Source organism: Bacillus sp. N3378-2at, from assembly GCF_033412715.1.
Taxonomy (GTDB): Bacteria; Bacillota; Bacilli; order Bacillales; family Bacillaceae; genus Bacillus; species Bacillus subtilis.
In genome coordinates, this window is the sequence record NZ_CP117986.1 from 3,213,871 (window position 1) to 3,444,556 (window position 230,686).

The 230,686-nt window shown below is 42.4% G+C and carries 222 protein-coding genes and 14 pseudogenes (2 of these 236 running past the window's edge); 169 read left to right on the top strand and 67 right to left on the bottom strand.

Annotated elements, in window-relative coordinates; genetic code table 11:
* From atpA to PUN35_RS17210, 4 genes are all read left to right on the top strand, one after another.
* On the top strand, positions 1 to 599 hold the end of the coding sequence (gene atpA, locus PUN35_RS17195) for a F0F1 ATP synthase subunit alpha (protein WP_014481186.1). It extends 910 nt beyond the left edge of the window; only the last 599 of its 1,509 coding nucleotides appear in the window; its start codon lies beyond the left edge, outside the window; the stop codon is at positions 597 to 599.
* Positions 600 to 675: 76 nt separating this feature from the next.
* A complete protein-coding gene (gene atpG / locus PUN35_RS17200; protein ID WP_014481185.1) occupies positions 676 to 1,539 on the top strand; it encodes an ATP synthase F1 subunit gamma in 864 nt (287 codons plus the stop codon).
* A 25-nt stretch (positions 1,540 to 1,564) separates the two neighbouring features.
* Positions 1,565 to 2,986 (top strand): F0F1 ATP synthase subunit beta, encoded by a 1,422-nt coding sequence (atpD, locus tag PUN35_RS17205; RefSeq protein ID WP_003227686.1) that lies wholly within the window; start codon positions 1,565 to 1,567, stop codon positions 2,984 to 2,986.
* A 23-nt stretch (positions 2,987 to 3,009) separates the two neighbouring features.
* Positions 3,010 to 3,408 (top strand): F0F1 ATP synthase subunit epsilon, encoded by a 399-nt coding sequence (locus PUN35_RS17210; RefSeq protein WP_014478254.1) that lies wholly within the window; start codon positions 3,010 to 3,012, stop codon positions 3,406 to 3,408.
* A 33-nt stretch (positions 3,409 to 3,441) separates the two neighbouring features.
* Here PUN35_RS17210 and PUN35_RS17215 read toward each other — a convergent pair whose 3' ends face one another.
* Positions 3,442 to 3,915 (bottom strand): hypothetical protein, encoded by a 474-nt coding sequence (locus PUN35_RS17215; protein ID WP_026113663.1) that lies wholly within the window; start codon positions 3,913 to 3,915, stop codon positions 3,442 to 3,444.
* A 169-nt stretch (positions 3,916 to 4,084) separates the two neighbouring features.
* On the opposite strand from PUN35_RS17215, the gene PUN35_RS17220 reads away from it, so the two are divergent.
* The 20 genes and pseudogenes from PUN35_RS17220 (at position 4,085) to PUN35_RS17315 (ending at position 19,050) form a co-directional block, all read left to right on the top strand.
* The gene (locus PUN35_RS17220) at positions 4,085 to 4,315 is read left to right on the top strand and encodes a DUF1146 family protein (RefSeq protein WP_003227691.1); all 231 of its coding nucleotides are present in this window, start codon (positions 4,085 to 4,087) and stop codon (positions 4,313 to 4,315) included.
* Between the two features lie 134 nt (positions 4,316 to 4,449).
* Positions 4,450 to 5,190 (top strand): YwmB family TATA-box binding protein, encoded by a 741-nt coding sequence (locus tag PUN35_RS17225; protein WP_017696012.1) that lies wholly within the window; start codon positions 4,450 to 4,452, stop codon positions 5,188 to 5,190.
* 33 nt (positions 5,191 to 5,223) lie between these two features.
* Positions 5,224 to 6,534, top strand: a complete 1,311-nt coding sequence (murA, locus tag PUN35_RS17230) for a UDP-N-acetylglucosamine 1-carboxyvinyltransferase (RefSeq protein ID WP_003227695.1) — start codon at positions 5,224 to 5,226, stop codon at positions 6,532 to 6,534.
* Positions 6,535 to 6,729: 195 nt separating this feature from the next.
* The gene (gene spoIID, locus PUN35_RS17235) at positions 6,730 to 7,761 is read left to right on the top strand and encodes a stage II sporulation protein D (protein WP_014481182.1); all 1,032 of its coding nucleotides are present in this window, start codon (positions 6,730 to 6,732) and stop codon (positions 7,759 to 7,761) included.
* Positions 7,762 to 8,146: 385 nt separating this feature from the next.
* Complete coding sequence (locus PUN35_RS17240; RefSeq protein WP_014481181.1) at positions 8,147 to 8,830, top strand: vWA domain-containing protein; 684 nt, start codon at positions 8,147 to 8,149, stop codon at positions 8,828 to 8,830.
* 130 nt (positions 8,831 to 8,960) lie between these two features.
* Entirely contained in the window at positions 8,961 to 9,101 is a 141-nt protein-coding gene (locus PUN35_RS17245; RefSeq protein ID WP_014481180.1) for a hypothetical protein, read from the top strand.
* A gap of 52 nt (positions 9,102 to 9,153) precedes the next feature.
* A complete protein-coding gene (locus PUN35_RS17250; protein ID WP_014481179.1) occupies positions 9,154 to 9,828 on the top strand; it encodes a vWA domain-containing protein in 675 nt (224 codons plus the stop codon).
* Positions 9,829 to 9,922: 94 nt separating this feature from the next.
* On the top strand, positions 9,923 to 10,084 hold the full coding sequence (locus PUN35_RS17255) for a hypothetical protein (protein WP_003227706.1): 162 nt from the start codon (positions 9,923 to 9,925) through the stop codon (positions 10,082 to 10,084).
* Positions 10,085 to 10,316: 232 nt separating this feature from the next.
* Positions 10,317 to 11,105 (top strand): formate dehydrogenase accessory sulfurtransferase FdhD, encoded by a 789-nt coding sequence (gene fdhD / locus PUN35_RS17260; RefSeq protein ID WP_014481178.1) that lies wholly within the window; start codon positions 10,317 to 10,319, stop codon positions 11,103 to 11,105.
* A gap of 15 nt (positions 11,106 to 11,120) precedes the next feature.
* Positions 11,121 to 12,146 (top strand): GTP 3',8-cyclase MoaA, encoded by a 1,026-nt coding sequence (gene moaA / locus PUN35_RS17265; protein ID WP_014481177.1) that lies wholly within the window; start codon positions 11,121 to 11,123, stop codon positions 12,144 to 12,146.
* Positions 12,147 to 12,337: 191 nt separating this feature from the next.
* Entirely contained in the window at positions 12,338 to 13,471 is a 1,134-nt protein-coding gene (gene rapB / locus PUN35_RS17270) for a response regulator aspartate phosphatase RapB (protein ID WP_014481175.1), read from the top strand.
* Positions 13,472 to 13,626: 155 nt separating this feature from the next.
* The gene (locus PUN35_RS17275) at positions 13,627 to 14,106 is read left to right on the top strand and encodes a hypothetical protein (RefSeq protein ID WP_026113664.1); all 480 of its coding nucleotides are present in this window, start codon (positions 13,627 to 13,629) and stop codon (positions 14,104 to 14,106) included.
* Positions 14,107 to 14,178: 72 nt separating this feature from the next.
* Positions 14,179 to 14,367 (top strand): stress response protein CsbD, encoded by a 189-nt coding sequence (csbD, locus tag PUN35_RS17280; RefSeq protein ID WP_014481173.1) that lies wholly within the window; start codon positions 14,179 to 14,181, stop codon positions 14,365 to 14,367.
* Between the two features lie 212 nt (positions 14,368 to 14,579).
* A pseudogene (locus PUN35_RS17285) lies at positions 14,580 to 14,792 on the top strand (urea ABC transporter substrate-binding protein); the annotation flags it as partial.
* A 266-nt stretch (positions 14,793 to 15,058) separates the two neighbouring features.
* Positions 15,059 to 15,217: a hypothetical protein gene (locus tag PUN35_RS17290; protein WP_158332665.1), complete on the top strand. Its 159-nt coding sequence runs from the start codon at positions 15,059 to 15,061 to the stop codon at positions 15,215 to 15,217.
* 193 nt (positions 15,218 to 15,410) lie between these two features.
* A complete protein-coding gene (gene ureA / locus PUN35_RS17295) occupies positions 15,411 to 15,728 on the top strand; it encodes an urease subunit gamma (protein WP_014478236.1) in 318 nt (105 codons plus the stop codon).
* Positions 15,725 to 16,099, top strand: coding sequence for an urease subunit beta (gene ureB / locus PUN35_RS17300; RefSeq protein WP_014481169.1), 375 nt, complete (start codon positions 15,725 to 15,727; stop codon positions 16,097 to 16,099). Before ureA ends, ureB begins: the two co-directional genes overlap by 4 nt.
* Positions 16,096 to 17,805 carry an urease subunit alpha gene (gene ureC, locus PUN35_RS17305; RefSeq protein ID WP_014481168.1) on the top strand — a complete coding sequence of 570 codons (1,710 nt, stop codon included), beginning with the start codon at positions 16,096 to 16,098 and terminating at the stop codon, positions 17,803 to 17,805. The genes ureB and ureC overlap by 4 nt, the downstream gene beginning before the upstream one ends.
* Before the next feature lie 134 nt (positions 17,806 to 17,939).
* Complete coding sequence (locus tag PUN35_RS17310; RefSeq protein ID WP_003227734.1) at positions 17,940 to 18,341, top strand: Rrf2 family transcriptional regulator; 402 nt, start codon at positions 17,940 to 17,942, stop codon at positions 18,339 to 18,341.
* A 67-nt stretch (positions 18,342 to 18,408) separates the two neighbouring features.
* Entirely contained in the window at positions 18,409 to 19,050 is a 642-nt protein-coding gene (locus tag PUN35_RS17315; protein ID WP_014481167.1) for an NAD(P)-dependent oxidoreductase, read from the top strand.
* 34 nt (positions 19,051 to 19,084) lie between these two features.
* On the opposite strand, the gene PUN35_RS17320 is transcribed toward PUN35_RS17315, so the two are convergent.
* Complete coding sequence (locus tag PUN35_RS17320) at positions 19,085 to 19,468, bottom strand: DUF5362 family protein (RefSeq protein ID WP_003227738.1); 384 nt, start codon at positions 19,466 to 19,468, stop codon at positions 19,085 to 19,087.
* Positions 19,469 to 19,612: 144 nt separating this feature from the next.
* On the opposite strand from PUN35_RS17320, the gene mta reads away from it, so the two are divergent.
* Positions 19,613 to 20,386 carry a transcriptional activator Mta gene (mta, locus tag PUN35_RS17325; RefSeq protein ID WP_014481166.1) on the top strand — a complete coding sequence of 258 codons (774 nt, stop codon included), beginning with the start codon at positions 19,613 to 19,615 and terminating at the stop codon, positions 20,384 to 20,386.
* 20 nt (positions 20,387 to 20,406) lie between these two features.
* Here mta and cls read toward each other — a convergent pair whose 3' ends face one another.
* On the bottom strand, positions 20,407 to 21,855 hold the full coding sequence (cls, locus tag PUN35_RS17330; protein ID WP_014481165.1) for a cardiolipin synthase: 1,449 nt from the start codon (positions 21,853 to 21,855) through the stop codon (positions 20,407 to 20,409).
* 241 nt (positions 21,856 to 22,096) lie between these two features.
* Here cls and PUN35_RS17335 point away from each other — a divergent pair, with 241 nt between their 5' ends.
* On the top strand, positions 22,097 to 22,534 hold the full coding sequence (locus tag PUN35_RS17335; RefSeq protein ID WP_014481164.1) for a DUF5392 family protein: 438 nt from the start codon (positions 22,097 to 22,099) through the stop codon (positions 22,532 to 22,534).
* An 81-nt stretch (positions 22,535 to 22,615) separates the two neighbouring features.
* Here PUN35_RS17335 and PUN35_RS17340 read toward each other — a convergent pair whose 3' ends face one another.
* The 3 genes from PUN35_RS17340 to PUN35_RS17350 form a co-directional block, all read right to left on the bottom strand.
* Positions 22,616 to 24,394, bottom strand: coding sequence for an N-acetylneuraminate synthase family protein (locus tag PUN35_RS17340; RefSeq protein ID WP_014481163.1), 1,779 nt, complete (start codon positions 24,392 to 24,394; stop codon positions 22,616 to 22,618).
* A gap of 206 nt (positions 24,395 to 24,600) precedes the next feature.
* The gene (locus tag PUN35_RS17345) at positions 24,601 to 25,119 is read right to left on the bottom strand and encodes a DUF5362 family protein (protein ID WP_014481162.1); all 519 of its coding nucleotides are present in this window, start codon (positions 25,117 to 25,119) and stop codon (positions 24,601 to 24,603) included.
* Positions 25,116 to 25,607 carry a GNAT family N-acetyltransferase gene (locus PUN35_RS17350; protein ID WP_072592614.1) on the bottom strand — a complete coding sequence of 164 codons (492 nt, stop codon included), beginning with the start codon at positions 25,605 to 25,607 and terminating at the stop codon, positions 25,116 to 25,118. Before PUN35_RS17350 ends, PUN35_RS17345 begins: the two co-directional genes overlap by 4 nt.
* 140 nt (positions 25,608 to 25,747) lie before the next feature.
* On the opposite strand from PUN35_RS17350, the gene spoIIQ reads away from it, so the two are divergent.
* Positions 25,748 to 26,620, top strand: coding sequence for a stage II sporulation protein SpoIIQ (spoIIQ, locus tag PUN35_RS17355; RefSeq protein WP_014481160.1), 873 nt, complete (start codon positions 25,748 to 25,750; stop codon positions 26,618 to 26,620).
* 110 nt (positions 26,621 to 26,730) lie between these two features.
* On the top strand, positions 26,731 to 27,153 hold the full coding sequence (locus PUN35_RS17360) for a VanZ family protein (RefSeq protein WP_014481159.1): 423 nt from the start codon (positions 26,731 to 26,733) through the stop codon (positions 27,151 to 27,153).
* A 40-nt stretch (positions 27,154 to 27,193) separates the two neighbouring features.
* Here PUN35_RS17360 and bcrC read toward each other — a convergent pair whose 3' ends face one another.
* The 3 genes from bcrC to amtB form a co-directional block, all read right to left on the bottom strand.
* The gene (gene bcrC / locus PUN35_RS17365) at positions 27,194 to 27,775 is read right to left on the bottom strand and encodes an undecaprenyl-diphosphate phosphatase BcrC (protein WP_014481158.1); all 582 of its coding nucleotides are present in this window, start codon (positions 27,773 to 27,775) and stop codon (positions 27,194 to 27,196) included.
* Positions 27,776 to 27,957: 182 nt separating this feature from the next.
* Complete coding sequence (locus PUN35_RS17370; protein WP_003221829.1) at positions 27,958 to 28,308, bottom strand: P-II family nitrogen regulator; 351 nt, start codon at positions 28,306 to 28,308, stop codon at positions 27,958 to 27,960.
* A gap of 11 nt (positions 28,309 to 28,319) precedes the next feature.
* Positions 28,320 to 29,534 carry an ammonium transporter AmtB gene (gene amtB, locus PUN35_RS17375; RefSeq protein ID WP_014481157.1) on the bottom strand — a complete coding sequence of 405 codons (1,215 nt, stop codon included), beginning with the start codon at positions 29,532 to 29,534 and terminating at the stop codon, positions 28,320 to 28,322.
* A gap of 281 nt (positions 29,535 to 29,815) precedes the next feature.
* On the opposite strand from amtB, the gene PUN35_RS17380 reads away from it, so the two are divergent.
* The 5 genes from PUN35_RS17380 (at position 29,816) to PUN35_RS17400 (ending at position 35,556) form a co-directional block, all read left to right on the top strand.
* Positions 29,816 to 30,280, top strand: coding sequence for a hypothetical protein (locus PUN35_RS17380; RefSeq protein WP_014481156.1), 465 nt, complete (start codon positions 29,816 to 29,818; stop codon positions 30,278 to 30,280).
* A 183-nt stretch (positions 30,281 to 30,463) separates the two neighbouring features.
* Positions 30,464 to 31,033, top strand: a complete 570-nt coding sequence (locus PUN35_RS17385) for a hydrolase (protein ID WP_014481155.1) — start codon at positions 30,464 to 30,466, stop codon at positions 31,031 to 31,033.
* Positions 31,033 to 32,391: an MFS transporter gene (locus PUN35_RS17390; protein ID WP_014481154.1), complete on the top strand. Its 1,359-nt coding sequence runs from the start codon at positions 31,033 to 31,035 to the stop codon at positions 32,389 to 32,391. Before PUN35_RS17385 ends, PUN35_RS17390 begins: the two co-directional genes overlap by 1 nt.
* A gap of 180 nt (positions 32,392 to 32,571) precedes the next feature.
* Entirely contained in the window at positions 32,572 to 34,044 is a 1,473-nt protein-coding gene (pucI, locus tag PUN35_RS17395) for an allantoin permease (RefSeq protein ID WP_014481153.1), read from the top strand.
* A 105-nt stretch (positions 34,045 to 34,149) separates the two neighbouring features.
* On the top strand, positions 34,150 to 35,556 hold the full coding sequence (locus PUN35_RS17400; protein WP_014481152.1) for a right-handed parallel beta-helix repeat-containing protein: 1,407 nt from the start codon (positions 34,150 to 34,152) through the stop codon (positions 35,554 to 35,556).
* 81 nt (positions 35,557 to 35,637) lie between these two features.
* Here PUN35_RS17400 and PUN35_RS17405 read toward each other — a convergent pair whose 3' ends face one another.
* Together PUN35_RS17405 and PUN35_RS17410 are read right to left on the bottom strand one after the other, a co-directional pair.
* Entirely contained in the window at positions 35,638 to 36,828 is a 1,191-nt protein-coding gene (locus tag PUN35_RS17405) for an MFS transporter (RefSeq protein ID WP_014481151.1), read from the bottom strand.
* 21 nt (positions 36,829 to 36,849) lie between these two features.
* Positions 36,850 to 37,263, bottom strand: coding sequence for a MarR family winged helix-turn-helix transcriptional regulator (locus tag PUN35_RS17410; protein WP_003227771.1), 414 nt, complete (start codon positions 37,261 to 37,263; stop codon positions 36,850 to 36,852).
* A gap of 224 nt (positions 37,264 to 37,487) precedes the next feature.
* Between PUN35_RS17410 and PUN35_RS17415 the strand changes: the two genes are divergently transcribed.
* From PUN35_RS17415 to flhP, 5 genes are all read left to right on the top strand, one after another.
* Complete coding sequence (locus PUN35_RS17415) at positions 37,488 to 37,598, top strand: protein usd (protein WP_010886628.1); 111 nt, start codon at positions 37,488 to 37,490, stop codon at positions 37,596 to 37,598.
* 14 nt (positions 37,599 to 37,612) lie between these two features.
* A complete protein-coding gene (gene spoIIID, locus PUN35_RS17420) occupies positions 37,613 to 37,894 on the top strand; it encodes a sporulation transcriptional regulator SpoIIID (RefSeq protein ID WP_003221804.1) in 282 nt (93 codons plus the stop codon).
* Between the two features lie 165 nt (positions 37,895 to 38,059).
* On the top strand, positions 38,060 to 39,061 hold the full coding sequence (gene mbl / locus PUN35_RS17425; RefSeq protein ID WP_003227776.1) for a cell shape-determining protein Mbl: 1,002 nt from the start codon (positions 38,060 to 38,062) through the stop codon (positions 39,059 to 39,061).
* A 162-nt stretch (positions 39,062 to 39,223) separates the two neighbouring features.
* A complete protein-coding gene (flhO, locus tag PUN35_RS17430) occupies positions 39,224 to 40,036 on the top strand; it encodes a flagellar hook-basal body complex protein FlhO (protein ID WP_014481150.1) in 813 nt (270 codons plus the stop codon).
* A 32-nt stretch (positions 40,037 to 40,068) separates the two neighbouring features.
* Positions 40,069 to 40,878: a flagellar hook-basal body complex protein FlhP gene (gene flhP / locus PUN35_RS17435; RefSeq protein WP_014478212.1), complete on the top strand. Its 810-nt coding sequence runs from the start codon at positions 40,069 to 40,071 to the stop codon at positions 40,876 to 40,878.
* Between the two features lie 22 nt (positions 40,879 to 40,900).
* On the opposite strand, the gene rapD is transcribed toward flhP, so the two are convergent.
* Positions 40,901 to 41,965, bottom strand: a complete 1,065-nt coding sequence (gene rapD / locus PUN35_RS17440; RefSeq protein ID WP_014481149.1) for an aspartate phosphatase RapD — start codon at positions 41,963 to 41,965, stop codon at positions 40,901 to 40,903.
* A gap of 191 nt (positions 41,966 to 42,156) precedes the next feature.
* On the opposite strand from rapD, the gene fabZ reads away from it, so the two are divergent.
* Positions 42,157 to 42,582, top strand: coding sequence for a 3-hydroxyacyl-ACP dehydratase FabZ (fabZ, locus tag PUN35_RS17445; RefSeq protein WP_003221796.1), 426 nt, complete (start codon positions 42,157 to 42,159; stop codon positions 42,580 to 42,582).
* Positions 42,583 to 42,654: 72 nt separating this feature from the next.
* On the top strand, positions 42,655 to 43,050 hold the full coding sequence (gene mscL / locus PUN35_RS17450) for a large conductance mechanosensitive channel protein MscL (protein ID WP_072592613.1): 396 nt from the start codon (positions 42,655 to 42,657) through the stop codon (positions 43,048 to 43,050).
* A gap of 47 nt (positions 43,051 to 43,097) precedes the next feature.
* Here mscL and PUN35_RS17455 read toward each other — a convergent pair whose 3' ends face one another.
* Positions 43,098 to 43,934, bottom strand: a complete 837-nt coding sequence (locus tag PUN35_RS17455) for a sensor histidine kinase (protein ID WP_014481147.1) — start codon at positions 43,932 to 43,934, stop codon at positions 43,098 to 43,100.
* 33 nt (positions 43,935 to 43,967) lie between these two features.
* Between PUN35_RS17455 and PUN35_RS22515 the strand changes: the two are divergent.
* Together PUN35_RS22515 and PUN35_RS17465 are read left to right on the top strand one after the other, a co-directional pair.
* A pseudogene (locus PUN35_RS22515) lies at positions 43,968 to 44,120 on the top strand (prealbumin-like fold domain-containing protein); the annotation flags it as partial.
* A 73-nt stretch (positions 44,121 to 44,193) separates the two neighbouring features.
* Positions 44,194 to 44,586 (top strand): annotated as a pseudogene (locus PUN35_RS17465) (class A sortase); the annotation flags it as partial.
* 139 nt (positions 44,587 to 44,725) lie between these two features.
* On the opposite strand, the gene PUN35_RS17470 reads toward PUN35_RS17465, so the two are convergent.
* A complete protein-coding gene (locus PUN35_RS17470; RefSeq protein ID WP_014481144.1) occupies positions 44,726 to 45,136 on the bottom strand; it encodes a YwpF-like family protein in 411 nt (136 codons plus the stop codon).
* 174 nt (positions 45,137 to 45,310) lie between these two features.
* On the opposite strand from PUN35_RS17470, the pseudogene ywpG reads away from it, so the two are divergent.
* From ywpG to ywpJ, 4 genes and pseudogenes are all read left to right on the top strand, one after another.
* Positions 45,311 to 45,693: pseudogene (gene ywpG / locus PUN35_RS17475) on the top strand (DynA interaction protein YwpG).
* Between the two features lie 76 nt (positions 45,694 to 45,769).
* Complete coding sequence (gene ssbB / locus PUN35_RS17480) at positions 45,770 to 46,111, top strand: single-stranded DNA-binding protein SsbB (RefSeq protein ID WP_014481141.1); 342 nt, start codon at positions 45,770 to 45,772, stop codon at positions 46,109 to 46,111.
* A gap of 223 nt (positions 46,112 to 46,334) precedes the next feature.
* On the top strand, positions 46,335 to 47,111 hold the full coding sequence (gene glcR / locus PUN35_RS17485; protein WP_003244075.1) for a transcriptional regulator GlcR: 777 nt from the start codon (positions 46,335 to 46,337) through the stop codon (positions 47,109 to 47,111).
* A gap of 5 nt (positions 47,112 to 47,116) precedes the next feature.
* A complete protein-coding gene (gene ywpJ / locus PUN35_RS17490) occupies positions 47,117 to 47,974 on the top strand; it encodes a phosphatase YwpJ (RefSeq protein ID WP_014481140.1) in 858 nt (285 codons plus the stop codon).
* Positions 47,975 to 48,099: 125 nt separating this feature from the next.
* Here the strand turns inward: ywpJ and PUN35_RS17495 are convergent, their stop codons facing one another.
* Positions 48,100 to 50,868: a DEAD/DEAH box helicase gene (locus PUN35_RS17495; RefSeq protein WP_014481139.1), complete on the bottom strand. Its 2,769-nt coding sequence runs from the start codon at positions 50,866 to 50,868 to the stop codon at positions 48,100 to 48,102.
* Positions 50,855 to 52,465, bottom strand: a complete 1,611-nt coding sequence (locus PUN35_RS17500; protein ID WP_014481138.1) for an SWIM zinc finger family protein — start codon at positions 52,463 to 52,465, stop codon at positions 50,855 to 50,857. The genes PUN35_RS17495 and PUN35_RS17500 overlap by 14 nt, the downstream gene beginning before the upstream one ends.
* Before the next feature lie 203 nt (positions 52,466 to 52,668).
* Between PUN35_RS17500 and PUN35_RS17505 the strand changes: the two genes are divergently transcribed.
* The 16 genes and pseudogenes from PUN35_RS17505 to PUN35_RS17580 form a co-directional block, all read left to right on the top strand.
* On the top strand, positions 52,669 to 52,812 hold the full coding sequence (locus PUN35_RS17505; RefSeq protein ID WP_003242876.1) for a YwzD family small protein: 144 nt from the start codon (positions 52,669 to 52,671) through the stop codon (positions 52,810 to 52,812).
* A gap of 233 nt (positions 52,813 to 53,045) precedes the next feature.
* Positions 53,046 to 53,792 carry a protein-tyrosine kinase activator TkmA gene (gene tkmA, locus PUN35_RS17510; RefSeq protein WP_003227811.1) on the top strand — a complete coding sequence of 249 codons (747 nt, stop codon included), beginning with the start codon at positions 53,046 to 53,048 and terminating at the stop codon, positions 53,790 to 53,792.
* Entirely contained in the window at positions 53,782 to 54,498 is a 717-nt protein-coding gene (ptkA, locus tag PUN35_RS17515; protein WP_015714839.1) for a tyrosine-protein kinase PtkA, read from the top strand. The genes tkmA and ptkA overlap by 11 nt, the downstream gene beginning before the upstream one ends.
* A gap of 48 nt (positions 54,499 to 54,546) precedes the next feature.
* On the top strand, positions 54,547 to 55,311 hold the full coding sequence (locus PUN35_RS17520; protein ID WP_014481136.1) for a tyrosine-protein phosphatase: 765 nt from the start codon (positions 54,547 to 54,549) through the stop codon (positions 55,309 to 55,311).
* A gap of 194 nt (positions 55,312 to 55,505) precedes the next feature.
* On the top strand, positions 55,506 to 56,828 hold the full coding sequence (gene uglF / locus PUN35_RS17525) for a UDP-glucose 6-dehydrogenase UglF (RefSeq protein ID WP_014481135.1): 1,323 nt from the start codon (positions 55,506 to 55,508) through the stop codon (positions 56,826 to 56,828).
* A gap of 211 nt (positions 56,829 to 57,039) precedes the next feature.
* Positions 57,040 to 57,824 (top strand): annotated as a pseudogene (locus tag PUN35_RS17530) (YwqG family protein).
* A gap of 49 nt (positions 57,825 to 57,873) precedes the next feature.
* A pseudogene (locus tag PUN35_RS17535) lies at positions 57,874 to 57,981 on the top strand (hypothetical protein); the annotation flags it as partial.
* A gap of 219 nt (positions 57,982 to 58,200) precedes the next feature.
* Positions 58,201 to 58,623, top strand: a complete 423-nt coding sequence (locus PUN35_RS17540; RefSeq protein ID WP_010332155.1) for a YwqH-like family protein — start codon at positions 58,201 to 58,203, stop codon at positions 58,621 to 58,623.
* Positions 58,624 to 58,632: 9 nt separating this feature from the next.
* A complete protein-coding gene (locus PUN35_RS17545; RefSeq protein WP_003227825.1) occupies positions 58,633 to 58,893 on the top strand; it encodes a YwqI/YxiC family protein in 261 nt (86 codons plus the stop codon).
* Positions 58,894 to 58,911: 18 nt separating this feature from the next.
* Positions 58,912 to 60,723, top strand: a complete 1,812-nt coding sequence (locus tag PUN35_RS17550; protein ID WP_031601067.1) for a ribonuclease YeeF family protein — start codon at positions 58,912 to 58,914, stop codon at positions 60,721 to 60,723.
* Positions 60,724 to 60,730: 7 nt separating this feature from the next.
* On the top strand, positions 60,731 to 61,249 hold the full coding sequence (locus PUN35_RS17555) for a hypothetical protein (RefSeq protein ID WP_033881787.1): 519 nt from the start codon (positions 60,731 to 60,733) through the stop codon (positions 61,247 to 61,249).
* A gap of 13 nt (positions 61,250 to 61,262) precedes the next feature.
* A complete protein-coding gene (locus PUN35_RS17560; protein ID WP_021480772.1) occupies positions 61,263 to 61,472 on the top strand; it encodes a hypothetical protein in 210 nt (69 codons plus the stop codon).
* Positions 61,473 to 61,603: 131 nt separating this feature from the next.
* A pseudogene (locus tag PUN35_RS17565) lies at positions 61,604 to 61,901 on the top strand (T7SS effector LXG polymorphic toxin); the annotation flags it as partial.
* A gap of 346 nt (positions 61,902 to 62,247) precedes the next feature.
* Positions 62,248 to 62,592 (top strand): nitroreductase family protein, encoded by a 345-nt coding sequence (locus tag PUN35_RS17570; protein ID WP_031601064.1) that lies wholly within the window; start codon positions 62,248 to 62,250, stop codon positions 62,590 to 62,592.
* Between the two features lie 12 nt (positions 62,593 to 62,604).
* Complete coding sequence (locus PUN35_RS17575) at positions 62,605 to 62,958, top strand: hypothetical protein (protein WP_014481129.1); 354 nt, start codon at positions 62,605 to 62,607, stop codon at positions 62,956 to 62,958.
* A gap of 120 nt (positions 62,959 to 63,078) precedes the next feature.
* Positions 63,079 to 63,780, top strand: a pseudogene (locus PUN35_RS17580) (endonuclease V); the annotation flags it as partial.
* 97 nt (positions 63,781 to 63,877) lie between these two features.
* On the opposite strand, the gene PUN35_RS17585 reads toward PUN35_RS17580, so the two are convergent.
* Positions 63,878 to 64,759, bottom strand: coding sequence for a LysR family transcriptional regulator (locus PUN35_RS17585; protein WP_014481127.1), 882 nt, complete (start codon positions 64,757 to 64,759; stop codon positions 63,878 to 63,880).
* Positions 64,760 to 64,881: 122 nt separating this feature from the next.
* Between PUN35_RS17585 and PUN35_RS17590 the strand changes: the two genes are divergently transcribed.
* Positions 64,882 to 65,427 carry a flavodoxin family protein gene (locus PUN35_RS17590; RefSeq protein ID WP_014481126.1) on the top strand — a complete coding sequence of 182 codons (546 nt, stop codon included), beginning with the start codon at positions 64,882 to 64,884 and terminating at the stop codon, positions 65,425 to 65,427.
* Complete coding sequence (locus PUN35_RS17595; RefSeq protein ID WP_014481125.1) at positions 65,424 to 65,645, top strand: hypothetical protein; 222 nt, start codon at positions 65,424 to 65,426, stop codon at positions 65,643 to 65,645. Before PUN35_RS17590 ends, PUN35_RS17595 begins: the two co-directional genes overlap by 4 nt.
* A gap of 27 nt (positions 65,646 to 65,672) precedes the next feature.
* On the opposite strand, the gene chrA is transcribed toward PUN35_RS17595, so the two are convergent.
* Genes chrA through chrS form a run of 3 tightly spaced genes read right to left on the bottom strand, consistent with a single transcriptional unit; the run spans position 65,673 to position 67,289 of the window.
* Entirely contained in the window at positions 65,673 to 66,209 is a 537-nt protein-coding gene (chrA, locus tag PUN35_RS17600; RefSeq protein WP_014481124.1) for a chromate resistance efflux protein ChrA, read from the bottom strand.
* Entirely contained in the window at positions 66,206 to 66,799 is a 594-nt protein-coding gene (chrB, locus tag PUN35_RS17605) for a chromate efflux transporter subunit ChrB (RefSeq protein ID WP_014481123.1), read from the bottom strand. Before chrB ends, chrA begins: the two co-directional genes overlap by 4 nt.
* Positions 66,800 to 66,812: 13 nt before the next feature.
* On the bottom strand, positions 66,813 to 67,289 hold the full coding sequence (gene chrS / locus PUN35_RS17610) for a chromate efflux transcriptional regulator ChrS (RefSeq protein WP_014478181.1): 477 nt from the start codon (positions 67,287 to 67,289) through the stop codon (positions 66,813 to 66,815).
* A gap of 213 nt (positions 67,290 to 67,502) precedes the next feature.
* On the opposite strand from chrS, the gene ggt reads away from it, so the two are divergent.
* The gene (ggt, locus tag PUN35_RS17615) at positions 67,503 to 69,080 is read left to right on the top strand and encodes a gamma-glutamyltransferase (RefSeq protein ID WP_014481122.1); all 1,578 of its coding nucleotides are present in this window, start codon (positions 67,503 to 67,505) and stop codon (positions 69,078 to 69,080) included.
* A 4-nt stretch (positions 69,081 to 69,084) separates the two neighbouring features.
* Here the strand turns inward: ggt and PUN35_RS17620 are convergent, their stop codons facing one another.
* The 3 genes from PUN35_RS17620 to cotG all read right to left on the bottom strand — a co-directional run bounded on the left by PUN35_RS17620 (position 69,085) and on the right by cotG (position 71,012).
* Positions 69,085 to 69,420 carry a DUF4181 domain-containing protein gene (locus tag PUN35_RS17620; RefSeq protein ID WP_014481121.1) on the bottom strand — a complete coding sequence of 112 codons (336 nt, stop codon included), beginning with the start codon at positions 69,418 to 69,420 and terminating at the stop codon, positions 69,085 to 69,087.
* Between the two features lie 177 nt (positions 69,421 to 69,597).
* Positions 69,598 to 70,215, bottom strand: a complete 618-nt coding sequence (locus PUN35_RS17625; RefSeq protein WP_014481120.1) for a flavin reductase family protein — start codon at positions 70,213 to 70,215, stop codon at positions 69,598 to 69,600.
* A 173-nt stretch (positions 70,216 to 70,388) separates the two neighbouring features.
* Positions 70,389 to 71,012, bottom strand: coding sequence for a CotG/ExsB N-terminal domain-containing protein (gene cotG / locus PUN35_RS17630; protein ID WP_072592564.1), 624 nt, complete (start codon positions 71,010 to 71,012; stop codon positions 70,389 to 70,391).
* Positions 71,013 to 71,153: 141 nt separating this feature from the next.
* Here cotG and cotH point away from each other — a divergent pair, with 141 nt between their 5' ends.
* The 3 genes from cotH to PUN35_RS17645 all read left to right on the top strand — a co-directional run bounded on the left by cotH (position 71,154) and on the right by PUN35_RS17645 (position 74,235).
* Positions 71,154 to 72,242: a spore coat protein CotH gene (cotH, locus tag PUN35_RS17635; RefSeq protein WP_014481118.1), complete on the top strand. Its 1,089-nt coding sequence runs from the start codon at positions 71,154 to 71,156 to the stop codon at positions 72,240 to 72,242.
* Between the two features lie 128 nt (positions 72,243 to 72,370).
* Positions 72,371 to 73,498, top strand: coding sequence for a hypothetical protein (locus PUN35_RS17640; RefSeq protein ID WP_033881785.1), 1,128 nt, complete (start codon positions 72,371 to 72,373; stop codon positions 73,496 to 73,498).
* A 59-nt stretch (positions 73,499 to 73,557) separates the two neighbouring features.
* Positions 73,558 to 74,235, top strand: a complete 678-nt coding sequence (locus tag PUN35_RS17645; protein ID WP_014481116.1) for a DUF2642 domain-containing protein — start codon at positions 73,558 to 73,560, stop codon at positions 74,233 to 74,235.
* A gap of 56 nt (positions 74,236 to 74,291) precedes the next feature.
* Here PUN35_RS17645 and PUN35_RS17650 read toward each other — a convergent pair whose 3' ends face one another.
* Positions 74,292 to 75,620 (bottom strand): arsenic transporter, encoded by a 1,329-nt coding sequence (locus PUN35_RS17650; RefSeq protein WP_014481115.1) that lies wholly within the window; start codon positions 75,618 to 75,620, stop codon positions 74,292 to 74,294.
* Between the two features lie 210 nt (positions 75,621 to 75,830).
* Positions 75,831 to 76,739: an acetoin biosynthesis transcriptional regulator AlsR gene (gene alsR / locus PUN35_RS17655; RefSeq protein ID WP_014481114.1), complete on the bottom strand. Its 909-nt coding sequence runs from the start codon at positions 76,737 to 76,739 to the stop codon at positions 75,831 to 75,833.
* Positions 76,740 to 76,896: 157 nt separating this feature from the next.
* Between alsR and alsS the strand changes: the two genes are divergently transcribed.
* The 3 genes from alsS to PUN35_RS17670 all read left to right on the top strand — a co-directional run bounded on the left by alsS (position 76,897) and on the right by PUN35_RS17670 (position 80,063).
* Positions 76,897 to 78,609: an acetolactate synthase AlsS gene (gene alsS / locus PUN35_RS17660; RefSeq protein WP_014478171.1), complete on the top strand. Its 1,713-nt coding sequence runs from the start codon at positions 76,897 to 76,899 to the stop codon at positions 78,607 to 78,609.
* Between the two features lie 61 nt (positions 78,610 to 78,670).
* Positions 78,671 to 79,438: an acetolactate decarboxylase gene (budA, locus tag PUN35_RS17665; protein ID WP_014481113.1), complete on the top strand. Its 768-nt coding sequence runs from the start codon at positions 78,671 to 78,673 to the stop codon at positions 79,436 to 79,438.
* Between the two features lie 97 nt (positions 79,439 to 79,535).
* Positions 79,536 to 80,063: an NAD(P)H-dependent oxidoreductase gene (locus PUN35_RS17670; RefSeq protein ID WP_014481111.1), complete on the top strand. Its 528-nt coding sequence runs from the start codon at positions 79,536 to 79,538 to the stop codon at positions 80,061 to 80,063.
* A 39-nt stretch (positions 80,064 to 80,102) separates the two neighbouring features.
* Here the strand turns inward: PUN35_RS17670 and PUN35_RS17675 are convergent, their stop codons facing one another.
* The 8 genes from PUN35_RS17675 to PUN35_RS17710 form a co-directional block, all read right to left on the bottom strand.
* The gene (locus tag PUN35_RS17675; protein WP_003227867.1) at positions 80,103 to 80,399 is read right to left on the bottom strand and encodes a DUF3892 domain-containing protein; all 297 of its coding nucleotides are present in this window, start codon (positions 80,397 to 80,399) and stop codon (positions 80,103 to 80,105) included.
* A 155-nt stretch (positions 80,400 to 80,554) separates the two neighbouring features.
* Positions 80,555 to 81,091, bottom strand: coding sequence for an SH3 domain-containing protein (locus tag PUN35_RS17680; protein WP_014481110.1), 537 nt, complete (start codon positions 81,089 to 81,091; stop codon positions 80,555 to 80,557).
* Positions 81,092 to 81,172: 81 nt separating this feature from the next.
* Entirely contained in the window at positions 81,173 to 82,090 is a 918-nt protein-coding gene (gene rbsB / locus PUN35_RS17685; RefSeq protein ID WP_014481109.1) for a ribose ABC transporter substrate-binding protein RbsB, read from the bottom strand.
* A 12-nt stretch (positions 82,091 to 82,102) separates the two neighbouring features.
* Positions 82,103 to 83,071, bottom strand: a complete 969-nt coding sequence (gene rbsC / locus PUN35_RS17690; protein WP_014481108.1) for a ribose ABC transporter permease RbsC — start codon at positions 83,069 to 83,071, stop codon at positions 82,103 to 82,105.
* Between the two features lies 1 nt (position 83,072).
* Entirely contained in the window at positions 83,073 to 84,554 is a 1,482-nt protein-coding gene (rbsA, locus tag PUN35_RS17695) for a ribose ABC transporter ATP-binding protein RbsA (protein WP_014481107.1), read from the bottom strand.
* A gap of 15 nt (positions 84,555 to 84,569) precedes the next feature.
* Positions 84,570 to 84,965, bottom strand: coding sequence for a D-ribose pyranase (gene rbsD / locus PUN35_RS17700; RefSeq protein WP_014481106.1), 396 nt, complete (start codon positions 84,963 to 84,965; stop codon positions 84,570 to 84,572).
* Positions 84,962 to 85,843, bottom strand: a complete 882-nt coding sequence (gene rbsK / locus PUN35_RS17705; RefSeq protein ID WP_033881776.1) for a ribokinase — start codon at positions 85,841 to 85,843, stop codon at positions 84,962 to 84,964. Before rbsK ends, rbsD begins: the two co-directional genes overlap by 4 nt.
* Entirely contained in the window at positions 85,836 to 86,825 is a 990-nt protein-coding gene (locus tag PUN35_RS17710) for a LacI family DNA-binding transcriptional regulator (protein ID WP_014481104.1), read from the bottom strand. The genes rbsK and PUN35_RS17710 overlap by 8 nt, the downstream gene beginning before the upstream one ends.
* 781 nt (positions 86,826 to 87,606) lie before the next feature.
* On the opposite strand from PUN35_RS17710, the gene pgsB reads away from it, so the two are divergent.
* The 5 genes from pgsB to pgdS all read left to right on the top strand — a co-directional run bounded on the left by pgsB (position 87,607) and on the right by pgdS (position 91,977).
* Complete coding sequence (gene pgsB / locus PUN35_RS17715) at positions 87,607 to 88,788, top strand: poly-gamma-glutamate synthase PgsB (RefSeq protein ID WP_003227883.1); 1,182 nt, start codon at positions 87,607 to 87,609, stop codon at positions 88,786 to 88,788.
* 14 nt (positions 88,789 to 88,802) lie between these two features.
* Entirely contained in the window at positions 88,803 to 89,252 is a 450-nt protein-coding gene (pgsC, locus tag PUN35_RS17720) for a poly-gamma-glutamate biosynthesis protein PgsC (protein WP_003227889.1), read from the top strand.
* An 18-nt stretch (positions 89,253 to 89,270) separates the two neighbouring features.
* Positions 89,271 to 90,413, top strand: coding sequence for a capsular polyglutamate synthetase PgsA (gene pgsA, locus PUN35_RS17725; protein WP_003243306.1), 1,143 nt, complete (start codon positions 89,271 to 89,273; stop codon positions 90,411 to 90,413).
* A 14-nt stretch (positions 90,414 to 90,427) separates the two neighbouring features.
* Positions 90,428 to 90,595, top strand: coding sequence for an extrachromosomal elements maintenance protein EdmS (edmS, locus tag PUN35_RS17730; protein WP_003227896.1), 168 nt, complete (start codon positions 90,428 to 90,430; stop codon positions 90,593 to 90,595).
* Positions 90,596 to 90,735: 140 nt separating this feature from the next.
* Complete coding sequence (gene pgdS, locus PUN35_RS17735; RefSeq protein WP_033881779.1) at positions 90,736 to 91,977, top strand: gamma-DL-glutamyl hydrolase; 1,242 nt, start codon at positions 90,736 to 90,738, stop codon at positions 91,975 to 91,977.
* 33 nt (positions 91,978 to 92,010) lie between these two features.
* Here pgdS and ywtE read toward each other — a convergent pair whose 3' ends face one another.
* The gene (ywtE, locus tag PUN35_RS17740) at positions 92,011 to 92,871 is read right to left on the bottom strand and encodes a 5-amino-6-(5-phospho-D-ribitylamino)uracil phosphatase YwtE (protein ID WP_014481101.1); all 861 of its coding nucleotides are present in this window, start codon (positions 92,869 to 92,871) and stop codon (positions 92,011 to 92,013) included.
* A gap of 147 nt (positions 92,872 to 93,018) precedes the next feature.
* Positions 93,019 to 94,005: an LCP family protein gene (locus PUN35_RS17745; RefSeq protein WP_014481100.1), complete on the bottom strand. Its 987-nt coding sequence runs from the start codon at positions 94,003 to 94,005 to the stop codon at positions 93,019 to 93,021.
* Between the two features lie 330 nt (positions 94,006 to 94,335).
* Between PUN35_RS17745 and PUN35_RS17750 the strand changes: the two are divergent.
* Positions 94,336 to 95,653 (top strand): annotated as a pseudogene (locus PUN35_RS17750) (sugar porter family MFS transporter).
* A gap of 36 nt (positions 95,654 to 95,689) precedes the next feature.
* On the opposite strand, the gene PUN35_RS17755 reads toward PUN35_RS17750, so the two are convergent.
* Genes PUN35_RS17755 through PUN35_RS17765 form a run of 3 tightly spaced genes read right to left on the bottom strand, consistent with a single transcriptional unit; the run spans position 95,690 to position 99,374 of the window.
* Positions 95,690 to 96,814, bottom strand: coding sequence for a spore germination protein GerBC (locus tag PUN35_RS17755; protein ID WP_014481097.1), 1,125 nt, complete (start codon positions 96,812 to 96,814; stop codon positions 95,690 to 95,692).
* Positions 96,811 to 97,917 (bottom strand): spore germination protein GerBB, encoded by a 1,107-nt coding sequence (locus PUN35_RS17760; protein WP_014481096.1) that lies wholly within the window; start codon positions 97,915 to 97,917, stop codon positions 96,811 to 96,813. The genes PUN35_RS17755 and PUN35_RS17760 overlap by 4 nt, the downstream gene beginning before the upstream one ends.
* 5 nt (positions 97,918 to 97,922) lie before the next feature.
* Complete coding sequence (locus PUN35_RS17765; protein WP_014481095.1) at positions 97,923 to 99,374, bottom strand: spore germination protein GerBA; 1,452 nt, start codon at positions 99,372 to 99,374, stop codon at positions 97,923 to 97,925.
* A 269-nt stretch (positions 99,375 to 99,643) separates the two neighbouring features.
* On the opposite strand from PUN35_RS17765, the gene manA reads away from it, so the two are divergent.
* Both manA and lytD read left to right on the top strand, forming a co-directional pair.
* Complete coding sequence (manA, locus tag PUN35_RS17770) at positions 99,644 to 100,594, top strand: mannose-6-phosphate isomerase, class I (RefSeq protein WP_014481094.1); 951 nt, start codon at positions 99,644 to 99,646, stop codon at positions 100,592 to 100,594.
* 129 nt (positions 100,595 to 100,723) lie between these two features.
* Complete coding sequence (gene lytD, locus PUN35_RS17775; protein WP_014481093.1) at positions 100,724 to 103,366, top strand: beta-N-acetylglucosaminidase LytD; 2,643 nt, start codon at positions 100,724 to 100,726, stop codon at positions 103,364 to 103,366.
* Between the two features lie 28 nt (positions 103,367 to 103,394).
* Here the strand turns inward: lytD and PUN35_RS17780 are convergent, their stop codons facing one another.
* Both PUN35_RS17780 and PUN35_RS17785 read right to left on the bottom strand, forming a co-directional pair.
* Complete coding sequence (locus PUN35_RS17780) at positions 103,395 to 104,558, bottom strand: CDP-glycerol glycerophosphotransferase family protein (protein ID WP_014481092.1); 1,164 nt, start codon at positions 104,556 to 104,558, stop codon at positions 103,395 to 103,397.
* Between the two features lie 19 nt (positions 104,559 to 104,577).
* Complete coding sequence (locus PUN35_RS17785) at positions 104,578 to 105,357, bottom strand: WecB/TagA/CpsF family glycosyltransferase (protein ID WP_033881775.1); 780 nt, start codon at positions 105,355 to 105,357, stop codon at positions 104,578 to 104,580.
* 365 nt (positions 105,358 to 105,722) lie between these two features.
* Between PUN35_RS17785 and tagD the strand changes: the two genes are divergently transcribed.
* The 3 genes from tagD (at position 105,723) to PUN35_RS17800 (ending at position 111,279) form a co-directional block, all read left to right on the top strand.
* Positions 105,723 to 106,112 carry a glycerol-3-phosphate cytidylyltransferase gene (gene tagD, locus PUN35_RS17790; protein ID WP_033881770.1) on the top strand — a complete coding sequence of 130 codons (390 nt, stop codon included), beginning with the start codon at positions 105,723 to 105,725 and terminating at the stop codon, positions 106,110 to 106,112.
* Positions 106,113 to 106,255: 143 nt separating this feature from the next.
* Positions 106,256 to 108,391: a CDP-glycerol glycerophosphotransferase family protein gene (locus PUN35_RS17795; protein WP_014481089.1), complete on the top strand. Its 2,136-nt coding sequence runs from the start codon at positions 106,256 to 106,258 to the stop codon at positions 108,389 to 108,391.
* 311 nt (positions 108,392 to 108,702) lie between these two features.
* Positions 108,703 to 111,279, top strand: coding sequence for a glycosyltransferase (locus PUN35_RS17800; RefSeq protein ID WP_014481088.1), 2,577 nt, complete (start codon positions 108,703 to 108,705; stop codon positions 111,277 to 111,279).
* Between the two features lie 218 nt (positions 111,280 to 111,497).
* Here PUN35_RS17800 and PUN35_RS17805 read toward each other — a convergent pair whose 3' ends face one another.
* On the bottom strand, positions 111,498 to 112,409 hold the full coding sequence (locus tag PUN35_RS17805; RefSeq protein ID WP_031601050.1) for a hypothetical protein: 912 nt from the start codon (positions 112,407 to 112,409) through the stop codon (positions 111,498 to 111,500).
* Between the two features lie 571 nt (positions 112,410 to 112,980).
* On the opposite strand from PUN35_RS17805, the gene PUN35_RS17810 reads away from it, so the two are divergent.
* The 3 genes and pseudogenes from PUN35_RS17810 (at position 112,981) to PUN35_RS17820 (ending at position 115,868) form a co-directional block, all read left to right on the top strand.
* Positions 112,981 to 113,808 carry an ABC transporter permease gene (locus PUN35_RS17810; protein ID WP_014481086.1) on the top strand — a complete coding sequence of 276 codons (828 nt, stop codon included), beginning with the start codon at positions 112,981 to 112,983 and terminating at the stop codon, positions 113,806 to 113,808.
* A gap of 20 nt (positions 113,809 to 113,828) precedes the next feature.
* A pseudogene (tagH, locus tag PUN35_RS17815) lies at positions 113,829 to 114,734 on the top strand (teichoic acids export ABC transporter ATP-binding subunit TagH); the annotation flags it as partial.
* A 106-nt stretch (positions 114,735 to 114,840) separates the two neighbouring features.
* Positions 114,841 to 115,868 (top strand): annotated as a pseudogene (locus tag PUN35_RS17820) (IS3 family transposase).
* A gap of 109 nt (positions 115,869 to 115,977) precedes the next feature.
* Here the strand turns inward: PUN35_RS17820 and galU are convergent.
* A complete protein-coding gene (galU, locus tag PUN35_RS17825; protein WP_014481080.1) occupies positions 115,978 to 116,856 on the bottom strand; it encodes a UTP--glucose-1-phosphate uridylyltransferase GalU in 879 nt (292 codons plus the stop codon).
* 329 nt (positions 116,857 to 117,185) lie between these two features.
* On the opposite strand from galU, the gene wecB reads away from it, so the two are divergent.
* On the top strand, positions 117,186 to 118,328 hold the full coding sequence (wecB, locus tag PUN35_RS17830) for a non-hydrolyzing UDP-N-acetylglucosamine 2-epimerase (protein WP_031601046.1): 1,143 nt from the start codon (positions 117,186 to 117,188) through the stop codon (positions 118,326 to 118,328).
* 128 nt (positions 118,329 to 118,456) lie between these two features.
* Here the strand turns inward: wecB and PUN35_RS17835 are convergent, their stop codons facing one another.
* The 3 genes and pseudogenes from PUN35_RS17835 to PUN35_RS17850 all read right to left on the bottom strand — a co-directional run bounded on the left by PUN35_RS17835 (position 118,457) and on the right by PUN35_RS17850 (position 122,430).
* Positions 118,457 to 119,809, bottom strand: a complete 1,353-nt coding sequence (locus PUN35_RS17835; protein ID WP_014478984.1) for an IS1182 family transposase — start codon at positions 119,807 to 119,809, stop codon at positions 118,457 to 118,459.
* Between the two features lie 226 nt (positions 119,810 to 120,035).
* Entirely contained in the window at positions 120,036 to 121,388 is a 1,353-nt protein-coding gene (locus PUN35_RS17845) for an IS1182 family transposase (RefSeq protein ID WP_014478984.1), read from the bottom strand.
* Between the two features lie 124 nt (positions 121,389 to 121,512).
* Positions 121,513 to 122,430, bottom strand: a pseudogene (locus PUN35_RS17850) (LCP family protein).
* Between the two features lie 198 nt (positions 122,431 to 122,628).
* Between PUN35_RS17850 and PUN35_RS17855 the strand changes: the two are divergent.
* From PUN35_RS17855 to PUN35_RS17865, 3 genes are all read left to right on the top strand, one after another.
* Entirely contained in the window at positions 122,629 to 122,949 is a 321-nt protein-coding gene (locus PUN35_RS17855) for a hypothetical protein (protein ID WP_033881224.1), read from the top strand.
* A 28-nt stretch (positions 122,950 to 122,977) separates the two neighbouring features.
* The gene (locus PUN35_RS17860; RefSeq protein ID WP_014481074.1) at positions 122,978 to 125,122 is read left to right on the top strand and encodes a SpoIID/LytB domain-containing protein; all 2,145 of its coding nucleotides are present in this window, start codon (positions 122,978 to 122,980) and stop codon (positions 125,120 to 125,122) included.
* Positions 125,123 to 125,206: 84 nt separating this feature from the next.
* Positions 125,207 to 126,694, top strand: coding sequence for an N-acetylmuramoyl-L-alanine amidase (locus tag PUN35_RS17865; protein ID WP_033881223.1), 1,488 nt, complete (start codon positions 125,207 to 125,209; stop codon positions 126,692 to 126,694).
* Between the two features lie 294 nt (positions 126,695 to 126,988).
* On the opposite strand, the gene PUN35_RS17870 is transcribed toward PUN35_RS17865, so the two are convergent.
* Entirely contained in the window at positions 126,989 to 128,113 is a 1,125-nt protein-coding gene (locus tag PUN35_RS17870) for an IS4-like element IS4Bsu1 family transposase (protein ID WP_031601042.1), read from the bottom strand.
* Positions 128,114 to 128,364: 251 nt separating this feature from the next.
* Between PUN35_RS17870 and PUN35_RS17875 the strand changes: the two genes are divergently transcribed.
* From PUN35_RS17875 to PUN35_RS17915, 9 genes are all read left to right on the top strand, one after another.
* Positions 128,365 to 129,000 (top strand): sugar transferase, encoded by a 636-nt coding sequence (locus PUN35_RS17875; RefSeq protein WP_014481072.1) that lies wholly within the window; start codon positions 128,365 to 128,367, stop codon positions 128,998 to 129,000.
* 23 nt (positions 129,001 to 129,023) lie between these two features.
* Entirely contained in the window at positions 129,024 to 130,463 is a 1,440-nt protein-coding gene (gene tuaB, locus PUN35_RS17880) for a teichuronic acid biosynthesis protein TuaB (RefSeq protein ID WP_014481071.1), read from the top strand.
* Positions 130,464 to 130,485: 22 nt separating this feature from the next.
* Complete coding sequence (gene tuaC, locus PUN35_RS17885; protein WP_014481070.1) at positions 130,486 to 131,661, top strand: teichuronic acid biosynthesis protein TuaC; 1,176 nt, start codon at positions 130,486 to 130,488, stop codon at positions 131,659 to 131,661.
* A gap of 187 nt (positions 131,662 to 131,848) precedes the next feature.
* Positions 131,849 to 133,189 (top strand): UDP-glucose 6-dehydrogenase TuaD, encoded by a 1,341-nt coding sequence (tuaD, locus tag PUN35_RS17890; RefSeq protein WP_269466493.1) that lies wholly within the window; start codon positions 131,849 to 131,851, stop codon positions 133,187 to 133,189.
* 875 nt (positions 133,190 to 134,064) lie between these two features.
* The gene (gene tuaE / locus PUN35_RS17895) at positions 134,065 to 135,519 is read left to right on the top strand and encodes a teichuronic acid biosynthesis protein TuaE (RefSeq protein WP_014481068.1); all 1,455 of its coding nucleotides are present in this window, start codon (positions 134,065 to 134,067) and stop codon (positions 135,517 to 135,519) included.
* A gap of 41 nt (positions 135,520 to 135,560) precedes the next feature.
* Positions 135,561 to 136,235, top strand: a complete 675-nt coding sequence (gene tuaF, locus PUN35_RS17900; protein ID WP_014481067.1) for a teichuronic acid biosynthesis protein TuaF — start codon at positions 135,561 to 135,563, stop codon at positions 136,233 to 136,235.
* 29 nt (positions 136,236 to 136,264) lie between these two features.
* Complete coding sequence (tuaG, locus tag PUN35_RS17905) at positions 136,265 to 137,023, top strand: teichuronic acid biosynthesis protein TuaG (protein WP_014481066.1); 759 nt, start codon at positions 136,265 to 136,267, stop codon at positions 137,021 to 137,023.
* Between the two features lie 28 nt (positions 137,024 to 137,051).
* Positions 137,052 to 138,245: a teichuronic acid biosynthesis protein TuaH gene (gene tuaH / locus PUN35_RS17910; RefSeq protein ID WP_014481065.1), complete on the top strand. Its 1,194-nt coding sequence runs from the start codon at positions 137,052 to 137,054 to the stop codon at positions 138,243 to 138,245.
* Between the two features lie 144 nt (positions 138,246 to 138,389).
* Entirely contained in the window at positions 138,390 to 139,466 is a 1,077-nt protein-coding gene (locus PUN35_RS17915; protein WP_014481064.1) for an MraY family glycosyltransferase, read from the top strand.
* A 72-nt stretch (positions 139,467 to 139,538) separates the two neighbouring features.
* On the opposite strand, the gene PUN35_RS17920 is transcribed toward PUN35_RS17915, so the two are convergent.
* The 9 genes from PUN35_RS17920 to PUN35_RS17960 all read right to left on the bottom strand — a co-directional run bounded on the left by PUN35_RS17920 (position 139,539) and on the right by PUN35_RS17960 (position 146,933).
* Positions 139,539 to 140,054, bottom strand: coding sequence for a hypothetical protein (locus PUN35_RS17920; RefSeq protein WP_014481063.1), 516 nt, complete (start codon positions 140,052 to 140,054; stop codon positions 139,539 to 139,541).
* A gap of 27 nt (positions 140,055 to 140,081) precedes the next feature.
* Positions 140,082 to 140,741, bottom strand: coding sequence for an ATP-binding cassette domain-containing protein (locus PUN35_RS17925; protein ID WP_014481062.1), 660 nt, complete (start codon positions 140,739 to 140,741; stop codon positions 140,082 to 140,084).
* An 844-nt stretch (positions 140,742 to 141,585) separates the two neighbouring features.
* The gene (locus PUN35_RS17930) at positions 141,586 to 142,377 is read right to left on the bottom strand and encodes a hypothetical protein (protein ID WP_014481060.1); all 792 of its coding nucleotides are present in this window, start codon (positions 142,375 to 142,377) and stop codon (positions 141,586 to 141,588) included.
* Positions 142,364 to 143,143 (bottom strand): hypothetical protein, encoded by a 780-nt coding sequence (locus tag PUN35_RS17935; RefSeq protein ID WP_014481059.1) that lies wholly within the window; start codon positions 143,141 to 143,143, stop codon positions 142,364 to 142,366. The genes PUN35_RS17930 and PUN35_RS17935 overlap by 14 nt, the downstream gene beginning before the upstream one ends.
* Before the next feature lie 75 nt (positions 143,144 to 143,218).
* Positions 143,219 to 143,671, bottom strand: coding sequence for a hypothetical protein (locus PUN35_RS17940; protein ID WP_014481058.1), 453 nt, complete (start codon positions 143,669 to 143,671; stop codon positions 143,219 to 143,221).
* Between the two features lie 50 nt (positions 143,672 to 143,721).
* On the bottom strand, positions 143,722 to 144,177 hold the full coding sequence (locus tag PUN35_RS17945) for a hypothetical protein (RefSeq protein ID WP_014481057.1): 456 nt from the start codon (positions 144,175 to 144,177) through the stop codon (positions 143,722 to 143,724).
* 48 nt (positions 144,178 to 144,225) lie between these two features.
* Positions 144,226 to 144,681 (bottom strand): hypothetical protein, encoded by a 456-nt coding sequence (locus PUN35_RS17950; protein WP_041516563.1) that lies wholly within the window; start codon positions 144,679 to 144,681, stop codon positions 144,226 to 144,228.
* Positions 144,682 to 145,287: 606 nt separating this feature from the next.
* The gene (locus PUN35_RS17955; protein ID WP_014481056.1) at positions 145,288 to 146,280 is read right to left on the bottom strand and encodes an LCP family protein; all 993 of its coding nucleotides are present in this window, start codon (positions 146,278 to 146,280) and stop codon (positions 145,288 to 145,290) included.
* Positions 146,280 to 146,933 carry a YigZ family protein gene (locus PUN35_RS17960; RefSeq protein ID WP_014481055.1) on the bottom strand — a complete coding sequence of 218 codons (654 nt, stop codon included), beginning with the start codon at positions 146,931 to 146,933 and terminating at the stop codon, positions 146,280 to 146,282. Before PUN35_RS17960 ends, PUN35_RS17955 begins: the two co-directional genes overlap by 1 nt.
* 216 nt (positions 146,934 to 147,149) lie before the next feature.
* Between PUN35_RS17960 and degS the strand changes: the two genes are divergently transcribed.
* The 30 genes from degS (at position 147,150) to minJ (ending at position 173,343) form a co-directional block, all read left to right on the top strand.
* Entirely contained in the window at positions 147,150 to 148,307 is a 1,158-nt protein-coding gene (degS, locus tag PUN35_RS17965; protein WP_003227983.1) for a two-component sensor histidine kinase DegS, read from the top strand.
* Positions 148,308 to 148,389: 82 nt separating this feature from the next.
* Complete coding sequence (gene degU / locus PUN35_RS17970) at positions 148,390 to 149,079, top strand: two-component system response regulator DegU (protein ID WP_014481054.1); 690 nt, start codon at positions 148,390 to 148,392, stop codon at positions 149,077 to 149,079.
* 97 nt (positions 149,080 to 149,176) lie between these two features.
* Positions 149,177 to 150,022: a DegV family protein gene (locus tag PUN35_RS17975; RefSeq protein ID WP_014481053.1), complete on the top strand. Its 846-nt coding sequence runs from the start codon at positions 149,177 to 149,179 to the stop codon at positions 150,020 to 150,022.
* 106 nt (positions 150,023 to 150,128) lie between these two features.
* A complete protein-coding gene (gene comFA / locus PUN35_RS17980; RefSeq protein WP_014481052.1) occupies positions 150,129 to 151,520 on the top strand; it encodes an ATP-dependent helicase ComFA in 1,392 nt (463 codons plus the stop codon).
* Positions 151,521 to 151,579: 59 nt separating this feature from the next.
* Positions 151,580 to 151,876: a late competence protein ComFB gene (gene comFB, locus PUN35_RS17985; RefSeq protein ID WP_003227989.1), complete on the top strand. Its 297-nt coding sequence runs from the start codon at positions 151,580 to 151,582 to the stop codon at positions 151,874 to 151,876.
* Complete coding sequence (comFC, locus tag PUN35_RS17990; protein ID WP_014481051.1) at positions 151,840 to 152,562, top strand: comF operon protein ComFC; 723 nt, start codon at positions 151,840 to 151,842, stop codon at positions 152,560 to 152,562. The genes comFB and comFC overlap by 37 nt, the downstream gene beginning before the upstream one ends.
* A 72-nt stretch (positions 152,563 to 152,634) precedes the next feature.
* On the top strand, positions 152,635 to 153,054 hold the full coding sequence (locus tag PUN35_RS17995; RefSeq protein ID WP_014481050.1) for a TIGR03826 family flagellar region protein: 420 nt from the start codon (positions 152,635 to 152,637) through the stop codon (positions 153,052 to 153,054).
* Between the two features lie 80 nt (positions 153,055 to 153,134).
* Positions 153,135 to 153,401: a flagellar biosynthesis anti-sigma factor FlgM gene (gene flgM, locus PUN35_RS18000; protein WP_014481049.1), complete on the top strand. Its 267-nt coding sequence runs from the start codon at positions 153,135 to 153,137 to the stop codon at positions 153,399 to 153,401.
* A 15-nt stretch (positions 153,402 to 153,416) separates the two neighbouring features.
* The gene (gene flgN, locus PUN35_RS18005; RefSeq protein WP_014481048.1) at positions 153,417 to 153,899 is read left to right on the top strand and encodes a flagellar protein FlgN; all 483 of its coding nucleotides are present in this window, start codon (positions 153,417 to 153,419) and stop codon (positions 153,897 to 153,899) included.
* Positions 153,900 to 153,917: 18 nt separating this feature from the next.
* Positions 153,918 to 155,441 carry a flagellar hook-associated protein FlgK gene (gene flgK, locus PUN35_RS18010; RefSeq protein WP_014481047.1) on the top strand — a complete coding sequence of 508 codons (1,524 nt, stop codon included), beginning with the start codon at positions 153,918 to 153,920 and terminating at the stop codon, positions 155,439 to 155,441.
* Between the two features lie 10 nt (positions 155,442 to 155,451).
* Positions 155,452 to 156,348 carry a flagellar hook-associated protein FlgL gene (gene flgL, locus PUN35_RS18015; RefSeq protein WP_014481046.1) on the top strand — a complete coding sequence of 299 codons (897 nt, stop codon included), beginning with the start codon at positions 155,452 to 155,454 and terminating at the stop codon, positions 156,346 to 156,348.
* Positions 156,349 to 156,394: 46 nt separating this feature from the next.
* Complete coding sequence (locus tag PUN35_RS18020; protein WP_014481045.1) at positions 156,395 to 156,970, top strand: DUF6470 family protein; 576 nt, start codon at positions 156,395 to 156,397, stop codon at positions 156,968 to 156,970.
* A 20-nt stretch (positions 156,971 to 156,990) separates the two neighbouring features.
* Positions 156,991 to 157,422, top strand: coding sequence for a flagellar assembly protein FliW (gene fliW / locus PUN35_RS18025; protein WP_003228007.1), 432 nt, complete (start codon positions 156,991 to 156,993; stop codon positions 157,420 to 157,422).
* A complete protein-coding gene (gene csrA, locus PUN35_RS18030) occupies positions 157,416 to 157,640 on the top strand; it encodes a carbon storage regulator CsrA (protein ID WP_014481044.1) in 225 nt (74 codons plus the stop codon). Before fliW ends, csrA begins: the two co-directional genes overlap by 7 nt.
* 144 nt (positions 157,641 to 157,784) lie before the next feature.
* Positions 157,785 to 158,702: a flagellin Hag gene (hag, locus tag PUN35_RS18035; RefSeq protein WP_014481043.1), complete on the top strand. Its 918-nt coding sequence runs from the start codon at positions 157,785 to 157,787 to the stop codon at positions 158,700 to 158,702.
* A 233-nt stretch (positions 158,703 to 158,935) separates the two neighbouring features.
* Entirely contained in the window at positions 158,936 to 159,265 is a 330-nt protein-coding gene (gene flaG, locus PUN35_RS18040; RefSeq protein ID WP_015714794.1) for a flagellar protein FlaG, read from the top strand.
* A 17-nt stretch (positions 159,266 to 159,282) separates the two neighbouring features.
* On the top strand, positions 159,283 to 160,779 hold the full coding sequence (locus PUN35_RS18045) for a flagellar hook-associated protein 2 (protein WP_014481042.1): 1,497 nt from the start codon (positions 159,283 to 159,285) through the stop codon (positions 160,777 to 160,779).
* A 21-nt stretch (positions 160,780 to 160,800) separates the two neighbouring features.
* On the top strand, positions 160,801 to 161,202 hold the full coding sequence (gene fliS, locus PUN35_RS18050) for a flagellar export chaperone FliS (protein ID WP_014481041.1): 402 nt from the start codon (positions 160,801 to 160,803) through the stop codon (positions 161,200 to 161,202).
* A complete protein-coding gene (gene fliT / locus PUN35_RS18055; RefSeq protein ID WP_014481040.1) occupies positions 161,199 to 161,540 on the top strand; it encodes a flagella biosynthesis regulatory protein FliT in 342 nt (113 codons plus the stop codon). Before fliS ends, fliT begins: the two co-directional genes overlap by 4 nt.
* A 9-nt stretch (positions 161,541 to 161,549) precedes the next feature.
* Positions 161,550 to 161,927 carry a DUF8042 domain-containing protein gene (locus PUN35_RS18060; protein ID WP_003244377.1) on the top strand — a complete coding sequence of 126 codons (378 nt, stop codon included), beginning with the start codon at positions 161,550 to 161,552 and terminating at the stop codon, positions 161,925 to 161,927.
* 190 nt (positions 161,928 to 162,117) lie between these two features.
* Complete coding sequence (gene hpf, locus PUN35_RS18065; protein ID WP_003228031.1) at positions 162,118 to 162,687, top strand: ribosome hibernation promotion factor; 570 nt, start codon at positions 162,118 to 162,120, stop codon at positions 162,685 to 162,687.
* 167 nt (positions 162,688 to 162,854) lie between these two features.
* Positions 162,855 to 165,380: a preprotein translocase subunit SecA gene (gene secA, locus PUN35_RS18070; RefSeq protein ID WP_014481039.1), complete on the top strand. Its 2,526-nt coding sequence runs from the start codon at positions 162,855 to 162,857 to the stop codon at positions 165,378 to 165,380.
* Positions 165,381 to 165,449: 69 nt separating this feature from the next.
* Positions 165,450 to 166,551 (top strand): peptide chain release factor 2 gene (prfB, locus tag PUN35_RS18075; RefSeq protein ID WP_097080574.1). Its coding sequence is split into 2 segments (ribosomal slippage): positions 165,450 to 165,521 and positions 165,523 to 166,551, totalling 1,101 coding nucleotides; the frame shifts between segments, so codons are not numbered across the junction.
* A gap of 165 nt (positions 166,552 to 166,716) precedes the next feature.
* Complete coding sequence (locus PUN35_RS18080) at positions 166,717 to 167,562, top strand: YitT family protein (RefSeq protein ID WP_041333322.1); 846 nt, start codon at positions 166,717 to 166,719, stop codon at positions 167,560 to 167,562.
* A 48-nt stretch (positions 167,563 to 167,610) separates the two neighbouring features.
* Positions 167,611 to 167,949: a cytochrome c551 gene (cccB, locus tag PUN35_RS18085; RefSeq protein WP_014481036.1), complete on the top strand. Its 339-nt coding sequence runs from the start codon at positions 167,611 to 167,613 to the stop codon at positions 167,947 to 167,949.
* A gap of 233 nt (positions 167,950 to 168,182) precedes the next feature.
* A complete protein-coding gene (ftsE, locus tag PUN35_RS18090; protein WP_014481035.1) occupies positions 168,183 to 168,869 on the top strand; it encodes a cell division ATP-binding protein FtsE in 687 nt (228 codons plus the stop codon).
* The gene (ftsX, locus tag PUN35_RS18095) at positions 168,862 to 169,752 is read left to right on the top strand and encodes a permease-like cell division protein FtsX (RefSeq protein ID WP_009968247.1); all 891 of its coding nucleotides are present in this window, start codon (positions 168,862 to 168,864) and stop codon (positions 169,750 to 169,752) included. The genes ftsE and ftsX overlap by 8 nt, the downstream gene beginning before the upstream one ends.
* A gap of 139 nt (positions 169,753 to 169,891) precedes the next feature.
* Entirely contained in the window at positions 169,892 to 171,334 is a 1,443-nt protein-coding gene (gene ctpB / locus PUN35_RS18100; RefSeq protein ID WP_014481034.1) for a carboxy-terminal processing protease CtpB, read from the top strand.
* Between the two features lie 383 nt (positions 171,335 to 171,717).
* Positions 171,718 to 172,071, top strand: a complete 354-nt coding sequence (gene swrA, locus PUN35_RS18105) for a swarming motility protein SwrAA (protein WP_015251121.1) — start codon at positions 171,718 to 171,720, stop codon at positions 172,069 to 172,071.
* Between the two features lie 78 nt (positions 172,072 to 172,149).
* Entirely contained in the window at positions 172,150 to 173,343 is a 1,194-nt protein-coding gene (gene minJ / locus PUN35_RS18110) for a cell division topological determinant MinJ (protein ID WP_003228042.1), read from the top strand.
* A gap of 47 nt (positions 173,344 to 173,390) precedes the next feature.
* Here minJ and PUN35_RS18115 read toward each other — a convergent pair whose 3' ends face one another.
* From PUN35_RS18115 to PUN35_RS18125, 3 genes are all read right to left on the bottom strand, one after another.
* Positions 173,391 to 174,725 (bottom strand): MFS transporter, encoded by a 1,335-nt coding sequence (locus tag PUN35_RS18115; protein WP_014481033.1) that lies wholly within the window; start codon positions 174,723 to 174,725, stop codon positions 173,391 to 173,393.
* Positions 174,726 to 174,755: 30 nt separating this feature from the next.
* Positions 174,756 to 175,325 carry a TetR/AcrR family transcriptional regulator gene (locus tag PUN35_RS18120; protein WP_003244088.1) on the bottom strand — a complete coding sequence of 190 codons (570 nt, stop codon included), beginning with the start codon at positions 175,323 to 175,325 and terminating at the stop codon, positions 174,756 to 174,758.
* Between the two features lie 75 nt (positions 175,326 to 175,400).
* Positions 175,401 to 177,896: a PEP/pyruvate-binding domain-containing protein gene (locus PUN35_RS18125; RefSeq protein ID WP_014481032.1), complete on the bottom strand. Its 2,496-nt coding sequence runs from the start codon at positions 177,894 to 177,896 to the stop codon at positions 175,401 to 175,403.
* A 445-nt stretch (positions 177,897 to 178,341) separates the two neighbouring features.
* Between PUN35_RS18125 and PUN35_RS18130 the strand changes: the two genes are divergently transcribed.
* The 4 genes from PUN35_RS18130 to hag (PUN35_RS18145) all read left to right on the top strand — a co-directional run bounded on the left by PUN35_RS18130 (position 178,342) and on the right by hag (PUN35_RS18145) (position 184,784).
* The gene (locus PUN35_RS18130; RefSeq protein ID WP_003228053.1) at positions 178,342 to 178,572 is read left to right on the top strand and encodes a CsbA family protein; all 231 of its coding nucleotides are present in this window, start codon (positions 178,342 to 178,344) and stop codon (positions 178,570 to 178,572) included.
* Between the two features lie 185 nt (positions 178,573 to 178,757).
* A complete protein-coding gene (gene uvrB, locus PUN35_RS18135; protein ID WP_003228054.1) occupies positions 178,758 to 180,743 on the top strand; it encodes an excinuclease ABC subunit UvrB in 1,986 nt (661 codons plus the stop codon).
* A gap of 7 nt (positions 180,744 to 180,750) precedes the next feature.
* Positions 180,751 to 183,624, top strand: a complete 2,874-nt coding sequence (gene uvrA, locus PUN35_RS18140) for an excinuclease ABC subunit UvrA (RefSeq protein ID WP_014481031.1) — start codon at positions 180,751 to 180,753, stop codon at positions 183,622 to 183,624.
* Between the two features lie 338 nt (positions 183,625 to 183,962).
* Positions 183,963 to 184,784, top strand: coding sequence for a flagellin Hag (hag, locus tag PUN35_RS18145; RefSeq protein WP_029318328.1), 822 nt, complete (start codon positions 183,963 to 183,965; stop codon positions 184,782 to 184,784).
* Positions 184,785 to 184,977: 193 nt separating this feature from the next.
* On the opposite strand, the gene PUN35_RS18150 is transcribed toward hag (PUN35_RS18145), so the two are convergent.
* Positions 184,978 to 185,208, bottom strand: a complete 231-nt coding sequence (locus PUN35_RS18150; RefSeq protein ID WP_003235419.1) for a hypothetical protein — start codon at positions 185,206 to 185,208, stop codon at positions 184,978 to 184,980.
* 217 nt (positions 185,209 to 185,425) lie between these two features.
* Between PUN35_RS18150 and yvlA the strand changes: the two genes are divergently transcribed.
* The 6 genes from yvlA (at position 185,426) to PUN35_RS18180 (ending at position 193,086) form a co-directional block, all read left to right on the top strand.
* Positions 185,426 to 185,752, top strand: coding sequence for a protein YvlA (gene yvlA, locus PUN35_RS18155; protein ID WP_003244375.1), 327 nt, complete (start codon positions 185,426 to 185,428; stop codon positions 185,750 to 185,752).
* A 24-nt stretch (positions 185,753 to 185,776) separates the two neighbouring features.
* Positions 185,777 to 186,874: a DUF4097 family beta strand repeat-containing protein gene (locus PUN35_RS18160; protein WP_014481027.1), complete on the top strand. Its 1,098-nt coding sequence runs from the start codon at positions 185,777 to 185,779 to the stop codon at positions 186,872 to 186,874.
* Positions 186,875 to 186,878: 4 nt separating this feature from the next.
* Positions 186,879 to 187,076: a PspC domain-containing protein gene (locus PUN35_RS18165; RefSeq protein WP_003228065.1), complete on the top strand. Its 198-nt coding sequence runs from the start codon at positions 186,879 to 186,881 to the stop codon at positions 187,074 to 187,076.
* Position 187,077: 1 nt separating this feature from the next.
* The gene (locus PUN35_RS18170) at positions 187,078 to 187,437 is read left to right on the top strand and encodes a phage holin family protein (protein ID WP_003228066.1); all 360 of its coding nucleotides are present in this window, start codon (positions 187,078 to 187,080) and stop codon (positions 187,435 to 187,437) included.
* Between the two features lie 126 nt (positions 187,438 to 187,563).
* On the top strand, positions 187,564 to 188,916 hold the full coding sequence (locus PUN35_RS18175; protein ID WP_014478984.1) for an IS1182 family transposase: 1,353 nt from the start codon (positions 187,564 to 187,566) through the stop codon (positions 188,914 to 188,916).
* Positions 188,917 to 189,216: 300 nt separating this feature from the next.
* Positions 189,217 to 193,086 carry a lamin tail domain-containing metallophosphoesterase family protein gene (locus PUN35_RS18180; protein ID WP_014481025.1) on the top strand — a complete coding sequence of 1,290 codons (3,870 nt, stop codon included), beginning with the start codon at positions 189,217 to 189,219 and terminating at the stop codon, positions 193,084 to 193,086.
* A gap of 21 nt (positions 193,087 to 193,107) precedes the next feature.
* Here PUN35_RS18180 and nagR read toward each other — a convergent pair whose 3' ends face one another.
* Genes nagR through nagA form a run of 3 tightly spaced genes read right to left on the bottom strand, consistent with a single transcriptional unit; the run spans position 193,108 to position 195,772 of the window.
* Positions 193,108 to 193,839 carry an N-acetylglucosamine utilization transcriptional regulator NagR gene (gene nagR / locus PUN35_RS18185; protein WP_003228089.1) on the bottom strand — a complete coding sequence of 244 codons (732 nt, stop codon included), beginning with the start codon at positions 193,837 to 193,839 and terminating at the stop codon, positions 193,108 to 193,110.
* A 17-nt stretch (positions 193,840 to 193,856) separates the two neighbouring features.
* Positions 193,857 to 194,585 carry a glucosamine-6-phosphate deaminase gene (gene nagB, locus PUN35_RS18190; RefSeq protein WP_014481024.1) on the bottom strand — a complete coding sequence of 243 codons (729 nt, stop codon included), beginning with the start codon at positions 194,583 to 194,585 and terminating at the stop codon, positions 193,857 to 193,859.
* Positions 194,582 to 195,772 (bottom strand): N-acetylglucosamine-6-phosphate deacetylase, encoded by a 1,191-nt coding sequence (gene nagA / locus PUN35_RS18195; protein WP_014481023.1) that lies wholly within the window; start codon positions 195,770 to 195,772, stop codon positions 194,582 to 194,584. Before nagA ends, nagB begins: the two co-directional genes overlap by 4 nt.
* Positions 195,773 to 195,953: 181 nt before the next feature.
* On the opposite strand from nagA, the gene hprK reads away from it, so the two are divergent.
* The 5 genes and pseudogenes from hprK to hprF all read left to right on the top strand — a co-directional run bounded on the left by hprK (position 195,954) and on the right by hprF (position 199,827).
* Positions 195,954 to 196,886 carry an HPr(Ser) kinase/phosphatase gene (hprK, locus tag PUN35_RS18200; protein ID WP_003228097.1) on the top strand — a complete coding sequence of 311 codons (933 nt, stop codon included), beginning with the start codon at positions 195,954 to 195,956 and terminating at the stop codon, positions 196,884 to 196,886.
* Between the two features lie 13 nt (positions 196,887 to 196,899).
* The gene (gene lgt, locus PUN35_RS18205; RefSeq protein ID WP_003242661.1) at positions 196,900 to 197,709 is read left to right on the top strand and encodes a prolipoprotein diacylglyceryl transferase; all 810 of its coding nucleotides are present in this window, start codon (positions 196,900 to 196,902) and stop codon (positions 197,707 to 197,709) included.
* Between the two features lie 23 nt (positions 197,710 to 197,732).
* Entirely contained in the window at positions 197,733 to 198,671 is a 939-nt protein-coding gene (locus tag PUN35_RS18210; RefSeq protein WP_014481022.1) for a nucleoside recognition domain-containing protein, read from the top strand.
* Positions 198,668 to 199,318: a pyrophosphatase PpaX gene (gene ppaX / locus PUN35_RS18215; RefSeq protein ID WP_014481021.1), complete on the top strand. Its 651-nt coding sequence runs from the start codon at positions 198,668 to 198,670 to the stop codon at positions 199,316 to 199,318. Before PUN35_RS18210 ends, ppaX begins: the two co-directional genes overlap by 4 nt.
* Before the next feature lie 3 nt (positions 199,319 to 199,321).
* A pseudogene (gene hprF, locus PUN35_RS18220) lies at positions 199,322 to 199,827 on the top strand (heptaprenylglyceryl phosphate O-acetyltransferase).
* A 42-nt stretch (positions 199,828 to 199,869) separates the two neighbouring features.
* Here the strand turns inward: hprF and PUN35_RS18225 are convergent.
* The 3 genes from PUN35_RS18225 to PUN35_RS18235 all read right to left on the bottom strand — a co-directional run bounded on the left by PUN35_RS18225 (position 199,870) and on the right by PUN35_RS18235 (position 202,794).
* A protein-coding gene (locus PUN35_RS18225) for an IS3 family transposase (RefSeq protein WP_087614160.1) occupies positions 199,870 to 201,020 on the bottom strand; the annotation gives its coding sequence in 2 pieces (ribosomal slippage) (positions 199,870 to 200,747 and positions 200,747 to 201,020; 1,152 coding nt in all).
* A gap of 116 nt (positions 201,021 to 201,136) precedes the next feature.
* Positions 201,137 to 201,802, bottom strand: coding sequence for a pectate/pectin lyase PelC (pelC, locus tag PUN35_RS18230; RefSeq protein ID WP_003242578.1), 666 nt, complete (start codon positions 201,800 to 201,802; stop codon positions 201,137 to 201,139).
* 239 nt (positions 201,803 to 202,041) lie between these two features.
* Positions 202,042 to 202,794: a C39 family peptidase gene (locus tag PUN35_RS18235; RefSeq protein WP_014481017.1), complete on the bottom strand. Its 753-nt coding sequence runs from the start codon at positions 202,792 to 202,794 to the stop codon at positions 202,042 to 202,044.
* A gap of 250 nt (positions 202,795 to 203,044) precedes the next feature.
* On the opposite strand from PUN35_RS18235, the gene PUN35_RS18240 reads away from it, so the two are divergent.
* From PUN35_RS18240 to PUN35_RS18340, 21 genes are all read left to right on the top strand, one after another.
* The gene (locus PUN35_RS18240) at positions 203,045 to 204,220 is read left to right on the top strand and encodes an ATP phosphoribosyltransferase regulatory subunit (RefSeq protein ID WP_014481016.1); all 1,176 of its coding nucleotides are present in this window, start codon (positions 203,045 to 203,047) and stop codon (positions 204,218 to 204,220) included.
* Positions 204,213 to 204,854, top strand: coding sequence for an ATP phosphoribosyltransferase (gene hisG, locus PUN35_RS18245; protein ID WP_015251138.1), 642 nt, complete (start codon positions 204,213 to 204,215; stop codon positions 204,852 to 204,854). Before PUN35_RS18240 ends, hisG begins: the two co-directional genes overlap by 8 nt.
* The gene (gene hisD, locus PUN35_RS18250; RefSeq protein WP_014481015.1) at positions 204,851 to 206,134 is read left to right on the top strand and encodes a histidinol dehydrogenase; all 1,284 of its coding nucleotides are present in this window, start codon (positions 204,851 to 204,853) and stop codon (positions 206,132 to 206,134) included. The genes hisG and hisD overlap by 4 nt, the downstream gene beginning before the upstream one ends.
* A complete protein-coding gene (hisB, locus tag PUN35_RS18255; RefSeq protein ID WP_014481014.1) occupies positions 206,131 to 206,715 on the top strand; it encodes an imidazoleglycerol-phosphate dehydratase HisB in 585 nt (194 codons plus the stop codon). Before hisD ends, hisB begins: the two co-directional genes overlap by 4 nt.
* A complete protein-coding gene (hisH, locus tag PUN35_RS18260) occupies positions 206,716 to 207,354 on the top strand; it encodes an imidazole glycerol phosphate synthase subunit HisH (RefSeq protein ID WP_014481013.1) in 639 nt (212 codons plus the stop codon).
* Complete coding sequence (hisA, locus tag PUN35_RS18265; protein WP_014481012.1) at positions 207,351 to 208,088, top strand: 1-(5-phosphoribosyl)-5-[(5-phosphoribosylamino)methylideneamino]imidazole-4-carboxamide isomerase; 738 nt, start codon at positions 207,351 to 207,353, stop codon at positions 208,086 to 208,088. The genes hisH and hisA overlap by 4 nt, the downstream gene beginning before the upstream one ends.
* Positions 208,085 to 208,843 carry an imidazole glycerol phosphate synthase subunit HisF gene (gene hisF, locus PUN35_RS18270; protein ID WP_014481011.1) on the top strand — a complete coding sequence of 253 codons (759 nt, stop codon included), beginning with the start codon at positions 208,085 to 208,087 and terminating at the stop codon, positions 208,841 to 208,843. The genes hisA and hisF overlap by 4 nt, the downstream gene beginning before the upstream one ends.
* Positions 208,840 to 209,469, top strand: coding sequence for a bifunctional phosphoribosyl-AMP cyclohydrolase/phosphoribosyl-ATP diphosphatase HisIE (gene hisIE, locus PUN35_RS18275; protein ID WP_014481010.1), 630 nt, complete (start codon positions 208,840 to 208,842; stop codon positions 209,467 to 209,469). Before hisF ends, hisIE begins: the two co-directional genes overlap by 4 nt.
* Before the next feature lie 245 nt (positions 209,470 to 209,714).
* Complete coding sequence (locus PUN35_RS18280) at positions 209,715 to 210,437, top strand: hypothetical protein (RefSeq protein WP_014481009.1); 723 nt, start codon at positions 209,715 to 209,717, stop codon at positions 210,435 to 210,437.
* Between the two features lie 5 nt (positions 210,438 to 210,442).
* A complete protein-coding gene (locus PUN35_RS18285) occupies positions 210,443 to 212,350 on the top strand; it encodes a DUF6792 domain-containing protein (protein ID WP_014481008.1) in 1,908 nt (635 codons plus the stop codon).
* A gap of 14 nt (positions 212,351 to 212,364) precedes the next feature.
* Positions 212,365 to 212,718, top strand: a complete 354-nt coding sequence (locus PUN35_RS18290) for a hypothetical protein (protein WP_014481007.1) — start codon at positions 212,365 to 212,367, stop codon at positions 212,716 to 212,718.
* Between the two features lie 166 nt (positions 212,719 to 212,884).
* On the top strand, positions 212,885 to 214,654 hold the full coding sequence (gene bmrA, locus PUN35_RS18295) for a multidrug resistance ABC transporter ATP-binding protein/permease BmrA (RefSeq protein ID WP_014481006.1): 1,770 nt from the start codon (positions 212,885 to 212,887) through the stop codon (positions 214,652 to 214,654).
* Positions 214,655 to 214,779: 125 nt separating this feature from the next.
* Positions 214,780 to 216,234 (top strand): tetratricopeptide repeat protein, encoded by a 1,455-nt coding sequence (locus PUN35_RS18300; protein ID WP_014481005.1) that lies wholly within the window; start codon positions 214,780 to 214,782, stop codon positions 216,232 to 216,234.
* A 380-nt stretch (positions 216,235 to 216,614) separates the two neighbouring features.
* Positions 216,615 to 218,024, top strand: coding sequence for a peptidoglycan DL-endopeptidase CwlO (cwlO, locus tag PUN35_RS18305; RefSeq protein ID WP_014481004.1), 1,410 nt, complete (start codon positions 216,615 to 216,617; stop codon positions 218,022 to 218,024).
* A gap of 205 nt (positions 218,025 to 218,229) precedes the next feature.
* Complete coding sequence (gene trxB / locus PUN35_RS18310) at positions 218,230 to 219,159, top strand: thioredoxin-disulfide reductase (protein WP_014481003.1); 930 nt, start codon at positions 218,230 to 218,232, stop codon at positions 219,157 to 219,159.
* Positions 219,160 to 219,498: 339 nt separating this feature from the next.
* The gene (locus PUN35_RS18315) at positions 219,499 to 219,975 is read left to right on the top strand and encodes an 8-oxo-dGTP diphosphatase (protein ID WP_014481002.1); all 477 of its coding nucleotides are present in this window, start codon (positions 219,499 to 219,501) and stop codon (positions 219,973 to 219,975) included.
* A gap of 24 nt (positions 219,976 to 219,999) precedes the next feature.
* On the top strand, positions 220,000 to 220,887 hold the full coding sequence (gene rapZ / locus PUN35_RS18320; protein ID WP_003243903.1) for an RNase adapter RapZ: 888 nt from the start codon (positions 220,000 to 220,002) through the stop codon (positions 220,885 to 220,887).
* Between the two features lies 1 nt (position 220,888).
* Positions 220,889 to 221,842: a gluconeogenesis morphogenetic factor gene (mgfK, locus tag PUN35_RS18325; protein ID WP_003244450.1), complete on the top strand. Its 954-nt coding sequence runs from the start codon at positions 220,889 to 220,891 to the stop codon at positions 221,840 to 221,842.
* Positions 221,843 to 221,864: 22 nt separating this feature from the next.
* Positions 221,865 to 222,815: a DNA-binding protein WhiA gene (gene whiA, locus PUN35_RS18330; RefSeq protein ID WP_003228147.1), complete on the top strand. Its 951-nt coding sequence runs from the start codon at positions 221,865 to 221,867 to the stop codon at positions 222,813 to 222,815.
* 23 nt (positions 222,816 to 222,838) lie between these two features.
* Positions 222,839 to 223,096 (top strand): HPr family phosphocarrier protein, encoded by a 258-nt coding sequence (locus PUN35_RS18335; protein ID WP_003219835.1) that lies wholly within the window; start codon positions 222,839 to 222,841, stop codon positions 223,094 to 223,096.
* A complete protein-coding gene (locus PUN35_RS18340) occupies positions 223,097 to 223,861 on the top strand; it encodes an arylamine N-acetyltransferase family protein (protein ID WP_015251150.1) in 765 nt (254 codons plus the stop codon).
* Between the two features lie 35 nt (positions 223,862 to 223,896).
* On the opposite strand, the pseudogene PUN35_RS18345 reads toward PUN35_RS18340, so the two are convergent.
* A pseudogene (locus tag PUN35_RS18345) lies at positions 223,897 to 224,105 on the bottom strand (hypothetical protein).
* Between the two features lie 146 nt (positions 224,106 to 224,251).
* On the opposite strand from PUN35_RS18345, the gene psdR reads away from it, so the two are divergent.
* The 4 genes from psdR to psdB all read left to right on the top strand — a co-directional run bounded on the left by psdR (position 224,252) and on the right by psdB (position 228,806).
* Complete coding sequence (gene psdR, locus PUN35_RS18350) at positions 224,252 to 224,965, top strand: two-component system response regulator PsdR (protein WP_014481000.1); 714 nt, start codon at positions 224,252 to 224,254, stop codon at positions 224,963 to 224,965.
* Positions 224,959 to 226,029 carry a two-component sensor histidine kinase PsdS gene (gene psdS, locus PUN35_RS18355; protein WP_014480999.1) on the top strand — a complete coding sequence of 357 codons (1,071 nt, stop codon included), beginning with the start codon at positions 224,959 to 224,961 and terminating at the stop codon, positions 226,027 to 226,029. The genes psdR and psdS overlap by 7 nt, the downstream gene beginning before the upstream one ends.
* An 82-nt stretch (positions 226,030 to 226,111) precedes the next feature.
* On the top strand, positions 226,112 to 226,891 hold the full coding sequence (gene psdA, locus PUN35_RS18360; protein ID WP_014480998.1) for a lantibiotic ABC transporter ATP-binding protein PsdA: 780 nt from the start codon (positions 226,112 to 226,114) through the stop codon (positions 226,889 to 226,891).
* Complete coding sequence (gene psdB / locus PUN35_RS18365) at positions 226,866 to 228,806, top strand: lantibiotic ABC transporter permease PsdB (protein WP_014480997.1); 1,941 nt, start codon at positions 226,866 to 226,868, stop codon at positions 228,804 to 228,806. The genes psdA and psdB overlap by 26 nt, the downstream gene beginning before the upstream one ends.
* A 36-nt stretch (positions 228,807 to 228,842) precedes the next feature.
* Here the strand turns inward: psdB and PUN35_RS18370 are convergent, their stop codons facing one another.
* Positions 228,843 to 229,820 carry a 2-hydroxyacid dehydrogenase gene (locus tag PUN35_RS18370; RefSeq protein WP_072592561.1) on the bottom strand — a complete coding sequence of 326 codons (978 nt, stop codon included), beginning with the start codon at positions 229,818 to 229,820 and terminating at the stop codon, positions 228,843 to 228,845.
* A 382-nt stretch (positions 229,821 to 230,202) separates the two neighbouring features.
* Between PUN35_RS18370 and PUN35_RS18375 the strand changes: the two genes are divergently transcribed.
* Positions 230,203 to 230,686: the 5' portion of a beta-class carbonic anhydrase gene (locus tag PUN35_RS18375; protein WP_031601027.1), read on the top strand. The gene runs 110 nt beyond the window's last position; 484 of the gene's 594 nt are visible here — the first part of the coding sequence; it begins with the start codon at positions 230,203 to 230,205; its stop codon lies beyond the right edge, outside the window.

Here is a 230,686-nt window from a genome sequence, read left to right on the forward strand (position 1 = left end):
TTAGCGACGCGAAAGGCGCAGGATCAATTACAGCTCTGCCGTTCGTAGAAACACAAGCCGGAGATATCTCTGCTTATATTCCGACGAACGTCATTTCCATCACCGACGGACAGATCTTCCTGCAATCTGATTTGTTCTTCTCAGGCGTACGTCCAGCGATCAACGCCGGATTGTCTGTATCCCGTGTCGGCGGCTCAGCGCAAATCAAAGCGATGAAAAAAGTATCAGGTACTTTGCGTCTTGACCTTGCGTCATACCGTGAGCTGGAAGCATTCGCTCAATTCGGTTCTGACCTCGACCAAGCGACTCAGGCAAAACTGAACCGCGGTGCGCGTACAGTTGAAGTGCTGAAGCAGGATCTGAACAAGCCGCTTCCGGTTGAAAAGCAAGTAGCCATTCTTTATGCGCTGACAAAAGGATATCTCGATGATATTCCTGTGGCGGATATCAGACGTTTTGAAGAAGAGTACTACATGTACCTTGACCAAAACCATAAAGACCTGCTTGACGGAATTGCGAAAACAGGAAACCTTCCTGCTGATGAAGACTTCAATGCTGCAATCGAAGGCTTCAAACGCACATTTGCACCAAGCAACTAACTCGAATGCTGATGAGAGAAAAAGGTTCTCTTTTTCTCTCTTTTTACGCAGATGAAGAGAAAAGGTGGTGAAATCTTTGGCCTCATTACGCGATATTAAGTCAAGGATCACGTCAACGAAAAAAACAAGTCAGATTACAAAAGCCATGCAGATGGTATCTGCGGCTAAGCTGAATCGTGCTGAAAACAATGCAAAATCATTTGTGCCATATATGGATAAAATCCAAGAGGTTGTGTCAAACGTCGGAAGAGTTTCCGGCAACGTAAAGCATCCGATGCTTCTCAGCAGAGAAGTGAAAAAAACGGCATACCTTGTCATTACGTCTGACCGCGGTCTTGCCGGCGCTTTTAACAGTTCGGTTTTACGGAATGCTTATCAGGCCATGCAAGAACGTCATCAGTCTAAGGATGAGTATGCGGTGATTGCCATCGGAAGAGTGGGCCGTGATTTCTTTAAGAAACGGGAGATTCCGATCATTTCCGAGTTAACAGGACTTGGGGATGAAGTGACGTTTACAGAAATTAAAGATCTTGCCCGTCAAACGATCCAAATGTTTATAGACGGTGCGTTTGATGAATTGCACCTTGTTTATAACCATTTTGTCAGCGCCATTACTCAAGAAGTAACGGAGAAAAAACTTCTGCCGTTATCTGATTTGGGCAGCGGCGGCGGAAAAAGAACGGCGTCTTATGAATTTGAACCATCTGAAGAGGAGGTTCTGGAGGTTTTGCTTCCTCAATATGCAGAAAGCTTAATCTTCGGTGCGCTTCTTGACAGTAAAGCAAGTGAGCACGCTGCAAGAATGACGGCGATGAAAAATGCGACAGACAACGCGAAGGAACTTATCGATTCACTTTCGCTTTCTTACAACCGCGCTCGCCAAGCAGCCATCACACAAGAAATTACGGAAATTGTCGGCGGAGCAGCCGCTTTAGAATAGAAAGATTTTGTCAGGAGGGATAGCGATGAAGAAAGGACGCGTTAGCCAGGTATTAGGACCGGTCGTCGACGTGCGTTTTGAAGACGGTCACTTGCCTGAAATTTATAATGCGATTAAAATTTCACAGCCAGCTGCAAGTGAAAACGAAGTAGGTATTGATTTAACGCTTGAGGTCGCTCTTCATTTAGGTGATGATACAGTCCGTACAATCGCAATGGCATCTACGGATGGTGTTCAGCGCGGTATGGAAGCTGTAGATACAGGAGCGCCAATCTCAGTACCGGTTGGTGATGTAACACTTGGACGTGTATTTAACGTTCTCGGAGAAAATATTGATTTGAATGAGCCGGTTCCTGCGGATGCGAAAAAGGATCCGATTCACAGACAGGCGCCTTCATTCGATCAGCTTTCAACAGAAGTTGAAATTCTTGAAACAGGTATTAAAGTTGTTGATTTGCTTGCTCCTTACATTAAGGGCGGTAAAATCGGATTGTTCGGTGGTGCCGGTGTAGGTAAAACCGTATTAATCCAGGAATTAATCAACAACATCGCGCAAGAGCACGGCGGTATCTCTGTATTCGCCGGCGTAGGAGAGCGTACTCGTGAAGGGAACGACCTTTTCTACGAAATGAGTGACTCTGGCGTAATCAACAAAACAGCCATGGTATTCGGACAAATGAACGAGCCGCCGGGCGCACGTATGCGTGTTGCTTTGACAGGCCTTACAATGGCTGAGCACTTCCGTGATGTACAAGGACAGGACGTACTGTTCTTCATCGATAACATTTTCCGTTTCACACAAGCGGGTTCAGAGGTTTCAGCCCTTCTTGGCCGTATGCCTTCAGCGGTTGGTTATCAGCCGACGCTTGCAACTGAGATGGGTCAGCTCCAAGAGCGTATCACGTCTACGAACGTTGGATCAGTTACATCTATCCAGGCGATCTACGTGCCTGCCGATGACTACACTGACCCGGCGCCGGCGACAACGTTCGCTCACTTGGATGCGACAACAAACCTTGAGCGTAAATTAACTGAAATGGGTATTTACCCTGCGGTTGATCCGTTGGCATCTACATCACGCGCCCTTGCTCCTGAAATTGTCGGAGAAGAGCATTATGCGGTTGCGCGTGAAGTACAGTCAACGCTTCAGCGTTACAAAGAGCTTCAAGATATCATTGCGATTCTCGGTATGGATGAACTAGGCGAGGAAGACAAACTTGTCGTTCACCGCGCACGCCGTATCCAGTTCTTCCTTTCTCAGAACTTCCACGTGGCTGAACAGTTCACTGGACAAAAAGGTTCTTACGTGCCTGTAAAAGAGACGGTACAAGGCTTCAAAGAAATCTTAGCCGGTAAATACGACCATCTTCCAGAAGATGCGTTCCGTCTTGTAGGCCGTATCGAAGAAGTTGTTGAGAAAGCAAAAGAAATGGGTGTAGAAGTTTAATCTGGTCCTAGGAGGGTAAAAGCATGAAGACCGTTAAAGTCAATATCGTTACTCCCGACGGCCCAGTATACGATGCGGATATCGAAATGGTGAGTGTGAGAGCCGAAAGCGGCGATCTCGGTATTTTGCCAGGCCATATTCCAACCGTGGCTCCTCTTAAAATCGGCGCTGTCCGTCTGAAAAAAGACGGGCAGACTGAAATGGTTGCCGTCAGCGGCGGATTTGTCGAAGTCCGTCCTGATCAGGTCACCATCCTTGCCCAGGCTGCCGAGACAGCGGAAGGCATCGATAAAGAGCGCGCTGAAGCTGCACGCCAGCGGGCGCAGGAGCGTTTGAATTCTCAATCAGATGATACTGACATTCGTCGGGCTGAGCTTGCGTTACAGCGGGCTTTGAACAGATTGGATGTAGCAGGGAAATAAGAAAAAATCCTTCTCTTTATGAGAAGGATTTTTTTATGAACGAACAAGAGAATCAAACAGCGACAGCAGCGGGCGATCCTCTTCTTGGCGCAGGTATAAACCATCACAGGCATTCATTGTATGCCACGATTTGCGATGTCTTCTAAAGCCAAGTGTATAAGCGCCGTCTTTATAGGGATAAGGTTTTACAACCCATTCAGCATCTTCATGGCGGGCAATCACGCAATCTATAAGATAAACACTGATCATTTTCTCGAATTCTTCAATAGGAAGATTCCAATCAGCAAGCAAAAGCTCTTGTATACTTTGAAAATAAAGGTTTTCAAGCTCTTCAAGGCTTTCTCTCGTATAGGTAAGAGAAATGTTAAAAAACTGACACAATTCATTCAGTTCTTCAATCTGTGACTGTCTATAATCATAATAGAATGCAATTGCTTCCCATTCCTGATCAAAAATTGGCAGGTCCTCACCATATTGCTTTTCAGGCTGAAAAAAAGAATGATTCACATTTGCCAGCTCCTTTCCAATAAAGTATACCATGTAAAAGAATCGCACTTTAAGCGGGGATTAGCCCTAGATTTGGCTGATTATTCCGTTCTGTATAAAATGTATCATCTTTATCTGTGCTTCTTATATAATAAGAAAGGGTATGAACGCAGAGAAAGGAGTGTAATAGATGAGTGTATTGGGACAGCAGGCTGCAATCGGCATTGTCGTTCACCTGATTTTTATAGCAGTGACTTGGTGGGCGTTGCAAGCCGTCAATATAGATCCGTTAATCAAAAAAGGCAAAGTCGTGCAGGCTAGACTCCTGATGATTTTGCTGACAATTGCCATTGGAACGGCCGTTGCTAATTTCTTTTTAGATTATCTCAATTATTCACAGCAGCTTCCCTATCTATTTTAATAGGTTTTGAACATTATTATCATTAAATGGTTGGGAGAAGCGGGTTGAAGCGAATAGCTCGAGTTTTGACGAAGATTTTTACGTATGGCGCCTCTTGCCTCCGGTAAAACTGGGGATAAGGGGGAGAGATGAACATGAAGAAAAAACAAGTAAGCCACGCTATTATCATTTCCGTCATGTTAAGCTTCGTCATTGCTGTTTTCCATACCATCCATGCGAGTGAATTAACGCCGTTAGCACAAATGGCAGAGGGGATGGAACGCCAAGATGTGTCAATAGATAAGTGGACATTGCATGCAAAACAAAACATGTCACTGACCGAAAAAGAATTTTATCAAAAAGTGCAACGTTTAAAATCAGAGTATCGTCAATATGATTGGGTGATTGCACGGGAAGATAAAATGATAAAGGCAATTGGCACATATACTGACAAAAAAAATCGTACTTCTTTTAGACTGCAGCTTGTCACAACCCTCAAAAAACACAATCCAACTTCGTATTTATTATATGAGCAAATGAGTCTAGAGACACCGGATAGCTGGAATGATACATATGAACAGTTTGAACGGGAGACACTTGGGATATTCCAAGAAAAAGTAGTTATTTTTACTTGTCTAAATGGTCACTTAGATGATAATATGAATATTGTTTTGCAAAAAAAAGCAAATCAGTTATTAAATGAATTTCAAGCAAGATCAGTAGAACATGTAGTTGAGCCAAATTTCGTTTCTATTTCTGCGTTTACAGATGAGTGGGAAGAGTACATTATGACCTCGAAACATAAAATGAATTTGCAAATTGCACTTAGAAGTGCAGAAATGGGCGGAAAACATACCGTTACGGTTGGCACACCAATCGTTACGACTGAATATTAATATAGAGAATTTAGGGACGCGGAGGGGAATACCTTGGAAAAAATCATCGTCCGCGGCGGTCAGAAGTTAAACGGCACAGTCAAAGTTGAAGGCGCTAAAAATGCCGTTTTACCTGTTATCGCTGCATCTTTATTAGCAAGTGAAGAAAAAAGCGTAATTTGTGATGTACCTACGCTCTCCGATGTATATACAATTAACGAAGTGTTGCGTCATTTAGGAGCAGATGTGCATTTTGAAAATAATGAAGTGACTGTAAATGCTTCATACGCTTTGCAAACTGAAGCACCTTTTGAATATGTTCGTAAAATGCGTGCGTCTGTGCTTGTCATGGGGCCGCTTCTTGCGCGTACAGGTCATGCAAGAGTTGCACTTCCGGGCGGATGCGCAATTGGTTCCAGACCGATTGATCAGCATTTAAAAGGTTTTGAAGCAATGGGCGCAGAAATCAAAGTCGGTAATGGCTTCATTGAAGCTGAAGTAAAAGGCCGACTGCAAGGCGCAAAAATTTATCTGGACTTCCCAAGTGTAGGAGCTACAGAGAACCTGATTATGGCAGCCGCTCTAGCTGAAGGAACAACTACGCTGGAAAACGTGGCAAAAGAACCCGAAATCGTTGATTTAGCAAACTATATCAACGGCATGGGCGGAAAAATCCGCGGAGCTGGCACCGGCACCATCAAAATTGAAGGAGTCGAAAAGCTTCACGGCGTAAAACACCATATTATTCCTGACCGCATTGAAGCGGGCACATTTATGGTTGCTGCTGCAATCACTGAAGGAAACGTATTAGTAAAAGGAGCCGTTCCTGAACACCTCACCTCTTTAATTGCAAAAATGGAAGAGATGGGTGTAACAATTAAGGATGAAGGTGAAGGTCTGCGTGTCATCGGCCCGAAAGAACTTAAACCGATTGACATCAAAACAATGCCTCACCCGGGCTTCCCGACTGATATGCAGTCACAAATGATGGCGCTTCTGCTTCGTGCAAGCGGCACAAGCATGATTACAGAAACCGTTTTTGAAAACCGTTTTATGCATGCGGAAGAATTCCGCCGTATGAATGGTGATATCAAGATTGAAGGACGTTCTGTCATCATTAACGGTCCTGTACAGCTTCAGGGAGCTGAAGTTGCAGCGACTGATTTGCGTGCAGGTGCAGCGCTGATTCTTGCGGGGTTAGTGGCTGAAGGTCACACACGTGTTACTGAATTGAAGCACTTAGACCGCGGTTACGTTGATTTCCATCAGAAGCTTGCCGCTCTGGGCGCAGACATCGAACGTGTAAATGATGAGTCTGCTTCTGAGCAAGAGAATAAAGAAGTCGTTTCTGACTTAAATGCATAAACTTACTTGAAAATCAGTATGTCACTCTGGCATACTGGTTTTTTATTTTTTGTGTATTATCATCATTATGCGCAAAATAGCAAAAAAGAATACGTAAATGACAAATAAAGTTTCTGTCCAAAACGAGAGTCATATTAGCTTGTCCCTGCCCATAGACTAGACTAGAGTCGAATCCCGAGCAGGAGGCAGCTGAATATGAAACAATTCGCAATCACACTATCCGTACTATGTGCATTGATTCTCTTGGTTCCCACACTCTTGGTTATACCATTCCAGCATAATAAGGAAGCGGGGGCCAGCGTAGAATCAGAAAAGACAGCAGTCAGCACGAAACCAGCATCGAAAGGAGCAGAAACATTGAAAGCATCACCTGTTTCTATTCCCGTCTATCGAACCGCAAATCAATCCGTAGAAAACATTCCGCTTGAAGAGTATGTGATTGGAGTCGTCGCCTCCGAAATGCCGGCAACCTTTAAACCTGAAGCACTGAAAGCCCAGGCGCTTGCCGCCAGAACATTTATTGTCAGACTGATGGTGTCAAATTCAGCGGTAGAAGCTCCTAAAGGCTCACTGGTGGATGATACACAGATGTTCCAGGTGTATAAAAGCAAAGCGGAGCTGAAAAAACAGTGGGGCACAAGCTATGAGACAAAACTGAAGAAAATCACAGATGCGGTAACCAGTACGCAAGGCAAAATCTTAACGTACAACAACCAGCCGATTGAAGCATCCTTTTTCTCCACAAGCAACGGCTACACAGAGAATGCAGAAGCTTATTGGACAAGTGCTATCCCATATTTAAAAAGCGTCAAAAGCCCATGGGATAAAAAGTCTCCGAAATATAAGGCAACGAAAACCTTTACAGCGGCAGAATTTCAGCAAAAGCTTGGCGTCAAGCTGGATGGATCTAGCGCAGTAGGGAAGATTACCGGCGAGACACCGGGCCACCAGGTCGCAACTGCCGTCATTAACGGCAAGACGCTGAAAGGAAGAGACATACGTGAAAAGCTGGGTCTCAACTCCGCCGATTTTGAATGGAAGCGAAATGGAGACACAATTACAGTCACGACGAGAGGATTTGGCCACGGTGTGGGGATGAGCCAATACGGAGCGAATTTTATGGCCAAAGAAGGCAAAACGGTTGATGACATTGTAAAGTACTATTACCAAGGCACACAAATTTCTGAGGCAGATGCGTTTTTGAATAAATATATGGCGAAAAAGTAGAAAAAGGCGCTCTTTGGGCGTCTTTTTCTGTTCTTGAATGTCATTTATCTAAGAGCAGCTGAAACGGTTTAGAGGAGCTTCTGACCGTCTTTAAGGATCAGTCCTTTTTTCCTGATTTCAGGCTTTGAGATTGTGGTAAAGTCATCCACATTTGTCGACAGACTTCGACAGACTCATATAACGAAAGCCGAAAGGCGGACAATCTTCTCTTTTCATAGGGGCGTTAGGTGGAAATCACTAATAAAAACATAGGTTTCTATGCAAAAGTAAACAACAGCAATGGGGAAGCCCGCCCTATTTATTTCTCGGTTTTTGTTGATTACGATAGATTATGTTCAGCGTTGAACATCTGCACGCAGAAACAAATTGGTAAAGGGGTACGAACATGAAGAAAAGACTTTCACTGATCATGATGACAGGATTGCTTTTTGGATTAACTTCACCTGCTTTTGCAGCTGAAAAGACAGAAACGGAGGCTAAAGCGCCGGCGAACGTGGCGGTCTTGCTTGATGCCAGCGGAAGTATGGCGAAAAGAATAGATGGTGTATCTAAATTTAATTCAGCCAAAAAAGAAATTTCAAAGTTTGCGAGCTCATTGCCAGAAGGAACTCAGGTGAAAATGAGCGTGTTTGGCTCTGAAGGAAACAATAAAAATTCCGGAAAAGTTCAGTCATGTGAAGCCATTCGCAACGTATACGGCTTCCAAAGCTTTAACGAGCAAAGTTTCCTCAATTCTCTCAATACAATTGGGCCGACTGGCTGGACGCCAATTGCCAAAGCGCTGAACGAGGCGAAATCTTCTTTTGACCAGCTTGATGCAAAAGGGGAAAAAGTGGTGTATCTGTTGACAGACGGTGAGGAAACGTGCGGAGGAAACCCGATTAAAACAGCAAAGGAACTGCAAAAAGAGAATATCACTGTTAATGTGATCGGCTTTGATTATAAAGAGGGATACAAAGGCCAGCTGAACGCAATTGCGAAAGTAGGCGGCGGTGAATACTTCCCGGTTTATACCCAAAAAGATGTTGAGAAAATTTTCACTCAGCAATCACTAATGTTATCTAAATAAGAAAAAAGAGGCTGGTGATGGTCAGCCTCTTTTTGTATGTAACAAAAACTTCAAAACTAATTAGCTGTCTGCCTGTAGCATAGTAGCAGATTTCCGTTTTTCTGTCATAATCAAGGCGAAAAAAGAATGAATGATCACACAATCTGTTTATGCTTTCTGGGCGGAAATGGCTAAAAATGAACGGCATTTCAAGCGATTTTGGACAGATCGTGAAAGCAGCATAAAAGGCAGCATGTCCTATATCTTTTTGCATTTTCGTATTCTAGCATAAAGAAGAATCCAACATATAGTTGGAAAATACGAAAAATAAAGGAAGTAATCATATGAAAAAATTGCTGGCTGCCGGTATCATTGGATTGTTGACTGTTTCCATTGCCTCCCCGTCTTTTGCCGCTGAGAAACAGGCTGATTCAAATGTAGCTGTTTTGTTTGACGGAAGCGGAAGCATGGTTCAAAAAACAGGAGGAGAGCGCAAAATAGACATTGCCAAAAAATCAGTAAAATCTTTTGCCGAACTCCTTCCGAAGGATACAAATCTTATGCTTCGCGTTTTCGGGCATGCAGGGAATAATAAACTGTCCGGTAAAGCCCTTTCATGCAGCACAACGGAAACCATTTACGGCCTTCATCCATATGAAGGGTCTCTGTTTGACAATTCATTGAGTGAGCTCAAGCCGACTGGATGGACACCGATTGCCAAAGCACTTGCAGACACAAGAAAAGAATTTGAAGCATTTGACGCAGACGGGAAAAACGTGGTGTATTTAATCACTGACGGTGAAGAAACGTGCGGCGGAGACCCTGCGGCAGAAATCGAAAAGCTCCGTGCATCAAATGTGGATACGATTGTAAACATCATTGGCTTCAACTTTGATGTCAAGGGTAATGAAGAGATGAAACAAGCAGCTGTCGCTGGCTGTGGAGAATATATTTCAGCGAACAGTGCGGATGAGTTCGAACAGGCTTGGGAAAAAGAAGCACAAAAATTTACTGAGTAAGGAACCTAAAGATCAGGCGTTCCCCAAGGCGCCTTTTTTTATTGGTTTAAAAACAATTTGGGCGGGAATGATACCCTAAAAAGGGGTTGAACATATGAAATTATTCGGAATGATTTTTCTTATAGCCACCGTTGCATTCATATTGCTTGGTGTTCTTCTAAAACTGGCAGCCTTCTTTTTTGTCAGCATTCTCACCTTGATCGCAGCTATTGTGCTGTTTACGGTTCTAAAAAAGAATCAGCATAATCAAACATAGAGTCCTTTATATAGAGGGCTCTCAGCGTGTCGACAAACCCCGCGTTCGTTGTCAATGCACATTGGTAAAAGGAACGGCGGCTAAATGCTTAGGCGCCCTGCCTAAACACCGCCGTCATCACATCCTGTGAAAGCCCTTTATATAGAGGGCTCTTTTTGTGTCTCAGAATTCGACAAAATCCGAGGAGTGTGAAAAAATATAAAGGAAGGAACATTGCGGAGGGGAAGAGACATTGAACGATAAAGTAACTGCGGTCAGGGATGTATGGCGCTATGAACAAGGGGAAATAAGCAAAGTAGAAGACCGGATGGTGACGGAATTCCCTTTGACAGTGATACTGAATGGCAGTGAATTTGTGACGCTCGTTTGTACGCCTGAGCATATCGAAGAGCTTGTCATCGGATTTCTCGCATCAGAGGGTGTTATACGATTTCAAAAAGAAATTAAAAGGTTTACAATAGATGAAAGTCTCGGTTTTGTATATGTCGACCTCGTTCACCCTGAGACATTGGATCAAAAGGATTATACGAAACGGGTGATCGGCTCATGCTGCGGAAAGGGCCGTCATTTTTATTTTCAGCAGGATGTCAAAACAGCCAAGACGGCTGTCAGCCAAATCAAGATATCGCCTGAGGCATGTCTGGCGCTTATGAAAGACATGCAGCAAGGGAGCGGGACGTTTCAGGATACGGGAGGCGTCCATAATGCGGCGCTTTGCGACACAGAGAAGCTTCTGTTGATGCGCACCGATATCGGTCGGCACAACGCACTTGATAAACTATACGGACACTGCCTTCTAAACGGGATGTCCGTACGCGACAAACTGATTGTGTTCAGCGGCAGAATCTCATCAGAGGTCCTGTTAAAAGCGGCCAAAATCGGCGTGTCGATTGTCATTTCCAAATCGGCCCCGACGGAGCTTGCGATTCAAATGGCTGAAGAATTGAATATCACAGCGATTGGATTTGTCAGAAACGGATCATTTAATGTATATACACACCCTGAGAGAATCAGGGGATAGGAAGGGGCTGTAGCTATGATTACAGAGTCGCGTCAGATGTTGGATAAAAGAAACAGACCGCTGAGAGACCTTCGCATTTCTGTTACAGACCGCTGCAACTTCCGATGCACGTACTGTATGCCCGCCGAATTATTCGGCCCGGATTATCCTTTTTTAAAGAAAGAGGAGCTGCTTTCATTTGAGGAGCTGGAACGGCTTGCGACATTGTTTGTCACAAGATTTGGCGTTGAAAAAATCCGCCTGACCGGCGGAGAGCCCCTCATGAGAAAGGATATGCCGGAGTTAATCAAAAAACTGGCCCGCATACCGGGTATTCGTGACATCGCGATGACGACAAACGGATCACTGCTGCCTGTTTATGCAAAGAGGCTCAAGGAGGCTGGGCTGAAAAGGGTTACGATAAGCCTTGATTCTTTAGAAGACGAGCGTTTTAAGAAGATAAACGGGCGCGGTGTTTCTGTCAGCAAGGTGCTGGAAGGCATTGAAGCGGCGAAGCAAGCAGGGCTCGGTGTTAAAATCAATATGGTCGTTCAAAAGGGCGTCAATGAAAAAGATATACTGCCTATGGCCCGTTATTTTAAAGAAAAAGGGCATATCCTGAGATTCATTGAATTTATGGACGTAGGCAACACCAACCAATGGGAAAAGAAAGACGTCATGACAAAGGCGGAAATCATAGATTTGATCAATGAACACATGCCGGTTGAGCCGATAGCGCCTAATTATATAGGCGAAGTGGCTTCCAGATTCCGCTACTTGGACGGCTCCGGAGAAATCGGCGTCATATCATCTGTATCTGATGCGTTCTGCGGATCTTGCAACAGAGCCCGTCTTTCTGCGAGAGGAGAGCTGTTTACCTGCTTATTCGCTTCAAGCGGATTTGACCTCAGAGCTCCGGTTCGCCAGGAATTAAGTGATGACGAACTATCAGAAATGATCGGGATAGTATGGAAAAATCGGATCGATCAGTATTCAGTCGATCGTACGCTATCAAAAGCATCTGGCAAAAAGAAAGTGGAAATGTCTTATATTGGCGGTTAATTTGAAGTCAAAAGCTTATCGGCACTGTCCGATAAGCTTTTTTATTAGAATCCGAGTGCAAAAAATACGTATAAAAACCGAAATATATAAGAATAGGCATAAAGAAGGAATCATTGTAAGAAAATTTAATTCCAAAGCCATACATTATGATAAAATATAACCAATTAGAAAATAGAAAGGGTTGGAGGGGCATGGCCGCGTACGAGATCCCGTCATCTCAAGTAGGAGTGAAAATCAATAAGTGGTATAAGCACATTTTAGCATTTCAAGTGGCTGATGCCGTAAAGCTGAAGGAAGAAATTGATCTAGATATCGAACAGATGGAAGAGGATCAGCTGCTTCTCCTGTATTATCAGCTGATCAGCTACCGGCACCAAATTATGCTGGATTATGTAAAGCCTGACCTGCACGAGGAATCTCAGCTTCAATATCGTGAATTGATCAAAACGCTGGAAAGCAATCAGGACAGCATCTCCGGATTATCTGAGTATTATTTTCACTTGTTTAGAGGAATGTACGAATTTGAACAGAACAATTACATCTCGGCTATATCCTTTTATCGGAAAGCTGAGAAGATGCTTGCGTTTGTAGAAGATGAAATTGAAAGAGCGGAATTTCATTTTAAAGTGGCGGAAGTCTTTTATATTATGAAGCAGACGCACTTTTCCATGAACCACGCTGTACAGGCGCTGGAGACGTATAAGGCTCACGATTTTTATAGAGTCAGAAGAATTCAATGCCATTTCGTCATATCAGGAAACTACATAGACTACAGAAATTATGAAAAAGCGCTTGAACATTTAGATGACGCGTATCGCCTTGCTTTATTGGAAGGACAGCCCCGTTTGATCGGATCAGCCCTTTATAATATCGGGAATTGCTATGATGACAAGGGGGAGCTGGATCAGGCCGCCGAATACTTTGAAAAAGCGCTTACTGTCTTCGAGGATTATCAGCTGGAACAGCTTCCAAAAGCGCTCTTCAGCCTGACTCGCGTTCTTTTCAAAAAACAAGATAGCGAAGCCGCGATGCGGTACTATGAAAAAGGGATTGCCATTGCCCAAAAACGAAACGACTTCTTCAGTCTGGCAAAATATAAATTTCTGCAGGCATTATATGTGGAATCTGTCAATTTGGATATGATTCAAGAAGTATTTGATTATATGGAAGAAAAGGGCCTGTATGTATATATTGAAGAATTTGCTTTAGATGCTGCCTCTTATTTCAGTCATCACGAACAATATAAAGAAGCGGTGTATTTTTATGAAAAAGCGGTCAGCATGAGAGAGATGATTCAAAGGAACGATTGTTTATATGAAGTATGAGACAAAACCATCTGCTGGCAGATGGTTTTTTTATATGCAAAAAAAGGGGAGCATCGGAACGTTTATTTCCGGGGAGAACAGGAAAAATCGCTACAGCACTGTTTTTTGAACAAAAGCCGTTTTGGGATGCAGATCTGCACGTGAGGGGGAATTCAATGTTTGGTTTTAATGATATGGTGAAGTTTCTGTGGTCTTTCCTCATTGTTCTGCCGCTTGTACAGATTATACATGTTTCAGGGCACAGCTTTATGGCTTTTATTTTTGGCGGAAAAGGATCGTTGGATATAGGCATGGGAAAAACGCTGCTTAAAATTGGACCCATACGGTTCAGAACGATTTATTTTATCGATTCTTTTTGCCGGTATGGGGAGTTGAAAATTGACAATCGATTCTCACATGCACTCGTGTATGCAGGGGGCTGCTTGTTTAACCTCATCACGATTTTTGCAATCAATCTGCTGATTATACACAGTGTATTAAAGCCGAATGTGTTTTTTTATCAGTTTGTCTATTTTTCTACGTATTATGTGTTTTTTGCCCTGCTGCCGGTCCGATATTCGGAGAAAAAGTCATCAGACGGGCTGGCGATATACAAGGTGCTCCGTTACGGAGAGCGCTACGAAATCGATAAATAACATTAGAATGTTTAATGCCTCTCAGATCGGGAAGGTAACAAGTACACACATAATTGAGAGGGGAGAATTAACATGGGTAACGATAGTGTAAAAGACAAAATGAAGGGCGGCTTCAATAAAGCCAAAGGAGAAGTGAAGGATAAAGCCGGAGATATGGCTGACAGAACGGACATGCAGGCTGAAGGCAAAAAAGATAAGGCAAAAGGCGAAATCCAAAAGGATATCGGGAAAGCCAAGGATAAATTTTCAGATAAAGATTAATCGTACGGAAGAGGCAGGAAACGAAATGTTTCTTGTCTTTTTTTGTTCGCTTTTTCTGATGTGAATAAATATAACAAAAAAAGAAGCTGATTTGGTCAAGGTAACTAAATTTTTTAAATATTCTTTGAATTAATAGGCCTCTTCTATATAATAATGACATAAGTTGTAAACTTTTATAACATCATTTGGAGAAATCAAACAAAGGGGTTTTGATGACGGAATGTACTGCACCGAAGAAAGTGTCGGAAGCCAGCGGGAGTGCGAAAAAACAGTTAATATCGACACAAGCGGGATTCAGTGAAGGCCGGGATTCTTCACTCGTTAAGCCGAACGGTGGCGATCAGCGAAATGTCCGTCTATGATGCGGAGTTAATGGCAATAATCGGGTTCTCGGTATCGTGGAGGACGGCGTCTCAGACTGGCCTCCATGCCATGCTTCCGGTTGCGGAGCAAAACAACGGGCTGCCATCAGAAATGTAACGTCTGGTTATGATCAATCGATGGTTTAGCACAGCCTCAACATGGAGGTTCACCCGGGGCAGATTGTCGCTGTATTAGGCCGAAATGGAGTCGGCCAATCCACTTCATAGGCCTGCTTCCGGCTAAACAGGGGGGCTATTTGTTTTAATCAAACGTTTGTTCAAAACGAAAAGGCGGTCAACAGCAGCAGCTTGCAATCGCCAGAGCGCTGATGGTAAATCTGAAAAATATTTTACTTAATAAACAATTGGAAGGAATCCAGATTTTAATTGTCGAACTAGTCAGACAAGTTATTATAGAAATTTCCAGAAAAAAAGACATTTGTTATCTTAGTCAAACGCAGTCTGGAAAACGCGTTAATCTGTGCTGACTATCTTTCCGTGATCGATAGGGGAACGGTTGTTGACCATGGCAAGGCTGATGAAGAAACGGCATGCCGCTTTGAAAGGCACCCTACCGTATGACCCCATTCTCGAAGAAAGGGAGGTGATGTCCCGCCTGACTGTTCCGCAAATTCGTAGTAACCGCATCCGCTTTATATGACAAAAGAAGGAGGATTACAGATGAAACTGACACCGGTTGAACAAGAAAAATTGCTCATTTTTGCAGCGGGGGAATTAGCCAAACAGCGAAAGGCGCGGGGCGTTCTGTTGAACTATCCTGAGGCTGCTGCTTATATCACCTGCTTTATTATGGAAGGCGCACGTGATGGGAAGGGAGTAGCAGAGCTGATGGAAGCCGGGCGCCATGTATTAACGGAAAAAGATGTGATGGAAGGTGTGCCTGAGATGCTTGAAAGCATTCAGGTGGAAGCCACATTTCCGGATGGAGTAAAGCTTGTTACGGTACATCAGCCAATTTCTGCGGAGGTGAAGTCATGAAGCCGGGAGTATTTCAAATTGCTGAGGGAACCATTACGATTAATGAAGGCCGTGAGATACGGGAGGTAACGGTAAAAAACACCGGATCACGCTCCATTCAAGTCGGCTCGCATTTTCATTTTGCGGAGGCCAACGGGGCTTTATTATTTGACCGTGAGCTGGCGATCGGCATGCGTCTTGATGTTCCATCAGGCACGTCGGTCCGTTTTGAGCCGGGAGAGCAGAAAACGGTCTCACTAGTGGAAATCAGAGGACGCAAGACAATTAGAGGGCTGAACGGAATGGCCGACACGTTTATCGATGAACGCGGCAAAGAAAAAACGTTGGCCAACTTAAAACAAGCCGGCTGGATGGAGGGTGTAATCCGATGAAAATGTCACGGGAGGAATATGCGGAACTGTTTGGCCCGACAACGGGCGATAAAATCAGATTGGGCGACACGGATTTATGGATCGAAGTCGAAAAGGATTTCACAGTATACGGTGAAGAAATGATCTTTGGCGGCGGAAAAACAATCCGCGACGGCATGGGCCAAAACGGCAGAATCACAGGGAAGGACGGCGCTTTGGATTTAGTTATCACCAACGTCGTGCTATTGGATTACACAGGCATTGTCAAAGCGGATGTCGGTGTGAAAGACGGCCGGATTGTCGGTGTCGGAAAAAGCGGAAATCCTGATATCATGGATGGAGTCGATCCGCACATGGTCATCGGAGCGGGGACAGAGGTGATTTCCGGTGAAGGCAAAATTTTAACAGCCGGGGGAGTGGACACGCACATTCATTTTATTTGTCCTCAGCAGATGGAAGTTGCGCTTTCTTCGGGTGTGACAACCCTTTTGGGAGGCGGAACAGGACCCGCAACAGGCAGCAAAGCGACAACATGTACATCCGGCGCGTGGTATATGGCAAGGATGCTGGAAGCGGCCGAGGAGTTTCCGATCAATGTCGGCTTCTTAGGAAAAGGGAATGCATCCGATAAAGCGCCGCTGATCGAGCAGGTGGAAGCAGGCGCCATCGGCCTTAAGCTTCATGAAGACTGGGGCACGACGCCAAGCGCCATTAAAACGTGTATGGAAGTCGTGGACGAGGCTGATATTCAAGTTGCCATCCATACCGATACGCTTAACGAAGCGGGCTTTTTGGAAAACACGCTCGACGCGATCGGGGACCGGGTCATTCATACTTATCACATTGAAGGTGCAGGCGGCGGCCATGCCCCGGATATTATGAAGCTCGCTTCTTACGCGAACATTCTGCCGTCATCTACAACGCCAACCATTCCTTATACCGTTAATACGATGGATGAGCATCTTGACATGATGATGGTCTGCCACCATTTAGATGCGAAAGTGCCTGAAGATGTGGCGTTCAGCCATTCCAGAATCAGGGCTGCGACGATTGCCGCGGAGGATATTCTCCATGATATCGGTGCGATCAGCATGACATCATCGGATTCCCAAGCGATGGGGCGGGTCGGTGAAGTGATCATCCGAACATGGCAGGTAGCCGATAAAATGAAAAAACAGCGCGGCGCTCTTGCCGGCGAAAACGGAAATGACAATGTGCGCGCAAAACGGTACATTGCCAAATACACGATTAATCCGGCAATTACGCACGGGCTCAGCCATGAAGTCGGCTCGGTGGAAAAAGGGAAGCTTGCTGATCTCGTTCTGTGGGACCCGGTATTTTTCGGCGTAAAACCGGAACTGGTCTTAAAGGGCGGCATGATTGCACGTGCGCAAATGGGAGATCCGAACGCGTCCATCCCGACTCCTGAACCGGTTTTCATGCGCCAAATGTATGCGTCTTACGGAAAAGCCAACCGCTCAACCTCGATTACATTTATGTCTCAGGCAAGCATAGAGCGTGGTGTGGCGGAAAGCTTAGGGCTGGAAAAAAGGATTTCTCCAGTCAAAAATATCAGAAAGCTGAGCAAGCTGGATATGAAGCTGAATTCGGCTTTGCCGAAGATTGAGATTGATCCAAAAACCTATCAGGTCTTTGCTGACGGGGAGGAATTGTCTTGCCAGCCTGTCGATTATGTCCCCCTTGGACAAAGATATTTCTTATTCTGATAAGACGCGGCCGGAGTGCATCCGGCCGTTCTATTGACTAAAAACGGTGCACAAAACCCGTGTATTTAGTGTATATTAGATGTTGACAAACGAATCAAATGTAACTATTATAGTTACAACGGTGGTGAAAAAACATGATTAACAGCCGTCTTGCTGTTGCCATTCATATTTTATCCCTCATCTCGATGGATGAAAAAACATCTTCAGAAATCATTGCAGACAGTGTCAACACGAATCCGGTAGTTGTGCGAAGAATGATCAGCCTGCTGAAAAAAGCTGATATTCTCACATCACGCGCCGGGGTGCCGGGTGCAAGCCTCAAAAAAGATCCTGCTGATATTTCTCTTTTAGAAGTGTACCGGGCTGTCCAAAAGCAAGAAGAACTCTTTGCGGTTCATGAAAACCCGAATCCGAAATGTCCGGTAGGGAAAAAAATTCAGAACGCTCTGGATGAAACGTTTGAAAGTGTGCAAAGAGCGATGGAAAATGAACTGGCAAGCAAGTCATTAAAAGATGTTATGAATCATCTCTTTTAATCAAAAGGGATGACTTCTCACCGCTAACATGTAACTAAAATTGTTACAAATAAGGAGGAAATGAAAAATGAAAATTGGTATTATAGGCGCAAGCGGGAAAGCGGGAAACGAGATTTTGAAAGAAGCGAAAACAAGAGACCATGAAGTGACAGCCATCGTCAGAAACGCTTCAAAAGTGCAGGAGCAGGACGTAGCGGTTTTGGAGAAAGATGTGTTTGAACTGACTGTGGAAGACATCAAGCCTTTCGACGCGGTCGTAAACGCTTTTGGAGCAGCACCCGGCCAAGAACATCTTCATGTTGAAGCAGGAAGAGCACTCATCAGCATTTTAAAGGACGCGAAGCACACAAGATTGCTTGTTGTTGGCGGAGCGGGAAGCCTGTTTGTTGATGAAGCCAAAACAACCCGTTTAATGGATACGCCGGAATTTCCGAAAGAATATTTGCCAACTGCATCAAATCAAGGCGAGAACCTGAAAGATTTGCAGCAGACAGACTCCATTTCCTGGACGTTCCTCAGTCCTGCGGCATTTTTTGATCCAGCAGGAAAACGGACTGGCTCTTACCAAAAAGGAAAAGACAATGTCATCGTAAATGCAAAAGGCGGCAGCTATATCAGCTATGCAGATTATGCCATTGCCGTGTTGGACGAGCTTGAACATCCCGAACACAAAAATGAACGCTTCACAGTGGTAAGCGAAGCGGAATAATAAAAAACCCGGAGCCAGCTCCGGGTTTTTCTCATTAATAAGTGCTGTACGTATCGCTGAAAAGGCCATCAGCAATCCCAAGCATTAAAAAGATGAAGAAGGCGATAATCGCAAGAATGGATACAGCAATGCTTACGATCAAATAAATCCCTTGCATCTTTACGAATTTCGCGTAATTCTCCAGCATTAAGTCTTCAGACTGTCCGCTATTGTGTTCAGCCATTTGGCCTGCTTCCCTAGCTGACCTCATCAAAAAGATACCGGAAATAATTTGCAGTACGCCTGGCACGGCACCGATTAGAAAAAAGAACGCGCCTGAAAGCGCGGTAATTGCGCCCATAATAATAAATAAAATGCCTGTAGCTTTTCCCCATTTCGAAATGCTGATGAGGGTTTTGTTCATTGTTTCAGGATTCATGTATACTGGCTCCCCTTTACAAAAAAATACTCACTTTTCTTTTATACACTATTTGTGAGAAGTTTTGTATATAGAAAATAACATTTTGGGGATTGACCCTAACGTTGCGTGATTGTTTACGATAAAAAAGAGGAGGTGTTATGTATGAAATATCAAGTTAAACAAGTGGCGGAGATATCAGGTGTTAGCATTCGGACGCTTCATCACTATGACAATATTGAGCTTCTGAATCCTTCAGCGCTTACTGATGCTGGGTATCGTTTGTACAGTGACGCAGACCTGGAAAGACTGCAGCAGATTTTATTTTTCAAGGAATTCGGGTTTCGTTTGGATGAAATTAAAGAGATGCTGGATCATCCGAATTTTGACCGGAAAGCGGCACTTCAGTCGCAAAAGGAGATATTGATGAAGAAAAAACAAAGAATGGATGAGATGATTCGAACAATTGACAGGACGCTTTTGTCCATTGATGGAGGGGAAACGATGAATAAGAGGGATTTATTTGCCGGATTAAGCAAGAAAGACATTGAAGAGCACCAGCAGACATATGCTGATGAAGTCAGAAAGATGTATGGAAAGGAAATCGCAGAAGAAACAGAGAAAAGGACATCTGCATACTCGGCAGATGATTGGAGCACGATCATGGCTGAATTTGATTCGATTTACAGACGAATTGCGGCGCGAATGAAGCATGGGCCCGATGATGCAGAGGTTCAGGCCGCAGTGGGGGCATTTCGCGATCATATTTGCCACTATCATTACGATTGCACCCTCGACATTTTCAGAGGACTCGGGGAAGTGTATATCACTGACGAGCGATTTACCGATTCAATCAATCAATATGGAGAAGGTCTTGCCGCTTTTTTGCGGGAGGCAATCATCATTTACTGTGACCATCAGGAAAACCCCCGGCCGTAAAGGCCGGGGGTTTGCGCATCTTATAAGATCGGCGACAACAGCCGCGAGACGGATTCTTTTATTCGAATCCACAACGGGCGCTGCAAATACTCCTCATAGGTGAATTTTCTGGATACTAGCAAATCTTCTTTAAAAGTTGAAACCAGTTTTTTAGCAATAGTGATATCGTAAATAAATGCATTAACCTCAAAATTCAGCCTGAAGCTTCGGACATCAATGTTCGCTGTGCCGACTGAAGCGATTTCGTCATCCACCACGATGGTTTTCGCGTGAATAAAGCCGTTATCGTAAATATAGACAGTGGCTCCGGCTTTCAGCAGATCGCCGATATACGAAAGTGTTGCCCAGTATACAAAGGCGTGATCAGGCTTGTTCGGAATCATAATGTTAACGTCAATGCCCGAAAGGCAAGCGATCCTTAAAGCATCCAGCAGGCTTGCATCTGGGATAAAATAAGGTGTTTGTATCAAAATGGAACGCTTGGCGTTCGAAATCATTTTGATGTAGCCATTTTTAATTTGTTCCCATTCCGAATCAGGGCCGCTTGTGACAATCTGCATCCCGACGTTGCCTTTTGGGCCGTAATCAGGAAAGTGATTTGGAATATATGTCAGCGTATGGTGATGAGAAGCTTGGTTCCAGTCAAGGATGAATCGTGTTTGGATGGCATGCACGGCCGTTCCTTGCAGCCGGATATGCGTATCCCGCCAATAACCGAATTTCGGATTAAGCCCTAGATACTCATCTCCGACGTTAAAGCCTCCGACATAACCGGTCATTCCGTCTATGATCACAAGCTTTCGATGGTTCCGGTAATTCAGCCGCAGGTTAATCGGCCTGAGCTTTGAAGGGAAAAAGACCTCCACATGCCCGCCAGCCTCGCGAAGCTCTTTAAAAAACTTTTTTCTCAGCGTTCTGGACCCGAGTTCATCATAAAGCACTCTGACCTGAACACCTTCTTTCGCCTTTTGGATGAGAGCGTCCCGCAATTTTTTGCCTAATTCATCGCCTTTATAAATATAATACTGTAAATGGATATGATCCTTAGCCTTTGAAATGTCACTCAGCAGCCGCTGAAATTTATCCCGTCCATCTGTAATGACGTCAACTGAATTATCCTCTGTAAACACAGCATGGTTATTCATAATCAGCATATAAATTAAATCTTTGTTATCAAAGGTTGCCCGGTTATTGAACTGAAATTGCTTGGTTTCTAAATCTTCAAGCTGATGCTTCAGCAGCCTTTCAATTCCAATCTTTTTCCGGTCTTCCCATTGAAACAAATGCTTGTGTCTGAGATTATGGCCGAATAATAAGTATAAAATAAAGCCTAAAACGGGAATAAAGAAAAGAACAAGCAGCCACGCCCAAGATGCACTGGCATCGCGCCGTTCTTTGAAGATGACAATGATGGCCAAAAGAATATTTAAAATGAAAAAAAGTGATAAAAGGATGGAAGAAATACTCACTTTGTAACCCCGCTCATTCATATTTATCAAGAAGATTGCCATTAGTATTCCATGAATAACAGTGATCTGATTCCCATTACAAATTATAACACTCACATTTTAAAAGAATAAAGAGCGGCGATCCAGATTCTTCGTGAAAAATACGGGCAGATTTCTTTAAAACCAGCTTGCACCTGCGTTAAAATAAACACATATGTAACGTTCGTGAAGCTTGAAACATCAAATAAAGGGGGAGGATTACATGAACTTTTACAGAGTCGAACAAATGCCGGGGTTCATCAAAACAGAAATGCAAAAAATTCAAAAGGCCGTACAGCCTTTCATGAAAAAAACCGTCATTTACCGTTTTCTTGCTATTCCGCTTGCTGCATTCTCTCTCTTTAATTTAGCTGCTTTTTTATTTCATGCTTCAGCTGACAGGGAGTCCCTGATCAGCGCAGGCATATTCGCCCTTTTGGCGGCGCTCGGGCTCGCATTTTTTAAAGAGGCAGGCTATCAGCATAAACAAATCCAAAAAACGGTTCACATCTATATGCTGAACAGGATCAAAAAGAGCGAAATCCTTTCAGAAGAGCGGAAAAGCTCCTACGCACGACAAATAAAGGAAGAGCCTTTTGCGATGCGGAGTTTTGTTGAATTTTTGACTGAGGAAGACAGACGCAAAAAAATGTATGAATAAAAGCTGCACCCGGATTGTTGGGATTTACAATCGGGTGTTTTTTTGTATGACTTGGGATATGGACACGAGTTGTTATTTATTTTAAGGTAACAGCGTTGCTTTGTTGATTTCCTCTACTAGTGATGCCTGATCGATCCATTTGGTCGACACATCTTGATTGATCTTTGAAATGTGCCGGTTTTCTGTTAAATAGTCTCTTATCCCGCTGAAATAGAGCGGTTCGTTTTTGACATCCAAGTTTTGATATATTTGTTCAAACAATTCTAAGTCTTTAGGTTCATCTAGGGTTAAACGCCAAGATGGATAATGGAGTTCTTTCGGCAGGCTGACTTGATTGATGGTGAATAGGGAAGGATTGTTTACAAAATAAAAAGAAAGATATTCTGTATGGGTTAACGGTTTTGGCTGCTGCACAAGCCGCTGGAGAGCTTCAACAGTAATAATATTCCCGGAAATTCCTGCTGAACTTGAAAGTTCCTGAGTATAATCTGCTCCTTTTTGCAAGTGCTGTTCAATTAAATATTGAAGCACTTCAGGTGAAACCGCTGGGCAATCGCCGGTCACCCGGATAATGATATCGGCTTTTGTTAACCCCGCGGCTTCAAGCATTCTTTCTGCCACATTTTCGGGGGAACCCCTTACGATTCTGACCTTTCCATTTAGAGTGAAAGCTTCAAGCGGATCGTCATCAGGAAGATTTGACGTTGCCAACACAACTTCGTCAACAGAAGGGACAGCCAGACAATTGATTAAACAGCGCTCGACAGATGGAATTCCATAAATCGGGAGCAACGCTTTTTTTGGCAAACGGGTCGATTTTAGCCGGCATATTACCGCAATCGTAATTCTTGGTTTTTTAATATCGTTGGGTGTAACAGGCTGGTTTAACGATAAATCAGCAGTTGCGACTTGAGGAAAAGCGTCTTCGGCTTGTAAAGGCATCAGTGCATTTTCATTTCCGCATCTTTTGTAACTTGTTTTTTCCAGCGTTATAATTTCTCCTTTTTTTATATTCCGATTGGCAGTCACACGTAATGAGGAATCGTGCAAATACTTTCTTTCAGATTCATTTACTTCAGTTGACCCCGCTGCAATTTGGGCCTGCTTAAGCTTTTCCGTCATTAGTTTGAATTCGTTTGGCTCTAGTGAAGAATAATAATCAAACCCTTTAGCTGCCCGGTTTAGGGTTATATGTTTTTCAATAACAGAGGCCCCACAGAAAAACGCATAGACAGGAAGGTCGGCTGCAAGCGGATGCTCTGCGTCAATGTGATCCGCAAATCCAATTTGAACCTTGTATCTATCCTTTAGATGTTGAACCCGTTTTAGGTTAATATCCTCTAATGTTGTGGGATATCCTTGGAATCCGTGCATGAGTATGAGCTGATTGTCCATATGTTTTTTTACAAGCGGCATCAACTGATCAATCTCTTCTTCATACCATCCCCCAACTCCGATGAGCACAGGCTTCTCAGTCATACCTATCGTTTTCATGATCTCCGTGGATTGAAGGATGGTTGTTGGAAGCTTAATGCCGTCAATGTCTCGCTGAAGGTGCGAAAAAAGCTCTGCTCCCCATGAATCGAAAATATCCACCCATATTTCTAGTCCAAGGCTTTTTCCATATGCGACACAATTTTTCCATACGTCTTCATTCAAAAACAGCTCGATATACGACTCATAAGCAAAAAAACAAGGTGTTGCAATACAGTCATATTTGAACCACTGAAATTTCACACCATCTGCTCCGCTTTCAGCTGCAGCCTTGATGAGTGCTCTGAGGTTCTCCTCTTTTCCTTGATGGGCGTTTGCGATTTCAGCTATCACTTTTACTTTTTCCGAAGGGCTGTTATTTTCCAAATGTCCCACTCCTTTATGTTTATTGAGACAAACCTGCTGATGCCGCTTTCGAGTTGAAAGACCGAGTCATTTTAATAGATTGTATGCTTGCTTCAAGACTTGGTGTTTACGTCAGCCTGCTTTGACTGATAATTTTATGGAAAATAGACAAATAAAATAGGCATGGTTCCGTTTATATGGAACTCATGCCCTGTCCTGTCTCATCATTATTCAAACACCGGATCATCCTCATAATAATAAGAATCCGGATCATCATACGAAGGAGTGTTCTCAAAAGCAGCAATGCCGATTACCACCAGCACGAAAATGGCTACAATGATCCCGATCAGGACAGTAACGATACTGGATGCTGCATAAAACAGCTGCATTTTTATAAATGTCCCGTAATTTTCAAGCATGCTTTCGCCAGCGCTGCCGGCTAGATTTCCGTCGGCTTCCGCGGCTGCTTTTGCTGAGCGCATCAAAAATACGCCTGATATAATGAGCAGTACGCCCGGGATGGCGCCAATCACTGTCATCAAAGCAGACAGAGTGACAAGCGATCCCATAATGATTAACAAGATGCCAGAAATTTTGCCCCACTTGGCAATGTCGGATAGCGACTTGACAGCAGAGGCGCTCAGCTGGCGGGTCTCCTGTTCAACAGGTGCAGTCTCCTCTTCAACGAGGCTATTTTCTTCATTATGATTTTCAATTTCGTTTTCATCTTTATCCAGACTAATCATGAAAGCTCTCTCCCTAAAATTTTTAAATCGTATCTTTTCCCGTCCATTTCGGCGATGCCGGGGAATAGTCCCCATTCTGCAAACCCGTGCTTTTCAAACAGCTTCAGGCTTGGTTTATTATGCCCGAAAATGAAGGCCATAAGTGAGCGGATGCCAAGATCCGGCGCAATGCGGAGCGCTTCCTGAAGCAAATATGATCCAACGCCTTTGCCGCGGCATGCTTCGTCAATGTATATGCTGACCTCCGCTGTTTTATTATAGGCTGGCCTTCCATAAAATGTTTCAAAGCTGATCCAGGCAGCGACGTTTCCGTTTTCGTCCTCGGCCACATAGAGCGGACGTGCCTCTGTATGTCCTAAAAACCATTCCATCCGGTCTTCAGGAGTTACCGGTTCGGTATCGGCTGTTACCATTCGAGAAGCAATCGTTGAATTATAAATCGCCACAACAGCCTCCAAGTCTCTATGTTCAGCAAGGCGCAATGTCATGTTCATATGTTTTTGGCACTCCTCTCAAAAAAATACATATTTTCGTTCAGTCTGTGCAAACTACATCTAAAAAAGTTTTTTTGGATAGGTTGTATATATTTTCAGAAAAGTGTTCAGAATGTTGCTGAGGTGATGAAACAATGAGAGAGGAAGAAAAGAAAACTTCTCAAGTCAAAAAACTTCAGCAGTTTTTTCGTAAACGCTGGGTGTTCCCTGCAATTTACTTAGTCAGTGCGGCCGTCATTTTAACAGCTGTCCTTTGGTATCAATCAGTATCAAATGATGAGGTAAAGGATCAGTTGGCTGATAACGGCGGAAACTCCGCATATGACAACAACGACGATGCAGTTGAAGTAGGAAAGTCAATGGAAAATGTCGCAATGCCAGTTGTTGATTCTGAAAACGTTTCTGTTGTGAAAAAGTTCTATGAAACCGATGCCGCAAAAGAAGAGAAAGAAGCAGCACTCGTTACCTATAATAACACGTACAGCCTAAGCAAAGGAATTGACTTAGCTGAGAAAGACGGAAAAGATTTCGATGTCTCTGCTTCTCTGAGCGGTACGGTTGTTAAAGCTGAAAAAGATCCAGTGCTGGGATATGTTGTGGAAGTAGAACATGCCGACGGTTTATCGACTGTGTATCAATCTCTTTCCGAAGTAAGCGTTGAGCAAGGTGACAAAGTAAAACAAAATCAAGTGATCGGAAAATCTGGCAAGAACCTTTACAGTGAAGACAGCGGAAACCACGTACACTTTGAAATCCGTAAAGATGGGGTCGCAATGAATCCGTTAAACTTTATGGACAAACCAGTTTCTTCTATTGAAAAAGCAGCAGCTGCTGAAGAAAAAGCTGCCACCCAAGAAACAGAAGAATCAATTCAGCAATCTTCCGAGAAAAAGGACGGATCAACTGAAAAAGGAACAGAAGAAAAATCCGGTGAGAAAAAGGATGATTCAACTGACAAATCTGGTTCCAAAGAAAGCAGCACAACAGAAGACACTGAACAGTCTTAATGAAGAAAACGTCTATCCTTGTGATGGGCGTTTTTTTCTGTTACTTTTTGCTTTGTTTTACCGTCTATGTAGTTACATGTAGGCACGTACGTTATAAAGGAGGTTATGTCATGAACCGCCTATTGCTCGCAGGCTGGATCTTTTTTATCCTGCTTTCTGTCTGTACGGAAAGCTTCAGCGGCATGGTCGTATCGCAAACGGTGGCTTTTCATTTTCAGCCGCACCCTGAACTGTCTCAATTTTTAGTTATGGATTTTACTGAGCTTACTGTACCTGAAGCGTTTATTCAAAAAATCGGACACGCGTTTTCCTTCTTTGTGCTGACATATTTGCTGTGGAAACAGCGGGGCAGCATAAGATCAGCTTCAGCCGGTTCGTTTGCGTTTGCTTTTTTTACAGAAGTTCTTCAGCTCTTCTTCAGCAGGAACGGTTGTATTCGGGATGTGCTCATCGATGCTGTTGGTATTGGATTGTTTTATGTTTTATATGTGTTGGCGAAGCGAAGAAAACAAGAGATGTATGAGAAATATTAAAGCCGGCTGTCTTGGTTAAAGACGCCGGCTTTTGTCTTTCTTAGAAATTTTGATCGGTTGGTTTTTTCGTCAGTTTATTGATAATGGCTTCATAGATCCTCACGACCAAATCGACGAACGGGCGAAGCAGATCTGAAAATCTAAAGAAAAGGAACCCGATAATGATGGCGATAACGAGGCTGCCCAATACATCTACCGGATAGTGATGTCCCACCCAAATTCTCGAAAAGCCTGTCAAAAGCCCAAAAATGACAAGCGGCCAGCCGATTTTGCGGTTTCTGAAAAGCATCGCAATAGAAATCGCTAATGCGCCTGTCGTGTGGTCACTTGGAAATGAAGCATCCGCAGCATGCGGAATCAGTGTATGCACTGTATGCGCAACGAACGGGCGCGGTTCGAAATAAACAAGCGTAATCAAATAGTTGATCACAAGGCCTGCAATTCCTGTGATGCCTGCGTATAGCACATGTTTTCTGCTTTGTGTGTTCCCAAACAGCCAGATTGCCAATAGGATAAGGGCATAGGCGATAATGGCATATTCCGTTATGAAGACCATAATGGAATCGAGAACTGAATTGTGATGAGATAGTCCATGGATTGCTTTAAAAATTTCGTAGTTCAAATAATCACCTTTTACATTTTTATATTTAGTAGACTAATCTTACTCATGAAAAGTTTCAAATAAAAATAGAGATTGTCTGAAATAACGGCGCTTGAAGAGAATTCGAAGAGGAATCGCGGTTTCTGGAGGGGGATTCTGTGCACAAAAAAAGAGATCCGGAGTGTCCGAATCTCGTACCGATATTAAAGTGCTTCAGGTCCTTCTTCGCCTGTGCGGATGTTGATCGTATTGCTGATTTCATAGACAAATATTTTACCGTCACCCGGTGATCCCGTTTTCAGCACCCTTTTAGCGGTCTCAGTCACTTGATCAACAGGAACCTTGCTGACCACAATTTCTATTTTTAAACGCTCGTATACATTGCTTTCTATTTTTACCCCTCGATAGAGCTCCGTATGTGCTTTTTGAAGGCCGCAGCCGTGTACATTGGAGAAAGTCAGAGAGGTCACTCCGATTTTTCCGAGTTCCTGCTTCAGCTTTTCAAAATTTGCCGGACGCGTTACAATTTCTACCTTGAACATTTGGCCGCTCATAGCGTCACTCCTCACATAGAATCTTGATATGCTTTTTCCCCGTGCATCGTTAAGTCAAGCCCAAGTGACTCTTCTTCTTCGGTTGCGCGAAGGGGAAGGAAGAGGCTTACAAATTTAATAATAACGAAAGTGACAATAAATACAAAAACATAAGTGGCGGCGATGGCGACGATTTGTTTCCAGATTAAGCTTGCATCACCGTAAAATAACCCATCTGCGCCCGCTGAGTTAACAGAGGTTGTTGCGAATAATCCTGTTGCGATTCCGCCCCATGTGCCGCCGATCCCGTGCAGGCCAAAGGCGTCAAGCGCGTCGTCGTATCCGAATTTCTTTTTAAGCGAGAATACTCCCCAGAAACAAACAGCTCCGCCGATGATGCCGATAATAATGGAAGCGAACGGTGTGACAAATCCGGCAGCCGGCGTAATGGCGACAAGCCCGGCGATTGCGCCAGATACCGCTCCGAGCATTGTCGGTTTTTTGTTAATGATCCATTCTACTACGATCCAGCCGGCGATCCCGGCTGCAGCCGCGGTGTTTGTGTTGATGAACGCGTACATGGCTACACCATCTAAAGTCAAAGCGCTGCCGACGTTAAAGCCGAACCAGCCGAACCAAATCAAAGCTCCTCCTAAGAAGGTGTAAATGAGGTTATGCGGAGAAGACGCTGTGCCGTCTTTCCGTTTGCCTAGCACAATGGCAAGAACAAGTCCTGCCACACCGGAGGAAATATGAACAACATTGCCGCCGGCGAAATCGAGCGCTCCAAGCTGGCCGATCCAGCCGCCGCCCCATACCCAGTGCGCTACGGGTGTGTAAACCAAAGAGGCCCATAAAACCGAGAATAAAAGAAAAGCGCCGAATCGCATCCGCTCTGCGAAAGCCCCGGAAATAATCGCTGTAGTCAGAACGGCGAACGTCATTTGGAACATCATAAATAACGAGTGGGGGATGGTATCGCTGTAATCTCCCGGATCAAATCCGACCCCTTTGAGGCCGGCCCACTCCAGCCCGCCGATGATTGAATTGCCTGGTGCGAAGGCAAGTGTATATCCGAACAGCACCCAAACGATGGAAACGATGGCAATGGAAGAGAAACTGTGCATGGCAGTACTCAGCACATTTTTGCTCTTTACCATTCCTCCATAAAATAACGCTAATCCCGGGGTCATCAGCCACACGAGTAAAGCGCAAAAGAACATAAAAACTGTATCGCCCATTTGCATGTCTCATTCCTCCGTATCTTTCAGAATAAAAAGCAATTATTATATTTCTTCATTATAGAGAAAAAAGAACGATAAAACATTTTCATGTAAGATTTCCTGACATGTTTTTTAAGAAATGTTATCGAGGGACGGAAAGAAAGGAGAACGGCATTTTTTACAATATAAGACTTTATATCTATAAAAGAAGCTATTCATATGGGCGGAAAAGGGAATTGACATTAATTAGAATACTCTATACTGTATTAAGTGTACTACATCAAATAATACACTGAGGGGGATGTATGATGAATAAAGGCGGCAGGCTGAGGAGAGCATTACGCAAGTCGATTCCTGCGACGTTCCGATTGTTTTTAGCCTTTAATTTTTTCGTGTACGGTCTGGCGAAAGTGGTAATTGGCCAGTTTGGCGAGGTGACGCCTGAAATCGAGGCGGCTGCCGGGAAGGGGTTTACGATCGCGTGGACATTTTTCGGTTATTCTCATGTCTATGAACTGTTTATAGGTTTTGGTGAAATCCTGGCAGCTGTTTTATTACTGATTCCGCGAACGGCTGCATTAGGGGCGGTTATTTTTATGCCCATTATTGTGAACATCGTCTTGATTAACTATTGTTTTGATATTGGCGTGCAGGATCTTAGCACGATATTAATGGTTATGTGTCTCATCCTGCTTTGGATGGACCGCCGCAAATTCATAGGCATTTTCAGGCAGGAACCGATAGACAGCAGGCAGGTGATGAAGCGATGACGCCCCTTATGATTACAGTGCTTGCCGGTTTGTTCGTATGCACAACCTGTTACTACTACATAAAAGAAAAATCATGAGACAACGCTCCTTCTGAGAATTTCACAAGCATCATAAAAGAACTTAGGCAGTGTGAAGAGTAAAATATGCAATGTGAGAAACACTAACAGTATCAGGAGGAGACGTATGATGAATACACTCAACATTGATTTTCAAAAAACAGCATTGGTTATCATTGATTTACAAAAGGGAATTGTGCCGATTGATCAAAGCGGCCAGGTTGTCCCGAACGCGAAAAAGCTCGTAGATAAATTTCGGAAACATAACGGGTTCATCAGCTTTGTAAATGTAGCCTTTCATGATGGAGCGGACGCACTGAAGCCGCAAACGGATGAGCCTGCGCAGGGAGGTTCAGGGGAAATGCCGGCGGACTGGGCTGAATTTGTTCCGGAAATGGGTGTGCAGGATGGCGATTATACTGTGACAAAACGGCAATGGGGTGCTTTTTTTGGCACAGATTTAGACTTGCAGCTGAGACGGCGCGGCATTGATACGATTGTATTGTGCGGCATCGCAACGAATATCGGGGTGGAAAGCACAGCACGGGAGGCATTTCAGCTTGGCTATCAGCAGATTTTTATTACAGATGCCATGTCCACATTTAGCGATGAAGAGCATGAAGCCACACTGCGCTTTATTTTCCCGAGAATCGGTAAATCGCGAACGACGGAAGAGTTTCTGGAACAAGTGAAATGATGTTGTCGAAAAAAAGCCGGGCTGTTTTTTTAACAGCGGTGGCTTCGGGAACAATGCTGAATCCGCTGAACTCGTCTATGATCTCTCTTGCGCTCCATAGCATCCAGCATGAGTTTCACCTCTCGTTTACAACGGTTTCCTGGCTGATTTCCTCGTTTTACTTGGCGAGTGCCGTAGCGCAGCCGGTTACGGGAAAGCTCGGTGATTTGATTGGGCGGAAACGCTTGTTTTTATTCGGGCTTATTCTTGTTGCGGTTTCTGCCATCGGGGCGCCGTTTGCGCCGACGTTTATGACATTATTGGTCATGCGGCTGTTTCAATCGGTGGGGAGCAGCGCGATTTATCCGTCAGGTGTCGGCTTGATTCGGAATCATATTCATGAGCGCCAAGCTTCAGCCTTGGCTGTACTCTCTATTTTTGCGTCCGCCATGACGGCGCTGGGGCCGACAGTCGGCGGTTTTTTGATTGTATGGGGAGGCTGGCCGGCGATCTTTATCGTTAATTTGCCGTTTATTATCCTCAGCTTCTTATTGGGCCTGTATATGTTCCCGAAAGATCAGAAAAAAGGGGCAGGAATCAAAACCATTATTCAGCAGCTCGACATTCTTGGAATTGTTTTATTTGCCGGGGGAATCATTTTCCTTCTATCCTTTTTGCTGTCGTTCAGCACGTCGCCGCATGCGGTTGAAGGTGTGCTTGGCTTGCTTCTGCTCTGTGCGTTTGTCTGGCGCGAGCTGAAAACGGATAAGCCGTTTATTGATGTCCGTCTGTTTAAAACACAGCGAAACCTGTCAGCCGTGTATGTTCAGTTTATTTTATTGAATGTTTTCTTCTATTGTTTATTTTTTGGTCTGCCAAGTTACTTTCAGGATGAAATGCATCTTTCTGTTCAAACGAGCGGCCTGTTTATGCTGTTTATGTCTGGAATGAGCATCGTTGTGTCACCTTTAACTGGAAAATGGATCGACCGATCTGGTGTCGTCAAACCGATCTTTGCGGGAGCGCTTTTGATGACGGCTGGAGCCGTGCTCTTAACCATCTTTTTTATCAATGTCGAGACCATTGGGAAAGGCCTCATTCTATCGCTCTTGGGTATAGGCTACGGACTGGGAAATGTCGCGCTTCAGGCAGCGATGCTGAAAACGAGTCCTTCCAACATGGTAGGAACGACTTCAGGCCTGTTTCAAACCTGCCGTTACCTAGGATCGATTTTGTCTTCGGTGATCCTTGGCATTCTTTTTGGTAAAGAAATCACGGCAGCCCATTTTGATATGATGGGAATCATTATGATCATAGCGGGCGGAGCAAGCCTGTTAATGGCTGTGAGATTTGCTGCATTAATGAAAACTGCATCTTAAGAAAGAGATGGGCTCTGAGGTCTGTCTCTTTTTCTTGTTTAAGCTGTTCAAATACAGACGGGAAAATTGTATATCATAGCCAGTGTTATTGTCTGACCTTTCAGTTATATTAAGTGACATCTAATGTCAAAAAACATAACATGTGATGACATATAGACAATATGGAAAGGGGAGCCGGCTATGAAATTAAAAGAGAGTCAGCAGCAATCCAACAGGCTGAGCAATGAAGATCTGGTGCCTTTGGGACAGGAAAAACGGACGTGGAAAGCAATGAACTTTGCCTCCATTTGGATGGGATGTATACATAACATACCGACCTACGCGACCGTGGGAGGATTAATTGCGATCGGCCTTTCGCCTTGGCAGGTGCTGGCGATCATTATTACGGCATCACTTATCCTATTTGGCGCTCTTGCTTTAAACGGCCATGCGGGGACAAAATACGGGCTGCCGTTTCCCGTGATCATTCGGGCTTCTTACGGGATATACGGCGCGAATATCCCCGCGCTTCTAAGGGCGTTTACAGCTATCATGTGGCTTGGCATCCAGACCTTTGCGGGCAGCACGGCACTGAACATTTTGCTTTTGAATATGTGGCCAGGCTGGGGAGAAATTGGCGGCGAGTGGAACATTCTCGGCATTCACTTGTCCGGTTTGCTTTCCTTTGTATTCTTTTGGGCCATTCATTTACTCGTATTGCATCACGGCATGGAGTCGATTAAACGTTTTGAGGTGTGGGCAGGGCCTTTAGTGTATCTGGTATTTGGCGGCATGGTATGGTGGGCCGTTGATATTGCCGGAGGATTGGGCCCGATATACTCTCAACCAGGAAAGTTTCATACGTTTTCAGAAACATTCTGGCCGTTTGCTGCCGGAGTTACTGGCATCATCGGCATCTGGGCGACATTGATCTTAAATATACCTGATTTTACACGGTTTGCTGAAACACAAAAAGAGCAAATCAAAGGACAATTTTACGGCTTGCCGGGAACGTTTGCGCTTTTCGCATTCGCAAGTATTACGGTGACCTCCGGCTCGCAGGTCGCGTTCGGAGAGCCGATTTGGGATGTTGTCGATATTTTGGCGCGGTTTGATAACCCTTATGTCATCGTCTTGTCCGTGATCACACTCTGCATCGCCACGATCTCTGTAAATGTCGCGGCGAACATCGTATCGCCCGCTTATGATATAGCGAATGCCCTGCCGAAATATATCAATTTCAAACGTGGCAGCTTTATCACAGCGTTGCTCGCTTTATTTACGGTTCCATGGAAGCTGATGGAGAGCGCGACAAGCGTGTATGCGTTTCTTGGCTTAATAGGCGGCATGCTTGGACCGGTGGCAGGCGTGATGATGGCCGACTATTTTATCATTCGCAAACGTGAGCTCTCGGTAGATGACCTGTATTCCGAAACAGGACGGTATGTGTATTGGAAGGGCTACAATTACCGTGCGTTTGCAGCCACAATGTTAGGAGCGCTGATTTCGCTGATTGGCATGTATGTTCCTGCATTGAAAAGCTTATACGATATTTCTTGGTTTGTAGGTGTGCTAATCTCCTTTCTTTTCTACATTGTTCTGATGCGTGTTCACCCGCCTGCATCATTGGCAATTGAAACGGTTGAACATGCGCAGGTCAGCCAGGCTGAATAAGATCTATTTAGACGGTATATTTTCATATTTTTGAAATGGTTTTCCATAAATTAAACATTTATAATTGTTTTAGAAATCTATTCTAAAACGAAATGGGAATCGAAAATGAGAAAATGGTATTTTATTCTTTTGGCGGGTGTTTTAACGTCTGTCATCCTCGCTTTCGTTTATGATAAGACAAAAGCGAATGAGGAAGGATCTGGGGATTATCTGTATGTTTCGCTAAATGGCAGTGATCAAAATGAAGGAACAAAAGAAAAACCGTTTCGTACATTGGCACACGCATCTGAGAAGGCTGCTGCCGGCACAACTGTCATGATTCGGGAGGGCACGTATCATGAGACCCTTGATGTAAAGCACAGCGGTACGGACGGAAAGCCTATCACATTCCGAAACTATGAAAATGAAAACGTCGTGATTAGCGGTGAATCCATTACGAACGCTGAATATGAAACACCGCTTATTCGTATTCACGATAAACATGACATTGCCATCAGCGGTTTAACAATTCAAGATCTTTCTGTTTCATCTGAGGAAGCAACTGCTATAGGGATTTATGTATCAGGGTCCAGCAGTCATATTGCCATTAAGGATAATCACATCCGGGGTATTAAGACAACTGCGGATGAAGGAAATGCTCACGGAATCGCAGTTTATGGGACTGGCAGCATGAAAGACATCCAAATCGAGGACAATACAGTTGAGAAACTGACGCTTGGAGCGAGTGAAGCAGTTGTGCTGAACGGTAATATCGACGGCTTCACAGTTGCAGGCAATGTGGTCCGCAACAATAACAACATCGGGATTGATCTAATTGGTTATGAGGGAACCGCGGATAAAAACGATTACGTGCGAAACGGAATCGTAGAAAACAATACAGTTTATCAAAACTCGACTTACGGCAATCCTGCTTATGGAGATGAATACTCAGCGGGCGGGATTTATGTCGATGGAGGACACAAGATCGAAATTAAGAACAACACAGTTTACGATAACGATATTGGGATTGAAGCAACGTCTGAACACAAAGGAAAGTATGCAAATGCCATTCAGATCACTGACAACAAAGTGTACAACAATGCGTACACCGGTATTTCAATCGGAGGATATGACAAAAAGCGGGGCGGCACCAGCAATTCTCTGATTGCCCGCAATATTATGTACCGGAATGACACAAAGGGACTGTACGGCGGACAGCTGCTGCTGCAGTACGATACGAAAAACAACACAATTGAAAAGAATATATTGACGGCCGGTGATTCCAGATTATTTATCGGAAACGATTTTACAGAAAATGAAGGAAATACGGTCAATCATAACGTGTACCACAAGGAAGCGGATCAAGACGGCATTTGGATGTGGAAAAAGAAAGAATATGATTCATTTTCGTCGTATCTAAAAGCAACAAAAAACGATCAGCAATCCATATATGCCGATCCGATGTTTCGTGATGAAGCGTCCTATGATTTTTCGTTAGATCCTGATTCACCTGCGCGGCCTGTCATTGAATAATTGCTATAAGCGGCGTTCTCTTAGAGAGCGCCGTTTTTTATATGCAAAAAAGACTGCCGGGATTTCCCGGCAGCCTGAAATTTATTCTGCAATAGACACTTTTCCTTCAGCCTCTGCAGTTTTTTTCTGGCTCCACGTATAGAGAAGCAGAGCAATTAAAACGAACAGCCCCGCTGTTAAATAAATGGCAGAGAAGCCGGCAGATGCTACAAACAATCCGAATACATACGATCCTACAGCAATTCCGCTGTCAAAGAAGGTAAAGAACGTTGCCGTTGCAAAACCGGAGCGGTGAGCCGGAGATTTCTGAATCGCCAATGTTTGCATGCAAGGAACGATTGATCCGTAGCCAAGACCGATAACCGCCCCTGAAAGCAGAAGCATTAAGCCGCTATGTGTGAAGGACAGCATGCAGAGTCCGACAGAGAAAATCAGGATTGATGGATAAATGACAATGCCCGGTCCGACTTTGTCGAACAATTTCCCTGTGAACGGGCGTGCAATCATCATTGTCACCGCAAAACAAACAAAGAAATATCCGCTGATATCCGAAAGGTCAACTGATTTGGCGAATACAGACAGATATGATGTGACTGTTGAATAACAGAAAGAAATAAACAAACCGACCGTCGCAATTTTGAGTGCGCCCTTTTCAAACATATCCGAGAACGCAAAACGGAATACAGTCGTGCCGCTGTCCTTACTTTGCGGCACTTTTATCAAGAACGAAACAAGTAAGCCCGCAACCATAAACAGCGCAAAGGCTGTAAAGAATACAGGAAAGCTTACCACTCTCATCAAATTCAGGCCAAGGAAAGGCCCAATCGCCATAGCGAGGTTCATAGACATGGCAAAGTATCCAAGCCCTTCACCGCGCCGTTTGGCTGGAATAATATCAGCGGCAATTGCACCTGTAACAGTCGTTAAAATGCTGAACCAAATCCCTTGGAAGAACCGCAATCCGAGCAGCAGGGAAAAGTTATGAATCGGCATATACAGAAAAGATGATAGGGCGAAGAGCGCCATTGATACAATCGCCATTCTTTTCTTCCCGAAACGCTCAACGATGGCTCCGGAGAAAGGCCGTGTAATGATCGCAGACAGAAGGAACAGGCTGATTAAAAGCCCGCCTTGTGATTCTGTACCGCCAAGCTCTTGCAGCGTGTAGATCGGCAATACAGTTAAAAATGTATAAAAGAACACAAACACAAATAAATTGACAAGCAGGACCATAATAAAATCCTTGGTCCATATCGCATCCGCTTTTTTCAAATGTATGTCACTTCCTTATTTTCATTGTTGTAAAAACATGCGGAATAAATGAGAAAAAGCTTCTTTATCTTCATCCCGGAAATCAGCAAGCAGCTCTTCCTCGAATTTCAGCATTTTCACATTGATTTCTTCGTATTTTTTCTCGGCTTCTTTTGTGAGGACAACAAGTTTTTCCCGTTTGTCTTCACCTTGCCGTCTCTGAACCCAGCCGTTCTCCTCCAGGCGTTTGATCGTCCGAGTCACAGTCGGCGCTTCCACATTTAAATAGGACCAAATCTCTTTTTGAGTCATTGGTCCGATCGTACGCAAACAATATAAAACTGACCATTGGGATGAATAAAGGCCGAATGGCTCTAGCTGTTCATTGGCTTTCTTGGCAATCAGGCGGGCGCTTTGGTTGATTTGATGAATGAGGTGTCTGTTGACGTAGGACATGTCGGTCTCCTTCTAAAAAACTTACCTAAGTAACTAATTGCTTATTTCATTTTACAGGAGCGATCGATAGTTGTAAAGGTGAAAATTTAGTGACGCGAAATAGTTTGCTGAATCTGAAAAAGTTCGTTTCACCCCTTGTCCTTATTGAGTTTTTAGCATATTCCCAAAAGAATGCTAATACACTGTTACAAACCTAACAAAGAGAGTGTTTGAGGTGAGGGATCGTGGGCATATTTCACAAACTTACTTTTAAAACCATACAACGAAGAAGCGGCATAATGAACGACTCTTTACAGAATACGGATCTCATTTCACACTTCTCACATCCATTTTAGGGAGGTCGAGTGGTGTGCACGATTACATCAAAGAGCGAACAATCAAGATAGGGAAGTACATCGTGGAGACAAAGAAAACCGTTCGTGTCATTGCGAAGGAATTTGGTGTTTCCAAAAGTACAGTACACAAGGATTTAACAGAGCGTCTGCCTGAAATTAACCCCGACTTGGCAAACGAAGTGAAAGAAATACTCGATTATCATAAATCCATCAGGCATTTAAGAGGAGGAGAAGCGACAAAGCTCAAATATAAAAAAGATGAAATTCTCGAAGGAGAGCCTGTTCAGCAATCGTAATCACCTGGCATTGCCTTCTTGAAATCGTTCATAAAACATCCGCAAAAATTTGTAAAGAACTTATTGTGCTTCCAACTTTTTTTCTATATTTTATGATAATATATATAATTAGGGCACAATGTGGATATTTACTGTGAAACAGATTTTCAAGGAGGATATAAATAGATGTTTGCAAGGGATATTGGTATTGACCTCGGTACTGCAAATGTACTGATCCATGTTAAAGGTAAAGGAATTGTTCTGAATGAACCTTCCGTTGTTGCACTTGATAAAAACAGCGGCAAAGTGCTGGCGGTTGGCGAAGAGGCAAGACGAATGGTTGGACGTACACCTGGGAATATTGTTGCGATTCGCCCGCTGAAAGACGGAGTTATTGCTGACTTTGAAGTAACAGAAGCAATGCTGAAACATTTTATTAACAAGCTGAATGTAAAAGGCCTGTTCTCAAAGCCGCGCATGCTCATTTGCTGCCCGACGAATATTACATCCGTTGAGCAAAAAGCAATTAAAGAAGCTGCAGAAAAAAGCGGCGGGAAACATGTGTACCTTGAAGAAGAACCTAAAGTTGCCGCTATCGGCGCGGGTATGGAAATATTCCAGCCAAGCGGTAACATGGTTGTAGACATCGGAGGCGGGACGACGGATATCGCGGTTATTTCAATGGGCGATATTGTCACCTCCTCTTCTATTAAAATGGCTGGGGACAAGTTTGACATGGAAATCTTAAATTATATCAAACGCGAGTACAAGCTGCTGATCGGCGAACGTACTGCGGAGGATATTAAGATTAAAGTCGCAACTGTTTTCCCAGACGCACGTCACGAGGAAATTTCCATTCGCGGACGGGACATGGTTTCCGGTCTTCCAAGAACAATTACAGTAAACAGTAAAGAAGTTGAAGAAGCCCTTCGTGAATCTGTCGCTGTTATTGTTCAGGCTGCGAAACAAGTGCTCGAAAGAACACCGCCTGAACTTTCTGCTGATATTATTGACCGCGGCGTTATTATTACCGGCGGAGGCGCGCTCTTAAACGGCCTTGACCAGCTGCTTGCTGAAGAGCTGAAGGTACCGGTCCTCGTTGCTGAAAATCCTATGGATTGCGTAGCCATCGGCACAGGTGTCATGCTTGATAATATGGACAAGCTTCCTAAACGCAAACTAAGCTGATTTCACAAACCTCATTCTGAAAAAGAATGAGGTTTTTTTATGAAAAAGCCTTCACGAAAAGATGTTAAATGACGATAATAGGATAAAATACTGAGTTTTTATTATAGAACGAACGTTCCTATATGACAACTGGAAAAAATGCCATTTTTAGAGGTGGGAAATTTGTTAAAAGGATTATATACAGCAACATCCGCAATGATTGCCCAGCAGCGAAGAACGGAAATGCTTTCAAATAATATTGCTAACGCAAATACATCAGGATATAAAGCTGATCAAGGCTCGATGCGCGCGTTCCCTGAAATGCTGCTCAGCAGAATAGAATCAAAATCTCCGGCCGGGACATCGAGGACGGAAATCGGTTCCGTGAATACCGGAGTATATATGCAGGAGCTTAAGCCTCTCTTTACACAGGGAAGCCTGAAGTCCACAGACCAGCCTATAGACATTGCATTGATCGAAAATCAAGTTCCGATGAATGCGGAAACCAATGAAAACGCGGCTCTTTTTTATCCGGTTCAAACAGCGGATGGAATCCGTTACTCAAAAAGCAGCACATTTTCATTAAATGAGAACAATCAACTGACGATCAACGGACGCCCTGTTTTATCGACGGATCGCCAGCCAATCACTGTTGATAATGAGAATTTCACTGTGTCTGAAAACGGTACTGTGACAACGAACGGACGGACAGCCGGCCAGATTGATGTCAGAATGGCGGAAGATGTCCGCAATCTCAAACGGGACGGAAATGATTTGTACAGCACGGCGGACGGTAATGATCTGCCAAGCGCAGCCGGAAACAATCAGGTATCTTATTCATTAAAACAAGGCGTCTCAGAGCTTTCAAACGTGGATGTGACAAGCGCCTATACAGAAATGACTGAAGCGTACAGATCGTTTGAGGCCAATCAGAAGGTTATTCAGGCTTACGATAAAAGTATGGATAAAGCAGCAAATGAGATCGGAAAAATTTAAGGTAACGGAAGAAAAAACGGAGGACATCAACTATGCTTAGGTCAATGCTAACGGCATCAACAACCTTAAACCAGCTGCAGCAGCAGATTGACACTATCAGCAGCAACCTTTCAAACAGCAACACAACCGGCTATAAGGCAAAAGATACGAATTTTTCTGAGCTTGTCAGACAGCAATTCGATCAGGTTGATGAAAAAAACGAGGAAGTGGCAAAAGCCCGAAAAACGCCGCCCGGCTTACGCCTTGGCGTCGGAGCGATGATGAATTCACGCCTGGTCTCTGATCAAGGAAGCATTCAGAAGACCGATCGCGATCTGGATATCGCATTTACGTCTCCATACCAGTATCTTCAGGTAAATGTAAATGGAAACCGCCAGTATACGAGGGACGGGGCGCTGTATGTAACGCCGTCCGCTGCGAATGCCAACCAGCTGCAGCTCGTCACTGGAAATGGGTATCCCGTACTTGATGAGAACGGCAATACAGTGAACATCGACAGCTCAATGAAGAATATCACCATCAATAAGAACGGCACCTTAACCGCATCTGACGGAAACGCGGTTCAGCGGTTTAATCTTGGCGTTGTCCAAGTGAATAACCCTCAAGAGCTGAAATCCGAAGGGAATAACCTTTTCTCTATTGATAATGCGGCAGCTTTTGAAGAGCTAAACGGCGCTAATAGACAAAACATCGGCATGCAGCAGGGCTCACTTGAGATGTCCAATGTCGATATTTCAGAACAAATGACAGATTTGATCACGTCCCAGCGTTCATATCAGCTGAACAGCAGAACGATCACAATGGGAGATCAAATGCTCGGTTTAATCAATTCAGTCAGATAATAAGAAAATGGGCGTTTTTCAATCAGCCGCGCATGATAAAAAAAGCGGCTTTTTCGAAATCGTCCTTTTTTTTGTAGTATTCCGTAATATCTTCTAACAGCACTTCTAAATCCACCCACGCCTCGATTTTTTCTAATTCAAGCACATATTCGAGCAGCTGCTCATAGGGATCTTCCACTGAGGTGTAGAGGGCTTCAAGCGTTTTTAATTTTAAATAAATGGTTTGAATGTCTACCTTTTCAGATAATTCTTTTCCTTTTTGAAGGACGGCTTTAGCTTCTGTGATGTTCCCTGTTTTAAAAAGCGCTCTGACAGACTCGTACACACAATGAAGATATGAGACTGGTGAATTCATTTCAAATTCTTGATTCTTTAATACTTTTCTAAAGTAAAGAAGCGCTTCCTGGTCTTTTTTCTCGGTCGCTTTTAAAAAGCCAAGGTTATAATAAGCGTGGCATAGCAGGTTTTCGTCATGTAGTTGCTGGGTTTTCTTAATGATTTCTTTGAAAAGCTGTTCAGCTTTTTCATAGCGTTCTTGATCAATATAATTCACGGCGAGCAAAAGCTTACAGGTGATTACCTTTTTGATATAGCCGAATTGGTGCAAATAGATGTGTAATGCTTTTTTGACGTATTGGATGGAAAGCGGCGGTGATTTCATCAAGTAATAGGCGCCGGCGGTTTGATAATATAAATCAGCGGCTTCAAACGTATTTTGAATGGCGGCCAGGTACTGTTCAGCTTTTTTAAAATGATGTACTGCATGTTTCGGAGCTGTTTTTACCATCTCATATAACCCAGAGAAAAAATACAGATAATATTTCAATTCATCATCCATTTTGTCTTCCAGGCCATATAGGTCATCGAACAATGAATCGAGTCCGTTCTGGTTTTCAAAAAGCAGCTGATGGCGGGCCTGAAACAATTGATAACGCATCCAAAGTTTTGTGTTCTTTTTGATCTTTGGAAGGTGCTGGTCAATTTTCTCTTTCAGTGTGCAAACGTGATTCATTTTGCGTTTGCTCATTGCGGAATACCACTCGTCTAACATGTTTAGCATTCTTTTTTCAATAAACTTCGAAATCATTTTCCTACCTCTTTGCTATTGGTAAAATCTATAATTATCATATCATAACTTTTGACGGCTCTCATTGACAGTTGGTTACATTTTAGCGCGGTTGAAAAAGAGATTAATTCATAATATACTTTTCAAATGTACAGATTGGATCTTTGATGATTGCTATACATACTAATGCAGATGAAGGAGATGTCAAGACAATGCTTGATACTCAGCAAATTAAAGAAATTATTCCTCACCGTTATCCGTTTTTGCTTGTGGATCGGATTACGGAAGTTGAAGAGGGCAAACGGGCAAAAGGCTATAAAAATGTAACCGCTAATGAAGAGTTCTTTAACGGACATTTTCCTCAGTACCCGGTTATGCCCGGCGTATTAATCGTAGAAGCACTCGCTCAAGTCGGAGCTGTTGCGATGTTGATTAAAGAAGAAAACCGCGGCAGACTGGCTTTTTTTGCAGGCATTGATAACTGCCGCTTTAAAAAACAAGTCAAGCCTGGTGACCAGCTTCACCTTGAGGTTGAAATCATTCGTGCCCGCGGCACAATCGGGCGCGGAAAAGGCGTTGCCACAGTTGATGGCGAAGTCGTTTGCGAAGTAGAACTGACTTTTGCCCTCGGAGAATAATTGAAAAAAGGCAAATGGCCAGCGGCACATTTGTCTTTTTTTCTTTACAAATATAGAAAAGCAGGTGATTGTATGTGGAATGAATTTAAAGCCTTTGCCATGCGGGGGAATATCGTAGACCTTGCGATTGGTGTTGTGATAGGCGGCGCTTTCGGAAAGATCGTCACATCTCTAGTAAATGATATCATTATGCCTTTGGTCGGTTTGCTGCTGGGAGGGCTTGACTTTTCAGGCCTGTCGTTTACGTTTGGCGATGCTGTAGTGAAATATGGAAGCTTTATACAGACGATTGTGAACTTCTTAATTATATCGTTCTCCATTTTTATCGTCATTCGGACTTTGAATGGGTTAAGGCGCAAAAAAGAAGCAGCAGAAGAAGAGGCTGCGGAGGAAGCGATGGATGCGCAGGAGGAGCTCCTGAAAGAAATCAGAGACCTGCTGAAGCAGCAAGCAAAGTCTTCGGAATAAAAAAGATGCCGTTATAAACGGCGTCTTTTTTTTATCTCAATTTTCGTTTAGGTTCGTTCTATGTCCTTCAGTCCCGCGGGGCTTTCTGTTGTTTCAGCGAGATGAATGAGCATTGAGACAGAGGTGCCTGCATCCGGAGTGCTGATGATCATCAACTCGCTTCCGCAAAAATGTTTCAGCCGCTGATTGATATTTTTCAACCCGACGCTGCGATCGAAATCCGCAGATAAGAGATCTTTTTGTTTTTCCGGAGGCATCCCCGCACCGTTATCCTTTACTTTGATGTGATACTCATTTTTGCTTTGTTTTTTAGCTGTCAGTTTGATCCATCCTCCGCCACTTTTCTTGCTGACACCGTGAAGAACGGCATTTTCCACCAAGGGCTGAATCATTAAAGGCGGAAGGATAAAGTCAATGTCTTCATCTATATCGAAAAGAACCTCAAGCCGATTACCGAATCGCGTCTTTTCTATAGAAAGATAGGAATTGATAATCGAAAGCTCATGTCTGAAGGAACTGATGGCTGATGTATTTTGAAAGTCAAAACTCATTCTTAAATAGTTGGTAAATTCCTCTGTTACCTCCCGGGCCTTTTCAATATCCAAATGAGTGAGAGAAATAATCGTGTTTAATACATTATAAAGAAAATGAGGCTTGATTTGCGACTGGAGAAACGCTATTTCCATTCTTGTGGCTTGATTTGCTGTATGTTTCATCATGATCAGGTTTTGAATACGCGCCATAAATTCAGAGTAATGATAGGGTTTTTGCAAAATGTCATTCGCTCCGGCATGAAAAGCCTTGTATTTGTCATGGCCGATAATGGCAGCTGTAATGATCAGAACCGGAAGATCAACCATGCTGAATCGTTCGCGAATTTTCATACAGACTTCGAAACCAGTCATATCCGGCATCATAAAGTCACAGCTTCAGGCCTTGCACCGGGACAATACGCTTTTGTTGAAACGAAAGCGCCAGCCGGTTATGTGCTGAACACTGAGAAAATAGAGTTTGAGATTTCTGATTCCTCTGAAGGAAAGCCTGAAGCTACAGATGCCGGGATCGCCATTAAAGCATTCCAGTCAAGTGGAGAACGTCGAAAGCACGTGAAATGTACTTATTTTTACTTCACAATCAAGGCGGCGGATAACAATTAAAAGTGTCGATCTGGAGCTTCCGATCGTAAAAGGCACAACCAATGAAAATCTTTTGATAGGGGCGGCAACAATGCGCCCGGATCAAAAAATGGGTGAGGGAAATTATCCGTTGGCGGGCCATCATTTGAAGCAAAAGAATCTTCTGTTCGGACCTCTGGAAAACATAAAAACAGGTGCCCAAATTGTCATCACGGATTTTAAAAAGGATTATATCTATTCTGTAACATCTAAAGACATCATATCGGAAATGGATGCAGATGTAATTGAGGAGACAAACAAAAAAGAGATTACGCTAATCACATGTGACAAGGCTGTCAAAACTGAAGGGCGCCTTGTTGTGAAAGGGGAATTGGTTGATTCTTTTGGCCATACAAATTAAATATGCAAGTGTGAAAGCACGAAGAGAAAAGCTGCCGTTCAAAACGGCAGCTTTTTTCATGCAGAACATATCTATTCTAAATGTCTATTGTGATGCTCTTCGGTTCTGTGTCTGTTTTGGGGAACATGCCCCCTCATATTTATAACTTTTGCTTAAATGCTTCAATGAGTTTTGTTCCTGTATAGCCCTCTTTTACAAGGGACTCGAGAATGGTTTCAGTGCCCTGCTGTTTTCTTGTGACCATTTGTCCATAGAGTAAAACCTGGATGCTTTCTTCCAGCTTGACGATATTTTTCACTGCTGCTGTCAGCTGGGCGGGGCGATTGCTTTTTTTCGTGATCGTTACAAATACTTTGGCTTCAGATTGGCTGTTTAGAAGCTGTTCAAAAAAAGACAGATGTTCTTTCTGTACAAGCGCCTCAATCAGCCAGTGATTTTCACCGTCTTCTTTATTTATAATCAGTCCGTCAATAAGGGGAAACTGTTCGATTGATTGTTCTTCCTTGTCCACTCGTTCCACATTCAGGTCAACCAGTTTAAAGGTTTTCATTTCTTCTCACCCCGATTACTTCCAAAGTTTTCTTGCCTTCCATTATAACATAAACGTTTTCGAGGAAAAAATCCTGCAATGCTGGGGCTAAAGAATTTTGTATGAGCGAAACATTTAATAATTTCTATTTTTTCATTATACTGTAACTGACTATGGATTACGGAGAGATGTGGTATGAATCAATTTCGTTTAAAAGAAATTTATATTGACGGCGCTCCTTCTGAAAGCCATTTGATTCAAAAGGAAGTAACATATATGTTAAGCCGTAAAGAAGTGTTTGAGGTTCATCTGAACAAAAAAGGAAGAATAAGTTTTTTATACGAAACACAAGATGGCATGGAGCAGTATAAAATCAAGCTGTCAATGCCGGAAAAAAATTGAGCTTTCAGTGGTTTGCGTGGGATGGCTCTTCCTATGTGCGCATGAATACGCAAAACTGGCTGACAAAGCAAATCTTTTTCTGTTTTTTAAAAAGTACATATTTCTTCAAAGGAAAAAAGCAAAAGATGTTTTTAGCTGAAGGAAAAATGAAAACGAAAGATAAAAACAGAGGCTGAAAGCCATTTTTAAGCGTTTTTCTTTTCTTGTTGCATCATTTACAATACATACAACCGCAAGGAGAGGAGGAATCGCATGTTCAATCAGGTCATGCTTGTCGGACGTCTTACAAAAGATCCTGATCTTCGCTACACTTCCACCGGTGCGGCAGTTGCACATGTTACGCTCGCGGTGAACCGCAGCTTCAAGAATGCTTCAGGTGAAATCGAAGCTGATTACGTCAATTGCACACTTTGGAGAAAAACAGCTGAAAACACGGCGTTGTATTGCCAAAAAGGTTCTCTCGTCGGCGTAAGCGGACGGATTCAGACAAGAAGCTATGAAAACGAGGAAGGCGTTAACGTGTATGTAACAGAAGTGTTGGCTGACACTGTTCGTTTTATGGACCCTAAACCCCGGGAAAAAGCTGCTGATTGACACCCCTGCTCCTCCCGTTATCTATCCATTCACTATTATCCGGATCTTCGCATCATCCCCTCAAAATTGACCAGTCGACCAGACTGGTTCTTTCTTTTTGCCTACTTAGGAAAAATTGGTTCTCTCGACGCATTTTTACTTAAAATCACTTATTAATGTTGAATAAAATCAAATAAAAACTTATAATTACTTATAAATGATTGCTGAGAAAAGGAATGAGGGCGTGTACCAAGAAGAAAGATTAGTAGCGATTTTGGATTTTTTAAAACAGCATAACCGAATTACAACGGAGCAGATCTGTACGCTCCTGCAAGTGTCAAGGGATACAGCGCGACGAGATCTTGTGAAACTTGAGGAACAGAATGCCATCATCCGCACAAGAGGCGGCGCCATTTTACCGACTGTGCATCAGAAAATTCAAAGCTATTCCGGCCGCCTGAAAACAGTGTCTGAGGAAAAAAATAAGATCGGCAGGCTTGCAGCATCGCTTATTCATGATGGAGACCGGGTGATTTTAGACGCCTCTACAACTGTTCAGGCATGTGCAAAGCATTTGAATGCGGTTGATTGTACCGTAATCACCAATTCGATTAATCTTGCGGATGTGCTGTCCGATAAAGAGGGAATTGAAATTTATCTGCTGGGAGGCAAGCTGGAAAAGGAGCACCGCTTTCTGTACGGGTCCTCTGTGATTGAAAAGCTCTCAAGCTACCATGTTGATAAAGCGCTGATTGGTGTGGTCGGCATTTCCGAACATGGCATTACAATTGCGCATGAAGAGGATGGCATGGTGAAGCGGAAAATGATACAGCAGGCAAAGCAGGTAATCGCGCTTGCAGACCATTCTAAGCTGGGCAGCACCAGTTTTTATCAGTATGCGGAGCTGAATGAAATCGACCTTTTGATTACAGACAGGCTTCCGAATCAGGCATTTTGTGACTTGCTTGACCGAAACGGCGTTGAGCTTCTCGTGACAGAGCAGGATGAAGGAAAGGACTGACAAACGTGAAATTAATTGCGATTGATTTAGATGGAACCTTACTCAACAGCAAGCATCAGGTAAGCTTGGAAAATGAAAACGCACTGCGGCAGGCGCAGCTGGACGGCATTGAAGTGGTGGTGTCAACTGGGCGCGCTCATTTTGACGTCATGTCAATCTTTGAACCGCTGGGGATCAAAACATGGGTCATCAGTGCAAACGGCGCCGTCATTCACGATCCCGACGGCAGGCTTTATCATCACGAAACGATTGATAAGAAACGGGCGTATGACATTCTCTCATGGCTTGAGTCGGAAAACTATTATTATGAGGTATTCACAGGTTCAGCGATTTATACGCCGCAAAACGGCAGAGAACTTCTTGATGTTGAGCTGGACAGATTCAGAAGCGCAAACCCGGAAACAGATCTTTCTGTCCTTAAGCAGGCGGCCGAGGTGCAATACAGCCAATCGGGCTTTGCTTACATTAACTCCTTTCAAGAGCTGTTTGAAGCCGATCAGCCAATCGATTTTTACAATATTCTCGGCTTTTCTTTCTTCAAAGAAAAGCTTGAGGCAGGCTGGAAAAGATATGAGCATGCCGAAGATTTGACGCTTGTCAGTTCGGCTGAGCACAACTTTGAGCTTTCTTCCCGCAAAGCTTCCAAGGGGCAGGCGCTGAAGAGGCTTGCAAAACAGCTGAATATTCCGCTCGAGGAAACCGCTGCTGTAGGTGACAGTTTAAATGACAAATCGATGCTGGAGGCTGCGGGAAAAGGTGTAGCGATGGGCAATGCCCGGGAAGATATCAAATCGATAGCCGATGCGGTCACCTTAACCAATGACGAACATGGTGTCGCACATATGATGAAACATTTGATGTAGGTATATGTGCTGCTCCAAAAGCGCATTCTGTTGATAACCGGCGTAACGGATTTTTTGGAAATTCGGCGTGACGGCTATGAACGGAAAAAAGCTGGCTCTTTCAGAGCCAGCTTTTTTAGTCATGATTATTGCGCTGTTGCGCTTAATGTAAACAGTTCTTCAAGCTCCTGTGTGGAAAGCTCGGTAATCCAGTTTTCACTTTGGATAATTTGATCGTTCAGGGTTTGCTTGGATTCAAGCATGACATCAATTTTTTCCTCGATTGTTCCCGTCGTAATCATTTTATGAACGTGGACAAAGCGCTCCTGGCCTATGCGGTATGCACGGTCAGTCGCTTGATTTTCAACCGCCGGGTTCCACCATCTGTCATAATGGATGACGTGATTGGCGGCGGTCAAATTAAGTCCGGTGCCTCCAGCTTTGAGTGAAAGAATCAGTGTCGGATATTCTTTCCTTTGAAATTTCTCAACGAGTGTATCCCGCTCTTGCTTGGAGAGACTCCCATTTAAAAATTGCACAGGTTCCCCGAACGTTTTTTCAAGCAGCCGCTTCATCATGTTCCCCATCTGAATGTATTGCGTGAAAATCAGGCAGCTTTCGTTTTGGGCGCGAATCGCTGTCATCAGTTCCAGCAATTTTTCGAGCTTGACTGATCTGCCGGCCAGCAGCTCGGTTTGCTCTTCCTTTAAATAAAGCGCGGGATGATCGCATATTTGCTTGAGCCGTCCAAGCATGCTGAGGATCAGCGCTTTTCGCTGCATGCCGGTCAGGGATGTCATATGGTCAAAAGTGTCTTTGACGAGCTGCTCATAAAGGGATGCCTGCTCGGCTGACAGCGGGATAAATTCTTTTTCTTCCAGCTTCTCAGGAAGATTAAGCGCGACCTCTTCATCCCGTTTCGTCCGGCGGAGAAGGAATGGCCGGATTAATTGCTGAAGCTGTCCGATTCTCTTTTCGTCCCGGTCTTTTTCGATCGGCAGCACATAGCGTTTATGGAAGCCGGTCAAACTGCCGAGATAGCCTTTATTCATGAAGTCAAAAATGGACCACAGCTCAGTCAGCCGGTTTTCCATCGGCGTGCCGCTCAGCGCGATATGGTGAAGCCCCTTCAGCTTCCTGATTGCGCGTGATTGCTTCGTATGCGCGTTTTTAATATTTTGCGCTTCATCAAGGCAGATCGTGTTCCATGTCACAGAAGAAAGCTCTTCAGTATCTGCATGTGACAGACCGTATGAAGTGAGCACCACGTCTGCGTTTTCATAATGCGCGGCGAAATCATCCCCCTTTGGCCGACGCGGCCCATAATGGAGCGCGACAGACAGATCAGGGGCAAAGGTTTGAAGCTCCCGCTGCCAGTTGCCAAGTACGGATGTCGGCGCAATAATCAAATGAGGCGTTTTTTGCCGGCCGCTTTCCTTCACGTGAAGGAAATAGGCGATCATTTGAATCGTTTTCCCAAGCCCCATATCGTCAGCCAGACAGGCGCCAAAACCGCTTTCCCGCAGAAACAGCAGCCAGTTCATGCCGTATTTCTGATAAGGGCGGAGCGTTCCTTTGAAAGAAGGACTGACTTCGTGCTCCGGCAGGTTTTCCGCGGCAGTGAGCTTTCGAATCAGTGACCTGAGCTGTTTAGACAGATCAAACTGAATGCCGGCGAAAGCGGATGTATCAATCAGATCCGAATCCTCAAGTCCGCCATCCTGCTGATCCATTAGCTCGCGCGCCAGAATATCAGACATGTGGAGTCCCTCTGATTCTGCTTTTTCCATCAGGCGTTTCATCTGTTTGATAAACTGCGGATCGATTTTAACCCATTGCCCGCGGATATTAACAAGGCGCCTGTTGCTGGCGACAAGCTCATTAAATTCATCCTCAGTCAGTTCAATTCCATTTGTCGCAAACCGCCAGTTGAAATCAAGCAGTGCATTCATGCCGACAAATGACTCTCCACGCGGGGAGGAAGACACCTTTGCTTTCAGCATCATGTTGCTGTCTCTGACAATCTGCCACCAGGACGGCAGGAGGATTTCTACCCCCATATCGACAAGCGTCTCACTTGCTTCTGACAGGAAGATCCAGGCTTCTTCCTCCGAGATCAGCGTTGTCCCGGAATCAAATGACAGCCACGGAACCGTTCTGTGAAAGCGGTCCTGCTCACGCGCGATTTTATCGCTGTATGCCTGCCACGATTTTTTGAGGCTCTTCAGCCTGTCAAAAAATTCTACAGCACCGCTCTTTTTATCACGTAAAAACATCTCAATTTTCCAATCGTCTCCGTCAAAGTCCGGTTCATTTAAGCGCAAGCCGACAGTAAATGGAGATTGGTCGTCAATCCAGCCAATGCCTTCCAGAAAATCCTCTTCATCAAGAAAATGGCCGCGGAATGACGTAACCGCAGGCGATTTCTCCTTGATATGTTCCCATTTCTCCCGCAGTTCATCGTCGTATTGGATGTAATCCTGTACGGCAGCGGAAAACCATTCCGCAGTAAAGCCCTCCAGTATATTATCGCGGTCCTTCCAGCGAAAAACACCGTTTGTCCATGCGTCATAGTCAGGCAGAAAATCGCCGTCCGCGATAAATTCATAGATGGTCGAGGCCGCCTCGATCAGCGGCTCTGTTTCTTCTGTAAGCTGCACGGAGCTGAATGAGTTGAACGAGTTTTTGCCGAGAAGCTCTACAGTCATCCATGGAGATAGCAGGACAGCAGTCGTCCCGATGAAGCTGACATCCTCTAGAAAGGTTCCGTAAAATGAGGATTCATGCCATTGGAACAAATGCTTTTTCATATGGTTGTAGGGAAGAGGCTGCTCATTCTCATCAAAGGCTGAGAGCGTAAATGACCCATCTTCCATTTGTTCGACGTGGATGAGAATTTCTTTAAGACTCGCCATCAATCAACTTTCCTTTCTGCAGTTCTTCTTGAAGCGCACGCAGGCGCTTGTAATGCGAGCTCAGCAGCTGAATATACCGCTCCCACACCTTCTGCTTTTTCGCTTTTTTGTACAGGGTGCGCAATTTTTTCAAATACCGGGCGGCTTCCTTGTACGAGCTGCGGTTCTTCTGATCAATGAAAAAAGCCACTTCTCTATGGTAAGCCGGTATAAGCGCCTCAGGGTCGCTCGCTGCAATTTCCTTGAGCATCATTTTATCCATTTCATTGATGGACAAGCCGACAAGGCTATGAATTTCAATCCACTCGGCATAGCGTTTTTTTTCATATAAATGATGGCTGTATTCTGTGAACGTATACGGCAGACAGCCCGCGGCAAAGCGCTCAAACAGCGCTTGATCATTGGTTTGCTGCACATAGGCATTCAACAGAAGGAACAGCTCGCCGATCACATCGCGAATCTCTTTAAACGGCTTATCCAGCTTCGTATAACCCATCGCAATTGGCTCAATTTGCTGGTACCATGTTTTAAGCCGTTTCCAGTCCTTCTTGGCAGTCATTTCACTCAGCCATTGGAACGTATAAGGGAGCGCTTCCGGCGGGAATTGATCCGCTTCCGCAAAAATAACGTCATCATTCTTTTGCAGGAATTCCAAATGCAGGCGCCCGAATTGCAATTCGGGAGAAAAACGCCGTCCTGCTTCTTTTTTCAATATCTCCTGTTCACGTGCCACCCATTTTGGCCGCGACAGCAGCGCACTCCAAATTTCACCGAAGACGCGGATGCGTTCATATTGGAAAATTTCTTCTTTCAACAGCAAAGGTCGGATAACATCCGGTGTTTTATCCAAAAACGGATCAAGCGCAAAAGACAGCGCGTACGTTTTTAATTTATCAATAGAGCTGTAGATTGTATCCATCAGCTGTTCAACGTACGGATTGAGGGAATAAAAATCTTGTTCGGGGTTCAGCTTGCCCGCTTCAATCAATGTGAACATGCGAAGCCAAACCGCAATCGCGGAATGAATCTGATACAGGCTTTTCAGCTCCGGCTTGTTCGGCGCATGTTTTTTTAATGCGGACAGGTAGCCGTAATAGAGGCCCTGCATGTTTTGGCTGCCTTCTGGCGTACGTGCCTGCCAGAGAGAAAACTCTGAATCAAAAAAAGCAAGCCAGCTTGAAAGCGATTCTTCATTAGGCAGCACCTTTTCCTGAAACTGGCGGCGGACGAGCTCTTTGCTTTCCTCCAGCTTTTCCCTCTCCAGCCAATACTCTGTAAAAGTACCCACTCGCTCGAACATTGCATATACATATAAAAACACAGCCAGCATATGGCGGCAGATTCTTCCGGACGGACATGAACAGCCGCTTTTGACTATGACAAACAAGTTCAATGTGACCCGCACAGGTACAACATCCTGCACGTAAGCCGTAACTTCCGTCGGACTCACTGCTTGTAAACGATAGACTGAATCCTGCCGATATAAAATAAGGGCTTTTTTGATCAGCTGAACATTTTCCTCATTGTAAGGAAGAAGTTCTTTTAACTGTTCAGCAGATGCCAGCACATCGTCTTTGGAAATCATATTCTGAAGCATGATTATCGCTCCTAACCGAGTCACGTAATAAAAAGATCCAATTTCTCTATTATATCGCAACACATCGGCCTTAAAAAGTTTTTCCTAAAAAAGGACATAAAAAATGGGATGTGTCGAATGATGTATTAGAGATTGCAAATTGATAACCAGCATCATATAATAATCGTGTTTTCAACTTAATGGAAGCTGAAAGGAAAAAAAAGATGAGTGAAAAGAAATTGAATCAAGAAGAATTTCTGAAAATTTTGATGCATGCACATGAAATTGGTGAGCAGTCATCTGAGATGACGACGAAGGAAATGCTTGAAAATTTGATTTCTCATATTAAAAATGGATATGCAACATAAAAATCCCGCACGCCTTTTGCGGGATTTTTTTATGCGAGGTTACGTGACTGCACGAATAAGAGAAAATGAGACAGCGCTGTCAACACAGTAAATATAGCGCTTACATAAAAAAGAGCAACATTTCGTTTTGTAAAAAAATGTCGAATTATGTCACGTGAAAAGCTGGAGAAATGCGGTTTCAACGTTGTATAATCGTAAATGGAAAAGGATGTTATAAGAGATTTGGAGGTATCATGGGAGAATCTACTAGCTTAAAAGAGATATTATCAACGTTAACAAAACGCATACTTTTGATTATGATTGTAACCGCAGCTGCCACTGCTGCCGGCGGACTCATTAGTTTCTTCGCACTTACACCCATCTATGAAAATTCAACTCAGATTCTGGTCAACCAATCGAAAAATGAACGAAAAGAAGTCCAATTTAACGATGTCCAAACCAATCTTCAGTTAATCAATACGTACAATGTCATCATTAAGAGCCCTGCCATCTTAGATGAAGTCATTAAAGAAATGGGCCTGTCGATGACATCCCAAGAACTGAATGACAAAATTACCGTATCCAGCGAACAGGACTCCCAAGTGGTCAACATATCAGTCAGGGATGAAAACGCGGAAACAGCGGCTCATATTGCCAATACTATAGCATCTGTTTTTCAAGACAAAATCACATCCATTATGAATGTTGACAATGTCAGCATTCTGTCAAAAGCCGAGGTTTCAGAACATCCGTCCCCTGTATCGCCAAAGCCGCTACTAAACATTGCCATCGCGTTTGCAGCCGGATTGGCGGGAAGCATCGGACTGGCCTTCCTGCTCGAGCATTTGGATAATACGATCAAATCGGAAGAGCAGCTCGAATCCTTGCTGGACATACCTGTTTTAGGGACAGTTTCCACCATTGCGAATGAGCAGAAAACAGCAAAGACCTTACAGGGTTTCCAATCTGAAAAAACGGGGAGTGGACATTTTGGCGCTTAGAAAAAGCAGAGACTCGCGGATGCGGAGAAATGTCATTGCAATGACAGAGCCGAAATCCTTGAACTCTGAACAATATCGGACGATTCGCACGAATATAGAATTTGCTTCAGTGGACCGCCAGATGAAATCAGTGATGATCACATCGGCTTGTCCCGGAGAAGGAAAATCAACAACGGCCGCCAACCTGGCTGTCGTATTCGCCCAGCAGGGAAAAAAAGTGCTCCTGATTGATGCTGATTTGCGAAAACCAACAGTACATACGGCCTTTTTTCTTGAAAATACGGTTGGCTTAACATCTGTTTTATTAAAGAAAAGCTCTATGGAGCAGGCTGTACAGGCATCGAATGAAAAACATCTTGACGTGCTGACGAGCGGCCCGATCCCGCCAAACCCGGCCGAGCTTCTCTCCTCGAAGTGGATGAAGGAGCTTGCATACGAAGCGTGTGCGGCATATGATATGGTCATTTTTGATACGCCGCCTATTCTTGCCGTAGCAGATGCACAGATTTTAGGCAACGTGGCAGACGGTTCTGTTCTGGTTATTTCAAGCGGGAAAACAGAAAAAGAACAAGCCGCAAAAGCGAAAGAGGCGCTTGAAACGTGCAAAAGCAAGCTTCTTGGGGCGATTATGAACGGCAAAAAGCTTTCGAAGCACTCTGAATACGGATATTACGGAAACAAGGACAATTTCATGCAAAATAAATAACGTGCATCGTGCCCGTTATTTATTTTTGCGAAAAAAGGGGGCTAGGACATGATCGATATTCACTGTCACATTCTTCCCGCAATGGATGACGGGGCAGGTGATTCGGCCGACAGCATAGAAATGGCAAGAGCCGCTGTTCGTCAGGGAATCCGGACGATCATTGCGACACCTCATCATAACAACGGTGTGTATAAAAACGAGCCAGCTGCAGTCAGAGAAGCAGCAGATCAGTTAAACAAACGTTTAATCAAAGAAGACATTCCTTTACATGTGCTTCCGGGACAGGAAATCAGAATCTACGGCGAGGTGGAACAAGACCTTGCCAAACAGCAGCTGCTTTCGCTGAATGATACAAAACACATCTTGATTGAGTTTCCGTTTGATCACGTTCCCCGATATGCGGAGCAGCTTTTTTATGATTTGCAGCTGAAAGGATATATTCCGGTTATCGCCCATCCTGAACGCAACAGGGAAATTCGCGAAAACCCGTCCTTGCTGTATCATCTTGTGGAAAAAGGAGCAGCATCTCAGATTACTTCAGGAAGTCTTGCGGGGACCTTCGGCAAGCAGCTGAAAGCATTTTCTCTCCGGCTGGTTGAAGCCAATTTGATCCATTTCGTAGCCTCAGATGCCCATAATGTGAAAACGAGAAATTTTCACACTCAAGAGGCCCTTTATGTTCTAGAGAAAGAATTCGGCTCGGAACTTCCTTATATGCTGACGGAAAATGCAGAGCTTCTCCTGCGGAATCAGACCATCTTCAGACAGCCTCCGCAGCCGGTCAAAAGAAGAAAATTGTTTGGTCTTTTTTAACAGCCGATTCTCATTTCACCACTTTCTTTTTGAGAGCGATATAATAGTGTATTGTATGGTTGAATCACATTTCAGAAATCTGTACAGGCTGTACCCGACAGGCTATGCGGGAGATCATTCGCATTCATGATAGGATGTTCTCATACGATATTACGGAAGCTGCAAAGCAGCAATTTAACTGTTGGAGGGAAACAATGAATATAACAGTCATCGGAACAGGCTATGTCGGTCTTGTGACAGGTGTTTCTCTTTCTGAGATTGGACATCATGTAACCTGCATTGATATTGACGCTCACAAGATTGATGAAATGAGAAAGGGCATTTCCCCCATATTTGAACCAGGTCTTGAAGAGCTGATGAGAAAAAATACAGCTGATGGACGGCTGAACTTTGAAAAAAGCTATGAGAAAGGCTTGGCACAGGCAGACATCATTTTTATAGCGGTCGGCACACCGCAGAAAAGCGATGGGCACGCCAATCTGGAGCAAATTACAGATGCGGCCAAACGCATCGCAAAGCATGTCAAACGAGATACAGTCGTGGTAACGAAAAGCACAGTGCCCGTTGGGACAAACGATTTGATTAATGGACTGATCACTGAACATCTAGCGGAGCCTGTCAGTATTTCGGTTGCATCCAATCCGGAATTTTTGCGTGAGGGGTCGGCGATCTATGATACCTTTCATGGTGACAGGATCGTGATCGGGACGGCCGATGAGAAAACAGCAAATACGCTGGAGGAGCTCTTCCGTCCGTTTCAAATCCCGATTTACCAAACGGATATCAGAAGCGCCGAGATGATCAAATATGCCTCAAATGCTTTTCTGGCCACTAAGATCAGTTTTATAAACGAAATTTCGAATATATGTGAAAAGGTCGGCGCCGATATTGAAGCAGTCGCATACGGGATGGGACAGGATAAGCGGATCGGGAGCCAGTTTTTAAAAGCGGGTATAGGCTACGGCGGCTCTTGTTTTCCAAAGGACACAAACGCCCTCGTGCAAATTGCCGGCAATGTCGAGCATGATTTTGAACTGCTGAAATCGGTTATCAAAGTCAATAACAATCAGCAGGCGATGCTGGTTGATAAAGCGCTGAACAGGCTCGGCGGGGTGACGGGAAAAACGATTGCCCTTTTAGGCCTGTCATTTAAACCGAATACGGACGATATGAGAGAAGCGCCGTCAATTGTTATTGCAGACCGTCTCGCTGCGCTCGACGCCCGTATCAGAGCCTACGATCCCATTGCAGTTGGTCATGCAAAGCATGTTCTCCCGCAAGCTGTTGAATATAAAGAGACGATCGAGGAAGCTGTCAAAGGTTCTGACGCCGTCATGATTTTAACCGACTGGGCTGACATTAAACAATTTCCGTTAGCGGCTTATCAGGATTTGATGGAATCGCCGCTCATATTTGACGGCAGAAACTGCTACACATTGGATGAAGCTGCGGCTGTAGGAGTGGAGTATTATTCTGTCGGTCGGAAGGCGGTTGTTCCGTCAGGTGCAATTCAATAGATGAAAAAGAAAGGCTGGTTGCGCACCAGTCTTTTTTTCATCTATTGCGGGGTGCTGAATACATTTGCTACTATTTAACTATTGTTTGGAAAATTATACAGAAGTAGGGCTTCTTTAAACAATCGTTTGAAAAACATTAGAAGAAACGAAGAAAACCAGAAAATAAAACCTTTCAAAAATAATTGGAGATGCCGGAAAAGGAGAGAATCTGATGAATCATCTGCCCGAAAAAATGAGACCGTACCGCGACTTGCTGGAGAAATCAGCGAAAGAATACGTGAAATTGAATGTCCGAAAAGAGAAAACAGGACGATATGACAGCAAAATTGCCGGTGATCCCTATTTCCCCAAGCATGAAACATACCCGACTGATGAAAATGGACAGCCGATGAAGCTTCTGTCACAGATTATTTCTCGCACATTCCCCAGCTTGACGGCTACCCTTCTTCAGGTATCCTGCAGTTCTACATTTCTGTTCATGATGACGTCTATGGATTGAATTTTGACGATCGATGTGAACAAAAGGATTTCAGAGTGATCTATTTTGAAAATATCATAGAAAACGAAGACGAGCTTGTTTCTGATTTTTCATTTATTGGCACAGGCGAATGTGATTTTCCGATTTTATCAGAAGCGGCAGTCGAGCCTGTGAAATCTTCGGAATGGGTGCTGCCTACAGATTTTCAATTTGAGCAGTATACGGGCATGGAAACAATGGAGTTCTTTGGTCAGTTCGGCGAGGATGAAGAAGACATTTATAATGAACTGGCTGAAAACGGATTTGGCCATAAAATCGGCGGATACGCTTCTTTTACCCAGCATGATCCACGGGAATACGCATATAAAGAACACACCATCATGCTTTTACAAATTGATTCAGACGATGATATCGATTCAATGTGGGGAGACGTCGGCATCGCCAATTTTTTCATCACACCTGACGATCTAAGGAAAAAAGACTTTTCAAACGTTCTGTATAACTGGGACTGCAGCTAATACAAGCTTTTGATCCAAAGGGTCAGAAGGGGGGAATAATAGAAGCCAAATGACAAAATCAGACGTGATCGACCTGATGAACAATAAGCTCAGCACGGTAAGAGGCAGGCCAACAAAATCTGCTTCTTTCAAGTGCCTTTATAACTATGACATTAGGTATTTCTATTTGATAAAACGCTTTTATTAGCTGTATAACGAACAAAAACAAGATCAAATACCTACATTCCAAGAGCGTTATATGCCTAAATTAAGCCATTTACCCTATTTAAGCCGCCTTCTGGCTATTTTAAAATATAATATATGGAAATAAAGTATGGAAAAGTCTATCTTCATCAGCCCCTCCATACGACTTTTTGAGTATTAAGAGGTGATTCAGATGGGTTATGAAAGTATGCTAGCGGATATCAAAAGTTCGCTCAACGGAAAAATTTCCGACGTGGAAGACAAGATCGAAAAGCTGAAAAAAGCAAAAAAGGACATAGACACACTGCAAGAAGAGGCAATCACTGAAATCAAAGAAATTGTGAAACCGGAATTGGGCAAGCATTGGACGGGAACAAAAGCCGATGATTTCGACAAGGGAAGAGAAGAGGCGAAATCGGAAGCATCCAAGATTGTGAATGATAAATATAACGAGTATATGGCTTCGATTCAAAGCAAAATATTCTGGCTTGAGACAGAGAAATTTGAGCTGAATTTGACAAAAAGTGCAGCGAATGCCGCAGGCGACCTTCTTGCTAAAGGAGAAGATTTCGTAGAAGAAGCAGGAAGACAAATTAGTAAACTAAAATGGTGGTGATCTTTTTTTATGTCAGAAATTAAGCTGAAGTACGACACAGTCATCAAAACATTGGATTCTGTCAAAGATGCGCTTGCTGACGTATCAATCGGCGCCGCGGGGTCCAATGGAAAAAACAAACTCGATTATACGAAAAAATACCATGAGCGTGAGGAGAACATCAAAACCATGCTCGGAGATTATAAAAAAGCGGTACAGAAAAATATCGAGGATACAAAGGATAATGTAGATTCACTCAAAGAGCAGGACGAGGCGATAGCGGTAAAATAGAAAAGAAAGGGCAGTGCGATGAGCAAAGTATTTGAATCTAAATCTTTAATCGAAGAAGCGAAGAGCAGAAAAAAGCAATATGAGACGCTTGAGGAGCAGCTGAATACGCTGAAAAAAGCGTTTCAGGGAGTTGCAGATTTAGGCGATAATTTTAAAGGAAAAGGCGCGGACAATATTAAAGATTTTTTTCAGGGACAGGCGGAAATCGTAGACAGCTGGCTGACGCTTGTCTCTGCTCAAATTGCGTTTTTAAATGGCATTTCAGGAGATATTAAAGATCAAGAACTGAATGATTCATATGTGGAAACTTCTTTTTTGGATCATGAGCTGCCCAATGGAGACCTGAAAGCCTCAGAGATTGTCTCCGCCCATAAAGAAGAAATCGATTCTATTTTGTCAGGCATCAGCGATATTATTGACCTCGACATGTATACGCTTGACGACTATGCAGATAAGATGGGCGATGCCCAAAAAATCAGACGTGACACGATCACAGCTGTCGATAAGCTTGATGAATCCCTGACAACTGAATATCAAAATTTAGAATCTCTGGACAACGCAGTGCTCACCAAATATTCCGTTCTCATGCAGGCCACCAGCAATGGGAAGAGCGCTTCTCCTATGTACTATGACAAAAAAGCCTTCCACAGCAATGAAGTCTACAAAAGCGTCATTGAAGTAGAAAATCAAGGAACAACCTATATCGATGCAAAAACCCAGCAAGCAGAAGCAAGACGGCTCCAGGAAAAAGCCGAGGAAGAAGCAAACAAACCGTGGTACGAAAAAACATGGGATGGAGTTTGCAACTTTACTGGAGAAGTCACTGGCTATTATGATTATAAAAGAGCAACCGAAGGCGTTGATCCGGTTACCGGAGAAAAACTCTCCACCGCAGAGCGTGTGACAGCAGGAGCTATGGCCGCTGCCGGATTCATACCAGTCGTCGGCTGGGCAGGCCGGGCCTTCAAAGGCGGAAAAGCCATCTACAAAACCGGAAAAGCAGCTATCGCGGCTGAACACGCTTTAGACGCCTACAAAACAGGCAAATCCTTAGACATTCTCAAAATGACAGAAATGGGTGCATACGGCCTTGTAGCGTCAAACGGATTCTCAGAAGCCGTCACAGGCCGGGATATGTTCGGAAACAAAGTGTCTGAGGAGAAGCGGAAAACGGGTGCGCTGGAAGCGGCATTGAGCTTGGTTGGTGCTGGTGCATTGGCGAAGTCGGTTGACAATACGCTATCGATGGGAAGAAATCTTGATAAGAGTTATTCTTTTTCTAAAATTAAGCAAAGTGGTCATATAAATAAAGAACAGATTGTTACTTCGACTGGCCATACATTTGACTTAAAGCCAGAGAAGAAACAATTATATACGAAGAAAGTAAATAATGATAAGTTACAATCAAGTAAAAAATCTGTCGATCCTGTCGAACAATCAGTAAGTTATTACAGAGTTCAAGGCGGAGGAGCGGGAAATAAAACAAGTCAGTATAGAATTAAAGTAAATAGTAATGGAAGCATTGTTATTCCTATTAAAAATGCTGATTTAAACATAAGTGCTTACAATTTAGAACACGCTAAATATTATCGAGATGTAGCAAGACCAGGCGGAGAAATTGTAGAATTTAAGGTACCTAAAGAGGTTGATGATTTAATCAAGGAGACAGTAATTGATCAGTATGGATATACTAAAAACCCTCGTAACCAGGGGAGAACTGCTCCAAAGCTTGTTGATCCTACGACACCGGGAGTTAGTTATGAACTTCCGGCGGAACCATGGATAGAGTGGTTAGAGGAATATGGGCATTCAGCCAAAAAAATAGAATGAGAAAGTGGTGTTTTCGTTGTTATTAAAACCGGAGTATGCCCAAAATATAATAGTCGGGGTAAAGACTTCTTCTCAATTCTCATGGTATCTAACAGAAAGAGATGTTTGGATACTAGATATCATGAAATATAAAGAAGCCTATGAAAAAAACGGGTTTAGTTTTGATATGGACTTTGCTCTTTCTCTAAGAAATAACATTTCAGTTGTAAATGAAGATAATTATCGTCTTTATTTAAAAGAATATACTGACTATATTATCCCGTCTTCAGAATTAAAGAAGTTAGTTGAACATCAGGATTATGAAAGTACTATTCTAGAATTAAGGCCATCATTATATATAGACTTTAATCAAAAAATGCTTCTTTCGCTGTATCCTGAGTTATTACCTTTTGAAAATTATGTTCCTAATAATTGGACAGGGGTTCGGGAAGACTTTACTAGTTATATTCCTGAAGAGGATAGATACTGGATTTTTGATGATGTAAATTATATAGACAAAGTTTTTAATGAGAAAGAAAGAGAGTAAAGGAGAAAATAAAATGTCAAAAGATGATAGCTTGGTAATAATAAATGAAAGTTTTAAAAAGGAGGGGAGTGAAGAAGATATAGAAGGATTAACAATAATGATTGATGGGGTTATAAAGCAGGTTTTTAATAAAATTAGAAATGAAAGAAATTATAACAGTAATAATGAAGTTATGAGAGATATTATATTTGAAGGAATTAATAGTATTGTTAAAAAATCTTAAGGCATTATTAAAAACAAATAAACGCTTCGAGTTGGTTTGATTTTCTACCTTGATTGGCACTGAAGCCTTTCAAGGTTTTTTTATTAGATTGTTGTCCACTGTTTTATATAGCGTAAATAAGTATAAGCTTTGAACGCGTCACAGTCGGCACCATGGCAGCCGTGGGATATATACCAGTCGTCGGCTGGGCAGGCCGGGCCTTCAAAGGCGGAAAAGCCATCTACAAAACCGGAAAAGCAGCTATCGCTGCTGAACACGCATTAGACGCCTACAAAACAGGCAAATCCTTAGACATTCTCAAAATGACAGAAATGGGTGCATACGGCCTTGTAGCGTCAAACGGATTCTCAGAAGCCGTCACAGGCCGGGATATGTTCGGAAACAAAGTGTCTGAGGAGAAGCGGAAGCAAGGGGCGCTCGAAGCGGCATTGAGCTTGGTTGGAGCCGGTGCATTGGCGAAACATATTGATAAAGGCATCCCGCTTGCAACCCATTCAAAATTCCAAAAAGCAAACAAAACACTAGAAAAAGTAAAACAATTCAAAGTCCCAACAAACGTCCGCGTATACGCAGAACGCCCAGTAACTCCGGAGGGCTTTACATTCGGAATCCCGACAGTACGTGTAGATGTGGAAAAGACGGCTGTTAAGGATCTTGGGATTGTGAAGATGGTAGTGATGGCGGTCGTAAGGGAAGCTCTCATAGTCCTAACATTTCTAAAAATCACGATAAAGTAGCTCACGATGGATATTATGGTCGTAAAGAATTTAGAACGATGCTTAATAATGCTTCGTTTACTCCGCATGGTCATAAACATGTTAAGGCTAAAACACCTGAAGAAGCAAAACGTTTTAGTATGACAGGTAAAAAAGCTGCTCAGTACTTACCAGATGTGAATAACAAAGCTTTAGAAAAAGAGGCACTTCTAAAAGGTCATATTATTGATAATGGAAATAACAACTATTATTTCATTTATGATGCAGGAAAAACAGTCGGTTATGATCTAGGTACACCAACAAGCTGGATTAGAGCGGAGTTTTCTGGTGGTGAATATCATGGTCATCCGATTGCTGGAAGTCGATTAGATAAGTATTTAAAACAACTTGGTATTGATAAGTAATAGGAGGCTTTTATGAGAAAGATAAAAAAAATGCCAGAAATAAGTTTACAACCCTTAAGGATTCCAAAAGGATGGACCATAAATCAAAACAGTTTTAGAGAAATTGATCCGAAAAACCTAGCACCAGACGATGAAAAATGGTTGTTTTTTTCACAAGATTTAATGCAATTAACATACTCTCGTAAAAATTACTTACTTGATTTAGGTTGGTATCCAGATGCGGATGCTAATGGATTTTATCAACTAGTTATGATGCAAAATGAGGATTGGGATCAACCCATATATGAATTTCAGACAAATAGCCATATTGAAATAGTTAAAAATATAGAATTTATATTAAACAAAGTTACGAATAATGAAATGTAGTTAAACATTTAATTAGAACTATTAATAAAGTTTGCAGAACCTGGAGTTGTAAGTTTTCAAAGTAAAAATGAATACAAAGAAAAACAGACACTAGTTAACAGGAGGTAGGATTGATTTTAGATGCATGTTAAACAAATACATTCTTTCAACCTAAACAGAGAAGAATTTGTAAAAACACAACAATCCCTTATCCATAAAATCAACCTATCCACCTCCATCAACCTAGACTCCATCAACACCTGCGCAGGCGTCGATCTCGCCTATTGGGAGCAGAACGGAGAACCATACGGAGTGTGCAGTATTATCGTGATTGACGCTGATACAAAAGAAGTCATTGAAAAAGTGCACAGCATGGGGAAAATCAGCGTGCCGTATGTTTCCGGTTTTCTTGCGTTTCGTGAGCTGCCTTTGATCATCGAGGCGGCGAAAAAGCTGGAGACGGAGCCGGATGTCTTCTTGTTTGATGGCAACGGATATTTGCATTACAACCATATGGGCGTTGCCACCCATGCGGCTTTTTTTCTGGGCAAGCCGACGATTGGGATTGCGAAAACCTATCTCAAAATCAAAGGCTATGATTTCGTGATGCCTGAAAATGAAGTCGGTGCATACACCGATATTCTCATTGACGGCGAGGTATATGGCCGGGCGCTGCGAACGCGGCGGGACGTGAAGCCTATTTTCTTGTCTTGCGGTAATTATATTGATTTAGACAGCAGCTATCAGATCACGATGAGCTTGATCAATCAAGAAAGCAGGCTGCCGATCCCTGTCCGCCTGGCTGACGTTGAGACGCATGTTTTGCGAACGTTTTACAGAAAAATCACGTGTAACACTTGGGGCTCTAAGTCATCAAGTGTTTTTTTGTATGTGTGTGCTTTCATGGTCTCAAAAACCTTGTCGTCCTTGTGGAGAGGTTTTATTTGAATGTTTTCCGTGTCAAATCGATAAAAGCCTTTAATGGCGCAGACATCCACTTGTCCTTATGCCATGCTAATTGAGTGAAAACGGGGCAATCGCTCTGCCAATTGAGTTCTTTCATCCGGCCTGCTGCAATATCATCTTTTACTGTCATTTCAGGCAAGATTCCAATCCCAAGTCCGGCCATCACGCATTGTTTGATGGCTTCTATGCTGACGAATTCCAATTTGTTAGGATAGACACCGGAGTCATGCAAATTGTTCTCAAAGAGCGTGCGGTACGAGCAGCCGTCCTCTGTCAGCAGAAGAGTTTCGTTTTGAAGATCCTTCAATGTTACTGGTAAATCCGCAGGAAAAGGATGGTCATTAGCAGCCACCATTTTGATCTCATCCTGAATCAAAGATTCAACGTGCAGTGCGTCTTCCATCCGGTTTACATCCAAGATGAAGGTGATATCAAGCTGGCCCTGTAAGAGCTGTTCTTTCGCTTGTTCATTGGAGATATATGGTTTGAATATGAGCTTTACTTGGGGAAAAGCCTGTTTAAATTCTTTTATGATAGGGGGCAGGCGGTATGTGCACTGGCTTTCCGTCGCCCCGATTTTTAAGGTTCCGGTTGTTTCTCTTACTTGATTTGCGGCCATTTTCGCTTCTTCTGTTAACGCAATGATCTTCTGCGCATAAGATTTGAACGTTTTTCCTGCTTCTGTCAAGATAAGCCGCTTGCCGAGCCGTTCAAATAAAGGCGTCCCAATTTCTTCTTCAAGTGATTTGATCTGAGAGGTAACGCTTGATTGTGCATAATTAAGCATTTTGGCGGTTAGGGTGAAGTTTACATGTTCTGCCGCCGTAATAAAGGTGATCAGCTGCTTCAATTCCACTTGTTCTCTTCCTTTCTAAATCGGTTTTAGCGATTGGATTAATCGAAATAATCATCTGTATTGATTGATGAATCCATTATAAGATGAAGAAAATCATTCGTAAACAAAGGAGCAGATGCATCATGAAAATTGCGGTTATTAACGGCGGAACTCGGTCTGGCGGAAATACGGATATTCTTGCGGAGAAGGCTGTTCAAGGATTCGATACAGAGCACATTCATTTGCGGAAATATCGAATCCAGCCAATTGAAGATCTGCGTCACGCCCAAGGCGGCTTTCGTCCTGTTCAAGATGACTACGATTCTATCATTGAACGGATATTGCAGTGCCATATTCTTGTATTCGCCACCCCAATTTATTGGTTTGGCATGTCAGGGACATTAAAGCTGTTTATTGATCGCTGGTCACAGACGTTGAGAGATCCGAGATTTCCTGATTTTAAACAGCAAATGTCAGTGAAACAGGCATATGTAATAGCAGTGGGCGGAGACAATCCAAAAATAAAAGGGCTGCCGCTGATTCAGCAATTCGAACATATTTTTCATTTTATGGGAATGCCCTTTAAAGGTTATGTGCTGGGAGAAGGCAATCGTCCAGGCGATATTCTTCGTGATCATCAGGCGCTGTCCGCTGCGAGCCGCTTACTGAAAAGAAGCGATGCGATATGAAGTTTTTGCTGTCGGTCGTTGCTGGCATGCTGATTCTTGCATTCTTTTTATTTTGGAAGGTCCAGCCTCCTGTTTGGATACAAGTTGAAACCAATTCGTCCCAGTTGAAGCAATCTGTGAGAATGGCAGGAACCACGCTGCAAGTCAAGCACATCATCAAGAGTGACGCAGGAGAAGAAACAGCTGTCATATCAAACGGCATTTCTGGGCCAAAATAAATAAAGCACCTGTCAAGGTGCTTTTTTCTAAAAATGAGGGATCACAAGGCCCCCATATAAAAACGCCGCGATAATCAAAAATGCCGGATGCATTTTGAATTTTGTCATGGCAAGGAGCGAAATTCCCGCAATCACGATCGATTGGATCCAGCCGATCGCTTTGATGCCGTCTGCGCTGATTTGCCAGGTAAGAATGAGCATCATGACCGCGATGACAGGCTGGACGGACAGCGTCATGCCTTTGATGACAGGTGATTGGCGGAAGCGCTGGATGATGCGCAGCAGGACGATCAATGCGAGCGCCGACGGTACGACGGTTGCGATCAGGGCAATTAGGAAGCCGGGCCACCCGCCTGCGCTGTAGCCGACATACGCAGCGATTTTCGTGGCGATCGGGCCCGGCAATGCGTTCGCAAGTGCGAGCATATTTGAGAATTGATCGTTTGAGAGCCAGCTGTATCTGTTTACGACTTCTTCAAACATTAGCGGGATAGACGCAGGTCCGCCGCCATATCCCAGTAGGTTTGCGATAAAAAACGCCATAAATAAATAGATCGATATCATGAGGCTGACATTCCTTTATCTTTTGAATGTTTATTTGTGATTTTGTCTTTCAGTTTAAAATGAAACGCCCCGTATGCTAAGAAAATGATAATGACAAGGCCGGGATTAATCTGTAAAGTTTGCAGGCCGATAAAAGCGATGATAAAAAACAGGATACCGGTGACCCAGCCGAAACCTTTAAGCGCTTTTTGGCCAAACTCGTACGCCATGATTCCGAGCATGACCGCAATTACCGGCGTGACAGCACCAATCATACCTGCAACAATTGCTGAATGGCTTAACACATTTACAGCCGCAAACAAGCCCACCATCGCAAGACATGTAGGCAGAATGTGGGCGAGGGTCGCCACAACTGCACCTATTGTGCCTTTTAGCTTAAAGCCCAGATAAGCAGCCATTTTGGTGGCAATCGGTCCGGGAAGCGCATTAGCGATTGCTAATATTTCTCCGAATTCATCATCGTCAATCCATTTATATTTATTGACCGCTTCATGGCGGATCAGCGGAATCACGGAAGGTCCGCCGCCGAACCCTAATATGCCGGTGCGAACCATTGCGGCCGTCATATCCCGATAAGGATGGTTTTTCATTCGTTTCTCTCCTTTACAGCTTCATTCCCATACGGCTTTTGTATCGTTTGATCAGCATCTGGCAATCAACACTGACGACGCCTCGCAATGGATACAGCCGTTTTGTTAAAAATTCTTCCATTTCTTGATCGTTGGCAAAGATCCCATGCATATGCAGCTTGCTCGGGCCTGTCATGTGATAAAGGCTGGTGACCGCAGGCTCTTCCTCAAGCTTAAGAGCGACCTCTTCTAAAAATTGCGGTTCTACCTCGACATTGAAAAACACGGAAACATGAATGCCGATTTTAGCGGGATTGATGACAGCGGTGAATTTTTCAATAACACCGGCTTCAATTAATTGGTTGATACGGGCCTGCACGGCGACCCGTGACAAATCGACTCTTTTGCCAAGATCCGTATAAGAAATTCTGCCTTCTTCATGCAAAATCGTGAGAATTTGTTTATCAGTCTCATCAAGTACAAGGTTGGGGATTTGATATTCATGACTCAATTGCTCCACCTGCTTTCGTAGCCTTTTAGCAATCATTTTATCACAAAAGTTACGTATCGAAATAATAATTTTTCATTTGTTTTCGAAATGAACGAAAAAATATCTTGTTATTTGCGAAAAGTAGAAAGTTCGTCAGTTTTTCTGCCGGATCAGTAGATGTGAAAAATCAGGCTCCCTATACTGAAGAAAATTTCTTAAAAAAGGGGACTTGTGATGAACAGATCTGTCATCGGTACAAAGCAAATGGTCGTCAGTCCGCATTACCTCGCTTCTCAAGCCGGAAACCGCATACTAGACAAGGGAGGCAACGCGTTTGACGCTGCTGTTGCGGTGAGTGCTTGTCTTGCGGTTGTGTATCCGCATATGACCGGACTTGGCGGGGATTCCTTTTGGCTAACCTTTCACCAGGAAACAAAGGCAGTAAAAGTCTACAATGGCAGCGGCCGTTCAGGAAAAAACGTAACGAGAGATGTATATAAGGGAAAAAGCGCGATTCCGCTGCGGGGGATTGACAGTGCCATTACCGTGCCGGGAATGGTTGATAGCTGGGATGCGGTCCTGAAGGAGTACGGGCGTCTGTCTCTTGCAGATGTATTGGAGCCCGCACGCGATTATGCCCAAAATGGGTTTCCTGTATCAGCTGATCAGTGTCGTCACACAGAAAAGAATATTGAATTGCTGGCTTCCACGCCTTACACGGCTGACATCTTCACGAGAAGGGGCAAAGCACCTGTCCCGGGAGAGCGGTTTTTGCAAAAAGAGCTTGCAGACAGTCTGAATGTGATTGCTGAAAAAGGAAGAAGCGCATTTTATGAAGGAGATCTCGCTCAGCGGATTGTCTCACATTTACAGAATAACGGCAGTTACATGACAATCGATGATTTTAAAGCGCATCGGGGTGAGTGGGCAGCGCCTGTATCAAGTGATTATCGAGGATACAGTGTGTATCAGGCGCCGCCGAATTCTCAGGGATTTACCGGTTTATTAACACTGAACATTTTGGAAAACTATGATTTCACCCAAATCGAGCACGGTTCATTTGAGTATTATCATGTGCTTGTGGAGGCGTTGAAAAAGAGTTTTGTAGATCGGAATGCCTTTTTGACTGACCCTGCGTTTGCTGACATTCCGCTTGAAAGGCTTTTAGATAAAAATTATGCGAAACGATTGGCGGGAGAAATCGGCTATCTGGCAGAACCGGCAGAAAGCAGGCCGGTGGGAAGTGATACGGCATATGCGGCCGTAATCGATGCGGATGGCAACGCAGTGTCATTCATTCAAAGCCTGTACTTTGAATTTGGCTCGGCAGTCACTGCCGGTGATACAGGCATATTACTGCAAAACCGCGGATCATTTTTCTCACTGGATGAAAATCATGTCAACACGCTTGAACCGAGAAAGCGCACCTTCCATACGTTGATGCCGGCTATGGTCTGTAAAGGCGGAAAGCCAAAAATTCTGTACGGCACACAAGGCGGCGAAGGCCAGCCGCAGACCCAGACGGCCATCATTACCCGAATGCTGGACTACGGAATGCATCCACAGCAGGCAATTAGCGAACCGCGCTGGGTATGGGGCAGAACGTGGGGAGAGGAATACGAAGGTCTCAGAGTCGAGGGCAGATTCACAGACAAAACAATCCAAAAACTGAAAGACAGCGGGCATCTCGTGGAGGTTGTCGGTGACTATGATCCGCTGATGGGACAAGCGGCTGCAATCAAAGTTGATGAAGAAGGCTTTCTCCAAGGCGGAGCCGATCCTCGGGGAGACGGAGCGGCTGTGGGGATATAAATAACTATAGGGTACAAATATAAATCAAAAGCATAAACATAAGGGAGACCTCTACAATGTGGTACATATACTGTTTATCTTCAGGTCTATAATGCCACTCCATAAAAATTCGTATTGAGTCAATCACAATAAAAAATAAAAGAAGCAAATATTCAACTGGAAAAAAGGAGAGTGAAAATACAAACAAAATAAGTAAAGTGATTTCGATCCATTTGTGTGTATTGCTGACATGCTTATATCGCCAGCCGGATTTATCAATACCGTATTTTTTCTTTATAAAAAATTGAGAGGCGAGACTGATGGTAATAGCGATCAGCATTAAAATCCAAAAGTTTGTCATTCCAATTCCTCCTCATCTACCTTTATACGAAGAAAAAGGAAAAACGTTTCATAAAAGAACACCCCGAGCTTACTCTGGGTGTTCTTTTTTTTGATATTTTTTCAGTTATTTACAGGCGATATTTTGTAATCATAAGGTCTTTTTGACTAGTTTCTTCTATTTAAATAGTCCTTCTCTTCAGCTGGGACGAATCAGTGTGAATTCTTCCCCCAGCTTGGCATAGTGATTTCCCGCCAATCGTGAGGCAGGTTTTAATTCATCCGTTAAAATATATCCCTTTTCTGCATCATACACCTTTTCATCTAGGTGGAAGCAGACAACCCTTCCGATGAGCAGATCTGCTGTAGTGATGCCTTGATCATTGTCAAAGGTAATATGCCGCTCTAATTTGCACTCAAAGCGAACGCGGGCTTCCTTAATGCCGGGAACTGAAACAGCTTTGCTTTCAACAGGATGAAGCGAGGTGCGTGTAAGCTCGCTTTCATCCGGCCTTAAGCTTGCAGCTGTTTCATTGATATCTTCAATGATGGCTTCATCACTGACATGAACGACAAATTCTCCGTTCTCCACTGCGTTTCGCGCTGTATCTTTTTGGCGTCCTTCCGTCCTGTTAACAGAAATACTGAGAAGCGGAGGATCTGAGCTGACGACGTTATAAAAACTGAAAGGCGCGGCATTGACCGCTCCTTCTGAAGAAAGTGTTGTCACAAATGCAATGGGGCGGGGAATAACGGTACCTGACAATAGCTTGTATGTGTCTTTGGCACTAAGCTGATCAGCTTGAAATATGTACATAGCAACAACCGCCTTTATCGTTAGGATACCTTGATTATAACGAAATGGTTTAAAGGAAACCAAATGATGCGGGTTGCATATGTTATGTCATGACATATATCTAATACAGGGCAAATAAAAAAATAGGCTTCCGTACCTCCGCCGGCAGCCTATTGAAACAATGAAAACTTAGATTATTTGTATTTCTTTTTGACTACCCAGCAATTGCCGTCTTTCCAGTATTCTTTTTTGCTGTCATAATCATCGTGTCTTTTGTAGTCGTCGCAGTGGTGGTGCGGTTTTTTGTAGTATTTCTTATGGGAACGATAAGATTTTTTGTGTGTACGGCATGACTTCTTATAGCTGCGAGATTTTTTGTAAGAACGGCAAGATTTTTTGTAGCTGCGAGATTTTTTGTAAGAACGGCAAGATTTTTTGTAGCTGCGAGATTTTTTGTAAGAACGGCAAGATTTTTTATAGCTGCGAGATTTTTTGTAAGAACGGCAAGATTTTTTATAGCTGCGAGATTTTTTGTGAGAACGGTACGATTTTTTGTGGCTGCGTGATTTCTTGTGAGAGCAGTATGATTTTTTGTGGCTGCGAGATTTTTTGTGAGAACAGAATGATTTTTTGTGACTGCGAGATTTTTTGTGAGAGCAGTATGATTTTTTATGGCTGCGAGATTTTTTGTGAGTGCGGTGCGACTTTTTATGACTGCGTTTTTTTCCATGAGGCTCTTGGTATAAATAATCCTTTAAACCTTCTTTTTTTGCGGATTTCACCGCTTCTTTGATGTCAGAATGGGAATAGTGGCCCAATTTGAAATCCTCCTTTTAAAAATGATGTTAAGGATGAAGATCCTTACTACCCTCATAGTACGCGCGGTTTTAAAAAGTGTATAAGTGTTCCGCTGAGATCTTATAAAAATAAAAGCCTAAAATTTGTAAGGAGGATTATGGATGAAGAATCAATCCAATTTACCGCTTTATCAGCTGTTTGTTCATCCAAAAGATTTGCGTGAATTAAAAAAGGATATATGGGACGATGATCCGGTGCCAGCTGTGATGAAGGTAAATCAAAAAAGGCTGGATATCGATATCGCTTATCGGGGATCACATATCAGAGACTTCAAAAAGAAGTCATACCATATTTCCTTTTATCAGCCGAAAACATTCCGCGGCGCGCGAGAGATTCACTTAAATGCGGAGTATAAAGACCCTTCCTTGATGAGAAACAAATTGTCTCTGGATTTTTTCTCGGAGCTAGGGACACTGTCTCCAAAGGCAGAGTTTGTGTTTGTAAAGGTGAATGGGAAGAATGAAGGGGTTTATCTTGAACTTGAATCCGTAGATGAATATTATTTGGCGAAAAGGAAGCTGGCTGATGGCGCGATTTTTTACGCGGTGGATGATGATGCTAACTTTTCTCTGATGAGCGATTTGGAAAAGGAAACGAAGACGTCGCTGGAGCTTGGATATGAAAAGAAGACAGGGACTGTGGAAGATGATTTTTATTTACAGGATATGATTTTTAAAATTAATACTGTCCCTAAAGCTCAGTTTAAGTCAGAAGTGACAAAACATGTGGATGTCGATAAGTATTTGCGCTGGCTTGCCGGTATTGTATTCACCTCGAACTATGATGGATTTGTCCACAACTACGCATTATACAGAAGCGGGGAAACCGGATTATTTGAGGTGATTCCTTGGGATTATGATGCGACCTGGGGCAGGGATATCCATGGAGAGCGGATGGCTGCCGATTATGTAAGAATTCAAGGATTTAATACACTAACCGCCCGGATATTGGATGAATCCGAGTTTCGCAAGTCCTACAAGCGCCTGTTAGAAAAAACGCTCCAATCTCTTTTTACGATAGAATATATGGAACCGAAAATAATGGCGATGTATGAGCAGATTAGGCCTTTTATCTTAATGGACCCATATAAAAAGAATGATGTTGAGCGTTTTGACCGTGAGCCGGATGTGATTTGTGAGTATATTAAAAACCGTTCACAATACCTTAAAAATAATTTAAGTATTTTATGAATGTGTGAAAATAGGTATTCTGCTGAAAAAGCGACAATTAGGCTATTGAATTAGTTCAACAAATAAACGTGACACGTATATATGCAATATGTTTATCATCTATGTATAAGTGACTAGGAGGAACTTGAATGAGCAAGAGAAGAATGAAGTATCATTCAAATGATGAAATATCTTATTATAACTTTTTGCATTCAATGAAAGATAAAATTGTTACTGTATATCGTGGAGGTCCGGAATCTAAAAAAGGAAAATTAGCTGCTGTAAAATCAGATTATATTGCTTTACAAGCTGAAAAAAAAATAATTTATTATCAGTTGGAGCATGTGAAAAGTATTACTGAGGATACCAATAATAGCACCACAACAATTGAGACTGAGGAAATGCCCGACGCTGACGATTTTCATAGCTTAATCGGACAATTAATGAACCAATCAGTTCAATTTAATCAAGGGGGTCCGGAATCTAAAAAAGGAAGATTGGTCTGGCTGGGAGATGATTACGCTGCGTTAAACACAAATGAGGATGGGGTAGTGTATTTTAATATCCATCACATAAAGAGTATAAGTAAACATGAGCCCGATTTGAAAATAGAAGGACAGACGCCATCAGGTGTCTTGGAAGCTGATTATTTAAGCGAGGTTTTTAAGAGTCTGACTCATAAATGGGTTTCAATTAATCGTGGAGGTCCGGAAGCCATTGAGGGTATCCTTGTAGATAATGCCGACGGCCATTATACTATAGTGAAAAATCAAGAGGTGCTTCGCATCTATCCTTTTCACATAAAAAGCATCAGCTTAGGCCCAAAAGGGTCGTACAAAAAAGAGGATGAAAAGAATGAGCATCAAAATCAGGAAGACAGCGATGATACAGATCAAAAAGAAGAAGTGTACAGCAGTTCGTTAATTTCTTCAAAGCCATATAGCTCATCAAGTTCATCAAAATCATCTAAACGATCACTAAAATCTTCAGATTATCAGTCATCAAAATCATACAGCTCATCAGGTTCAAAGAGTTCATCAAAATCATCTAAACGATCATCAAAATCTTCAGATCATCGATCATCAACATCATACAGCTCATCAGGTTCAAAGAGTTCATCAAAATCATCTAAACGATCGCCAAGATCATCAGATTATCAATCATCAAGATCACCAGGTTATTCAAGTTCAATAAAAAGTTCAGGAAAACAAAAGGAAGATTATAGCTATGAAACGATTGTCAGAACGATAGACTATCACTGGAAACGTAAATATTAATAGATAATGGAGGAGCATCAGATTAAGTGATGCCCTTTTTCAGTTAAAGGAGGAGAATCGTGAAAGGTTTGAATCAATTCCTTAACACAGATGTTGAGGTTGTCATTTCAGGAGATACAAGGTTTGTCGGCACCCTCATAGATATCGGACAGGATATTTTTGTTATTTTTGATGGCTGCAATTATCTTTATATTCCCTTGTTGCATCTTCATCAAATAAACAAGGCGAAAATAATGACCAGTACTGAGAAGCCATTTTTGATCAATCCGGAAGATCCAATGATAGAGGCAGAAACTCTAGCTTTTTCATATAGAAATACATTAAACAAGGTCAAAGGCCAGTTTATTGAAGTTTATGTAACTGGGGGTCGATCGATCCATGGGTATGTTACAAATGTTTTAAACGATTATATTGTATTTTTCTCACCCGTATTTAAAATACTTTTTATATCTATGCATCATTTAAAATGGTTTACCCCTTATTCAACTGAACAAACACCGTATACTCTTGACAACTCACAATTGCCGGTCGTGCCTTCCAAAGTTCCTCTTGTGCGTAATTTTGAGGAGCAGATCAAAAAAAATATTGGTGAATTGGTCATATTTGATATGGGAGAGGTGCCAGAAAAAGTCGGACTATTAAAGGGTGTCTCTAATAATATCATTGAGCTTATTAACGCAAGTGGAGAGCCAGTCATTTGGAAGTTAAATCATCTAAAGACAATGCATCTTCCCTAGTGTATACAAAACTGCCCTCTTGAATAGCAGAAGGCAGTTTTTCGTTTCATACTGAACTAAAGAAATAACCAACTGATCCAAAAATATAAACATGTTAACGTAAAAAGAACAGTCAGCGGAATGATGATAATGGTCGTTTTTATATATTCGCCCCATGAAATACTTTCATCATGCTGTTTTAATATATGCATCCAAATAAGCGTTGCTAAGGTTCCCATAGGTAATAATAATGAACCGATATCACTGCCGATAATATTTGCCAAGTAGATGATTTTTGTTGTTGAAGGATTCAGGGTCATTTCAGTTAAGGTAAAAGTACTGATCATTAACGCTGGATGGTTGTTAAAGAGATTAGAAAAAACTGAAGTAGAGATACCTGATGCGAAAGTTGCATGGGCGAGGCTTCCAGAAACCACAGGTTCAAAATAATTCACAAGTAACTCTGTGAATCCAATATTATGCAGACCATAAATTAAGACATACATAGTAAAAGCGAATATAAAAATGTGCCAAGGCGATTTATATAACAAGTCTTTTGGGGAGGTTTTGAAATAAATCCATCTCCAGCTCAACAGGATAAAAGATCCGATGACAGCGACTAGAGGAACAGAAATACCGGTATATGATGCTGCAAATAGACTCATTCTGACGAGAAAAACAAATGCAAGCACAAACAACATGATTTTTGTTTGATTTCGTTCTGGTAAAGGAGCTGATGGCGAATGAAGAGGATGGTACCTTCTATGCCGCAGAGACTGAAAATGGCTCGGTATATCTGGCAGGCTCTTGGGAAGACGTTTATAAAAGAACATAAACAGTAGACAAGTCATAAAAATGAGTCCCATCATACTAGGGACAAACATCATGGCAGTGTGAAGATATAGATCCATTCCAATGATTTTGAGAGAAATTAAATTAACAATATTACTTACGCCAATCGGTGCGCTAGAGGCTGTGGCTATTAAAACACCGCTTAATAAATATGGGGTTTTTTGATGTTTTTTTAAACCTAAATATTTTAGTACAAGCAAAAGGATTGGAGTTGTGATCAAAATGCTCCCATCATTATTCAGGAAAATGGTCATGAGAAAGCAGAGCAAATTGGTTAGCCAAAAAAGCTTGATGCCTGAACCCTTGGATTGTTGGAGCAGTTTTGCAGCCACCCAATAAAAGAAACCAAAGCTTTCTAGTGCAATGGCCATAATCATAGTGGCAAGGATTGTAACCGATGCACCCGTGACTTTTGTTCCGATTTCCCCTAAGTCTGCCAATGACACACTTCCGCACAATAAAACCATTAAAGCACCAAATGTGGCGGGGATAGCTTCATTTAGTCCTTTTGGTCTCCAGAAAATAAAAATCATTGTTACGAAAAAAGCGAGCAATGTGAATATGCCGGTGAACTCAATAATTTACTTCACCTCTCTATCTTTCATTTTTAAAATCAAACTAATGTCCTGCGCTTACTAATGTCCTTGCCAACTATTTGTACTGTATGTATACGTATACTGATATGAAGTTGTACTAAGCGATTATATTAAATTAATAAAATTTCCATAAGAATCCCAAAAGAAAAAAGAGATTGCAAGTATCGTTCATGTACCTGCATCACTCTCTTTAGTTCTTGTCTGCTGACAATTTGAAATATGAATAAAATGCTTTATAAGCGGATTATGATTGTCTTTGCGGTAAGCGATAACCCATTCGGCATTAAGCTGTATTTGGTCCATTTTTCGATAAGTAACATCCAAATTAAATAATTTTTTGGCTGAGGAAGGAACAAATGTCATACCAATTCCGGCGCTGACTAAACCAATCACCATTTGATATTCTGTGGCTTCCTGGACAATGTTGGGTCTGAAGCCCGCTTGTTCACAGAACTGAATAAAATCCATGTATAGAGTAGGCCATGCTTCTTTAGCAACAGTAATAATTGGTTCATCTCTTAAATCCTCAATCGTAATTGATTCCTTAGAAGTCAATGGGTGTTGCTTAGGCAAAGCTAAAACACAAGGGCTGCTTTGGGCGGTTTCGATATGTAAAGCTGTATGCTGTAAGGGAGGATGAAGTATACCAATATCAATGTTGCCCTTTAGTAGCTCCTCTTGCTGCCTAGACGAGGATATTTCACGCAGTTCTATTTTCACACATGGGAATTTTTTACGATATTCCCGGACAATCGGCGGCAGAAATTCATATGTAGCTGATCCGACAAAACCGATTACGAGAAGGCCTTGCTCGCCGCGGGCCGTCCGCTGTGCCAGTTCAATTCCTTGTCCGATTTGCATCAAGGCCATGCGGCAATGATTTAAAAAGATTTCTCCTGCTGCGGTAAGCTCGACAAATCGTTTTGTCCTTTTCAGAAGCGTAACTCCGACTTCTTCCTCCAGCTGTTTGATCTGCTGGCTGAGAGGAGGCTGCGTCATGTTCAGCCGCCGGGCAGCCTTTCCGAAATGAAGCTCTTCGGCTACTGCGATAAAGTATTGAAGATGGCGAAGCTCCATTCAATATGCATTCCTTTCCATAGGTTAATAATTCGTATTACATATTAATCATAAGGCGAATCGATATTGGAGGTCAATTTCCAAAGAGTGTATAGTGAAACTTATCACAAGATATTTAAAATTTTACGTTTAAAATGCATAATAAGGAGTGAGGGTGTTGACAAAAGCAACAAAAGAACAAAAATCCCTTGTGAAAAACAGAGGGGCGGAGCTTGTTGTTGATTGCTTGGTGGAGCAAGGTGTCACACATGTATTTGGCATTCCAGGTGCAAAAATTGATGCGGTATTTGACGCTTTACAAGATAAAGGACCTGAAATTATCGTTGCTCGGCACGAACAAAACGCAGCATTCATGGCCCAAGCAGTCGGCCGTTTAACTGGAAAACCGGGAGTCGTGTTAGTCACATCAGGACCGGGTGCCTCTAACTTGGCAACAGGCCTGTTGACAGCGAACACTGAAGGAGACCCTGTCGTTGCGCTTGCTGGAAACGTGATCCGTGCAGATCGTTTAAAACGGACACATCAATCTTTGGATAATGCGGCGCTATTCCAGCCGATTACAAAATACAGTGTAGAAGTTCAAGATGTAAAAAATATACCGGAAGCTGTTACAAATGCGTTTAGGATAGCGTCAGCAGGGCAGGCTGGGGCCGCTTTTGTGAGCTTTCCGCAAGATGTTGTGAATGAAGTCACAAATACGAAAAACGTGCGTGCTGTTGCAGCACCAAAACTCGGTCCTGCAGCAGATGATGCAATCAGTGCGGCCATAGCAAAAATCCAAACAGCAAAACTTCCTGTCGTTTTGGTCGGCATGAAAGGCGGAAGACCGGAAGCAATTAAAGCGGTTCGCAAGCTTTTGAAAAAGGTTCAGCTTCCATTTGTTGAAACATATCAAGCTGCCGGTACCCTTTCTAGAGATTTAGAGGATCAGTATTTTGGCCGTATCGGTTTGTTCCGCAACCAGCCTGGCGATTTACTGCTAGAGCAGGCAGATGTTGTTCTGACGATCGGCTATGACCCAATTGAATATGATCCAAAATTCTGGAATGTCAATGGAGACCGGACAATTATCCATTTAGACGAGATTATCGCTGACATTGATCATGCTTACCAGCCTGATCTTGAATTGATCGGTGACATTCCGTCCACGATTAATCATATCGAACACGATGCTGTGAAAGTGGAATTTGCAGAGCGTGAGCAGAAAATCCTTTCTGATTTAAAACAATATATGCATGAAGGTGAGCAGGTGCCTGCAGATTGGAAATCAGACAGAGCGCACCCTCTTGAAATCGTTAAAGAGTTGCGTAATGCAGTCGATGATCATGTTACAGTAACTTGCGATATCGGTTCGCACGCCATTTGGATGTCACGTTATTTCCGCAGCTACGAGCCGTTAACATTAATGATCAGTAACGGTATGCAAACACTCGGCGTTGCGCTTCCTTGGGCAATCGGCGCTTCATTGGTGAAACCGGGAGAAAAAGTGGTTTCTGTCTCTGGTGACGGCGGTTTCTTATTCTCAGCAATGGAATTAGAGACAGCGGTACGACTAAAAGCACCAATTGTACACATTGTATGGAACGACAGCACATATGACATGGTTGCATTCCAGCAATTGAAAAAATATAACCGTACATCTGCGGTCGATTTCGGAAATATCGATATCGTGAAATATGCGGAAAGCTTCGGAGCGACTGGCTTGCGCGTAGAATCACCAGACCAGCTGGCAGATGTTCTGCGTCAAGGCATGAACGCTGAAGGTCCTGTCATCATCGATGTCCCGGTTGACTACAGTGATAACATTAATTTAGCAAGTGACAAGCTTCCGAAAGAATTCGGGGAACTCATGAAAACGAAAGCTCTCTAGCACTCTGCGCATCACGACACTGTTTTATGAACAGCACTAAATAAAAGGAGTGAAGGGAAATATGAAACGAGAAAGCAACATTCAAGTGCTCAGACGCGGTCAAAAAGATCAGCCTGTGAGCCAGATTTATCAAGTATCAACAATGACTTCTCTATTAGACGGAGTATATGACGGAGATTTTGAACTGTCAGAGATTCCGAAATATGGAGACTTCGGTATCGGAACCTTTAACAAGCTTGACGGAGAGCTGATTGGGTTTGACGGCGAATTTTACCGTCTCCGTTCAGACGGAACCGCGACACCGGTCCAAAACGGGGATCGTTCTCCGTTCTGTTCATTTACGTTCTTTACACCGGACATGACGCACAAAATTGATGCGAAAATGACACGCGAAGACTTTGAAAAAGAGATCAACAGCATGCTGCCAAGCAGAAACTTATTTTATGCAATTCGTATTGACGGATTGTTTAAAAAGGTGCAGACAAGAACGGTAGAACTTCAAGAAAAACCTTACGTGCCAATGGTTGAAGCGGTCAAAACACAGCCGATTTTCAACTTCGACAACGTGAGAGGAACAATCGTAGGTTTCTTGACACCAGCTTATGCAAACGGAATCGCCGTTTCAGGCTATCACCTGCACTTCATTGACGAAGGACGCAATTCAGGCGGACACGTTTTTGACTATGTGCTTGAGGATTGCACGGTTACGATTTCTCAAAAAATGAACATGAATCTCAGACTTCCGAACACAGCGGATTTCTTTAATGCGAATCTGGATAACCCTGATTTTGCGAAAGATATCGAAACAACTGAAGGAAGCCCTGAATAAAAGAAAAAAGAAAGCCCCTTTTACAGGGCTTTCTTTTTATTTGGCTCTTTTCCTGATTTTAGATAAAATAACATCAAAACAGTAAAGGTGTGGTCTGATGAAAATATTGGTTTTGGCAGTTCATCCTCATATGGAGACCTCAGTTGTCAATAAGGCGTGGGCTGAGGAATTGAGTAAACATGACAATATCACAGTACGGGATCTTTATAAGGAATACCCGGATGAAGCGATAGATGTTGCGAAGGAACAGCAGTTGTGCGAGGAATACGATCGGATTGTCTTTCAATTCCCGCTATATTGGTACAGCTCTCCGCCGCTCTTGAAAAAATGGCAGGATCTTGTGCTGACTTATGGCTGGGCTTTTGGTTCAGAAGGAAATGCCTTGCATGGCAAGGAGCCGATGCTGGCTGTATCAACAGGGAGCGAAGCGGAAAAATATCAAGCGGGCGGAGCAAATCATTACTCGATCAGTGAGCTATTGAAACCATTTCAGGCCACGAGTAATCTGATCGGTATGAAGTATCTGCCTCCATATGTGTTCTATGGCGTGAATTATGCAGCTGCAGAGGATATTTCACACAGTGCAAAACGGTTAGCCGAATACATTCAGCAGCCTTTTGTTTAAAAGAAAGCCCTGTCGAACATACGGCAGGGCTGTATTTGTTTAAAAATCCGGCAGCTCAGACAGGTTATTTTCCTTGATGCCGTCCGGTTCACTTCGCAAAATGTCACGCCCGTATTTATGGAAGACATCAACATGAGCGAGTTTTCCTGATTTTGCTTCTGACAGCGCAGTAGGATAGTCGAGCTCTCTTCCTGTATTGGTTTTCACTGCGATAATATTGTCTTCCTCGTTTCTTCTAACCGCAATAATTTCTTCTTTTCCAGATGGAACATTTTCTTGATCGACAGTTGTTTGCCGGGCTTTATACGATTCATATGCTGCTTCAAATTGATCCATATTTACACCTCCGCTTTTTAGCGTGAACAAAAATGTCGATGATCATGTAAGGTTTCGACACAGCATACGACAATATTTCCTGAGAAATATCTTGGGAATGTGACAAATCAATTCATAATAAAAGGGATTCCGCATAAATGCGGAATCCCTCTCAGTTATTTTGTCATGTGTAAATCCTTTGTTTTCATATAACCTGTCGCACCGCCGTAATCAACGAATACCCAATCAAAATCAAAACCGCCTTTATTCGTTTTACTCCAGCCTAAAAAAGAAACGCTTGTGTCTGCTGGAAGAGTCTTAATGCTCTTTCCGTCAGCGGATGTGTATACTTTCGTTTTTGTTTTGGTTTTTACTGTTGTTGCTGCTTTTACAATATAATGAGTGGAGACAAAGCCTGTTTTTCCGTTTTTATAATGAACCTTTGCCCAGTCAGCATTTGAGAAGGAAATCAGCTTTAGGCTATCTCCTAAGTGCAGCGTATCGGCTTTCTGGCTTGATGCGGAAGGCTTCGTTCTGACATTTAGAGCCTCTGCTGATACCAAATAAGAATCAATCGGATAACTGTATAAATCATCAATGCTTACCGTTGTTTCTGGCTGTTGGGCATAGATCGTTCCAGCGCCGCCTGCAGTAGCCGCAGTCATTCCAGCCGCAAGTGCTAATGTTGAAAATAGTTTTGTTGGTTTGTTCATGCCGTTCCTCTCCTCACGTAAGAGAAATAATTCATTCTATAACTCTATTCACGTTATCGCAGGTTCCTAAACATCAGACAATTATTTTTGTGTTTCTAGTTTGAGAGGCGCGGATATTGTTTTTTGCACTTTTTTTCCGTGCAAAATATCATCTGCTGCTTCTGTAGCCAGTTTACCGATTAATTCAGGCTGCTGAGCTACGGTGGCTGACAGCTTTCCGTCTTTAATGGAAGCGAGCGCGTCTTTATTGCCGTCAAAGCCGATTACCAATATGTCTTTTCCCGAGCTGTTAATTGCTTCGAGAGCACCGAGCGCCATTTCATCGTTGTGAGCAAAAACAGCTTGGATATCAGGATGTCCCTGCAGCAGGTTTTCCATGACAGTCAGGCCTTTCGTGCGGTCAAAGTCAGCTGATTGTTTTGTGACAACATGGAGCTTTTGGTCTGCGATGTTATGAAATCCTGAGCCGCGTTCCCGTGTGGCAGATGCGCCGGGGACGCCTTCAAGCTCTGCCACCTTTGCTCCTTTTCCAAGTTTATCGGCAATAAACGCCGCGGCCATTTCACCGCCTTTTACATTATCGGAAGCAACGAGAGTTTCAACTTTTCCTTGTTCGGCAGATCGATCGATTGTTACGACGGGCACACCGACTGCGTTTGCAGATTCTACTGCCGTTGAGATCGCCGAAGAATCAGTCGGGTTGATTAATAATGCATCAACACCTTGCTGAATTAAATCTTCCACGTCACTCGTCTGTTTCGATGAATCATTTTGTGCATCAACAATGATCACTTTCATTCCCCGTTTTTCAGCTTCTTTTTCGATACCCTTTTTTAATGAGACAAAAAAAGGATTATTAAGCGTTGAGACGGACAAGCCGATGGTGAAATCCTTTTTGTTCCCCGAGTTTGAAGGCTTTGCCCATTGGGGAGGCTCAAGCGAACAGGCGGTTAACAAAAATAATGATAACGTTAAAATGACGGATACTGCCTTTTTCATCTGAAAACCCTCCTATGCTGACTTCTTGCGGTCTAACAATACCGCAATTAAGATGACAATCCCTTTGACAACCAGCTGATAAAATGATGAGACGCCAAGCAGATTAAGCCCGTTATTAAGTGTGCCGATGATCAGCACCCCGATTAACGTGCCAACAATGCGTCCTCGGCCGCCGGAAAGACTTGTTCCGCCTAAGACGACTGCCGCGATAGCATCAAGTTCGTACGATTCCCCCGCAGTCGGCTGGGCCGAATGCAGGCGGGAAGTCAATATGGCACCTGCAAGAGCGGATAAAAGCCCGGCTAAAGAATAGATCATCACTTTCACGCGCGTCACTTTGATGCCTGAAATGAGAGCGGCTTTTTCGTTGCCGCCGATAGCGTACGTTCGGCGGCCGAATGGTGTTTTATGAAGAAGCACCCAAAGGATGACAAAGGCAAGAACCATCGTAATCGCCGGTACAGGAATGCCTAAAAAGTAACCGCATCCGAACATCTGAAAAGCGTAGTTTGTGCCAAGTCCGGTAATCGGATTTCCATCTGTATACACTAGCGTCAGTCCGCGAAACACAGTCATGGTCGCAAGCGTGGCGATAAAGGGCGCCATTTTTCCTTTAGTAATCAATAATCCGTTGATCATGCCTAGTACGGCACCAATGATACAGCCAAGGATGATCGCGAGAACCGGATCAACACCGGATACAATCATTCCCGCAACTAAAGCACTTGACAGGGCAAGAATAGCGCCGACAGAAAGATCAATGCCGCCTGTCAAAATGACAAAGGTCATCCCGAACGCGATTAATCCGTTAATGGCGACCTGTCGAAGCAGGTTTAAAATATTCAGCGGTTCAAGAAAGCTTGGATTTAAAATAGATACAATGATAACGAGAATAAATAAACCAAGAAACGGGCCGAGTTTTTGCATGACTCCGTCGAAGTGAATCCGTTTTTGTTCTGTTTGCAGTTGTTCCGTTTTCATATTACCGCCCTCCCGTGGCAAGTGTCATAATTCGTTCTTGTGTTGCTTCTCGCGCATGGATTTCTCCGCTGATTCTGCCTTCATGGACAACGATAATCCGATCGCTCATTCCCAGAATTTCAGGCAGCTCTGATGACACCATGATGATAGCGACGCCGCGTTCGGTCAGCTCATTCATCAGCGTATAAATCTCTCGTTTGGCGCCAACATCCACACCTCTGGTTGGCTCATCCAAGATAAGCACTTTCAGTCCGATGCCGATCCACTTGGCTATCACCACTTTTTGCTGGTTTCCACCTGACAAATGGCGTGCGTGCGTTTCCGGTGATGCTGTTTTGATAGTGAGGCGTTTAATTAACAGATCGACAAACTCAGCCTCCCGCTTGTGATCAATGAGCCCCTTTGGTGAGAAGCTGGACAGATTGGGCAGGGCAATATTTTCGCGGATCGAGGTGTCGAGCAGGAGCCCTTCATCCTTGCGATTCTCTGTAATAAAGCCGAGACCTTTTTTCACGGCTTCCTGCGGGTTCTTAATAGCCGTTTTTTTCCCAGCGATCCATATCTCACCCGTGTCCAGCCTGTCAACGCCGAACAGCGCTCTCATCATTTCTGTACGGCCGGCTCCCATCAATCCTGAAACACCGACGATTTCACCGGACCGAACATAAAAGCTGACATCTTCAAAACTCCCTTTTACAGAGGCATTTTTCACCTCGAATACTTTGTCACCGAGAGAAGGAGTGCGTTTTGGATATCGTTCAGTCAGCTCCCGTCCGACCATTTTTTTGACGACGTCATCAAAATCAGTTTCTGAGATGTTTGTTGTATCCACCGTTTTTCCGTCACGCATGATGGTAATTCTGTCGCAAATCGCAAAAATTTCTTCCATGCGATGCGAAATATAGACAATGGAGACGCCGTTCTTTTTTAACGCTGTAATGACCTCAAAGAGCTTGCTGATTTCACGTTCAGTCAACGCTGCGGTCGGTTCATCCATAATGATTACCTCGGCATTTGTCATAAGCGCTTTTGCGATTTCGATCATTTGCTGCTGTCCGACAGAACATTCGCCGGCTTCTTGATCGAGAGAAAGAGAGACAGAGAGTTTGTCAAATTGCTCTTTTGCTAGCGCTTTCATTTTTCTTGTTTGTAAAACGCCCAGCTTGGAGGATATCTCTTTACCGATAAATAGATTCTCCAGAACAGTCATTTCCGGCCAGATATTCAATTCCTGATGGATAAAGGCTATTCCATGCTGTTCTGCTTCTTTCGGATTGGAAAAATACGTTTCGTTTCCGTTTATGCTGATTTGACCTTGATCCGATTTGTGCAGGCCTGTCAGAATGTTCATAAGCGTGGACTTGCCGGCGCCGTTTTCTCCCATTAACGCGTGAACCTCGCCAGGTAAGAGCTGAAAAGAAACGCCTGATAGCACCTGGTTTTTTCCGAATGCTTTATGAATGTCTTTCATTTCAATCTGCATGTTTCCTCCTCCTTTCTAGAAAAGCACACCCGCCTGCAGGATGCAGTTGGCATACTGTGTGAATTCTCCTGTTCTTATGACTGCCTTTGCTTCTTTTGTCAGCAGCTTAAACTCCTCGTGAGAAAGGTATTCAATCTCTTGTTCAGAGAAAAGATTTTCTAGAAATCTCGCATTCTCCTGATTGGATGCTTTTATTTCAGCTGCAGCAATGACTTTTTCGACCGCCATTTCCTCAGCCAGTACTGCCGCTGTATCTTGGAAAGCCGGAAGGCCCGGCTTCAGTGAAAGATCAATTTTCAAAACGCCGTCGGGAACCGGCAGTCCGGCATCCGCGATGACAATTTTATCAGTGTGGCCAAGGTCTGCTAAAATCTTGGCAAGATGGCTGTTCAGTATACCGTGTTTTTTCATGACAGCAGCTCCTCTACTTCATTTCTTGTCGGCATTCCGCCTTGGGCACCGAAGGAACAGACAGAAAGGGAAGCCGCTCGATTGGCAAACCGCAATGCGGCTTCAATATCTTTTCCCTCAGCCAGGGCCACGGCAAATGCTGCGTTAAACGTATCACCGGCTCCGGTTGTATCAACGGGCTCAACAGGGAAGGACGGGATGAGCACTTCTTTGCTGCCAGCCGAATAGCGGACGCCTTGTTTTCCTTCCGTAATAAAGAGCTTTGCCGGATAAAGCGCCAGAGCTTCAGAAGTGGTAAGATCAGGGAATAAAATCGAAGACTCGTGTTCATTCGGCGTCAGATAGGTGGCGTGATCAATGGTTTCCTGCTTGAGCGGGCGGGCCGGTGCCGGGTTTAGCATGATCGGGATATCGAGAGAATGGCAGTATTTGCACACCTCATCAACCGTTTCTTCTGGGATTTCCTGCTGAATCAGCACCATATCGACCTTTTCAATCTGTTCAAGCGCTTTTAACGCATACGCTGGGGTGATGTCATCGTTCGCGCCTTTGACAACGACAATGCTGTTGTCACCTTCAGCAAGCACAATATGAGCGGTTCCGCTTTCCGTATGTGTAACCGGTTCCATATAGTCAGTGCAAACGCCGTTAGCTTTGAGATTATTCAATATAGCTGTTCCATAATGATCGTCTCCAACCTTGCCGACCATAAACACTTGCGCCCCAAGTCTTGCTGCGGCAACGGCCTGATTTGCTCCTTTGCCGCCCGGCACAGTCTGAAATGACGTGCCAAGAACCGTTTCACCGGCTTTTGGGCGTTTGTCCGAGGTGACTACTAAATCCATAGAACAGCTACCAATCACACAAATATTACGCATCGTAATCTTCCTTTCTTGTCGTCTTTCTTCCTATATAGGTGACAGGCATTTGAATTGCCGTTTCTGCCAGCGGCTGTTTTTTGATGATGCCCAAAAGCAGTTTGGCAGCTTCTCTTCCCATATCATATGCGGGCTGTTTAATTGTAGAAAGTGGCGGGAACAGAAGTCCGCTTTGCGGAATGTCATCATAGCCGATAATTTGAATGTCCTCCGGCACGTTTTTTCCGCGCCGCAATGCTTCATGTAAAACGGCAGCGGCTTGAATATCATTACTCGCGATTACACCATCTGTCGCTGGATAAGCGGCAAACAGCTCCTTCGCCATCGATTGTGCATCTTTAATAGAAAATGAAGCGGTCTCAATGACCTGAAACTCAACTTCAGCCTGCTTTAAGATTTCCAAAGCGCCATTAAAGCGGTCTTGAGCGGTCGGCAGGTGAGCGGGTCCTCTCAAGAGCGTAATGCGCTGGCTTTTTCCGTGAATGATAGCCTGAGCGGCTAACTTTCCTCCTGTATAGCCGTCACTGGACACAGAAGGAGCCCCTTCCAGTGTTCTGTCCAGAAAAACAACGGGATAATTCATGCCGCTGTATTCCTCGAGATCCGGGTAATTCGTTGCGGCAATAATGCCTGCGACATGATTTTGCTTAAAGGTTTGAAGGTATTCAAGTTCTTTTTTCAATTCCTCGTCACTGTTGCCGAAAATAAGGCGATAGCCTTCCCGGTTCAATTCATCCTCCGCACCGCGGGCAAGCTGGGGGAAGAAAGGGTTTGTGATATCCGGGAGCAAAAGTCCGATCAGTCGGGATTCTCTTTTATATAGAGATCTGGCAACTTCATTCGGGTAATAGTTCAGCTTCGCCATCGCCGCTATGACACGCGTTCGCGTTACTTCGTGTACATAGCCGTTATCATTCAGGACGCGGGAAACCGTCGCAACTGAAACGCCCGCCGCTCCGGCGACATCTTTAATTGTAGCCAAAACAGCTCCTCCTTGTTTATGTAACCGTTTACATAGATAGATTATCATGAACAATCCGAAGTTAGCAATAAAAATATCAAAAGAAATCTAATTGTAAATTGTATATATAATTGAGAAATTTAAGGTTTTCACTCTTTTTTTGACAAAGTCTTCACAAATATGGATGAAGATTTCTTGAACAAATATTAAGTTTTATTAAAATTGTTTCAAAGTCATGCGTTTAGACCTGTAAATGGTGAGAAACAGAAAAGACTATCATCCCAGAAAATGTTTAATTATGTTAGAGAATTCGGACTCGTATGTTTAGCGTTTTCATCTCGAACCTCCTTAGTCATTTTGGAATGGGCCTAATATTGCTTATTCCATGCAGAAAGGATGACATTATGACCTTGTCCTTAAGACAGGATAAAATTATTTTGTGTTCATAAGAACCGGAAACACGCATGATAGCAGGAAATGCTTGATAACACAGGCTGAAAAAAAGATTGATTTGAAATGCATATTAAATACAAACAGCAAGATGTGACTATACGTCCAGAAGGATATCAGGAGAAAAATAAAAGCGCATTCTCTTCGATTTTTTAAAAAAGTGATAAGGTATAAGTCCTGCTGTTTTCCAAAAATAGAAAACAGTTTGTAGGTATAAAATCTCTTTCAAAAGAGAAGTTTGGCTTAGTCGATTAGGGAAGATTATGTTACATAATGCCGATTGAGAATTCATAGTGATTCTATATACTGATGAATGAATTTACAACAATATAGAAGGAGATGTCGAAAAGTAATGTGGTTACTCATTATAGCCTGTGCTGTCATACTGGTCATCGGAATATTAGAAAAACGACGACATCAGAAAAACATTGATGCCCTCCCTGTTCGGGTGAATATTAACGGCATCCGCGGAAAATCGACTGTGACAAGGCTGACAACCGGAATATTAATAGAAGCCGGTTACAAGACTGTTGGAAAAACAACAGGAACAGATGCAAGAATGATTTACTGGGACACACCGGAGGAAAAGCCGATTAAACGGAAACCTCAGGGGCCGAATATCGGAGAGCAAAAAGAAGTCATGAGAGAAACAGTAGAAAGAGGGGCTAACGCGATTGTCAGTGAATGCATGGCTGTTAACCCAGATTATCAAATCATCTTTCAGGAAGAACTTCTGCAGGCCAATATCGGCGTCATTGTGAATGTTTTAGAAGACCATATGGATGTCATGGGGCCGACGCTTGATGAAATTGCAGAAGCGTTTACCGCTACAATTCCTTATAATGGCCATCTTGTCATTACAGATAGTGAATATACCGAGTTCTTTAAACAAAAAGCAAAAGAACGAAACACAAAAGTCATCATTGCTGATAACTCAAAAATTACAGATGAGTATTTACGTAAATTTGAATACATGGTATTCCCTGATAACGCTTCTCTGGCGCTGGGTGTGGCTCAAGCACTCGGCATTGACGAAGAAACAGCATTTAAGGGAATGCTGAATGCGCCGCCAGATCCGGGAGCAATGAGAATTCTTCCGCTGATCAGTCCGAGCGAGCCTGGGCACTTTGTTAATGGGTTTGCCGCAAACGACGCTTCTTCTACTTTGAATATATGGAAACGTGTAAAAGAAATCGGTTACCCGACCGATGATCCGATCATCATCATGAACTGCCGCGCAGACCGTGTCGATCGGACACAGCAATTCGCAAATGACGTATTGCCTTATATTGAAGCAAGTGAACTGATCTTAATCGGTGAAACAACAGAACCGATCGTAAAAGCCTATGAAGAAGGCAAAATTCCTGCAGACAAACTGCATGATCTAGAGTATAAGTCAACAGATGAAATTATGGAATTGTTAAAGAAAAGAATGCACAACCGTGTCATATATGGCGTCGGCAATATTCATGGTGCCGCAGAGCCTTTAATTGAAAAAATCCACGAATACAAGGTTAAGCAGCTCGTAAGCTAGGGGGAAATGCAAACATGTTCGGATCAGATTTATACATCGCACTAATTTTAGGTGTACTACTCAGTTTAATTTTTGCGGAAAAAACAGGGATCGTGCCGGCAGGACTGGTTGTACCGGGATATTTAGGACTTGTGTTTAATCAGCCGGTCTTTATTTTACTTGTTTTGCTAGTGAGCTTGCTCACTTATGTTATCGTGAAATACGGTTTATCCAAATTTATGATTTTGTACGGACGCAGAAAATTTGCTGCCATGCTGATAACAGGGATCGTCCTAAAAATCGCGTTTGATTTTCTATACCCGATTGTACCATTTGAAATCGCAGAATTTCGAGGAATCGGCATCATCGTGCCAGGTTTAATTGCCAATACCATTCAGAAACAAGGTTTAACCATTACGTTCGGAAGCACGCTGCTATTGAGCGGAGCGACCTTTGCTATCATGTTTGTTTACTACTTAATTTAATGTAAGGTGTGTCAAACGATGAAAAAAGAACTGAGCTTTCATGAAAAGCTGCTAAAGCTGACAAAACAGCAAAAAAAGAAAACCAATAAGCACGTATTTATTGCCATTCCGATCGTTTTTGTCCTTATGTTCGCTTTCATGTGGGCGGGAAAAGCGGAAACGCCGAAGGTCAAAACGTATTCTGACGACGTACTCTCAGCCTCATTTGTAGGCGATATTATGATGGGACGCTATGTTGAAAAAGTAACGGAGCAAAAAGGGGCAGACAGTATTTTTCAATATGTTGAACCGATCTTTAGAGCCTCGGATTATGTAGCAGGAAACTTTGAAAACCCGGTAACCTATCAAAAGAATTATAAACAAGCAGATAAAGAGATTCATCTGCAGACGAATAAGGAATCAGTGAAAGTCTTGAAGGATATGAATTTCACGGTTCTCAACAGCGCAAACAACCACGCAATGGATTACGGCGTTCAGGGCATGAAAGATACGCTTGGAGAATTTGCGAAGCAAAACCTTGATATCGTTGGAGCGGGATACAGCTTAAGTGATGCGAAAAAGAAAATTTCGTACCAGAAAGTCAACGGGGTAACGATTGCGACGCTTGGCTTTACCGATGTGTCCGGGAAAGGTTTCGCGGCTAAAAAGAATACGCCGGGCGTGCTGCCCGCAGATCCTGAAATCTTCATCCCTATGATTTCAGAAGCGAAAAAACATGCTGACATTGTTGTTGTGCAGTCACACTGGGGCCAAGAGTATGACAATGATCCAAACGACCGCCAGCGCCAGCTTGCAAGAGCCATGTCTGATGCGGGAGCTGACATCATCGTCGGCCATCATCCGCACGTCTTAGAACCGATTGAAGTATATAACGGAACCGTCATTTTCTACAGCCTCGGCAACTTTGTCTTTGACCAAGGCTGGACGAGAACAAGAGACAGTGCACTGGTTCAGTATCACCTGAAGAAAAATGGAACAGGCCGCTTTGAAGTGACACCGATCGATATCCATGAAGCGACACCTGCACCTGTGAAAAAAGACAGCCTTAAACAGAAAACCATTATTCGCGAACTGACGAAAGACTCTAATTTCGCTTGGAAAGTAGAAGACGGAAAACTGACGTTTGATATTGATCATAGTGACAAACTAAAATCTAAATAAACGGAGTGATAAAGATGAAATTTGTCAAAGCTATCTGGCCGTTTGTTGCCGTAGCCATCGTGTTCATGTTTATGTCAGCTTTTAAATTCAATGATCAGCTGACAGATCAGGAAAAACAGAAGATTGATATGGAAATGAATAAAATCCAACAGCAGGAAGAACCGGTAAATGCCAATAAATAATTCAAAAAAGAGAGTGTCTGATGAGACACTCTCTTTTTATTTGCCCAGCATATTCATTCTGTAAAAATATCAAAAAGTCTCTTAACATATTCAAAAAAATACCGATGTTAAAACTGCAAAAAGAGGAGGAGATAATAAAAGTGAACACACTGGCAAACTGGAAGAAGTTTTTGCTTGTGGCGGTTATCATTTGTTTTTTGGTTCCAATTATGACAAAAGCGGAGATTGCGGAAGCTGATACATCATCAGAATTGATTGTCAGCGAAGCAAAAAACCTGCTTGGATATCAGTATAAATATGGCGGGGAAACGCCGAAAGAGGGTTTCGATCCATCAGGATTGATACAATATGTGTTCAGTAAGGCTGATATTCATCTGCCGAGATCTGTAAACGACCAGTATAAAATCGGAACAGCTGTAAAGCCGGAAAACCTGAAGCCGGGTGATATTTTGTTTTTCAAGAAAGAGGGAAGCAACGGCTCTGTTCCGACACATGACGCCCTTTATATCGGAGACGGCCAAATGGTACACAGTACACAGTCAAAAGGGGTTATCATCACCAATTACAAAAAAAGCAGCTATTGGAGCGGAACTTATATCGGAGCGAGACGAATCGCTGCCGATCCGGCAACGGCTGATGTTCCTGTCGTTCAGGAGGCCGAAAAATATATCGGTGTCCCATATGTGTTTGGCGGAAGCACGCCGTCAGAGGGCTTTGATTGCTCGGGGCTTGTGCAATATGTGTTTCAACAGGCACTCGGCATTTATCTGCCGCGATCAGCCGAACAGCAGTGGGCAGTGGGCGAGAAGATAGCCCCTCAGAACATAAAGCCTGGTGATGTCGTCTATTTCAGCAATACGTATAAAACGGGAATTTCACATGCAGGCATTTATGCGGGCGCAGGCAGGTTCATCCAGGCGAGCAGGTCAGAAAAAGTAACCATTTCCTATTTGTCAGAGGATTACTGGAAATCGAAGATGACGGGTATTCGCCGATTTGACAACCTGACAATCCCGAAAGAAAATCCGATTGTTTCCGAAGCGACGCTTTATGTCGGAGAAGTGCCTTACAAACAGGGCGGAGTAACACCTGAGACAGGATTTGATACAGCTGGATTTGTCCAATATGTATACCAGAAAGCAGCCGGTATTTCCCTGCCTCGATACGCAACAAGCCAGTACAATGCCGGAACTAAGATTAAGAAGGCGGACCTGAAGCCGGGAGACATTGTGTTCTTTCAATCAACAAGCTTAAATCCCTCCATCTATATCGGAAACGGACAAGTTGTTCATGTCACATTATCAAACGGCGTGACCATCACCAATATGAACACGAGCACATATTGGAAGGATAAATACGCAGGAAGTATACGAGTGCAATAAAAGACAAAGACTCCAATCTCTGGAGTCTTTTCTTTATGCATATTGTCCTGAAAGAAGCTGGTCTATAAAGTAGGCCACACCATTTTCGTCATTGCTTTTTGTGACAAAGGTGCTTTTTTCTTTTAATTCATCAATCGCATTTTCCATGGCGATACGGTGTCCTGAGACTTCAAACATGGACAAATCGTTCGGACTGTCGCCGATCGCATAGATATCCTGTGTTTCAATTCCGTATATGTCAGCCAGCTTTGTTAACGCGCGTCCTTTTCCTGAAGAGGCCGGCAGGATTTCAATAATATGTTTTCCGGAAGAGGTTTGCGCCAGTTTTTTATGATGCTTCAGCTCTTCCTTCGCTTGTTTCAGCTTGTCCATATCAAAGGAGAAGCATAGAAGCTTATAAATATTTTCACCGCCCTCAAAAACAGATTCGATATGAGGGATTGGTTTAATTCCAAATTGCTTGAATTGAGTCATGGCTCCTTGCCACAGTTCATCTGTCTGCTCGTTTGGATTTGCGCTCTTTAGAATGTCTAGCTCCGCGTGCAGCTTAGCTTTGCCGTCAAAAGGAGAAAGCAGATGGTCATCTGTATATACCTCAAAGTAAATGTTTTTTGACAGTAAGTAATCAGCAATCGCTTTGCCGGCTTCCTGATCCATTAATGTCCGGCTTATCAAACGGTAACCCGTGTCATGGATCGTACCGCCATTAGCTGCAATGATAGGGATGTCCAAGTCATCCAGCAGCGCCTTTACATCAAATGTCGCTCTTCCCGTGCAAATGGTGACGAGGATGCCGGCATCAACGGCCCGCTTGATCGCCTCTCTGTTTTCCGCAGAAATGACGCTTTCTTTATTCAGTAATGTTCCGTCTAGATCAATCGCAATACATTTCATATGTAGGGGAACCTCCTTAAAAATGAAGCTGCTTCGTGTAGTATGTTCAGCTTGCCTGTGAAACATAATCCATATAAATTAAGGCTAATCGTTACTTTGATAATTTTCAAGAAAAAAACGGAATGGTAATAGACCATTCCGGTAAAATCAGTTATCTATGTCATTTTTTAGTTCGGTTTTGACTTCTTCTAGCTTTTCACTATCAAGTTTCAAATAATATAGTTTTTTTCGCTCACGAGAGCTGTAGAGATACATGTCAGAACCGGTAAGTTGTTCAGTATCAACTGATTTTAAAGAAGTTATAAAAGGAAATAAACCGATTGCATCATTTAAAGATAAATTCATCTTTAAATTTTCCCCTAAACTATCAACGATATCATCATATGCTGGTATTGAGCTTAATGATTTAGATTTTTTTATGATGGCATTTAGGACTTCCATCTGTCTTTGACCGCGTTGAAAATCGGTATCAGCTTTACGTGTCCTTACATAAGCTAGTGCTTCTTCACCGTTTAGTGTTTGAACGCCAGTTTTTAATGTGACTTTTCCTTTTGTATCTTTTTTAATTTGATTAACTATTTTTTCATTTTTTACATTTATACTAACTCCATTTAATTCATCCACAACATCTTTAAAAGCGTCAAAATTACTTTCTATTACATAATCTACTGGAATATCTAGAAGGTTTTCAATTGTTTTCGCCGAGAGTTTTACTCCTCCATATGCATGGGCATGTGTAAATTTATCATATCCATAACCAGGGATGTTAACATAAGAATCTCTCGGTATACTTAACATTGTTGCTGATTTGTTTTTTCGATTAAAGGTAACTAAGACATTAGCGTCACTTCGAGCATCGTCAACCGTCTCACCTTTGGAATTTCTTGAATCAATTCCTAAAAGTAATACAGTAAATGAGTCTTTTTTCGGATCAAATTCTTTGATACGTTTAACGGATTGACCATTTTCATTTAGATCAATATGTGCTTGTTTTGACGCATTGTTCAACTTTATATAAGCATAGGTACCAATTGAACCAGTTACGATAATTAGAATAGCAAACAAACCGATTGTGAATTTCACCCATTTTTTCAGACGTCTCTTTTTCTTCTTGTGTTGTAATCGTTCCTCCATATCAATACCTCACATTTCCTTAATATTTGAAGCGTACCATTTTTTTTGCCATAGGACAACTCAGAAAATTACAATATTAGAAAAATTAACTATATTATATATTAGTATTAGACAAATAAGATTACGGTTGTGTAGAACAGAACTACCTATATTGGACGCTGCAACAGGTAAAATGTTTCAGTGACATTGAAAAAAATACAAGTAAATGATTGGAAAACTCATGATCAACAAAATAAAAAGGTTTAATGACCGGAAAAAGAGGCTAAAAGATTTCTAAAAAAATCCCACAGACAATGTCATTGCAGCTGATGGAGAAAGGGAGTCATTTTTATGAAAAAGCAGTCAAATATATGGCTTTATTTTTTCGGAGCTCTTGGAGGCGCGTTATATGGCTATGATACCGGAGTGATTTCCGGAGCTATTTTATTTATGAAAAAGGAGTTAGGATTGAATGCGTTTACAGAAGGTCTTGTTGTCAGCTCCTTACTGGTTGGGGCGATACTAGGCTCGGGAGCGGCCGGCAAGCTGACTGACCGTTTCGGAAGAAAAAAAGCAATTATGACGGCCGCGCTGTTGTTTTGTATAGGCGGTCTTGGTGTGGCACTGGCCCCAAATACGGGAGTCATGGTGCTGTTTCGCATCATTTTGGGACTTGCAGTCGGAACATCGACGACGATCGTGCCGCTTTATTTATCTGAACTGGCGCCAAAGCATAAGCGCGGGGCGCTGTCATCACTGAATCAGCTGATGATCACGGTCGGCATCCTTCTTTCTTACATTGTCAATTACATATTTGCCGATGCCGAAGCGTGGCGCTGGATGCTTGGATTGGCTGCTGTGCCGTCATTGCTCTTGCTCATTGGCATTTTGTTTATGCCGGAGAGCCCGCGCTGGCTGTTCACGAATGGCGAAGAAAGCAAAGCGAAGAACATTCTTGAAAAGTTGCGTGGCACAACAGATATTGATCAGGAAATACATGATATAAAAGAAGCGGAAAAGCAGGATGAAGGCGGCCTGAAGGAGCTGTTCGATCCATGGGTGCGCCCAGCCCTGATTGCCGGTTTGGGATTGGCATTTTTGCAGCAATTTATCGGAACGAATACGATCATCTACTATGCGCCAAAAACCTTTACAAACGTCGGATTCGGAAACTCCGCTTCAATTTTAGGAACGGTCGGAATCGGCACAGTCAATGTTGTCATGACATTAGTAGCGATTAAAATCATCGACAAGATTGGAAGAAAGCCGTTACTGCTATTCGGGAATGCGGGAATGGTGATCAGCTTGATCGTTCTCGCTTTAGTAAATCTCTTTTTCGATAACACTCCGGCTGCCTCATGGACGACCGTCATTTGTTTAGGCGTGTTTATCGTTGTCTTTGCGGTCAGCTGGGGACCGGTTGTGTGGGTGATGCTTCCTGAATTGTTCCTGCTTCATGTCAGAGGAATCGGGACCGGTGTTTCGACCAGCGATGGGAATCAGTTATTTATTCCTGATTTATGCCGCGATCGGTATCATGGCGTTCTTATTTGTCCGATTTAAAGTGACAGAGACAAAGGGAAAAAGCCTTGAAGAAATTGAGCAGGATTTACGGGACAAAAACGGACAGGGAGGATCGGCCGGAAAACAGCAGACTGTCGGAACATAAAAAAGGGTGCGCGATCATGCGCACCCTTTTGATTGCTTACTTTCCCACCGTGCCAAAGTTAATGATTTTAAAAGAAATATCGTACTTAAAATCAGCCTCAGAAAATATTTCATCCCAATGCCCTTTTACTTTATTCCAATAGTCAGGGTGTTGAATCCTTATGTGGTCTGATAAAAAGACCGGATCGGTTTTATACTCGTGCTGCAGTTTATCCATCACCTGCTTTACGTCTCGTTCAAGCTTTTTCTCAAAAATGTTCTCCAGCCTGTGCAAATATCTTTTGCTAAAGGAGTTTTCATTCGGGTTTTGGTCTTCTGTCAGGATGCCCTTCGTTTTAACAGAAATCTGAAAGACAGGCTTTCCGTTGTCAATGACGGGCTTAATTTTCGTTTTCGATTTTTTGATTTCAAACGTAATCGGATGACCTTTATCTGTCGTTGGCATGACACCGCCTTGGATTGTCCCCATGACCCATGTCAGTGTCTGGGTTTCATCAGCTGAAAGAAACCCAACGAGTTTATTGCTGCCCCTTTTGATAATGCCTGCTCCGTCATACTTGGCTTTTCCCTTTTGGTTTTTCACGGCTTGAATAAGAAAACTGTAGCCATTTTGGCAATAGATAGAAGCTCTGCCGATACGAAGCGGCATCATAATCTTCCCGTTATACCCGCTGTTATTGGTCAGATCAATTAGCTTTTCGGAAGGCATCGGCAGCTGCTGCTTCGGACTTCCTTTTGTGAAAATATCTCCGGCTTTCCCTCTTGCTGCCATCAAATAGCTGCTGCGCCGCAGCTCATCATCCCGGATAAAATGATTGAAGACCTGATCTATGTTTTGATTCCTCATTAGCTTTTCTCCAAGAAGAATGACTTTTAAATGATCGCTATAAATAGGAGGGTCCTTGATGGATACATCACTGACTGCTTCTAGAATGGTTTTCCCATGGGATGTCACATTAACAAATTCGGGTTTTCCGGATGCTTGGCTGTCTTCACTTTGGGGAAGAAGGTTTTGGTATGTTAATTTATACTGGTGGTCATCCGTTTCATCGAGCGCAAGTCCTCTCGCGAAAGACAATTTTTCAATATTTTTTACATCCCAGCATCCGCAGAGCATCTGCAGCATCAGAACCATTACAAAAAGTTTCAGCATTGTCTTCATTGCAGCTGCCCCCTCCCCAGTTTTTTCTGTATCCAGCTTAAAAACCAGATGAAAAATGGTATTACAATGATGCCTAGAAATATATATCCGAGAAGTGTACCGTAATAAAACACGGCATTAAGATCTTCAGGAAACATTGATAGAAAAAATGTAACAGCCAGCAATGCAGTAAGCAGCCAAGGATTGTTTTTATTTTTCAGGTGGAAGATATCTGTTAATCCGATATGCGCCCCTTTAAAGGAGCCGAGCATACATGCAAATTGCTGTGCTGTCCAAGTTAACTGTAAAAACAGGTCAAACCGTTCAATAAAAATGCCCGGGATTTCTAATGCATGAATGAGTGAAATCGTCGGCCACGTCACTGTTTTTGCCTCAGCCACACTCATACAGCCAATGACAATAAACAAAGTAATGCTGTAGAAAACAGTTGAGGTTACAATACCAAAGGCGACAGCTTTTTTTACCTGCTTTGGATCTTTCATAAAGGGAACGAGATAAAAAATAATTTCAAATCCAGAAAAATATAAAAGGGTTTTAGGAAATAAAGAAAAAAAACTTTGAAAGCCGCCTTCAAAAACGGGCCGTATAAAATCTAACTGAAACAAACGAAAGCTAAACATCAAAAGCATGAGAAAAATAATAATTGTAATAGGGAAGATATATGCATATACCTTTGCAATGGGGTATACGCCCCCAGCCACATGATAAATGGCAACTGCCAGAAAAATGATCACAACAACCGCCATCGGTGTGTTTTTTAAAAGAAAGAATCCGACAACCTCGCCTAAAATCCGTGTCTGAAAACATACGATACCGATAAAATACAGGGAAATAAATACATTCAAAAAGAAACCAACCACTTTTCCCGCTGCAATGCTGTTGAGCTCAAAAATCGTTTTCCCGCTGTTTCGTTGAAGAAAAGGCAAAAAAAGCAGAGAAAAAATAATAAAAATAACGCCCTGCAGCAGGATCATGATCCATCCAATCGGACTGTCGGTTTCAGCGGCTGAGCGGGAAAGGGTTAAGACGCCAGCACCGATCATTGTACTGCTTACCATAATAAGCGTCTGCATAAATGTAAGCTTGTCCTCTGATTGCCTCATAGCCATCACCTTTGTCTGATTTTATCTTTTGTGCCTTTGCGGGTAGGTCTTCTTTTTAAAAATAGGGTGGGAACGCGAATAATCGTGTCTTTCAAATCTTGTCCGGGCTGTGCCATTATCGGAATAATGTAATCCTGGCCAAAGCTTTTCAAACGCATTAAATGGCCAATTACTAACAGAAAGACCATGATGACGCCATACATGCCCAATACAGCTGCACTTATCATTGCTGCGATACGAATAATCCGCAGCGGAAAGTTAAAGGCGTATGAAGGAACGGTAAAGGACGCCAATGCCGTAACGGAAACGACAATGACCATCAGTGCGCTGACAATTTGCGCCTGCACAGCTGCCTGTCCGATGACAACGCCTCCAATAAGCCCAATCGTCTGTCCGATCGGCTTTGGCAGCCGTAAACCGGCTTCCCGGATCAGTTCTATCGTAAATATCATAATAAAGGCTTCAACAAAAGGCGGAAAGGGCACATTCAGCCTGCTGCCTGCAATTGAAATAGCCATTCTCGTCGGCAAAAGCCCCGTATGGAAGGAAACGAGAGAAATATATAAGCCCGGCAAATAAATGGTAATCAGGATGCTGGAATAACGAAGCAAACGAATAAGTGACATTGTAATCCAGCGCTGGCTGTAATCATCCGGTGAATGAATAAATTCATCAAGCGTTGCGGGGACAACGAGTGCAAACGGCGTGCCATCCACCAAAATGGAAACCCGGCCTTCCAACAATGAGCTTTCTACACGATCTGGACGCTCTGTACTTAAGATCGTCGGAAAGATCGAAAAAGGTTCATCTTCAATGAGCTGCTCAAGTGTGCCTGATTCCGGCAAATCATCTGTTATGATGGATTTTAGGCGTTTAAACACTTCTTTTACGACATAATCAGGGGCAATATCCTGAATATATGCGACAGCTATCTTTTTTTTTGTCCTTTTGCCTATCGTCATTTCTTTTATGATGAGATTAGGGTCACTCGTCCGCTCTCGTAAAAGCGCCGTGTTTGTCCGGAGATTTTCAATAAAGCCAATCTTCGGACCGCGTTCTACGATTTCAGAGGAAGGTTCTTCAAAGGCGCGCGTCATGAATGTTTTCGTATCAAAAGCCAGCCCTCCGCTGTATCCATCGGCCAGCAAGATGGCATGTCCGGAAAAAATAAGCTGCTGTATTTCCTTTATAGTAGAGATTACATTGTGATGATAGCCGAAAAAGAAAGCGGATAAATCTTCAATCAAGCCCTCTTTTTTGTCTAACGCTTCTTTTTGTAATGGAGAAATGACGTATTGCGCCAGAAGTTTATTTTCTGTCAAACCGTCAATATACAGTAGGCACGCTTTCTGTCTGCTGCCTCCAAATGAAAACGTATAAAACATGATATCGTCGTTTTGTCCCAACTTTTTTTTCAATGTCTCTATATTGCGTTGGAGATCAGAGTCGATTTGCATAGTTTCTCTCCCCTTTATAAAACATATTGACGGTTTTTATTAATTTGTATCAAAAAAGGAGAATTATTCTTATCGAGGAAAAGGCTGAAACAAAGCTTCTTTTCGACGTGATATAATAGATAGGAAGCGTTTTCTTTGAAGGGGTAGTGAAAAGATGATGCTTTGTACATATGTTGTCATCGGAAAAAAGACAGCTTATACCGGGCGTTTGTAAGAGGGGCGCACCGGGAAAATGATGATCAGTTATTTACAGGGGAGGGGTACGGATCATGACGCAATCACCGATTTTTCTAACGCCTGTGTTTAAAGAAAAAATCTGGGGCGGAACCGCTTTACGAGATAGATTTGGATACAGTATTCCTTCAGAATCAACGGGGGAATGCTGGGCCATTTCCGCTCATCCAAAAGGACCGAGCACTGTTGCAAATGGCCCGTATAAAGGAAAGACATTGATCGAGCTTTGGGAAGAGCACCGTGAAGTATTCGGCGGTGTAGAGGGGGATCGGTTCCCGCTTCTGAAAAAGCTGCTGGATGTGAAGGAAGGTACGTCAATTAAAGTTCACCCTGATGATTACTATGCCGGAGAAAACGAAGAGGGAGAACTCGGCAAGACGGAATGCTGGTACATTATCGACTGTAAGGAAAACGCAGAAATCATTTACGGGCATACGGCCCGCTCAAAAACCGAACTTGTCACAATGATCAACAGCGGTGACTGGGAGGGCCTGCTGCGAAGAATCAAAATTAAACCGGGTGATTTCTATTATGTGCCGAGCGGAACGCTGCATGCATTGTGCAAGGGGGCCCTTGTTTTAGAGACTCAGCAAAATTCAGATGCCACATACCGGGTGTACGATTATGACCGGGTTGATGACAACGGGAAGCCAAGAGAGCTTCATTTTGCCAAAGCGGTCAATGCCGCCACGGTTCCCCATGTGGACGGGTATATTGATGAATCGACCGAATCAAGAAAAGGAATAACCATTAAAACGTTTGTCCAAGGGGAATATTTTTCGGTGTATAAATGGGACATCAATGGCGAAGCTGAAATGGCTCAGGATGAATCCTTTCTGATTTGCAGCGTGATAGAAGGAAGCGGTTTGCTGATGTATGAGAGAGAAACATGTCCGCTCAAAAAAGGCGATCACTTTATTATGCCGGCTCAAATGCCCGATTTTACGATAAAAGGAACTTGTACCCTTATCGTGTCTCATATTTAAACTTAATCTCACTTCGAGGTTAAGTTTTTTTTATTAGAAAATGGAAGTGATTCACCTATAAATGAAGCATGCGCGTGCCGATAAATAAACTAGTTTTATATACTCATAGAATAAGAAAGAGGAGAAGGAATGAAAAAGAGACTAATCGCACCTATGCTTCTATCCGCCGCGTCCCTTGCCTTTTTTGCCATATCTGGTTCTGCCCAGGCAGCCGCGTATACCGACTACTCACTATATCAAGTAGAGCCGTCGAATACGTTCAGTACAGAAAGCCAAGCCTCACAAGCTGTCGCCAAACTGGAAAAAGATACTGGCTGGGATGCATCCTATCAGGCTTCAGGCACAACAACGACCTACCAAATTTCCGCCTCAGGCATTCATAGCGAATCAGAAGCGAAAGCAATACTGAGCGGACTCGCCAAACAGACATCGATTACAGGAACGTCAAGTCCTGTTGGAAGCAAACAGCCATATGTCACCATCTCGTCAGGTGCCATCTCCGGAGAAAAACAGGCCAACACTGTCCTAGCAAAGCTGAAACAGGAGACGGGAGTGGCTGGCGCTGTAAAAGCTTACGGAGCAGCTCAGCCCTATATGAACGTCATGACATCAGACATTGCTGATGAGACAAAAGTCAAGGCGCTTATCCAGAACCTGGCCAAGCAAACGGGGATTAAAAGCTCGTATCAGCCCATCACACACACGGTGTCTGTCACAACCATTCGTTCTGGCACAATCGTGGGAGACAGCAGAGCAGCGCAGATCAAAAAAGCCTTCCAAAAGGAATCGGGGCTGAAGGCATCATTAAAGGAAACAGTGAAAGGACAAGCCTATTATACGTTCACAACTGCTGCCATTTCAGGTGAAGCGAATGCCAAGACTCTATTGCAGCAGCTGAAACAGAGCACTGGCATCACAGGCAGCTACAAGTCCATCAATCAAAAAACAACCGTTGAGTCATACAATGTCCAATCAGCTTATTTCAAAGGCCTGAATACAGTAAAGGACGCCATCAGCCAGATCAAGAAAAACACCGGTGTATCCGGCAGTTATCAACAGGTTGGAAAAAGCACATCATATACCGTGAATATGAAGGGGATAACAAAACAGCAGCTCCAAAAAGTAGATACTTTCTTTAAAAAGAAAAAATGGCATTATACGTCATCCAGCGTCAAAAAAACAACAACGTCTGCGGCTTACCAAATCACGACAGCCAAGATGTTAGGCGAGCAGCAAGCAAACAAAGCAGCAGCCTTCTTTGCTCAGAAAAAAGTAAAAGCCACAAAAACAGCAGCTGGATCAACAGCAGAAAATCAATATCAGCTCATCTCAGAAGAAACATCAGATCAAGCAAAAGTCACAAAGGGTTTGAACATATTAAAGAAAAATCAGCTGAGTGCTTCTGCGAAATCCGTCAAAAAACAAATAGCTGACACGTTTAAAATCACAACCGAATCTCTGTTTGACCAAACGAAAGTCAATCAGGCACTCACGTTTTTCAAATCGAATCATATATCAGCAGCAAGCCAGAAAACCGGTCAGACAGCTGCGAGCAGCTATCAAATCACAACTGAAGCTATCATCAGCCAAGAAGAGATTGACCGCGTTTTAACATTTTTCAAACAAAATCATATCGCAGTCACAACATCAAAAACAGGCCAGACAGCATATACACAATACAAAATCGTGACAACACAGCTCAGCAGCAAAACAGCATTGAATAATGGGTTAACCTATCTTAAATCGAAAAGTGTAACCCCTAGCTATACAACGAAAAGCAATACGCTTTATAAAATCAGCGTAAATGAGCAGTTCACAGGCAATGATACAGCTGCTGCGGCATCAACGAAGCTAAAACAATTATACGGATGGACATCATCTATCGTGAAGATCAAAAACGGTCCGCAAATCATGAAAACAAATTACAATCTCTCGCTTCGTGATATGGTCCAAAAACAAATGACAGTAAGTCCGCAAACAGACGGAGCGGCTTACGTATCGCTCACGTACATTAATACAGCAACATCAACCGTTACGGCTGACGTACTAAATATCCGGTCAACGCCGGAAGTCAGCCCGACAAACGTGATCGGCCAATTTAAAAAAGGCGATAAAGTGAAAATCATCGGACAGATAAACGGCTGGGCTAAGATCAATTTGGGCTGGCGAAACGCAAGCAGTGATGAAGTAGTTCAATACGTGGATCCAAATAACTTTACCAGAGACAGCAAATACTACTTCCAATTTCTCAAGCTGTCACAGACAGCGGGCCTCAGCGTTACTGAGGTCAATCAGAAAGTGCTTGCGGGTAAAGGCATCCTGACAGGGAGAGCAAAGGCATTTATCGATGCCGCCAATCAATATAGCATCAACGAACTGTATTTAATCTCACACGCTCTTCTGGAAACAGGAAACGGGACATCCGCCTTAGCCAATGGATTAACCTATAACGGAAAAAAAGTATACAACATGTATGGAATTGGAGCATACGACAGCAATCCGAATTACTACGGAGCCAAATATGCGTACGAGCAGGGCTGGTTCACACCAGAAGCGGCCATTATCGGCGGAGCTAAATTCATAGGCTCATCGTATATCCACAACACAGCTTACAATCAGGACACACTGTACAAAATGAGATGGTCAGCTACAGCGACACATCAATACGCAACAGACATCGGCTGGGCGTACAAACAAGTAAACCGCATGTACAGCCTGTATTCATTGCTGGACGGCTATACACTTTACTTTGATGTTCCGGAATATCGATAATCATCATAAAAAGACCGGCCATGTTCCATTAGGAACCGGCCGGTCTTTTTTCATTTTCTGTCATATGCTCGCTCATAAAGTTCAACAGGCGCATGCTGGCATCACCTGTTGAATATTGATGCCACTCTTTCGCAAACCTCTTGAAGTTTTCCTTTGTATCGGACATTTCTTTGATTTCTTTCAACAGCATTTCGGTGTCCATGCAGGCTCTGCCGGGGATGACTGCTTCAAAATCATCGATCAGTCCGCGTTTTTCATTATACTCTGCCATATCATACGTGAAAAACAAAATCGGTTTATTTAACAAAGCGTACTCAAAGGCGACTGACGAGTAGTCGGAAATCAGGATGTCACTTTCCATCAGCAAATTCTTTAACGGAACGTCTGATACGTCTTTGATCAACCCTTCGTGTTCTTCAAAAGTAATCTGTTTCCGCACGGCTGGATGTAGTTTGACCAGTAGCAAAAATTCTCCCTTCAGTTCTCTGGAGAGCTGCTCCTTAGAGAAAGGGAGACGAATGGACGTCAAACAATAGTCCCTGTATGTCGGCGCATACAGAATAAGCTTTTGGTTCGGACGGTCAGCTGTTTTTCTTTTGACATGAAAGTATTCATCAGTTAACGGAACACCCGTCCGCAAAAAACGGTCATCTTTCACTCCGAATGACCGCTTGAAAATGTCCACCATTTTTTCAGAGCCGACAACGATATGATCAAACGAACGATACACCTTTTTAAACCGTTTGATATCCCCGGTGGATCGATAGCGGTTTCCGATATCCTCGAGTCCAAACTTCTTCAAAGCGCCGGACGCATGCCAAATTTGAATGCATGTCGTCTGAGGACGTTTATTCAAAACACTTGTCAGCAGAAAATAATTATCCGTTAACACAAATTTACACCTAAACATCAGGTATACGGCTTTAATGAGATGAATCGGATTTTTCTCGTTGATTATTTGCGATCGAACAGAAGGATATTCATCTGCAAGGGAAACGGCGTGCCTTGTTAAAAGGACTTCCATTTCAAACGGCCAGTTGCTGCTGACATACTCATCAAGCAGCTCGCGCGCATTATCCGGAAAGGAAGCAAGCAATACAGCTCTATCGCGAGCTTTTACCCTTCTGAAAATAAAACCGGTCAAAGCGAGACCGGCCGAGTAAATCATAACCAATAAAGAACGTATATTCATTCGTTACTCAAACTCTTTTCTACACATCGATTTTAGATTGTTCTTTGATCTGCTCCGGATAGTAGTGCCGCTGTTTTTGAACTCTTTCCTCTTTCAGAACGGAAAAGACATATTTCGGGATGTTCAGCATCCGCTTCCACCTTGTCGGATTGGTTAGCAGGCGGTACATCCATTCAAGATTAAGCTTAATGAATATTTTCGGCGCTCTTTTCACTTTTCCGCTGAAAACGTCGAAGCTCCCGCCGATGCCGATCGCAATCGCCTGAGGAAATAGATGCTTATGTTCATAAATAAACTTCTCCTGATGAGGATATCCGAGAGCCACAAAAACCATGTCAGGCTTGGCAGCCGCGATTTGCTTCGCAACTTCGTCTTTGTCTTTGACATAGCCGTGCGAGTATCCGGCTAGCTCAATTCCGGGATATTCGGTTGAAAGCCGATCTGCAACAGCTTGAATAATCTCTTGTTTGGCCCCGTATAAAAATACCCTTTTCTTTTTGCGGTCAGCCAGGCCGAGAAGGTTGATAAATACATCGTACCCCGCGATCCTCGATTTTAATCTGCTGTTGATCAGCCTTGACGTCAGGACGATGCCGATTCCGTCAGGCAGGATAAAGTCAGCAGATGAAACTGTTTTAAAATAACCCTTGTCTTTTGCAGCCGCATACCCGATCTCAGGGTTTACCGTTGCGATAAATGCCCCCTCATTGCGGTCGATAAAGGATTCTTCAAGATGACTCAAAAATCCGGGCAAATCCCCGTTAACATATGCAAGATGATGAACCGTTTCCGTTTGCAGCATAGTTTTTTTCCTCCTTCCGGTTTAAGAAGTGTAAGTATATACGAATGTATGAAAGTCGAAGATTAAGAGACCAGCCCATAAATTCAGGAAGTCTAACGTATATTTTAGCATAGATCATTCATAAAAGTTTAACAATATCTTTACATTAGTTTTAGATTTTTTACGTCTTATTCAGAAAAGGTTCAAATTTTTTTAGATAAAATTTGGAATTTCATTTACACTAAACAATACTTAACGTTTGATAGGCGATGTGCTATAATGAATGATCAGTAAAGACCTGTGAAATAAATGTAACTTATCGAGTGTTTTTGATATATTAATATAGCTTTTCGCCTTGAGATTAGAAAGGAGAGCGCATGACAATGAAGAAAGTCATCACATACGGAACGTTTGATTTATTACATTGGGGACATATCAAGTTATTGGAACGGGCAAAACAATTGGGGGACTATTTAGTTGTAGCGATTTCGACTGACGAATTCAATCTTCAAAAGCAGAAAAAAGCATATCACAGCTATGAGCACCGCAAGCTGATTCTTGAAACGATCCGCTACGTAGACGAAGTCATCCCGGAAAAAAACTGGGATCAAAAGGTACAAGATGTGATCAATCATGATATCGATGTATTTGTCATGGGGGATGACTGGGAAGGGAAATTCGACTTCCTAAAGGACTACTGCAAGGTTGTTTACCTCCCGAGAACCGAAGGAATTTCCACGACAAAGATCAAAGAGGAAATCGCGAACCTTTAATGTCGGCTCAGCATAATAAAAATTCAAAAAGTACTTCTTAAAAAAGATAAGAAGTGCTTTTTGTTTCGTATACGAGTCATTTTAATATAATAAGTATGGACAGCTTTGTTTTTGATTAAAAAAAAGAGGAGTAGACAGACTTTATGGATAGTGCAATTCCGATAAAATTTCAGCTGCTGGAAATAAAAATTAATGATACTGGCCTCTATTTTGTGTTCGAAAGTTCTGTCTCTCTTGATCATGTCGATGTTTTGGCAGTTAACCGCAATACGAAAAAAGACATGCGTGTACCATGTAACAAAATAAGCGATTCAAAGCAGTTAAAAGCAGCGAAAGTATCTTTAGATGACCTATCTAACCTGATGATAGACGAAGCGGTCATTGATTTTTATGTACTATATAAAAATAATAAAAAATATCAATGTAAAAAGAGGATTTACACAGCATCAAAACCGATTGAGCTGTCTTGGCATAAGGATCAAGCCAATCAGTTCATTTATTTACCGTATAAGACCCTAAAAGGCCACTTCGCTCTTGATGTTTTACGAAGTAAAGCAGTGGCTGAACCGGACAGCATGAAGTTATGCTCCGACGGAAAATTAATGATCGGAGGCTATACTTTTCTGCTAGATGCTGAAGAACGTTCATTAGTAAAAAGCAGAAAGCTGGTTTTAAAGGAAATTAGCCAAAACGATAAGGAGAGGTTTTTTGATTTCCCTTTAAAAGACGTTCAGCGCGGCGATCTATCAGCTGATTCTTCAGATCATACCGTAGGGTTTGAGGTGGAAATTGATCTGAAAAAGCTATATGAAGAAAACAGGATGCCTGCTTTCTTTCAGTTTTATATAGAATACGTAGGTGAAGATGCTGCAACAGGGGAGGAAATCATTATAAAAAGCAGGACATTCAGGCTGATTGATGATATAGACAGTTTTTCAATTGTTGACACAAAAAAAGGACCGGCTCGTTTTCACATTTATCCGCAGAAGCGAAAACGGAGCATGTGTCTAAGAATGAATGATTACACGATCAGAACCCGTGCGGTTTATTTTGCCAAAGGAAAAGGTAAAAGGCTGATGTCAGTCATCCGTAAAGGCAAGAATAAAGTAAAGAAAAAGATTTCGGGCATGGTGAAGAGGGCATACTATTTTACTTTTGAACTGGCCGGCAAACTGCCTGTTAAAAAGAAAACCGTCATTTTTGAAAGCTTTGCCGGTAAGCAGTACAGCTGCAATCCAAGAGCAATTTATGAATATATGAAGGAACATCACCCGGAATACAACTTAATATGGAGTGTAAATCCGAGTTATACAGAAATTTTCGAAGAAAAAAATGTCCCTTATATTAACCGATTCACGCTGAAGTGGCTGTTCGCCATGGCAAGGGCGGAATTTTGGGTTGTAAACAGCCGGCTCCCTTTATGGATACCCAAACCAAAGCACACGACATATGTGCAGACGTGGCACGGGACTCCGCTGAAAAGGCTTGCCGTCGATATGGAAGAAGTGCACATGCCGGGCACCAACACTGAGAAGTACAAGCAAAATTTCACTAAAGAAGCATCTAAGTGGGACTATTTAATATCCCCGAATCGGTATTCAACCGAGATTTTTGCCCGCGCTTTTCAATTTAACAAAACAATGATTGAGTCCGGATACCCGAGGAATGATTTTCTGTATACAGACAACCGCCCGGAAACGATGAAGGCCATAAAGAAAAAAATGAATATCCCCGAAGATAAAAAGGTCATTTTATATGCACCGACATGGCGGGACGATCAGTTCTATAAAAAAGGAAAATACAAATTTGACCTTGATTTGAATATGGAAAAGCTGCGAGAGGAGATCGGCGATAATTACGTCATCATTTTAAGAATGCACTATTTAGTCGCGGAAAACTTTGACCTTTCACCCTACAAAGGATTCGCATATGATTTCTCAGCATATGAAGATATTCGCGAACTTTATATGGTATCTGATTTGTTAATTACAGATTACTCTTCAGTATTCTTTGATTTCGCAAATTTGAAACGTCCAATGATTTTCTTCGTTCCAGACATTGAAACCTATCGTGACAAGCTGCGCGGCTTTTATTTTGACTTTGAACGAGAAGCACCAGGTCCGTTAGTCAAAACGACTGAGGGAGTAATTGAGAAAATCAAGGAAACAGAGACATCTGACTATCGCCTGCCAGACATTTTTGAACCTTTTTATGAAAGGTTTTGTTACCTGGAGACAGGTAACTCTTCGGAAAAAGTAGTGAATAGAATTTTTGAGTAAAAAATCTCCATTAATGACTATTTCAAAGCCATTGTATTATTGCAATGGCTTTCTTAAAATTGGTTAGTGTATTGCAATGATCCTATTGGCTAAATGTGTTCTTAACTTTTAGAGAAACTTATGCTATTATGGTTCTCATGTATAGAACTAGAGAGCAAATAGTAAGATACTTACTCCTTATTCTTTAGGTGATTAAGTTTAAGTTTAATCAACCAAAACATAGAAGTAACTGAAGAGTTTTTTTTCTTGTATATGAATAATGAACTAATAAATTTACCTTTAAAATAAGTAGGAAAATAGAGGAGATTGGAATGAATAAGAAATTAAAAATAGTAAAAAGAAGAGCGAAGTTTTTATTAGAACCATTTAAAACATACACTAACAACAAAAATTTTAAACGCACTGTTGAATACACGAGAAATTTCAAGAAAAATAAAATCGATCCTCATATTATTTTCTATGAATCTTATCATGGAAAAGCGATGAATGACAATCCATATGCAATATTTAAGCATCTAGTTAACAATGAAGAATACAAAAATTTTACACACGTATGGGCGTTAAATGATCAGGACAATCCTTATGCCAATAAGTATAAAGGCTTGAAAAATGTAAGATTTGTTAAAGTTCATAGTGAGGAATATATTAAATATTTGACAAAGGCAAAATATTTAATTAATAATGTTACTTTTCCTACCTACTTTCAAAAGAAGGATGAACAAATTTATATTAATACTTGGCATGGAACTCCTCTTAAAACTCTTGGAAAAGATATGGAGGGGCCTATTGGTCAGCATAAAAATATCCAAAGAAACTTTTTGCATAGTGACTATATCTTATCTCCAAATAAATTCACTTCAGAGAAATTAATTGATTCTCATGATTTGGAAGGCCTTTACAATGGGGAAATCATCGAAGAGGGTTATCCAAGGATGGATTTAACCTTTAATACAGATAAAGAAGAACTTAGAAAAACGTTAGAAAACATTATAGAACTTGATCCTCATAAAAAAATTATTCTGTATGCACCTACATGGAGAGGAGAAGTAGGAAGTGTCTCCAACATTAATGAAGAGCTATTTAATCATATTTCGGCATTGAATGAAAAGATTCCGGATGATTATCAGCTTATATTAAAGGTCCATACTCTTTTATTTAAATACATTAAACACGATGAACAATTAATGAATAAGTGTATTCCGGATTGTATAGATACAAATGAGTTACTATCGCTTGTAGATATCCTGATAACGGATTATTCAAGTATTTTCTTTGATTATATGGCAACCAACAAACCAATTCTGTATTTTATGTATGATAAAGAGCAGTATCTGAAAAAAAGAGGCATGTACTTGGATGTTAACACACTAGCGGGTCCAATATGTAAAACAACAGATGAGCTTGCAAAATGTATCAAAGAAATTGAGTCTGTACAAGACCGATATCAGTCTGTATATCAAGAAATGAATGAGGTCTATATCAAAAGAGTTGGAGATTCTACTCAAAAAATAGTTGATATTATATTTAAAGGCAAACAGGAACAGTCTGACTGTGTCTTTGATGTTAAAGAACCTCACAAAAAAAACATTTTGATTTATTGTGGCGGTTTCTTGAATAATGGTATTACATCTTCAGCTATAAATTTATTAAACAATATCGATTACGAAAAGTATAATGTTATTGTGATTGATAAAGGAAACTACGATAAAGAATCTTCTTATAATATAAGCAGGATAAATGAAAAAGCAAAGCGGGTCTATCGAGTAGGAAGCATGAACTTAACCATAAAAGACTGGTATCTACATGGATTGATGAATAAAAGGGGTTACACCGAGGAATTAGCGAAAAGGAAGCCTGAAGAGATTTTTAAAAGAGAAATAAATCGTATGTTGGGAAACGCGAGAATTGATATAGCAGTCGATTTTAGTGGATACGTACCTTTCTGGACGATGGTCATGTCTTTGGGAGAATTTCCCCAAAAAAGCATATATCAACATAATGATATGCTTGCTGAGACCAATAAAATCATAAATGGTAAGTATAAGCATAAACGTAAATTAGGCATAGTCTTTTCTCTATATAAATGCTTTAATAAAATCGTGTCTGTTGCAAAACATACTAGGGATCTAAACGCTGAAAATTTAGCACAGCATGTTGATACAAATAAGATGGTTTATGTTCATAACTCATTAAATGTAGACAAAATTAAAGATTCTGTGGAAAATCATGGTTTTTTAATTGAGAGCTATGAGGGACAAGACTATATTATTCAAAAGGAAGAAAAGCCAGGAGCATTTAGTATTAAAGGCATTAGACTGCCTAAACATAACGAAATCAACTTTGTAAACATGGGAAGGTTATCACCAGAAAAAGATCAAGAAAAATTAATTAGAGCATTCTCTCAACTGATTAACAAATATCAAAATTTAAAAATGAAGCTTTATATTATTGGTGACGGTATCTTAAAGGGAACTTTAAATGATTTGGTTGAAACATTGGGACTAGAAGAAAGTGTTATATTCACTGGACAAATGAAAAATCCATTTTTCTTGATTAATAAAGCTGATTGTTTCGTTTTATCTTCTAATCATGAAGGCCAGCCAATGGTGTTGTTAGAAACGCTTGTACTAAATAAACCAATAATTGCTACTGACATTGCAGGGTCTAGAAGCATTTTAGAAGATGGGTATGGTACGCTTGCTCCGAATGATGTAGATGGACTTTTTTCTGAAATGGAAAAATTCGTGTTAGATAACTCGGAAGACAGGGGTAGGGCATTAAATAAGGATTTAAATTATAATAAAAGATTCAAGAGATTTGACTACGAAAATTACAATCATCAAGCAATGAAAATGTTTTATAGGGAAGTTTGTTCCGAAGAAGTTTAAGTAATGCTTGTTTAATTTTTGGACTTTAAGCCAGTCCAGTTAAAGCTTTTCTTATTACGGCCTTAACTCTTTTTTCTATTTCGAGTTAAGGTCGTTTATTTATGACTTCATGTTAAATTAAATTATGGAAAGTAATAAATTAAAGAACAGCGTGTAGCGTGTTGACTTAAAAGTTCGTGTTGCTTTATGTATGTCTATTTGAAAACTAGAGGGTAACATTACTTCCATCTTTTAAGCTTAAATTCCCCCCCGTTAAACACGTCCGGTGCCATTTCTTTTGGAAATTCAATATATTCTTCTGACTTCCCTTTAGAAATCCCTATAATAGCTTCAGGTAATTCCACTTCATTTCCTATTTTTCTAATTCGAGGAAGGGTATCTTGTGCATAAACTTTTGCATTATTTAATAACTTGACCTCATTATAAATAAAACCACTATCATACTTGGAAGGGTAAATCGAGTTAGTTAAGGTATTGGGCTGAGTATTTTTCAATTCCTCTATTTTATTTAAAGCTGACTCAAAATCTATTACTAGCATATATTGTAATGACTTTTCATTCTCTAGGTTAGTGTATCTTAAATCAATATCTTTTGTATTCAAGGGCTCAAATATTAGTTCTTCTTTAAAGCTTTCTTTATCAGTGCATTTATAAAGATATGAGAATAGATCATTGGGTGACAATTTTAAATTTCTGTCTAATAGATATTTATAAGAATTTCTCCAATGTACACCAATAGTGTATTCAGCATGTAATAAGGCAGGATTGTTAAACATTAGAGAGAGCCAATTCAATATATTTTTGTTGGTGAATTGATTGGTTGATCTATAAGGGAAATGAGCTAATTTCAGATTCAACTTACCGTCTATTTTTTGTTTTCCTTTATAATAAACGTAATGGTTCCCATTCCCTATTTTATAATTTGTATAATCCTTTTTGTCTTGACAAATTAAAGATTTTGCCGATTGATACTTTTTTCTTCTATACCTTATCTTTTCTAAAACGTTTTCGTTAAACGAAACGTTTTCTAAGTAAACGTACTCAAGCCTATCCATTTGATAGACATTTCCTGGCTTAATGTTTTCTTTGATTTCAGTTATATCTCCATAAATAAACTCGTCAGCATCCAAAAAAACAATTGCGTCAAAATTAAGTTCCTTGGAAATTCTATGATAAGCTTCAGTGGTTTTTTTATTTTGTTCAAATGAAGGATCCCTCGTCCTCCCATAGAGTTAAAGGTAATCCTTCTTTCAATAAATTTTTTAATATTGTTCTAGTTTCATTATTTGGACGGTTAATCGAAATAAACATATGATCAAGAAATTTTAAATTGTATCTAACGAAAACTTCTATAATATAGCTTCATTCTTTACCCTTGTAAAGGGAACAATAGTTCTTTTAATTAAAATTTATTTTCTTTCTACCATCGCCTTCTTTTTATTCTATACAAAAAAAGATAATAACAAGTTTTAGATATATTGAATTGTAATATGAAAAGGTTCCATATTGTACTTGAGTGTCAAATATTCTACAGATCAGCTCAGAGTAACCTTTAATAATTAACAGGGTAACATTGGGAATTTTGGTATCATGCTTTGGTTAAGTCCAAAAGTGAAAAATTAATCATTATCTGTTACAATAGAGAGCAGTGTTAATTTAGACTTTTTGTGAACCAAAACTAATATTTTAAGGAAGATTAGAATGAATGCATTAGTGAGAATACTGAAAGAGCAAGCAACGTCATTTTCTTTAATATTACGCTTGGCAGCTTACGAAACAAAATCAAAATACCAAATGAACTATTTGGGTGTGCTGTGGCAGTTGTTAAATCCACTCATTCAAATGTTGGCCTACTGGTTTGTTTTTGGGATCGGGATTAGAAAAAGCACTGATGTGGTTACGGGTATTGGTGAAGTGTCTTTTATCATTTGGATGCTAGCCGGTTTGATTCCGTGGTTTTTTATCAGCCCGACGATTCTAGATGGTTCAAACAGTGTATATAAGCGAATCAACATGGTGGCCAAAATGAATTTTCCAATTAGCTCGCTTCCTTCAGTAGCGATTGTGGCAAACCTGTTCAGCTATTTTGTGATGATGGTGATTTATATCGTTGCATTAACAGCGTCTGGTATTTATCCAAGTCTTCATTGGATTGAATACATTTACTATTTTATCTGTATGGTTATATTTATGTTTGCCTTTAGTTTGTTTAATTCAACCATTAGTGTGCTTGTTAGGGACTATCAGTTTTTGCTCCAATCTGTGACAAGGCTGCTGTTTTTTTTGTTGCCTATCTTTTGGGATATAGGACATCAGTTAGGGAAAGAGCATCCCGTTTTACTAACAGCTATTAAACTGAATCCACTTTTTTATATTTTAGATGGATTTAGAAGCAGCTTTTTCGACGGAAGCTGGTTCTTCGAAGATATAACATACACGTTGTATTTCTGGGCTTTCACATTATTGCTCTTGACTGTAGGATCTGTCCTGCATATGAAATTCAGGGATAGGTTTGTTGACTTTCTTTAATACGTAAGGAGATTTTAAAGATGAAACTAAAAGTTTCGTTTCGAAATGTTTCAAAACAGTATCAGCTTTATGAAAAACAATCGGATAAAATTAAAGGGCTGTTTTTTCCGAATAAGGATAAAAGTTTTTTTGCTGTTCGGAATGTCTCCTTTGACGTGTACGAAGGGGAGACGATCGGATTTGTGGGGATTAATGGATCGGGAAAATCGACGATGTCCAACCTGCTGGCAAAAATCATTCCGCCGACAAGCGGTGAAATTGAAATGAACGGGCAACCTTCCCTGATTGCGATTTCCGCAGGATTAAACAATGCGCTGACGGGCAGAGATAACATTCGTCTCAAGTGTTTAATGATGGGTCTCACAAATAAAGAAATTGATGAGATGTATGACAGCATCGTTGAATTTGCTGAAATCGGCGAGTTTATCAATCAGCCGGTCAAAAGCTATTCCAGCGGAATGAAGTCCCGGCTTGGCTTTGCGATCTCAGTGCATATTGATCCCGATATTTTAATTATTGACGAAGCGTTATCAGTAGGTGATCAAACCTTCTATGATAAATGTGTCGACAGAATTACCGAGTTTAAAAATCAAGGGAAAACCATTTTCTTTGTCAGCCATTCAATTGGTCAAATCGAGAAAATTTGCGATCGGGTCGCCTGGATCGATAATGGCGAGCTTCGAATGTTTGATGATACAAAGACGGTCGTAAAGGAATATAAAGAATTTATCAGCTGGTTTAAAAAGCTTTCCATAAAAGAGAAAGACAAATATAAAAAAGAGCAATTAGCAAGTCGCAAAAAGGTTTTGTCCGAAGAAGATCTAGCTCATCCTGAAAAAGAAAAGAAAAAACAAAAATCTTTGGCAAATATCATTCCGATTGCAGGTTTATCCATCCTGCTCGTATTGGCCGCCGGAGCGATGTTTGTTTAAAAGTTAAAGCTATTGGATAGGGGCTGACCATAAATGAAACACCTTCTAGTTTGGAAACGGATAGTTGTTATCCGATATAAGACTAGGAGGTGTTTTTTCTATGGGAACAAGAGTGAGTGATCCGGTTGAAGTTAAACAGAAGGCTGTAGAAATGAGACTGGCAGGCGTGCCTATGAAAGAAAACATTAAGAAATTGAATATCAAGAATAAGACGCAGGTTTAGACGTGTGTTAGATGGCTCAAGGCTGGGGATAACATCGATTCGAACAACCTGTTGGAAGCAATACACATTTTCGGAAAAGGGCCGGAGTATACTTCCGAATTTAGAGAAGCTGCAGACAGAGAATAGTTACCTGAGAAAACAGAATAAGTGTTAAAACTGTCAAACTTGCAGAGGTATTGCACAGCGCAATGATCGTGCAGGATATCTGTGTTCATTTAGGTATCTCACGAGCGTCTTATTTTCGTTGGAAGAGAAATCACCTCAAACGGCATTTGGGAAAACAAATCGGCACGTTATGGACAGCACAAGTATCGATTTGGATATCGAAAAAATCACAGCCATATTAAAAGGGAATGCGTATCAACCATAAAACGGTTCAAGTAATTATGCAGAAAAATCAGTGGCAGTGCCGGGCTAAGATGTAAAAGCGTAAGAATAATAGACAGCCATATGCGTGGTCGATAATATATTAGTCGGAACTCTCAGTCTGATCACATTCTTGAAAAACTAGTAGCGTGTATCATGTATTTTTGCCTTATGGACAGAACAAATTGCACCTTTCCAGTATATTGGATGTATACAATGGAGAAGTTATTGATTTGGAGATAAGCAGGACAGAAACTTTGTTTTATACACATTTGATCAGCTGCCAACATGTCTGAGAACTGCGTGTTACATAGTGATCATATACATCTTACTAGTATCAGAAAGCTGTTAAAACACCAGAGCATATCCCGCAAAGGGACGTCCGCTGATAATGCTTCCATCGAATCGTTTCATTCCTCACTAAATTATCAAACGTTTTATTTATCTTAACAGCATTGATCAAACCACGATCGCCATTTTAGAACGCACTGTCAAAGAATACATTTATTTATAACAACATTCGTATTCAAACGAAATAAAACAACCAATTACCGATAAACGATCGGCAATTGGCTGTATAAACTGTGTTTTGATCGATCCCTGTCTCAAAAATGGGGGGTAGTCCCCATATCTATCCAATACTTTTTATTAAAATTCTTCTTTTGACAGAAGGTCCTGCATAAATGGAATCAGTGAATCCTTCAGTTCGCTGTCCTGCATGGCAAATTCGAGAGTTGTCTGGATAAAACCGAGTTTTTCTCCAACATCATAGCGTTTGCCTTCAAAGTCATAAGCAAATACGCGCTGGATTTCGTTTAACTGCTGAATAGCATCGGTCAGCTGGATCTCTCCCCCTGCACCGATTTGCTGTTTATCTAAGTACATGAAAATTTCAGGAGTAAAGACATACCGTCCCAAAATCGCAAGGTTAGACGGTGCCGTGCCCGGTTTTGGTTTTTCTACAAAGTTTTTGACCTGATATAGGCGCCCTTCGTTTGTCAGAGGATCAATGATTCCGTAGCGATGCGTTTGGTCTTCAGGTACTTGCTGAACGCCAATAACGGAAGAGAGAGTCTTTTCGTACTCGTCCATCAGCTGGCGAAGACCAGGTTTTTCTCCTTGGACAATGTCGTCTCCAAGGAGAACTGCGAATGGCTCGTCTCCAATAAAGTTGCGTGCGCACCAAACGGCATGCCCAAGTCCTTTTGGTTCTTTTTGGCGAATATAGTGAATATCAGCGAGGTTTGACGCTTTTTTTACTTTTTCAAGCAGTTCGGTTTTACCCTTTTCCTCAAGGTTTCTTTCGAGTTCCGGCGAGAAATCGAAATGGTCTTCAATCGCTCGTTTGCTTTTACCTGTTACGATGATAATATCTTCAATGCCGGCTTCAACGGCTTCTTCAATAATATATTGAATAGTTGGCTTATCTACGATTGGAAGCATTTCTTTAGGCATCGCTTTCGTTGCAGGGAGGAAACGTGTCCCAAGGCCCGCTGCGGGAATTATCGCTTTACGAACTTTCTTCAATTCAATACACCTTCCTTAAACTATGTTTTCTAGTGAGCAAGAAAAATATGCTTGGCAAGCGGAGAATATATGTATGCTATACCCCGAAAAATTACAATTACAAACACATCATATAAGAAAAACAATTCTTAAACAAGTCTAAACAAGTATAAAGCGTAAAGGCGTTATATAATGAAAGGAAATTTCATTCTTCAACAGGAAGGTTTGCGGTTTGATCACTGGATGTTTTATGATGAGTATATCGTCTTAAGAAATCCAAGGATTCGATATATTTCCAACCAGAAAACTTGGCAATAAAGCTATTCATATAGAAAACAGGTGATAGAAAAATGAAGAAACTAAAAGTCATGACAGTATTCGGCACGCGCCCTGAAGCCATAAAAATGGCGCCGCTCGTACTTGAATTAAGAAAATATCCTCAAATTGAGTCTTATGTGACGGTTACAGCCCAACATAGGCAAATGCTTGACCAGGTACTTGAAGCTTTTGACTTAAAGCCTGATTTTGATTTGAATATCATGAAAGAAAGGCAAACGCTGGCTGAAATTACGTCTAATGCGCTTATGAAGCTAGACGAGCTGTTTCAGTCCATCAAACCGGACATTGTGCTTGTTCACGGCGATACGACAACGACATTTGCGGGTAGTCTTGCTGCTTATTATCACCAGATTTCCGTCGGCCATGTAGAGGCGGGACTTAGAACCGGGAACAAATACTCGCCGTTTCCTGAAGAGCTGAACAGGCTGCTGACGGGATCGATTGCCGATTTTCATTTTGCGCCGACAGAGCAGGCCGAAAAGAATTTACTCCACGAAAATAAAGATCCGGAGACGATTTTCGTCACCGGAAATACCGCAATTGATGCACTTCGCACAACAGTAAGGGACGGCTATGCACATCCCGTCCTTGAAAAAATCGGAAGTGACAAGATGATTTTACTTACCGCACATCGGCGTGAAAATTTAGGGAAGCCGATGGAAAACATGTTTAAAGCGATCAGGCGAATCGTCGAAGAATTTGACGGCGTACAGGTCGTTTATCCCGTTCATCTCAATCCCGCTGTTCGTGAAGCGGCTGCAAAGCACTTCGGTGATTTGGATAAAGTCCATCTGTTAGAGCCGCTCGAAGTCATCGATTTTCACAACTTCGCTGCTGAAGCTCACTTCATCCTCACCGACTCGGGTGGGGTGCAGGAAGAAGCGCCGTCGCTTGGAAAGCCGGTCCTCGTGCTTCGCGATACTACGGAACGGCCAGAAGGCGTTCGGGCCGGTACGCTTAAACTGGCAGGAACGGATGAAGATAAGATCTATCAACTGACTAAACAGCTGTTGACCGATCAAGATGAATATCGCAAAATGTCCCAGGCTTCAAACCCATACGGGGACGGATGGGCTTCGCGGCGAATTGCGGAGGCGCTGCTTTATAGTTACGGATACCGAAGAGCACGGCCTGATGTGTTTAAAGATAAATAAAAAAGCTTCCTTTACAGGAAGCTTCAGCTTGTAGAGAAAACGACGTTTTTTCTACAAGCTTTTTTGTTTTATACAGTTTCTTTAGATATTCATCAGGTTTCAGATGCAGAAAAAGCGCTCCCACATGCCTAGCCCTGCTTGGCTAGGTATGTGGCAATCTTCTTCATGTTCTGGCATGCGGCTGTGAGGAGAACTTGTTCACTCACATTTCGTTTTCCCCTCAACCTGCAATAGCGAAGCCCATGCAGCTGTTTTGAATCTGCAAAGCTTCGCTCTATTTTTTCTTTTCTTTTTTTGTAGAGGTTTTTTCCTGAAACAGACAAGCGATTTTGTCTGACCTTTTCTTTATGATCTTCCCATACATGTCGAGTAATCACTTTCTGCCGATTCTTTGATTTTGTACAGTTTTCAAGCAGTGGGCATGAGGAACATATTTCAGGATTTGATTTATATGACCGGTAGCCTTTTCGGTCAGTTGTTGAGTATGTAAGTGTTTGGTGATTTGGACAAATGTATCTGTCTTGTTCACTGTCATAATGAAATTTCCATTTTGGAAACAAGCCTCGGATAGGGTGATAACGTCTATGTGCGATGACACCAAAGATTTGGCGGTCAGATAATCCTTTACAGATCGGAGTCGTTAAATATCCGGAATCAAGGGCGACGGCTTCTACTTGAAAACCAAATCGTGCGATTTGGTGGTCTAATCGGTCAAGATAAGGCACAGAATCATGGACATTTCCAGGTGTGACGTAGGCATCGGTGATAATGTTGTATTTCATATCTGTTGTGCGGTGATCTAAATAGAAAAAACCTTCTGGTTTGTTTTCACGATACAGATAGCCACTTTCCGGATCGGTTGTACTGTGGCGGATCTCTTTTTCAGCTTTCACCTCCTCTTTGGCTGTTAATGGTTTTTTTCCGTGTTCCTCCCGATCCTCTTGAATGGCTTCATTTAAATCCTTGATATAGTTTTGGGTATCCTGCGCAATTGTTTTTCTTGTGTATTTATGCTTGTTGGCATTGGCTTTAAGGTGTGTGGAGTCGGTGAATAGGACTCGTCCGCCCACCATGTCATGATTGATGGCCTGAAGAACGATCTCATCAAAAATGTCTTGGAAGATGGTTGTATCTTTAAAGCGTGTGCGTCTGTTCCAGCTGATGGTGGAGTGGTGTGGAACCGGGTCGTTTATGTTCAATCCGAGAAACCATCTGTACGCCATATTGTAGTAAATTTCTTTTTCAAGCTGTCTTTCTGAACGGATACCATAGAGGTATCCGATAAACATCATTTTAAATAAAATAAGCGGATCAAGTGAGGGGCGGCCTTTGTTTTCACTGTAGTAAGGTTTCACCTTTTCAATGATGAAAGAGAAGTCTATGTGTTTATCAATTTTCCGAAGCAGGTGATCCTCTTCAACGAGTTGGTCAAGCAGAACAAATTCGGCTGTGTTTTGAGAAGAGTTTCTTGTGTGGAACATGAGAAAGACACCGTCCTTTTAAGTCTTTCTTTTATTTTATTACAGAAGAATGGATATTTTAAAGAAAAATAAAGGCTGTCGAGATTTTCTCGACAGCCTGAAGCTTCCTTTACAGGAAGCTTCAGCTTGTAGAGAAAACGACGTTTTTTCTACAAGCTTTTTTGTTTTATACAGTTTCTTTAGATATTCATCAGGTTTCAGATGCAGAAAAAGCGCTCCCACATGCCTAGCCCTGCTTGGCTAGGTATGTGGCAATCTTCTTCATGTTCTGGCATGCGGCTGTGAGGAGAACTTGTTCACTCACATTTCGTTTTCCCCTCAACCTGCAATAGCGAAGCCCATGCAGCTGTTTTGAATCTGCAAAGCTTCGCTCTATTTTTTCTTTTCTTTTTTTGTAGAGGTTTTTTCCTGAAACAGACAAGCGATTTTGTCTGACCTTTTCTTTATGATCTTCCCATACATGTCGAGTAATCACTTTCTGCCGATTCTTTGATTTTGTACAGTTTTCAAGCAGTGGGCATGAGGAACATATTTCAGGATTTGATTTATATGACCGGTAGCCTTTTCGGTCAGTTGTTGAGTATGTAAGTGTTTGGTGATTTGGACAAATGTATCTGTCTTGTTCACTGTCATAATGAAATTTCCATTTTGGAAACAAGCCTCGGATAGGGTGATAACGTCTATGTGCGATGACACCAAAGATTTGGCGGTCAGATAATCCTTTACAGATCGGAGTCGTTAAATATCCGGAATCAAGGGCGACGGCTTCTACTTGAAAACCAAATCGTGCGATTTGGTGGTCTAATCGGTCAAGATAAGGCACAGAATCATGGACATTTCCAGGTGTGACGTAGGCATCGGTGATAATGTTGTATTTCATATCTGTTGTGCGGTGATCTAAATAGAAAAAACCTTCTGGTTTGTTTTCACGATACAGATAGCCACTTTCCGGATCGGTTGTACTGTGGCGGATCTCTTTTTCAGCTTTCACCTCCTCTTTGGCTGTTAATGGTTTTTTTCCGTGTTCCTCCCGATCCTCTTGAATGGCTTCATTTAAATCCTTGATATAGTTTTGGGTATCCTGCGCAATTGTTTTTCTTGTGTATTTATGCTTGTTGGCATTGGCTTTAAGGTGTGTGGAGTCGGTGAATAGGACTCGTCCGCCCACCATGTCATGATTGATGGCCTGAAGAACGATCTCATCAAAAATGTCTTGGAAGATGGTTGTATCTTTAAAGCGTGTGCGTCTGTTCCAGCTGATGGTGGAGTGGTGTGGAACCGGGTCGTTTATGTTCAATCCGAGAAACCATCTGTACGCCATATTGTAGTAAATTTCTTTTTCAAGCTGTCTTTCTGAACGGATACCATAGAGGTATCCGATAAACATCATTTTAAATAAAATAAGCGGATCAAGTGAGGGGCGGCCTTTGTTTTCACTGTAGTAAGGTTTCACCTTTTCAATGATGAAAGAGAAGTCTATGTGTTTATCAATTTTCCGAAGCAGGTGATCCTCTTCAACGAGTTGGTCAAGCAGAACAAATTCGGCTGTGTTTTGAGAAGAGTTTCTTGTGTGGAACATGAGAAAGACACCGTCCTTTTAAGTCTTTCTTTTATTTTATTACAGAAGAATGGATATTTTAAAGAAAAATAAAGGCTGTCGAGATTTTCTCGACAGCCTGAAGCTTCCTTTACAGGAAGCTTTTTTATTTATTAAGGCTCTCTTTCAGTTGATCTGTAATGTCGTACAGAGAGCTTTGTCGGCGGCTTACAGTAATAGATTCGTTTATTTTTGTGCCGTCGTATTTCAGCTCATGCTGAATGACTTTTGAGCGTGCTTCTTTAAAACCGGATTGGATATCCCACTGATAGTTAAACGTGAGATTCGTTTTAACGTTGTTTTCGAACACTTTGAACATATCTCCGAATTTCGTGATGGACGATATATTATGCCTTTATTAATGATTCCTTCGATAACTTGACGCTGTCTGTTCTGGCGCCCGAAATCGCAGTTCCGATCCTCTTTCCTCATTCTCGTATAAGCGAGCGCTTCTTTTCCATTCAGCGTAATCTCGACTTTGCCGAATGAATAGCCGTCATAGCGAAAGCGAACGTACTGTTCTCGGTAATGCCCCGCCAAGCATATCTACGACTTCTCTGAAACTTTCCATGTTCACTTTAACAAAATAATCGACCGAAACGTCGAGAAAATTATCAACCGTGTCTGCCGTCATCTGAACACACCGAATGCGTATAAATAGTTGATTTTATCCATCTTGCCTTTGCTGATAATTTAAGTATACGTATCCCTCGGAATGCTGACCATTTCAATCGTTTTCGTTTTCGGATTCACCGTCATATAGATCAGGTAGTCTGCGCGCTCCTTATCACCATCCCGTTCATCGACACCCTTGAGAAGCACGGAAAACGGATCATGTTTATCAATATCAACAGCTGAATCGTGTTTAGATTTGTTAATATTTTTTCATGAATGTTTGCCACAGTAGATGCCGTTTTATTCCTTAAGTAATAGGAGTAGCCTTCTGTGCTGAGAACAAAAAATTCCAATCAAGCAATAATTATAAGGGGCTTTTTTTCTATTTATTTCTCTTTTCAGCTCTCATATAGCCCAGCCCTCAACTTTTAATAGCTACTTAGATTAAAGGTTTCTTAAAATTCAAAAATATAAAAATATAGGTGTCCTTTTGGATAGACGAAATTCTTAGAAAAATGTTTCAAAAAAACCAACCAATCTGCAAAATTTTTCGCTAAAATTAAAGAATCTGTTGGAATTTGTCGATAAAAAGGGAGAGGTGAAGAAGATGAAAAAACTCATAGTTCTGACATTATCAATGCTGCTTTTGTTGTCAGCTTGCGGCACTTCGGGCCAATCGGAGGACAAGTTAAGCTCAGGCAATAAAAATGCAGCATCTGAAGAAACCATCACTAAAGAAGGTTCATTCGCGGGGTTGGCTGACAGCCATACAATTGCGGTGAACATCGATGGCAAAGAAACAACGCTTCAAATTGATGAAGATCTTCAGGAAAAAGTCAATTCCATTGAAGAGGGCAAAAAAGTCGAAGTCCAATATACAAAAGTCGAGAATGGCGTCTTGGAGCTGAAAAGCATCGAAATCAAATAAAGAGCTGAATCAAGGGAGGCATAACGTTTTGAAAAAGATGAAGCTTCTGGTTCTGTCGTCAGTAACTGCTGCAGCTCTGATGTTTACGCAATCTGCCCAGGCTGCCGACAAAACAATTTCGGTAAAGTTAAGTAATTATTTGGGCAATAAATCAAGTGTTGATATCGACATTACCGGCTTATACGAAATTCCGGGCTCAGGAATCTCCGCGACAGAGCGGTACGGCGGGGCGACCCGCTTTGATGTGGCAAACAATGTCGCATCTGCCGGATGGACGAACCCGAGCACAGTCGTGATTGTCAACCGAGACGCTTTTGCGGACGCGCTCTCTGCAACTCCGCTTGCAAAGAAGTACGATGCGCCGATTCTTTTAACAGATGCGGGAACGCTGACGGCGAAAACCGAAACTCAAATTGCCAAGATGAAGCCAGATAACATCTTAATTATCGGTGGAACAACGAGCGTTTCCAAAAATGTTGAAAACACGCTGAAAAAGTATGGGGCAATTGTCCGTATCGGCGGCGCCAATCGATATGATGTGTCTAAAAATATTGCGAGCCGGATGGGGTCCTACAGCCAGGCGATTGTTGCCACCGGTTTGGTCTTCTCCGACGCTCTGTCGATCGCGCCTTATGCGGCAATGAACGGTTATCCGATACTGCTCTCAGGGAATAATACGATCCGAAGCGATTACAATATTCCGAGCAAAGTTACAATCGTCGGCGGTCCGTTGAGTGTCAGCACAAGTGTTGAAAACACATTAAAGAAAAAAGCGGCTGTTACCCGCATCGGCGGTGCGAACAGATATGAAGTGTCTGCGAATATTGTTAACGCGCTTAACATGAACGCATCAAAGGTTTTCATGTCTAACGGAATGACTTTTGCAGATGCACTGGCCGGTTCCGTCCTTGCAGCCAAACAAAAGCATCCTTTGCTACTTGTCCAATCGGGCAGTTTGCCGCCTCCTGTCGCAGATGTAGTCGCCAAAAAAGGAACACAGTCTTTTGCTTTGCTTGGAGGGACCGCCTCGATCACGGATTCGTTGAAAAACAGCCTGGCAGATATGATTACCGGGAACGGATACTCTGTTAATCTATCGGGCGGAAAGCTTGTGCTCAACAAAAATAATAAAGCTGTCAAAACGTTTGAAACTTCATTTACGGCATCACCTAAAAAATATTCGACTTCAAATTCCATCAGCATCAACGGAAGGCCTTATTTAGGCAATATGAAGTTTACGATTGAATCAAGCAAATATATTCGACCGATAAACGAAAACATTCCGTTTGAAGATTATCTAAAAGGTGTTGTGCCGCACGAAATGCCGGCAAGTTGGCAGACTGAAGCTTTAAAAGCCCAAGCGGTGGCAGCGAGAACATATTCGGTCGGTTCCGCAGGAAAAGTAGTGGCTGATACGCAATCGTTTCAGGTTTACGGCGGATATGACTGGAATTCGAAGACATCCAGCGTTGTAAATTCCACAAAAGGACAAGTTTTAAAATATAACGGCAATTTGATTTCGGCCGTTTACTCATCAAGCAACGGGGGATATACGGAAGCAAGCGCAGAGGTATGGGGCGGCAATGTTCCATATTTAATCGCCAAAGCGGATACATATGACCCGAAAACCAGCTGGTCGATATCTTTGAATAAAACGCAGATCAACACCAGCGGCTTAAATCTGAGCAGCCCTAGCACTTGGTGGAATTCGACTAATGAAACGAACTCCGCCTATTTATCGGGACTGAAAAGCTGGTTTATGACCAATAAATATCCTAGTGCGGAATCTATTAAGATCACGAAAATCTCAAGCCTGAGCCTGAGCAGTGCAAAAACTGCCGGTCAGCGGCCGAAAACAGCAGAGGTGAAGTTTTCTTACTTTGTCAAAGAAAAATCAAATGGCTATGTTCTGTCAAACGGAAAACTTTCAGAAAAAACAGCGACGATTTCCGTGACGACGACTCAATTAAGATCGATGTTGGGCGGCATGAATATGAAGAGCACGTATGCTTCTTTATCAAACAATACGAACGCTTTTATTCTCAGCGGTAAAGGATTCGGCCACGGAATCGGCATGAGTCAGTATGGAGCAAATGCCAGAGCTGCTGCCGGGCACGATTACAAGAAGATTTTAAGTTTCTATTATCCAAATACGACTCTATCAAGCTATTAATAGAGTTAGAGCAGGAGGCAGCAGTGCCTCCTCTGTTCATGTTCAGGGGAAAACATAACATTTACATTTTTGGAGGTTATTTTTTTGAGGGTTTTTCTTAAAGCTGTACCTATGTTGTTGTTAGGGTTCTTTTTGTTTATGCCTAATGTATTTGCGGCCAACTCTGTCACAAGATTAGACGGTGTAAATCGTTATGAGGTTGCGGTGAACGTTTCCAAGCAGGGATGGTCAAGTGCAAGCACTGTCATTGTTGCAAATGGAAAGGCATATGCAGACGTCCTTTCAGCAACTCCATTTGCCTATCGAAACAACGCGCCTGTTCTATTAACTGAAGCGTCTAAATTACCAACGGCGACAAAAAACCGAATTAGTCAGTTAAAACCTAGCAAAGTGATCGTAATCGGCGGAACCGTCAGCGTTCAAAACGGCGTCGTAAACGAGATTAAAAAGCTTGGTGTGTCATCTGTCGAACGCATCGGCGGAGCGAATCGCTACGAGGTTGCGGCGAATATTGCAAATAAGTTGCCGAAAAATTCAAAAGCTGTCATCGCAAACGGAACGGCGTATGCTGACAGCCTAGCGATCGGCGCATATGCCGCAAGAAACGGCATTCCGATTCTTTTAACATCGTCAAATTCCATACCGACAGCGACAAAAAATGCAATGAAGAGCAAAGGAACAACATCGACCATCGTCGTAGGCGGTGAAGTCAGCATCTCCAGCAGCGTATACAAACAGCTTGCTTCTCCGACGCGGATCGGCGGCAGCAACCGCTATGAAGTCGCGGCAAATGTCGTCAAGAAATATTATTCTTCTGCGAAGAATGCAATTATCAGCAACGGCTATGCGTATGCCGATGGATTAACAGGATCTGTTCTGGCGGCTAAGCAAAACCGTCCGATGATGTTCACGAATGCATCGTCTTTGCCGACACCGACAAGAGAAGTGATCGGTTCCAAAAACATGACGACGTTTACCGTGCTTGGCGGAACGGTTTCTCTTCAATCCAATGTCGTGTCACAGCTGAAAAATCCGATCGTCGGCAAAAAAATCTTCATTGATGCAGGGCACGGAGGTACAGACAGCGGTGCTATCGGCAACAGTCTATATGAAAAAAGTGTGAACCTTGATGTTGCAAAATTAATTAATACGAAATTATCAAACGGCGGTGCTCTGCCAATAATGGCGAGGACGAACGACACTTACCTGACGCTTGCACAGCGCGTGTCAAAAGCACAGTCAAATAAAGCAGATTTGTTTGTCAGCATCCATGCAAACTCGGCAACGCCTGCTGCTTCCGGAACAGAAACTTACTATTATACGACGTATGAATCAGCCAATAGTAAAAGGTTGGCAACCGAGATTCAAAATCGTCTCTATGTAGCGCTGAATACAACAAACCGTGGTGTGAAAATCGGCAACTTCCATGTCATCAGGGAATCCAAAATGCCAAGCTGCCTTGTTGAACTTGCGTTTATCACCAATATCAACGATGCGGCTAAGCTCAAAAGCTCAATTTACAAAGAAAAAGGCGCTAAAGCGATTTACGACGGAATCGTTGCTTACTATTAAAATATAAACAGAAAGTTCGTTTTTCGGAAAAACTGCCTATGCTGCCTTTGTTTTGTCTTTATAATATAGTATGATATTTTTGGTGAATTTAAAGACAAAACGGAGGCATGCACTTTTAACAAAAAATCAATGAATTTACTAATTTTAATCACTAGTGTTGCATAAATTTTGACTGAATTTTCTGCTTTCTTGTTTTTACTCATGAGAAGAAAAACAAAGACATTTGAATAGAGGTAGTTAACATCCATTTTTTTACTATAATCTTTGACGAGTGCAACAGACCTGTGAAATTCTTTAGGGCACGGTTTTCCCTACGATTTTTCGTAGCCATAAATGAGCGGATTTCCATGGTGCCGCTTTGAGTAAGCGACTAATTTGTAAGTACGTCCTTGAACTGTTCGTGTTCAGCTGTGCCAGTACATTTAGGCAATATACAATCATTGCGATATACACTTGATTATGTACGCCTTGTTCGCTCTGCGCGTAGAACTTTTTGATGTTCAGGTGCTGCTTCAGCCATTTAAAAAATAGCTCGATTGCCCAGCGCGACTTATATAACTCAGCGATTTCGTCAGCGCTTAAATCAAATCGATTCGTGATCAGATGCAGTTCGTTTCCTTTTGAATCGAGCACTTTGATGAGGCGAAAAGCGTTTTCTGCACGGTTTTGTGGTGTACCAATCAAAACCATTTCATCTGAAAACACAAGCGAGTCTTCAGGCAGTTTAAATGGCTCGATTACACGAATGACAGCGTTTTTTCGTAAGCGTGACACAAAGAAATACCCATCGTCTGTCATGCGGTCAAATCGTTCATAATCCAAGTAACCCCGGTCAAAGACGTACATGCATTCTTTGTCGTCAACGAGTACTTCCAGCTGACCACGATCATGTTCTTTCGCGTTTGTCAGCACCGCTTTATCTGGATAGGAACAGCCTTTTTCTGCGTAAACAAGACGTAAATGAAGCTTGATGCCCGACTTTGTTTTACGGAATTCAGCCCACTTATGGTTTTTCAAGTTCAATGGCAACGTACTCGAGTCGATAATTTTCAGTGGTGTTGTCGTTTCTCGGCGCTGCTCATAATGTGATTTCTCGTGAATTTGGGCAACTAAATCCAAAAATACCTGTTGGAACACTTCAGTCGGCACTTGATTTAATCGGCGTCCGAGCTGCGAAAAGCTAATCGCTTCTAAATGCGTCGCTTTTTGAAGCTCGTCAGAAAATAATGTCTCACTGACTGCACGCAGACTCTCGGTTTCATTGAGCTGAGCGAATACGAACAATTTCAAGAATGACGCAATATGTAGCTTCTTTGTATAGTAATTTAATTGATAGCTTTCAACCAATTCCTCGAGTTTTGTGGAGAAAATCGGTGAAAACCATTGTTCAAATGATGTTTTTCGTGTAAACTTATCCATGCTTATTGTCCTTTATTTTGGATTTGGATGGTTTATTACCGCCCTACCATTATAAAGGCTTTTTTTATGCAAAGATAAAATTACTGAAAATTTAGTTTTTTATAAATCGTTGAATTATTTTAATGCGACACTAGTGAATTTTAATAACTCCTTTACATTATGTTTACGTTCGTATGCTACACTGACGAAAAGATCTAACAGTAACATACTAATCGAGGTGTATGCTAGTGAGTATCGACAAAAGTTTAAGAATGTACAATGAATATTCAAGCCAGCAAACATATTCCTGTGCTCTATCTAAAAAAGCAGTACGATATTTATATATGAAACGGGTAATGGACATCGTCCTTTCCTTGATTGGGCTCGCTCTTACACTACCGTTTATTCTGCTGTTTTGTATATTAATCTGTATCGAAACACCAGGTTCCCCTTTATACCGCCAGGAACGCGTCGGAAAAGACGGGAAGCATTTTAAGGTGATCAAATTGCGTTCTATGAGAATTGACGCAGAAAAATCCGGTGCAAAATGGGCGCAGAAGGATGATCCGCGCATTACTGCAGTCGGGTCTTTTATAAGAAGAACAAGAATCGATGAACTTCCGCAGTTGATCAATGTGCTGGCTGGTGACATGAGCCTTGTGGGGCCAAGGCCTGAAAGACCGATGTTTACCGCTCAGTTTCACAACGAAATTCCGGGATTTAAAAATCGCTTAATTGTTAAACCGGGGTTAACGGGACTTGCTCAGGTAAACGGAGGCTATGATATCAGTCCGAGAGAAAAATTGGTGCACGATCTGTATTACATTCGGAACTTAACGTTTCTTCTCGATTTAAAGGTTATACTAAAAACGATTAAAGTTGTATTGACTGGCGAAGGAGCCAGATAATACGAGGAAGTTAGGAATATGCTATGTCTACCATTACGAAACAAATATTAAGCGGTGCAAAATGGACAAGTGTTTCAACCTTGATCGTCACGGTTATTCAAATTATACAGTTTGCACTGCTCGGCAATATCATGACAATTGCTGAATTCGGTTTGGTCGGGATGCTGACCACTGTTACTATTTTCACACAAATTGTACTCGATATGGGATTTGGAGCCGCTTTAATTCAAAAGGAGAATATCAGTGAACGCCAATTATCTACTTTGTATTGGCTGAATATCTTAACAGGTATCCTTTTGTTTATCGGCCTGTTTTGCCTGAGTCCCTTTATCGCAGACTTTTATCAGCGTGACGAACTGGTTTTTCTTGTGCGGATTTTGGCCGGCATGTTTTTAATCGCCCCGGTCGGGCAGCAGTATCAATATATGCTGCAAAAAGAACTGAAGTTCAATGTGTTGAGCAAAATAGAAGCCGGGGTCACCATTTTGTCATTTGTGCTCCTGCTCGTTTTGGTTTTTCTGATGGATCCAATTGTGGCCTATGCATTTTCACAAGTTTTTCTTAATTCGGTTAAAGGCATCTTGTTTTTTGCTGTATATTTTAAAAAATGGCGTCCTTCTTTTGTCTTTGCATTAGGGGAAGTGAAAGAATTTTTCTCTTTCGGCGCATTTCAGCTTGCTTCCAGGCTTGTAAACAGACTTGGCGCCAATATCGACATGATTTTGATCGGACGGTTTCTCGGTGCGGAAGCTTTGGGAATCTATAACCTAGCTTATCAGATTATTACGATTCCCGTGTTAAAAATCAACCCGATCGTGACACGGGTAGCGTTTCCTGTCTTCTCAAAAAATAAGGGAGATAACCGAACGCTGCGCGAAGGTTTTTTAAATATGACAAAGCTTCTCGCACTGATTTCATTCCCGCTTCTGATCGGACTGATGACTGTTTCAGATTTATTTATTGAAGTCGCCTTCGGAGAAAAATGGCTGCAGGCTGTACCAGTTCTGAACATCCTCGCGATTGTCGGACTCCTCAGGGTTCTGATGAATCCGAACGGATCGGTTTTGCTGGCGAAGGGGAGAGCAGACCTGGCATTTTATTGGGACAGCGGGATCATGCTCCTTTATGGGCTGTCACTTTATGCGGCGGTACTAACGAATGATTTGACGACCACCGCCTGGACATATGCAGCGATCAGCCTGATTAATTTCTTTATTGGCAGATGGCTGCTCAAATATGTCATTCAGCTGAAGCTGGGCGTATATTTTCGAACCGTTGGAAAACCGCTCACCTTGACGCTGCTTATGGCATTGCTGGCGCTTGTCTTGAGCGTTGGCAGCAGACATCTGCTTCACGGCGCCATGCTTCAGCTGACAGTTTCAGTCGGGATAAGCGGGATTTTTTACGTTTTTTTGGTCAGCAAATTATATCGGCGGGCTATGAGGGCCCAATTAGGAAGATGACAGCAGAAAGGGCGGTTCATCATTGAAGGTTCTTTGGATTACCAGTGTTTATCCAAGTAGTCAAAAACCGGGAGAAGGTGTTTTTCATGAAACACAGGTTCAGGCGTTGTATATGCAGGGCGTTGATGTGACAGTCATATGTCCATTACCTGTGAACCCTGCTCCTCTGAGGCTGTTGAAAAAAAAGTACCGCCAAACACGAACAGTCCCGGAATATGAAGAAAGAAAAGGTATCCCGGTTTACAGACCACCATATACAGCTCTGCCGGGACAGCTAAAATGGGCTCAGCCGCATCGCCGGATCGCAAAGTCAGTATTGAGGACGATCGAGAAGTACAGCCTTGCGCCGAATCTTATCCATGCCCATTTCGCGATGCCATCCGGGGGTGCCGCTGCCGTTATTGCACAGAGGCTGAAGGTTCCTTATGTTCTAACTTTGCACGGAAGCGATGTCAATATTTATCCTCATTACAGCAAAGGCGCTTTTCGAGCATTTGATATGGCTGTGCATGCTGCAGCTAAAGTTTTGGCTGTCAGCGATGCTTTGAAAGCCAAAACAAAAGAAATGACCGGTGCTGATTGCTCGGTGCTTCCTATCGGCGTCAACCTGGACAATTTTCAAAAAAACTCCGCTTCAACACTTGAATTGAGGGAGAAACTCGGCTTGCCGACAGACAAAAAATTGCTGACGTTCGTCGGTCGCTTGGTGAAAGGAAAGGGTGTAGCCGAGCTGGCTGAAGCGGTCAGGTCGCTTGATGACAGCTACAGAGCTGTATTCATCGGCGATGGACCGGAGAAGCAGCATATCCGTCAAATCGCCGGTGAAAAAGCAATATTAATGGGGCAGGTCTCAAACCTTCAAATATCTGAATATCTGGCTGCCTCTGATCTGTTTGTGCTCCCTTCGTATTCAGAAGGGATGCCGACTGTTGTCATTGAAGCGCTCGCCCTCAAGGTTCCGGTGCTTTGTACGGCGGTCGGAGGGGTTCCGTCTTTATTCGGAAAGCATGAACATCTGCTGATCAAGCCCCGCTCGGCTTCAAGCATTACAGAAGCTGTCAAGGGATATTTGGAAGTCGGCACTTGGCAAGAAGTCATTGCTGAAGAACTGTATCAAACGGTGCTCGATGATTATGACGCCTTTCAAAATGCCGGCAAGTTGCTGGATGTGTATAAGGATGTTGTCAAGAACAATTAAGTTAGGATCTGTCGGTTAATATGGTATATGAATGTGGAATATAATACTGTCTAAATCCATCTATTTGCGTCTAAGCTAATAAAATAATGATTGGGAAAACAAAATACCCAGATTTTTTCAATAGAAAGAGTTAAAGTCATTACCTAAATCAAGCTATTGGATTTGAAGGGTCAGCTGAAAGAAGGGAATGATAATGTTGAAAAGAATTGCTGTCATTGGGACGGGATATGTCGGGCTGGTGTCTGGAACTTGTTTTGCTGAAGTGGGAAACTCAGTTGTCTGCTGTGATATCGACGCTGAAAAAATAAGAGGACTCTTAGCCGGAGTAATGCCGATTTATGAGAACGGCCTAAAAGAGCTTGTGGATAAAAACGTAAACGAAAATCGCTTATTTTTCTCTACTGATATTCCAAAAGCGATTGAAGAAGCTGAGATTATTTATATTGCAGTCGGAACACCGATGTCGGAAACAGGGGAAGCAGATCTGACATTTGTTAAATCTGTTGCCGAAATGATCGGAAAGCATCTGAACGGCTATAAAGTCATCGTCAACAAAAGCACTGTCCCTGTTGGCACTGGAAAGCTCATACAAGGTATCATACAACGTATTTCAAAAGGAGAAGTTCCTTTCGACGTCGTTTCGAATCCCGAATTCCTTCGTGAAGGAACAGCTATTTACGATACGATGAATATGGAAAGAGCCGTCATCGGCGCGACAAGCGAAAGGGCTGCTGCGATAATTGAAGAACTTCATAAGCCTTTTCAAACGAAAATTGTCAAGTCTAACCTTGAAAGTGCAGAAATGATTAAATATGCTGCAAATGCATTTTTGGCTACAAAGATCTCGTTCATTAATGATATCGCGAATATTTGCGAAAGAGTCGGAGCTGACGTATCAAAGGTGTCTGAAGGTGTCGGACTCGACAGCAGAATCGGCAATAAATTTTTAAAAGCCGGAATCGGCTTTGGTGGCTCCTGCTTCCCTAAAGATACAATGGCTTTATTGCATATCGCGAAGTCAGCCGGCTACCCTTTTAAAATGATTGAAGCCGTCATCGAGACGAACCAAAAGCAGCGTGCCCACATTGTGCAGAAGCTCCTTGATGTGTTCGGCGATTTAAACGGCAAGACCATTTCAATTCTTGGTTTGGCATTCAAGCCTAATACAAACGATATGCGCTCAGCTCCATCTCTGGATGTCATTCCGACGCTGAGAAGTCTTGGTGCTAAAGTCAAAGCGTTTGATCCGATTGCGGTTCCTGAAGCAGAAAAGATTCTGGGCGATCAAGCTGTTTACAGCGAAGATCTGTATGAGACGATTCAAGATACGGATGCCTGCGTCATATTGACAGAGTGGCATGAGATACAGAACATGGATATTACCAAACTCAAGGCCGCTTTGAAAAATCCCGTCTTAATCGATGGACGTAATATATTTGAAGTTGAAAAAATGAGAAACGAAGGTATGATCTATCATTCAATCGGACGGCCGGAAGTACAGGTAGAAGGAATTCTGACCAACGTATAAATGATGGGAGATAACAATGGGAAAAGTACTAATGACAGTGGGTGCGCTTTATCGGCTCGCATATTGCTGAACACCTTCTGAAAGAGAATTAATGGAGTTTCAATTCTTGTTAAGTTAACTACGGGACACCAAATCAACATTGACGGCCTCCCGATTGACTTTCATGAGCAGGATATTACGAAGCCGAAAGGCATCGATGTATCAAAAGCATTGATCTCGATTATATTATTCATTTAGCTGCACAAATGAGCATAGCAGAATCTGTCAGCGTTTTTTAGATGATGAAAACATCAATATTAGGGACTAGCTCCATATTCTGATAGCAGTGAGTGAATGCAATGTGAAATAGATCGTCTTTGCATAATCAGCGGCTGTTTATGGATATCCGGATATATCCGCCTGTCGACATCTGTCATAAAATAAAAACAAATCCAGACTCACCATACGGGGCGAAACTTATGGTAGATGAGCTAATTAAAGCCAGCCTATGATCTGTATGGAACAGATTCTAGCATTTTACGATATAGCAACGTATATGGGCCACGCCAGGACGGAATAGGAGAAGAGATCTTGTATCAACTTTCTCCAATTTGCTACCCAGCGGTAAGGCTCCGGTGATTTTTGGATACGTGGATTTTATTGCAATGTTGTGGTTTCTGCCAACGTCAAGGCGCTCAAAGCCTAATCAAACGGGAGAATATCCACATCACACTGTACGGAACATAGAATATCTAAAACTGGTAACCAAAATGCCAATCGCTTAAGGACTGGAAAAGAACGTATCAAATCATAATATAGAAAGAATATGTAAAATTACTGGCTGCTGTCTGATATCGGCAGCCCTTTTCCAGAAAGAAGCGGAAGGAGGGGGAAAAATGAGTCTCAAACGTTCCGCGGTCAATGTTCTGGTTTGGCTCGCCGCATTGACCGCAGGGTTAGCATGCATTGTATTGGCCCAATCCAATGCAAAAAAAATCTTGCTAGCATGTCTAATTATGATTGCACTGACTTCGATCGTTGTGCTCAGGAAGTATATGTCATCTGAGCAATTGCTAATGCCCGTATTATATTTGCTGATCGCTGCAACTTTTGCCAACAATGCTTTTTTTACGATTAAATTGGGCTTTTTCAGCCTGTTTCCATATCGAATTCTTCTGATTCTGGCAGGATTCATATTCATAGCAGAAATGTTGAAAGGCAGCCGACACCTTGAAAAGTGGAATCAGGTGCGTGTCAAAGGCATACTAATGTTTTTCGCATTTTGGTTCTGTTATGGAATGATTTCACTGCTTTGGGTCAAATCTGTTACTGATGGCATAAAATATATGTTCCTATTGGCAATGGGAATGTTCTTCGTTTTTCTGATTGTCATGTTTTTTCAAAAATTGGATCGCATTTTCGCATTTTATTACATATGGCTGGTCATGACCGTATTTGTAATGGGGATAGGGTTTTACAATCACTTTACATTCAACCACCTGCCGAGCTCGACCCTTTACAACGGGCCGCACTATAAACAGCACTATCCGACATCCGTTTTTTTCAATCAAAATGACTTTGCGACATTTCTGTCCATCAGCTTTTGCTTTTATTTATCTTTTTTCAAAAACATTAAAAACAGCTATTTAAAAATAGCAGGATTGATCCTTGCGTTCTGTTCGGCCTACTTGATTTTTCTGACTGGATCAAGAGCCAGTATCCTAGGAGTTATAGCCGGACTTGCCGTTTATACGTTCATTTTGCTGCCGAAGATGCTTAAAAAATGGGCGCTCATCGCCGCAGCTGCAGGATGTATCGCTTTTGTCACCCTGTTTGCAGGAAAGATTACTGGAGCTTTTTATACATACTTTTTAGCTCCGCAAACAATACACGATTTCAGCGAGCCGCTGCCATCCAATGTAGGGAGGGCAAACTTGTTGAAAAACGCCGGCCATTATGTGCTGGATACTTACGGATTTGGCGTTGGCGCAGGCAATGTACCTTATTATTTGGAACATCATGCACTGTTCGATACGGATCAGGTCGTCGAGGTTCATAACTGGCTCGTTGAGATCATGACGAACTTTGGAGTTGTGATGATGCTCGGTTATTTAACAATGTACATTTATTTAATAACTGTGCTTTACCGGTATTATAAAAGATCGCTTGGAAGGCGGCCAAAGCTTCTCATTGAAGGTTTGACAGCCGCGCTTGTCGCTTTCCTTGTGTCAAGTATCAGCCCGAGTTCCGTTTCGAATTTATACTTCCATTGGGTGTTTCTCGCCCTTGTTATAGCGGCAATTAACACTTTTAGAATCAGCGGAACAGATGAAACCGAACAGTATAGATAATTTTTGAAAAGCTAATTTAAAAATAGGGAGAAATTCATGTGATGAATTTAATCAAACGTATTGCTGGTAGAGTGAAAAAGTTTATTGTGGCGATAATTGTGCTTCCTCTTATTCTTGGTCTTGTGGGCTATTTTATACCGAAGGGGAGTGTTGCTCCGTCTGATTACACGGCTACTGTAACGATATCAACCGGAAACTATGGAGAAGCTAAGTACAACAATGCAAAACAAGTACCGCTGCTGTTGAAAAACGGAGCTTTTTTAAAGGATATTTTCCCGGGGATGTCGGAAGAGGATTTGGCGCAGTTGAAAGACGATCTGGTGATTGAAATCAGAACGGATTCGCTTTTTAATTTAAGCTACACAGGGCCTGACAAACAGAAAACATCGGATACTTTAGGAAAAATCAAAGACGCCTATATGAAAGGCGATAAGGCGCTTTTTTCAAAAAGGGAAGAAGTCATTGAAAATAATATTAAGGCGCTTGAAGGCGAAACAGTCAGCTCTGATTCAAAAGTTGACAAACAGCGGTTTTTGTATGAACTTGAAACAAGCAAGCTTGATATGAAGGCTGCTGAAGAAATTGAGCCCTTGAACGTACTAGATAACCAGGTTGTCGGCATGTCGCCTAAAAAAAGAGCGGTATTGGGCGTATTGATTGGTTTGGCGCTGTCATTTTTTATTATTGTTGTTCCGGAAGTTTTCAGAGAACGTTAAATTTATAATTGGGGATGTGGATCAGGACCATGACGAGGCAAAAACCTTTAATCTCTGTCATTACGCCTTCCTATAACGCGGAGGAATATATCGAAAAAACCATTCAGTCCGTCTTAAATCAGACGTTTTCCGACTGGGAAATGATTATTGCGGATGATTGCTCAACAGATGGGACAAGAGACATTTTGAAGCGCTATGAAGAAGATGATGACCGGATCCATGCTATTTTTCTGAAAGAAAATCAAGGTGCTGCAGCTGCACGAAATGCGGCGCTCAGCAAAGCCGAAGGGCACTATGTCGCATTTTTGGACAGCGATGATGTATGGAAAGCAGAAAAGCTGGAAAAGCAGCTTGCCTTCATGAGGAAGCATCAGCATGCTTTCACATTTACGGCATACGAGCTGATCAGCCAAGACGGCAAACCACTTCATAAAACCATTCATGCACCCATGAGCCTTACATATGATGATGTATTAAAAAATACGATTATTGGTTGCTTGACGGTAATGATTGACAGGGAGCAAACCGGTGATATCCGTATGCCGAATATTAGAACCCGTCAGGATTTGGCGACATGGTTATCCGTATTAAAGCGGGGATTCAAGGCATACGGACTGAACGAACCCCTCGCCGAATACCGCATCGTTGAAACATCGATTTCCAGCAACAAATGGAAGGCTGCGAAAAAAACGTGGTTTGTCTACAGGGAGATCGAACGGCTTCATTTTATGAAAGCAACATGGTGTTTTGTTCAATATGCAAAAAACGCGGTGAAAAAAAGATTATAGCCGCAAACAGAGAGAAAAGGTGATGAAGGTGGAAACAAAAGAAGCAATCATTCATGTCATCGTTGCCACTGCTGAATGGGGAAAAGACCAATTGAGATACAGAAGGCACCGGCTGGCAGAATTTTTAGCTGCTCAGGAGGAAACGAAGGAAGTTATTTGGGTATGTCCGGCTCCGCGTGCCCAAGGGAAAGAGTTTCAGGAAGTCCATTCTGGCATCAGGCAATTCGCTGTCAAAGACCTGCTGCAGAAAAAAATGTTTCGTTTCGGACGATATACAGATGTCTTTTACAAACATAAGCTCTCCCCATTACTCGATGAGCTTACACCTGCTTCTGCAAACGGTGAACGCTGCTGTTTATGGTACACGTTTCCCGGATTCCCGCTGCTGTCTTCGCTGTATCCTTGGGATCAGGTCATTTATGACTGCAGTGACTTATGGGCTGCGCCGATCAGCGGCCGATCAAATCTGCTGTCTGAATTCCGGCGAAAAGTCATTAAAACGGCAGAGCTGAGAATTATACAACGAGCAGATTCAATAACCTGTTCATCAGATTATCTTCACAAGGAAGTAGACAAAAAACTGACTGCAGGACGAGAAAAGGTTCATACAGTGGAAAACGGTGTGGAGTATGAGCTGTTTTCTGCAAATAAACAAGCTCCCGATCGCAGTATACTGCAGGGGAGAGAAGGAACAGTGTTAGGTTTTATCGGCGGAATTAAACCGAAGCTCGATTTTAAAATGATTGAAGAAGCCGCCCTGCAAAAGCCTGATTGGACATTTTTATGGGTTGGCCCGGATGCCACCAATGGTGACGTTTCGTTTCAAGAGCTGCTGAGGCTTCCCAATGTTATATGGACCGGCCCGGCGGATCCGAAAGAAGTTCCGCATTTTATGGAGCTTATCGACATTGGCATCATGCCTTATAAACAATCACCGTATAATCAAGCTGTGTTTCCACTGAAACTATTTGAATTTTTAGCGGCAGGAAAACCTGTCGTCGGCTCTAATCTTCCGTCAACCTCAAAAATGCAAAAGCCGTATGTATACGAATATGTAGAAGGTGATCATCCAATTGATTTTATAGCAGCTTGTGAAAAAGTTCTCGAACAAAACGGAGACGAAACCTATAAAGAAATGCGCCGAAACATCGCTCGCACACAAGATTGGAATTGCTTATTTAGACAAATTATGAAATATACAGGGATTCAAAAACATGCGTAGTCCTATAAATTGGGATGCGCGTTTTTTGATTATACGTGTTTCTTTTTGATGAAGCTTGTTATAATAACTAAGGAGAAGGTATAATGGAAGGAACGGTTCTCTATATAAATAAAGACTTCATTTAATTCCAAAGGAGACTTCTTTATGCTTGACGAACGCATGATTCGCATTGTTGTTGCGTTTATTGTCTCGCTGCTGACAGTTTTAATCATAACCCCAATCGTAAAAAGGATTGCGATTAAAATAGGTGCAGTTGACCAGCCCAGCAATCGAAAAGTACATGACAAAATCATGCCCCGCATGGGCGGGCTGGCCATATTTATCGGGGTGGTTGCAGGCGTGCTTGCATCCGGTATTTACACAGAAACAAGGATGACGGCAATTACAGTCGGAGCATTCATCATTATTGTGTTAGGTATTCTTGACGATAAATATCAATTAAGTGCAAAAGTTAAGTTTTTGATTCAATTAGGTGTAGCCATTATGGTTGTAAGCACTGGCTTAAAAATGGACTTTTTCTCAGTACCTTTTTTAACAGAACGATTTGAGTTAGGATGGATGGCTTATCCGCTGACGGTATTATGGATTGTCGGCATCACGAACGCAATTAACCTGATTGATGGATTGGATGGCCTTGCTGCCGGTCTTTCTGTTATCGGCCTGTCAACGATCGCTGTCATGGCGCTATCCGGCGGAAAAGTGCTCATTCTGTCACTCTCATTAGTCGTTATTGCCAGCACGCTGGGGTTTTTGTTTTACAACTTCCACCCGGCAAAAATCTTTATGGGAGATACGGGATCACTTTTTTTAGGGTATAGTATTTCGATTCTTTCATTATTAGGCCTGTATAAAAGTGTCACATTGTTCAGTATCGTTATCCCGATTATTATATTAGGCGTACCGATTTTTGATACAACATTTGCTATCATCAGGAGAATATTAAACAAACAGCCGATTTCAGCGCCTGATAAGTCGCATATTCACCATAGACTGATGGCCTTTGGCCTTTCACATCGGATGTCAGTCTTAGTTATTTATTTGATTGGATTTATTTTCAGTATCAGTGCGATTGTGCTTAAAAGTGCCACAATTTGGCTTTCTTTGTTTATTATCTTCATTTTAATCATTTTTATGCAGATCATAGCAGAAGTGACAGGACTCGTAAATGAAAAATTTAAGCCGTTTACGAAGTTTTATAAACGTCTGGTGAAAAGGAATTAAAGAACAATGAAAAAAGGATTTCTAAGATGATGAAAGTACATTCAACTTAGAAATCCTTTTTTTTAATATTGTTTATAGCTTAATTGCTTTAGCATAACGAACCCCTTGATCATATTTATCATGGACTTCATTATTATACATTTTAGTTGGCAGATACAGTTTTAATTTTTCACTTCTATCTTGAAGGGCAAAGTCATCGACTTGATAAACCAATTTTATTTTAGTTGACTGATGTGGCTTCAATTTTTTTAATTTACTCATATCAAATTTGCCTTCATTCGTTTGACTTGTATAATTGTCTATACCGAGCATTGTTTCAATAAACAATGCTCCATCAGTTGTTACATGATTACTTTTATTTTGAATTTCTGCTTCAATTGATATTGGAATTATATTGTCTTTTTTGTCTCCTATTTCTGAAGATAAAACCTTTATATTTATATTATCACATGTTATCACTTCTTTTTTAGGAAAATACTCAATTGAAAATTCAGCAGGAACATTTTTGTTTATTACGTAGACACGATAAACAAAAAATAATATTAAAAAACTTATTAGTAATAAAATATATGTTTTCTTTTTAAACATTTTAAATTCTCCCTTGAATTTAATGTCTCATGATTTTAGTATTGTATGATTGATAATTGTCCCTTTCTCTACCATGAAAATTTCATCTGAAAGAAACTCTAAACTTTCTGATTCATGGCTAGCAAGAAGGATTAACTTATTTTTCTCTTTTAGTTCTATTAATAAATTTTTTACAAGTGATATTCCATCTTTATCAAGAGCATTGGTAGGTTCATCTAAAATAATTAGTTCTGGATCTTCCATAATTGCCTGGGCAATTCCAAGTCTTTGTTTCATACCTAAAGAATAATCTTTAAATTTTCTTTTATCATCAGGGTTTAAACCGACGGATTCTATTGTGTTTTTTATTTGATCCTCAGTGAGTATTCCTTTTATATCTGCTATCATCTTAAGGTTTTTAAACCCTGTATAGTTAGGTAAAAATCCTGGATATTCTATTATAGCTCCAACGCTCTCTGGGAAAGAGATTTTCCCTCCAAGTTTTTTTCCGTTAATTTCAATAAATCCGCTTGACGGTTTAATAAGACCACATATTGCCTTAAATAGCATTGTTTTTCCTGATCCATTTTTTCCTGTAAATCCATAAATTTTCCCTCGATCTAACTGTAAACTGATATCGTCTATTAGAACTTGCTTTCTAATTTTTTTTGTAAGGTGTTCTACTTTTAAATATGCACTTTTTGACATGTTAATCCTCTGCTTTCATTTAAATTAAATCCTTTTTTTTAAAAGAAATATAAATAGCAAAAAATAAAAAAATGCTTAACAAGACGTTATAGCATATCGAATATTGAAGCGTAAGATGATGACTGGGTTCAAAAATAGTATGTTTAAGAATCATTGAATGTATTGCCGGAAGCAATGGGTTATTTATAAATATAGAAAGACATATTAGGATAGCGACTATTAAAAAACTATAGTTGGAATTCATATAAAAAGAGAAAAACACATGAATTAAAGTCAGTGATATAGATGTTAAAGCATATAGTGTGAAAATGATAATTAAAAATTTTCCTTCAGTAACCTGTTTAAAGCTTAAGTCATTTATAATATTGACAGCAGGCATGTTCCAATTCAAAGAGTTTAAATTGTATATCAAACCTACTATATAAGTAACAAGTAATAAAACTAGATAGGTACTTATAATATTTAAAATAATAAACAAGGTTTTAGAAATCCAATATAGATGGATTTTCTGAACTCTTAGTAAAAGGTAAACATTTAATTTGCTATCATAGTACAATGCATCGCCACAAATAAATATCACGAATATATTTATAATCATCCAAATTGTTGGGACACTGTTTAATTCATAGTTATTAATAAAGCCTACATCCTTAAAGTTCAGATAAAAAAGTTCAATTATACTCATAGATGTATCTTCAAACTGATTAGAATTCATTATTGATATGTAACATACTAATATAATAAGTAAAAAATACTTCCACTTATTCCTGTGAAAATTGTTGCGTATATCTCTTATTAGCAGTTTGAATACAATATTTATATCATTCAAGTAGTATTTTTCCTCCTAATTTTTAAAGTCCTTTTTCGAGTATAACTCACGGCCTATGAAATATAGAGCAAATAGTAAGATGATGAAATAAACATTATTAATTAATACATTCCTTAAATTCAACCAGTTATTTACATCAAGGATGGATTTATTTATAAATAAAGAAGGATTTAGATACATAGCATCAATGTAACTGTATATGCATATACACAAAAGAGTCAAACTGCTATTTTTTATAATGGTTTTAATAATGGCGGTACTTAATGCTATTATTGATAAGCACAAAAATTTAGTTAAAAAAATGATTGTTAAAACATTAAATGTTGAAAGCTTATTTAAGTATTGTTCTGGATTCGGTATCTTGTTATTGTTTAAGAGTACAGTGATTTGTCCGTTGGTTCCTATCCATTTATTTTCGTAACCAAAAATTAAACCACCTATTAAATATCCTCCCAAAACTAAAATAAATGTCAATATAAAGGTGTAAACCAAAGAGATTATTACAGTTTTATTCCAAACCGATGTTCTAGATGGTAATTTAATTATTCTATTATATGTTTCTTCTCGTTTCATAATTAATAATATTGTTAAACAGATAAAAGGGATAAGAATAAATACCATCACATTCTTATTAGTAAGTCCCATGATACCATTTAAGTCAGACAGAAAATCAAATATCGAAAGTTTATCAAAGTCAATGTTATTTTTTATTTGGTAATACATGAGTAAAGCAGCGAGATAAACTGTTAACAATATAGAATATTTAGTGTGATTGCATACATAAATGAAGAGTCTAAATGTTCTCACTCTTTTTACCTCCAACACAAAAGACAACAAAAAGTATGATTATTGTTACCGTTGCAATGACGTAGATTCCATATGTAAAGGGGACATCTAAAAATAAAAATTTAAGCGGAGAGTAGCTTTGAAAGTTAAATGTATCTAAAATAATGTCTAAAATTGTGTAAATAAAAAAAGGTATACCAATAGCAATATAACGATTTTCTACAAAAAGACTGCAGGTCAAAGCAATTGAAGCAAAAATGCCTCCAAAAATAAAACAGTTTCCAATTCTTATAATTATATATATTAAAGGATGATTTACATATAGATCAGGTAAAAAACCAAAAACGGGAATATTACCAAAGTATATGTTTGGTTTAATAGCTGGTAACAATGAGAAATAAACGATTAAGTTTAATACAAGTGGAGTAATCGATGCCATCCCACCAATTAAAAAGTTAATGAAAAACTTTGTTGTTAAATACTTGTTTTTGTTTTGCCTTAGTAGAATATTTTTTAAAAATCCACTTTTCTTTTCTTCGATATAAGAATCTGCATATGGTACTGATGCTAGCAATGGAAAAACAGTGATAATGATTGAAAGGTATATTTCTGGATTAAATAAAAACCACCAGTTATATACACCGAGAGGATAATCCCAATAATCAGATGGTTTTAAGTGAATAACATTATTTTCCACAACATCTAAGATAGCTATTAAAGAACCTAAAATCAAAATGAATAAAGTTGTACTTTTAGTGAAGCCTCTAGTTGTTATACTTTTAAACATTACAAATCTCCTTTACATAAATGATAAGATATGAAAGAAACTTTCATATCTTATCATTTGAGATTAAATTATCTTTTAGACGGAGTCAGGACTCCAAACACCAGCAGCACCCCAACTATTAACTGTTCCATAGCCTGTTGCTTCAATTTTTACTTTAATTGTTTTTTTGTAATCCTCGTGAGCATAGTTTTTTAAGTATTGTGTTTTAGGATAAAGTCTGAAGTTGTTTCCAAATACGTAGCGATACCGTTTGGAAAAACTTTTTCCCGAGCTGGTAACAAGTTCTGCAGAATAATGAACAGCACCTGTCATACTAATGCTTTTAAGGCTCATATAAGCGCTTGTATTATCACGCTTTTCTCTTGAACCAGTATATTCATATTTTCCACTTGTACTGTTGGTGAAATGAAAAGAAAAATTGGTATCTTTAGTATTTCCTTTAGCACTTACATTACTTACAGCAAAACCTGTAAATACTAAACTTACGATCGCTATAGCTCCAATAAGTTTTTTGAATTTAGCCTTCATATATGATTCTCCTTATTCATAATTTAAAATTAAAGAACCAGTTAAACTATTTAGATGGAATCAGGGCTCCAAACACCACGGGAGTGCCAATTATAGCTAGCGGCTCCTCTATAACCTTTTGCTTTAATTTTTACACTAACGGGGGAACCTTTACTATCTTCCATAGCATAATTCTTGATATAGTGTTTAGCTAATTTAGGATTTTCAGCATCATATGTGCCGAATGTATATGTCCATGTTTTAGAGAAATTTTTCCCGTTTGACTTTACAAGAGATACTTTATAGTACGGATCGCCGTCACTAATTGTTTTGACATTAATGTATGCACTTGTAGAGTTGTATTTAGTTCTAGCTGGAGTATAAGCTGTACTATTACCATTAAACTTCAAATTGAAACTGGAATCACTCGTATTTGCTTTTGCTTGAGCATTAGTTGCAGCAAAACCAGTTAATACTAAACCCGTAATAGTTACTGCTCCAATAAGTTTTTTAAATTTAGTTTTCATATACGATTCTCCTTATACACAATTTTAATTTTTAAAGAGCTTACTTTTTTAGATGGAATCAGGGCTCCATACACCACGGGAGTGCCAATTATAGCTAGCGGCTCCTCTATAACCTTTTGCTTTAATTTTTACACTAATAGGGGAACCTTTACTATCTTCCATAGCATAATTCTTAATATAGTGTTTAGCTAATTTAGGATTTTCAGCATCATATGTGCCGAATGTATATGTCCATGTTTTAGAGAAATTTTTCCCGTTTGACTTTACAAGAGATACTTTATAGTACGGATCGCCGTCACTAATTATTTTGACATTAATGTATGCACTTGTAGAGTTGTATTTAGTTCTAGCTGGAGTATAAGCTGTACTATTACCATTAAACTTCAAATTGAAACTGGAATCACTCGTATTTGCTTTTGCTTGAGCATTAGTTGCAGCAAAACCAGTTAATACTAAACCTGTAATAGTTACTGCTCCAATAAGTTTTTTAAATTTAGTTTTCAATTTTTTCACCTCCTTAACCAACCCTTTAATTAGATTTTCTGTGTAATTATACTATAGTTTATAAGGAATTAAAGGTTCAAATAGAAAATTAATCTAATTTTAAAGGATAATTTGTTTATATTTTAACAGTCTCTGCTTCTTAAAGTACTAATTGACTAAATACTGATTTTAAGGTGTCTTGAATGCTTGTTTGGATTTAGTGGAGTTGGCTTTTAACATGTAGGGGGAGAGTATCTAAAAGAAAGAATAGTATGGGTATTAAGTCTTTACGTTAAGAGAGTTAATTCCCCTAAAATTGGTGTGGATTTAATGTGGGTATTTGTACCATAGTGGCAGGGTTTGCATTTAATGTTGCAAACCTATAGATTTTTCCGGAGGAAATCCTTCAGTTATCCTCAAAATTAAACTGAAGAATATGTGGAGTATCGTGAATTCATACCAAATCAATTAACTTTAACTATTGGTCTTTAAGAGTTTTTTTGGGCATATAAAGATCTGATGCCTAAGGATATAAAAAACAAAAAAGAGGCAAAGAAATTAAATTCTTTGCCTCTTTTTAATCAAAGTCTAAAACCTTGTCAGTAAAAGTACGGATATTGTGAATTATTATTTATCAGGGTACAAAAAGTTATAAAGTTCTTCTTGAACTTTTGTTAATTCTTCATCATCAGGTTGAAAGAAGTACTTATTTCCGATATATAAATCTGAGCCTTTTAGAGTTAATGTTTCAACATCGTTACCTTTAAAACCGCTAAAAATTTGTTGAAGTGCTAGGACTTGGGTAATCCTTAAATTTGTTGTTATGTTATCACTTACTTGATCTGCTAGGGTATCAATTTTTGCAAGATTAGAAGGTTTTGAGACTTGATCTAACATGGCCATCAAAATTTGTTTTTGTCTATCATTACGCCCGAAGTCACCCCGTGGATCTTGTTTTCTCATCCGTGCATAGGCAAGAGCCTCTTCCCCATTTAGATGCATATTCCCTTTTTGAAAATAGAATTTTTTAGATTTTGATGTATCACTTTTCTCATTAAAATCAAAGGGGACCTCAACATCAACTCCACCAACTTCATCAATTGTTTTTTTGAAGCCTTTAAAATCCACAGTAGCATAGTAATCAATTGGTATATTTAAGAGCTTTTCAACCGTTTCAACAGTTGTTTGAGCTCCGCCTTTCCCATATGCAGAATTAATTCTCGTTTTTGTCCCAGAAGTATCACCAGATATTTCAACTCTTGTATCTCGAGGAATGCTCAGTAACTTCATGGTCTTTTGTTTAGGATTGATAGTAGCGACAATAATAGAATCGGTTCTTCCTCCTTTTCCGCCTGTTGCATAGTCTTCGACTCCTAACAAAAGTACAGAAAAAGGTTGTTTTTTCTTAAGATCAACTACTTCTTTGCGTAATTTCGACTTTTCACCACGATCTAATTCTTTATAGGAACTATCAGCTGCTTGAAGCGTTTTATATACTTTATATCCAATTATTCCTGCGAATACTATAGAAAATAGGAAAAAGAGCAATAATATACGCTTTAAAATAATTTTTCGTTTATTTTTTTTTTTCTTTACACGAACCTTAACTCGTTCTGGCATCATTTATTCTCCTTTTGATTTTCAACTTGTTTTTCAAGATATATCAAAATACCCTTTTTAGTATAACATGATCCATTCGTTAAATTTAAAATCCATTGAGAGTATTCTGAAATTCTTTTCTCATTTACGTATACTTCAAATTCAACGTTTTCCGCATAATGGATTTCCTTTAACAGAAATTGTGACTCCCTTAATTCATTTTCAATCTTGCCAAGCCATGTGTAATCTGCAGAAGTATGCATGATTCGCATAAGCTTCCGTTCTACAACACCTATATGATTTAATCCTTCAGACACTGATTTCCCATAAGCGCGAATTAATCCGCCAGCACCAAGCTTAATGCCTCCGAAGTAGCGTGTAACGACGGCGCAAGTATCCTTCAGTCTGCGTTTCTTTAAAACCTCGAGCATCGGCACTCCCGCTGTACCGCTTGGTTCCCCGTCATCATTGGCTTTTTGGATATGATCATTCTCGCCAATAACATAAGCCGAGCAATTATGAGTCGCATTCCAGTGCTGTTTCTTTATTTTCTGTATAAATTCCTGTGCCTCTTGTTCGGTAGAAACACGGCTTAAATGACAGATAAAACGCGATTTTTCTATAACAATCTCGTGTTCTCCTGCTTCTTTCACAGTAAAATAGCTGTGCAGCATGCTAGCTGACCCTCCTGCTAAGCATAAAAGACTGCCTATACAAATTCGTACAGTCTTTAGAATTTTTGTGCGTATTTTGGTATCATAAAGAGTAGATAGTATATAAAAATGTTTTTTTCTAGAATATACGCATTCTTTCATTATAATTCGACATAATTTGCAGATCAATTACATTTATAATAAAAATATATGACAACGCCGTGACGGAGGGAAATTATGAATAAAACAAAGATGGATTCCAAAGTGCTGGATTCTATTTTGATGAAGATGCTGAAAACCGTTGACGGGAGCAAGGACGAAGTTTTTCAAATCGGGGAGCAGTCACGCCAGCAGTATGAACAGCTGGTCGAAGAACTGAAACAAATTAAACAGCAGGTGTATGAAGTGATCGAGCTTGGCGATAAACTTGAAGTGCAAACCCGCCATGCGAGAAACCGTTTATCCGAGGTCAGCCGTAATTTTCATAGATTCAGTGAAGAGGAAATCCGCAATGCTTATGAAAAAGCCCATAAGCTGCAGGTAGAATTGACGATGATCCAGCAGCGTGAGAAGCAATTGCGCGAACGGCGGGACGATTTGGAGCGCAGATTGCTAGGGCTTCAGGAAATCATTGAGCGGTCAGAATCATTAGTAAGCCAAATTACAGTTGTGCTCAACTACTTGAATCAGGATTTGCGCGAAGTTGGACTGCTTCTTGCTGATGCTCAGGCAAAACAGGATTTCGGCTTAAGGATTATTGAGGCGCAGGAAGAAGAGCGAAAAAGAGTCTCAAGAGAAATCCATGACGGACCCGCTCAAATGCTGGCGAATGTTATGATGAGATCGGAATTAATCGAGCGGATTTTCCGTGACCGGGGCGCAGAGGACGGATTCCAAGAAATTAAAAATCTACGCCAAAATGTTCGGAATGCCCTTTACGAAGTGAGAAGGATTATATATGATTTAAGACCGATGGCCCTTGATGACCTAGGCCTGATTCCAACTTTAAGAAAATATCTATATACAACCGAGGAATATAACGGGAAGGTCAAAATACATTTTCAGTGCATTGGAGAAACAGAGGATCAGAGGCTAGCGCCTCAGTTTGAGGTTGCGCTCTTCAGGCTCGCACAGGAAGCTGTGTCTAATGCGCTAAAGCATTCTGAATCTGAAGAAATTACAGTCAAAGTTGAGATCACAAAGGATTTTGTGATTTTAATGATAAAAGATAACGGTAAAGGGTTCGACCTGAAGGAAGCGAAAGAGAAGAAAAACAAATCATTCGGCTTGCTGGGCATGAAAGAAAGAGTAGATTTATTGGAAGGAACGATGACAATAGATTCGAAAATAGGTCTTGGGACATTTATTATGATTAAGGTTCCGTTATCTCTTTGACTATGATTTGTAAAATAGAGCCAAAAGGCATATTGACCGAATGCTAGAGTATATAGAACAATAATACAAGGAGGCGTGGCTTGTGACTAAAGTAAACATTGTTATTATCGACGACCATCAGTTATTTCGTGAAGGTGTTAAACGGATATTGGATTTTGAACCTACCTTTGAAGTGGTAGCCGAAGGTGATGACGGGGACGAAGCGGCTCGTATTGTTGAGCACTATCATCCTGATGTTGTGATCATGGATATCAATATGCCAAACGTAAATGGTGTGGAAGCTACAAAACAGCTTGTAGAGCTGTATCCTGAATCTAAAGTAATTATTCTATCAATTCACGATGACGAAAATTATGTAACACATGCCCTGAAAACAGGTGCAAGAGGTTATCTGCTGAAAGAGATGGATGCTGATACATTAATTGAAGCGGTTAAAGTAGTGGCTGAGGGCGGATCTTACCTTCATCCGAAGGTTACTCACAACCTCGTTAACGAATTCCGCCGCCTTGCAACAAGCGGAGTTTCTGCACACCCTCAACATGAGGTTTACCCTGAAATCCGCAGACCATTACATATTTTAACTAGGCGGGAATGTGAAGTGCTGCAGATGCTTGCAGACGGAAAAAGCAACCGCGGAATTGGTGAATCATTGTTTATCAGTGAGAAAACCGTTAAAAACCATGTCAGCAATATTTTACAAAAAATCAATGTAAACGACCGGACGCAAGCCGTTGTGGTCGCCATTAAAAATGGCTGGGTAGAAATGAGATAGTATAATAGGAGACTTGCCTTTTTCTAGGCAGGTCTTTTTTTAGGCTGCCGTTTCCCTTACAATAGAGTTATAAAGCAATAAGGCAGGTATCGAAGCTATGAATATTGCAGTCGTAACAGACAGCACGGCATATATTCCGAAAGAAATACGTGAACAACATCAGATACATATGATCCCTCTCCAGGTTGTTTTTAGGGAGGAGACTTACCGTGAAGAAATTGAGTTGGACTGGAAAAGCTTTTACGAAGAAGTGAAAAAACATAATGAGCTCCCGACGACTTCTCAGCCGCCAATCGGCGAGCTGGTTGCGTTGTATGAAGAGCTTGGCAAGTCTTATGATGCGGTTATCAGTATCCATCTTTCCAGCGGGATCAGCGGAACATTCAGCAGTGCAGCAGCGGCTGATTCGATGGTCGACAATATTGATGTGTATCCATTTGACTCAGAGATCAGCTGCTTGGCTCAAGGCTTTTATGCCCTTAAAGCTGCTGAATTAATCAAAAACGGAGCATCATCGCCGGAAGATATTATAAAAGAACTGGAAGAAATGAAAAAAACAGTTCGAGCTTATTTTATGGTAGATGACTTAGCTCATCTTCAGCGCGGCGGGCGATTAAGCAGCGCCCAAGCCTTCATTGGTAGTCTTCTAAAGGTAAAGCCTATCCTTCATTTTGACAATAAGGTAATTGTGCCTTTTGAGAAGATTCGCACACGTAAAAAAGCAATTTCGCGAATTTATGAGCTTTTAGACGAAGATGCGAGTAAAGGGTTGCCTATGCGAGCTGCTGTTATCCACGCTAATCGAGAGGAAGAAGCAGCGAAAATCATTGAAGAGCTTTCTGCAAAATATCCTCATGTTGAATTTTATAACAGCTATTTTGGCGCGGTAATCGGCACTCATTTGGGTGAAGGTGCGTTAGGAATTTGCTGGTGTTTTAAATAAGGCCAAATCTCCGTTTTTAGAGCGGAGATTTTTTTATATTCTTATTTTAATTGTTGGACAGAAAATATTCATTCAGGCATACTGTCTCCGAAAGGAGGCATGCTATGTGAATGTGCCAGTTGAAAAAAACAGTTCCTTTTCTAGAGAATTGCAGCAGACGCTTCGAAGCCGTCATTTGCTCAGGACTGAGCTCTCATTTTCCGATGAGATGATTGAATGGCATATCAAGAATGGATATATCACTGCTGAAAATTCTATATCCATAAATAAACGGGGATATAGATGTAATAGGTGCGGCCAAACTGATCAGCGGTATTATTCTTTTTATCACTCATCTGGAAAGAATAAGCTGTATTGCCGTTCCTGTGTCATGATGGGCAGAGTGAGTGAGGAGGTTCCTTTATATTCATGGGAAGAGGAAAATGAACCAAACTGGCAGTCAATTAAACTGACATGGGACGGCAAGCTTTCAAGCGGACAGCAAAAAGCCGCCAATGTTTTAATTGAAGCAATATCAAAAAAAGAAGAGCTCCTCATCTGGGCGGTTTGCGGCGCTGGCAAAACAGAAATGCTGTTTCCTGGTATAGAATCAGCGTTAAATCAAGGACTGCGTGTATGTATTGCAACACCTCGCACCGATGTTGTATTAGAGCTTGCTCCAAGGCTCAAGGCTGCCTTTCAGGGGGCTGACATTTCAGCGCTTTACGGAGGAAGCGATGACAAAGGGCGGCTATCTCCGCTTATGATTTCCACTACGCATCAGCTTTTGCGATATAAAGATGCAATCGATGTTATGATCATTGATGAAGTTGACGCTTTTCCATATTCCGCTGATCAAACCCTTCAATTCGCTGTTCAAAAAGCAAGAAAGAAAAACAGCACCCTCGTTTATTTAAGTGCAACACCTCCTAAAGAATTAAAAAGAAAAGCACTGAACGGACAGTTACATTCAGTTCGCATCCCCGCAAGACACCACCGGAAACCTTTACCCGAACCGCGCTTTGTATGGTGTGGAAACTGGAAGAAGAAATTAAACCGAAATAAAATTCCGCCAGCGGTGAAAAGATGGATAGAGTTTCATGTAAAAGAAGGGAGGCCTGTTTTTTTATTCGTTCCTTCCGTTTCTATTCTGGAAAAGGCTGCTGCGTGCTTTAGAGGTGTTCATTGCCGAACCGCATCTGTGCACGCGGAAGACAAGCATAGAAAGGAGAAAGTGCAGCAATTCAGAGATGGTCAGCTCGATCTATTAATCACAACAACAATACTGGAAAGAGGCGTCACAGTCCCCAAGGTGCAAACGGGTGTACTAGGAGCGGAATCACCTATCTTTACGGAAAGCGCACTTGTTCAAATTGCAGGAAGAACCGGCCGGCATAAAGAATATGCGGACGGCGATGTCATTTTCTTTCACTTCGGCAAAACAAAGAGTATGCTCGATGCAAGAAAGCATATAAAAGAAATGAATGAATTGGCAGCAAAAGTTGAATGTACAGACTAGCCATTATTTGAAAACGTGGTACAGTATACTCATATAACCGATGATGAGGAGCTGTAAAAATGCTTGTCAATTCAAAAGAAATCGTAATGAAAGAACTGCTCGACCGATATATGGACCAGCTTCATATGGCCTGTACTTGCCAAGTATGCCAAAACGATGTATTGGCACTTTCTTTAAACAAAGTGAGTCCATCCTACGTTACTGATTTTAAAAAGATCGCATATACGAAAGCTGAGCTGGTAGATAAACAAAAAAACACAGCAATGCTTGTCATTTTGGCTGAATCTGCTGCAGTAGTTTCAGAGAGTCCAAGCGATTTATGTCAAACGAAGCAGGAGGAGGCATTCATAAACTGATCTGTTTATTATGTGATTCGCAATTTTCTCAAGATGTTACATGGAGAGCCCTTTTTTTACTAAAGCCTGATGAAAAGGTTTGTTATTCTTGCAGAAGCAAATTAAAGAAAATCACAGGACATATCTGCCCCCTGTGCGGCAGACCTCAATCTGTTCATGCCGTATGCAGGGATTGCGAGGTGTGGAGAACAAGGATCAGAGACAGTTTGCTATTGCGTCAAAACCGTTCAGTTTACACATATAATGATATGATGAAAGAAACGCTCTCCCGTTTTAAATTTAGAGGAGATGCAGAAATCATAAATGCATTTAAAAGTGATTTTTCTTCAACCTTTTCTAAGGTTTACCCCGATAAGCATTTTGTTCTTGTACCTATTCCGCTGAGCAAGGAACGGGAAGAAGAGCGCGGATTTAACCAGGCACAGCTCTTGGCAGAATGTTTAGACCGGCCTTCCCACCATCCCCTCATTCGCCTGAATAATGAGAAACAGTCAAAGAAAAAGAAAACAGAACGCCTGCTGTCAGAGCGCATTTTTGATACAAAAAATAATTCAGCAGAAGGTATGAATATCATTTTAATAGACGATCTTTATACAACAGGCGCCACCTTGCACTTCGCAGCCCGCTGCTTATTAGAAAAAGGAAAAGCCGCTTCAGTGTCATCTTTTACCTTGATCAGAAGCTAAATGATTCTGTTTTTATGCCGATATAATCACTAGAAATTGACACAGGCATATTATCTAATAAGGAGAAAAAAGATGGGAGAACTGGCTAATTGTCCGAAATGCAATGCTTTATTTTTAAAAACAAAGCTGCAAACTGTATGTCAGGCGTGTATTAAGGAAGAAGAAAAATCATTTGAGACTGTCTATAAATTTTTAAGAAAACAGGAAAACCGGCAATCAACTTTGAGCCGGATAACTGAGGAAACAGGTGTGGAAGAAGAGCTGATATTGAAATTCATCAGGCAGAAGCGAATTCAGATCACTCATCTTCCTAATTTGGCATACCCTTGTGAAAAGTGCGGGACATCGATTAGAGAAGGCAAGTTCTGCAAGGATTGCCAGTCCGATATTAAGGATCAAATGGATCATTTGAACCACGAGGATGCTCTGAAAATCGAGAAAGAAAATAGTAAAAAAGACACATACTATGCCTATAATACCAAAAACAGCTGATTCCCTAAACTAACTGAAAACGCAGTCGATAAAAGGGTTAAGATTGTTTAAAGACTGCAACGGAAAGCGAGAGGAATCCTATGAAAATCAATCAATTTGGAACACAATCCGTTAATCCATATCAAAAAAATTATGATAAGCAAGCGGTGCAAAAAACTGCTGCACAGCCTCAAGATAAAATTGAAATTTCATCACAGGCTAAAGAAATGCAACATGCATCCGACGCAGTCACTGGTTCACGACAGGAAAAAATTGCGCAGCTTAAAGCGCAAATTGAAAACGGGTCATACAAAGTAGACGCAAATCATATCGCGAAAAATATAATTAATTTTTATAAAAAGCAATAAAAAAGGAGAAAGCCCATGTCAGCGAAGGCAATTATTGAACAATTGAAGCGACTTTGCGTTCTGCATGAGCACCTGCTCACGCTGTCTGAAGAAAAGACGGAAGCGCTCAAAGCCGGCAAAACAAAAGAGCTTTCTAACATTTTGACAAAAGAGCAAAAATATATTCAAGCAATCACGCAGACAGAAGATGACCGGATCAAAACAACTTCGGCCTTTCTCGGATATAGCGAAAATAATACTATATCCGCATGTATCGCCAAAACCTCAGGCAGTGAAAAGGAAGAGCTGGAACAACTATACGAATCTCTTTCTCAAGTTCTCGGACGTCTGAAAAAAGTAAATGAGATGAATAGGCAGCTGACAAGAGACGCGCTGCAATTCATCTCTATTTCGTACGATATGCTGGTTCCTAAGGAAAATAACTTCAATTACAGCAAATCAATTAAAGCTGAGCTGCCGAAAAGCAGCCAAATGAAACTGTTTGATTCAAAAGCTTAGCAGAAAGGAATTCAGAAAATGACATCTACCTTTATGGGGCTTGAAACTGCAAGGCGGGCGTTAAGCGCTCAGCAGGCAGCTTTAAGCACTACTGCAAATAACGTGGCAAATGCCAATACTGATGGTTATACAAGACAGCGGGTCTCATTGGAGGCAACGGACTATTTCCCTGCTGTATCTAAAAACGCAGAAAAAACAGCGGGACAAATGGGTACGGGCGTTCAAGGAAAATCAGTTGAGAGAATAAGAGATATCTTTCTTGACTACCAATACCGTCTTCAAAACAACAGTGCCGGATACTATGACACGAAGGCAAAAGCGCTGTCCCAAATGGAAGGCGTTTTAAATGAAACGGATGACAGCGGCTTGAACAGTGTGCTCAATTCGTTTTGGAATTCTCTGCAGGAATTATCGAATAATACAAATGAAGAAAGTGCACGTTCTGTTGTTGCTCGAAAAGGACAAGCTGTAGCTGAAACGTTTAATTATATTTCTGAATCACTTACAAATGTCCAATCGAATTTAAAAGCAGAGCTAAATACAACTGTGTTGGATGTCAATTCTCTGCTTTCTCAGTTAAACAGTTTAAATAAGCAAATTGCACAAGTAGAGCCGGTCGGGCTTCTTCCGAATGGCTTATATGACCAGCGAGATTTGCTGATCGATAAATTATCCTCAATGGTTGATATCAAAGTCAGCTACAACAAATCAGGCGGGAATGCACTTGCATCTGCTGAAGGAACTGTATCAATTGAAATCCTTGATAAAAATAAACAGTCGCTAGGAACTGTTTTGGACGGTAAAAATTACGAGGTTTCAGAACTTGCAGCCAACTATGATAATGAAACTGGGTTAGTATCAAGTATTTCAATCGGGGATACAGCTGTGCAGGCGGAGTCCTTTAGCAGCAAGGGATCCCTTTTAGGATTTATAGAGTCTTACGGGTATATAACAGCAGACGGCCAAGAAAAGGGCGTATACCCGGAAATGCTTTCTGATCTTGACAATATGGCGCTTGAATTCGCGAAAGCTTTCAATGAAGTGCACAGAAATGGTGTGACCAAGAGCGGTGAACAAGGCGGAGACTTTTTTGATTTTACTGGCGGTGAAACTGAACCTGCCAAGGGCGCGGCGGGCAAGATCAAAGTGGCTGACAGCATATTAGATTCAAAAGGCGCAAACATTGCTTTCTCACTGACTGGTGCAGCCAACGATAACGCAAATGCTACAAAATTAGCAAATGTTTTAACCGGTAAAATAACCATTAACGGTAAAGAAACTAGTGTTTTAGATTATTATGCGGGTCTGATTGGCGAGCTAGGGATCGAAGCTCAAGAGGCTAATCGACTGGCGTCTAATACAGAAACACAGCTTAATGATGCTGACATAAACCGTCAGCAAATGAGCGCAGTTTCTTTAGACGAAGAAATGACGAATATGATTCAATTCCAACACGCATACAATGCAGCTGCAAGAATGGTGACTTTACAAGACGAATTACTTGATAAAGTGATCAACGGTATGGGTGTTGGAGGAAGGTAGGTAGAGTCACATGAGAGTAACACAAGGCATGATACAGCAAAACTCACTGAGATATATCGGTTCGAGCTACTCGAAGCTGGATAAACTCCAGTCGCAGATTTCTTCAGGGAAAAAAATCTCAAAAGCTTCCGACGATCCTGTAGTAGCAATGAAAAGCTTAAAGTATAATACGCAACTGTCTCAAGTGCAGCAGTACAAAAGCAATGCCTCTCAAGCCTTTACCTGGCTCGAAAACACAGAAACAAACATTACAGAAGGAATTGACATCTTGTCAAAGGTCAGAGAATTAGCGGTTGAAGCTCAAAATGATACAAACGGCGAGGCGGAGCGGCAAGCGATTGGCGTAGAAGTAAAGCAGTTAAAGGAACAGCTTTTAAATATTGCGAATACACAAGTGAACGGCAGATATATCTTTAATGGCACAAATTCAGATAAGCCTCCGGTTACAGATAACGGAGACGGAACTTATACAATTTCTGATACAGCTGATGTCGTAGTCAATATATCAAATAATATGTCATTGAAAGTGAATTCAGATCCAAAGTCAGCTTTTGGAGGCACTTCTGAAAGCGGGCAAAATGTATTTGAAATGCTTGATTCTTTTGAGAAAGCACTAAATTCTGGTTCGCTAGATGGCATGGACAATGTTTTAGATGATATTGATCATTTTTCTGACGGCATGAGTGCTGAACGATCTGATCTTGGAGCGAGATATAATCGTCTTGAACTGGTTAATACGAGACTGTCAGCGCAAGAAGAAACAGCTACCAAAGTGTTATCAGACAATGAAGATGTAGAACTGGAAGAGGTAATAACTGAATTTATTGCGCAGCAAAGTGTGCACAGGGCTACTCTGGCCGTTAATGCGCAAATTGTTCAGCCTACATTGATTGACTTTTTAAAGTAAGCGGCTCTTAGGAGTTCGCTTTTTTTATAGTTCAGGAGGTAGAGTGATGCAGATTCCCAGATTGATTATGCATAGTGTTCAAGGAAAAATTGGTTTAACAACGACGCCTGCCAGCTTAAAAATGGAGCAGCCTCAAGCTGATCTAGAGATCGAACAGCCGAGTGCGGAAATGGAAATATCGGTGACACCTGGAAAACTCACGATTGACCAGACACAAGCATGGGAAGAATTAGACAGAAAGCATGTTTTCAAGAGAATTGAAGAAGCCGCCCAACAAGGGCATGAGGATGTAATGAAGGGAATAGCGCGCACGGCAGAAGAAGGCGACGAGCTTATGAGAATTGAAAATAAAGGGAACCCAATCGCTTCACAAGCAAGGAGGAACTCTGAAATGCACCAAATTCAATTAGGCGAAAATTATGCTCCTTCTCTATCTAGGGTGAAAATACAATATACTCCGTCACAGCTTGATGTTCAGATTACGCCGCGAAAGCCTGTTATTCAGGCTGAGCCGCATAAGCCAATTGTTGAATATACGCCAGGAAATGTTAAGGTTGACATGCTCCAATACCCTGATTTAAATATAGATGTAGAATACCCGAAAGAATCACCCGAAAAGTAAAAAGAAAAGGATCGTGAACAATGATCATTCATACGAAGTACCATGGCCAAATGAACATAAAAGAAGAACAAATCATTCTTTTTGAAAGCGGGATTCCAGGCTTTTTAGAAGAAAAACAGTTCGTCATACTTCCGCTTTCAGAAGACTCTCCATTCGTGGCACTGCAGTCCGTCACTTCAGAAAATCTTGCGTTTATCGTCGTAAGTCCGTTTATCTTTTTTAAGAATTATGAATTTGATCTTGATGAATCAACTGCTGAACTTTTGGATATCGATAATATTCAAGACGTAGAAGTCATGACAATATTGACTATGGCAGAGCCATTTGAAAAGTCTACTGCGAATTTATTGGCTCCCATTATTGTGAATCGCAAGAACATGATGGCTAAGCAAGTCGTTTTACACGACTCCTCATATACGACAAAGCATCCGATTGGAGGAGAATCATGCTAGTTTTATCGCGGAAAATAAACGAAGCGATTCAAATAGGTGCTGATATTGAAGTGAAAGTGATTGCGGTTGAGGGGGATCAAGTGAAGCTTGGAATTGACGCCCCAAAGCATATTGATATTCATAGGAAAGAAATTTATTTGACCATTCAGGAAGAAAATAACCGTGCGGCAGCGTTATCCAGCGATGTGATCTCCACATTATCCTCACAAAAAAAGTGAGGATTTTTTTATTTTTGTATTAACAAAATCAGAGACAATCCGATATTAATGATGTAGCCGGGAGGAGGCGCAAAAGACTCCGCCAGTTACAAAATAAGGGCACAAGGACGTGCCTTAACAACAAATTCAAGGAGGAACAAAACAATGAGAATTAACCACAATATCGCAGCGCTTAACACACTGAACCGTTTGTCTTCAAACAACGGTGCGAGCCAAAAGAACATGGAGAAACTGTCTTCAGGTCTTCGTATCAACCGTGCGGGAGATGACGCAGCGGGTCTTGCGATCTCTGAAAAAATGAGAGGGCAAATCAGAGGTCTTGAAATGGCTTCTAAAAACTCTCAAGACGGAATCTCTCTTATCCAAACAGCTGAGGGTGCATTGACTGAAACTCACTCTATTCTTCAACGTGTTCGTGAACTAGTTGTTCAAGCAGGAAACACAGGTACTCAAGATGGTACTGACCTTCAAGCGATCCAAGACGAGATCACTTCACTTGTTGAAGAAATCGGTGGCGGAACAAACGCTAACGGTATCTCTGACCGTACTGAGTTTAACGGTAAAAAACTTCTTAATGGCGATTTCTCGCAAGCTAGCGGTAAATCATTAACATTCCAAATCGGAGCTAACAGCAGTCAACAGCTTTCTGTCAACATTGAAAGCATGGCAGCTACAGCAATTGGTGCTTTAGATACAGACGGTACGACACTTCTTACTGGACAAGCAGTATCTGACATCGACGTAACAAAATTTAAAGATAATGCGGCTGACACTGCTACTGTAGGATTCAATGCTCAACTTAAAACAGTTGATGACGCAATCAACACAGTTTCTAAACAACGTTCAAAATTAGGTGCGGTACAAAACCGTCTTGAGCACACAATCAACAACTTAAGCGCTTCTGGTGAAAACCTGACTGCTGCTGAGTCTCGTATCCGTGACGTTGACATGGCGAAAGAAATGAGCGAGTTCACAAAGAACAACATTCTTTCTCAGGCTTCTCAAGCGATGCTGGCTCAAGCAAACCAACAACCGCAAAACGTACTTCAATTATTACGTTAATTTTAAAAAAGACCTTGGCAACGCCAAGGTCTTTTATTTAATATTTCTAGCTCCGAATACTTCCCCCTTGCTGTCACTAACTCGTGATATAATAACCGGATTCTCCACTAACTTTTTATAAATGTATTTCCAAACAAGAAATCTAAAACAGAAGATTTTTTTCCAAAAATATGTGTAATCTTATCTCCATTTAGTCGATATAAACGATAGATTGGGGCATAGGGGATGATCAATTGAACATTGAAAGGCTCACTACGTTACAACCTGTTTGGGATCGTTATGATACTCAAATACATAATCAGAAAGATAATGATAACGAGGTTCCTGTTCATCAAGTTTCAGATACCAATCTTGCTGAAATGGTGGGGGAAATGAACAAGCTTTTGGAACCTTCGCAAGTTCATCTGAAGTTCGAGCTTCATGACAAGTTAAATGAATACTATGTAAAGGTAATAGAGGACTCTACAAATGAAGTGATCCGCGAAATTCCACCAAAACGGTGGCTTGATTTTTATGCGGCTATGACTGAATTTCTTGGGTTATTTGTAGATGAAAAAAAGTAGAATAGGAGTGGTTTGAGATGGTCACAAGAATAACAGGTCTGGCGTCAGGAATGGATATAGATGATATTGTATCAAAGCTGATGCAGACAGAAAGAGCCCCGCTTGATAAGCTGAAGCAAAAAAAGCAGACTCTTGAATGGCAGCGTGACAGCTATCGTGAAGTCAATACAAAAATAAAAGAATTGCAAGATTATATGTCTAAAAATACGTTGACATATCCTAGCACGTATCAGAGCAAAACTGTGACAAGCTCTAATGAGTCTGTGTTAACTGCTACAGGAAGCGCAAGTGCACCAAACTCTTCTTCTACTGTTGAAGTGGCGAGCTTGGCAACCGCAGCAACGTATAAGGCAAACAATTATACGGGATACACTCAAGGCGATTACAATTTGGCATTTAACGTTGTTGCGCCTGGCGAAACAACGGCAAAAACAGTGAACATTAGTGTGACGAGCGCCGATACGATTGATAATGTGATTTCTAAACTTAACAGCTCAGATCTAGGAGTATCAGCTTTTAAAGATAAAATTTGGAATGGTACAGAGTACGTAGAAACAATTGCGTTTTCTTCTAAAGCAACAGGTGCAGGGGGCAGTATACAGGCAGCAGACTCTGCTACAGCTGACTTTATGTCCGGTCAGCTTGGTTTTTCTTTGGATGCTGATAATAAGCTCACTGCTTACAAAGAAGGCACAAATGCCAAAGTTACAATCAACGGCTTTGAAATGGAGAAGCTGACAAACAATTTCACGGTGAATGGTGTTACTTACTCGATTAAAAATACAACTGCAGCCACAGGCCCTGTTACCACATCTGTTTCTACTGATGTTGACGGAATTTATAACCAAATCAAAGAGTTTGTAGATAAATACAATGAAATGGTTGACAGCCTGAATGAAAAGCTGAAAGAAGAAAAATACCGAGACTATACTCCGTTGACAAGTGAACAAAAAGAAGCCATGTCCGATAAAGAGGTAGAGCTCTGGGAGGAGAAGGCGAAAAGCGGATTGCTTAGAAATGATTCTAGCATCAGCACCGGCACAAACCAAATGCGGACTGACTTTTATACTCAAGTTAATGCGGATGGGAAAACCTATCAATTGACAGAATTCGGCATAACAACCTCAAGTGCTTACCAAATGCGGGGGCATTTAGAGATTAATGAAGACAAACTGAAAGCCAAAATACAAGAAGATCCGCAAAGCGTTGCCGCTTTATTTACAAGTGGGTCGAACAGCAGCGCCTATAGTGATAAAGGGATTATGAAACGCATCGGTGACACCCTGAAAAGTACGGTGAAGAGCATTGAAGCAAAAGCCGGCAACTCGACAATGGGAACCAATGATTATTCAATCGGTAAAAATTTAAATACGATCAGCACTGATATTACCAAAATGCAGGACCGGTTAACCACAATAGAAAACCGCTATTATTCAAAATTCAGTGCAATGGATTCTGCGATTCAAAAAATGAACGAACAAGCGTCCTATTTATCACAGCTTCTTGTACAATAAATGTAATTTGGAGGATGACACATGGCGATCCAAAATCCATATACAGCCTATCAGCAAAATTCAGTGAATACGGCTACACCCGGGGAGCTGACGCTTATGCTGTATAATGGCTGTTTAAAATTTATAAGACTTGCCTCTCAGGCCATTGAGAATGATGATATGGAACGTAAAAATGAGAATCTGATTAAAGCGCAAAATATTATTCAGGAATTAAATTTTACACTTAACCGTAACATAGAGCTTTCCGCTTCCATGGGTGCGATGTACGATTATATGTATCGAAGATTGGTACAGGCAAATATCAAAAATGATACGGGCATGCTGGCTGAGGTTGAAGGCTATGTAACAGATTTTCGCGATGCTTGGAAACAGGCCATTCAAAGTGAACGGAAGGACCGGCACGGATCAGGCGGGATCGCATGAATAACATAGATCAACTATACACTGAGACGAAGAGTATGCTGTCACACATACAAAATACGCCGGAAAGCGATGAGCTTTTAAAACAAATTGAAGACTTTGTGGCTAAACGGTCTGAACTGATTCAGGAGATATCTCTGCCGCTTTCAGAAGAAGAGCGAAAGCAGATGAAGCTAGTGCTGACATGGGATCAGCTTATTGTGAAGGAAATGGAACGACTGAAGCAGTCAATCGCAGCAGAACTTCAGCAGATGAAAAGAAAACGTGTGATGCATACGACGTATTTAAACCCTTATAACAACATTACGATTGACGGCACATATTATGACAAGCGTAAATAGGTGAGTGCCTTGAAGAGCATTGAAGATTATACGCTTTTATCAGCTTATTATCATCTTCTTTTTACCATTGAAGAAGGGTTGTGTTATTTGATAGAGGCTGAAGAGAATTTATCAAAAACAGAAGGGGATCGGATCTACCAAGATCTGATCCAAGCCTTTTTTTATTTGGATTCAACACATTCAACACTTCTCTTCATTATGGATTCGCGGTGTGCTGAAATTTGTGTGAAAGCATTTGACCAAATTTTTGCGGAGTTTGATCAATTGGTCTCTTTCTCTTTTCCCTCTCATGAGTTCTGTGAGTATTTAAAGGAACATTTTCTGATTCATTATAGAAAATGGATGCTGTCTATTCATCAATGTATGGAACCCTTTTTAATCAATTAGGCGTGTGTGAGGTATTTGTTTCGTTCAATCAGCATATACATATACCTCCGAACCGCCAATAACAGAGCAAATACAAACAAAATTCGACAAAGTTCACTGAATTTTCACAAAAGATTTATGTTTCAGCAGGAATTGTAAAGGGTAAAAGAGAAATAGATACATATCCTTAATAAAAGGGAGGCGTTCTTTGATGAACTATAACATCAGAGGAGAAAATATTGAAGTGACACCCGCGTTAAAGGATCATGTCGAGAGGAAGATCGGCAAGCTGGAGCGCTATTTTGACCATAGCGTGGATGCTGATGTGAACGTCAACTTGAAGTTTTACAATGACAAGGAGTCTAAGGTTGAGGTTACGATTCCGATGACAGATCTGGCGCTTCGGTCCGAGGTGCATAACGAGGATATGTACAACGCAATTGATCTCGCAACAAACAAACTGGAACGTCAAATCCGTAAGCATAAAACGAAAGTAAACCGTAAATTCCGTGAGCAGGGCTCTCCAAAATATTTATTGGCAAACGGTCTTGGCTCTGATACAGATATTGCGGTTCAGGATGACATAGAAGAGGAGGAGAGCTTGGATATCGTCCGTCAGAAACGCTTTAATTTAAAGCCGATGGATAGTGAAGAAGCGATCCTGCAAATGAATATGCTCGGCCATAATTTCTTTGTTTTCACAAATGCGGAAACAAACCTTACAAATGTCGTGTACCGCAGAAATGACGGGAAATATGGCTTAATTGAACCGACTGAATAATGAAGAGAAGCCTTCCGTGATGTCCGCGGAAGGTTTTTGTTTTTCTTATTTGCAAATTCTTTGGAAATAACAAAAGGTATGATATGATAATGAGAGGTATACATGGACTAGTAAATTATTTATACATGCCTTTAAAATAGGCATGTGATGATAGAGGAGCGTTATAAATGCTTGGAATTTTAAATAAAATGTTTGATCCAACAAAACGTACGCTGAATAGATACGAAAAAATTGCTAACGATATTGATGCGATTCGCGGAGACTATGAAAATCTCTCTGACGACGCGTTGAAACATAAAACAATTGAATTTAAAGAGCGTCTTGAAAAAGGGGCGACAACGGATGATCTTCTTGTTGAAGCTTTCGCTGTTGTTCGAGAAGCTTCACGCCGCGTAACAGGTATGTTTCCGTTTAAAGTCCAGCTCATGGGGGGCGTAGCGCTTCATGACGGAAATATCGCGGAAATGAAAACAGGGGAAGGGAAAACATTAACGTCTACTCTGCCTGTTTATTTAAATGCGTTAACAGGTAAAGGCGTACACGTCGTGACTGTCAACGAATACTTGGCAAGCCGTGACGCTGAACAAATGGGGAAAATTTTCGAGTTTCTCGGTCTGACTGTCGGCTTGAATTTAAACTCAATGTCAAAAGACGAAAAACGGGAAGCTTATGCAGCTGACATTACTTACTCTACAAACAATGAGCTTGGCTTCGACTATTTGCGTGACAATATGGTTCTTTATAAAGAGCAGATGGTTCAGCGCCCGCTTCATTTTGCGGTAATAGATGAAGTTGACTCTATTTTAATTGATGAAGCGAGAACACCTCTTATCATTTCTGGACAAGCTGCCAAATCCACTAAGCTGTACGTACAGGCAAATGCTTTTGTCCGTACGTTAAAAGCGGAGAAGGATTACACGTACGATATCAAAACAAAAGCTGTACAGCTTACTGAAGAAGGAATGACGAAGGCGGAAAAAGCGTTCGGCATCGATAACCTCTTTGATGTGAAGCATGTCGCGCTCAACCACCATATCAACCAGGCCTTAAAAGCTCACGTTGCGATGCAAAAGGACGTTGACTATGTAGTGGAAGACGGACAGGTTGTTATTGTTGATTCCTTCACGGGACGTCTGATGAAAGGCCGCCGCTACAGTGAGGGGCTTCACCAAGCGATTGAAGCGAAGGAAGGGCTTGAGATTCAAAACGAAAGCATGACCTTGGCGACGATTACGTTCCAAAACTACTTCCGAATGTACCAAAAACTTGCCGGTATGACGGGTACAGCTAAGACAGAGGAAGAAGAATTCCGCAACATCTACAACATGCAGGTTGTCACGATCCCTACCAACAGGCCTGTTGTCCGTGATGACCGTCCTGATTTAATTTACCGCACGATGGAAGGAAAGTTTAAGGCAGTTGCGGAGGATGTCGCACAGCGTTACATGACGGGACAGCCTGTTCTAGTCGGTACGGTTGCCGTTGAAACATCTGAATTGATTTCTAAGCTGCTTAAAAACAAAGGAATTCCGCATCAAGTGTTAAATGCCAAAAACCATGAACGTGAAGCGCAGATCATTGAAGAGGCCGGCCAAAAAGGCGCAGTTACGATTGCGACTAACATGGCGGGGCGCGGAACGGACATTAAGCTTGGCGAAGGTGTAAAAGAGCTTGGCGGACTCGCTGTTGTCGGAACAGAACGACATGAATCACGCCGGATTGACAATCAGCTTCGAGGTCGTTCCGGACGTCAGGGAGACCCGGGGATTACTCAATTTTATCTTTCTATGGAAGATGAATTGATGCGCAGATTCGGAGCTGAGCGGACAATGGCGATGCTGGACCGCTTCGGCATGGACGACTCTACTCCAATCCAAAGCAAAATGGTATCTCGCGCGGTTGAATCGTCTCAAAAACGAGTCGAAGGCAATAACTTCGATTCTCGTAAACAGCTTCTGCAATATGATGATGTTCTCCGCCAGCAGCGTGAGGTCATTTATAAGCAGCGCTTTGAAGTCATTGACTCTGAAAACCTGCGTGAAATCGTTGAAAATATGATCAAGTCTTCTCTCGAACGCGCAATTGCAGCCTATACGCCAAGAGAAGAGCTTCCTGAGGAGTGGAAGCTTGACGGTCTAGTTGATCTTATCAACACAACTTATCTTGATGAAGGTGCGCTTGAGAAGAGCGATATCTTCGGGAAAGAACCGGATGAAATGCTTGAGCTCATTATGGATCGCATCATCACAAAATATAATGAGAAGGAAGAGCAATTCGGCAAAGAGCAAATGCGCGAATTCGAAAAAGTTATCGTTCTTCGTGCCGTTGATTCTAAATGGATGGATCATATTGATGCGATGGATCAGCTTCGCCAAGGGATTCACCTTCGTGCTTACGCGCAGACGAACCCTCTTCGTGAGTATCAAATGGAAGGTTTTGCGATGTTTGAGCATATGATTGAATCAATTGAGGACGAGGTCGCAAAATTTGTGATGAAAGCTGAGATTGAAAACAATCTGGAGCGTGAAGAGGTTGTACAAGGCCAAACAACAGCTCATCAGCCGCAAGAAGGCGACGATAACAAAAAAGCAAAGAAAGCACCGGTTCGCAAAGTGGTTGATATCGGCCGAAATGCCCCATGCCACTGCGGAAGCGGGAAAAAATATAAAAATTGCTGCGGCCGTACTGAATAGTTCGCCCCGGCAAGTTTACTGACCGCGGCGCCTGCAGGCGCCTGCGGATCTTTTAATGAGGTGAATGAAATGGAATTATCAGAAATCAGAGCAGAGCTCGAAAATATGGCTTCTCGTTTAGCGGACTTTAGGGGGTCTCTTTGACCTCGAATCAAAGGAGGCCCGCATTGCTGAGCTAGATGAACAAATGGCTGATCCGGAATTCTGGAATGATCAGCAAAAAGCTCAAACGGTTATAAATGAAGCAAACGGTTTAAAGGATTATGTCAATTCGTATAAAAAATTGAATGAATCCCACGAAGAATTACAAATGACTCATGATCTTTTGAAAGAAGAGCCGGACACTGATCTCCAGCTTGAGCTTGAAAAAGAACTAAAATCATTAACAAAAGACTTCAATGAGTTTGAGCTTCAGCTTCTTCTCAGCGAGCCGTATGATAAAAATAACGCGATTTTAGAACTGCACCCTGGTGCTGGCGGTACAGAGTCACAGGACTGGGGCTCTATGCTTCTTAGAATGTATACAAGATGGGGAGAGCGCCGCGGCTTTAAAGTAGAAACACTCGATTACCTTCCAGGTGACGAGGCTGGAATCAAGTCAGTGACATTGCTCATCAAAGGACATAACGCTTACGGGTATCTCAAAGCAGAAAAAGGTGTCCATCGTCTTGTGCGGATCTCACCATTTGATTCATCAGGCCGCCGCCACACATCTTTCGTTTCATGTGAAGTCATGCCTGAATTTAACGATGAAATTGATATTGATATTCGTGCGGAGGATATTAAAGTTGACACGTACCGTGCAAGCGGCGCGGGCGGACAGCACGTCAATACGACGGATTCAGCCGTTCGGATTACTCACTTGCCGACGAACGTAGTTGTGACATGCCAAACGGAGCGCTCACAAATTAAAAACCGTGAAAGAGCCATGAAAATGCTGAAGGCCAAGCTGTATCAGCGCAGAATTGAAGAGCAGCAGGCTGAACTGGATGAAATTCGTGGTGAACAAAAAGAAATCGGCTGGGGCAGCCAAATCCGTTCTTATGTATTCCATCCGTATTCCATGGTAAAAGACCATCGGACCAATACAGAAATGGGGAACGTTCAAGCTGTAATGGATGGTGACATTGATACGTTTATTGATGCCTACCTGCGTTCTAAGCTTTCATAAGCTGAAAAACACACCTGATGCATACGGGTGTGTTTTTTTATTCCTTATATCCTTGATTTCACTGCTGCTTTAGCATATTACCACTGTATTTGGGTGTTATTTACATCTAATCAGGGAAGGATTAAAATGCTATCGGAGAGCATTGGAAGAAACGGAGGATATATGATGGACGTACGGAATAAAACATTGTGGATTTTGCGGGATTATGTATACATATTAGTAGGAGCAGCGATTACGGCCGTGTCCTTTAATGTATTTTTGCTTCCGAACAAGATTGCCGCCGGCGGTGTCAGCGGGATCAGTACGATTTTACAATCATATGGTTTTGAAGCAGCGTATGTACAGTGGATTATTAATATCCCTTTATTTATTGCTGGCGTCATTTTGCTCGGCGGGAAATTTGGGCTAAAGACGCTTGCTGGTTCTGTGTTTTTGCCGCTAGTTGTGTTTTTGACAAGGGATATTCAGCCCGCCACTCATCATGAACTCTTGGCGGCGATTTTTGGCGGTGTCGGGATAGGTATCGGAATTGGTATTGTGTACTTAGGGAAAGGTTCGACGGGAGGAACAGCCTTGGCTGCACAGATCATTCATAAGTACTCCGGTCTGTCATTGGGGAAGTGTCTCGCCATCATTGACGGAATGATCGTTGTTACGGCTATGATTGTATTTAATATTGAGCAAGGCTTATATGCCATGCTTGGCGTCTATGTGTCCAGCAAAACCATTGATGTTGTGCAAGTCGGCTTTAATCGTTCAAAAATGGCGCTCATCATTACAAAGCAGGAGCAGGCTGTCAAGGAGGCTGTCTTACAGAAGATTGACAGAGGCGTGACAAAAATCTCTGCAGTCGGCGGATATACTGATGATGACCGTCCGATTTTAATGTGCGTGGTTGGGCAAACTGAATTCACCAAATTGAAACAAATCGTCAAACAGATTGATGAGTCAGCTTTTGTGATTGTAGCAGACGCGAGCGAGGTGCTGGGCGAGGGTTTCAAACGCGCTTAAACGAGGTTATAATATGGAAGAGATCGTAAAGGAGTTGTGCTTCTCAACATGAAATCAAAGTTATCGATACTAATGATTGGATTTGCGCTTTCTGTTCTGTTGGCTGCCTGCGGATCAAACGATGCAAAAGAAGAGAAGACAGACACTGGCAGCAAGACGGAAGCCACTGCATCTGAAGGGGAAGAATTATATCAGCAAAGCTGCGTAGGCTGCCACGGCAAGGATTTAGAAGGTGTGTCAGGGCCTAATCTCCAAGAGGTCGGAGGCAAATACGATGAACACAAAATTGAAAGCATTATTAAAAACGGCCGCGGCAATATGCCAAAGGGGCTTGTAGAGGATAACGAAGCCGCTGTTATTGCCAAATGGCTGTCAGAAAAAAAGTAAGATAAAAACATCCTTGCCGAGTGCCGGCAAGGATGTTTTTATGCCTTGACAATATGAATGAAAAGAAACTGTAATAGTATTATGTCTAAATTTGACGTATAATGAAGTGTATTGAAAAAGGGAACTTTCAGATTTTTCATCTTTTTACAAATGAATGGGTCATAAATTGTCGAATGCATTCGAAGAGTATGACCGTGTGATAGATAAAATGATATAAAAGATTAGGTGATTTCATGATAGAGATGAAGGAAGTATATAAAGCCTATCCGAACGGCGTAAAAGCGCTCAATGGGATTTCTGTTACCATTCATCCCGGTGAGTTTGTGTATGTTGTTGGTCCGAGCGGAGCGGGTAAATCTACTTTTATAAAAATGATTTACAGAGAAGAAAAACCGACAAAAGGACAAATTTTAATCAATCATAAAGATCTCGCGACAATTAAAGAAAAAGAGATTCCTTTCGTGCGCCGCAAAATAGGCGTTGTCTTTCAGGATTTCAAGCTTCTTCCGAAACTAACTGTTTTTGAAAATGTGGCATTTGCCCTTGAAGTGATTGGAGAACAGCCGTCTGTCATTAAGAAACGGGTGCTTGAAGTGCTTGATCTCGTGCAGCTGAAGCATAAAGCGCGACAATTTCCTGACCAGCTTTCAGGCGGGGAGCAGCAGCGTGTATCTATTGCCAGATCAATTGTGAACAACCCTGATGTTGTCATTGCTGATGAACCGACAGGAAACCTTGATCCGGATACGTCCTGGGAAGTCATGAAGACGCTGGAGGAAGTTAATAACCGCGGGACAACAGTCGTGATGGCGACACATAATAAAGAAATCGTAAACACCATGAAGAAACGTGTCATTGCAATCGAAGATGGTATCATTGTGCGTGATGAGTCAAGAGGGGAGTATGGTTCATATGATTAAAATTCTCGGGCGCCACTTGCGTGAGAGTTTTAAATCTCTCGGGAGAAACACATGGATGACATTTGCATCCATTAGTGCTGTAACCGTTACGCTGATTTTAGTCGGCGTGTTTTTAGTGATTATGCTGAATTTGAATAACATGGCCACGAATGCTGAAAAACAAGTCGAAATCAAAGTGCTGATTGATCTGACTGCAGATCAGAAGGCACAGGACAAGCTTCAGAACGATATTAAGGAACTGAAGGGCATTCAGAGTGTCACTTTTTCATCTAAAGAAAAAGAGCTTGACCAGCTGGTTGACAGTTTTGGTGACAGCGGAAAATCCCTGACAATGAAGGATCAGGAAAACCCGCTTAATGATGCGTTTGTCGTCAAAACGACAGATCCGCATGATACGCCGAACGTGGCGAAAAAGATCGAAAAAATGGATCATGTTTATAAAGTCACTTATGGAAAAGAAGAGGTCAGCCGTTTGTTTAAAGTGGTCGGCGTTTCCCGCAACATCGGAATCGCGTTAATTATCGGCCTGGTATTTACGGCGATGTTCTTAATTTCCAACACCATTAAAATTACAATTTTCGCAAGAAGAAAAGAAATTGAAATCATGAAGCTTGTCGGTGCGACAAACTGGTTTATCCGCTGGCCGTTTTTCCTTGAAGGATTGCTGCTAGGCGTATTCGGTTCTGTGATTCCGATTGCACTGGTGCTGAGCACTTACCAATACGTCATCGGATGGGTCGTTCCAAAGGTTCAAGGATCATTTGTCTCTCTTCTTCCTTATAATCCATTTGTATTCCAAGTTTCGCTAGTGCTGATTGCAATCGGCGCAGTAATTGGAGTATGGGGAAGTCTGACTTCCATCCGCAAGTTTTTGCGAGTATAAAGTGAAAAAGCCGTTCCGCTTTCGGGACGGCTTTTCATTTGCCTTCTTTTTCTTCTATGATTACATGAAATCTCCATCCTTTACATATACTATCTCTAGGTTTTGGTAAAGACAGTCTGGCATACAGGAGGAGTAAAGGATGAATCAAAAAATAATGGCTGTGATAGCAGCAGGGAGCATGCTGTTCGGAGGCGCCGGTGTATATGCGGGAATCAACCTGCTTGAGATGGATAAGCCCCAGACTGCAGCAGTTCCCGCGACGGCACAAGCTGACTCTGAACGGGATAAAGCTATGGACAAAATCGAAAAAGCGTATGAGTTAATTTCGAATGAGTACGTAGAAAAAGTAGATAGAGAAAAGCTGCTCGAGGGAGCCATCCAGGGAATGCTGTCTACGCTAAATGATCCTTATTCTGTTTACATGGATAAGCAGACAGCTAAGCAATTTTCTGATTCTCTTGATTCCTCATTTGAAGGCATCGGGGCTGAGGTTGGCATGGAAGACGGCAAAATTATTATTGTTTCCCCATTCAAGAAATCGCCAGCGGAAAAAGCCGGGTTGAAGCCTAATGATGAAATTATCAGCATCAATGGAGAATCGATGGCCGGCAAGGATTTAAACCACGCTGTGTTAAAAATAAGAGGAAAAAAAGGGTCCAGCGTTTCAATGAAGATTCAGCGGCCTGGAACGAAGAAGCAGCTGTCATTCCGGATCAAGAGAGCTGAGATTCCACTCGAAACGGTTTTTGCATCAGAGAAAAAAGTACAGGGGCATTCTGTCGGATATATTGCCATCTCTACTTTTTCTGAGCACACCGCAGAGGATTTTGCAAAAGCGCTGAGGGAGCTTGAGAAAAAAGAAATAGAAGGACTTGTCATTGATGTACGCGGCAACCCGGGCGGATATCTTCAAAGTGTGGAAGAAATTCTTAAGCATTTCGTTACAAAGGATCAGCCGTATATTCAGATTGCTGAACGCAATGGGGATAAAAAACGTTATTTTTCAACATTGACCCATAAAAAAGCGTACCCTGTCAATGTGATTACGGATAAAGGAAGTGCCTCTGCATCAGAAATTCTTGCCGGCGCATTAAAGGAAGCTGGCCATTATGATGTTGTAGGCGATACGTCTTTTGGAAAGGGAACGGTTCAACAGGCTGTGCCAATGGGGGACGGCAGCAACATCAAATTAACGCTTTACAAGTGGCTGACGCCAAATGGAAACTGGATTCATAAGAAAGGAATTGAACCGACCATTGCGATTAAGCAGCCCGATTATTTTTCCGCCGGGCCTTTACAGCTGAAAGAGCCGCTTAAAGTGGACATGAACAATGAAGACGTCAAGCATGCGCAGGTATTGTTAAAAGGTCTCAGCTTTGATCCGGGACGTGAGGATGGCTATTTCAGCAAAGACATGAAAAAAGCGGTTATGGCTTTTCAGGATCAAAACAAGCTGAATAAAACCGGTGTGATCGACACTCGCACTGCAGAGACATTAAACCGGCAGATAGAAAAGAAAAAATCAGATGAAAAAAATGATTTGCAGCTTCAAACAGCATTGAAATCATTATTTGTCAATTAAAGGAGATGGTATTCCATCTCCTGTTTCTTTGTGCTTAAAGAGATTATGGATCATAAGTCACATAAAAAATGAGTTTTTGACAAGAAATTAAAAAAATTTTCACAAATAAACATTTATAAAGGACTGTTATTACCCGATATCAATATATGAGAGAGACTTTCTAACGAGTTAATATGCATTTAAAATGAAACTTTTGCAAGTTGCCTAGTCTTTGTTTACTTCATACAATATAAGAAGGTTCTAAAAAGAACAGTAATCAGGTTAATGGCAGCTGAACGACAGGTATTTAAAGAGTAACGTTAGCGAGAATGCTTGTTAGCACTCCAGTACTGCTGCTTATACTGGCCCGTGCTTATCTGTATAAAGAAAATGGGGGTTCACAATTGAAGAGGGCAAGTATTGTGCGTGAAAAAAAATATTATGAATTAGTGGAACAATTAAAAGACAGAACACAAGACGTAACATTTTCAGCTACAAAAGCACTAAGTCTTCTTATGCTGTTCAGCAGATATTTGGTCAATTACACCAATGTCGAATCAGTAAATGACATTAATGAGGAATGCGCCAAACATTATTTTAACTACTTAATGAAAAACCATAAGCGATTAGGAATTAATCTGACAGATATAAAAAGGTCGATGCATCTAATCAGCGGGTTATTGGATGTGGATGTAAACCACTATTTAAAGGATTTTTCACTATCGAATGTCACGCTGTGGATGACGCAAGAGAGATAAACTCTCCTGAGGATATCCAAGCCATTTAATATTTGATAGAATATGAGTAACATGTTTGGCTTGAGGCGGTGAGAGATAGTGTCTGTTCAATGGGGAATTGAACTGTTAAAAAGCGCGGGCTTGTTCTTCTTACACCCGCTTTTCTGGTTTTTTATCATCATAACCCTGGCTTTCGGCTATGTAAGAATCAAACGGGAACGAAAAACCTTTCATACAAGAATAGCAGATATTTATGATGATCTGAAATTTACATATACAAAGGGACTGATTCCAGGTCTTCTTTTGTCAGTTATTTTAGGTGGACTCGGAATATCGATTCCTCTCGGTTTACTTGCGATTATTGCCGTTATCACTGCAGCGGCAGCGTTCACTCTTCGCGCAAACTGGATGTCTGCTGCATATATCGTCAGTGTGAGTATGCTGATAGGTTTTGGACTGCAAATATATCAGGCGGAGCCCTTCCTAGAGAGATTTCCGCAAGGATTTGCAGTTGTTTGGCCGGCTGTGGCTGTGTTTCTAGGTTTGCTGATTATCACTGAAGGAGCGGTTGCTTATCGTTCTGCGCATGTGAGAACATCACCGGCACTTGTCGTAAGCAGCCGCGGTTTGCCGATCGGACAGCAGCTGGCAAACCGGGTTTGGCTTTTGCCGCTGTTCCTTCTCGTGCCCGGTAATGGTTTAGAATCGCACCTTAGCTGGTGGCCCGTGTTTACGGTTCCCGGCGGCTCATTCCATTTTCTATGGATTCCTTACTTTGTCGGATTTGGACAAAGGGTACAGGGATCGCTGCCTGAAACGAGTATAAGGATCACAGCGAAACGCGTTTGTATTCTCGGTCTTGCCGTCGCAGTTCTCGGTGCAGCGAGCTTACTGTGGACGCCGCTTGCAGGTGCAGCGGTCTGTACTGCTTTGTTAGGGCGTATTTTTCTGTCCATAAAGCAAAGAGTGAATGATAACGCGGCTCCGTTTTATTTCTCGAAAAGGGATCAGGGCTTAATGGTGCTTGGGATTATCCCCAATACGCCGGCTGAGGATCTGGAATTGAAAATCGGGGAAATCATAACGAAAGTCAATGGTATACCGGTTAAGAACGTTTCTGATTTCTATGAAGCGCTCCAGCATAACCGTGCATACGTGAAGCTTGAAATTATCGGTTTGAATGGAGAAATTCGTTTTGACCAGCGAGCTTCTTATGAAGGAGAACATCATGAATTGGGCATCCTCTTCGTAAAGGATGACCGTGAAGACGAAGCAGCCGCTTCTGGATCATAAAAGGCAGCCCGGTACCGCAGGAAGATGCGATGCCGGGCTGTTTTGCGTTACGCTGAGTTTTTTTCTATCCGTGCCGTTTCATCAGATTTGATGCCCAATGAAACAAAAACGCCGATGATGGATACAGCAAAGAGAATCATAAATAGGATGTGATATCCCGAAATCAGGCCAATTAAGGCTGATGAAATGATGCTTCCGAAATAACGGAAGGTCGAGAAAATCCCGGATGCCACTCCTGACATTCCGGGGTCTACTGTGGCAAGGGATGACACCTGCATGCTGGTCAGACCGACTCCGGAAGCGAGCCCGCCAAGGATAAGAGAGAGCATGAGGAATAAGACAGAATGCGAGCTGCTTAACAGCAAAAATAATAGATTCGCACCAGCCATCATGGCAAATGAAAGAAAAATGATTTTTTTGGCTCCCCATTTGTGATGGAGCTGCGCGCCCACCCAGTTGCTGGCTGACATGAAGATCGAAAATACAGAAAGCGCCATCCCGCTGTTAGACGTATTAAGCCCAAATTGGTTCGTCATAAATAACGGCATAATCAATAAGACGGCATACATCATCAAATTGCTTAACAAGACTGATAGATTCGCATTTGTAAAGGTTGAGCTTTTAAACAGTGCAAAGTCAATGATAGGGTGCTTGGTACGTTTTTCTCTTCTGAAAAAAAGCGGAACAAAAAGAAGTATCAATACACTGTATACCGCATATCCCCATGGAGCCTCATTTTTCGTCAGCAGGATAATTGAAACGATGCTGCCTGCAAGCAAGAGAGAGCCGATGATATCCAGCGGCGCGTCAGATTTATTTTCTTTATATTGAGGAAACATCGTTAATGCCGTAAATAAAGCAATGGCGAGGAACGGGATGTTGACCCAAAAAATCGAATGCCAGCTGAAGCTGTCAATCAGTATAGAGCCGATAAAAGGCCCGAGTGCTGCACCAAGTCCTGCGCCCAGTCCGAAAAATCCAAACACTTTCGGTAGGCGTTTTTCAGAAACAACATGCCGGATAATGGCAATGCTGTTTGGCGTAAGCAATGCCCCGCCGACAGCCTGCAATGCCCGAAAGACAATTAACAGGAGCAGACTCGGTGAAAGGGCGCAGCCTAGAGATGCGATTAGAAAAAGGCCGACTCCCCATAAGTACATTGTTTTATTGCCGTACATGTCACCGAGCTTTCCTGCAATCGGCTGTGTGACTGCCATCACGATTAAATAAACGGTAACCACCCAAGTGATGCTTGCGATGGACTCGTTATACGTATGGGAAATAGATGAGAGCGCGACCGCGATCATCGTTGAGTTAATGGGAACCAGAATGGCCCCCAATAATAGCGAGACGATCAGCGCCCATTCTTTTCTTGAGCTCATTGGGATCCTCCTTTTTATTATGCCAAGGAGTTAATCAGCAGAAATTCCTTTGACAAATAGAGCTGTGCTGTGCTCCAGCATTTTTTCCTGGGGCATTGATATGACCCGGTCTCCTAAGTGGAGACGGTGAATGAAATAACCGAAGATAATCGACATGAACACGTCGGCATGCTCCGCTTCATTTCCTGTCTGAATAACCCCTTTCTCACCCATTGTTTTGAGATAATCAACCAATAGCTGTTTCATAGATTGGGGATATTCAGTGACGTGGTTAATGACATCCTGAAACATGGCCGGTTCACGAAAGCTGATTTTAATGATATCTTTTCTATGTTCGAGCTCCTCCAAGAGACAGGTTCCGATATGAAGCAGGTCTTTGTACAAATCCCCTTCTGTTTGTTCCAAAATGCTGCCTCTGTTTGAAGAATGCTGAGAAAGCAAAGCCTCAACTAGTCCTTGTTTGTTTTTAAAGTTCCTGAAAATCGTCGCTTCACTTACATTTGCTTTTTCTGCAATTTCTTTTGTAGTTGTTGCGCGATATCCTTTTTTGACGAGCAGCTGCATGGCAGCATCAAGGATTCTCTTGTTTGTCGGTCTCAATACGTTTCACCTCACGAGTATACTGGCAGGACAAGTATACACCCGCCCCGCTTGTATAAGAAAGAGGGGGACGCATCAGGACCGGCTGACAACTGTGATTTTGCCGCTGCTACCGTCAACAGTGATGATGTCACCGTCTCGCAGTCTTTCGGTTGCCGTGCGTGTGCCGAGAACGGCTGGAATGCCGTATTCACGGGCAATAATCGCAGCGTGAGACAAAATGCCGCCTGTGTCTGTAATTATCGCTTTGGCGTCTTGAAACAGGCTGGTCCATAGCGGTGTGGTCATCTTGCAAACGAGTACGTCCCCAGGCGCGAATTGAGAAAATTCATTGGCGTCCCGAATGATTTTCACCGGACCTGTCGCAATGCCGCTTGATGCCGCAATGCCAAAAATATGATTCTCTGTGTTTTTTTCATCCTCTATCACAGCGCCGACAATTTCTTCAGCTGCTTTGAGCTGTTCTTTTGTCGGGGTGCCGAGGTAGGCAGGGGCTTGGGCCAGCTCATACTCATGAAAAATCTGTCTGCGTTTTTCAGCCTTTTCTTGCAGGGATACAGGGTGAAGAAGCGCTTGTTCCACTTCGTCGTCATATAAAAACCAAAGGTCCTCACGATCTTGAATGACACCGTTTTCCGCCAGCAATTCACCTATCTTCAGCAGAAAGATTCTCGCCTTGGCATCCAGCATGGCGTCAATATAAAAGTGGTGATCATCTTTTATATTTGCAGAGTTCAGTGTCCATTGATAATAGCGGTCAAATTCGGTGCGCAAACCGGGATCTTCTATGTTTTCCAAGAATTCATTGTATAATTTCTCTCGTTTTTCTTTCGTTTTCTGAAATTCATTGTCAAAATGATAGCCATTACGGACATAATTTTGAATATTAGCCAGAGCGAAATACGGATTTTCCACCCAGATTTGTTCAATCAGATCATGACTTTTAACAGATCTCCATCCGTATTCTTGCAAGAATTCATGGACGTTCTTCAGGAAGTGTCTCCCCTCATCTGTTTGTTCTAATTTCTCCTGGAGCTGTTCAGGCTTGTTGTTTTCAAAAATGGTCAGAAGGTTCGGGTTCTCCTGAACTTCCATAGAAAATAGCCATAAGCAACGGTCCGTTTCCAGTGATTTGTTCATTTTTCCTGTCAGCATCTCATAAAAATGAGCGTTTTCGGACTCTCCTTGAATGTCCTGATACATCGCTTGCAGTTTGTTTGTTAAAAGGATTTGCGGGAAAACGATATTGAAGTGCTCTTCATAAGCCGTGAGATAAAAGGCCTTTAGTTTTTGAAAAGCATCCAGTGCGCTTTCTGCGGTATGCTCAGTTTGTGCGAGCTGGTCCAGTGTCCGGTAAAAAGGGAGGTATGTGTGATTGATGATGTCATACATATGCTCCGATAAAATCGGGAAAAGCTCTTTGCCGCAGTCTTCAGAAGGAGGCTGCTGTCCACCTTGGTTTTTGGAATAAATATGTCCGCGATAAAGTTTTACTTCATCAACAACTACACCAATCGGAAACTTTTGCATGCTCTTCTTCAAGCCATATTCCAATGCCGGCACGATGAAGGATGAAAATAACGGACTCACCGGACCTTCAATATTAGACTCCATGTTAAGCCAGAAATCATTCATATCAGTGTCGGTAATCATGAAGCTGCGTTTTTCTTCTGCCGCCTTTTTGTCCTGATCAATGGTTGTAATCGGGCGAGCTTGCAGAAGGTATATTTGATGATCAGCAATTCCAAATTCTATATCGACAGGATATCCGTACAGGTCTTCGGTTTTTTTTGTGATTTCAGCCAATTCAATCACTTGTTCATCTGTAAGGCAAAAACGGCTGCGCATGTCTTCACTCGTTTCTTTTTCAGCAATTCCTTCTGCCGCAGACTCCATGTAGATTTCCTTTGCACCTATTTCTTTCTGAATCTCAAACGAAGATTTATTAACAATGAACGTGTCTGGGGTAACACTTCCTGAAACAACAGCTTCACCCAACCCGTAGCTGGCGCTGATTAAAAGCTCTCTATCATCATGGGTAACAGGGTTGCGGCTGAAGATAACACCTGACATTTCTGAATCGATCAGCCCCTGAACGACTATTCCCATTAACGGCTCTGCGATTTGATTGTTCATTTTTTTCTTATAGCTGCTGACCCGCCCAGAAAAAAATGAGGCCCAGCATTCTTTCACTTTAGCCAGAAACTCTTCCTCTGTTTTGATATTTAAGTAGGTTTCATATTGACCCGCGAATGAGGCGCCTTCTAAATCTTCCGAAGCAGACGAAGAACGCACGGCTACGGATCGATATGATTCTCTAAGCTTATAAAAGGAACTAGTCAGCTCATCTTTCAGCTCATCCGAAAATGTTCCAGAAATGATCCCGCTTTCGACGTTTTCACTAGTCTCTTGAAGCTGGTTGTCCTCCATAAAACGTGCGAGCGCATTCGTTTGAATAATAAACCCGTCCGGAACAGGAAGACCGTGTTTGGTCAATTTAATCAAATTCATTCCTTTTGCTCCAGCCAGCTGGCTGGACTCTTCTGCCTGGCGAAATAAAACAGAATACATATTTGAAACCCCTCTTTTCTTCATTCATTTTGTTTTTCTCTCTAGTCTTTTTATTGCGGAGCCTGTGTTTAAAAAATGATAGTAAACACTATCATTCAATTGTAGGTTTTCAGGAAAATGCTGTCAAACGCAGAAAGTCCTAAATAAAATGAATAGTTAAGTTGGTTATATTATCCTGAAAAATGCGGCCGTACTGGTACTGTATGCCTATTTTCTTTTATTCTCGGAATCTGGCGGCGGACTTGATGATGTAATAAAAAAAGTGCCGCTGATTAGAACAGCGGCACCATGGAATAAGTTTTGACCGGCACCAAAATGCAAATATGGTGATTGATTTTGGCTGAAAAGGGGTATGGTGTAGGAGAGGGAGCGAATGCACGATTGTCCGATTCTTCATTTTTTACTATAATCAGATCAGATGAAGAATCCCTGAGGAGGGTTTTTGTTGATTACAAAAGCCGTTTTTGCATTGTTTTTCCCTTTTATGCTTGTTGTTCTATTTACTAGAGTCACCTTTAATCATTATGTGGCGATCGCTTTAACAGCTGCATTGCTGTTTGCCTCTTATTTAAAAGGCTATACAGAAACGTATTTTATTGTAGGATTGGATGTTGTGTCTCTTGTGGCTGGCGGACTGTACATGGCCAAAAAAGCTGCAGAGAAAAAAGAAGAATAAATCGGACATAATGAATATAAAGACTGAATACCTGCTTTTACGATTTAAAAGCAGGTTTTTTATACACAAAAACAGCTGGAAATAAAAAACCACCGAACTTTAGTTCGTATTTTTAGTGATTTTGCTTTCCATTGTGTTACTATATCTATAGGAAGATTTCGTTAAAGAAACGGAGGCTTATTTTTGTGAAAGATCGCTTTGAGTTAGTCTCGAAATATCAGCCCCAGGGAGATCAGCCGAAAGCCATTGAAAAGCTTGTAAAAGGAATTCAGGAGGGCAAGAAGCATCAGACTCTGCTGGGTGCGACAGGAACTGGGAAAACATTTACGGTGTCTAATTTGATTAAAGAAGTCAATAAGCCGACTCTCGTGATTGCCCATAACAAAACCCTTGCTGGACAGCTTTACAGTGAGTTCAAGGAATTTTTTCCGAACAATGCTGTCGAGTATTTTGTCAGCTACTATGATTATTATCAGCCGGAGGCGTATGTGCCTCAAACGGATACATTTATAGAGAAAGACGCTAGTATTAATGATGAAATTGATAAACTGAGACACTCCGCCACATCAGCTTTGTTTGAGCGCAGAGATGTCATTATTATTGCGAGTGTGTCTTGTATATACGGCCTCGGTTCGCCTGAGGAATACCGGGAAATGGTCGTGTCACTGCGGACTGAAATGGAAATTGAGCGCAATGAGCTGCTCAGAAAACTTGTAGACATCCAATATGCCCGCAACGATATCGACTTTCAGCGCGGTACATTTCGTGTGCGCGGGGATGTAGTGGAAATCTTTCCGGCATCCCGTGATGAGCATTGTATCAGAGTTGAATTTTTCGGTGACGAAATCGAACGGATTCGGGAAGTGGATGCGCTGACAGGAGAAATTCTCGGCGACCGAGATCATGTTGCGATTTTCCCGGCATCCCACTTCGTAACGCGGGCCGAGAAAATGGAGAAGGCGATTCAAAATATCGAGAAGGAGCTTGAGGAGCAGCTGAAGGTCATGCACGAAAACGGAAAGCTCCTTGAAGCGCAGCGTTTAGAGCAGCGGACAAGATATGATCTTGAAATGATGCGTGAAATGGGTTTCTGCTCCGGCATCGAGAACTATTCAAGACATTTGACTCTGCGGCCTCCAGGTTCAACGCCGTATACGCTTCTTGATTATTTCCCAGACGATTTTATGATCGTGGTGGATGAGTCGCATGTGACAATTCCCCAGGTGCGCGGCATGTTTAACGGAGACCAGGCGCGGAAACAGGTGCTCGTGGATCACGGCTTCCGGCTTCCATCAGCGCTTGATAACCGTCCGCTTCGTTTTGAGGAATTTGAAAAGCATATGCACAATATCGTGTATGTATCCGCAACACCAGGGCCGTACGAGATTGAACATACAGATGAAATGGTCGAACAGATCATTCGTCCGACGGGGCTTCTTGACCCGCTTATTGACGTCCGTCCAATCGAAGGTCAGATTGACGACTTGATCGGCGAAATTCAAGCAAGAATCGAGCGAAATGAACGGGTGCTTGTGACAACTTTGACGAAGAAGATGTCAGAGGATCTGACCGATTATTTAAAGGAAATCGGCATTAAAGTAAACTATCTGCATTCTGAAATCAAGACGCTTGAACGGATTGAAATTATCCGCGACCTGCGCCTTGGCAAGTACGATGTGCTTGTCGGCATCAACCTGCTGAGGGAAGGTTTGGACATTCCCGAAGTATCCCTTGTTGCGATTTTGGATGCGGATAAGGAAGGTTTCCTTCGTTCGGAGCGGTCGCTGATCCAGACCATCGGACGGGCAGCGAGAAATGCGGAAGGCCGCGTCATTATGTACGCCGATAAAATAACGAAGTCTATGGAAATTGCGATTAATGAAACAAAACGCCGCCGCGAGCAGCAGGAGCGGTTTAATGAAGAGCACGGCATTACGCCGAAAACGATAAATAAAGAAATTCGCGATGTCATTCGTGCCACAGTAGCAGCTGAGGATAAAGCGGAATACAAAACAAAAGCCGCGCCGAAGCTGTCGAAAATGACGAAGAAAGAACGCCAGAAAGTCGTTGAACAGATGGAGCATGAAATGAAGGAAGCCGCCAAGGCGCTTGACTTTGAGAGAGCCGCGGAGCTTCGCGATTTACTTTTAGAGCTAAAAGCGGAAGGATGATGAACAAATGGCTATGGATCGGATAGAGGTGAAGGGAGCCAGGGCGCATAACCTGAAAAATATAGATGTGACGATTCCGAGAGATCAGCTTGTCGTTGTCACGGGTTTGTCCGGATCAGGTAAATCCTCCCTTGCCTTTGACACGATATATGCTGAAGGACAGAGACGGTATGTCGAGTCGCTGTCTGCCTATGCCCGCCAGTTTTTAGGGCAAATGGATAAGCCGGATGTGGATGCAATTGAGGGGCTCTCTCCCGCCATCAGCATTGATCAGAAAACAACGAGCCGCAATCCGAGGTCTACTGTCGGTACGGTAACTGAGATTTATGATTATCTGCGTCTTTTATATGCGAGAGTAGGGAAGCCTCATTGTCCGGAACACGGAATTGAGATTACATCCCAGACCATCGAGCAAATGGTGGACAGAATTCTGGAATACCCGGAACGGACGAAGCTTCAGGTGCTGGCGCCGATTGTATCGGGCCGAAAAGGCGCTCATGTCAAAGTGCTTGAACAGATTAGGAAACAAGGCTATGTCAGAGTCAGAATTGACGGCGAGATGGCTGAGCTTTCCGACGATATCGAATTAGAAAAGAACAAGAAGCATTCCATTGAGGTAGTCATTGACCGGATTGTCGTGAAAGAAGGCGTGGCAGCCCGGCTGTCAGATTCATTGGAAACGGCGCTTCGTTTAAGTGAAGGACGGGTTATGATCGATGTCATCGGTGAGGAAGAGCTGATGTTCAGCGAGCATCATGCCTGTCCGCACTGCGGATTTTCAATTGGTGAACTTGAGCCGCGTCTGTTTTCGTTTAACAGTCCGTTCGGGGCGTGTCCGACGTGTGACGGTCTCGGAATGAAGCTTGAAGTGGATGCCGATCTTGTCATCCCCAATCAAGATTTGTCATTGAAGGAGAATGCGGTCGCCCCTTGGACACCGATCAGCTCACAATATTATCCTCAGCTGCTTGAGGCAGCCTGCACCCACTACGGGATTGATATGGATGTGCCGGTCAAAGATTTGCCGAAGCATCAACTGGATAAAGTGCTGTACGGCAGCGGAGATGACCTGATTTATTTCAGATATGAAAATGATTTTGGACAAATCCGTGAAGGTGAAATTCAATTTGAAGGCGTATTGCGCAACATTGAAAGACGCTATAAGGAGACAGGCTCTGATTTCATCCGTGAGCAGATGGAGCAGTATATGTCTCAGAAGTCTTGTCCGACGTGCAAAGGCTATCGGTTAAAGAAAGAGGCGCTTGCCGTACTGATTGACGGCCGCCACATCGGAAAAATTACCGAGCTGTCTGTCGCCGACGCACTTGCCTTCTTTAAAAACCTTACCCTTTCTGAGAAGGATATGCAGATCGCCAATTTGATTTTGCGCGAAATTGTGGAGCGCTTAAGCTTTCTGGACAAAGTCGGCCTCGATTACCTGACATTGAGCAGGGCAGCGGGTACATTGTCCGGGGGAGAGGCGCAGCGCATCAGGCTGGCGACTCAAATTGGCTCGCGCTTATCCGGTGTGCTTTATATTTTAGATGAGCCGTCTATCGGTCTGCATCAGCGTGATAACGACCGCTTGATCAGCGCTCTGAAAAATATGAGAGACCTCGGGAACACGCTGATTGTTGTCGAACATGATGAGGACACGATGATGGCAGCAGATTATTTAATAGATATTGGACCGGGAGCCGGTATTCACGGCGGACAGGTGATATCTGCGGGTACGCCGGAAGAAGTGATGGAAGATCCAAACTCATTAACGGGCAGCTATTTATCAGGGGAAAAGTTTATCCCATTGCCTCCTGAAAGAAGAAAGCCGGACGGACGTTACATTGAAATTAAAGGTGCTTCAGAAAACAACTTGAAAAAAGTGAATGCCAAGTTCCCGCTTGGGACGTTTACAGCAGTTACAGGTGTTTCCGGTTCAGGGAAGAGTACACTCGTTAATGAAATTTTGCATAAGGCGCTGGCGCAAAAGCTTCATAAAGCGAAAGCGAAGCCCGGCAGCCATAAAGAGATTAAAGGTTTGGATCATTTAGACAAAGTCATTGACATTGACCAGGCGCCAATTGGAAGAACGCCGAGATCCAACCCTGCGACATACACCGGTGTATTTGATGACATTCGTGATGTATTCGCGCAGACAAATGAAGCGAAGGTCCGCGGCTATAAAAAAGGCCGTTTCAGCTTCAACGTGAAGGGCGGACGATGTGAAGCCTGCCGCGGAGACGGGATTATTAAAATTGAAATGCACTTCCTTCCTGACGTATACGTTCCATGCGAGGTGTGTCACGGCAAACGCTATAACCGTGAAACGCTTGAAGTGACGTACAAAGGAAAAAGCATCTCTGATGTGCTTGATATGACGGTTGAAGATGCTCTTCCTTTCTTTGAAAATATCCCGAAAATCAAACGCAAGCTCCAAACCCTTTATGATGTTGGTTTAGGTTATATTACGCTCGGCCAGCCGGCGACGACCTTGTCAGGCGGAGAAGCGCAGCGCGTGAAGCTCGCGTCAGAGCTGCACAAACGCTCGACCGGACGCACGCTCTACATTTTAGATGAGCCGACGACAGGTTTGCATGTCGACGATATCGCCAGGCTTCTTGTCGTGCTGCAACGGTTGGTAGACAACGGAGACACTGTACTGGTTATTGAGCACAACCTTGATATCATTAAGACGGCCGATTACATTGTGGATTTGGGCCCGGAAGGCGGAGCCGGGGGCGGAACCATTGTCGCGTCTGGAACGCCTGAGGAAATCACTGAAGTTGAAGAATCGTATACAGGCCGTTATTTGAAGCCTGTTATCGAACGTGACAAAGCACGCATGAAATCGCTCTTGAAAGCGAAAGAAACAGCTACATCTTAAAACCCTCTGTTAAGAGGGGACAGCTTGTCAGCAAGTCCATCCTTGGGCTTAGCAGGCAAGCTTTTTCTTTACGGCATAATAGGTTTAGAATCGTCTTTGGGTAAAATTTCTTTGGGAAAACGCCTAAACATTTACAAATTGCTGTCGATATATGAATTGAAAGGCGGATGATGATTTCCAAATTAAGCAGACAAACCCTATTAAGGGGCTTAAAGGCATCCTTAATCAATAACTGAATTTACATAGGTTAGAAGCTTTATTGGAATCTGATACGCCAGAAATCAAAGAAAAGGAAGTCTTTGATTTCAAAAACATATACACATGGAGGTATTTTTCACATGAGAATCAACCACAATATTGCAGCGCTTAACACATTAAACCGTTTGTCTTCAAACAACAGCGCGAGCTCAAAAAACATGGAGAAACTTTCTTCAGGTCTTCGCATCAACCGTGCGGGAGATGACGCAGCGGGTCTTGCGATTTCTGAAAAAATGAGAGGACAAATCAGAGGTCTTGAAATGGCTTCTAAAAACTCTCAAGACGGAATTTCTCTTATCCAAACAGCTGAGGGTGCATTGACTGAAACCCATGCAATCCTTCAACGTATGCGTGAACTTACTGTTCAAGCAGGAAACACAGGTACACAGCAAACTGAAGATTTAACTGCAATTAAAGATGAAATGGATGCTTTAACTGAAGAGATCGATGGAATTTCTCAACGTACTGAATTTAACGGAAAAAAACTTTTAGACGGTAGTGAAACAGCAGGATTTACATTCCAAATTGGTGCAAATGCTGGCCAAAATATTAATGTTACAATTGGCAACATGGATGCAACAACTTTAGGAGTAAAAGGTATCGATGTTTCAGCAGATGATTTTAGTTTTGACACTGAGATTGTTAAAATCGATAGTGCAATTACAAGTGTTTCAAACCAACGTGCTAAACTTGGTGCGGTACAAAACCGTCTAGAGCACACAATCAACAACCTTGGTGCTTCTTCTGAAAACCTGACAGCTGCTGAGTCTCGTATCCGTGACGTTGACATGGCGAAAGAAATGAGCGATTTCACAAAGAACAACATTCTTTCTCAAGCTTCTCAAGCGATGCTTGCTCAAGCAAACCAACAGCCGCAAAACGTGCTTCAATTGTTACGTTAATTTTGAACGGCTATCTCTTTCTGATAGTTACAGCTTGCCGACTCCATTAACTGGATGTGCCGGCAGGCTTTTTTTGTTACAATCATTTTGTGACAGCCAGGGAATCACTGTTTTTTCAAAACAAAAAAGGCAAGATATTGTCATCTAACCTTTAGCTTTGTTTCAGTTATAATGAATGATATGTTTTCCGCAATTACAAAGTCTTCTTATACAGCTGCTTACTTACACTCATTAAATCTTGAACAATATGCGTGTTGCTGCTGTCGAGCAGCACTTTTATATATTGGATATCGTGAGAGATCGGGAAGGGTCCGTGAATCTGCTCAAGCTCGGCGATCATTTCACGATTCATTCTTTTTTGTTCATGAATCAGCTTTAACACTGATTCTTGTGTTACTGTATAGTCACTGGGATCTTTCTCCATTGCTTGTCCAGCCTCCTTGGTTGCCGTAAGCTTTTTACATATTGTAATCGGTATAGCCGGAAGATTCTACTTCTAAAACTTTTTAAAATCCAATTTCCGTAAATTGGAGCATGTCTAAAGAATGAATTTGAAACCTGAAGAGATTTTAAACGTATAAATAAGTAAAACGTCCCTGATCTTTTGTCATGGACAATTCACAATAGGAGTGTGGAATGAATTGAACCGTAATCAAGCTATTATTGCATCACTTTGTTATTTCAGTGTGTTCATTGCGCCAATCATTGTGCCGATTGTCGCTTATTTTGTTGTAAATGAGAAAGAAACAAAACGCCATGCGATACGCTCCCTTATTTCTCACATAGTTCCGTTTGTCGGCTGGCTGTTCCTTTTTATTGCTTTACTTGGCGGAGCCGTTGCGATTGATGGAGACAGCTTGCTTCCTGTATTTGTAATCATTGGGGGAGCGGTTATTTATTTCTTGGTTGTCATTGGCATTATCATTTGGAATGTGATTCAGGGCATTAAGGTCCTGCGTGCAGCATAAGTAGACAATGGGGAGGAGATCGTAATGATGCAAGAAAAGGAACGAATCCTTAAGCTTGTTGAGGAAGGAAAGCTTACAGCACAAGAAGCTTTGACACTGATTGAAAAGCTTGACAGCGACTACAAGGAAAAAGAAGAGAAAATCACAGCGCTCTCAGTTCACGTTCATGACGAGGAAGAGCCATTTACAACGGCAAAAAAAGAAAGCGGCAAGCCGTCTTTAGGAGCCAAGCTGTTTGACTGGATTGATTCTGCTGTGAAAAAGGTCAAGGAAGTTGACCTTGATTTAAACTTTGGCCATGCGTATGATGTTCAGCACATTTTTCAATTTAAAGATACTGACTTTTCCAGTGTTGAGCTGCAAATTGCGAATGGCAGCGTGAATATCGTCCCTTGGGAAGATGACGATATCAGAGCGGAATGCCAGGCGAAGGTATATCGCGCTGACAGCCAGGATGCGGCGAGACACGCATTTCTTCAGCATATTGAATGTGAAATCAAAGGAAATAAATTTTTTATCCGTACTGAGAAAAAGACGATGAAAACGAATGTCACTTTGTATATTCCTCAGAAGGAGTATGATAAGATTCGGGTGAAGCTGTTTAACGGTCCGGTCAGAGGGGAACATTTACATGTAAAAGAGTTCTCAGCGAAAACGACAAACGGCGTGCTGTCGTTCTCGCACTTAACAGCCGAAAAAGCCATAGCTGAAACGGCCAACGGGCAAATTAAACTCGCCAGCCACAGCTGCGGAACGATAGAAGCGGAAACCATTAACGGATTGATCGATCTCCGAGGGAAAAGCGAATCCATTGACGTTCAAAGCTTTAACGGAAATATTGCGATTAACGTAACAGAATCAGACTGCCGCTCCATTTATGCAAAAACAACGACTGGAAGTGTGGAGCTTGCGATTCCGGACGATCTCGCAGTGAAGGCAGAGCTGAAAAGCAATCTTGGTTCGCTGTCCCATGAATTAATGGATGTTGAGATGCTGAAGGAAAAAAATGATACCATTCAAAAAGAAATGATGTTCACTTCAAATCAGGCACATGATCAAAACATCACCGTCTTCTCAGAATCACTAACAGGCGCCATCAAACTAAAGTACTCACAGAGGTGATCGAATGAATAAGCTTTATCGCTCAGAAAAAAATAAGAAAATCGCCGGTGTTATCGGAGGTCTCGCGGAATATTTCAATTGGGACGCATCACTCCTCAGAGTCATAACTGTCATCTTAGCCATTATGACAAGTGTCTTGCCGGTTTTGCTCATTTATATCATTTGGATTTTTATCGTCCCGTCAGAAAGGGATATGAAATGACATGGTAAAATGGGCAGTCAGCATTTTAGTCAATGCATTGTTATTAATCGTCATTGATGGATATATTGACTCCATCCATATCAGCAGCATTGGGGCAGCGATTATCGCCAGCCTCATTTTATCGATCTTAAACGTGCTGATTAAACCGCTTTTAATTATCTTTACACTGCCGGTCACCATGGTGACGCTTGGACTCTTCTTGTTTGTGATTAACGCCATCACGCTTATGATGACCGCGTCCATTATGGGTGACAGCTTTCAAATCGACGGCTTCGGCACAGCGATATGGGCATCCGTTATCCTGTCGGTCTTCCATTTGCTGATTCAAAAAGGCATTTTAGAGCCGCTTAGAAAAAAATAAAAAAAAGCTGCCCGCAAAGGCAGCTTCAGGCTGTCGAGAAAATCTCGACAGCCTTTATTTTTCTTTAAAATATCCATTCTTCTGTAATAAAATAAAAGAAAGACTTAAAAGGACGGTGTCTTTCTCATGTTCCACACAAGAAACTCTTCTCAAAACACAGCCGAATTTGTTCTGCTTGACCAACTCGTTGAAGAGGATCACCTGCTTCGGAAAATTGATAAACACATAGACTTCTCTTTCATCATTGAAAAGGTGAAACCTTACTACAGTGAAAACAAAGGCCGCCCCTCACTTGATCCGCTTATTTTATTTAAAATGATGTTTATCGGATACCTCTATGGTATCCGTTCAGAAAGACAGCTTGAAAAAGAAATTTACTACAATATGGCGTACAGATGGTTTCTCGGATTGAACATAAACGACCCGGTTCCACACCACTCCACCATCAGCTGGAACAGACGCACACGCTTTAAAGATACAACCATCTTCCAAGACATTTTTGATGAGATCGTTCTTCAGGCCATCAATCATGACATGGTGGGCGGACGAGTCCTATTCACCGACTCCACACACCTTAAAGCCAATGCCAACAAGCATAAATACACAAGAAAAACAATTGCGCAGGATACCCAAAACTATATCAAGGATTTAAATGAAGCCATTCAAGAGGATCGGGAGGAACACGGAAAAAAACCATTAACAGCCAAAGAGGAGGTGAAAGCTGAAAAAGAGATCCGCCACAGTACAACCGATCCGGAAAGTGGCTATCTGTATCGTGAAAACAAACCAGAAGGTTTTTTCTATTTAGATCACCGCACAACAGATATGAAATACAACATTATCACCGATGCCTACGTCACACCTGGAAATGTCCATGATTCTGTGCCTTATCTTGACCGATTAGACCACCAAATCGCACGATTTGGTTTTCAAGTAGAAGCCGTCGCCCTTGATTCCGGATATTTAACGACTCCGATCTGTAAAGGATTATCTGACCGCCAAATCTTTGGTGTCATCGCACATAGACGTTATCACCCTATCCGAGGCTTGTTTCCAAAATGGAAATTTCATTATGACAGTGAACAAGACAGATACATTTGTCCAAATCACCAAACACTTACATACTCAACAACTGACCGAAAAGGCTACCGGTCATATAAATCAAATCCTGAAATATGTTCCTCATGCCCACTGCTTGAAAACTGTACAAAATCAAAGAATCGGCAGAAAGTGATTACTCGACATGTATGGGAAGATCATAAAGAAAAGGTCAGACAAAATCGCTTGTCTGTTTCAGGAAAAAACCTCTACAAAAAAAGAAAAGAAAAAATAGAGCGAAGCTTTGCAGATTCAAAACAGCTGCATGGGCTTCGCTATTGCAGGTTGAGGGGAAAACGAAATGTGAGTGAACAAGTTCTCCTCACAGCCGCATGCCAGAACATGAAGAAGATTGCCACATACCTAGCCAAGCAGGGCTAGGCATGTGGGAGCGCTTTTTCTGCATCTGAAACCTGATGAATATCTAAAGAAACTGTATAAAACAAAAAAGCTTGTAGAAAAAACGTCGTTTTCTCTACAAGCTGAAGCTGCCCGCAAAGGCAGCTTTTTTACATGTTCTGCAGCCTCCTTAAAAAATTGTGAAGTGAAGTGTTCGCTTTTTGTCAGCAGTCCCGCGTATATGTCGTATACCATCTGCTTTGTCAGATTGGATATTGTTTAAAAATGAACTCATAAGCTTCCCTGTTCAGACGCAAAATACATGAAAAGGGAGGTGCTTTGATGAGGAAATACACGGTTATTGCTTCTATATTACTGTCTTTTCTTTCCGTTTTGTCTGGCGGCCATCATGAATCGAAAGCTTTTCCTGTTGTACAGCAGGAACTATTTCAAACGCCTCATTACATACCCTTGCTTGAAAATCCTCCTCAAATTGATGTGAAAGCTGAAATGAGAAGCAATCTAATGATTGAGGCTCAAGTTCGCGATAATTCGTATCAAGCATTTTCCGCCTTTCTTTTTTATAAACAAAGTAATGAGCTGGGCTACAAAATGGTGCCGATGGACCCGACCCCCGGAGCGGTCCGCAAGTTTTTGGCACAAATTCCGAAACGTTTGATTTGGAACAGCGAGCTTGAGTATTACATTGTGATGTCGAATGGGAAGCAGCGGGTTGAGTCGGAGACGAAGAAACTGAAGCTTGAAGGATACCAGGCTGACCTTGCCCATATTCCGGAGCTTCTGATCACAGAGCTGGCGGTTGATACGAAGAATATAGGACGCGCAGACGGTTATGAATTTATTGAGATTTTTAATACGACTGACAGAACGATTGATTTTAAAGACTACCATATCCGTTACCGCTACCCAAAAGAAGGGCCTGACTCCGATCTGATTTGGAGACCTGATGAAAGGATCTTGATACCATCCGGCGAAACGTTTGTCGTCTGGCTGAAGCCTGCCGGGCATCCAGAATTGACGTCAGAGGATTTCAATCGTTATTATCAGACACAACTAAAAGAAGGAAAAAATCTCGCGGTGATAGACGAGACAGAGGGTATGGCCAATACGAGGCCGCGGGCCGTTGTGATATCAACGAATACAGGAAAGGACATTTCGGTTGCGCATTATCGGAAACATGCGCTGCGCCGGCTGTCATCAGTGCTTTATAAGTATCCGTTGAACGGAACCGCAGAACTTCTGAACATTTCAATCGGGGAAAAGAATCCGTCTCCCGGAACCGTATTACAGGCACAGGTGCCCGAGCAGAAACGGAAAATCAAGCTCGATAAAGAAAAGCCGGTCATTGAGGATTTGACTGACCGCAAGCCTGTCCGCCCTGCTGAAAGCATTGAGCTGCGGGCTGACATACGGGACCGAAGTCTAGTGAAAACAGCGGCCTTTTACTACCGGACGGATGAGAACAAACCGTTTAAGCGAATTCTTGCTGAAAAAGACCGCAACGATAATCTCTACCATTATATTGTGTATTCGCCTGAATTGATCGGGAAGGATCAGCTAGAGTATTATGTGGCGGCCGGGGACGGGATCAATGAAGCGAGAACGCCGGTCAAAATGATTGATATTAAACAAACAAGCAAGGCGCACGGTCTGCGGATGAATATTGAAAACAGAGACACGCTGTCGGGAACTCAATTTCTCAAAGCCACGACAGAAGGGCGAGCTGACAGCATTAAGCTGTGGATTGACGGGAAAAAACAAGTGACAGAGCCCGCGATGGAAAAAGAAGTATATTTTGCATTCGATACGAGGAAAACGAACCTTTATTTTAAAAACGCGGTAACGATGGAAGGCAAAGTGCTGAAGGTGTTCGATGATACAACAAATAAATACCGCACCTATTCTGTTCCATTGCCAGAGACACTGCTTCGGAAAGGGAAGCAGCTGCAGCGTATTACGATACGTTCAGGTTCGAAGGTGTCTCCGTTTGATACGGCTGAAAACCGTGATGACTTCTTAGTCAAAAACGCCCGATTGGTGTTATCGGATGGAACGGTGATCAGAGATCAGAGGGTGTCTCCTGAGAAGGAACTCTTTATTGGCGATAATCAGCGCTCGAATAAAAGCTGGCAATTTCAGTTCAATCTGCCTGACGGACTATTTACATCACAGCTGCTGGAGTGGGATACATCAAAGCTTTCTGAAGGCGCTCACCATATTCAAGCAAGCGACGGCAAGGAAAATGTCAGCCTGGTTGTACGGGTAGATAATTCAGGACCTCACATTGAGCCGAATATCACCGAGGGGCAAACGTATAAAGGAAACCTTATCCTGCAGGCGGATATGTATGATAAATGGAGCAAAATTGAGGAAGCGGAAGCGTCTTTAGATGGAGAAAGCATTACACTCCCATATCATACATCATCTTCTGACCTTTTGCCGGGAAAACATTCTCTAAAAGTGACAGCAACGGATCTCGCGGGCAATAAAACAGTGATTGAGAGGATATTTAAAACCGAACGAGAGCATCCGGACCAGCCGGAGGTTATAGACAGCGAAGCCGACACGCATAAGGCCAAGCTTTCTGTACGGGTGAAAGATCCGACGAATGACGCCATGGATGTTGGTTTTTATAGGGGATTTCAATATACAGCGCGCAATCATGTGAAAATATTTAAGCACGCGTCACTGACTGAACCGCCGAAAAGCTTTGTGCCGGAAAGGGAGACCCCATTTACGAATAAAGAATTGGAGCGGGTATCAGCTGCTGATGGAAAAACAGTATCGACAGAAAACAAAGAGCTTTTCCCTTATCATCGCTTTGAAGTGACGGTTGATCCATCAATTGATGAGAATGATCTGGCAGAAGCGGTCTGGAAGGGCAGTTCTTTGCCGGGGAGAAAGGTGACGATGTATGCTTGGAATTATCGGACAAACGAATGGCAGCCTGTTGACAGCTTCGTCGCGAAGGATGACAAACCGTTTACGCTGAAAGCGTCTGTGATTGCCGCCGATTTTGTACGGGAGTCGAAAATGAATGTGATTGTACAGGATGAAATTCCTCCTGCGAAGGATATGTACACATTTGTCTGGATGTCTGATACACAGTATTACGCCGAAAGCTATCCGCATATTTTTGATAAACAGACCGAATGGATAAAAGATAATCAAAAGCAGCTCAATATCAAATATGTGTTCCACACGGGTGATATTGTAGATGATTCCGCCGATATCAGACAGTGGAAAAACGCTGATCGGTCAATGTCCGTTCTGGATAAGAGCGGAATTCCTTACGGAGTGCTGGCCGGCAATCACGATGTCGGACATAAGGACGGCTCCTACAGGGTGTTTGGCAAATATTTTGGCAGCGATCGTTTTGATAAAAAATTGCATTATGGCGGTTCCTATAAAAATAACCGCGGACATTATGACCTGATTTCTAGCAACGGCAATGATTATATCATGCTGTACATGGGATGGGGCATTACGGATGAAGACATCGCGTGGATGAATCAGGTGCTGAAGAAACACCCTGACCGGATGGCCATTTTAGCTTTTCATGAGTATTTGCTGGTCAGCGGAAACAGAAGCCCAATCGGAGAGAAAATATTCAAAGAAATCGTAAAGCCGAACCCGAATGTCGTGATGGTATTGAGCGGGCATTATCATAGTGCGATGAGAAAAACAGATGAGCTGGATGATGATGGTGATGGGAAGCCGGATCGTCTTGTGCATCAAATGCTGGCCGATTATCAGGGCGGGCCAGAAGGCGGTCAAGGGTATTTGCGTTTGCTTCAATTTGACCAGGCCAATGACATGGTGCACGTATCGACGTATTCTCCGTATGTAAAGGATAAGAATTACTATGATACGGATACCTATGGCAACAAGGATGAATTTTCCCTTTCGCTTGATTTGAAGCCAAGAATCAAAAAGGTGGAAACCGATTATTTTGAATGTAACGTATATACCAATGAAGAGCTCGGAAAACGGGAGCAAGTGAAGAGCGGGGATACAGCTGAATTCCGCTGGGATCATCTTGAACCGCAGTCTGTTTATTATTGGTACATTATAGTGGAAGACAGTTTTAATGGCAAAACGAAATCACCGATCTGGAAGTTCAAGACGAAAAAAGAGACATATCGTCCGGCACCAGACCAGTTTGATTTTCGCCATGTCTCCAATCCTTAAAAAGGGTTGGAGGCTTTTTTTTTATGAAAGACGATCCATATAGTGGACAAATGTATAACGGTCGCCTCTGTATACAGATTTTGCATGCTCAAAAGCAGTTCCGTTCTGCAGATATGTTGTTCGTTTGATTAATAGGACAGGCGCTCCCTTTTGAATACCAAGAATGTTCGCTTCTTCCGTGGTGGCAGCGCTTGGCTCAAGCTCCTGTTTTGCACGGGAAATCGGTATGCTGTTGTACCTTTCAATATGATCATAGATCGACGACTGAAAATGCGATTCGTTCAATTCACCCGCAAGCTCAAACGGAATATGTGAGGACTCAATCGCCATTGGAATATCATTTGCCAGCCGCACCCGAGTGATTTTATGGATAGAGGAGGGGTGCCCGCAGCCTAATATAGCCGCGAGCTCCTCAGTTGAATCAATAAGCTGATAATCAATGAGCCTGCTGCCCGGTGTCATCCCGCGGCTTTTCATATCCTCGGTAAAGCTTGTCAGCCCTTGAAGTGCTTGTTCCATTTTTGGCTTGCTGACAAAGGTGCCCCGTCCTTTCAGGCGATAGAGCAAGCCTTCATTAACTAAATTAGAAAGCGCCTGGCGAACTGTCATCCGGCTGATCCCGAATTGTTCGGCATATTCGCGCTCGGAAGGAAGAGGCATATCCGGCTGCAGCTCTCCGTTCTTAATTTGGGTTTTTAATTGCTCCATAATCTGATAATAAATCGGAATAGGCGATTGTTTATTGATATTCATAAGTCAGCATGTTCCTTTCAAGGTCTTAATGACGCGGCTTCACGATCAATCAAAACCGTAACATCGGAATGCAGGTGCAAAGCAGATGCGGGAAAATCTTCGCTTATGTTTCCTTCTAACAGCTTACGAACAGCTTCCGCTTTGCTTTTTCCAGAAATGAGCAGCAGAATGCGCTTGCTTGAGAGTATCGTTTGAATTCCCATTGTGAGCGCTTTTTTCGGCACGCTGTCTATGGAAGGAAAATATCTGGCATTCGCTTGGCGGGTTTGCTCATTTAATGTCACAACATGAGTTCGCGACTTGAAAGACGTTCCCGGTTCGTTAAAGCCGATGTGCCCGTTTCGGCCGATGCCGAGAAGCTGAATGTCAGTGCCGCCGAGGGACTCGACTAGCTGTTCATACCGTCTGCATTCGGCTTCCAAATCGTCTGCATTTCCATTCGGAATAAAATGCCGGCTAGGCTTGCTGTCGATATGCTGAAATAAACGGTCATTCATATAGAAGTGATAGCTGTTCGGGGCGTTGCTTGAAAGTCCGGCGTACTCATCCAAATTAACTGTAGTGATGTTTTGAAATGAGAGATTCTCAGTTTGGTGCAGGCGGATCAGCTCGCGATACGTGCCTTCCGGTGTGCCGCCTGTCGCTAACCCGAGAACGGCATCAGGTTTTTCTTTGATTGTATCTGCCGTTATTCTGGCTGCTTTTTGGCTTAGCTCTTCATACGTTTGACATTCCATTACTTTCATATCTGGTCAGCCTCCTTGGATATAAATGCAATGTTTCCGCGGCAAATGGTGAGAATCACCTCGCAATCACTGCTGACAATCACCAAATCTGCATCTTTTCCCACAGTCACACTGCCTTTTCGGTCAAAGATGCCCAGCTGTTTGGCCGCGTTTGCAGAAGTTATATTAGCTATATCCGTCCAAGAGCAATTTGTAAACTCACGCATATGCCGTGCGCCTTCGTTCATTTTGAGGATCGAACCGGCAAGGGTTCCGTCTGAAAGAAGTGCTGTTCGTCCTCTTACCGTCACACTTTGGCCGCCAAACTCATATACGCCGTCTTTCAGGCCTTTTGCCCTCATGGAATCGGTAATTAAAATGAGCTTGCTGCTGCCTTTCGCCAAAAAAGCAAGCTTTGCAGCTAAAGGATGGGAGTGAATGCCATCGGCAATAAGCTCTGTCACAAACCCATCATGGGCCAGCGCCGTTCCGATCACTCCGGGCTCTCGGTGATGAAACGGGCTCATCGCGTTGTACAGATGAGTCATATGGCTCGCCCCTGCTTTTGCGGCATCCGACAGCAATGCGGAATCGGCATCCGTGTGCCCCATGGACGCGATAATCGATTCGTCTTTCAAATGGCGGATCAGTTCAAAATGCTGATCCTCCTCCGGCGCAAGTGTAACAATTTTGATCAGTCCGCCCGCCTCCTGCTGCCACTTTTTGAAAAGCGCAACATCCGAAGGCCTAATCCACTCCTTTGGCTGCGCTCCGGCTCTTTTAGGCGAAACAAAGGGGCCCTCTAAATGAATGCCGAGCAGTTCTGCACCTAATAAAGAGGACTCTTCAGCCGCTTTCCACTCTCTTGCGTTCACCAAAGCTTGAGAAATGTTCCCATGCTCTTGGGTAATCGTTGTGGCTAAAAAGCTCGTCGTGCCTTCTTCGGGCAGTCTTGACGACATGATGTCGAGCGTGGAAAAGCTAGCATCCATTGTATCTGCGCCATAGCCGCCGTGGATATGAATGTCAATCATGCCGGGAAGCAAAACGGAATCCGCAGGTGCTTGAATCTCTTTTGAATATGACTCCTTGGGCCGTTCTGTTGAGACTGTGCTGATTTTTCCGTCATTGATTCCGACATAGCCGTTTTTGATTACTTCATTTTCTGTCACGATCGCAATGTCTTTAATAAGAAGACTCTCTGCCATAGATGATCCGCCTTTCTGGAATTTGAATACCTTTATTTTACTCTTTTTCAGACTAGTGATCTAGACCAGCTGAGGTGTTTTCCCCCCTTTTATAAAATCTGTTTTAGGTTCAAGCCCGAAAGTGATAAAATGAAAGTATTGTGAGCAAGCTCGGGGCAGCCCGGAACAGGAGGAACATATCGTGGCAAAGGTTCGCACAAAAGACGTAATGGAACAGTTCAATTTGGAATTAATCAGCGGAGAAGAAGGAATTAACCGCCCGATTACAATGAGTGACCTATCAAGACCAGGCATTGAAATTGCCGGATATTTTACATATTACCCGAGAGAGCGCGTGCAGCTTCTCGGAAAAACAGAGCTTTCTTTCTTTGAACAGCTTCCTGAAGAGGAGAAAAAACAGCGAATGGATTCTCTGTGCACTGATGTAACACCAGCTATTATTCTTTCTAGAGATATGCCCATCCCGCAGGAGCTGATTGACGCATCCGAGAAAAATGGGGTGCCTGTCCTCAGATCGCCGCTGAAAACGACAAGACTGTCAAGCCGTTTAACCAACTTCCTTGAGAGCAGGCTGGCGCCTACCACGGCGATTCATGGCGTTCTTGTCGATATATATGGTGTCGGCGTGCTGATCACAGGAAAAAGCGGCGTCGGGAAAAGTGAAACAGCGCTGGAGCTTGTGAAAAGAGGGCATCGCCTTGTTGCCGATGATTGCGTTGAAATACGGCAGGAGGATCAGGATACTCTTGTGGGAAACGCTCCGGAATTAATTGAGCACCTTCTTGAGATCAGGGGCCTTGGCATTATCAATGTGATGACGCTATTTGGCGCTGGCGCGGTCAGAAGCAATAAACGAATCACGATTGTCATGAATCTTGAACTCTGGGAGCAGGGCAAGCAATACGACCGGCTCGGACTTGAGGAAGAGACCATGAAAATCATTGATACAGAAATTACAAAACTGACGATTCCCGTCCGCCCAGGCCGAAATCTTGCAGTCATCATTGAAGTGGCAGCAATGAACTTCAGATTGAAGCGGATGGGGCTGAATGCCGCTGAACAATTTACCAACAAGCTGGCGGACGTCATTGAAGACGGTGAACAAGAAGAATAGGAGTTGGCGTTAAATGAATGAAGCGATAGAACCACTCAATCCGATAGCATTTCAGCTGGGGCCGTTAGCCGTCCATTGGTACGGAATCATTATCGGTCTCGGTGCTTTGCTCGGGCTGTGGATTGCGATGAGGGAAAGTGAAAAACGGGGGCTGCAGAAAGATACGTTTATTGATCTTGTCCTGTTTGCCATTCCAATTGCGATTATTTGCGCGCGAATTTATTACGTTGCCTTTGAATGGGACTATTATGCGGCACATCCGGGAGAAATCATTAAGATTTGGAAGGGCGGCATTGCCATTCATGGCGGATTAATCGGCGCCATTTTAACGGGTTATGTGTTTTCGAGAGTGAAAAACCTTTCGTTCTGGAAGCTTGCGGACATTGCCGCGCCCAGCATTTTGCTCGGCCAGGCGATCGGGCGCTGGGGGAACTTCATGAATCAGGAAGCGCACGGCGAGGCTGTCAGCAGAGCCTTTTTAGAAAACCTGCACCTGCCTGAATTTATCATCAATCAAATGTATATCAATGGGCAATATTATCATCCTACTTTTTTATATGAATCACTATGGAGCTTTGTCGGCGTCATTGTTTTATTGCTGCTGCGCAGAGCGAATTTGCGTAGAGGCGAGATGTTCTTGATCTATATCATTTGGTATTCAATCGGAAGATACTTTATTGAAGGAATGCGGACTGACAGCTTAATGCTGACTGATTCACTTCGCATCGCTCAGGTGATTTCAATCGTATTAATTGTTTTGGCTGTGGCAGCCATCATCTTCAGACGCGTCAAGGGATACTCGAAGGAGCGGTACGCGGAGTAGACGTCAACAAAGGGGGATGAGGGATGAAGAAGATCTTTCTGGCCGGTCTTGCGGCAGGTCTTCAAACAACATGGACACTCGGTAAAGTGATTTTCCCGGTAACGCTATTGGTCACTTTGCTTCAGCATACCCCTGTCATGGATTGGCTTGTACGGCTGATCACACCGGTAATGAGTCTCTTCGGGCTTTCTGGTGAAGCGGCCATTCCGCTTGTACTGGGAAATATGCTGAATCTGTATGCGGGAATTGCCGGGATTTTAACATTGGATTTATCTGTGAAAGAAGTCTTTATTTTAGCTGTTATGCTTTCATTCTGTCATAACTTGATTATCGAATCGACAGTTGCCGCAAAGGTTGGTATCAGAATTGGCGTCATATTGGCCGTGCGCATCGGTTTGGCCGCTGTGTCAGCCATCGTCATCAACCTCATTTGGCATGGCGGAAAGGAAACGGCGCAGTACGGTTTTATCGCTGCGAAGAGCGCCGCGCCAGACAGCTGGCTAGGAATGTTGGCAGAAGCATTAACGAAAGCCGGACTTGGTGTTTTGCAGCTGGCGGCAATTGTCATACCGCTGATGATCATCATCCAGTTTTTAAGAGATTTAGGCTGGCTGCATCGGTTTTCCAGGTGGCTGTCGCCGTTTACGCAGCTGCTTGGCATGAATAAAAATACGTCTATGACGATGGTGGCGGGACTGACGATTAGTCTGGCCTACGGAGCGGGTGTCATGATCAAAGCTGTCGAGGATGACGGCGTGAGCAAGCGGGATATGACATTGGCATTTATATTTCTCGTTGCCTGCCACGCGGTCGTGGAAGATACACTTGTCTTTATTCCGCTCGGCATACCAGTCTGGCCGCTTCTTTTGATTCGTGTCACCACAGCAGTTCTGCTGACAATGGCTATTGCGCACACGTGGAAAAAATGGAAACCCTCAGCGGTTGGAAAGGAAGCAATATGAGTGACAAACAAGTAACGACGATTCTGTTTGATTTAGACGGAACGCTTATTAATACGAATGAATTAATTATCGCGTCCTTTTTGCATACACTGGAGCATTATTATCCGAGCAAGTATAAACGAGAAGATGTCCTTGCGTTTATCGGGCCGTCTCTTTTTGAAACGTTCTCTTCGATGGACCCTGATAAATGCGAGGATATGATCGCTATGTACAGAGCGTACAATCATGACATGCATGATTCACTCGTGACTGAATATGAAACGGTATATGAGACCCTGGATGCATTAAAAAAAGCCGGCTTTACATTAGGAATTGTGACAACAAAATTAAGAGATACTGTCAATATGGGCCTCAAGCTCACGGGAATCGGCGAATTCTTTGAAACAGTTGTCACCCTTGATGATGTGACAAATGCAAAGCCTGATCCCGAGCCTGTGCTGTTAGCGCTGAAACAGTTAGGAAGCAAGCCCGAGGAAGCCATTATGGTCGGAGATAATTACCACGATGTGCTGGCAGGCAAAAACGCCGGTACAAAAACGGCAGGAGTCGCATGGACGATTAAAGGGCCGGAAATGCTGGCGAAGCATGAGCCGGATTTTATGCTTGAGAAAATGAGTGATCTATTACAAATCGTTGGAGTGAAGTAATCTGTGAGAAAAACAGATCGTCATCCGGTCTCGGGGGCCAACTCACTGTGGCATGTCTATCAAACGGTACCTTTTTTAAAGGTCGTCAAAAATTTCATTGTCATTCAAATTGCGAGATATACGCCGTTTATAGGGATGAAAAACTGGCTGTACCGTACATTTCTGCGGATGAAGGTTGGAAATCAGACATCCTTTGCCCTCATGGTGATGCCAGATATCATGTTTCCGGAAAAGATCTCAGTCGGAACAAATACAATCATCGGGTACAATACGACCATTCTGGCCCATGAGTATTCCGGATCGGCACAGTTCTGATCGGAGACGAAGTGATGATTGGTGCCAACACGACCATTCTGCCCGGGGTGAAAATAGGAGATGGCGCAGTTGTGTCCGCCGGAACACTTGTCCATAAAGACGTGCCTGCCGGCGCATTTGTCGGCGGAAATCCGATGAGGATCATCTATACGAAGGAAGAAATGCAAGAAAGATTGAAAAAGTCCGCTGAATAACGGGACTGACCCCCGTTTTTGAGACAGGGATCAAAACACCTTTTAAACAGCCAATTGCCGATAATTTATCGGTGATTGGTTGTTTAGTTTCGTTTGAATACGAATATTGTTATAATAATGAATGTATTCTATGACAGTGCGTTCTACGATGGCGGTCGTGGTTCGATCAATGCTGTTAAGATAGAACGTTTCAGACTTTAGTGAGGAATGAAACGATTCGATGGAGGCATTATCAGCGGGTGTCCCTTTGCGGGACATGCTCATGGTAATGCCTTTTGTTTTAACAGCTTTCTGATACTCGTAAGATGTATACACAGATCCTTGGTCACTATGTAACACGCAGTTCTCAGGCAGTGTTGGCAGTTGATCAAGTGTGTGTAAGACAAAGTCTGTGTCCTGCTTATCTCCAATCGTAAAAGCAATCACTTCTCCATTATATACATCCAATATACTGGAAAGGTACAATTGTTTCTGTCCATAAGGCAAATACGTGATGTCTGTTACTAGTTTTTCAAGAGGATGATCAGACTGAAAGTTCCTATCTAATATATTGTCGACCACGGCATATGGCTGCCCATTCTTCTTGCGCTTTTTCACCTTAACCCGGCACTGCCACTGATTTTTCTGCATAATACGCTGAACCGTTTTATGGTTAATACACATTCTCTTTTTTAATATAGCTGTGATTTTTCGATATCCATATCGATACTGGTGCTCTCGGCACAACGTGCCGATTTGTTTTTCTAAATGGCGCTTGGGATGATCTTTCTTCAGATTCTTCTTCCAACGATAATAAGACGAGCGAGAGATACCTAAATGAATACAGATATCCTGCACGGTCATTGTGCTGTGCAATTCTTCTACAAGTTCGACTGACGTTTGGCTATCAACTTCCTTTCCAATTCGTTGTACTTTTTTAACACTTCATTCTGTTGTCTCAGATATCGATTCTCTGCCTGCAGTTTCTCTAATTCGGAAGAATACTCCGGACCTTTTCCATAAGTGTATTGCTTACCAACAGGCTGTTCAAATCGATGTGTATCACCAGCCTTATACCATCTGACCCATGTCTTAATCTGCGTATTATTTTTGATATTCAACTCCTGCATGATCTCTTTCATAGGTACGCCTGCCAATCTCATTTCTACAGCCTTCTGTTTCACTTCAACCGGATAACTCACTCTTGTCCCCATAGAAAAAACACCTCCAAGTCTAATTTCGGATAACAATCATCCGTATTCAAACTTGAAGGTGTTTTTATTTGTCTCATCTTATGGGGTCAGTCCCTAACATCAGCGGACTTTTTTTGTTAAAATTGAGTGTTGTTGTTTTCGTAAATATGCTGAACACCAATCCATTTTTGACCGACATTAGAGTAGCGTGTATTTGTCATTCTGACCGTGCTTGTTTTGCTGTCCGTCCGGAATATCGCTTCCTTCATGTTTGTGATGGTGCACTTATCGATGATCACATCAACGTGGAAGGTTGAACCGCCAAGCTGTCTTATGAACTTTCCGCCATTGTCTGCCGTGAAGTTTTTCACTGTGAATGTACTGGCTTTATTGATTTGGAATATCTTATCTGACGCTTTTTGAGCAGAACCGCCGTCGATCGTCACTTTTCCTTCCTTCTTCACCGTTAACGCATCCTCACCAACATCTTCCCATTTCACATTCTGAATGTTAACGTTTCCATAAGTGTGCACGCCATCAGCGGCAGGTGCGCCAAGCACCACATTTTTCAGGGTTGCTCCATCTTCCACACGAAAAACAGGGTCTTGGTTTTCTGACTGGCTTCCGTCGCCTAATTCTTTCCCTGCCACAAACCGCTGTCCTTTCCCGTCATATGTTGTATTTTTTGGTACGATAATTGTTTCGTGCACCACTTTGTCAGCTGCAAAAACGGTTGATGGCTGAAACTGGCTGAAACCCATAACCAAACCGAACATAAATAGGATAGACACGATTTTTTTCAATGATAAATCCTCCCCGGAAATCTTTCATTTTTTGCAAGAGAAGCGTCAGCGACTTGCACCGGCTTCTCTCGCATAGATCGGGGCAAGGCTGAATCTGCTTTAATCATAAAAACAGACAGCCTGAAAGTAAAGACAATTTTGGGTGAAAAATGGAAAACGAATCGATCTTACCGATTGATACAAAAAGCATGAATATTGTCGTATTTGCTCAGGATAGAGCATAGTGAGGCTTCAGGTGTTTACTTTTGAATAACCACGGCCTGGCTGCCCATTTGTTTCCACGCTTTTTCAAAGCTTGTTCTATCGGTTTTTCTGTTTTTATAGCCATACGGATCATTGAGATACACATATTTATCATCATATCCCGTAACGGCGACGCTGTGTTCGCTGTACGTAATTTCTATCGTTCCGTTTGGCGTTTTCCATGTCTGCATGTTGTCAACTGGCGTAAAGTTGGCTGTCGTAATAACCCAAACTGGATTGCCTTTTTCAAGCTGCTGATAAACAGCGGAAATACTTTTTCCAGTCAGATCAGACACTTTGTCTCCCGCATAGGTTTTCGCCAGCTGATAGATCGGTCGATGGTAGACACCGAGACCAGGGCCATTCGCCATATCCCCGACAAATCCGTCATTCGGATCACCCTTTAATCCGCTGCTGTATGTCAAAGGCACTGTGGCAATCTGATTTGCCAGAGTGTTTTTTGTCACGTCGTATCCCGCGTAATTCAGCACCATCGCAAGGCTTGTTACTTCACAGCCGTTATAGAGCCGGGGTGCGTCCATTTGATTGTAAAGGATGACATCCAGCGGTTTTGCGCTTCCCTTCAGCTCCTTTTTGCTATTCGCAGCTGAGTCTGTATCGCTATCAGAAACCACTTTTTTAAGGCTGTTCAAAAAAGGAATATCTATATCTTTTGCATCTATTTTAAGTCCGAAAAAAATAACGCCTGAAAGAATCATCAGGACACATAGAGTTCGCAGTGTTTTCATCTTTATCTCCTTGTTCTCTATTTGATTTGTATTATAGCATGCCAAACATAAAGAATTTGAGATATTACGTACCTTTAATACATTATTCATGATTTTTTCATAATGAGGAGAAGGATATTTGAACTAAAAATATCCTTACTGAAGTTAAGCGTTGATTTTCATTCTTTCATCTGCTAACATATTATCATATTAGCGAACTAAAGGATTCGGAATTTTCCTTCATAAGATAACAGCGGAGGTGCTCGGGTTGATGTTTATGTTTGAAAAACCGCACGGCATGAGAGATACACTGCCCGGTTTATACGAAACGAAAAAAAAGGTGAGACGATCGTTAACCGATTTGATTGATAAATGGGGATATCAATTTATGGAAACGCCGACACTGGAGTTTTACGATACCGTTGGCGTCCAGTCAGCAATTGAAGAGCAGCAGCTGTTTAAGCTACTTGATCAGGACGGCAAGACATTGGTGCTTCGCCCGGATATGACGGGGCCGATTGCAAGGGTAGCGGCATCGAAGCTTCTGAAACACGGTCATCCGCTAAGAGTCGGCTATGCGGCAAATGTATTCAGGGCTCAGGAGCGTGAAGGCGGACGTCCGGCTGAGTTCGAGCAGGTCGGAGTGGAGTTAATCGGTGACGGCACGACGAGCGCGGATGCGGAGGTCATTGCTTTAGTCGTCGGGGCATTAAAAAACGCTGGGCTGGCATCCTTTAAAATTGCCATCGGCCATGCCGGCATTGCGGATGCTTTGTTTGTTGAGGTGCTCGGAAACGTTGAACGAGCTGATGTGCTGCGGAGGTTCTTATATGAAAAGAACTACGTCGGCTACAGAGAGCATGTCAAGTCTCTCCCGCTTTCCTCCATTGATAAAAGCAGGCTGCTTGAGCTCCTTGAACTGCGGGGCGGTATAGAAGTATGCGGACGTGCCGAAGAAATCGTCGATTCTGCGCAAGGAAAAAGCGTGGTTGATGAGCTGAAGGCGCTGTGGGACATTCTTGAGGATTACGGATGTACGGAAAATGTCCGCCTGGATCTGAATATGGTCAGCCACATGAGCTATTACACAGGGATTTTATTTGAAGTGTACGCCGAGAATGTCGGTTTTGTCATTGGAAGCGGCGGCCGTTACAACAAGCTGCTGGGCCATTTTGATTCACCTGCACCGGCAACAGGCTTCGGGCTTCGGATCGACCGGCTGATTGAAGCCCTTCATATGAAAGAAGAACCATGTGATATAGACGCTGTTATTTTCAGCAAAGAGCAGCGGGCGCAAGCTATCGCTTATGCGAATGAAGAACGCATGAAAGGGAACAAAGTAGTTCTTCAAGATTTATCGGGAATAGAAAATATCGACCAGATGACAAAATCTTTTGCAAACGTCACTTATTTTATCGGTGCCAGAAAGGAAGAGCAAAATGGGTAAGTTACTCACAATGGCGATGCCAAAGGGCCGGATATTTGAAGAAGCGGCAGGGCTGCTGAGGCAGGCAGGCTACAGGCTCCCTGAGGAGTTTGAAGATTCGAGAAAACTGATCATCGATGTGCCGGAGGAAAATCTTCGTTTCATATTAGCAAAGCCGATGGACGTAACCACGTATGTGGAGCATGGCGTGGCAGACGTCGGAATTGCGGGCAAGGATGTCATGCTGGAGGAGGAACGCGATGTGTATGAGGTACTGGATTTAAAAATCAGCAAATGCCACTTAGCTGTCGCCGGACTTCCGAATACAGACTGGAGCGGCGTAGCGCCAAGAATCGCGACAAAGTATCCGAATGTGGCTTCCAGTTATTTCAGAGAGCAGGGAGAACAAGTCGAGATCATTAAGCTCAACGGTTCAATTGAACTGGCTCCGCTCATTGGGCTTGCAGATCGGATAGTGGACATTGTTTCCACAGGACAGACGCTGAAAGAAAATGGGCTTGTTGAAACGGAGCACATTTGTGACATTACGTCTCGCTTTATTGTCAACCCGGTAAGCTATCGCATGAAAGACGATGTGATTGACGAAATGGCATCCCGCCTATCTCTCGTTGTGGAAGGAGAGACGGCAAAATGAAGATCAAAACCATCAGCGGAGCGGAACGGCTTTCTCTCAAGCGTTCCATCGATGCTGGAACGGAAGAGCAAAGAAAGACGGTCCGGTCCATTATTGAAGATGTTAAAGCAAACGGTGATCAGGCGGTTCGCAGCTACACGGCGAAATTTGACGGCATCGAAATAGACAGCCCGCTGGTCACAAAAGAAGAATTTGAGGAGGCATACACCTCACTGGATTCACGTCTTCTTCAGGTGATTAGGCAGGCAATCGAAAATATTAGGGAATATCACGAAAGACAGCTGCAATCCTCCTGGTTTTATCACAGAAAGGACGGCACAATGCTGGGGCAGAAAGTGACGGCGCTGGATTCCGCCGGTGTATATGTGCCGGGGGGAACGGCCGCATATCCTTCATCTGTTTTGATGAATGTGATTCCGGCGCTTGTAGCGGGCGTTGAAAGAATCGTTCTCGTCACGCCTCCGGGAAAAGACGGTCTGCTGTCTCCTGGAGTTTTGGTTGCTGCAGCCGAGCTGGGCATAAAAGACATTTACAAAATGGGCGGCGCTCAGGCGATTGCGGCGTTAGCATACGGAACAGAAACCATTGAACCGGTGGATAAAATCACGGGTCCGGGCAACATTTATGTCGCACTTGCCAAACGGGAAGTGTTCGGCGATGTCGATATCGATATGATTGCCGGACCTAGTGAAATCGTCGTGCTGGCTGATGAAACAGCGATTCCGAGCGAAATTGCAGCCGATCTGCTGTCACAGGCGGAACACGATAAGCTCAGCTCATGTGTGTTTGTCACAGATTCCATGGCGCTGGCCGAGGCGGTTTCAGCCGAGGTGAGTAAGCAGCTGAAAACCTTGCCGCGAAGAGAAATAGCGGAAGCTTCAGTGAGAGATTACGGTTGTATATATGTGGCGGAAACAATGGTGGAAGCGATTAATACTGTCAATACACTCGCGCCAGAGCATTTAGAAATCATAACACAGTCTCCGGAAGCTTTGCTTGGCAGTATCAAACATGCGGGTGCAATTTTCTTAGGCAGATACAGCCCTGAGCCTGTCGGTGATTATTTTGCCGGACCGAACCATGTGCTTCCGACAAACGGAACAGCCAGATTTTCAAGTCCATTAAACGTAACTGATTTTCAAAAGAAATCGAGCATTATTTCTTACAGTCAATCAGCCTTTGAAGAACATGCTGAAAGCATCGCGGCTTTTGCCAGACTGGAAGGGTTAGAAGCCCATGCCAGATCAATTGAAGCGAGAGAACGGAGGATTTCTAAATGAGAAAAGCGGAACGCGTCAGGAAAACAAACGAAACAGATATTGAGCTGGCATTTACAATAGACGGCGGGGGACAAGCGGATATCAAAACAGATGTGCCGTTTATGACACATATGTTGGATTTATTCACGAAACACGGCCAATTCGATCTTTCCATTAACGCAAAAGGCGATGTTGATATAGATGATCACCACACGACTGAAGATATCGGCATCTGCTTAGGGCAGGCGCTGCTCGAAGCGTTGGGCGATAAAAAAGGAATCAAACGCTACGGATCGGCGTTTGTGCCGATGGATGAGGCACTTGCTCAAGTTGTGATTGATTTAAGCAACCGGCCGCACTTAGAAATGCGCGTTGATTTCCCGGCTGCTAAAGTCGGAACTTTCGATACGGAGCTTGTACATGAATTTTTGTGGAAGCTTGCGCTCGAAGCCCGGATGAACCTGCACGTCATCGTTCATTATGGCACAAATACCCACCACATGATTGAAGCCGTTTTTAAAGCGCTGGGACGTGCGCTTGATGAAGCGACAACGATCGATCCGCGAGTTAAAGGAATACCGTCAACGAAAGGGATGCTGTAAATGATCGGCGTGATAGATTACGGAATGGGGAATTTATACAGTGTCTCAAAGGCGCTTGAACGTGTCGGCGTGCCGTATTTTGTTTCTGAAAAGCCGGAGGAGCTGAAAGAAGCTGATGCCTTCATTTTGCCGGGAGTCGGTTCATTTGGAGACGCGATGGACAATTTGCGCTACACGAAGCTTGATCAATTGATTCACGATATGGTCTCAGAGGGAAGGCTGCTTCTAGGGATCTGCCTCGGCATGCAGCTTTTATTTGAAGAAAGCGAAGAAAACGGCACCGCTTCAGGACTCGGGCTGTTAAAAGGAAAAGCAGTCAGGCTGAAAGCAGAAGATGAAAAAGGAAACAAGCTGAAGGTTCCGCATATGGGCTGGAATCGTCTTTCCTTTCATAACGAATCTCCGCTGCTGACTAAAACAGAACAAGGCTACGCTTACTTCGTTCATTCCTATTACATTGACGGGATGGAGGAGGACTCGCTCCTGGCAAGCACCGATTATGGTGTGCGAGTGCCTGCTGTAGTCGGAAAAAGAAACGTCTTCGGCGCCCAATTTCATCCGGAAAAAAGCAGCACGGTCGGAATGTCTATTTTAACCCAATTTACGAAAATGGCAGCAAAACAGAAGGTGAAAAAATGAGTGCTTTTACATTATATCCGGCAATTGATATGAGAAACGGCAAATGTGTCCGCCTTGTTCAAGGGGATTATAATAAGGAAACGATATATGGCGATTCACCGTACGACATGGCTGAGTTATTTGCGAAAGAGGGTGCCGAATGGATCCATCTCGTTGATCTCGACGGGGCCAAAGAAGGGAAAAGGGTAAATGACCGCCATGTGATTGAGATTGCGCAAAAGCTGAACCTGAAAGTCGAAATCGGCGGCGGAATCCGTTCCGAAAAAGACGTCTATGAATATTTATCAGCAGGAGTCGATCGGGTGATCCTGGGAAGCTCAGCAGTTTCTAACCCTCCGTTTGTCAAAAAAATGCTGAAACAATATGGCGAGAAAATTGCAATCGGACTGGATGCGAGAAACGGTTTTGTTTCAACAGAGGGATGGCTGGAAACATCAACCCTTAAGGCAACTGAACTGGGCAAAGAGCTAGCCAATGAAGGTGCGGAAGTCTTTATTTTTACTGACATCGCGACAGATGGAATGCTGTCAGGCCCAAATGTTAAAAGTACGGTCGAGCTTGCGAAGGAAACGGGGAAATCGGTGATCGCTTCAGGCGGAGTCAGCTCCGTCACGGATCTCGAAGCCCTCGCTCGCTATGAGGCGGACGGCGTCTCTGGAGCGATCATCGGAAAAGCGCTGTATACCAATCAGTTTACGCTGAGTGAGGCGCTTGAAAGGGTGAAGCGCAAATGATCACAAAACGGATTATTCCATGCCTTGATGTCAAAGAAGGACGCGTTGTCAAAGGAATTCAATTTCTCGAATTGAAGGATGCAGGTGACCCAGTTGAACTCGCTGAAGTGTACGACCGGGAAGGTGCGGATGAACTTGTTTTTCTTGATATCTCCGCCTCACATGAAGGACGAAAGACGATGATTGACGTTGTGGAGCAGGTTGCCGCGAAGCTTGCGATTCCGTTTACAGTCGGCGGCGGCATCAATCAGCTCAGCGATATGAAAACGATACTGCGTGCCGGAGCGGACAAAGTGTCGGTGAACACGGCAGCTGTTCTTCGCCCCGAGCTGATTACAGAAGGAGCCGAGTTTTTCGGTTCGCAATGCATCGTTCTTGCCATTGATGCCAAGTATGACAAAGAATCTGACACATATAAGGTCTATACGCACGGCGGCAGAAAGAAAACAGATTGGGAGGTCACCGCGTGGGCAAAAGAAGGCGTCAAACGCGGGGCGGGAGAAATATTGCTGACAAGCATGGACTCTGACGGTGAGAAAAAAGGCTTCGACCACACGCTGACAAAGCTTGTTTCCGAAACTGTCCCCGTCCCTGTTATCGCTTCGGGAGGCGCGGGAAACGCGCAGCATATGCTTGAGGCTTTTACAAAAGGAGAAGCCGACGCTGCGCTGGCCGCCTCAATTTTTCATTATAAAGAAACATCGATTAAAGAAGTGAAATCATACTTGAAAGAGTACGGGGTGAATGTGAGATGAAACAGGCAGATGAACTGCGTTTTAACGAGGACGGATTAATTCCTGCCATCGTGCAGGATGCGGCAAGCAAAGAAGTGCTGACACTTGCCTATATGAACAAGGAATCATACGAAAAAACGCTGGAAACGAAGGAAACATGGTTTTACAGCCGCTCACGCCAAGCGTTATGGCATAAAGGAGAAACCTCAGGGAACACGCAAGCGGTCAAAGGTATCCGGTATGACTGCGACGAGGACGCGTTGCTCGTACTCGTAGAACCGTCAGGCCCGGCATGCCACACTGGCAGCTACAGCTGTTTTACGAAGGAACAAACAGAAGAACAGGCCGCGGGCCGATTCGGCATCATGAACGAACTGGAGCGCGTAATCGCGGAACGCCAAGCGGAGATGCCTGAAGGAGCTTACACCACTTACCTTTTCCGTGAAGGCGTCGATAAGATTTTGAAAAAAGTCGGTGAAGAAGCATCCGAAGTCATCATCGCCGCGAAAAACCGGGACCACGAGGAACTCAAATGGGAAGCGGCAGACCTGCTGTATCACCTGCTTGTCCTGCTCAGAGAACAAGCCTTGCCGCTGGATGATGTGCTTGACGTATTGAAAAAACGCCATTCTGAGAAAGAAGAGTAAAGAGCCGTATGATACGGCTCTTTTTGTTTTGTGAAAAAAGTAATAGGTATTTAGAGGTATATGAGGTGTTATACATGATTAGTTAATAAAAGGAGATCAAAACCGAGTCTGATTTCCTATTTATCCAAATTCCGCCATGATGTAACATGAAAAAGGATGAAATATTCATCTCTTAACCAGGTCAATAGAATTATTTTTGATATAAAAATAGAATACTATTCTCACAAAACCCGTGGAGGTTTGTAATGAAAAAGATCATCTTTATTTGCTTCAGCTTATTACTTGCCCTGACAGGAGGATGCAGTATGAAAGACAATGATAAAAACAGCACAAATGACAATAAAACAGAAGCGGTAAAACCAAAAGACATGGATCCCAAGGATCTGCCTCAAGTACCTGCGTTTCAGGACGAGAAAACGAGAGAGTACATGGTGTCAACAAAAGAAGAGGAACCAGGATATTATTTGCTGGAATCTAAGCTGAAAGGGTTTAGGATGTTGTTTCCGGAGGATGGGGAGTATGTACCTGATCTTTCAAGTAAAGGTGAAAATGAGGAAACAATAGTATTTGATAGTTTCAATAAAAAAACTAACATTCAATATGACGGGCAATTAGATTATCATCAAGAAAAAAGTTTTGCGAATGACAAGGATACAATGCTTGACATTGTAAGTGGCAGAAATAGCTATAAAGGAAAATACGAAGAAAGAGAGCTATCTGATAAAATTGTATATTCTGCTCAAAAGAAAAGCAGTTTTGATGATGTGGATGAAAAGAATAATTTTTCTTATAGATTTTTTGGTTATGTTAAATCTAAAAAAGAGGAATATTTAGGAATAGAGTATTCTTTTCGTTTTTCTTGCTATAAGGGTAAAGAGGTTTGTTCATTAAAGAAAGAAGAAGCAGAAAAAAAAGTTCGAAAAATAATTGATTCTATTACCTTTTTAAAAGTTAAAAAGGAGAAATAGAGAAAATGGAAAATAAGAATATATTTGAAAATGAAAATGTAAAGCTGCGTTTAATTGATTTGGAGTACGATTATAAAGAAAAATTCGCTTCTAATATTGAAAGTGAAATAAAGAGAGCTAAAACAGATTTTGAAGTCGAGGTGCGTCGAATATACAAAGAAGAAACACATCGAGATCTTCCAAAAAATCTGGAAATATACACATCTAATGAACTTATTAAAAAAAATTCGAAAATAGATACATCAATAAGAGAGTCCGGATATGATGGTACAGCTATTTATATTAAGGATGATAAACAACACGTTAATCAACTTCATATTATTTCAGAGGGGAGTGCTGATAACGAAGACTGGTCATACAATTTCTTTGGTCTCTTTTTAGGGATAGATGACAGCCAGTACCAAGCGACAAAAGAGTTTGTAAGAAATGCCAAAAGAGAAACAGAGAATTCTAATGATTTAAAGACCTTTGCTATGGGGCACTCACTGGCAAATAATAATCAGGTGATGGTTCAATTAATTGACGGAGAATTTGATGAAGTTTATGGGGTTAACGGAGCTCAAATAAGCGTTGACCACCTACTAGCAACTGATTTGAATTTGAGAGATAGGTTAATGCATAAATTTCATATTAGACGCTTAAAAGATATTAATGATATCCCGCCAGAAAAGTTAAAAAAAGAAATCCAAAAATATTATGAAGACAAAGGCGTGACAGCAAACATCACCCAACGCATCTCAAAAGATGACCCGCTGTATGGAGTCAGCGGCAAGGCCGATTTCATTACATTCGGTGATGTGAAGATGGCAGATACAAATACAAGTGTAAAAGGCATCCGAAATATTATGGATGGGGTTCCTGACGAAGATGTGAGGTCAATTCAAAAATTCCTTCAAAAATATAAGGATGACTATGAAAAAGACGGCTTGAACGGTTTTATAAAGGCAGCCAGCGGGATAGACATAGACCTGATTGAAAAAGTGAAAAACACAGACGGCGCTTTAAAGAAAGTAAGTGTCCTATATGAGCATTTTGATGATGTTAAGCAAATGTATGGCCGAATAAAAGAAGAACTGCCTTCATTTTTAGGTTTTCTTCATACCTTGTTGAGAAACAGCGGACCGGTCGTAGATCAGTTAGCTGAAAATGGTTATATTGATGAAACGCAAAAGAAAGTCATCAAAAAAGAATTAACGAATATTAATGCGAGTATGCGAGGCATAGAATCACGGTACGAACATTTCATTGACCATCTAAAGCATGGCCAATTTATGCAAGCTTTAAAAGACGTTGGTGAAATAGTGGACTACGTAAAATCAATTCTGTCCTCATTGAAAACACTCGACACAGAAACAAAAGACGCACTAAAACTTATCGTCGACGGCCACAGCATCGTTCAAATGCTCAACGCCTTGTCGAAGGAAAAAGGCTTCAGCTATAAAGGCTCCGATATTTATTTTACAGGCAAGAGCGGCTCGGGAGAAACGATTCAAGTCAATCTCTCATCCGCTGTCAGAATCTATCAAAACGGTATGAAAATCGTTGAAGATATGGAAGATGCGATTTCTAAGTACCAGAAGGTTTACAGTCAGGAAATCGATGAAGATTTCATAGACAAAAAGCAGGCGATCATCACGGCTATTCATCATATGGAAGAAAACCCTTCGCATTATGCCTTCGATCTTCAATTCCGGCTTGCAGCTGGTTTCAGCCACACATTCGATAAATTGGAGAAAATCTCTGTTCATGAATCATTCCACACAGGTGCGCTTCCTGCAAATGATGGAATTGTTGCTGAATTAAAAAAACAGACAACAGAAAAAAGAGATTTTATCAAAAATATCCGCGAGAGTATTGAAAAGCTGTTTGAAAAAGAAGAAATGATTTCTCAGTTATTTGATTTTCAGCCTTAGGAGGAATATGAAGAGTGACTTCCTTATTTTCAGAAAGTGAAACAGAAATTGTATCAACGACCTATATGTTTCTTACCCAAGATGAAATGAAGGGGAAAGCGGGCACCCTCAATCAACCGATCAACGACTTTCTCAGCCTGACAAAGAAATTTGAGTCTTCATTAAAAGAGGAAATCAAAGGGCAAAAAGGATTGATTGTAAAAAAAATAAAAAAAGAGCTTGAGTCTAATAGCGAAAAACGAAAAGCTGCCCTTGAGATGATAAAAGAAGAACATACCGCAAAAGTTGATCGGTACAAAATGATAATAGAAGACCTGCGGCAGCAGGATGTAACATTGACTTACAGAAAAAAGAAGCCAGTGCTCTAACATAAAAAATCTCCTATTCAAACAATGAGTGGGAGATCTTTTGTTTTCATCACGGCAAAAATATACTGAAAAAGTCTCTCGCCATTGATATGATTGAGAAAGAGTAAAAATCATCCTTTTGCTATGACATTTCACCTTTCTGAACGCTGAAACAGGAGGAAAATATATGCCAAACCAGAAACAAAAATCTAAAAGTAAATTGAAACCCTTTTTTGCCTTAGTAAGACGTACCAATCCTTCTTATGGAAAGCTCGCCTTTGCGCTTGCCCTCAGTGTTGTAACCACACTGGTCAGCCTGCTCATTCCATTATTAACGAAGCAGCTTGTCGATGATTTTTCTATGTCAAATCTGTCAGGCACGCAAATCGGTTTGATCGCGCTGGTGTTTTTCGTTCAGGCGGGTTTAAGCGCTTATGCCACCTATGCGCTTAACTATAATGGACAAAAAATCATTTCCGGACTGCGGGAGTTATTATGGAAGAAATTAATTAAGCTTCCTGTCTCTTATTTCGATACAAATGCTTCCGGAGAAACAGTCAGCCGTGTAACGAATGATACGATGGTGGTCAAAGAACTGATTACAACCCACATCAGCGGGTTTATTACAGGCATCATTTCTGTCATTGGATCATTGACAATCTTGTTTATTATGAACTGGAAGCTGACACTGCTTGTGTTAGTGGTTGTTCCGCTGGCCGCTCTTATTTTGGTGCCGATTGGACGGAAAATGTTCTCCATTTCACGGGAAACGCAAGATGAAACGGCTCGTTTTACAGGCCTGCTGAATCAAATTCTCCCGGAAATCAGACTCGTCAAGGCTTCAAATGCGGAGGATGTCGAATATGGTCGCGGGAAGATGGGGATTTCCTCATTATTTAAGCTTGGCGTTCGTGAAGCCAAGGTTCAATCGCTTGTCGGCCCGCTTATTTCACTCGTGTTAATGGCAGCGCTTGTCGCAGTGATCGGATATGGCGGCATGCAGGTCTCATCAGGCGAGCTCACAGCCGGAGCGCTCGTGGCTTTTATTTTATATTTATTTCAAATTATTATGCCGATGGGCCAGATTACAACGTTTTTCACACAGCTGCAAAAATCAATCGGTGCAACAGAACGAATGATTGAGATTTTGGCAGAGGAAGAGGAAGATACAGTGACAGGAAAACAAATTGAAAATGCGCATCTGCCTATCCAGCTTGATCGCGTGTCTTTTGGATATAAGCCTGATCAGCTGATCTTAAAAGAGGTCAGCGCTGTCATTGAAGCAGGTAAAGTCACAGCGATTGTCGGTCCGAGCGGCGGGGGGAAAACGACGCTGTTTAAGCTGCTTGAACGTTTTTATTCTCCGACTGCAGGGTCCATTCGGCTGGGGGACGAGCCGATTGATACTTATTCGCTTGAATCATGGCGGGAGCACATCGGGTATGTATCACAGGAAAGCCCGTTAATGTCCGGGACAATCAGAGAAAATATTTGCTACGGGTTAGAACGTGATGTGACGGATGCTGAGATCGAAAAAGCCGCGGAGATGGCATATGCGCTCAATTTTATAAAGGAGCTGCCGAATCAGTTTGATACAGAAGTAGGCGAACGCGGCATTATGCTGTCAGGCGGACAAAGGCAAAGAATCGCGATTGCGAGAGCACTTCTCCGTAACCCAAGCATTCTTATGCTCGATGAAGCTACCTCAAGTCTCGACAGCCAATCTGAAAAATCAGTTCAGCAGGCGCTGGAGGTGCTGATGGAAGGCCGCACAACGATTGTTATCGCTCACCGCCTATCTACCGTTGTAGATGCGGACCAGCTTTTGTTTGTTGAAAAAGGGGAAATTACCGGTCGTGGAACACACCATGAGTTAATGGCTTCCCATGGCCTTTATCGGGATTTTGCTGAACAGCAGCTGAAAATGAATGCAGACTTAGAAAACAAAGCCGGGTAAATTTTGGTCGAATCATCCAATAAAAAAGAGGAGGGATTTTCCCAATCCTTCCTTTTGAACTATTGAGGGGCTTACGATTTATGGTATACTACTGACGGTAATATTGTATAAAACGGAGGGTAGTTGTGGGAAAACACACTTCTGAACATAAAAATCACGCACAAATTGTCCAGCTGCTTCAAGATGGACAATATTTTTTTCATAAAGGCTTGAAAGCGTATAAAGAGCGCAATCTAAAACGGGCAAGCAAACTGATTCAGCGCGCGGTTCATTTGGAGCCGGAGGATTCAGAGATGCTTTCACAGCTTGCGGTCATTTATTCGGAAATGGGCCAGTATCAAGAGTCGAACGATCTTCTTGACTATATCATGGCAAATCTGGAGGCCGAAATGCCGGAGTGCCATTACTTTAAAGCGAATAACTTTGCCCATCTGGGGCTCTTCCAGGAAGCTTATAAAGAAGCGGCCGCTTATTCTGATGCGGACCCGGATGGTGAATTCGCCGAAGAAAACGATAGTCTGCTTGATTTGCTCGATTTAGGAGACGACGGCATTGAGGATTCGTTGTATGATCAGGATGAACTGCTGGTGAAACAGGATCGGGCAAAGTCATTGCTGGAAAGCGGCCAGCTTGCTGAAGCGGTTGCGGCGCTTGAGGAAATCACAGCTGAATATCCGGAGCTTTGGTCAGCATACAACAATCTCGCGCTTGCCTATTTCTATTCAGGAAACGTTGTAAAAGCGAAGCAAACCGCTTATGAAGTGCTTTCTCATAATGAAGGAAATCTTCACGCCTTATGCAATCTTCTCGTTTTCTACTATTATGAAAGAGAAGACGAAAAAGTGGCGGAATTGAGTGATCAGCTCTCCAATGTCTATCCGATGCTATTGGAGCAGCGTTATAAATTGGGTGCTACCTTGGCACTTGTCGGCCGCTACGAGATCGGATATAAATGGCTCAAATCATTATATAAAATCGGCTTTGAAGGTGACGACACCTTCTTTTACTGGCTTTCATGCTCTGCTTATTTTACGGGACATACCGACTTTGCCGAGACGATCTGGAGAAAAGTCGAGTCGCAATATCCCGGCGAAGACCGCCCGGCGCCTTGGATTGAGCGGAGGGAAGCTCTTCCTTCATCTGTGGAACAGCGTCTCGCAGCCTATTATATCAGCAGCACAAAGGGAGAAACAGAGCATCTTGAAGCGGTGATACGCTCAAAGAGAATAACCGCTCCTTTTGAAAATCATTTTGTAAAGCTGCTTCTAAATGGAGATTCTGGGGCTGCTGACGTTTCAGAGGATGCACTTTTCGCCTATCAAACGGTCAAACTATTAGAGCAAGCTGAAAAAGAAGAGATGAAAACAGAAGTCATGAGCTGCTGGGTTTTCCATGTCATCCAGCAAATTCGTGCAGTTGCTCCGTTGAAAAATGAGAAAGGCTGGGCAGCAGCCATCTGTTATATTTGGAAAGAAGCCCATGGCAAGCAAGACACGAAAAAAGACACAGCGGCCCGATTCGGCATCTCTCCGGCAACTTTGACGAAATATATGAAATATATTGATGATATTCTAGAATAGTAAATTTTAAAGAGTCGATTTATTTAATCGACTCTTTTTTTGTTTGATAGATTATATTAAGAAAATAATATCGACAGTTTTTTTACACGCTTAAGAAAAATGACAAATGATGTGTGACTTGACATCTGTTTGAAACATAAATGTAATAAAATTTATCGCTAATTTGTCGAAACTTGATGGTATAATGATTCTCGTACATAAGGAATTAGTGTTTTTTACATATGATGTGAAGTAAACGCTATACAACCAGAATAAGAGATGCACAGAATAATTAACCATAAACAACCATCATTCCTCGTAGAGTATGAGGAACGAAACTTGATGTTCAAAATACGATTCCAAATGAGGACAGGTTCACAGTAAAAGGGAGGATATAAAAAGTGAGAAAGAGTTTAATTACACTTGGTTTGGCTTCCGTCATCGGGACAAGCAGTTTTTTGATCCCATTTACAAGTAAAACTGCATCGGCGGAAACATTAGATGAAAAGAAACAAAAAATCGAAAGCAAGCAATCTGAGGTTGCTTCCAGCATTGAAGCGAAGGAAAAAGAATTAACCGAGCTTCAGGAAAATCAATCAAAGATTGAAAAAGAACTGAAAGACATTAACGCTAAGGCGCTTGATACAAGCAACAAGATCGAAGATAAAAAAGAAGAAAACGATAAAACAAAAGAAGAAATCAAAAAACTAAAAAAAGAGATTAAAGAAACAGAAGCACGCATCGAAAAACGCAATGAAATCCTGAAAAAACGCGTTCGTTCTTTACAGGAAAGCGGCGGATCTCAAGGATACATAGATGTTCTTCTAGGATCAACAAGCTTTGGTGACTTTATCTCTCGTGCGACTGCGGTTTCATCTATTGTGGACGCAGACAAAGATTTAATCAAACAGCAAGAGCAGGATAAAGCGAAGCTCGAAGATTCTGAAGCGGATTTGAATGATAAGCTGAAAGAAGTTCAAGCTGCATTGGCTAAATTAGAAACAATGCAAAAAGACCTTGATAAACAGCTTAATGAAAAAGACAAGCTTTTCGACGAAGCAAAAGCAAGCCAAAAGAAAACGGCTAAAGCGATTTCTGAATTAAAATCAGAGGCGTCTGAACTTGCAAATCAAAAAGCAAATACTGAAGCTGAACAAGCACGCATCAAAAAAGAACAAGAAGCAGCGGCTGCTTTGATCAAAAAGCAGGAAGAAGCACAAAAAGCATCTGATGAAACACAAACAGATGACAGCCAAACGGCTACAACTGAATCAGCAAAAGCAAGCTCATCTGATGATTCTTCAGACAATTCTTCTAACGGTTCATCAAACAGCTCGTCTAACGGCTCATCTTCTAAGAAGAGCAGCGGCTCAAACAGCAATTCAGGCGGCACTGTTATCAGTAACTCTGGCGGAATTGAAGGCGCGATCAGCGTTGGTTCAAGCATTGTAGGACAATCTCCGTACAAGTTTGGCGGCGGACGCAGTCAGTCTGATATCAACAACCGTATTTTTGACTGCTCATCATTCGTACGCTGGGCATACGCTTCTGCAGGTGTTAACCTTGGACCTGTAGGCGGGACAACTACTGATACGTTAGTTGGCAGAGGACAAGCTGTCAGCGCGTCTGAAATGAAACGCGGAGACCTTGTGTTCTTTGACACTTACAAAACAAATGGACACGTAGGAATCTACTTAGGAAACGGTACTTTCCTAAACGACAATACATCTCATGGCGTATCTGTTGACTCTATGAGCAATCCTTACTGGAAAAAAGCATTTAAAGGCGTTGTAAGACGTGTTGTTCAATAATAAATATGACAAGGGCCTTCTATAAACAGAAGGCTCTTTCTTTATTAACATATACCCTTTTCGAATACATTTAATCGTGTTGAGCAAAAAAATAGCGTATCACCATGAGATTTTATAGGATATGGGTAAGGAATACGTTTGATGGGGATTCTTATCTTATAAGAAAGAGCCCAAACTTGAAAAGATGGTTTAAGGAGTGAATAGTGTGTCAGAAGAAAAAATTTATGACGTGATTATAATCGGCGCGGGCCCTGCTGGGATGACGGCCGCTGTATACACATCAAGAGCGAATTTATCGACATTAATGATTGAAAGAGGAATTCCTGGCGGACAAATGGCCAATACGGAAGATGTAGAAAACTATCCTGGATTCGAAAGTATCCTTGGGCCTGAGCTTTCTAACAAAATGTTTGAACACGCGAAAAAATTCGGCGCTGAATACGCTTATGGCGATATTAAAGAGGTCATTGACGGCAAAGAGTACAAAGTAGTCAAAGCTGGTTCAAAGGAATATAAAGCCCGTGCTGTCATCATTGCTGCAGGTGCGGAATATAAAAAAATCGGCGTGCCTGGCGAAAAAGAATTGGGCGGACGCGGTGTATCTTATTGTGCAGTATGTGACGGCGCTTTCTTTAAAGGCAAAGAACTTGTCGTTGTTGGCGGCGGAGATTCCGCGGTTGAAGAAGGCGTATATCTGACTCGTTTCGCTTCAAAAGTAACGATTGTTCACAGACGTGATAAACTCCGTGCTCAAAGTATTCTTCAAGCGAGAGCATTTGATAATGAAAAAGTTGACTTCCTATGGAACAAAACCGTGAAGGAAATTCATGAGGAAAACGGCAAAGTCGGTAACGTAACGCTTGTCGATACGGTAACCGGTGAAGAAAGTGAATTCAAAACAGACGGCGTATTCATTTACATCGGCATGCTTCCTCTGTCTAAACCGTTTGAAAATCTGGGCATTACGAATGAAGAAGGCTACATCGAAACAAACGAACGCATGGAGACAAAGGTTGAAGGAATTTTCGCTGCCGGAGACATTCGCGAAAAATCACTGCGCCAAATCGTAACGGCTACAGGAGACGGAAGTATTGCGGCACAAAGCGTACAGCATTATGTCGAAGAGCTTCAATAAACGCTGAAAACCTTAAAATAAAAAGGGCTGTCATACGAGTTTCACATTACGTTACTGGGTTTTAATTCCGCTGTAACACATGTGTAATGCTTTTCGGTTATGATTAATAAAGTAATTGACCCCCTTTTTATAATGAATACACTTTTTTGGCACGGATTCTCCAGTTATCCGTGTCCTTTTTTTGTCCATAAATAAAAGATGAATGCCAGTTACAGCAAAATCATCTGAATTAAGGAATGAATATGCTGTAAAATAGAAGAAAAGATTGTCAATGTATCTTCATTGTGGGAGGCATCTTGAAGCGGTATAATAAAGAGACGATGACAGGACGAAGGTTAGGTGACGTACTTGCAAAGAGTGACAAATTGTGTGCTTCAGACGGATGACAAAGTTCTTCTGCTTCAAAAGCCGAGACGCGGCTGGTGGGTCGCGCCGGGCGGCAAGATGGAGAGCGGAGAATCAGTCAGAGACTCCGTCATCAGAGAGTACAGAGAAGAGACTGGTATCTATATCATAAATCCTCAATTAAAAGGCGTTTTTACCTTTATTATTAAAGACGGTGACCACATTGTCTCCGAGTGGATGATGTTTACGTTTGTCGCTGATTCATATACAGGACAAAATGTATCAGAATCGGAGGAAGGGAAACTGCAGTGGCACGATGTCAATGACATTCAGAACCTGCCTATGGCCCCTGGAGACGGCCATATCCTTGATTTTATGATGAAGGGACAAGGGCTGCTGCACGGCACATTTACGTATACACCGGACTTTGAGCTGCTCAGTTATCGTTTAGACCCGCAGCACATCAAATAGAAAGATAAGTCAGGGGGGAGAAAGATGAGTGTTAGTGAATCACATGATATTCAGCTTGTCATTATAACCGGAATGTCGGGAGCGGGGAAAACTGTCGCGATTCAAAGCTTTGAAGATCTCGGCTATTTCTGCGTCGATAATCTTCCGCCTTCATTGCTTCCGAAGTTTTTAGAGCTGATGAAGGAATCAAATTCGAAAATGAGCAAAGTTGCGCTCGTGATGGATCTGCGTGGCCGCGAATTTTTTGACCGGCTGATTGAAGCGCTGGATGAAATGGCCGAAAATCCGTGGATCACACCGCGAATTTTATTCCTGGACGCGAAGGATTCCATTCTCGTCACAAGATATAAAGAAACGAGACGCTCGCATCCGCTGGCAGCGACTGGCCTGCCGCTTGAAGGCATCGCGCTGGAACGAGAGCTGCTTGAGGAATTAAAAGGCCGCTCTCAAATCATTTACGATACGTCTGACATGAAGCCGCGTGATTTGCGTGAAAAAATCGTGAAGCACTTTGCGACAAACCAAGGAGAGACATTTACCGTAAATGTGATGTCATTTGGTTTTAAATACGGTATTCCAATTGATGCAGATCTCGTCTTTGATGTCAGATTTTTGCCGAATCCGTACTATATCGAAAGCATGCGGCCGCTGACTGGCAAGGATAAAGAGGTTTCCTCTTACGTCATGAAGTGGAATGAAACACAAAAGTTCAATGAGAAATTAATTGATCTGCTGAGCTTTATGCTTCCATCTTATAAAAGAGAAGGAAAAAGCCAGGTTGTCATTGCGATCGGCTGCACAGGGGGCCAGCACCGCTCTGTGACATTAGCCGAGAATTTAGCTGATTATTTCAAAAAGGATTACTATACTCATGTTACTCACCGGGACATTGAAAAGAGAAGCCGGAAATAAGATGGGACAAAAGCCGAAAATCGCAATCTTTGGCGGCGGTACAGGTCTTTCTGTATTGCTTCGGGGCCTAAAGCATAAACCCGTTGACATCACGGCCATTGTAACAGTTGCCGATGATGGGGGAAGCTCTGGCCGTCTGCGGAATGAACTGAAAATTCCGCCTCCCGGAGACATCAGAAATGTGCTTGCCGCTTTATCCGATGTGGAGCCGCTTGTTGAAGATCTTTTTCAGCACCGCTTCAATAAAGGGAATGACTTAACAGGCCATTCTCTCGGGAATTTGATTTTGGCAGCGATGACAAATATAACCGGTGATTTTTTTCACGCTGTCACAGAAATGAGCAAGGTGCTGAATGTCAGAGGAAAGGTTTTGCCGGCTGCCAATGCCAGTGTCGTTTTGCATGCTGAGATGGAAGATGGCCGCGTGGTCTCAGGCGAGTCAACGATCCCGGAATACGGACAGCGCATTAAGCGTGTTTTTCTCACGCCTGAACAGATTGATCCGCTGCCGGAAACAATAGACGTAATCAGGGAAGCGGATTTGATTATTATCGGCCCGGGAAGTCTCTATACAAGCATTCTGCCCAATTTGCTCGTCCCAAAAATCGGGGAAGAAGTGATAAAGGCGCCGGCGAAAAAAGTATACATTTGCAACGTGATGACTCAGCCCGGCGAAACGCTCCATTACACCGCTGCTGATCATGTGAAAGCGCTCAATCAGCATATGGGCTGCGGTTTTATTGATACGATATTAGTGAACAGTGAAGACATTCCCGACGAAATAAAACGTAAGTACGAAATGGAATCGGCGCGTCCTGTTGATTTTGATATCGAAGAGCTGAAAGCGATGGGGCTTGAAGTCATCAGAGATCAAATTGTAACGTATAAAAATGACGTAATACGTCACGATACACATAAAGTGGCCTCTCTTCTTGTTGATTTACTGAAAGAATGAAGCCTTGAAATGAGGTGGCTATATGTCATTTGCATCAGAAACAAAAAAAGAATTAACGAATCTGGAAGTGAAGGACTGCTGCATTAATGCCGAGCTGTCTGCACTCATTCGGATGAATGGAGCTTTATCATTTACAAACCGCCATCTCGTACTCGATGTTCAAACCGAAAACGCGGCGATTGCCCGCCGCATCTATACATTGCTGAAAAAACAATATGATGTGTCGGTCGAGCTGCTGGTCAGAAAGAAAATGCGGCTGAAAAAGAATAACGTCTATATTGTGCGTTTTTCAGAAAATGCAAAAACGATCTTAGAGGATTTAAAAATACTCGGGGAGAATTTTGTGTTTGAACGAAGTATTTCGAAAGAGCTGGTTAAAAAGAGGTGCTGCAAGCGTTCTTATATGAGAGGAGCATTTTTGGCAGGAGGTTCGGTCAATAACCCGGAAACCTCCTCGTATCATTTAGAAATCTTCTCTCTTTATAAGGAGCATAACGATTCATTATGTGACCTGTTAAATGAGTTTCAGTTAAACAGCAAAACGCTTGAACGGAAAAAAGGCTATATTACCTATTTAAAAGAGGCTGAAAAGATTACAGAGTTTCTGAACGTAATTGGCGCTCACAATTCGCTTCTGCGATTTGAGGATGTCAGAATCGTCCGGGACATGAGAAATTCGGTCAACCGCCTCGTCAATTGTGAAACAGCCAACTTAAACAAAACGATCGGCGCATCGCTGAGACAGGTGGAAAATATTAAATACATCGATGAAAGAATCGGCCTGGAGGCGCTGCCTGAAAAACTTCGGGAAATTGCGCAGCTTCGGATTGATTATCAGGAAGTGACGCTGAAAGAGCTGGGGGAAATGGTAGCAAGCGGGAAAATCAGCAAATCAGGGATCAATCACAGGCTGAGAAAACTTGACGAAATCGCAGAACAGCTGCGGACTGGGCAAACCGTCACTTTAAAATAACCGTAAAGAAAAGGGGAGATCTTATGGTTCAACAGAAAGTGGAAGTTCGATTAAAGACAGGACTGCAAGCACGTCCTGCTGCTTTGTTTGTACAAGAAGCAAACCGGTTTACGTCAGATGTGTTTCTTGAGAAGGATGGGAAAAAAGTAAACGCCAAAAGCATCATGGGGCTGATGAGCCTGGCGGTAAGCACAGGCACTGAGGTTACCTTGATTGCCCAGGGAGAAGATGAACAAGAGGCGCTGGAGAAGCTGGCAGCTTACGTTCAAGAAGAAGTTTAGGTGATAAAAATGAGTGACTTTCTAAAAGACTGCTTTCAGAAAATCGGCTGGGAGAAAGATCATGTCAGCTTCGGCGATCTTCCCCTTTTTCTCAAAGCAATGGCATACCGTTTTCCATTCGAAAACCGTGCCGTACTTGCAAAAGAGAATTATAAGATCACAAAAGAAGAGCTATGGCGACGTCTGCTCAAAGATCAGCACGGCGGCCTATGCTACGATTTAAATGGTTTTCTTTATTTTGTCTTGCGTGAGGCTGGGTTTCATGTGAAGCTCATTCGAGGAACGGTTTATGCAGGCGATCAAGAGGGATGGGCACTAGAAGGGACGCATGCTGCTGTATGGCTGTCTGCGGAAAACGGCGATTACCTCGTTGATATCGGCTTCGGCATCAACCTGGCGCTCCAGCCGATACCGCTTTCCGGAGAAACGGTACAGTCACCAGTCGGGTCATTCCGAATCAAAAGAGAAGAGACAGAAAAGGGCAGCCATGTTCTGCTGATGGACAAGGGAGAAGGCTGGCAAATCGGGTACGCCTTTACTCTTGAAGAGAGTGATCTCGGTGATTTAGATAACATGAAGGACATCATTCACTCTCATGAAAAATCTCCTTTTAACAAATCCCCGCTTGCCTCAAAGCTGACGCCGAGCGGAAGGATGGTCATGTCAGAGCGCCATTTTACGATTCATGAAAACGGCAGTGACATTCAAAAAAGTGACATTGGCCCTTCAGAATTTGAAGAGAAATTAAATACTCATTTTTTGTAACGTGAAAAGCTTGCAGGTTATCTGCAAGCTTTTTCTTATGAACAAGTGTAGATTGCTGTATCAAATGCATCTTCTGGGATATACAGTTTTCCCTTTTCGTATTTATAAGGAATTTCATTCTCTATAAAACACTCTTTGGTATAGTCAGTTAGTGTATCCCAATTTCTATGTATTTCCCGGTATAGTTGGGCTGACATGCTGAAAGAATTGACGTTATTGCCAGAAACAGCATGATTTTCTTCATCACGACACCTGCCTATTATGAAAATTTTACCTTTATCATTCTATTATAACAAAAAGAAAAAGTCCGATTTGCTTTTCCGCACATGCTATAATAATTTTGGAATCTTCTAGAAAAACCATCGTGATGTACATATAAGGGGGATCAACGTGTATCGGATTTTGCTTGTGGAAGATGATGAGCGGATTGCTTCTTTGCTGGGCGGTCATCTTCAAAAATACGGATATGAAGTGAAAATTGCTGAACAGCTGAATGATATAAAATTGGAATTTGCAGAAATGAAGCCTGATCTTGTGCTGCTTGATATCAACCTGCCTTTTTTTGACGGATTTTATTGGTGCAGGCAAATCCGTACCATTTCCAATGCGCCGATTATCTTTATATCGGCACGGATCGATGAGCTGAATCAGGTAATGGCGATTGAAAATGGCGGCGATGATTATATCACAAAGCCGTTCCATCTAGAGGTAGTGATGGCCAAAATCAAAAGCGTCCTGCGCCGCACATATGGTGAATATTCGCCCTCTTTGCCGCAGGAATCTAGAATAGTGGAGCTTGGTGGGCTGACGATTTATCCTGATCAAAATGAGGCCGAATGGAACAGCTCCCGTATTCTGTTTTCCCAAAAAGAATTTCAGCTTCTCTCTATTTTTGTGAGGGAGCATAAAAAAATTGTTTCTCGTGATGAACTATTGGAGGCGTTATGGGATGACGTTGATTTTGTCGATGACAATACGTTAACGGTCAATGTCAACCGGCTGCGGAGAAAACTGGAGAATGCCGGACTGAAAGATTGCATTTCCACAATCAGAGGACAAGGCTATCAATTTCAAGTCAATCGGAAGGATGAAGCGGAGTGTTAAAGACTTATCTCATCGACCGCTTAGCCATTATTCTATTTTCATTATTAGGGATAGGGTCCGCCATGCTGATTGCGTATTTAAGCATTGTAGAGAGCGGCGCAGAACCTTCCAAAGAAAATATGATGTACATATGGATTTTGCCCGGTACTCTTTTAGCCGCAGGTTTTGCTGCTGATTATGTTCGGCAATTTTCCTTTCTCACATATGTTAAAAAGCTTGCAGAACAAGTCTCTTCTTCGAATGACATCGGACAGTCTTTGAAAGCCAGAAAGCCAAGAACAGGAGAGCAAGCGCTTTGGACGAAGATGATCAACGCACTCGGGCAGCAATACGAAAGCAGGCTCTCACAATATATCAATCAGCAAAAACAGCATTATACCTTCACCAACCAATGGGTCCACCATATGAAAACACCGGTATCCGTCATATCCTTAATGATTCAGGAAGGAAAAAACGGAACTTCATCCTCTTTTCCGACGTTTTTAGAGGAGCTGGAGGATGAGAATGAGAGATTTCGCCACGGTCTTGATATGATGCTGCAAACGGCCCGGCTGGAGGAATTTGCATTTGATGTAAAGCCGCAAACCTTTGATTTGACAGAAATGGTTCGTTCACTGATCAATCAGGAAAAACGTCAGTTTATTAAACGGCGCCTTTTTCCAACATTACATGTGCCGCCAAATGCCGTTCAGATTTCCAGTGATCAAAAGTGGCTTTCCTTTGTTGTCGAGCAAATCCTTTTCAACGCCTTAAAATATTCAAAGCAAGGTGTGGGAGACCCTATTACAATCCGGATTGAAACACAGGGACATGAGACGCGCTTGTCGGTTGCCGACGAAGGAATCGGTATACCGCCGCAGGATCTGCCGCGGATTTTTGACGCGTTTTTTACCGGAGAAAACGGACGAACCATGAAAGAGGCAACTGGAATGGGCCTTTATTTGGCAAAACAGGTGTGCAGCCGTCTCGGCCATAAACTGTATGCGGAATCAAAAGAAGGGGCTGGCACTGTGATGACCATCGTGTTTTCAAGTGACACCCTCGTGAATGTGACAGCATTGTAAGGTTGGGGAGCGGAATTGCAAGAAAGTTCGATGGGAGGATGCTGACTTCCTTTTTATAATAAAGAAAAAGGAGGAGCAGAACATGAACGTGTTGCAAACAACGAACCTATCGAAAACGTACTATTCAAATAAAGGAACAATATCATACCAAGCGCTCAGCGCCTTTGATCTCAGTGTGTCAAAAGGGGAATTTGTCGGGATTATGGGGCCGTCGGGAAGCGGAAAAACCACGCTTTTGAATTTGCTGGCTACCATTGATAAGCCGACCCAGGGCGAGATGATGATCAACGGCATTCAGCCGAAAACGTTAAAGGACCAAGAGCTGGCTTTGTTTCGCAGAAGAGAACTCGGCTTCGTCTTTCAGGATTTTAATCTGCTTGATACGCTGACGATTCGTGAAAATATTCTCTTGCCGCTCGCATTGGATAAGGTAAAGCTGAGAGAAATGGAAGCCCGATTGGATGAACTGGCGGATACGCTGCAAATCAAGCATATTCTCGATCACCGCACATATGAGGTGTCGGGCGGACAGCAGCAGCGGGCAGCCTGTGCCAGAGCGATTATTCACAATCCGGCGCTCATTCTTGCTGATGAACCGACAGGAAACCTCGACTCAAAATCGGCAAAGCAAGTGATGAACACACTGGCTCAGCTGAATGAGGAAAAGGAAGCGACGACTCTGTTGGTTACGCATGATGCCACAGCAGCAAGTTTCTGTAAACGAATTGTTTTTATTAAAGACGGACGTTTCTTTTCAGAGATTCACAGAGGAATAAACAGGCAGGTGTTTTATCAAAGTATATTGGATACCTTGAGTGTGTTGGGAGGCGATTTTCATGAATTTGAGAACTATCGCCCGTAAAAACATTCTTGGGAATCTGCAACGGTATGTGGCCTACTTTTTAAGCTGTGTGTTTGCCGTTTCGGTGTTTTTTGTCTTCACATCATTTATTTTTCATCCTGATGTCAATGAAGACAATATATATGGCGGAAGCCTTGTCAAAACATGCTTGAGCGCAGCTCTTGTTGTCATCATTGTGTTTTGTATATTTTTCATCACATATTCCAATTCAGCGTTTTTGCAGGCAAGAAAGAAAGAGTTTGGGCTGCTGACACTGTTTGGCACATCAAAGCAGCAGCTTCGCAAGATGATTTATTATGAGCAGTCACTTATTTCTCTTGCGGCGATTGCGGCCGGCATTGGAGCAGGCCTGTTATTTTCAAAACTGTTTTTTATGATTATGACATGGATGCTCAGCGTGAAGGTGCCGATTTCGTTTGCCATTGTGCCGAAAGCGTTTGTGATGACAATTGCCGGCTTTCTCATCCTGTTTCAGACGCTGCTCATTTTATCACTGGGACGGATTCGGAAGCTGGAAATCATTGAACTGATTAAATCGGCCAAAAAGCCGAAAAGTTTGCCGGTTTATTCGAAATGGCTCACTGTATTGTCTTTGCTATGTCTTGGCAGTGGTTATTATCTATCTGCAACAGCCAATGCCATTGACATGATGTTTCGGGTATTTCCAATTTTGATTTTAGTGTTAGTTGGCACGTATTTCTTTTTTACACAAAGCAGTGTGGCGTTTTTCCGCATGCTGTACCGAAAGAAACACAGCTTCTACAAAGGCACGAATATCATTGTGCGTTCCAACATGATATTCAGGCTGAAGGATCATGCACGCATGCTGTTTTTAACCTCTGTCATTACAGCGGTCATATTAACAGCTACAGGTGTCATCTATATGTTTTATTCCGATTTACAAAGGCAGGAGGAGCAAAGCATTCCTCAGTCTGTTTCCTGGGTGGAAAAGGATGCTTCCCGCTTTCAGGTCATGAAGCCTGAGACGGCTGAGAATACATTGAAAAAAGCTCATGCTGTTATCAAGTATAAGGTGGATGCCACAGGGATTCCTGTCACTTTTCAGTCAGACTTGCCGTATGGAAATAAGAAGATGGAAGCGGAAGCTCTGCTGATTTCAGAAAAAGTCTATAATCAAGTCGCAAAGGAAAAAGGGTTCCCAGTTATTCATTTACAAGAAAATGAAGCATTTATTAATGTTTCTTTTCAAATGATGGTGAAAGACACATTTGGAGAAGGGGAAACAGCAGCATTTCATATGAAGTCAGGAAAAACCCTATCCTACGTCATGAAAAAGCAGCAAAACAAAGGGATATTGATGTCTGTTGATGGAGTCAGCCGTTTATTGGTTGTCAGCGAAAAGAGCTTTGGCAGTCTGTCACAGGATGTGCCGCTGAAGGAACAGATGAGAATGGTAGGTTATGAGCTTGAGCATTGGCAGGAGACGGTGGATGTCTCTGAAAAGCTTGAAAACATGGTGCCGAAAGAACATACATCTGATTTTCAAACACGTGCTCCTAGTTATCAAATTGTGAAGCAGGGAGTTGCATTAATGCTGTTTATTGGTCTGTTTGTCAGCGTGCTGTTTTTTATCGTGCAAGGAAGCATGCTGTATTTGCGGATGTTTACGGAAATAGAAGATACGAGAGTGCAGGTGTTAGCCTTAAAAAGGATAGGGGTTACGGACAAAGAGATTCACTCGATCCTTGGAAAGCAAATAGGATTTTTATTCTTCATCCCATTTATCGCAGGTACGATTCACGCGGGCTTTGCGTATGCAGCGTTAAGTAATATGCTGAATTCCAATTTATTTCTTGAGGCCGTAATTGTCATCTTCATTTATTTTGTATTCCAGGCTGTTTATTATATCGTCACCCGCCATATTTATAAGCGTGCTGTTCTTCAGCGTATGTAATAGAAATCCGGTCTGTTATCAGACCGGATTTTTGATTTATTGAAATTCTCTTGTGAGATTTTTCGGTGTTTGTCCTTGAATGGCTGCGATCATATTTTCGGCAGCCTGTTTACACATGTTGAAGCGCACTTTAGCTGTTGCTGAACCGATATGAGGAAGCAGCGTGACATTATCCAGCTGCAGGAGCGGATTATCTTGGGAGACAGGCTCTTTTTCGTATACATCTAGGCCGGCTCCCCTGATCCAGCCTTCCTGAAGAGCGCGAATCAGTGCTTTCTCATCAACTGTCTTTCCCCGGGAAATATTGACGAAAATTGCTGAATCCTTCATCAACTTAAATTCGCGTTCTCCTATCATGTGATAGGTTTCATCAGTCAGCGGCGTAATGAGAAGAATAAAATCAGATCGCTCCAGCAATGTATCAAGCTCTGCATACTTAACGCCGATGCTATCTTCTGTTTCTTGTTTGCGATGTCGGTTATGATAAAGCACTTCCATATCAAAACCAAATTTGGCGCGTCTCGCTGCTTGTTCTCCTATTCTGCCCATGCCGATAATGCCTAATGTTTGATGATGAACATCAATTCCGAAAAGCGCTTCCTCTTCCACGGTCCCCCATTTTCCTGCCCTGACAAAACGGTCAAGTTCGGCAACACGTCTGGCGGAAGATAGAATCAGAGAAAAGGCCAGATCTGCAACTGTGTCATCCAGTGTATAAGGTGTATGAGTGCCGATTACTCCTCTTTCTTTCATTGCTTCTATATCGAAATTATCGTAGCCTACTGATTGGTTGCTGACCACTTTGAGCTTAGGAGCGTGTTCCAGCAACTCACGATTGATTGACGGTCCGGACGTCCCTGATGTTAAAAGCCCTTCCGCTTCTTTTAATTTTTCAAATAGCACGTCACTCGGAAGCGTATCCTCCTGCCATACTTCATAACGGCAATGTTCTCCGATGAATGCTTCAATCTCTTCAGGAATCGGTTTTGTGATAAATACAAATGGTTTCAACAAGGCTCCCCCTTTATGGCTGTTGTCTATTTCATTATATCGGAAATAAATAGATGTTAAAAATATAGCTGCGTTTTTTTAATTTCTGGTTCTTTTGAACTTAAAATGAAGATAGAACAGCTAAATCTGCTTAAAAAAGTTTTTTAATTATCAGAATTCACCCATATTTTTTGTCAGACAAATCATCGATATACGAACTGCAGCCGGATTATAGGATTCATTAAATATAAATTTTATTATCTTTGAAAGATATAAATGTTTATGTTTTGATTATACAGTCCAATTATAGTGTCTTTTTTTGAAATCCTTTTCTTGGCTTATTCCTATGCTATAATTCCTTACTGTAAGCTGGGTAAGAAGGCTTGCAAAATCATATGGATGGGAGATGAATCAAATGGTTTCTTTAACATCAATTTTGGAACACAATCAGCGGTTTGTCAGTGAGAAGAAGTATGAACCGTACAAAACGACAAAGTTTCCTTCGAAAAAGCTCGTCATTGTCACCTGTATGGATACAAGGCTTACAGAACTTCTTCCGCAAGCAATGGGGCTTAAAAACGGTGATGCTAAAATTGTAAAAAACGCGGGAGCCATCGTTTCTCACCCATTTGGAAGCGTGATGCGAAGCATACTGGTCGCGATTTATGAATTGCAGGCTGAAGCGGTATGCATTGTCGGCCATCATGAATGCGGAATGTCTGGGCTGAATGCGTCCTCGATTCTTGAGAAAGCAAAGGAACGCGGGGTGGAGGATAGCTGCCTGAATTTGCTGACGAGCGCCGGACTCGATTTGAAAACGTGGCTGACTGGTTTTCACAGCGTAGAAGAAAGCGTTTCCCACAGTGTGAACATGATTAAGAATCATCCGC

What these genes read in the sequence shown, in the direction of transcription:
- PUN35_RS17455 (WP_014481147.1), bottom strand. Translation starts at nt 43,934, where the DNA reads ATGAAAATTCGCGAACGATTCAGCATGGTTGATCTTCCGGTTCTGATC.
- PUN35_RS17625 (WP_014481120.1), bottom strand. Translation starts at nt 70,215, where the DNA reads ATGTACATATTTCAAGCTGATCAGCTTAGTGCCAAAGACACATACAAG.
- PUN35_RS17810 (WP_014481086.1), top strand. Translation starts at nt 112,981, where the DNA reads ATGAATGCATTAGTGAGAATACTGAAAGAGCAAGCAACGTCATTTTCT.
- PUN35_RS17400 (WP_014481152.1), top strand. Translation starts at nt 34,150, where the DNA reads ATGAGAAAATGGTATTTTATTCTTTTGGCGGGTGTTTTAACGTCTGTC.
- PUN35_RS17345 (WP_014481162.1), bottom strand. Translation starts at nt 25,119, where the DNA reads ATGATTAGTCTGGATAAAGATGAAAACGAAATTGAAAATCATAATGAA.
- PUN35_RS17760 (WP_014481096.1), bottom strand. Translation starts at nt 97,917, where the DNA reads ATGAGGCAATCAGAGGACAAGCTTACATTTATGCAGACGCTTATTATG.
- flgM (WP_014481049.1), top strand. Translation starts at nt 153,135, where the DNA reads ATGAAAATCAATCAATTTGGAACACAATCCGTTAATCCATATCAAAAA.
- PUN35_RS17320 (WP_003227738.1), bottom strand. Translation starts at nt 19,468, where the DNA reads ATGAATCCTGAAACAATGAACAAAACCCTCATCAGCATTTCGAAATGG.
- PUN35_RS17220 (WP_003227691.1), top strand. Translation starts at nt 4,085, where the DNA reads ATGAGTGTATTGGGACAGCAGGCTGCAATCGGCATTGTCGTTCACCTG.
- PUN35_RS17925 (WP_014481062.1), bottom strand. Translation starts at nt 140,741, where the DNA reads ATGTCAAAAAGTGCATATTTAAAAGTAGAACACCTTACAAAAAAAATT.
- PUN35_RS17855 (WP_033881224.1), top strand. Translation starts at nt 122,629, where the DNA reads ATGAAAAAACTCATAGTTCTGACATTATCAATGCTGCTTTTGTTGTCA.
- ureA (WP_014478236.1), top strand. Translation starts at nt 15,411, where the DNA reads ATGAAACTGACACCGGTTGAACAAGAAAAATTGCTCATTTTTGCAGCG.
- PUN35_RS17225 (WP_017696012.1), top strand. Translation starts at nt 4,450, where the DNA reads ATGAAGAAAAAACAAGTAAGCCACGCTATTATCATTTCCGTCATGTTA.
- PUN35_RS17370 (WP_003221829.1), bottom strand. Translation starts at nt 28,308, where the DNA reads ATGAGCGGCCAAATGTTCAAGGTAGAAATTGTAACGCGTCCGGCAAAT.
- hisG (WP_015251138.1), top strand. Translation starts at nt 204,213, where the DNA reads ATGGGTAAGTTACTCACAATGGCGATGCCAAAGGGCCGGATATTTGAA.
- chrB (WP_014481123.1), bottom strand. Translation starts at nt 66,799, where the DNA reads ATGAAAAACCATCCTTATCGGGATATGACGGCCGCAATGGTTCGCACC.
- PUN35_RS18285 (WP_014481008.1), top strand. Translation starts at nt 210,443, where the DNA reads ATGGAAAATAAGAATATATTTGAAAATGAAAATGTAAAGCTGCGTTTA.
- spoIID (WP_014481182.1), top strand. Translation starts at nt 6,730, where the DNA reads ATGAAACAATTCGCAATCACACTATCCGTACTATGTGCATTGATTCTC.
- whiA (WP_003228147.1), top strand. Translation starts at nt 221,865, where the DNA reads ATGTCATTTGCATCAGAAACAAAAAAAGAATTAACGAATCTGGAAGTG.
- rbsB (WP_014481109.1), bottom strand. Translation starts at nt 82,090, where the DNA reads ATGAAAAAGGCAGTATCCGTCATTTTAACGTTATCATTATTTTTGTTA.
- PUN35_RS17875 (WP_014481072.1), top strand. Translation starts at nt 128,365, where the DNA reads ATGTACAATGAATATTCAAGCCAGCAAACATATTCCTGTGCTCTATCT.
- hisF (WP_014481011.1), top strand. Translation starts at nt 208,085, where the DNA reads ATGATCACAAAACGGATTATTCCATGCCTTGATGTCAAAGAAGGACGC.
- hag (WP_014481043.1), top strand. Translation starts at nt 157,785, where the DNA reads ATGAGAATTAACCACAATATCGCAGCGCTTAACACACTGAACCGTTTG.
- rbsC (WP_014481108.1), bottom strand. Translation starts at nt 83,071, where the DNA reads ATGAAAACGGAACAACTGCAAACAGAACAAAAACGGATTCACTTCGAC.
- pgsC (WP_003227889.1), top strand. Translation starts at nt 88,803, where the DNA reads ATGTTCGGATCAGATTTATACATCGCACTAATTTTAGGTGTACTACTC.
- PUN35_RS17550 (WP_031601067.1), top strand. Translation starts at nt 58,912, where the DNA reads ATGAGCAAAGTATTTGAATCTAAATCTTTAATCGAAGAAGCGAAGAGC.
- PUN35_RS18240 (WP_014481016.1), top strand. Translation starts at nt 203,045, where the DNA reads ATGTTTATGTTTGAAAAACCGCACGGCATGAGAGATACACTGCCCGGT.
- pgsB (WP_003227883.1), top strand. Translation starts at nt 87,607, where the DNA reads ATGTGGTTACTCATTATAGCCTGTGCTGTCATACTGGTCATCGGAATA.
- pgsA (WP_003243306.1), top strand. Translation starts at nt 89,271, where the DNA reads ATGAAAAAAGAACTGAGCTTTCATGAAAAGCTGCTAAAGCTGACAAAA.
- ggt (WP_014481122.1), top strand. Translation starts at nt 67,503, where the DNA reads ATGAACAGATCTGTCATCGGTACAAAGCAAATGGTCGTCAGTCCGCAT.
- PUN35_RS17290 (WP_158332665.1), top strand. Translation starts at nt 15,059, where the DNA reads ATGGTAAATCTGAAAAATATTTTACTTAATAAACAATTGGAAGGAATC.
- PUN35_RS17940 (WP_014481058.1), bottom strand. Translation starts at nt 143,671, where the DNA reads ATGAAGGCTAAATTCAAAAAACTTATTGGAGCTATAGCGATCGTAAGT.
- PUN35_RS17670 (WP_014481111.1), top strand. Translation starts at nt 79,536, where the DNA reads ATGAAAATATTGGTTTTGGCAGTTCATCCTCATATGGAGACCTCAGTT.
- psdB (WP_014480997.1), top strand. Translation starts at nt 226,866, where the DNA reads ATGAATTTGAGAACTATCGCCCGTAAAAACATTCTTGGGAATCTGCAA.
- manA (WP_014481094.1), top strand. Translation starts at nt 99,644, where the DNA reads ATGACGCAATCACCGATTTTTCTAACGCCTGTGTTTAAAGAAAAAATC.
- psdA (WP_014480998.1), top strand. Translation starts at nt 226,112, where the DNA reads ATGAACGTGTTGCAAACAACGAACCTATCGAAAACGTACTATTCAAAT.
- PUN35_RS17495 (WP_014481139.1), bottom strand. Translation starts at nt 50,868, where the DNA reads ATGGCGAGTCTTAAAGAAATTCTCATCCACGTCGAACAAATGGAAGAT.
- mta (WP_014481166.1), top strand. Translation starts at nt 19,613, where the DNA reads ATGAAATATCAAGTTAAACAAGTGGCGGAGATATCAGGTGTTAGCATT.
- comFC (WP_014481051.1), top strand. Translation starts at nt 151,840, where the DNA reads ATGTCAAACGAAGCAGGAGGAGGCATTCATAAACTGATCTGTTTATTA.
- fliT (WP_014481040.1), top strand. Translation starts at nt 161,199, where the DNA reads ATGAATAACATAGATCAACTATACACTGAGACGAAGAGTATGCTGTCA.
- csbD (WP_014481173.1), top strand. Translation starts at nt 14,179, where the DNA reads ATGGGTAACGATAGTGTAAAAGACAAAATGAAGGGCGGCTTCAATAAA.
- PUN35_RS18115 (WP_014481033.1), bottom strand. Translation starts at nt 174,725, where the DNA reads ATGAGCTCAAGAAAAGAATGGGCGCTGATCGTCTCGCTATTATTGGGG.
- lgt (WP_003242661.1), top strand. Translation starts at nt 196,900, where the DNA reads ATGAATGAAGCGATAGAACCACTCAATCCGATAGCATTTCAGCTGGGG.
- PUN35_RS17505 (WP_003242876.1), top strand. Translation starts at nt 52,669, where the DNA reads ATGAGTGAAAAGAAATTGAATCAAGAAGAATTTCTGAAAATTTTGATG.
- ftsX (WP_009968247.1), top strand. Translation starts at nt 168,862, where the DNA reads ATGATTAAAATTCTCGGGCGCCACTTGCGTGAGAGTTTTAAATCTCTC.
- tagD (WP_033881770.1), top strand. Translation starts at nt 105,723, where the DNA reads ATGAAGAAAGTCATCACATACGGAACGTTTGATTTATTACATTGGGGA.
- PUN35_RS17945 (WP_014481057.1), bottom strand. Translation starts at nt 144,177, where the DNA reads ATGAAAACTAAATTTAAAAAACTTATTGGAGCAGTAACTATTACGGGT.
- PUN35_RS17835 (WP_014478984.1), bottom strand. Translation starts at nt 119,809, where the DNA reads ATGTTCCACACAAGAAACTCTTCTCAAAACACAGCCGAATTTGTTCTG.
- flgK (WP_014481047.1), top strand. Translation starts at nt 153,918, where the DNA reads ATGACATCTACCTTTATGGGGCTTGAAACTGCAAGGCGGGCGTTAAGC.
- rapZ (WP_003243903.1), top strand. Translation starts at nt 220,000, where the DNA reads ATGAGTGTTAGTGAATCACATGATATTCAGCTTGTCATTATAACCGGA.
- mbl (WP_003227776.1), top strand. Translation starts at nt 38,060, where the DNA reads ATGTTTGCAAGGGATATTGGTATTGACCTCGGTACTGCAAATGTACTG.
- PUN35_RS17470 (WP_014481144.1), bottom strand. Translation starts at nt 45,136, where the DNA reads ATGAAAACCTTTAAACTGGTTGACCTGAATGTGGAACGAGTGGACAAG.
- PUN35_RS17520 (WP_014481136.1), top strand. Translation starts at nt 54,547, where the DNA reads ATGATCGATATTCACTGTCACATTCTTCCCGCAATGGATGACGGGGCA.
- PUN35_RS17870 (WP_031601042.1), bottom strand. Translation starts at nt 128,113, where the DNA reads ATGGATAAGTTTACACGAAAAACATCATTTGAACAATGGTTTTCACCG.
- bmrA (WP_014481006.1), top strand. Translation starts at nt 212,885, where the DNA reads ATGCCAAACCAGAAACAAAAATCTAAAAGTAAATTGAAACCCTTTTTT.
- PUN35_RS17385 (WP_014481155.1), top strand. Translation starts at nt 30,464, where the DNA reads ATGATGAATACACTCAACATTGATTTTCAAAAAACAGCATTGGTTATC.
- PUN35_RS17360 (WP_014481159.1), top strand. Translation starts at nt 26,731, where the DNA reads ATGAACCGCCTATTGCTCGCAGGCTGGATCTTTTTTATCCTGCTTTCT.
- ureB (WP_014481169.1), top strand. Translation starts at nt 15,725, where the DNA reads ATGAAGCCGGGAGTATTTCAAATTGCTGAGGGAACCATTACGATTAAT.
- mgfK (WP_003244450.1), top strand. Translation starts at nt 220,889, where the DNA reads ATGGGACAAAAGCCGAAAATCGCAATCTTTGGCGGCGGTACAGGTCTT.
- ssbB (WP_014481141.1), top strand. Translation starts at nt 45,770, where the DNA reads ATGTTCAATCAGGTCATGCTTGTCGGACGTCTTACAAAAGATCCTGAT.
- nagA (WP_014481023.1), bottom strand. Translation starts at nt 195,772, where the DNA reads ATGGCAGAGAGTCTTCTTATTAAAGACATTGCGATCGTGACAGAAAAT.
- PUN35_RS18020 (WP_014481045.1), top strand. Translation starts at nt 156,395, where the DNA reads ATGCAGATTCCCAGATTGATTATGCATAGTGTTCAAGGAAAAATTGGT.
- PUN35_RS17335 (WP_014481164.1), top strand. Translation starts at nt 22,097, where the DNA reads ATGAACTTTTACAGAGTCGAACAAATGCCGGGGTTCATCAAAACAGAA.
- atpD (WP_003227686.1), top strand. Translation starts at nt 1,565, where the DNA reads ATGAAGAAAGGACGCGTTAGCCAGGTATTAGGACCGGTCGTCGACGTG.
- PUN35_RS18235 (WP_014481017.1), bottom strand. Translation starts at nt 202,794, where the DNA reads ATGAAAACACTGCGAACTCTATGTGTCCTGATGATTCTTTCAGGCGTT.
- PUN35_RS18045 (WP_014481042.1), top strand. Translation starts at nt 159,283, where the DNA reads ATGGTCACAAGAATAACAGGTCTGGCGTCAGGAATGGATATAGATGAT.
- PUN35_RS17560 (WP_021480772.1), top strand. Translation starts at nt 61,263, where the DNA reads ATGTCAAAAGATGATAGCTTGGTAATAATAAATGAAAGTTTTAAAAAG.
- PUN35_RS17245 (WP_014481180.1), top strand. Translation starts at nt 8,961, where the DNA reads ATGATCACACAATCTGTTTATGCTTTCTGGGCGGAAATGGCTAAAAAT.
- PUN35_RS17250 (WP_014481179.1), top strand. Translation starts at nt 9,154, where the DNA reads ATGAAAAAATTGCTGGCTGCCGGTATCATTGGATTGTTGACTGTTTCC.
- hpf (WP_003228031.1), top strand. Translation starts at nt 162,118, where the DNA reads ATGAACTATAACATCAGAGGAGAAAATATTGAAGTGACACCCGCGTTA.
- csrA (WP_014481044.1), top strand. Translation starts at nt 157,416, where the DNA reads ATGCTAGTTTTATCGCGGAAAATAAACGAAGCGATTCAAATAGGTGCT.
- amtB (WP_014481157.1), bottom strand. Translation starts at nt 29,534, where the DNA reads ATGCAAATGGGCGATACAGTTTTTATGTTCTTTTGCGCTTTACTCGTG.
- PUN35_RS17390 (WP_014481154.1), top strand. Translation starts at nt 31,033, where the DNA reads ATGTTGTCGAAAAAAAGCCGGGCTGTTTTTTTAACAGCGGTGGCTTCG.
- alsR (WP_014481114.1), bottom strand. Translation starts at nt 76,739, where the DNA reads ATGGAGCTTCGCCATCTTCAATACTTTATCGCAGTAGCCGAAGAGCTT.
- hisD (WP_014481015.1), top strand. Translation starts at nt 204,851, where the DNA reads ATGAAGATCAAAACCATCAGCGGAGCGGAACGGCTTTCTCTCAAGCGT.
- fliS (WP_014481041.1), top strand. Translation starts at nt 160,801, where the DNA reads ATGGCGATCCAAAATCCATATACAGCCTATCAGCAAAATTCAGTGAAT.
- ureC (WP_014481168.1), top strand. Translation starts at nt 16,096, where the DNA reads ATGAAAATGTCACGGGAGGAATATGCGGAACTGTTTGGCCCGACAACG.
- hisA (WP_014481012.1), top strand. Translation starts at nt 207,351, where the DNA reads ATGAGTGCTTTTACATTATATCCGGCAATTGATATGAGAAACGGCAAA.
- PUN35_RS17845 (WP_014478984.1), bottom strand. Translation starts at nt 121,388, where the DNA reads ATGTTCCACACAAGAAACTCTTCTCAAAACACAGCCGAATTTGTTCTG.
- uglF (WP_014481135.1), top strand. Translation starts at nt 55,506, where the DNA reads ATGAATATAACAGTCATCGGAACAGGCTATGTCGGTCTTGTGACAGGT.
- tuaB (WP_014481071.1), top strand. Translation starts at nt 129,024, where the DNA reads ATGTCTACCATTACGAAACAAATATTAAGCGGTGCAAAATGGACAAGT.
- PUN35_RS17640 (WP_033881785.1), top strand. Translation starts at nt 72,371, where the DNA reads ATGAGCAAGAGAAGAATGAAGTATCATTCAAATGATGAAATATCTTAT.
- PUN35_RS17595 (WP_014481125.1), top strand. Translation starts at nt 65,424, where the DNA reads ATGAAGTTTTTGCTGTCGGTCGTTGCTGGCATGCTGATTCTTGCATTC.
- PUN35_RS17545 (WP_003227825.1), top strand. Translation starts at nt 58,633, where the DNA reads ATGTCAGAAATTAAGCTGAAGTACGACACAGTCATCAAAACATTGGAT.
- PUN35_RS17255 (WP_003227706.1), top strand. Translation starts at nt 9,923, where the DNA reads ATGAAATTATTCGGAATGATTTTTCTTATAGCCACCGTTGCATTCATA.
- uvrA (WP_014481031.1), top strand. Translation starts at nt 180,751, where the DNA reads ATGGCTATGGATCGGATAGAGGTGAAGGGAGCCAGGGCGCATAACCTG.
- rbsK (WP_033881776.1), bottom strand. Translation starts at nt 85,843, where the DNA reads ATGCGTAATATTTGTGTGATTGGTAGCTGTTCTATGGATTTAGTAGTC.
- PUN35_RS17500 (WP_014481138.1), bottom strand. Translation starts at nt 52,465, where the DNA reads ATGCTTCAGAATATGATTTCCAAAGACGATGTGCTGGCATCTGCTGAA.
- PUN35_RS17380 (WP_014481156.1), top strand. Translation starts at nt 29,816, where the DNA reads ATGATGAATAAAGGCGGCAGGCTGAGGAGAGCATTACGCAAGTCGATT.
- rbsD (WP_014481106.1), bottom strand. Translation starts at nt 84,965, where the DNA reads ATGAAAAAACACGGTATACTGAACAGCCATCTTGCCAAGATTTTAGCA.
- PUN35_RS17210 (WP_014478254.1), top strand. Translation starts at nt 3,010, where the DNA reads ATGAAGACCGTTAAAGTCAATATCGTTACTCCCGACGGCCCAGTATAC.
- PUN35_RS18335 (WP_003219835.1), top strand. Translation starts at nt 222,839, where the DNA reads ATGGTTCAACAGAAAGTGGAAGTTCGATTAAAGACAGGACTGCAAGCA.
- PUN35_RS18160 (WP_014481027.1), top strand. Translation starts at nt 185,777, where the DNA reads ATGATGCAAGAAAAGGAACGAATCCTTAAGCTTGTTGAGGAAGGAAAG.
- PUN35_RS17960 (WP_014481055.1), bottom strand. Translation starts at nt 146,933, where the DNA reads ATGCTGCACAGCTATTTTACTGTGAAAGAAGCAGGAGAACACGAGATT.
- moaA (WP_014481177.1), top strand. Translation starts at nt 11,121, where the DNA reads ATGATTACAGAGTCGCGTCAGATGTTGGATAAAAGAAACAGACCGCTG.
- PUN35_RS17680 (WP_014481110.1), bottom strand. Translation starts at nt 81,091, where the DNA reads ATGAACAAACCAACAAAACTATTTTCAACATTAGCACTTGCGGCTGGA.
- flgL (WP_014481046.1), top strand. Translation starts at nt 155,452, where the DNA reads ATGAGAGTAACACAAGGCATGATACAGCAAAACTCACTGAGATATATC.
- PUN35_RS18170 (WP_003228066.1), top strand. Translation starts at nt 187,078, where the DNA reads ATGGTAAAATGGGCAGTCAGCATTTTAGTCAATGCATTGTTATTAATC.
- PUN35_RS18280 (WP_014481009.1), top strand. Translation starts at nt 209,715, where the DNA reads ATGAAAAAGATCATCTTTATTTGCTTCAGCTTATTACTTGCCCTGACA.
- PUN35_RS18080 (WP_041333322.1), top strand. Translation starts at nt 166,717, where the DNA reads ATGGACGTACGGAATAAAACATTGTGGATTTTGCGGGATTATGTATAC.
- comFB (WP_003227989.1), top strand. Translation starts at nt 151,580, where the DNA reads ATGCTTGTCAATTCAAAAGAAATCGTAATGAAAGAACTGCTCGACCGA.
- PUN35_RS17920 (WP_014481063.1), bottom strand. Translation starts at nt 140,054, where the DNA reads ATGTTTAAAAAGAAAACATATATTTTATTACTAATAAGTTTTTTAATA.
- PUN35_RS17620 (WP_014481121.1), bottom strand. Translation starts at nt 69,420, where the DNA reads ATGACAAACTTTTGGATTTTAATGCTGATCGCTATTACCATCAGTCTC.
- fliW (WP_003228007.1), top strand. Translation starts at nt 156,991, where the DNA reads ATGATCATTCATACGAAGTACCATGGCCAAATGAACATAAAAGAAGAA.
- ctpB (WP_014481034.1), top strand. Translation starts at nt 169,892, where the DNA reads ATGAATCAAAAAATAATGGCTGTGATAGCAGCAGGGAGCATGCTGTTC.
- degS (WP_003227983.1), top strand. Translation starts at nt 147,150, where the DNA reads ATGAATAAAACAAAGATGGATTCCAAAGTGCTGGATTCTATTTTGATG.
- PUN35_RS17590 (WP_014481126.1), top strand. Translation starts at nt 64,882, where the DNA reads ATGAAAATTGCGGTTATTAACGGCGGAACTCGGTCTGGCGGAAATACG.
- PUN35_RS17795 (WP_014481089.1), top strand. Translation starts at nt 106,256, where the DNA reads ATGGATAGTGCAATTCCGATAAAATTTCAGCTGCTGGAAATAAAAATT.
- spoIIQ (WP_014481160.1), top strand. Translation starts at nt 25,748, where the DNA reads ATGAGAGAGGAAGAAAAGAAAACTTCTCAAGTCAAAAAACTTCAGCAG.
- PUN35_RS18125 (WP_014481032.1), bottom strand. Translation starts at nt 177,896, where the DNA reads ATGTATTCTGTTTTATTTCGCCAGGCAGAAGAGTCCAGCCAGCTGGCT.
- PUN35_RS17575 (WP_014481129.1), top strand. Translation starts at nt 62,605, where the DNA reads ATGAGAAAGATAAAAAAAATGCCAGAAATAAGTTTACAACCCTTAAGG.
- rbsA (WP_014481107.1), bottom strand. Translation starts at nt 84,554, where the DNA reads ATGCAGATTGAAATGAAAGACATTCATAAAGCATTCGGAAAAAACCAG.
- PUN35_RS17540 (WP_010332155.1), top strand. Translation starts at nt 58,201, where the DNA reads ATGGGTTATGAAAGTATGCTAGCGGATATCAAAAGTTCGCTCAACGGA.
- PUN35_RS18175 (WP_014478984.1), top strand. Translation starts at nt 187,564, where the DNA reads ATGTTCCACACAAGAAACTCTTCTCAAAACACAGCCGAATTTGTTCTG.
- PUN35_RS17570 (WP_031601064.1), top strand. Translation starts at nt 62,248, where the DNA reads ATGCTTAATAATGCTTCGTTTACTCCGCATGGTCATAAACATGTTAAG.
- rapD (WP_014481149.1), bottom strand. Translation starts at nt 41,965, where the DNA reads ATGATTTCGAAGTTTATTGAAAAAAGAATGCTAAACATGTTAGACGAG.
- tkmA (WP_003227811.1), top strand. Translation starts at nt 53,046, where the DNA reads ATGGGAGAATCTACTAGCTTAAAAGAGATATTATCAACGTTAACAAAA.
- fabZ (WP_003221796.1), top strand. Translation starts at nt 42,157, where the DNA reads ATGCTTGATACTCAGCAAATTAAAGAAATTATTCCTCACCGTTATCCG.
- cotH (WP_014481118.1), top strand. Translation starts at nt 71,154, where the DNA reads ATGAAGAATCAATCCAATTTACCGCTTTATCAGCTGTTTGTTCATCCA.
- PUN35_RS17935 (WP_014481059.1), bottom strand. Translation starts at nt 143,143, where the DNA reads ATGTTTAAAAGTATAACAACTAGAGGCTTCACTAAAAGTACAACTTTA.
- ywtE (WP_014481101.1), bottom strand. Translation starts at nt 92,871, where the DNA reads ATGAAATGTATTGCGATTGATCTAGACGGAACATTACTGAATAAAGAA.
- PUN35_RS18210 (WP_014481022.1), top strand. Translation starts at nt 197,733, where the DNA reads ATGAAGAAGATCTTTCTGGCCGGTCTTGCGGCAGGTCTTCAAACAACA.
- flhP (WP_014478212.1), top strand. Translation starts at nt 40,069, where the DNA reads ATGCTTAGGTCAATGCTAACGGCATCAACAACCTTAAACCAGCTGCAG.
- PUN35_RS17675 (WP_003227867.1), bottom strand. Translation starts at nt 80,399, where the DNA reads ATGGATCAATTTGAAGCAGCATATGAATCGTATAAAGCCCGGCAAACA.
- tuaE (WP_014481068.1), top strand. Translation starts at nt 134,065, where the DNA reads ATGAGTCTCAAACGTTCCGCGGTCAATGTTCTGGTTTGGCTCGCCGCA.
- PUN35_RS17310 (WP_003227734.1), top strand. Translation starts at nt 17,940, where the DNA reads ATGATTAACAGCCGTCTTGCTGTTGCCATTCATATTTTATCCCTCATC.
- rapB (WP_014481175.1), top strand. Translation starts at nt 12,338, where the DNA reads ATGGCCGCGTACGAGATCCCGTCATCTCAAGTAGGAGTGAAAATCAAT.
- PUN35_RS17350 (WP_072592614.1), bottom strand. Translation starts at nt 25,607, where the DNA reads ATGACATTGCGCCTTGCTGAACATAGAGACTTGGAGGCTGTTGTGGCG.
- pucI (WP_014481153.1), top strand. Translation starts at nt 32,572, where the DNA reads ATGAAATTAAAAGAGAGTCAGCAGCAATCCAACAGGCTGAGCAATGAA.
- PUN35_RS17755 (WP_014481097.1), bottom strand. Translation starts at nt 96,814, where the DNA reads ATGAAGACAATGCTGAAACTTTTTGTAATGGTTCTGATGCTGCAGATG.
- hisH (WP_014481013.1), top strand. Translation starts at nt 206,716, where the DNA reads ATGATCGGCGTGATAGATTACGGAATGGGGAATTTATACAGTGTCTCA.
- cccB (WP_014481036.1), top strand. Translation starts at nt 167,611, where the DNA reads ATGAAATCAAAGTTATCGATACTAATGATTGGATTTGCGCTTTCTGTT.
- nagR (WP_003228089.1), bottom strand. Translation starts at nt 193,839, where the DNA reads ATGAATATCAATAAACAATCGCCTATTCCGATTTATTATCAGATTATG.
- secA (WP_014481039.1), top strand. Translation starts at nt 162,855, where the DNA reads ATGCTTGGAATTTTAAATAAAATGTTTGATCCAACAAAACGTACGCTG.
- chrA (WP_014481124.1), bottom strand. Translation starts at nt 66,209, where the DNA reads ATGATATCGATCTATTTATTTATGGCGTTTTTTATCGCAAACCTACTG.
- budA (WP_014481113.1), top strand. Translation starts at nt 78,671, where the DNA reads ATGAAACGAGAAAGCAACATTCAAGTGCTCAGACGCGGTCAAAAAGAT.
- ppaX (WP_014481021.1), top strand. Translation starts at nt 198,668, where the DNA reads ATGAGTGACAAACAAGTAACGACGATTCTGTTTGATTTAGACGGAACG.
- hisIE (WP_014481010.1), top strand. Translation starts at nt 208,840, where the DNA reads ATGAAACAGGCAGATGAACTGCGTTTTAACGAGGACGGATTAATTCCT.
- edmS (WP_003227896.1), top strand. Translation starts at nt 90,428, where the DNA reads ATGAAATTTGTCAAAGCTATCTGGCCGTTTGTTGCCGTAGCCATCGTG.
- tuaF (WP_014481067.1), top strand. Translation starts at nt 135,561, where the DNA reads ATGAATTTAATCAAACGTATTGCTGGTAGAGTGAAAAAGTTTATTGTG.
- PUN35_RS17995 (WP_014481050.1), top strand. Translation starts at nt 152,635, where the DNA reads ATGGGAGAACTGGCTAATTGTCCGAAATGCAATGCTTTATTTTTAAAA.
- PUN35_RS17745 (WP_014481100.1), bottom strand. Translation starts at nt 94,005, where the DNA reads ATGGAGGAACGATTACAACACAAGAAGAAAAAGAGACGTCTGAAAAAA.
- PUN35_RS17975 (WP_014481053.1), top strand. Translation starts at nt 149,177, where the DNA reads ATGAATATTGCAGTCGTAACAGACAGCACGGCATATATTCCGAAAGAA.
- tuaG (WP_014481066.1), top strand. Translation starts at nt 136,265, where the DNA reads ATGACGAGGCAAAAACCTTTAATCTCTGTCATTACGCCTTCCTATAAC.
- PUN35_RS18150 (WP_003235419.1), bottom strand. Translation starts at nt 185,208, where the DNA reads ATGGAGAAAGATCCCAGTGACTATACAGTAACACAAGAATCAGTGTTA.
- PUN35_RS17275 (WP_026113664.1), top strand. Translation starts at nt 13,627, where the DNA reads ATGTTTGGTTTTAATGATATGGTGAAGTTTCTGTGGTCTTTCCTCATT.
- flgN (WP_014481048.1), top strand. Translation starts at nt 153,417, where the DNA reads ATGTCAGCGAAGGCAATTATTGAACAATTGAAGCGACTTTGCGTTCTG.
- PUN35_RS17915 (WP_014481064.1), top strand. Translation starts at nt 138,390, where the DNA reads ATGCTTGACGAACGCATGATTCGCATTGTTGTTGCGTTTATTGTCTCG.
- PUN35_RS17240 (WP_014481181.1), top strand. Translation starts at nt 8,147, where the DNA reads ATGAAGAAAAGACTTTCACTGATCATGATGACAGGATTGCTTTTTGGA.
- PUN35_RS17315 (WP_014481167.1), top strand. Translation starts at nt 18,409, where the DNA reads ATGAAAATTGGTATTATAGGCGCAAGCGGGAAAGCGGGAAACGAGATT.
- ftsE (WP_014481035.1), top strand. Translation starts at nt 168,183, where the DNA reads ATGATAGAGATGAAGGAAGTATATAAAGCCTATCCGAACGGCGTAAAA.
- PUN35_RS17800 (WP_014481088.1), top strand. Translation starts at nt 108,703, where the DNA reads ATGAATAAGAAATTAAAAATAGTAAAAAGAAGAGCGAAGTTTTTATTA.
- PUN35_RS17410 (WP_003227771.1), bottom strand. Translation starts at nt 37,263, where the DNA reads ATGTCCTACGTCAACAGACACCTCATTCATCAAATCAACCAAAGCGCC.
- mscL (WP_072592613.1), top strand. Translation starts at nt 42,655, where the DNA reads ATGTGGAATGAATTTAAAGCCTTTGCCATGCGGGGGAATATCGTAGAC.
- PUN35_RS17780 (WP_014481092.1), bottom strand. Translation starts at nt 104,558, where the DNA reads ATGAATATACGTTCTTTATTGGTTATGATTTACTCGGCCGGTCTCGCT.
- wecB (WP_031601046.1), top strand. Translation starts at nt 117,186, where the DNA reads ATGAAGAAACTAAAAGTCATGACAGTATTCGGCACGCGCCCTGAAGCC.
- PUN35_RS18165 (WP_003228065.1), top strand. Translation starts at nt 186,879, where the DNA reads ATGAATAAGCTTTATCGCTCAGAAAAAAATAAGAAAATCGCCGGTGTT.
- PUN35_RS17765 (WP_014481095.1), bottom strand. Translation starts at nt 99,374, where the DNA reads ATGCAAATCGACTCTGATCTCCAACGCAATATAGAGACATTGAAAAAA.
- lytD (WP_014481093.1), top strand. Translation starts at nt 100,724, where the DNA reads ATGAAAAAGAGACTAATCGCACCTATGCTTCTATCCGCCGCGTCCCTT.
- hisB (WP_014481014.1), top strand. Translation starts at nt 206,131, where the DNA reads ATGAGAAAAGCGGAACGCGTCAGGAAAACAAACGAAACAGATATTGAG.
- tuaD (WP_269466493.1), top strand. Translation starts at nt 131,849, where the DNA reads ATGATAATGTTGAAAAGAATTGCTGTCATTGGGACGGGATATGTCGGG.
- hag (WP_029318328.1), top strand. Translation starts at nt 183,963, where the DNA reads ATGAGAATCAACCACAATATTGCAGCGCTTAACACATTAAACCGTTTG.
- PUN35_RS18180 (WP_014481025.1), top strand. Translation starts at nt 189,217, where the DNA reads ATGAGGAAATACACGGTTATTGCTTCTATATTACTGTCTTTTCTTTCC.
- nagB (WP_014481024.1), bottom strand. Translation starts at nt 194,585, where the DNA reads ATGAAAGTAATGGAATGTCAAACGTATGAAGAGCTAAGCCAAAAAGCA.
- PUN35_RS17955 (WP_014481056.1), bottom strand. Translation starts at nt 146,280, where the DNA reads ATGCCAGAACGAGTTAAGGTTCGTGTAAAGAAAAAAAAAAATAAACGA.